Origin of the sequence: Hansschlegelia sp., assembly GCF_035538955.1 — a bacterium.
Lineage (GTDB): Bacteria > Pseudomonadota > Alphaproteobacteria > Rhizobiales > Methylopilaceae > Methylopila.
The window spans coordinates 1-184157 of record NZ_DATLJK010000016.1 but is presented as its reverse complement, the minus strand read 5'-3'; the positions used below and the strand labels follow the sequence as shown (position 1 = coordinate 184157).

The window sequence follows — 184157 nt, the reverse complement described above, 5'->3', positions numbered from 1 at the left end:
GATGAAGCCCTCGCGGCCGGCGGCGTAGATCCGGGTCCCCATCGTGGCGACGCCGAGCATCACGTTCAGCCGGAACAGCAGGGTCTCGACCGACGGCGTCACATAGACCGCGTCCGCCCCGAGCGCCTGCAGCGCCGCCTCATGGCCCTGGCCGGCCGAGCCCGCCGGACAGTACAGGATCGCGGTCCGTCCCAGCGCCTCAGGCGCCGCGCCGAACGCCGCCAGCGCCGCAAGCGCCCCCTCGCCCTCCGCCGCCACCAAATGCCGCCGCGCCGCGCCGTCAACCCGCAGACCGCCATAAACCGGACGGCTCTTTATCTCGGAAACCAACACCTCAGTGCCGTCCGTCGAAGAGGGCGTATAGGGAAGGCGCCATCAATCCGATCCGCTCCGAACGAAGTTGATCCGAAATAGTCGTCGCGCGTTGCTGCTCCCGTCTTGCGGCAGAGCCCTGCATCGGCGATTGATGATCTCCGTGCGCTCCAGCGACCGCAATAGTGCCGACTGTCACCATCAGCGCTTCGAGCGAAGCAGGGGGTAATCGTATGGACGATCGCCAGACCCGGCTGACTTCGGGCGCCTCTGTCGCGCTGATCGCCCGGCCGGAGACCCTCTGACAGATGACCGGCGCCCGCGCTCTGCCGGACCTGCCCCGCATCGACGACGCGGCCTGGCATCGGATCGCGGGCGAGGTCGTCAAGTCGATCGGCTCTAAGCATTTCCATCGCGAGCTGATCAAGCTGCTGGAAGCCACCATCCGCAGCGAGGCGGTCTGGATCATCCGCTATTCGGGTCAACGGCCGCCGGACGTCGTCTACACCCACAACGTGCCGGAGTCCGTCCGCAACATCTACGACGCGCGCTGTTCGTCGGTCGACCCGTTCTCCAAGCGCTGGAACGCGCAGCGTCAGGGCGGCGTCTACGCGCTGTCCCAGCTTCGCGACGAAAGCGCGGACTATCTCACCTACACCAAACGCTTCCTCACGGCGGCGAAGATGGACGACGAGCTGGGCGTCTTCCTGCCGGAGACCGCGCACAACTGTTTTGCGATCTTCCTCGAGCGGCAGACTGAACACTTCAGCCAGGCCGAGATCGATCGCATGAAGCTGCTCTACCCGGCGCTTGCGAGCTTTCATCGCGCGCATCTCGGCTGGATCTTCAACGAGCTCGCCTATGGCGACACGCCGGAAGCTTTCGGACTGCCCGATCAGCCGACCCTGATCCGCGATCTCGCCGGCGAGACCGTCTATGCGAGCCCGTCGTGGCAGCGCCTCGAGACGCTGACGCCGGCCCTGCTTGATCAGGTCAAGCGCGCCGCAAAGAGCGGGCGGGCGGAGCTTGCGGTCGGCTCCATGGTGCTGAGGCTCGAGGAGCTCGGCGCGGATTTTCCGCTGGCCCCCGGCGGCAGCATGTTCGTCGTCGAACATCGAGCGTCCGAACAGGCGCCGCCGCCCGTCGCCGAAGAACTTTCGCGCTACACAAGGCGGGAGCGCGAGATTCTGGAGTTCACCCTCAGGGGGCTTTCGACCTCGGGCATCTCCGAGAAGCTCGGCATCAGCGCAGGCACGGTGAAGAACGCCAAGATCCGCATCTATCGCAAGGCGAAGGTTTCGACCGAGCGCGCGCTGGTGCAGAAATACATGGCGCTCAAATCGTAGATGCCGGCCGTGGCGAAACGCGCGATGAAGACCTTCGGCAGCGAAGCCTGGTTCTCGGCGCTCGCTGCGCTGACCGCCTCGCTCGGCTCCGATTCATTCCACCGCCGGCTCGTCGAGGCCTTCGGCCTGCTCATCCCGCACAGCGCAAGCTGGATCATCCAGTATTCGCGAGGCGCGGCGCCGAACGTCATCTTCACCAAGGACGTGCCGGAACGCGTGCTGAACCACTACAACGCCAAGTGCCGGCTGATCGACCCGTTCTCCGCCCACTGGGCGCTCACCGAGCAACCCGGCGTCAAGACCCTTCGCCAGTTCGAGGCCGCGCGCGGGGAAGTCGACGCCACCGAGTACAGCGCGCTTTTCAAGCCGGCGGCGAACATCACCGACGAGCTCGGAATCTTCTTCTCGACCGTCGGACACGCCTCGATCGGCGTTTTCCTCGAGCGCGAGACGGGATTCTTCCGGCCGGGAGAGGTCGAGCTGGCGGAGGCGGTGTTTCCGCTCCTCGACGGCTTCCACGCCGCCCACAACGGCCGCCTGTTCGCCAAGCTGCGCCGTCCTGGCGGGCTTGGCGACGATCAGCTCGCAGACCGGCCGATGCTCATTCGGGACCGCCGGGGCCTTGAAATCATGTCCACGCCGGCCTGGCGAAGCGCGGTCGCAAACGGCCGTTCGATCGAGCGCGCCCTGAAGGCCTGCGAGGTCGGCCGGCCATCCTCGTTCGGACCCTTCATCCTCAAGAAGGAAGTGCTTTCCGACTACTTCCCGCTCGCGCCAGGCGGCGCGATCTATATTCTGCTCGACGAGCCGCAGAACAGAAATTTGCAGGGCGGAACCGAGGACGCCGCCGTGCTTGCGCGTTCGCTCACGCCCCAGGAGGCGGCGGTCTTCCAGTTCATCATGACGGGAACGTCGACGGGTGAAATCGCCCAGCGGCTCGCGATCAGCAAACGCGCCGTGCTCAACTACCGCGTGAAGATCTACCGCAAGGCCGGCGTCCATTCGGAGCGGGCTCTCGTGCAGAAGTTCGGCGCCGCGACGGCCCCCGCGCCCGCCCCGTAAGACCGGGCCCGTCCCCGACGGGGCGCGGCCGCTTCCGCAAGGCGCACGGCCACGCCGCGCCCGCCTTGAGGCGCCCCGGGCGCCATCGTTCATCCCCCTCATGCCGGAGCTCCCGACCGCCACGCGATGTCGGCGCGGCTTGACATGGGCGTCATGCCGGACCACCCTCGATCACATATGGTGAACCATGTTCACCTGTGGTGAACAATGACCGACGCACCAAGGCGCCATCTTCAGTCGCTGAACATGTCTCTGGACGTGCTGGAGCTGCTCGCCGAGGCGGCGGGGCCGCTCAGCATGGCCGAGATCGCCGCGCGGCTCGCGCTCGGCAAGGCTACGGTTCATGGGGTGCTCTCGAACCTCGAGGCCCGCCGCTATGTGGAGCGCGTCAGCGGCCGCGGCGGCTATCGGCTCGGCCAGCGGGTCTGGGAGCTTGGGGTCGTGGCCGGCGAGTTCATCGAGCTGAAGAACATCGCTCATCCACATCTCGTCGCGCTGACCGAGCTCAGCGGCGAGAGCTCGCAGCTCTCCGAATATCTCGGCGGCGACGTGATCTATCTCGATCGCGTCGAAAGCTCGAACCCGGTGCGCGCCAACATCCATATCGGTCGCAGGGCGCCGGCGCATGCGGTCGCGACCGGAAAGGCGCTGCTGGCCTTCCAGTCCGAGGCGGAGATCGAGCGGGTCTGCGCCGGCCCCCTCGTCGCCTACACGCCGAACACCAAGACCGACCCGGACGCCCTGCGCGCCGAGCTCGCCGAGGTGCGGGCGCGCGGCTTCGCGCTCAATCCGGGCGAGTATCGCGGCGAGATCATCGGCGTCGCGGCTCCGATCCGCGACCACACCGATGCGGTGGTCGCGGCGGTGAGCGTCTCGGGGCCCGCCTACCGGTTCTCGATCGGGGACGCCATGGCGCTGGCTCCGAACATCCAGGACGCCGCCGCCGAGATCTCCCGCAAGCTCGGCCACCAGACACACAAGAAACTACGGGCCTGAAGGCCTTTTAGGAAACGCGCATGCTGATCGGAGAACTGCTGGCCGCGAGCCGGGACGACAAGGCCGCGATCATCTTCGAGGGACAGCCGATGTCCTATTCGGAGCTTGAGGACCTCGCCAACCAGTTCGCGCATCTGTTCGGCCATCTCCGGCTCGAGACCGGCGATCGCGTCAGTCTACTGGTCGGCAACGAGCCGCTGGTGGTCGCGGCCTATTTCGGCATGTTCAAGTCGGGCGTGATCGCAAACCCGATCAACAACCGCCTGACGGCAGAAGAAGCGGCTTTCGTGCTCGGCCATTCGGGCGCGAAGCTGGTCATCACCACGCCGGAATATCTGCCGCTCACCGTCGAGGCGACGGCCGGGCTGGAGCAGAAGCCGGCAATCCTCCTGCTCGGCGCAGACCCGGCGGGCGCGACGCCCGCGCCGGTGCTGCGGGACGCGCTGTTGTTCTCCCAGCCCCGCACGCCGCGCCGGGTCGAGGGGCTGAACGAGACGACCCCAATCCTGCTGATCTACACCTCCGGCACCACCGGACGGCCGAAGGGCGTACTGCTCAGCCACGCCGCCGTCTGGGCCGACGGGCTGGCGCTTTCACAGGGCTTCCGGCTCGACGACAGCCACGTCGCGCTCTGCTTCATGCCGCTGTTCCACTGCAACGCGTTGATCGTGAGCCACCTCGCCGGCTTCATCGCGCATTCGACGATCGTGCTCTGCCGCAAGTTCAGCGCGCGCGAGCACTGGCGGCTGGTCGCCGACCACGGCGTCAAGAGCTTCAGCGCGCCCCCGACGGTGCTGGCGATTCTGCTGGAGCGCGAGGCGGAGGCGCGCGACGCCGGCGTGAAGCTCGATTTCGTCAAGACCGGCTCGGCGCCGCTCACCATCGAACTCGCGACCCGCTTCGAACGGCGGTTCGGGCAGGACATCCTGGTCGAAGGCTGGGGCCTCACGGAGGGCACCGCCACCAGCACGCTGAACCCGCTCTATGTCGGCGGCCGCCGCAAGATCGGCTCGGTCGGTCAGGCGCTTCCGGGTCAGGAGATCGCAGCGTTCGACGAGGCTGGCCGCCGGCTCGCGGCGGATCAGGTCGGCGAGCTTTCGATCAAGTCGCCGACGCTGATGCTCGGCTACTTCCGCGACGAGGAGGCGACCCGCAAGGCGCTGGTCGACGGCTGGCTTCGCACCGGCGACCTCGGCAGGGTCGACGCCGACGGCCACGTGTTCCTGGTCGGACGCAAGAAGGAGATCATCATCCGCGGCGGCGAGAACATCTCGCCGCTCGAAGTCGAGGAGGTGATCTGCCGCCATCCTGCGGTGCGCGACGTCGCCGTCGGCGGCATGCCCGACCGGATCTGGGGCGAGATCGTCGTCGCCTGCGTGGTGCCCTCCGGCGAGGTCACGGCGGAGGAGATCATCGGCCACTGTCGCGACAACCTCGCCGACTTCAAGGTGCCGGTGCGGGTGGCCTTCGCCGAGGACCTGCCGCGCAACGCCACCGGCAAGATCCTGCGGCGCAACCTCAACGCCATGTTCCAGCCTCTCGAAGGAGCCCAGCCATGAAGCAGGCCACGCTTGAGGACGCCGCGCGACTGGTCCGCGACGGCCAGACGGTCACGATCGGCGGCACGCTCTCGCAGCGCATTCCGGCCGCGATGGTGCGCGAATTGGCGCGCGCGGGCGTCAAAGGCCTGCACCTCATCAAGCCCTCGCCGGGCTTCGACGCCGACGTGCTGGCGGCCGCCGGCGCGCTGGCGAGCGTCCGGGCCGGAATGACGACGCTCGAGCAGCCCTTCGGGATGGCGCCGAGTTTCCGCCGCGCCGCCGAGGCCGGAGAGGTGAAGGTCATCGAGAACGCCTGCCCGGCCGTGATGGCGAGCCTGCAGGCCGCCGCCTTCGGCCTGCCGTTCCAGGCGGTGGCGGGTCTCGACGGCAGCGAAGTGCCGGAGATCAGCGAGTTCGCGCGGGTGAAGGACCCCTTCACGGGGGACGACGTCTGGGTGGTGCCGGCGGTGCGACCCGACTGGGCGATCCTGCACGTGCACGAGGCGGATCTCCGCGGCAACGCGCGGATCTACGGCACGCCGGTCTGGGATCGGCTGATGAGCCGCGCGGCGAAGCGCGTCATCCTGACGGCCGAGAAGATCATGCCGACCGAGCATTTCGTGGCGCAGCCCGAACTGACGGTGGTGTCGGAGCTGTTCGTCGAGGCGGTGGTGCATGCCCCGATGGGCGCTTGGCCGACGGCGGTCTACCCGGACTACGACATCGACGAGGCGGCGATGCGCCGCTACCTGCAGCTCAGCCGGACCCCGGAGGGCTTCCGCCAGTATCTCGACGACACGGCCGCGCAGGACCACGCCAGGATCGAGGCGGCGGCGTGAGCGCGGCCTACGCCCCGGCCGACATCATGGCGTGCGCCATGGCGCGCCAGATCCGCAATCACGAGATCACCTTCGTGGGCGTGAACTCGCCGCTGCCGCTCGCCGCCGTCGAGCTCGCCCGCCGCCATCACGCGCCGCTCGCGAACTTCGTCAGCGTGGGCGGCGGCGTGAACCCGAAGGTCGAGCGGATCATCGCCGCGACCTCGAGCGCGGAGCTCGGCCGCGGCTCGGCGTCGATCTTCGACAATCAGGAGGTCTACGGCCTCAACGGTCGCGGCGGCATCGACCTCACCTTTCTCGGCATGGCGCAGGTCGACGCCAGCGGCCGGGTGAATTCGAGCTATGTCGGCGACCGCGACCAGCCGAAGGTGCGCTTCCCGGGCGGCGGCGGCGCGCCCGCGATCCTGCCCAAGGCCAAGCGCGCGATCCTCTGGCGCGCGGGTCACTCGAAGAACATCTTCGTCGACAAGGTCGAGTTCGTGACCTCCCAGGGCAATCTCGAGCGCATCGTCACGCCGCTCTGCGTGTTCCGCTTCGAGAACGGCGCGCTCCGGCTCGACAGCATCCACCCGAACGTCACGCGCGAAGAGCTCGCGGACAAGACGGGCTTCACCATTCCCAACCTCGCGGACGCGCCGGTGACGCCTGCGCCGACCGACGAGGAACTCGCGATCCTGCGCGCCATCGATCCGGACAACGTCAGAAGGATCGAATTCGGCCCGCAGTAACCAGTCACGCGAGTCCGCGCAAAGACGGGCCGCGCCAAGTCCAGGGAGGGACCTCATGACGCCCCGCCGTCACGCTCTGAAGAAAGCGCTTTCGAACGTTCTCGCGACCGCAGCGGTCGCGGCGGCCATTTTCGGGCTGCCGCGACCCGCGGCGGCCGAGGACGAGCTGGTGTTCGCCGGCTTCGGCGGTTCGCTGCAGAAGGCCCTGCAGGCGACCGTCATCCCGGCCTTCGAGAAGAAGTACGGCGTCCGGGTGATCTACGTCACCGGCACGTCAAACCAGATCCTCGCCAAGGTGAAGACGCAGCGCAGTCGGCCGCAGATCGACGTAATCTGGGCGAACGACACGACCCACTACCAGGGCAAGGCGGACGGGTTGTTCGCCAAGCTCGATCCCGCCAAGGTCCCGAACCTCGAAGACCTCTACGACTTCGCCAAGGACCCGGACGGGGTCGGCGTGGTGATGGGCATCCAGGCCCTCGGGATCGAGTACAACACCGACGTCTTCAAGGAGAAGGGCTGGGAGCCGCCGACCTCTTGGGCTGATCTCTGGGACGAGAAGTACAAGGGCCACGTCGTCGCCTACAACATGCCGATCGGCTACACGAACCTGCTGTTGGGCAAGATCGCCGCGATGAACGGCGGCTCCAGCGAACAGCTCGACGCCGCCTGGGACAAGTTCAAGGCGCTCACGCCGAACGCCCTCGCCTTCGTCGACCCGCCGGCCCAGATCGACGCCCTGTTCGGCACCGGCAGCGCCTGGATCGGTTTCAACGGCAGCGCGCGCGTCCACGATCTCGCCGACCAGGGCGCGCCGGTCGCGATGGTCCTGCCCAAGGAAGGCGGCATCCTCTACCCGCAGCAATTCGACATGGTGGAAGGCGCGCCGCATCCGGACCTCGCGCACAAGTTCATCGACTTCACGCTGAGCCCGGAATCGCAGCAGCAGATCGCCAAGACCATGCTGCTCGGCCCGGTGAACAAGACGGTCAAGCTCGAGCCCGCCGTGGCCGAGAAGGTCCCTTACGGCGCCGAGGAGGTCGAGAAGCTCGAGCATCTCGACATCTCGGCGATCAACAAGAACCTGCAGGCTCTCACGGCGCGGTGGACGGCGATGGTCGGGAGCCGATGAGATGAAGCCTCATCTCGAAATCAGCGGCGTCACGAAATTCTATGACGCGTTCCGAGCGGTGGACGACGTGTCGTTCGCGGCGTCGCCGGGGGAGATCGTGGCGCTGCTCGGGCCGTCGGGCTGCGGCAAGACCACGCTGCTCAACGTCATCGCCGGCTTTTTGAAGATCGACGCCGGCGCGATCTCGGTCGACGGGCGCGACCTGTCCCGCGTGCCGCCGCACCGGCGCGACATGGGCATGGTGTTCCAGAACTACGCGCTGTTCCCGCACATGACGGTCGAGAAGAACGTTGCGTTCGGGCTGAAGATGCGCGGCGTCTCCCGCAAGGAAATCGGCCAGCGCACCCAGGAGGCGCTGGAAATGGTCCAGCTCGGCCATGTCGGCCAGCGCTACCCCAAGGAGCTCTCCGGCGGTCAGCAGCAGCGCGTGGCGCTCGCCCGCGCGCTGGTGGTCCGGCCCTCGGTCCTGCTGCTGGATGAGCCGCTCTCGAACCTCGACGCGCTGCTGCGCAAGACGATGCGCGAGGAGATGCGGCAGATCCTCAAGAAGGCCGGCATCACCACCATCCTGGTCACGCATGACCAGGAGGAAGCGCTGGTGACGGCCGACAGCATCATCCTGATGACCGCCGGCCGGGTCGAGCAGATGGCGACGCCGAGCGAGCTCTACGAGCGCCCGCGCACGGTGTTCTGCGCCCGCTTCATGGACGTGACGAACCTGTTCGAAGGCCGGGTGGTCGGCAAGGAAGCCGGCTTCTCGGTCGTGGACACCCCGCTCGGCCGGCTTCAGGCGGAGGGCTGCCTCAGCGAGGTCGGGCAGGCGGTGACGATCGCGATCCGTCCCGAAAACCTCTCGGTCGCCGCGAATGACGGCGAGAACCGGGTCCGCGGCGTGATCGTGCGCGAGAGCTATCACGGCGCGGTGCGTCGGCTCGACGTCGAGGTCGGCGGCTGCATGATCGTGGCGCACGTGCCGGTCCGGCGCTGCGTCAAGGGCGTCGGGGAGGAGCTCGAACTGTCCTGGCCGGCCGACCGCACCCGCATCCTGCCGGATGAGGCGGGCGAGAGGTCGTCCGCGCCATCCTCGCCCCGCGCGGTCGCCGCAGAATGAACGTCGCGGCCGGAACCGTCCCGCTCGTCCCGGCGCGAAGCCGGGTCGGCATGAACGCCTGGGCGCTGCTCGTCCCCGCGATCCTGGTCTATGCGGTCCTGTTCGTCTGGCCGCTGCTCGGCTCGTTCTGGACCAGCCTCACTCCGGAGGGCAGCCTGTCGCTGAAGTCCTACCAGGACTTCTTCGTCGACGAGTTCAACCGCTCGGTGCTGTGGCGCTCAATCCGCATCAGCCTGCTCACGACGGTGATGACGCTGATCATCGGCTATCCGGTCGCGGTCTATCTCTCGCAGGGCTGGCGGAAGGGGCGGACGCTCGTCGTCTTCATGGTGATCGCGCCGATGTTCGTCAGCGCGGTGGTGCGCTCCTACGGCTGGATCATCATCCTCGGGCCGAACGGCATCCTCAGCATGGCGCTCGCAAAGCTCGGCCTGCCGCCGACCGCCGGCCGCCTGCTCTACACCGAGACCGGCGTGGTGGTGGCGCTCACCCATGTGTTCCTGCCCTTCATGGTGATCGCCCTCACCGGCTCGCTGCAGCAGATCGACCCGGCGCTGGCGCGGGCGGCGCGCAATCTCGGGGCGAACGGGCTCGAAGTGTTCCTCAGGGTGACGTTTCCGCTCACTCTGCCGGGCGTGACCTCGGGCGCGATCATCGTGTTCTGCCTGGCGGCGAGCGGCTTCGTGACGCCGGCGCTGATCGGCGGCGCGGCGGTCCCGGTCATGCCGTACCTCGTCTACAAGGAGGGACTGCTGGTGCTGAACTGGTCGTTCGCGTCCGCCGTGGCGGTGATCCTGCTGGTCGCGACCGCCCTGATCACCGGGGTCTACACGCTGCTCGCCGGCCACCGCAGCGGTCGGAGGGCCGGCGCATGACGACCGCCGACCGGCTGCTGACCGTCTACGTCACGGTGATCTCGGCGCTGGTGATGGCGCCCATCGCGGTCGTGCTGATCGTCGCGCTCAACACGACCAATTTCCTGAGCTTCCCGCCCGCCGGCTTCAGCACGCGCTGGTTCGCGCAGGTGATGAGCGAACCGATGTGGCGGGATTCGCTCTGGCTCAGCCTGCAGATCGGCGCGGCGGTCGCGATCCTGTCGACGGCGCTAGGCGTCGCCACCGCGCTCGGCCTGCGCGCGGTCAGCAACACATGGTCGAGCGCGCTCCAGACCTTCTTCCTGTCGCCGCTGATGCTGCCGACCGTGGTGATCGGCCTGGCGCTGATGCAGTTCTACCAGTCGGCCGGGATCCGGGCGTCGCTCGTGACGGTCTCGCTGGGGCAGGTGCTGATCGCCGTGCCTTACGTGATCCGGCTGACGCTCGCGAGCTTCGCCGGCGTCGACGTCCGGGTCGAGCGCGCGGCCGCGATCCTCGGCGCGTCGCCCTTGCAGGTGTTCTGGCAGGTGACGTTCCCGCTGATCCGACACGCGGCGCTCGCCGGCGCGCTGTTCTCCTTCATCGTCTCGCTCGACGACGTGAACATCGCGCTCTTCCTGTCGGACGTGCGCACCACGCCGCTGCCGGTGCAGCTGTTCAGCTACATCGAACAGAACGCGGATTCGGTCGGCGCCGCGGCCGCTTCGGTTCTCGTCCTGCTCGCCTGCCTCGCCGTCCTGATCTGCGACCGGCTGGTCGGAATCGAATGGCTGTTCGGGATCGAGCGCAAGTCGCGCTGAGCGGCGCGGAAGGCCGCCCGCACGGACTTCCGGCCCCGGCCTCGCCCCGCTAGGCTTCCGTCGGAACGGGCGTCTGGCGGGCGGATGATCGCTCGGCCGGGTCCTGACAGGCGGAGCGGGATCATGGCGGGCCGGACGGAGGTTTCGCGGCGCGAGCGCGAGCTCACGCTGCGCGGCGTGGCGCTCGGAGCGCTGATCACCGTCGTCTTCACCGCCGCCAACGTCTATCTCGGCCTGAAGGTCGGCCTGACCTTTGCGACCTCGATTCCGGCCGCGGTCATCTCGATGGCCGCGCTGCGCGCCTTCCGCGGCGCGACCATCCTCGAGAACAACATCGTCCAGACGGTCGCCTCGGCCGCCGGCACGCTGTCGGCCATCATCTTCGTGCTGCCGGGCCTCGTGATCATCGGCTGGTGGACGGACTTCCCCTATCTGACGAGCGTCGCGGCCATCGGGCTCGGCGGAATTCTCGGCGTCATGCTGTCCGTGCCGCTGCGGCGGGCGCTGGTGACCGGCTCAGACCTCCCCTACCCGGAGGGGGTCGCGGCCGCCGAGGTGCTCAGGGTCGGCGCCGGCTCCCGCGAGGGCGCGGAGGAGAATCGGCGTGGCCTCAGGATGCTGCTGGCCGGCGCGCTCGCTTCGGCGGCGTTCGCGATCATCGCGAACGCCAGGCTGATCGCGACGGAGGCCGCCGTCTTCTTCCGCCTCGGCGCAGGCGCGACCTCCGTCTCCGCCAGCTTCTCGCTCGCGCTGATCGGCGTCGGCCATCTGGTCGGCGTCTCGGTCGGCCTCGCGATGTTCGCCGGCATGCTGGTCAGCTGGGCGGCGCTGGTCCCGATCTTTACCGCCATCCACGGCGTGAGCGAGCCGCTCTCGGGGGTCGTCGGCCAGACCTTCCGCAACGACGTCCGCCTGATCGGAACCGGCGTCATCGGGGCCGCGGCGCTGTGGACGCTTCTCAAGATTCTTGCCCCGGTCGCGAACGGCGTCCGCGCGGCGCTCGCGGCCGCCCGGATGAGGCGGCGCGGACAGGGCGACCAGCTTGGCCTCGCCGAGCGGGACCTGCCGATCGCGGTCGTCGCCGGCGTCGTCGCGCTTGCGCTCGCGCCGATCGCGGGCCTGCTGTTCGGCTTCGCGGCCGACGGCCCGATCGCCGCAAATCCCTGGCCGATCGTCGTCGGCTCGGTCGTCTACGTCCTGATCGCCGGCGCCGTGGTCGCGGCGATCTGCGGCTACATGGCGGGCCTGATCGGCTCCTCCAACAGTCCGATCTCCGGCGTCGGCATCCTGGCCGCGCTCGGCGCCGCGCTGCTGCTCGCAGGCGCCTATGGCGCAGGCGGAGAGCCGGCGCGCGTCCAGGCGCTCGCCGCCTATGTGCTGATGACGACGGCGATCGTGTTTGGAGTCGCGACAATCTCGAACGACAATCTGCAGGACCTGAAGACGGGACAGCTGGTCGGCGCGACCCCATGGCGCCAGCAGGTCGCGCTCGTCCTCGGCGTGGTCTTCGGCGCGCTGATCATCCCGCCGGTGCTGAACCTGCTCAACGCCACCTTCGGCTTTTCGGGCGCGCCGGGCGCGGGGCCCGACGCGCTCGCCGCGCCTCAGGCGACGCTGATCGCGGCGCTCGTGAGAGGCGTGCTGGGCGGCGACCTCGACTGGAGCCGGATCGGGATCGGGGCTGCGATCGGCGCCGCCGCCATCGCGCTCGACGAGGCCCTCGGCCGCGCCGGCCGGATGCGCTTGCCGCCGCTCGGCGTCGGCATGGGGGTCTATCTGCCGATGTCGATCACGCTGCTGGTCCCGATCGGCGCCGGCGTCGGCTGGCTTTATGGGCGATGGGCGGCCGGGGCTGCGAACCCGGACCTCGCCCGGCGCATGGGCGTGCTGATGGCGACCGGGCTGATCGTCGGCGAAAGCCTGTTCGGCGTGGCCTTCGCCGGGCTGGTGGCCGGCATGGGCGAGGAGGCGCCGCTGGCGCTGATGCCCGAGCACCGTTTCGCCGCACCCCTCGCCGCGGCGACGTTCGCCGGCGTGATCGCCCTGCTCTACGCCGCCGCCCGCCGCGCCGCCGACCGCTGAGCCCCCCAAGGCGCGCCGCCTCACCGCGATCGCGCAGCCGGCGCGACAGTCCGCGCAGGAACCGGCGCGGGCTCTGCATTGTTGCCTACGCATCCCGGCGCCCCGACGACGCCTCCCGCACATGGAGACACCACCATGGCCACCACGGTCGGCGACTATTTCTGGGAGCGGCTCAAGTCCTGGGGCGTCACGCGCGTCTTCGGCTATCCGGGCGACGGCATCAATGGCCTGCTTGGCGCCCTCAACCGGCGCGGCGGCGACATCGAGTTCATCCAGGTGCGCCATGAGGAGATGGCGGCTTTCATGGCCTCGGCGCACGCCAAGTTCACCGGCGAACTCGGCGTCTGCCTCGCGACCTCCGGCCCCGGCGCGTCGCACCTCATCACCGGGCTCTACGACGCCCGGCTCGACCACATGCCGGTTCTGGCGATCGCGGGCCAGCAGGCGCGCACGGCGGTCGGAGCGCATTACCAGCAGGAGATCGACCTCAAGTCGATGTTCAAGGACGTCGCCGGCGCGTTCTGCGAGCAGGCCATGGTTCCCGGCCAGGTGCGCCATCTGATCGATCGCGCCTGCCGCATCGCGATCGGCGAACGGCGCGTCACGGCGCTGATCTTCCCCAACGACCTGCAGGAGGAGGCTTACGAGGAGCCTCCGCTCGCCCATGGCGCGGTGCAGTCCGGCGTCGGCTATTCGCGCCCGAAGGTGACGCCCTACGAGCACGATCTGCGGCGCGCCGCCGAGGTTCTGAACGCCGGCGAGAAGGTCGCGATGCTGGTTGGCGCCGGCGCAATGCACGCGACCGACGAGGTCGTCCAGATCGCGGAGCTGCTCGGCGCGGGCGTCGCCAAGGCGCTGCTCGGCAAGGCCGCCGTGCCGGATGACCTGCCTTACGTCACCGGCTCCATCGGCCTGCTCGGCACTCCGGCCAGCGCCAAGCTGATGGAGGGCTGCGACACGCTGCTGATGGTCGGCACCGGCTTTCCCTATTCCGAGTTCCTTCCGGAGCCCGGCAAGGCGCGCGCCGTCCAGATCGACCTCGAGCCCGGCATGTTGTCGCTCCGCTACCCCGTCGAGGTTCCGCTCGTCGGGGACGCGGTCGAGACGCTGCGGGCGCTGATTCCGCTGATCCGCGCCAAGCAAGACGGCTCCTGGCGCGGCAAGGTCGAGAAGACCGTCAAGGAGTCGTGGGAGACGATGGAGAAGCGCGCGCTCGCGCCGGCCGATCCGGTCAATCCCCAGCGCGTGTTCTGGGAGCTCAGCCCGCGCCTGCCGAACGGCGCGATCCTGACCTCGGACAGCGGCTCCTGCGCCAACTGGTACGCGCGCGATCTGCGGATCCGCCGCGGCATGATGGCGTCGCTATCCGGCGGCCTCGCCTCAATGGGCGCCGCCGTCCCGTACGCGATCGCGGCGAAATTCGCCTATCCGGGCCGCCCGGTGATCGCGATGGTTGGCGACGGCGCAATGCAGATGAACAACATGGCCGAGCTCATCACGGTCCAGAAATACTGGCGCCAATGGGCGACGCCCGGCTTCGTCGTGATGGTGCTGAACAACCAGGACCTCAACCAGGTCACCTGGGAGCAGCGGGTGATGGAGGGCGACCCGAAATTCGAGGCGACCCAGATCCTGCCGGACGTGCCCTATCATCGCTTCGCCGAGCTGATCGGCCTCAAAGGCATCTATGTGGACGATCCTGAGGCGCTCGGCGCCGCCTGGGACGAGGCGCTCCGGTCGGACAGGCCGGTGGTGCTCGAAGTCCGCACCGACCCGGACGTGCCGCCCATGCCGCCCCATCTGACGCTGAAGCAGGTCCGCAACTTCATGACCGCCTGGCCGAGCGACCCGAACGCGGGCGCGATGCTCAAGGACACCGCCCGCCAGGCGCTCGCGTCGGTGCTGCCCGGCTCGGACTGACGGTTCTAGTTCGGCCCGCCGACCAAGAGCGATGCGGGCCGCGGGGCGGGTACCTTCCAGGACGATGCGCGCTAGCTGATCCGGAAGGCGGCCTGGCGGCCGGCGTTGTGGGGTGATCGCCGAACGATGGCGCAGCTGTTCCGGCCGGGCGCGAACGCGATCCTGAGGGTGGCGCTGGTCTCCTTTGTCGCGGTCCCGGCCGCGGTCTTTGGAGGCGCGGCCGCCCTCCAGCGCACCTCCTACGTCACCGGACAGCACGAATTCGCCGACCAGCCGGTCCCGTTCAGCCACCAGCATCACGTGGCGGACCTCGGCCTCGACTGCCGGTTCTGCCACACGGGCGCGGAGACCCGAGCCTATGCGGGCCTGCCCCCGACCAAGACCTGCATGACCTGCCATTCGCAGGTCTGGACCAACGCCAAGATGCTGGCCCCTGTCCGCGACAGCTTCGCCGCGGGCGAGCCGATCGCCTGGAATCGGGTCAACGACCTGCCGGGCTACGTCTATTTCGATCACCACGTGCATGTTCGGAACGGCGCGCCCTGCGCGGCCTGTCACGGCGACGTCTCCAAGATGCCGCTGACCGCGAAGGCCGCTCCGATGACCATGCAGTTCTGCCTCGACTGCCATCGCGACCCCGCGACGCGCCTCGCGCCAAAGGCCCGGGTGTTCGACCCGCAGGTCTATGAGGCGATCGCGCAGGAGGACGCGAAAGCGATCCATCAGCGGGTGGCGCAACTGCCGGAGACGCAGGCGCTGACCGACTGCTCGGTGTGTCATCGATGACCGCGCTGGACCGACGCGAGGCGCTGCGGCTGATCGCGCTTGGCGCGACGGCGGCGCTCGCCGGCTGCGACGCCCCGCAGGAGACGATCCATCCGGCCGCCCATCCGGCCGAAGGCGAGACGCCGGGCGTCGTGCGGCGCTACCGCACCGCGGTTCCGTTCTGCGGCTATGGCCGCGGCGTGACGGGGCTCGTCGTCGACGGGCGGCCGATCAAGCTGGAAGGCTCGCCGGGCCATCCCGCGAGCCTCGGCGCGACCGATCTGTTCACCGAAATCTCGATCCTCGACCTCTACGACCCGCAGCGTTTGCGCGCGCCCGTGGAGCGGGGCGTGCAGACCTCGTGGGAGCTGATTTCGCAGGCGGTCGCGGCCCCGCTCGCGCGATCCGGCGGCGACGGCTTCCGGCTCCTGACCGGCCGCACGACGTCGCCGACGCTGCTCAGGCGCATCGCCGATCTCAAACGGCGGTTCCCGGCGATGCGGCACGTCAGCTACGAGCCGTTCGGGGACGACGCCGAGCGCACAGGCGCGACGCTCGCCTTCGGACGCCCGCTCGTCATGCGTCCGCGGCTCGCCGAGGCCGACGTGATCGTCGCGCTCGACGCCGATCCGCTCGGTCCCGGCCCGGACCAGGTGGCGCTCGCACACGGTTGGAGCGAGCGGCGCAAGGCGGCCGGCCCCGCGCCGCGGCTTTACGCGCTCGAACCTAGCCTCACGCAGACAGGCGTCGTCGCGGATCGGCGCGCGACCCTCCCGCCAGCCGCGATCGCGGCGGCCGCCCGCGCGATCTTCGCCGGCCTCTCGCATGACGCTCAGGCAGAAGCCACGCCGCCCATCGTGGCCGACATCCTGCGCGATCTGCGCGGCGCGCAGAGTCGTGCGGTCGTGCTCGTCGGGCGCGCGCAGGCGCCGGAGATCCATGCGGTCGCGGCGGCGATCAACCAGCGTCTTGCGGCGCCGGTCGACTGGATCGCGCCGGTCGATCCGGAGACCGCGCCGCACTGGCGGGCGCTCCGCGCGCTGCAGGAGGAGATCGAGAGCGGCCACGTCTCCACGCTTGTGATGATCGAGGTCAACCCCGCTTTGCACGCCGCCGGCTTCGCCGCGGCGCTCGGGAAAGTCGAGCGCACCGTCGCGGTCTCGGCGTTCGAGGACGAGACCGCCCGCGCCGCGCGCTGGACGCTGCCGCTCAGTCACCCGCTCGAAGCCTGGGGCGACCTGCGGGCGCCGGACGGAACCGCCAGCGTCGTGCAGCCGCTGATCCGGCCGCTCTACGACACCCGCTCGCCGATCGAGATCATCGACCTGCTGGAAGGCCGCTTTCGGCAGGGCGCGAATTACGACGCCGTGCGGGAGACTTGGAGGAAGGGCCGCGAAGACGGCTTCGAGGACTGGTGGGCGCAGACGCTGACGGCGGGCGTGGTGGCGGACTCCGCCGCGGCCCCGGAGCAGCCTGCGCCCGCCGCCGCGCCGCCGGAGGCGCCGCCCGTGGTCCGGACGGAAGGGCTCTCGGTGCGCGTGGCGCCGTCGCCTACTCTGTGGGACGGGCGCTTCGCGACCAACGCCTGGGCGCAGGAATGTCCGGACCCCGTCACCAAAGAGGTCTGGGGCGCGTCGCTCCGCGTCTCGAAGGCGGACGCAAGCCGCCTCGGCCTGGCGGACGGCGATCTCGTGCGGATCGGGGACGCCGGCGAAGCGGCCGTGAGGATCACGCGCGGCCAGGCCGAAGGATGCGCCACTTTGCTCGCCGGCTACGGCCGCGACACCGGCGGCCCGATCGCCGACGTCGGCGGCGCCAACGCCTTTGCTCTGCTCCGCCAGGGCGGCTGGACGAGCGGTCCGATCACGCTCGACCGAAGCGGCGAACGCCGGACGGCGGTTTCGACACAGGCCACCTTCGCGCTCGAGGGCGAGCTTAGCCGGCTATTTCCAATCCTGGCTCCGGGTGAGGCGACGCCGAAGCCCGAGGCGCTCGCCACCCTGCTGGACGTTCAGCCGAGCCCAGCGCCGGCGGCCTGGGGCATGGTGATCGACAATTCGGTCTGCATCGGCTGCAACGCATGCGTCGCCGCCTGCCAGGCGGAGAACAACGTCCCGGCGATCGGCCCTGACGAGATGGCCCGCAACCGCGACATGCACTGGCTGCGCGTCGACTTCTACGATCAGGGCCAGGACGAGGAGCCGGCCTTCGGCTTCGAGCCAATGCCCTGCATGCACTGCGAAACGGCGCCTTGCGAGCCGGTCTGCCCGGTCGCGGCCTCGGTCCACGACACGCAGGGGCTGAACGTGCAGGTCTACAACCGCTGCGTGGGCACGCGGACCTGCCAGGCCAACTGCCCCTACAAGGTGCGGCGCTTCAACTTCCTCGACTATGCGGAGCACGGTCCGTATGGCGGCGTGGACCAGAAGCCTCTGCGGGCGCAGCGCAATCCGGACGTCACGGTGCGGGCGCGCGGCGTGATGGAGAAATGCACCTATTGCGTCCAGCGCATCTCGGCGGCGAACCGCGTAAGCTCGGCGAGCGGCGAAGCGATCGCCGACGGCGCCGTCGTCACCGCCTGCCAGGCGGCGTGCCCGACCCGCGCCATCGCGTTCGGCAACCTCAAGGATGAGAGCTCCGCAGTCGCGCGGCTGAAGCGCGATCCCCGTCACTTCGCGCTGCTCGAAGAGCTCGGAACGAGACCCCGCACCACCTATCTGGCGCGGGTTCGCAACGCCGGGGAGAAGAGCGGTTGAGCGCGGCGGCGCGGCGATGGCTCGGCGAGCAGGTCGCCACGAGCGGGACTCTGACCGATCTCGTCTGCGCGCCTCTGGACCGAGGCTGGAGCAAGCGGTGGCTCATGGCCCTGCTGGGCAGCCTCGCGCTCGCCTTCCTCGGCGCGCTCGCGGTCGGGTATTCGCTGCTCGAGGGCCCGGGCGTCTGGGGCAACAACACGGCCGTCGTCTGGGGCTTCCCCATCGCCAACTATGTCTGGTGGATCGGCATCGGCAACGCCGGCACGCTGATCTCGTCGCTGCTGCTGCTCACGCGACAGAACTGGCGCGCCTCGATCAACCGCTTTGCCGAGGCGATGACGCTGTTCGCCGTCGCGATCGCCGGAATCTTCCCCATCCTGCATCTCGGCCGGCCGATGTACTTCTACTGGCTCGCCCCTTACCCGAACACGATGGATCTGTGGCCGCAATGGCGGTCGGCGCTGGTTTGGGACTTCTGGGCGATCCTTTGCTACCTGCTGTTCTCGGTGGTCTTCTTCTATGTCGGCCTGCTGCCGGACCTCGCCACCTTGCGGGACCGCGAGACGCTCGGCCGCGGCTGGCGCAAGATCTACGGGGTCGCGGCGCTCGGCTGGCAAGGCTCCGCCGCCCAGTGGCAGGCGCATGAGCGGCTGCACCGCGCGCTCGCCGTGATCGCGACGCCGCTGGTGTGCTCGGTGCATTCCATCGTCGGGCTCGATTTCGCGGCCTCGCTGATGCCGGGCTGGACGGAAGGGATCTTCCCGCCCTTCTTCGTCGTCGGCGCGCTGTTCTCGGGCTTCGCCATGGTGACGCTGATCGCGCTGGTCATCCGCCACGCGCTCGGGCTCGAGGCGATTGTCACGCCTGCGCATTTCGACGCCATGGCGAAGATCATGCTCGCGGCCTCGGTCGCGATGGGTCTGTCCTACGGAACCGAGTGGTTCACCTCCTGGTGGACCGGCGAGGCGAGCGATGCGCGCTTCCTGCGCTTCGCCTTTACGGGCCCGTACTGGCCGTTCACCGTCGGCATGATCCTGGCGAACGTGGTCGCCCCGCAGGCCTTCTGGTTCCCGGCCGCGCGCCGCAGCCCCGTGGCGCTCGTGTCCGTTTCGCTGGCGATCCTGGTCGGGATGTATCTCGAGCGGATCAACATCATCATCGATACGCTGTCGATCGGCTACGTCCCGAGCTTCTGGAAGCTCTACGCGCCGACCCTGGTCGACGGCGCGATCCTGGCCGGGACCGCCGGCCTGTTCGTGGCGCTCATGCTGATCGCGTCGCGCTACCTGCCGATGGTCTCGATCCACGAGAGCCGCCGGCTGGTCGCGGAGGCGTCGCGATGAGCCCGCTCGCCGTCGCGAGCTTCCTGCATGAGGCGGCGTTCCGCGACGCGGTGGCGGCGGCGCGCGCCGACGGGCGGCGGGTCGTGGGCTGCTGGTCGCCCTATCCGGTGGAAGGCCTGCCGGCGACAGACGCGCCGCGCGGGATCGTCGCCGCCGTGGTCGCGGCAGGGCTCGTGATGGCCGCCGCGCTGTTCGTTCTCGAGGGGTGGAGCGCGACGCGCGGCTACCCGTTCAACGAAGGCGCGCGGCCATTGATGAGCTGGCAAGCCTTTCTCATCGCGCCGATCGAGTTCGGCGCGCTCTCGGCCGCGCTCGGCGGTCTCGTGGCGCTGATCGTCAGGGCCCGGCTCACGCGCCTCAACGATCCCGCCTTCGACCTCGCCGAACTGGCCGGGGCGTCGCGAGACCGCTTCGTGCTCGCCCTCGCCTGCGCCGATTTCGAGGCGGCCGAGCGGACCGCGGATGCGCTGAGCCGCGCCGGGGCTGAGACCAGCCGGGTCGCCGCGCGATGAGAGGCGCGGCCGCCATTCTGCTCGTCGCGGCGCCGCTGCTCGCCGGCTGCGACCTCTCTATGTCGGATCAGCCGCGGCATGAGGCGGAGGGCTCGGACACGCTCTGGGAAGGCGGCCCGAAGGCGCAGGCCGCGCCCCCTGGAACCGTCGCGATCGACGCGATCGCGCGCGACGAAGCGCTCAAAAACCCGCCGGCGCCCACGCTCGCGCTGCTCGAGCGCGGGGAGGAGCGCTACGCGATCTATTGCGCGCCTTGCCATGGCGCGGGCGGCAAGGGCGACGGCGCGGTGGTGGCGCGCGGCTTCCCGGCGCCGAAGAGCCTCGCCGATCCAAACCTCAGCGCGATGCCGCCGCAGCATGTCGTCGACGCGATCAGCCGGGGCTTTGGGCTGATGTACGATTTCGCGGACAAGATCGAGCCGCGCGACCGCTGGGCGATCGCGTTCTACGTCAAGGCGCTGCAGCGCGCTGAGGCCGAGGAGCGGTCCGGCAGATGACCCGCTTCGCCCCCCATATTCTGGCGCTCGCCGGCGCAGCGGGCCTGGCGCTCACGGCGATCCTCGCGCCAGGCGCCGCGGGCGCGGGCTGGCGGGCGGCGGTCCTCGTCGCATCGTGCGCGCCGGTCGGCGCGGTGGCGCTGCTGATGGTGGCGCGGCTCGTCGGGGCCAACTGGGACGCCGCCCTGAAGCCGCTTCTGACGGGCCTCGTCATCCTGCCGTTCGCAGCGTTCGCCGTCACGCTCGACCAGATGCTCTTCCGTCCCGCCGGAGCCCATCTGTCGCTCTATCTCGGTCCCCTCGCCTTCTCGGCGCGCGCCGCGGTCGCGGTAGCCGTCTGGTGCGGACTCGGTCTGCTGATCGCGCGACGTCGCCTGACGCCGCTGCAGGCCGCGCTCGGGCTTGCAGCGCATGGGCTTCTCGTCAGCGCGGTCGCAGTCGACTGGATCCTCGCCGTGCGGCCAGGCCAGCCGGGCTCCGGCTTCGGCATGGCGCTCGCAGCGGCCCAGATCGCCGCGGCCGCGGGCCTTTCCGGCCTTCTGGGGCTCGGCGACGAGCGCCTCCGGAAGGACATGTCGCGCCTCGCGATCGCAGCCGCGCTCGGGCTGAGCTACCTGCTCTACGTCGATTACCTGATCGTCTGGTTCGGCAACCTTCCGGCGCGGGTCGGGTGGTATGTCACGCGGACCGGCGGATTCTGGGCGTTCTGGCCATTGGCCGCGCTGCTCGTCGGCCTGCTCGCCCCGATCCTGTGCGCCGGCCTGGTGCGGACGCCGGTCGCGCTGCGCGTCGCGGGCGGCGCGACGGCGCTCGGCGTGGCGCTCGCGCTTGGCTGGCTGGTTCTGCCGGCGGGCGGCCCGATCGCCGCCGCGGCGGCCGTCGCCGCGCTGGCCATCATGGCCGGCGGCGCGGCGCTTGCGGCGCGGAGGATCGGCGCATGAGCCAGAATGCGGGCAAGCGGCCGCTGGAGGGCTGGTCGGTGCGCGAACGGCCGGCGGTGATCGCCGGGCTTGCGGTCAGCCTGACGCTGCTCGCGCTCGTCGTCGGCGGCGTGACGCTCTACAACCGCTATGTCCGCGAACACGTCGCGTTTTCCACCGAGCGCTTCGCGGAGCCCCGCCTCGAGCGGCGTTCGCTCGCGCCGGCTGAGATCACGCGGCGCGCAGAGCGGCCGTCCGAAAAGCCCGATGTCGGTCGCGCGATGCGCGAGATCGTCGAGGAGGGCGCCAGATGATCCTCCGCCGCGTCACCCTCGTTCTGGCTCTGCTGTGCGCCGCAGGCCCCGCCGCCGCGGCGCTGGCGCCTTCTGAGCTGTCGAAGGCCGAGGCCGCGCCGCCGCCGGACGCGCGGCTGCCGGAGGGTCTCGCGTTCATCGACCAGGCGGGGCGGCCGGCGGCGCTCGGGCCCTCGGGGACCCCTACCCTGCTGATCTTCGCCGACTACACCTGCCGGCACGTCTGCGGCTCGGCCCTGACCTTGACCGCCGCAGCGATCGAGAGCGCCGGCCTCGCCCCCGGCCGCGACGTCCGGTTTGTCGTCGTCGGTCTCGATCCCAAGGACGGGCCGGCGGAAGCGAAGGCGATGGCCGACACGCGTCTCGCGGACATGCCTGAGATCGCGCGGGCGACGCTGCTGCTGAGCGGCGACCAGGAAGCCGTCGGCCGGCTGGAGCGCGCCTTCGGCTACCGGGCGGAATATGACCCTGAGACCGACCAGTTCGCCCATCAGGCGGCGGCGTTTCTGCTGACGCCCGACGGCCGGCTCTCGGACGTGCTCTCCGAGATCGCCATGACGCCCGAGACGCTTCGGGCGAAGGTCGACGCCGCGGCCGCGGGCGCGACCACAGGCTCCCCGGGCCTCGTGTCGCGCGCGATCTCGCTCTGCTACGGCTTCGCGGCCGCGCATGGCCTGCATTCGGAGGCTGTCATCGTCGGCCTGCGCGGCGCCGCGCTGGGATTCTGCGCGCTGATGGGCTTCGCGGTCTGGCGTCTCGTCCGGCGGAGGGCTGCGGCATGATGCCGGAGGAGGCCTCGACCATCGCGGCGCAGGTCGACTGGATCTTCTACGCGCTGTGCGGCGTCTCGATCGCCATCATGCTGCTGGTCGGGACCATCCTGCTCGGCTTCTCGATCCGCTACCGCCGCGGCTCGCCCGCGCCGCGGCCGCCGGTTTCGCAAAGCGTCACGGGGCGCTTCGAGCACAGCTGGACCTTCGGGGTCGCGGCGCTTGCCGTGTTCCTCTTCCTGTTCGCGGCCTCCGCGCAGGCGCCGCAATACGCGATCCCCAAGAACGCGATGGAGATCCACGTCGTCGCGAAGCAGTGGATGTGGAAGACCCAGCATCCCGGCGGAGCGCGGGAGATCAACGCCCTCCACGTGCCGGTCGACACGCCGATCAAGCTGGTAATGACCAGCCAGGACGTCATCCATTCCTTCGCCGTCCCGGCCTTCCGCATCAAGCAGGACGTCCTGCCCGATCGCCTCACCGCCACCTGGTTCGAGGCCAACAAGGTCGGGACGTATCACCTGTTCTGCACCGAATATTGCGGGACCGACCACAGCCGGATGATCGGGGAGATCGTCGTCCTGTCGAAGCAGGACTACCCGGCCTGGCTTGCGCGCCAGCCGCAGGGCGAGGATCTGACCGCGCAGGGCGCCCGGCTGTTCCGGGAGCTCGGCTGCTCCAGCTGCCACGGCGCCGGATCGAAGGTCGCGGCGCCGTCGCTCGATCGGCTCTGGGGCGCCACGCGCCAGCTCGCGGACGGGCGCTCGGCGGTGGTCGATGAGGATTACGTCCGGGCTGCGATCCTCGCTCCGCAGGAGCACGCGGGCCCGGGGCGCGTGGCCGAGATGCCGAGCTTTGCCGGAAAAGTCTCCGCCGAGGAGCTCAGCGCGCTCACCTCCTATCTGAAGTCGCTTTCGCAAGGACGGAGCTCGGCCCGATGACGGCGATCGATCTCGAGCGCGCGGCGAACGCGTCTCTGGCTCCGCGGCTGGCGAGCTACCTCACCGAGGGGACGACCGTCCGCTCGTGGCTGCTGACCACCGACCACAAGCGCATCGCGCTGCTCTACTTCGCCTCGATAACGGTATTCTTCTTCGTCGGCGGCGCGGCCGCAGTCGGCATCCGGCTCGAGCTGTTCACGCCGCGCGCCGACTTCTTCTCGTCCGACACCTACAACCGGCTGTTCACTATGCATGGCGTGGTGATGGTCTGGTTCTTCCTGGTGCCGTCGATCCCCGCGACTCTCGGCAACTTCCTGCTGCCGCTGATGATCGGCGCCCACGAGGTGGCTTTTCCGAAGCTCAACCTCGTCTCCTGGTATCTCTACATCGGCGGCGGCCTGTTCACGGTGCTGTGCCTGTTCCTCGGAGGCGTCGACACCGGCTGGACCTTCTACACGCCGTTCTCGACGATGTTCTCGAACTCCTATGTGCTGCTGGCGGCGCTTGGGGTCTTCGTCGTCGGATTCTCGTCCATCGCGACCGGCGTCAACTTCATCGCGACCGTCCATCTGATGCGCGCCGAGGGCATGACCTGGATGCGCCTGCCGCTGTTCGTGTGGGCGATGTACGCCACGAGCCTCGTCATGGCGCTCGCGACGCCGGTGCTCGCCATGGCGCTGCTGCTGATCATCGCGGAGCGCGGCCTCGGCATCCCGATCTTCGATCCGACGGTCGGCGGCGACCCGCTGCTGTTCCAGCACCTGTTCTGGTTCTACAGCCACCCGGCGGTCTACATCATGATCCTGCCGGCCATGGGCGTGGTCTCGGAGATCATCGCCTGCGAAGCGCGCAGGCGGATATTCGGCTACCAGGCGATGGTCTACGCGATGCTGGTCATCGCGGTGCTCGGCTTCCTCGTCTGGGGCCACCACATGTTCGTGTCGGGCCAGTCGCCGCTGGCGAGCATGATCTTCTCGTTCCTGTCCTTCGTGATCGCGGTGCCGTCCGCCATCAAGGTGTTCAACTGGACCGGCACGCTCTATCGCGGCCAGATCCGCTTCTCGGCGCCGATGCTCTATGCGCTCGGCTTCGTCGGGCTGTTCACGCTGGGCGGGCTCACGGGGCTGATGCTGGCCGCCGTGCCGGTCGACGTGCATGTCAGCGACACCTACTTCGTTGTCGCCCATTTCCACTACATCATGGTGGGCGGCGCGGTGTCGGCCTTCTTCGGCGGCCTGCACTTCTGGTGGCCGAAGATCACCGGCCGGATGTATTCGGAAGTGTTCGCCCGTTTCGCCGCGGTCGCGCTGTTCTTCGGCTTCAACTTCACCTTCTTCCCGCAGTTCATCGTCGGCTATCTGGGGATGCCGCGGCGCTATCATGAGTACGTCCCGGAGTTCCAGGTCTGGAACGTCATGTCGTCGACGGGCGCGGTGACGCTCGCGATCGCCTACCTCATGCCGCTCGTCTATCTCGGCTGGTCGCTGCTCTACGGTGAGCGCGCTTCGGCCAATCCACACGATGCGACCGGTCTCGAGTGGAGCACAGCCTCGCCGCCGCCGGCCCACAATTTTCTGACGCCTCCCAGGGTCGACGCCGAGCCTTACGCCTATCACGATGACGCCAAGGCGCCCGGCTACGAGAACAAGGCCGAGCACCCGCAGAGAGCCGGCGCATGAGCCGGCCCGCCGCCATCCTGAACGCGCCATGGGACGACCAGGCGCGCCAGCGCGAGGCGATGCGCTTCGGCGTCTGGCTGTTTCTTGCCGGGGAGATCCTGTTCTTTGGCGGCCTGCTGCTTGTCTACGCCGTCGCGCGCTACGTCGATCCTGAGGGCTCTCTCGCGGGAGCGCGCGAGACCGACGCGGCCTATGGCTTCGCCAACACCATCATCCTGCTGACGAGCTCCTGCGCCATGACGATCGCGGAGCGCGCCGCAAAGCAGGGCTTGGAGCGGGTCGCGTCAGCCGGGCTCTGGATCGCCTTCACGCTCGGCGCCGCCTTCCTTGCGGTGAAGGGCTTCGAATATCGCCAGGACCTCCAGGAGAACCTGTTTCCTTCGGGCCGCGCGTTCCGGCTCGATCAGGCGGGCGCGGCCCGGTTCTGGGCGTTCTACTGGGTCGCGACCCTCGTTCACATGGCGCACCTGATCGCGGGGCTCGGCTTGATCGGCCGTCTCATCGCGCTCGGCAGACTTGAGCGCGGCGTCGGACGCCGGTGGATGGCGGTCGAGGTGACGAGCTTCTACTGGCACTTTGTCGACGCGATCTGGATCATCCTGTTTCCGCTCCTCTACCTCGCGGGTAAGGGCGGATGACGAAAGAACAGAAGCGCTACGTGGTGCGCGCTCCGCTGATCGGCCTTGCGGCGCTGATCGGCCTCGTCAGCCTGAGCGCCGGCTGGGCCTATGCGCCGTTCGCGCCGGCCAAACTCGAGGTCTCGCTCGCCTGCGCCGCCTTGATGCTGGCGGTGGTGCTTGTGGTTTTCATGGAGTTCCGTCGCGCCGGCGCGCTGGTGCGGGTGACGGCGCTCGCAGGCTGCGTCTGGCTCAGCTTTCTGTTCCTGCAGACGCTCGGCGAGATCGCCAGCCGCTGAGCGCTCGGCCGCGATAGTGCGGCGCGGAACCAGTCCGCCGATCCAGCGCTTGCATGGGATGCGTATGACCGTCGGGGGACGGCGCAGGAAAGGCATCCCCATTGACCACCGCGTACCTCAACCGCATCGCCACGGCGACGCCGCCGAATGACGTGCACGAGGCCTTTGTCGCTTTCGCCGAGCGCCAGCTAACCGACCCTCGGGTCAACCGCATGTTCCGCCGGATGGCGGAGCGCAGCCAGATCGAGCATCGCTGGTCCTCGCTCGCGCCCAGTCACAACGGCGCGCCCGGGATGATCGATCGCGACGGCTTCTACAGGTCCGGCCGCTTCCCCTCGACGGGCGAGCGCATGCGCCGATACGAGACCGTCGCGCCCGATCTGGCGGCGCAGGCATTTGAACGGCTTGATCTCGGCGACGAGGCGGGTCGGTTGACCCACTTGATCACCGTCTCCTGCACCGGCCTGTCCGCGCCTGGCGTCGACTTCGACCTGATCGCCCGCTTCGGCCTCGATCCCTCCATCGAGCGCACCACGGTCGGCTTCATGGGCTGCTACGCCGCGATCAACGGCCTGAAGCTCGCGCGCCACATCGTGCGGTCCGAGCCGCAGTCGCGCGTCGCGGTGGTCTGCCTCGAGCTCTGCACGCTGCACCTCAACGAGAGCTCCAGCCTGGAGCAGCTGCTCTGCTTCCTGGTGTTCGGCGACGGCTGCGCCGCCGCGATCGTGAGCGCCGATCCGGTCGGCGTGTCGATCGACGGCTTCCATGCCGCGATGGCGCCCGGCACGGCGGACGAGATGCGGTGGAACATCGGCGACCTCGGCTTCGACATGTTCCTGTCTGGCCAGGTGCCGATCGAGCTCGGGCGGACCCTCCGGCTCGGCGCGGAGACGATCCTGGCGGGCCGCGCCATCGAAGACGTCGGCCTGTGGGCGGTGCATCCCGGCGGACGCTCGGTGCTCGACGCCGTCCAGGCGGGGCTCCAGCTCAGGCCCGAGGCGCTGGCGGCCTCCCGCGAGGTCCTGCGCGCCCACGGCAACATGTCGTCGGCCACGATCCTGTTCGTGCTCGCCGATCTGATGCGCGACGCGGCGCCGGGCCAGAGCGGCTGCGCGATGGCGTTCGGCCCGGGCCTCGTCGCCGAGACCATGACGTTCCGGACAGCCGCGCAGTGACCGCCTTCAGCGCCGTCGCGCGCTCCGACGCGCGCGAGCTCATGGACGAGGATTCCTCTGATTTCGAGACGTTCCGCGGCTGTCTGGTCGACCTCGCCCGGATCAACCGGCTGTCGCTCGGTTACCGGCCGACCGTCGCCTTCCTCGACCGGCTGCGGCGTGAGCGGCGGCTTCCCCAGGGACGTCCGCTCAGGATTCTCGATGTCGGCTGCGGCTATGGCGACACGCTGCGGGCGGTCGACGCCTGGGCGAGGCGGGTCGGCGCGCCCGTCGCTCTGCTGGGCATCGACCGCAACCCCTGGGCGGAGCGCGCGGCGCGGGCTGCGACTGAGCCGGCCGCGCCGATCGCCTTCCGGACCGTCGACCTGTTCGACTTCCGCCCGGACGGTCCGATCGACGTCGTGCTGAGCGCGCTCTTCGCCCACCACCTGGATGATCGGGAGCTGACGCGTTTCCTGCGCTGGCAGGAGAAGGTCGCCGGCGTCGGCTGGCATCTCAACGACCTGCGACGCAGCCGCCTTGCCTTCCACGGGTTTCGAGCGGCCTCGGCGGCGCTGCGGATGCATCGCTTCGTCCGACATGACGGCCCGGTGTCGTTCGCGCGCGCTTTCGTCAAGGACGACTGGCGGCGCGCGCTCGGCGCCGCAGGCGTGCCGGAGGGCGCAGCCAGGATCGCGCGTCAGGCGCCGTTCCGTCTCTGCGTCTCACGCGTCAAACCATGAGCGGCGAGTCGCATGACACGCTGATCGTCGGCGGTGGGCCGGCGGGGTCGGCGCTCGCCGCGGAGCTTGCCGGCGCCGGGCGCGACGTCGTGCTGGTGGAGCGCGAGCGCGGGCCGCATCACAAGGTCTGCGGCGAGTTCCTGAGCGCGCCGGCGCTCGCGATGCTGGCCCGCCTCGGCGTCGACGTGGCGGCGCTCGGCGCGGTCCCGGTCCACCGGATCGGCGTCTCCCGCGGCCGGTGGCGGATGGAGCGGCCATTGCCCTTCCGGGCGATGAGCCTGTCCCGGCGGGCGCTCGACGAGGCGCTGCTCGGGCGCGCCGAGGCGGCGGGCGCGCGAGTCCTGCGCGGAACGCCGGTGCGGGAGCTGACGCTCGTCGACGGCTGCTGGCGAGCCCGCCTCTCCGAACGCTCGATCCTCGCGCGGCGCGCCGTGCTGGCGACCGGCAAGCACGAGCTTCGCGGCCACGCCCGGCCGCCGGGCCGGCAGGACGACCTGATCGGCTTCAAGATGCACTACCGGCTGGCTGCGGCGGCGCAGGGACAACTCGACGGCCGGGTCGAGATCGCGCTGTTTCCCGGCGGATACGCCGGTCTCGAACCGATCGAAGACGGTCGCGCCAATCTTTGCCTCGTGCTGACGCGCGACGCGTTCTTGCAGGCCGGCGGAAACTGGGATGCGACCTTCGGTCTGGTTCGCGCGTCGTCTTCTGTCTTCGGTTCGTCGCTCGACGGCGCCGAGCCGCTGTTCGACCGCCCGCTCGCCATCTCCCGCATTCCGTATGGCCTGGTGCGCCGTTCCACCGAGGGCCTTTGGCTCGTCGGCGATCAGGCGGCGGTCATCCCGTCCCTTGCCGGCGAAGGCATGTCGTTCGCCCTGCACGGCGCGCGCGCCGCCGCGCGTTGCATGCTGGCGGACGGCGCCGCGGCCGAGTTCCAGGCGTCGCTGGCGGCGGACGTTTCCCGGCAGATCGGGCTCGCGACCGCTATCTCGCGCCTGGTCGTGCGCCCTTGGGCGCAGCGGCTCGCGCCGCTGTTCGCGCCCGCGCTCGTGACGCAGATCGCCGGGGCGACCCGCCTGAGGCTCGGACGGCCTCAGACCGGCCCGAGAAACATCCGGTACGCCGCGTTCCCGGACTCATCCTCATAGGGGTAGCCGAGGCTCGCGATCTTCTCCTCGAAGCGCGGCCGGTCGGCGTCGGGAACCTGAAGCCCAACCAGCACCCGTCCATAATCCGCGCCATGGTTGCGGTAGTGGAACAGGGTGATGCTCCAGTCCGAGCCCACCGCCTCGAGAAACCTCAGGAGCGCGCCGGGCCGCTCGGGGAATTCGAACCGGAGCACGATCTCGTCCGAGATGCCCTGCCGACGGCCGCCGACCATGTAGCGGATGTGCAGCTTGGCGATCTCGTCGGCGCTGATGTCCAGCACCGAATAGCCAGCGGCTTCCATGCCGGCGATCAGCCCCGGCTTCTCGCGAACCGCGTCCGTGAGCTTGAGCCCCACGAACACATGGGCCTCCGAGCCGGAGGCGTAGCGGTAATTGAACTCGGTGATGGTTCGGCCGCCGATCATCTCGATGAAGCGGCGGTAGCTGCCGCGCTTCTCGGGGATCGTGACGGCGAGCAGCATCTCGCGCGCCTCGCCGACCTCGGCGCGCTCGGCGACGTGCCGAAGGCGGTCGAAATTCATGTTCGCGCCGCTGTTGATCGCGACCAGCGCGCCGCGCGCCGGGCGGCCGCGCGCCGCGTAAGCCTTCAGGCCGGCGAGCGACAGCGCGCCCGCGGGCTCGGCCAAAACGCGCGTGTCTTCGAAAATGTCCTTCACCGCGGCGCACATCTCGTCGGTGTCGGCGGTCAGCACGCCGTCCAGCAGTTCGCGGCAGATCCGGAACGTCTCCTCGCCAGCCTGGCGGACCGCGACGCCGTCGGCGAACAGCCCGACGCGCGGCAGCACGACGCGCCGGTCAGCCTCGAGCGCCGCCTTCATGGAGGCCGCGTCGGCGGGCTCGACGCCGATGACCTTCACGTGCGGCCTGAGATATTTGACGTAGGAGGCGACGCCCGCCGCCAGCCCGCCGCCGCCGATCGGCACGAACAGCGCCTCGATCGGCCCCGGATGGTCCTGCAGGATCTCGACCCCGATCGTGCCCTGGCCGGCGATCACATGCGGATCGTCATAAGGGTGGATGAAGGTCATGCCGCGCTCTGCGCCCAGCATGTGGGCGAACGCATAGGCGTCGTCGAACGTGTCGCCGTGCAGCAGAACCTCGCCGCCGAGGTGCCGCACGGAGTCGATCTTGATGAGCGGCGTCGTCACCGGCATCACGATCAGCGCTTCGACGCCCAGCCGCTGCGCGGACAGCGCCACCCCTTGGGCGTGATTGCCCGCGGAGGCGCACACCACCCCGGCGCGGCGCTCCTCGTCCGACAGCCGCGCGATCCGGTTGTAGGCCCCCCGGATCTTGAACGAGAACACCGGCTGCATGTCCTCGCGCTTCAGCAGGACGTCCCGGCCGAGCCGGGCGCTGAGGCGGGTCATGCGGTCGAGCGGGGTGTGCGCCGCGACGTCGTAGACGCGGGCGTCCAGGATTTCGCGAACGTAATCCATCCGGCTGCTCCCTGGGGCCGGCCGGCGCGCCCCTGCGGAAATCCGACCGTGATCCGCGCCAAACCTGTGGCCGGACAAGGGCTCTAGGCGAGGAGGAGGAGCTTGCGCAAGCAAGCTGTCCGGCTCAGTCGGCGGCGGCCCGCGCAGCCGCAAGCGGAGTTCCGCGCTGGGTCACCACCAGCGCCACCCCCGACAGCACCAGCACCAGCGCTGCGACCGCCTTCGGGGTGATCGGCTCGCCGAGGATCGGCGCTGCGGCCAGAACGCCGATCAGCGGCACGAGCAGCGACCCGGTGGCGGCCGTCGACGGCGAGAGCCGGCGGATGGCGGCGAACCAGGCGAGATAGCAGAGCCCCATCGGCACGGCGGTCATGTAGAGCCAGGACGCGACGCCGACAGCGCTGAGGCCGCCAAACCGCGGGTGCTCGAACGCCAGGCTGAGCGCGATCATCGGGGCGCTGCCGAGCGCGACCTGCCAGGCGGTGTTGGCGATCGGGGGCAGCGGGGCCGCGCCGCGTCCCGTCACGGTTCCCATGGCGAACAGCACGGCGCCAGCGAGCGCGATGGCGACGCCCGGCAGCTTCGCCGCGTCGAGCGCCGCGAGGCTGTCGCCGAACAAGATCAGCGTGCCGGCGAGGCACAGCACGAGCGCCGCCGCCGAACGCAGGCTCGGGCGGACGCCCAGCACCGGCCAGGCGAGCAGCACCGCCCAGACGGGCATGGTGTAGACCAGCAGCGCCGCCTCGCCGGCCTTGAGCCAGAGCAGCGCGAGCGTCGAAAAGCCCATGAAGGCGAAGACGTTGGTGAAAGCCGCCCAGGCGAGCCGGGCGCGCCCGCCGCGCGGTACCGCGAGCCGCTCGCCCTTCGCCATGGCGAGCGCGGCCAGAACCGCCGCGGCGGCGAGCCCCGCCGATCCGCGCGCGAACAAGGGCGGCCATTCCTGCAGCAGCAGCTTGACGATGGGCCAGTTGAGGCCCCAGCCGACGGTCGCGACCAGCAGGCACGCGACGCCCGCGCGGTCGATGCGCGCGGGCGTCAAGCCCGTCGGCGCGGCCTCAGCGGCCGGCGCTGCGGTAGCGCGCGATCCTGTCATGGAGACCTTCCGGCATGACCGAGCGGACGAGGTCGGCCATGTCGGCGTCGCGCGTGTCCGCGCCCGTGAGCGCCAGAAGGCGTTCCGCCGCCGAGGTCGGCAGGCCCTGATGCGACGCCGCGATCTTTTCGGCCGCGGCCTCGAGCTCCGAGCGCTCCACCAGATGGGTCAGCAGGCCGAGGCTCAAGGCCTCCTCGGCCCCGATCGTCCGGTTCTCGAGCAGGATCGCGCGCGCCGCGTCCTGGCCGACGACGCGCGCCAGATGGCGCGTGCCGAGCGCCACGCCGAAGCGGAAGCCCGGGAAGCGGAACTTGGCCTCGCGTGAGCCGATCCGGTAGGCGCAGGACGCCGCGAGATCGGCCCCTGCGCCGAACGCCGCGCCGCCGACCAGCGCGATGGTGACGACCGGCGCATAGCGCACGGCTTGCAGCAGGGTCTCGATCCGCACGAAGCGCAGCAGCAGGTCGCCCTGGCTCTGCTCTTCGATCCCGGTGAAGTCGAAGCCGCCGCAGAACGCCTTGCCCTCGCCCGTGAAGGCGACGGGCGCGCCGCCCTGGGCGGCCGCCTCGAACTCCGCAAGCAGCGCGTCGACAGTCGCGGCGTCGAGCGCGTTGGCCTTTTCGGGCCGGTCGATCGTCAGCGTGCGGAACGCGCCCGCGGCGGCGGAGCCGACCCTCACAGGGCCTTGGCGTAGCGGCGTTCCGTCCATTCGCTCATCACCTCGTCATTGTGCTCGCCGAGCCGCGGGGGCGTCCGCGTGATCTCGAACTCGTAGTCCGTCAGCGCGATCGGGAAACCGACCGTTTTGGCCTCCGCGCCGTTCGGCATGGTGACCGGCTGCACCCAGCCCATTTCATCGACATGCGGATCGGAAAGGATCTCGGCGAAGTCGTTGATCGGCGCGCAGGGCACGCCCCTGGCGTCGAAGTCCGCGAGCCATTCGGCGGCCGTTCGGGTCGCGAAGATCGGCCCGAGGATCTCGGCGAGCTCGTTCTGGTTCTGCGCCCGCAGCGACTGCGTGGTGAAGCGCGGATCGTCCGGCAGGTCGGGGCGGCCGACGATCGCGCAGGTGTCGCGCCACAGCTTGTCATTGCCGGCCGCGATGGTGAACGGCTTGTCGGAGGCCTGGAACCCCGCATAGGGCGCGTTGCGCGGATGCGCCGAGCCGAGCCGGCGCGGGGCGACGCCGGTGCCGAAATACTCGCTCGTCTGCAGCGCCGAGATGCCCAGCAGCGAGCCGAGGATCGAGCAGTCGACATGCGCGCCCTTGCCGGTGTCGCGCGCCCGCATCACGGCCGCGAGGATCACATAGCCGGCGTAGAGTCCGGTCGCGAAGTCGCCCACCGGCACGCCGCATTTGACCGGCGGCCGGCCTTCCTCCCCGGTCACGCTCATCAGGCCGCTCATCGCCTGGGCGGTGACGTCGAAGGCGCCTTTTTGCGAATAGGGGCCGCTCTGGCCGTAACCGGTGATCGAGCAGTAGACCAGACGCGGATTGCGCGCCTTGAGCTGGTCGTAGCCGAGCCCCGCCCGCTTCAGGGCGCCGGGGCGGAAATTCTCGATGAAGACGTCGGCGTTCTCGACCAGGGCATAGAGCTTGGCGAGATCGTCCTTGTTCTTGATGTCGAGCGCGATCGACCGCTTGTTGCGGTTGAGCGAAGTGAAATTGCCGCTGAACTCGCCCTCGCCTTCATGGCCGGCGTGCAGCGGCGGCCAGCCGCGCATGCCGTCGCCGCCATCCGGACGCTCGACCTTCACCACGTCGGCGCCGAGATCGGCGAGCAGCATGCCGGTGAACGGACCCGCCGCGATCTGCGCGAATTCGAGCACCCGCAGCCCCTCGAGAGGTCTTACGGACGCTGCGCCGTTCATGCTCATGCCACCAGCCTTTCGCCTTCCAGCGCCGCATAGGCGCCGCGATGATAGAGCAGCGGTTCGCCGCCATGCACATGCACCTTGGCGACCTCGCCAATGATGATGGTGTGATCGCCGCCCTGGCAGATCTCCGAGAGGCTGCATTCCGCCGCCGCGAGCACGCCGTCAAGCAGCGGGCTGCCGAATTCGCCGATCGTGTAGCTGACCGTCTCGAACTTGTTCGGCTGCTTGGAGGCGAAGATCCGGGAAATCTCCGTCTGCTCGCGGGCCAGGAAGTGCAGCCCGAAATGGCCGCTCGCGAGCAGCGCGCCGAGCGTGTTCGACTTGTGGTCGAGGCAGATCAGGAACAGCGGCGGATCGAGCGAAAGCGACGTCACCGCGTTGATGGTGACGCCGCAGAGCTCGCCCTCGGGGCTCTGCGTGGTGACCACCGCGACGCCGGTCGCGAAATGGCCGGCGAAGGCGCGCAGTTCATTCGTGGTGATCTGAGCGGAGACGCACATTTGGGATGAACCTCCCGGAAACGGCACTGCGGAACGTGGGGTGTGAAGGCGCGTCAGGCGGCGGCGGCGAGCGGACCGTCGAGCCGCAGGCCGGCCTGCCGCATGAGGGGCAGCACGCGCTCGCCGAAGAACTTCAGGTCCGGCAGGAAGTCGTAGAAATTGACCTGAACGCCGTCGATCCCGGCGGCCTTGAGGCGCTTGAAGCCGTCGACGACCTGTTCGGGCGTGCCGACGATGTGGACGTTGCCGCCGATCGTCCACTGCTCCTTCGTGGCCGCCTTCCAGGACGCCTGATCGCCGCCCGCGAAGGTCTGGTAGAAGTTCTGCGCCGCTACCGGATCCGCGTTCTCGAGGATCGCATTGTACTGCGCCCAGGCCTCGGCTTCCGTCTCGCGGCAGATGACGTGCGGGTTGATCAGCGTGCGGACGTCGCGGCCGATCTCCTGCGCCGCCGTCTTGATCTTGGCGACATGCGCCGGCAGCGCCTCGCAGGCCTTGTCCAGATTGGCGCCGGCCGGGCTCGTCACGAAGATCAGATCGGAATGCTTGACCGCGTAGGCGAGGCCCGCGCCCGAGGACGAGGCGTTCACCAGCAGGCATTTGCCGCCGGCCGGCTTCGGCGCGATGAAGGCGTCCTTCATCTTCCAGAAGCGGCCGTCGATCGTGAGGTTCTCGTCCTCGGACCAGAGCCGCTCCATCATGGTCACGAACTCGTCCGCCATCACGTAGCGGTGGTCGTGCTCGATCGGCTCGAGCCCGAACATCTCGAACTCGCTCTTCTTGTAGCCGGTGACCATGTTGAGGCCCCAGCGGCCGCCGCTCATCTCCGAGATGGTGGCGCCGAACTTGGCGAGGTGCAGCGGGTGCCAGCCGTAGAGGATGTGCACAGTCGAGACGAGCAGAATGCGCTTGGTCAGCGCCGCGAGCCCCGCCGTCACGAGCAGCGGGTCGGTCGCCTTCTCGCGGAACTTCATCTCGCCGCCATAGCCGCCCTTCCCCATCCACTGGGCAAGGCCGAACACCAGGTCGAAGCCCAGCCGCTCCGCCTCGAGGGTGCAGCGGGCGTTGTAGTCGAAGGTCCAGGAGGTCTCGCGCGGCGCGCGGGACGGGCTCCAGGCGCCCGACTGGATCGGCAGGAACAGGCCGAGCATCAGCGGATTGCGCTTGGCGGCCTCGAGCGGCGACAGGGCGGCGTCGTCGCCTCCGTGGATTCGATCGAGCATGGTGCGCTCTCCCATCTGTTTAGCCCGGAGTTGCTCCCCGGCGCCGATCTGTCTGACGCCGTCGGCAAGGCGCGCCGGCTCGTCTGATCAGCATGGTAGGCTTCGTCTTTTTCGATTGAAAACGATTGTTTTCGATTAGGTTTCTTCGATTAATTCGATACGCGACCACGCTGTCGCTGACGCCGCACGGCCGGCGAGTCGCCTCGCCGGCCGCCGTTTCGTAGCCTCCGTGGGCGAACGGAGGCTACGAGGTCGCCGTGACGGGCGTGCGCGTCACCGGCGCGGCCGTCGTCGCCGCGTCTCCGCGGGCCCATCCCTCATTGGTGGCGTAGTCGGTCTTCGAGCGATCCTTGAGGCACAAGGCCGAGACCAGGCTGATCGCCGCGATCACCGCCAGGTAGGCGCTGATGGCCGTCGAGGTGCCGTAGGTGTGCAGCAGATAGGCGCAGATCAGCGGCGCCGGGCCGCCGGACGTCAGCGACGCGAGGTGGTAGCCGATCGAGGAGCCCGAATAGCGCACGTTCGGCGGGAAGCTCTCCGTCGTGAAGGCGGCGAGCGGCGCCCACTGCATGTCGTGGATCGGGATCGAGATCACGATCGCGAGGACGACGAGCGCCGGGATCTTGGTGTCCAGCATCCAGAAATATGGGAACGCGAAGGCCAGCATCGTGGCCGCCCCGATCACGTACATCCGCTTGCGGCCGATCTTGTCGGACGCCCAGCCGAAGAACGGGTTGGCGAACAAAGAGAACACGCAGGCGACGAGCACGCAGTTGAACAGGAACTGCTTTTCGAAACCCAGGTTCTTTGTGCCGTAGGACAACAGGAAGGTCGTGAAGATCACGAACGGGGCCTGCTGGCCGGTGCGGATCAGGCAGGTGAGCAGGATCTGCTTCCAGTAGCCGCGGACCGCTTCCATCACGGGCGCGCGCGACAGCTTCTTTTCGTCCTGCAGCCGCTTGAAGACCGGCGTCTCCAGCACGCCGAGGCGGATGTAGAGCCCGACGCCGATCAGCAGCGCGCTGATCAGGAACGGAATGCGCCAACCGATGGCCTCGAACCAGGCGGCGTCGCCGAACTGCGCGGTGAGGGTGAGCGCGCCCACCGCCATCAGCATGCCCAGAGGCGAGCCGAACTGCGGCCAGCTGGCCGCCAGGCCGCGGCTCTTGTTGAACTTCGACCACTCGGTCGCGACCGCGACCGCGCCGCCCCATTCGCCGCCGACGCCGATGCCCTGCAGGACGCGCAGGACCACGAGGCCGACCGCGCCCCAGACGCCGATCGATTCGTAAGTCGGCAGAAGGCCGATGAAGACAGTGCTCACGCCCATCAGCAGCAGCGTCACCACCAGGGTCGTCTTGCGGCCGATGCGGTCGCCATAATGGCCGAAGATCAGCGCGCCGAGCGGGCGCGCCACGAAGCCGACGAACATGGTCGAGAACGACAGCAGCGTCGCCGCATACGGATCGCTGGACGGGAAATACAGCTTGCCGAACACAAGCGCCGCGGCCAGTCCGTAGAGATAGAAGTCGTACCACTCGATCATCGTGCCGACGGTCGAGGCGATTACGGCGCGCCGGGCGTGGCGCGCGGTGTCGGCGTCGCTCAACGCCGACGTCCCCTGATGAGACGCCATCCAGTCCTCCTCACGTCCCTCCCCGGGACTATGGTGTCCACGTCGCCGAAGCCTGGATCTCCTGCGTCCCCGCTGTTCCGGATGACGCATCCCGACCCGGCGCCCGGTTTCCCCCGAGGGAATGATCCGGCGCCGGAGACGGCTGGAGCCCTGACGGGCGTTCTTTTTTGTTTGAGATCGCGAGGTCGGACCTCCCGATCTGCACAAACCTTATGGTCCGAAAAATCCGATTGAAACCGATAGTTTCCGATCGATAGACTTCGGGATATTCGATGGTCGAGCGGCCTATCCATGAATTTCCGCCAGCTTCAGACGTTTCTGGAAATCGTCCGGCTGGGCAGCTTCGCGGCCGCCGCGGGCAAGCTCAACGCCACCCAGTCCACCGTCTCGGCCCGCATCCAGGAGCTCGAGCAGGACCTCAGCGTCCAGCTGTTCGATCGCAGCCAGCGTAAGGCGACGCTCACCGCCAAGGGCCGCGAGCTGGTGAGCTACGCCGAGCGCGCGCTCGCGCTGCAGGCCGAGATCCGCGAGCAGATCGGCGCCCGCGAGGCGCTTTCGGGTGTGGTGCGGGTCGGGGTCGCCGAACTGGTCGCGATGACCTGGCTGCCCGATCTCGCCGCGCGGCTGCACCGGCTCTACCCGCGGATCACGCTTGAGCTCGACATCTCGCTGACCGCGCCGCTGCGCCAGCGCCTGCAGGCCGGCGAGCTCGACGTCGCCCTGATCCCCGGTCGCTCCTTCGAGCCCGGCCTCGTCACGCGGCCTCTCGGGGCGGTCGGGTTCTGCTGGATGGCCGGGCGCAGTCTCGCGCTGCCGGACCGGCCGCTCGAAGCCTCCGACTTCAAGTCGCTGCGCATTCTCTCGCTCGGCGAGAACTCGGTGCATTTCGAGACCGTGTCGTCGTGGCTCGCCGCGAGCGGCTCGACCCAGCGCCCGGATCTCTGCAACAGCATGACCGTGCTCTCGATCCTGACCGCCGCTGGCGTCGGGATCAGTCTCCTGCCGCCGTCCTGCTACCGCAACGAACTCGCGGACGGCACGCTGCGCATCCTGCCAAGCCGCCCGCAGCCGCCGCTGATGCCGTTCGCCGCCGTCTACAAGACGCGGCGGCTCACGACCCTGCAGCAGCTGGTGGCCGAGACGGCGGTAGAAGTCAGCACCTTTGGCGACGACGCGACGGCCGAACTCTGACCGGGCGGTCCGGCGCGACCGGACGGCGGGGCGCGCCTCGCCTGCGGTCGTGCTATGGGCGAACCTCCGTCCTCCAGAGCGAACCGCCCCATGTCCTCCGCCGACGTCTCCTACGCGCCGCTGATTCCGGTCCCGGCGGAACGCCGCGTGTTCGCGGCGCGCGACGCCTTCGCGCTGTGGTTCTCGCTCGGGCTCGGTCTGCTCGTGCTGCAGGCCGGCTCGCTTCTGGTTCCGGCGCTCAGCCTTGGTCAGGCGCTCGCGGCCGTCGTCTGCGGCACCCTGGTCGGGGTGCTGCCGCTCGCGCTCGCCGGGATGATCGGCGCCGAGACCGGTCTTGCCGCCATGGCCACGCTGCGGCCGTCGCTCGGGCTGCGCGGCGCGGCGATCCCGGCAGTGCTGAACGTGATCCAGCTGGTCGGCTGGGGCGCCTTCGAGATCATCGTGATGGCCGACGCCGCCGACACCCTGACCAGGGGCCTGATCGGCGTCTCCTCGCCTGTCGTCTGGACCCTGCTGTTCGGTGGGCTGGCGACCGCGATCGCGGCCGGTGGGCCGGTGTCTTTCGTGCGCCGCTTCCTGCGCGAATGGGGTCTTTACCTGATCCTCGCCGCCTCGGCCTGGCTGACCTATGCGCTGCTCGCCCGGCAGGACCTCGCCGCGCTGTTCGCCCGCCCCGGACAGGGCGGCATGGGTTTCGGCGCGGCCGTCGATCTGGTCGCGGCGATGCCGCTCTCCTGGCTGCCGGTGATCGCGGATTACGGGCGCTTCCACCGCTCGGCGGAGGGCGCGTTCCGCGGCTCGGCGCTCGGCTACTTCGTCGGCAATGTCTGGTTTTACGGGCTCGGCGCCACCTATGCGCTGGTCTCCGGCGGCGAGGCCTCGATCGCGACCACGCTGGCGCTGGCCGGCGGCGGCTTCGCGCTGCTGCTGATCCTGCTCGACGAGACCGACAACGCCTTTGCGGCGGTGCATTCGGCTGCGGTCTCGACCGGCACGCTCACCCGCGTCCCCGTCCGGCGGCTCGCGCTCGGCTTCGGAGCGCTTTGCACGCTGATCGCCCTGTCGCTGCCGCTCACCGAATATGAGGGCTTCCTGCTGCTGATCGGCTCTGTGTTCGCGCCGCTGTTCGGCGTCGTGCTCGCCGACTATTTCGTCGCCCGCCGGCGCCGCATCGACGTCGCGGAGATCGACCGCCGCGGCGGCGCCTACTGGTTCGCCGGCGGGCTGCGGCCTGCGGGCCTCGTCGCCTGGCTCGCCGGCGTCGCGGTCTATCACGGCGTCGGGCATCTGCTGCCCGATCTCGGCGCCACGCTGCCCGCCATGGCGGCCTCCGCGGCGATCTTCCTGCTCGCGACGCGGATGCGGGGCTGAGCGCCCGGCGCCGCCGCGCTCAGTGGCGACGACCGGACGCCAGCTCGTCGCCATAGCGCCACTCCAGCGCCGACTTCACGCCGAGCGTCACCAGGCCAAGGCATGCGAGCAGCGACGCGACCGCGAAGGCGGCGATGAAATTGTAGTCGTTGTAGAGGATCTCGACCTGCAGCGGGACCGTGTTGGTGAGTCCGCGGAGATGGCCTGAGACCACCGAGACGGCGCCGAACTCGCCCATCGCACGGGCGTTGCAGAGCAGCACGCCGTAGAGCAGCGCCCAGCGCACACTGGGCAGCGTCACGCTCCAGAAGGTGCGCCAGCCCCCTGCGCCGAGCGACAGCGCCGCCTCCTCCTCGGCGACCCCCTGCTCCTGCATCAGCGGGATGAGTTCGCGCGCGACGAACGGGAAGGTGACGAAGATCGTCGCCAGCACGATCCCCGGCACGGCGAAGATGATCTGCACCCCGTAGGATTGCAGATAGGAGCCGAAATAGCCGTGCGCGCCGAACAGCAGCACGTAGCACATGCCGGAGACGACCGGGGACACCGAGAACGGCAGGTCGATCAGCGTGACCAGCAGGCTCTTGCCGCGGAAGTCGAACTTCGCCACCGCCCAGGAGGCCGCGAGGCCGAAGACGAGGTTCGCCGGAACCGCGATCGCGGCGACCAGGATCGTCAACTGGATCGCCGACCAGCTGTCCGGATCGTCGAACGCCGCCAGATAGGCCGCGACGCCGCCCCGGAACGCCTCGCGGAACACCGCGAAAAGCGGCAGCGCCAGGAAGAAGGCGAGAAAGCCGAGCGCGAGCGCGATCGCCGCCAGCCGGGCGGCGCGCGACTCCGTGGTGGGCGGCGGCGGCGCGGCCAGGACCGCGGTCTGTTCAGCGGCCATGGCCGAGCCTCCGCCGCGACCACGCCTCGATCAGGTTGACGAACAGCAGGATCGCGAATGACAGCGCGAGCATCGCGGTCGCTATTGCGGTCGCGCCCGCATAGTCGAATTCCTCGAGCCGCATCACGATCAGCAGCGGCGCGATCTCCGAGACATACGGGATGTTGCCGGCGATGAAGATCACCGAGCCGTACTCCCCGACCGCACGGGCGAAGGCGAGCGCGAAGCCGGTGAGCAGCGCGGGCCCGAGGATCGGCAGCACGACGCTCACGATCGTGCGGGCGCGGCCGGCCCCGAGCGTCGCGGCCGCCTCCTCGAGCGCATGGTCGAGATCTGCCAGCACCGGCTGCACGGTCCGCACCACGAAGGGCAGGCCGATGAACACCAGCGCGACGAAGACCCCGAGCTGCGTGTAGGCGATCCTGAACGGGACGAGCGAGCCGACCCAGCCGTTCGGCGCATAGATCGCTGACAGCGCGATGCCGGCGACGGCCGTCGGCAGCGCGAACGGCAGGTCGACCGCGGCGTCGACGAGCCGCCTTCCGGGGAACTCGTAACGCGTCAGCACCCAGGCGAGCAGCAGCCCGAACACGACGTTCAGCGCCGCGGCCGCGAGAGAGAGCCCGAAGCTGAGCTTCAGCGCCGCCAGCGTGCGCGGCTCGAGCGCGATCGCGAACAGCCGCGCCGGGCCGAGCGAGGCGGCCCACAGCACGACCGCCGCGAGCGGCAGCAGGATGACCAGCCCGAGATAGAGCCAGGTGAAGCCATAGGCGAGGCCGAAGCCCGGCAGCGCGCTCGGCGCCCGAAACGGCCGGCGCTTCCGCGCCGAAGCCGCGACGGGCGCCGTCGCGGCCTGCGACCGGAGCTCGCTGGAGGCGATCGCGCTCATGCTCCGGCCGCTGGTTTTCGCCGGCGGCAGGCGGAAACGCCAGGCGACGTCTGGACAAGGCGGGGCATGGCGGCGGCTCCGGTGTGCGCCCTGAAAGCCGCCACGGCACAGTCGGATTGTCAATACTCACTACATCGATTTTGTATTTTGTCGGCTTGGTCGCCTATCTGCGCCGGCCGCAACGGCATGAGCGGATTGCGCAATCGCGGGATGCCTTTCCGCGCCCGCGCCCCAGAACCCTCTGCAAAGCTGCGCCGGACCCGATCGGCGAGCGACCCTGCGGCAAGAGAAGGCGCATGACGGAACAAGCGGCGGCGGACGGCACGATGCGGGCGGCGGTGCTCACCGGCCCGGGTGAGATCAGGATCGAGCAGGTCCCCCTACCTACGCCCGGACCCGGTCAGGTGCGCATCCGGCTCGAAGGCTGCGGGGTCTGCGCCTCCAACCTGACGCCGTGGTCCGGCCCGGAGTGGATGAGCTTCCCGACCAAGCCTGGCGATCTCGGCCATGAGGGCTGGGGGGTGATCGACGCCGTCGGCGACGGCGTCGATGGTCTCGCGGTCGGCCAGCGGGTCGCCGCGCTCTCCTACCGCAGCTACGCCGAGTACGACCTCGCCGAGACTGAAGCGGTGCTGCGGCTCCCGGACGCGCTCGACGGGCAGCCGCTGCCGGGCGAGCCGCTCGGCTGCGCCATGAACATTTTTCGCCGCAGCGAGATCAGCGCGGGGCAGACCGTCGCCATCGTCGGCATCGGCTTCCTGGGCGCGATCCTGACCCGACTCGCGACCGACGCCGGCGCGCGCGTCATCGCGATCTCCCGCCGCCCGTTCTCGCTGGAGGTCGCCCGCCGCATGGGCGCGGCCGAGACCATCGTGATGGATGACCACAACGCGATCATCGAGCGCGTGAAGGCGCTCACCGACGGCGCGTTCTGCGACCGCGTTATCGAGGCGGTGGGGTATCAGTGGCCGCTCGACCTGGCGGCGGAGCTGACCCGCGAGCGCGGCCGGCTGATCGTCGCCGGCTACCACCAGGACGGACCGCGCCAGGTCAATATGTGGCTTTGGAACTGGCGCGGGCTCGACGTGATCAACGCCCATGAGCGCGACCCCAAGGTCTATATGGCGGGCATCCGCGACGCGGTGGACGCGCTCGCCTCAGGCCGGCTCGACCCGCGCGAGCTCTACACGCACAGCTTCCCGCTGGAGCGGCTGGACGAGGCGCTGAACGCCACCCGGGATCGCCCGGACGGGTTCCTCAAGGCTCTGGTGACCTTCGCATGACGCTCGCTTCGCTGGACCGGCCGACGGGCGGCGCCGTGCAAAAGCCGCGCGTGGGATTCCTCGGCGTCGGCTGGATCGGGCTCGACCGGATGAAGGCGATCGTGGGCGCCGGCGCGGCCGAGGTCGCGGCGATCTGCGACCCATCGCCCGAGATGGCCGCCAAGGCGGCCGAACTTGCGCCCGGCGCGGCCCTGGCGGCCGATTTCGACGCGCTGCTCGATCAGGGCCTCGACGGCGTGGTGATCGCGACGCCGAGCTCATTGCACGCCGCCCAATCGATCCGGGCGCTGGAGCGCGGGGCTGCCGTGTTCTGCCAGAAGCCGCTCGGCCGGACCGCCGACGAGGTCCGGGCCGTCGTGGACGCGGCCCGGGCGGCTGATCGCCTGCTCGGCGTCGACCTCTCCTACCGCTTCACCCACGGCATGCAGCGCATCCGGGAACTCGTGCAGGCCGGCGAGCTCGGCCGCGTCTTCGCCGTCGACCTGGTGTTCCACAACGCCTACGGGCCGGACAAGCCGTGGTTCTACGACCAGGCGCAATCGGGCGGCGGCTGCGTGATGGATCTCGGGGTGCACCTCGTCGATCTCGCGCTGTGGACCCTCGGCTTTCCGGCGGCGACGGACATCTCGGCGCGGCTGTTCGCCGGCGGGGAGCGGCTTAGCGCGCATCCGGACCGGGTGGAGGATTTCGCGGAGGCCACCGTCGAGCTCGAGTCCGGCGCGGTGGTGCGGCTCGCCTGTTCGTGGCGGCTCAACGCCGGCCAGGACGCGGTGATCTCCGCGGCCTTCTATGGGACGCAGGGAGGCGCCACGATCCGCAATGTCGACGGCTCGTTCTACGACTTCGTCACCGAGCGCTATCGGGGCACCTCCCGGGAGCCGGTCCACCCGCTCGAGAACGACTGGGGCGGCAAGGCGGCGGCCGACTGGGCGCGACGGCTCGCCGCCGGCGAAGGCTTCTCGCCCGAGATCGCGCGCATGGCCGACGCTGCGGAAATCCTCGACCGGATCTACGGCCGTTAGGCCCCGGCCGGGGGCGTCCCGCCGGAGCGCACCAGCGTGATCGGCGGGGCGCCTTCGTCGCCCGGAAACCGCCAGACGGCGAGGAAGCGCAGCACCTCGTCCGCCGGCATCGGCGCGGCGAACAGATAACCCTGCGCCTTGCTGCAGCCCTGCCGCTGCAGGGTTTCGAGTTGCGCGAGGGTTTCCACTCCCTCGGCCGTCACGCTCATGCCGAGGCGGCCGCCGAGCGCCAGGACGGTCTGAACGATGACCTCCGATTCCACCGAACGATGCATGTCGCGCACGAAGGACTGGTCGATCTTGATGAGATCGAACGGGAAGCTGCGCAGATAACTCAGCGAGGCGTAGCCGGTGCCGAAATCGTCGAGCGCGACGCCGATCCCAAGGTCACGCAGGTTGCGCAACGTCATGCCCGCATGGGTCTGCTCGAGCTGAACCGACTCGGTGATCTCCAGGATCAGCCGGCGCGGCGGCAGGTCGGCCGCGTGCAGGGCCGCGTAGGTCTGGGCGAAGACGTCCTGCGTCCGCAACTGCACAGGCGAAAGATTGACCGAGACCTTAACGCTTTCCGGCCAGGTCGCGGCGTGCCGGCAGGCCTCCTCCAGCACCCAATTGCCGAGCCGGCCGATCATTCCGCTCTCCTCGGCGAGCGGAATGAATTCGGAGGGCGGCACGAAGCCGCGGCGCTCGTCCTTCCACCGCAGCAGGGCCTCGAAGCCGACCACCTTGCGGGTCTGAAGGCTGATGATCGGCTGGAAGAACACCGAGAGCCGCTGCTCTTCGACGGCTCGTCTCAGGTCGCTCAGCAGCGACAGGCGCTGCTTGCGCTCGGCGCCGATGTCGTCGGTGTAGGCTCGGATCGCCGTCCGCCCGGCTTCTTTGGCGCGCGACAGCGCCAGGTCGGCATGCGCCAGCAGCTCGGCCGCGCTGTCCGCGTCGCGGCCCGCGATCGCCGTCCCGATGCTGCAGGAGATGCGGATTTCGCCGTCGATCAGCCTTATCTGCCGCGAGAGACGGTCAAGCACGTTCTCGGCGAGCGCCGGAACCTCCAGCCCGTTGCCCTGGTCCGGGTGGATGATCGCAAATTCGTCGCCGCCCAGTCGGGCGAGGAAATCCGCCGGCCCGATCGCGTTCTGGAGGCGCCCCGCGACCGCCCGAAGCGTCTGGTCGCCGGCGGCATGGCCGAGCGCGTCATTGATCTCGCGGAAATGGTCGAGGTCGATGAGCAGGAGCGCGAATTCCTGCTGCGTCTCCCTGCGGGAGGCGAGCAACAGGTCGAGGCGCTCGCGGAAATAGGTCCGGTTGGGCAGCCCCGTGAGCACGTCATGGCGGGCCGCCGCCTGCTCGGCCACGAAGGCCTTGTCGCTGGCGCGGAGCTGCCTGACGCCGAGCAGGCCGGCAGCCGCGATCGTCAGGTTGAGCAGGAGCGCGAGCGCGCCGATGACGCCGGCTTCCCGTCGCCAGCCGGCGAGCGCCGCGTCGCGCGAGACGCTGGCGATGACCGAGAGCGGATATCCGGCGACCGGCGTCGCCGCGGTGATGACCTCGCGTTGCTCCTCGTCGTCGTCCGGCGAGAGGATCGTCGAAGGCTCGAGCCTGCGCGCCTCCTCCTTGCTCGCCAAGCGGGGCGACCGGCGCACCAGCGTGACCCCGTCGTCACGCACCAGATCGATCGCGCTGCGTCCCGGCATAGCGATCGCCGCGAAATTCTGCTCCAGCCTCTCGACCAGGATCATGCCAAGGACGAGCCCGATCAGACTGCCGTCCGAAGCTGAGAGCCGTCTGGCGTAATAGATCGTGCGGGCGCCGTTGCCCCTGCTGCGCACCGGGGCGCTCCAGTAGACCGCCGGCGCTCCAGGCGTCGAGAGCGCGCGAAAGTAGTCGCGGTCCGTGACGGTGACTTCAGGGGCCGGCCATCCGCGAGACGAGCTCAGAAGGCGCCCGTGATTGTCGATGATGGCCATCGCATCGAGCATGCCGAGCGACTGGGTGAGGCCGACGAGGCGATCATGGGTCTCGCGCGTGGACCCGATGCGCCGCAGGTCGTCGGGCGAGCGAACCTGTTCGATCTCGAGCCGCTCGATCAGCCGGTTCTGAACGACGTCTATGCCCTGAAAGATCTGTTCGCTCTGGGAGGCGAGCAGCGTGGAGACATTGCGCAGTCCATCTTGGGCGTTGGCCAGGACCTCCTCGTGCCGCCACGCCAGCAACGCGACGGCCGCCAGGGTCACGCTCGCAGCCATCAGGGCGCCAAGAGCGATGATCAGCTTGGAGCGGCCGCCTGAGCCTGTGTGGGTCGCGCGCATATACCTCCTGCAAGGACAACCGCATCTGAAACAATCGGTTCAAGACGCCGTCACACGGAATGCGACTATCGTTTTCGCAAGATTAAGAGCGGGCCCCGACCGCATCGTTCGCCAGCTGGTCAGACGAAATGCACGAGCAGCAGCCCGCAGGCGGCGCAAGCCAGGAGCGTGCGCGCCATTCCGACCTTGAAATGCAGCATAGCCGCCATGGCGGCCGCCGCCAGCGCGGCGGCGCGCCAGTCGATCGAGGCGAGGACAGGCAGGTCTGGTCCGATCCCATGGATCGTCAGCGGCGTGACCTCGCGGAAGACGACATGCAGGCCGAACCACACCGCAAGGTTCAGGATCACGCCGACCACCGCCGCGGTCACGGCGGAGAGCGCGGCGGCGACGCGGACATTCGCCCGCAGCGCCTCAACGAAGGGCGCGCCGAGAAAAATCCACAGAAAGCAGGGCGCGAAGGTCATCCAACTCGTAAGCAGCGCCCCGAGCGCGCCGGCCACGAGGGGATTGAGCGCACCGGGCGCGCGGTGCGCGGCGATGAAGCCGACGAATTGCAGCACCAGGATCAGCGGACCCGGCGTCGTCTCCGCCAAGCCGAGCCCGTCGGCCATTTCACCGGGCGCGAGCCAGCCGTAAACGCCGACCGCCGCCTGCGCCACATAGGCGAGCGCCGCATAGGCGCCGCCGAACGTCACCACCGCCATGACGCTGAAGAAGGACGCGATCTGCGTCCAGACGCTGTGCGGACCGGCGATGAGCAGCAGCGCCGCCCACGGTCCCAGCCAGACCGGAAGCCCCACAGCCAGAACGCGGAGCGCCCGCCTCAGCGTCGGCTCGGCGTGCGCAAGCTCGCCGCGGTCGAACATCTCGTCCACCACCCCGCGCGACTGCGGAGCGTCTTTTGCGGAGCCGTGACCGCCGGGCCGGAAAAGCTCCGGCGCGCGCCGGGCGCCAATCCATCCGGTCAGCGCCGCGAGCAGGACGATCACCGGGAACGGCAGGCGAAGCACGTAGATGCCGAGGAAGGACAGAGCCGCGATCGTGACCATCGCGCGGTTGCGCAGCGCCCGGCGGCCGATGCGGATCACCGCCTCGACCACAATGGCGAGCACCGCGGCCTTCACGCCGAAGAACGCGGCCTCCACCAGCGGGGCGTCGCTGTACACCGCGTAGGTCACGCTGAGCGCCAGCATCACCAGAGCGCCGGGCAGCACGAACAGCGCGCCGGCGATCAGACCGCCGGCCGTGCGATGCAGCAGCCAGCCGACATAGATGGCGAGTTGCTGGGCTTCCGGTCCAGGCAGCAGCATGCAGTAGTTGAGCGCGTGCAGGAAACGCTGCTCGCCGATCCAGCGGCGCTGCTCGACCAGCTCCCGGTGCATCAGGGCGATCTGGCCGACGGGCCCGCCGAAGCCCAGAAGCCCGATCTTCGCCCATACCCGCGTGGCCTCGGCAAGTGTCGGCGCGGAGGGCGGGTCCAGGGGGCGATCCATTCGGCGCGAGGTTGCCACAAATTTGCGCTAGCGCAACGACGGCGCGCGAAGCCCGTCGCGCCGGATTCGCGGATTGAACCCTGAGACAAGTTGTCTTAGACCGGGCCAAAGCACGCGAGGGCGCTCGCGCAGGCGTATTCAAGTGTCGCCGCCGGCCCGCCTCGAGCCTTTAAGGACACCGCCATGGCTCTTGCCGAGAACATGCTGCCTCCCGTGACGTTCATCGTCGAGTGGGAGAACGCGATCGACGTCGAGGACGAATGGGCGAAGCGCGCCATGTCGTCCTTCCAGAGCGAGCTCGAGCGCAACCAGAGCCGCATGACCGAGAAGCCGCGGGTCATGTACCTCTACGACCGCGGGGCCGTGGACGCCGAGACCATCCAGTCGGTGATCGACGAGGTCGCTCCGCGGCTCAAGGAGTTCGCCGAGGTGGAGTTGGTGGCGACCCCCGGCCTCACCTACTACAAGCTCAAGAACTACGGCGTCTCGCTGGCCAAGACCGAGCTGGTCGTGATGCTCGACAGCGACGCCGGCCCGCAGCCCGGCTGGCTGGAAGCGCTGCTCAAGCCGTTCGCAGACCCCGAGATCATGGCGGTCGGCGGCTTCACCGTGCTCGGTCACGAGGACCTGCTGTCGCGCACCATGGCGCTGAGCTGGATCTTCAATCTGCCGAGCGAGCGCACCAAGACCGTCAAGCGGCACAAGATCCACGCCAACAACTGCGCCTTCCGCACCGAATTCTTCCGCCGCAACCCGTTCCCGGACCTGCCGGCGTTCAAGAAGCAGTGCGGCTTCTGGCTGCGGGACATCAGCGCGCGCGGCTACAAATGGGTCCGCACCGCCGACGCCATGACGATCCATGCGCCGCATCCGGGCTACAAGTTCATCGCCTGGCGCGCCTGGACCACCGGTCTCGACCGCGACTTCCAGGCGTTCCACACCGTGACGCAGTCGCGGCTCGGCCGGCTCGGCTATTCGTTCTACTTCTTCGGCTCGAAGCTGTGGCGCTCGTGGAAGCGCATCATCAAGAAGGGCGGCGAAGTCGACCTGCCGGTGTGGCAGCGGCCTTTCGCCATGCTGCTGTCGCTCGGCTACTTCTCGATCGCCCTCGTGGGCGAGTTGTGGAGCGCGCTGACCCGCAGCTTCGGTCCGCTGCCGGCCACCGGCTCAAACCAGCCGCCGCTCGCCGCGCCCGGCCAGGCCTGAGGCCGCGCCAGGGCTGACATTCAGCGAGGCGCGGTCTTGTCCCGCTTGCGCCTCGCCATCTCGCCGGCGCCCGTCGCCAGCAACCCGCAGAGCGTCGCGAAGCCGAACGCCCCCGCCAGCCGCCGGGCGTCGCCGAAGGCTCCGCCGACCCTGCCCTTCGAGAGCAGCCGCGCAAAATGGCGCGCCGTGTCGCGCGCGAGGCCGGCGCGAAAGGCGGGCTCCGTCAGATAGCGCGGATGCCGCCGGCAGAGCTCGATGGTGGCCGGCACGAAGGTGTCGTGCTTGGCCGAGATCGCGTCCGGCGACCACTGCTTGGTCCACAGCACGGCGTCCGTCGAGGCGCACCGCGCCGTCTGCGCGAGCCGCAGCACCAGGTCGAAATCCTGCCGGCGCTTCAGCGTCTCGTCGAACAACCCTGCTTGGACGATCGCTTCCTTGCGGGCGCTGATGGCCGGCGTCGCCTTGAAGATCCGGCGGGCGAAGATCGCCTCCTCGATCGCGGCGCTGTCGGCGAGCGCCGGATTGATCCGCGTGGCCTTCGGCTTGTTCATCTCGGGCGGGTAGACCAGCTCGAAACTGTCGATCAGCACGTCGACCTGCGGGTTCGCCGCAAAATAGCGCACGAGGAAGCCGAGCTTGTGCGGCAGGAACACGTCGTCGCTGTCGAGGAAGGCGATCAGGGGCGCGGCGGCCTCGCGGACGCCGCGGTTGCGCGCCGCGTTGCCGCCGCGGTTCTGCTCCTGCCGCAGCAGTTTCACGCGCGGGTCGACATAGGCCGACACCGCCGCGCAGGTCGCGTCGCGCGAGCCGTCGTCGACGACGATCAGCTCGAAATCGTCGAAATCCTGCGCGAGCACGCTCTCGATCGCCGGCCCGACGGTCGCCGCGCGATTGTAGACCGGCATCACGACCGCGATGGCTGGCACGGCTCCGACTCTCCCTCTGCGACCGGCGGACGCCGGCGCTATTCGGCAGGAGCAGGCGCAGGCTCCTCGCCCCGCTCGCGGCCGCGGTTCAGCCGCAGCGCGAGCCGGTCGAGATAGAGGTAGACCACAGGCGTTGTGAAGAGGGTCAGCAACTGGCTGACCAGCAGACCGCCGACCATCGCGTAGCCGAGCGGCTGGCGGAGCTCGGAGCCCACGCCGGTGCCGAGCATCAGCGGCACGCCGCCCAGCATCGCCGCCATGGTGGTCATCAGGATCGGCCGGAAGCGCAGCATGCAGGCTTTGCGGATCGCCTGCTCGGGCGCGAGCCCCTCGTCGCGCTCGGCGGCGATCGCGAAATCGACCAGCATGATGCCGTTCTTCTTCACGATGCCGATCAGCAGCACGAGCCCGATCAGCGCGATCAGGCTGAAATCGAAGCCTGCGAGGTAGAGCACGCCGAGCGCGCCGACGCCCGCGGACGGCAGGGTCGAGAGGATCGTCAGCGGATGGACGTAGCTCTCATAGAGCACGCCGAGGATGATGTAGACCGCGACGAGCGCCGCCAGGATCAGCAGCGGCACCGTCTTGATCGAGTCCTGGAAGGCCTGCGCCGTGCCGGCGAAGGAGCCGACCAGCGAGGCCGGCGCGCCGAGATCGCGCATGGTCTGCTCGACCGCCGCCGTGGCCTCGCCGAGCGAAGCGCCGGGCGCGAGATTGAATGAGAAGGTGACAGCCGGGAACTGGCCCTGGTGGTTGATGGTCAGCGGCGAGGTCTTGTCCAGCCGCCAGCGCGCCAGCGCCGAGAGCGGCACCTGCTCGCCGTCGTTAGGCGAGCGCATATAGAGACGGTTCAGCGTCTCGACGTCGCCGCGCTCGGCGGAGGGCGCCTCGAGGATGACCTTGTAGCTGTTCAGCTGGGTGAAGAACTGCGCCACCTGGCGCTGCCCGAAGGCGTCGTAGAGCGTGTCCTGGATGGCCTGCGGCTGGATGCCGTAGCGCGAGGCCTGGTTGCGGTCGATGTCGAGCGTGAGGGTCGCGCCGGAATCCTGCTGGTCGCTCGCGACGTCGCGCAGCTGCGGCAGCTTTCTCAGCGCCTCCAGGATCTTGGGCGCGTATTGGTCGAGGATCTCCAGATCGGCGTCCTGCACCGCGTACTGGAACTGCGTCCGGCTGCGGCGGCCGCCGAGGCGCACATCCTGAGCGGGCTGCAGCAGCATGGTCGCGCCCTCGATCCGGGCGAGCTTCGGACGCAGCCGCGCGATGATCTCCGCCGCCGAGGCGTCGCGCTCCTCGAGCGGCTTCAGCGTGATGAAGCTGCGCCCGGCGTTGGGCGCCGAAGCGCCGCCGCCCGCGCCGATCAGGCTCGCCACCGTGGCGATCGCCGGATCGCTTCTCAGCACGGCGTCGATCGCCTCCTGGCGACGCGCCATCTCGGCGAAGGAGACGTCCTGCGCGGCCTCGCTCGCGCCGGTGATCAGTCCGGTGTCCTGCTGCGGGAAAAAGCCCTTCGGGATGACGACGAACAGCGCGGCCGCGAGCCCGACGGTGGCGACGAACAGCAGCAGCGTCGCGAGCTGGTGGCGCAGCACGACGTCGAGCCCGCGCCCGTAGCCGCGCAGCACCGCGTCGAAGCCGCGTTCGATGACGGCATAGACCCGCCCGTGCCGCGCGCCCTTCTCGTTCTTCAGGAAGCGCGCCGCCATCATCGGCGTGAGGGTCAGCGAGACGACCATAGACACCACGATGGTGATCGCGACCGTCATGGCGAATTCGCGGAACAGCCGGCCGACGATGCCGCCCATCAGCAGCAGCGGAATGAAGGCGGCGATCAGCGACACGCTGATCGAGACGATCGTGAAGCCGATCTCGCCCGCGCCCTTTAGCGCCGCCTCGAACGGCCGCATGCCGTCCTCGACATGGCGGGCGATGTTCTCGATCACGACGATCGCGTCGTCGACCACGAAGCCGACCGCGATCACCAACGCCATCAGCGACAGATTGTTGAGGCTGTAGCCGAACAGGTACATCACCGCGCAGGCGCCGAGCAGCGAGATCGGCACCGCAAGCGCGGCGATCGTGGTCGCCCAGACGCTTCTGAGGAACACGAAGATCACCCCGACCACCAGCGCGATGGTGATCAGCAGCGTGAGCTCGACCTCGTGCAGCGAGGCCCGGATGGTCGTGGTCCGGTCGCTCATGATCTCGACCTTGAGCGCCGGCGGCAGGCCCGCGGTCAGCCGCGGCAGCTCGGCCTTCACCGCGTCCACGGTGTCGACGACGTTCGCGCCGGGCTGCTTGCGCACCACCAGGAACAGGCCGCGCTGGCCGTTCACCCAGGCGGCCTGGAAGCGGTCCTCCGGGCCCTCGATCGCCTGGCCGACGTCGCGCACCCGGATCGGCGCGCCGTCGCGATAGGCGAGGATCACGTCGTTCCACTTCGCGGCTTCGGTCAGCTGGCCGTCCGAATAGATCGTGAAGGCGCGCTTGTCGCCGTCCAGCGTCCCGTTCGGGCTGTCGCTGGTGACGGTCGCCATCACGCCGCGGATTTCCTCGAGCGTGAGGTTCTTGGCCGCGATCTTGCGCGGATCGATCTGCACCCGGATCGCGGGCGTCTGGTCGCCCGCGATCGTCACCTGGCCGACGCCCGCAATCTGGCTGATCTGCTGCGCGAGCCTGGTGTCGGCGAGGTCGTTCGCCTCGGTCAGCGGAATGGTGTCGGAGCGCACCGACAGCAACAGGATCGGGCTGTCGGCCGGGTTGGTCTTGCGGTAGCTCGGCGGCGACGGAAGGTTCGGCGGAAGCTGTCCGCCGGCCGCGTTGATCGCGGCCTGGATGTCCTGAGCCGCGGCGTCGATGTCGCGGTCGAGATCGAATTCGACGGTGATCGAGGTCGCGCCGATCGCGCTCACCGAGGTGAGCTCAGTGACCCCCGGGATCTGCGCGAATTGCCGCTCCAGCGGCTGGGCGACGGAGGACGCCATCGTCTCAGGGCTCGCGCCCGGCAAATTGGCGTTGACCTGGATGGTCGGGAAGTCGACCTGCGGCAGCGGCGCCACCGGCAGCAGCGGAAAGGCCGCAAGTCCTGCAAGCAGCGCCGCCGCCATCAGCAGCGAGGTCGCGATCGGCCTGCGGATGAAGGGACCGGAGACCCCGCCTGCGCCGCCGCCGATCATGGCGCCGCGCTCGCGCTCCCGGTCTCCTCGGGAGGCGCTGCGTCCGTGATTTCGAGCGGCGCTCCGGCCTCGACCCGCGAGGCTCCGGCGGTCACGACGCGGTCGCCGGCGTCGATTCCCTTGGCGACGACCACCACGTCCCGGGCCTGCCGCGCGACCGTGACCCCGCGCCGTTCCGCCGTCTGGTCGGGCTTCAGCACGAAGGCGAAATAGCCCGACGGGCCGCGCTGCAACGCATCCTCCGGCACCGTGACCACGTTCCGCAGCGTGTCGATCTGAATACGGACGCTGACCGACTGGCCCGGCCACAGCGCGCCGTCGGAATTGGCGAAGGTGGCCTTCGCCTTGAAGGTGCCGGTCGCCTGATCGATCTGGCTGTTGAGCACGGTGAGTTCGCCCTGCGCGAGCTCCTGGCCGTCGGGAGAGATGGCGGTCGCCGGAACCTCGCCGCGCCTGGTCGCCGCCGCCACCTGGCCGAAATCCCGCTCCGGGAGCGTGAACACCGCGGTGATCGGCTCGATCTGCGACAGCGTCACGATCCCGGCGGCGTCGCTCGCGCGCACCAGATTGCCCTGATCGACCAGCCGGAAGCCGGCGCGGCCGGTCATCGGCGCCCGGATCGTGGTGTAGTCGAGCTGCACCTGGGCGCTTTCGACCGCCGCCTTGTCGCCCAGCACCGCAGCCTCGAGCTGCGCGACCGAGGCCCTCTGGGCGTCGAGCTGTTGGCGGGAGGCGTAATTGTTCTGCGCGAGCTGCGCATAGCGCGCGAGGTCTCGCCGCGCATTCGCGAGCTGCGCCTCGTCCTGCGCCTGGCGCGCCTTGGCCTGGTCGAGCGACGCCTGGTAGGGACGCGGATCGATCTGGGCGAGCAGGTCGCCCTCCTTGACCGTCTGGCCTTCCTCGAAGCCGATCCGCATGATCTGGCCGTCGACGCGGCTCGTGACGGTGACGACGTTGAGCGGCTGCACCGTGCCGAGACCGGACAGCGAGATCGGCACGTCCGCCCGGCGGGCGGACGCGACCTGCACGGGAACGCCGGGCGTCGCCTCCTGTTGCGGAACGGCTGCGTCGGCGCGCCACTGCATCCTCCATGCGGCCGCGCCGCCGGCCGCGACCAGCGCGAGCGTCAGGATGAGATAGGCCCGGCGCGCCATGGACTTCCTTGGATTCACCTCACGAGCGCAGGCGCGGCTGGGCCGCGTCCGTCCCGACCTACGCAGACGGCGCGCGCTGGATGACACGCGGCCCAGCGCCCCGCCCTTCGAAGGCGGCGACGGTCATTGTCTACCTCCGCATGGGACCGAGAAAGTGAAATGACCGTGTCTGCGGCCGCAGGAAATCATCCTCCGCCTCTGGTCGAAGGCCCCGGGCGCGTCATTTGTGCGCCTCTGCAGGAGAAACTGACAATGCACGCTTTTCAGGTCGGCGCCCAAGCGCACTTCGTCGGCAGCCCGCTCGGGCCGAAGCCGCAGCCCGCGGAAGTCGTCGCCTGCCTGCCGCCCGAAAACGGTCAGCCGGGCTACCGGGTGAAGTGCCTCGACGACGGCCATCTCAGGCACGTCTCCGAGTCCGAGCTCGTCCTCGAACCCGGCAAGTAAGGCCGCTCAGGCCGCCCGGGCCGCCGGCGCCTCACCCGAGAAGGTCTGGGCGCGGCCGCCTGGGCGATCCAGCGCCGCCAGGCTCCACAGCCGGCCCGGCGTCCGCTTCGCCGCGAGCTCCATCTGCAGCCGCCACCATTCGGGCGGCAGCGGCTCGGCGCCCCCATAGGTGCGCGCCGGATCGGCCACGACCGCGAGATAGACGAAGCGGCTGGCGGCGGCGAACAGCTCGTCGAGCGCCCAGGGAACGTCCTCTTCGGGGATGCCCGAGAGCGCGTCGATCGAGACGACGCCGTCGAACCGCCCTTCGACCGGCCGGGCGAACGGCGCCTCAGCGGCGTTGCGCGCCGTCACCGCGACGCCCGCGAAACTCCGCTCGCCGCCGGAGGGCTGCGGCGCCGAATAGTCCAGCACGCTCTTCGCGCCCGTCGCGGCGATCAGCTTGCCGACCGCCGTGGCGTGACGGCGCTCGTCGCCTGCGACCGAAGGCGCGCCATTGCCGCCGCGCGCGAGCGCTTCGGCGAAGCGGCTGCCGGGCCGCTCGCGCGTGAAGACGTTGAAGCGGGCGGCGTCGGCGCCGCGCTCGAGCGCGAACCAGACCTCGCCCTGCGGATGCTCCTCGTAGCGCAGCAGGTCCGGGAACGGCCGCCAGGGCTGCGTCCTGAGCGTGGTGAAGTGGAAGCACTTCGACCGATCGGCCGAGTATTCCGCGTCGCGCGCGTTCCATTCCGGCGGCAGCGGGCCCCACAGATCGCGCGAGGCGATGATGTCGAGGAAGTGCTTGCGCTTGAGCGAGGTGCGCGCCTCCTCGATCAGCCAGTGCTTCGACATGATCTCGCAGTCGAGCAGGCTGACCGAGGTGTCCTCCCGGTCGATGCACAGAATGCCTTTGCCCTTCATGTCGAGATCGAACATCTCGGAGGGATCGGCGAGGTAGATCTGGTCGACGTCGTTGTAGATTCCGCGGCCTGTCTTGCCGGCGAGCGTCGGGATCGCGAAACGGTAATTGGTGAAGCCGGTGGTCCAGCTGCTGCGGTCGAAGCCCCGCAGATCCTTCATCAGATGGATCTCGTAGGCGCGCGCCGGATCGCGGTGCTGCTTGACCGACCAGACGAACACGCGCTCGGCGCGGGCCTGCAGCGGCTCCGTGCCGAGGAAGATGCGGACCGGCGGCTTCGAGCTCGGCTCGACGCCGGGCTCCGGATCGAGCCGCAACACTTCAAGCCGCTCGCGGTGGCCGGCCGGCCGCGGCGGCGCCTTCTTGAACCAGAAACGCGGGTGCTTGTTGTACCAGCGCGTCTTGAACGTCTTTCGCTTCGCGCCCGTCGGTGCCAAATCGTCCGTCCGTCGAAGGGTGTTGTTGAACGCCGGCCGCCGGCCGCCATCGCCCGGAAGGCGGCGGCCGCATCGGGGCGCGGACTCTATGCGCTGGGCTCCCGGCTTGGCAAGGAAGCGCCTTCAGGCCTTGGCCGCACGAGAGCCGCCATGCGCTCGCCGAGCGCGCGTCGCTCGTCCAGATGGGGGGCCGGCGGCGTCTGATTGAGCGTCCCGTCGAACGTCCGGCCCCAGCCGCGGCTCTCGATCAGCCGGTGCAGCGCGTTGAGATCGCGGCGCGGATTGACCCAGCCGGAGGCCATCAGCGCGCGGGCCGCCGGCGCCAGCGGGCTTTTGCCCTGGGCGAGGCTGGCGATCCGCCCGCGCACACGGCTGATGCGCGACAGCGGCACGGCCTCGAGCGGGTAGATTGTCAGCGGCTTCTCGGCCGCGATCGCCTCCGCCAGCATCGCCTCGCTTTCGCCGGTGACCACCAGCAGATCCGCATTGGCGAGGAACGCCACGTAAGGATTGTAGGCCGCGTCGGCGCGCCAGACGTGGAGCCGCGCCTCAGGCGCGGCCTGCCGGATCGCCTCGACGGCGTCCGCCGGCGTGCGCCGGCTGGTGGCGATCGCAAGGCCGCCGCCGACCGCCCGCACGGCGTCAGCCACCTCGCGCGTCATGCGGGCCGCGAAGTCGCGTCCAAGCGCGTGCTGGGCGGTCGGGCCGCCCACGAGAGCCACCACGCGCGGCCGCTCCATGCCCTCGAGCGGATCCGGCTCGTTCGCCCGCGCCTCGGCGAGCGTCTCGGAATCGACCTTGGTCAGCGGCAAGGCGAGCTGCACCAGGTTCGGCCGCGGGACCTGCTGGAAGTAGGCGTAGCGGATGGTGAGGTCGGCGACGTCCGGCGTCTTGCGGCCGATCAGCACCACCCGGGTGCGGCCGCCGCTCGCGCGCTTGATCCAGCGCGCCACCGGCACCGACCGCCGGCCGGCCGCGATCACCAGGTCCGGGAACGGCGGCGCGATCAGGGCGCGGGACGGCTCGTCGAGCGTATCGAGCGTGGCGCCGAGCAGCGGCGTCGCCTTGCGGGCGCGTTCGTTGAAGCCGAGCCGCTTCTCCACCGCCGGCCAGCCGAGCGCGCGCGCCGCCCCCACCACATGGGTGCGGTTGCCGGGCTGGTCATCGGTCAGCAGCCAGACGAGCGGGGGCGGGAGAGACGGAGCGTCGGCCATGCGTCTTCCGTGCGCAGACGCCGTAGGTGGCGCGAAGCCGTTTGTTCCGTCAATACGTGCTCATCCGCGCATCCTCCCGCGTGACTTGAGGCGGTGAGCGATAGCCCCTAGAGAAAGGCGCGCCGCTCCGACCGCCGCCCGGCGACGTGGACGACCCGACAGCCACGCGCCCAGCCGCAGCACGAAGACAGACATGCCGCCAGAAGGGCCAGCCAAGCCGCGCAAGAAGAAGCGGCCTCCGTTCTCCACGCTGATCCGGATCGGGACCGTCATCCCGGTGCGCCGGAGCCTGGTGACGCTGGTCTGCCTCGTCATCGCAGGCGCGGCCGAGGGCTTCGGCGTGGCGAGCCTGCTGCCGCTGGTCGCGGTGATCGGCGGCGACGGCGGCCAGCCCAAGGGCTTCAGCGCCAAGATCGTCGAGGCGGTGCACAGCGTCGGTCTGGAGCCGACGCTCGGCCTGTTCCTCGCGCTGCTGATCGGCGGCATGACGGTCAAGGCGGTCTTGACGCTGATCGCGCAGCACCGCATCGGGCGCGCCGTCGCCGACGTCGCGATGCAGATGCGGCTGCTGCTGATCGACTCGCTGCTCGCCGCGCGCTGGTCCTACTACGTCCGGCAACCGGGCGGACGCTTCGCCGCCGCGCTCGGTTCGGAGGCCACCAACGCCGGCGAGGCCTACAATTTCGCGGCGCGCTTCGTCGCCGAGGTGATCGAGGCGATCACCTATGCGGCGATCGCGACGCTGTTCTCGTGGCGGCTCGGCCTGCTGGCGCTTGTCGTGGGCCTCGTCATGGTGCTGACGCTCAACCGCTTCATGACGATCGCGAAGAAAACCTCGGTGCTGCAGAAGCGGCATTTGAGGAAGCTGATCGCCGGCCTCGCCGACCTGCTCGGCGGCATCAAGCCCATGAAGGCGATGGGGCGGCACGCGCGCTTCCAGAAGCTGTTCGAGCGCGACGCCAACCAGATCCGCAAGGCCCAGCGGAAGCAGAACTTCGCCCGCGAGGCCAACAAGGCGCTGCAGGACCCGATCCTGGCGATCTGCCTCGCCGCCGGCATCTATGTCGCGGTTTCGGTCTACGGCATGGACCCCGGCCATGTGGTGGTGATGGCGCTGCTGCTCGCCCGCACCGTCACGGCGATCGGCAAGGCGCAGCAGGCGCTGCAGGGCGTGCGGATCGCCCAATCGGGCTTCCTCGGCATGGCGGACGCGATCGACATGGCCCGCGCCATGCGCGAGGACAGCCGCGGCGGCCGGGAGCCGACCTTCGAGCGGGGCGCGGAGTTCCGCGACGTTTATTTCGGCTTCAGCGAGGTCGAGATCATCCGCGGCGCGAGCTTCGAGACGCCGCGCGGCCACGTCACCACGATCACCGGCACGTCCGGCGCGGGCAAGACCACGATGGTCGACCTGCTGCTCGGCCTGCACGAGCCGACGCGCGGCCAGATCCTGATCGACGGCGTTCCGCTGCCCGAGCTCGACCTCGTGGCGTGGCGGCGGATGACCGGCTACGTGCCGCAGGAGCTGATGCTGTTCCACGACACGCTGCGCTCCAACGTCACTCTGGGCCAGCCGGAGTTCACCGACGAGGACGTCGCCCGCGCGCTCGAACAGGCGGGCGCGGCCGATTTCGTCGCGCAGCTCCCGGAGGGCGTCGAGACCATCGTGGGCGAGCGCGGCGCCAGGCTCTCGGGCGGCCAGCGCCAGCGCATCGCGATCGCGCGCGCGCTGATCCACCGCCCGAAGCTGCTGATCCTCGACGAGGCCACCACGGCGCTCGACCCGGAGACGGAAGCCAACATCGTGCGCAACGTGGTCGAGCTCGCGCGGTCCACCGGCCTGACGGTGCTGGCGATTTCGCATCAGCCGGCGTGGGAGCGCGCCTCCGACAACGTCGTGCGGCTGGCGCGCGGAAAGATCGTGGCGATTGACAGGCCGGGCTCAGGATGGTCGACCGCTCGCGACGATGACGCCGCGCGCGCGGCCGCCGACGGGCTTGCCTGACGCGCCGGCTCGCGGTCCGAACAGGGATTTATGCATGACGGACCTCGCCGAGCCCGCCCTCTCGCCGGCGAACGCGGCGGATGCGGACCAGACCATTCTGGACGCGCTGGAGGCCGCGGCGCTCAGCCAGGAAGGCTTCAACTTCCACTCCGGCAAGGGCGTGCTGACGACCGCCCTGCCCTACTCCCGGCTCGTCGCCGACGCGCAGGAGCTCGCCGCCAGACTGCTGGGCGCCGGGCTGAAGCCCGGAGACCGCGTCGCGCTGATCGCCGACACCGAGCCGGATTTCGTGCGGCTGTTCTTCGCCTGCAGCTACGCCCGCATCGTGCCGGCGCCGATGCCGCTGCCGATGGCGTTCGGGGGCCGCGAGGCCTATCTCGCCCATGTCCGCCGCATGATCGAATGCGCCGACGCGCATGCCGCCTTCGCGCCGGCGGCGATGAAGGACTGGCTTGTGGAGGCCGCCGCGGGGCTGCCGCTCGCGCTGGTCGGAACCGTCGAGGACCTCGCCGCAGTCGAGCCGGCGTCGGGCGCGCTGTCCCGCCCGGAGCCGGACGACCTCGCCTATCTGCAGTTCTCCTCCGGCAGCACGCGCTTTCCGAAGGGCATCTGCGTGACGCACCGCGCCCTGATGGCGAACGCCACCGGCATCAGCCGTCACGGCCTGGTGGTTCGCGACGGCGACCGCTGCGTCTCCTGGCTGCCGTTCTACCACGACATGGGTCTGGTCGGCTTCATGCTGACGCCGATCGTGGCGGGGCTCACGGTGGACTACCTCGCGACCCGCGACTTCGCCCGCCGGCCGCTGCTCTGGCTCGAGCTGATCGCGCGCTACAAGGCGACGATCTCCTACAGCCCGAGCTTTGGCTTCGAGCTCAGCGCGCAACGCGCGGCGACCCTCGACCTCGGCGATCTCGACATCTCGTCCTGGCGCTGCGCCGGCATCGGCGGCGACATGATCCGGCCGCACGTGTTGCGCCGCTTCGCCGATCGATTCCGCCGCCACGGCTTCGACCTCGACCGCTATGTGGCGAGCTACGGCATGGCGGAGGCGACGCTCGCGCTCACCTTCGCGCCGCTCGGCGAGGGCCTCCGGGCCGAGACGGTCGACCTCGACCGGCTGGAGAGCGAGAGCGTCGCGGCGCCTCCGGCCTCCGCCGAGGCGCGCTCGCGCGAGTTCGTGCTGTGCGGCCCCGCGCTGCCCGGCCACGAGATCGAGATCCGCTCCCCCGACGGCGTGGCGCTGCCGGAGCGGCGGGTCGGACGCGTCTTCGCGCGGGGCCCGAGCCTGATGCGCGAATATTTCCGCGAGCCGGAGGCGACCGCCGAAACGATCTCGCCGGACGGCTGGCTCGACACCGGCGACCTCGGCTATTTCGCCGACGGCCAGCTGGTGATCACCGGGCGCGCCAAGGACCTCATCCTGGTGAACGGCCGCAATGTGTGGCCGCAGGATCTGGAATGGACGGTCGAGAGCGAGATCGAGGGCGTGCGCAGCGGCGACGTCGCGGTGTTCTCGGTCGAGTCGGAGGCGGGCGAGGAGGTCGTCGCACTGGTCCAGTGCCGCCTCTCGGCCGAGGAGCCGCGCGCCGCGCTGGTCGAGCAGGTCGGCACGCTGCTGCGCCTGCGGTTCGGCACGCCGGTGACGGTGCGGCTCGTCGGCGCCCATGCGCTGCCGGTCACCTCCTCCGGAAAGCTCAGCCGGAGCCGGTCGCGCGCGCTCTATCTGTCGCTGCCGCCTGAGAGCGCCTGAACACGTTTGGCGCCGGATTGTTTCAGTCCCGAGCATTCCGGCGCCGCCATTCGTACTTAACGGACGATCAGAAGCCGCCCGCGGCGGGCCTCAGCTCGCGCCGAGCACCGCGGCGCGATGACCGAACGGTTCGGTCAATAGGGCGATTTTACGTGAAGTTTGAGGCGATTGCGATGAATGCAGATGTTCGGGCGGGGGCCGCGCAGCTTCGCCGAAGCGACGCCGCGATCGCTCAAATGCAGGCTCCGGGCCGATTACGACATTTCAGCAACACTTTCCGCGCATCCTCACGGGGGCTCCTTCCGGGGCATGGGCGATTCGTGTTTCTGTTCGGAAATCAGCCTGTAACATCCTGCATTGATTAGTGTTTCCCCAACGGCCTCTTGAACTTTACAGCGCCGGACCGGGTTCATAGTTTGCCGCCGTCGACCTAGGTCTGCAGTGGCGATTCTGCCAAGGCCTCAAGTATGACGGACGAAAGAGTCGCTCTCATTTCCGAGATTTCGGAAGTACTCGAGACAGTGACGAACAAGACGATCGAGCTGAAACCGGGCATGAACATCGTTAACGATCTCGGATTGGACTCGATTGCAGTGATGAATTTCTGCATGGCGTTGGAAGATCGGTTCGATATCTCAATACCGTTGCATGACATGGCCAGCGTCGTGACGGTCGACGACCTCGCGTCGACGGTCGAGACGCTGCGGAGTAATGCGTGATGGCAATTCTCGATAAGTTTTCCGGCCTCGCTGCCCGCTATGAGCAGCTGAAGGCGAGCGGCGGCGATCCCTTCTCGATCCAGTTCGACGACATCATCTCGTCCGTCGAGGGCGTGGTGAAGGGCAAGCGCACCCTGCTCTTCGGCACCAACAACTATCTCGGTCTGACCTTCGATCCGCTCTCGATGGAACGGTCGATCGACGCCATCCGGAAGCACGGCACCGGCACCACCGGCTCGCGCATCGCAAACGGCAGCTATCGTGAGCACGAGAAGCTCGAGCGCGAGCTCGCCGACTTCTACGGCCGCGAGCACTGCATGGTGTTCTCGACCGGCTACCAGGCCAACCTGGCGATGATCTCGACGCTGGTCGGCAAGGACGACCATCTGGTCATCGACGCCGACAGCCACGCCTCGATCTACGACGCCTCGCGGCTCGGCCATGCGCCGGTGGTGCGCTTCCGGCACAACAATCCCGAGGATCTGGCGAAGCGGCTGGCGCGTCTGAAGGATCATCCGGGCGAGAAGCTGATCGTGGTCGAGGGCATCTATTCGATGCTCGGCGACACCGCGCCCCTGAAGGAGTTTGTCGACGTCAAGCGCGAGTTCGGCGCTTACCTGATGGTCGACGAGGCGCACTCGATGGGCGTGCTCGGCCAGCGCGGCCGCGGCCTCGCAGAGCGCGAAGGCGTCGAGGACGACGTCGACTTCGTGGTCGGGACCTTCTCCAAGAGCCTCGCGAGCGTCGGCGGCTTCTGCGTCTCCAGCGTCGAGGGCTTCGACATCCTGCGGCTCGCCGCCCGCCCCTACATGTTCACGGCCTCGCTGCCGCCGGCGATCATCGCCTCGACGCTGTCCGCGCTCGAGACGCTGCGCAACGAGCCGCAGCGCCGCGCCAAGCTGCGCGCCAATTCGCGCCGGTTCTACAACGGGCTGAAGGACGCCGGCTTCACTGTGGGCCCGGAGGCGAACCCGATCGTCGCCGTCATCCTCAACGATCCGGGCCTCGCCACCATGTTCTGGAAGCGGCTCGTGGACGAGGGCATGTACCTCAACCTCGCTCTGCCGCCCGCGACGCCGAACTCCTCGGCCTTCCTGCGCTCGAGCGTGAGCGCGGCGCACACCGAGGAGCACATCGACTTCGCGATCGAGCTGATGACCCGCGTTGGGCGCGAGTTCGGCATCCTTCCGGAGGCCCCGGACTACTCGAACGTGACGCCGTTCCCGCGCGTCAGCGCAGAACGCCTTTCCGCCAGAGCCGCCACAGCGCCGGCCCGGCGGCGAGAAGCGGATGTCGGCGCTGGAATGGCGTGACCTCCACGCGGTGGCCGGAGTGCCGCTCGATCTTCCAGGCGAGGTAGTCCACCCCGCCTGAAAACGTAAAGGCGGCTTTCGCGAGCCGCGCCAGATTGAGGGGCTTGGCGATCCGCTTGCGGCGGCGCCAAGCCCTTTCTGCGTCTGCCCGCTGGGAGGCCGTGAGGGCCGGCGCCAGCGCTTCGCCGGGGCCTTGCGCGAAGGCGAGCCCGTCCGCCGCCCAGGCGAGCGGCAGCACGGCGGCGTAGCGCTCCGGCGCCGTGTCGACGATCGAGCCCGCCCGGCCCGCGCCTTCGACGCGCAGCTCCGAGGCGTAGGTGCGCCGGAAGAGCTCCCGCCAGAAGTCGTCGCCGCGCCCCTGTTCCGGCCCGAGCCGCGCCGCCCACCAGGCCGCGCCGCGCACCGCGCCCGCGACCGCCTGAGTGGCGGCCTCCGCGGCCACGGCGTCACGCGCATAGACGACGGCGACGGGCTGCGCGAAGCGCGCCCAGATCGTGGTGTCGAGGCTCTGCGCCCGGGCGTGGTCACGGAACTGCGCCAGCGTCATGATCGCGATCTTGGCGCGCAGCTTGGCGTCGCCTGCGTCGTGCTCGGCGTATTCGATGTTGGGCGGCAGCACGCGCGCCCCCGCCCGCGCAGGCGCGCGCCAGTCCCATGCGGCGGGGTCGTCGAGCAGGACATAGAAGTCCAGCAACCCGTCGAGCTCTCCGGTCCGCAGCGCCGAGCCGTAGAACAGAACGGCCGCGACCCCGCCGCGGCCGCGCGCGGCGATCTCGGCCGCGAAAGCACGCACCGCCGGCGCCACCGGGCGGTTCAGTTCATCCCGGATGAAAGCGACGAGCGCCGTTTCGCTCATAGCCGCCTCCTGCGCCGTCAAAGCCTGAGGAATGTCAGCGGCGGACCGGCCCGGAGCTCGACCCTGCCGTCGGGTCCCGGCGCGAACCGGTCGCCATCGATGATGAAGGCGTCGCGCAGGCCAAGCGTCACCAGATCGGCGCGCTCGCTCCGCCAGCCCTCGGAAGCAGCCGACGATCGCGGCCGGCCCAGGCCGGCGGTGGCGAGGTTGCGGGCGAGCCGCCTCGGCGGCACCGCGACCTCCGTGACGGCGATCGCGCCCGGCCCCTGCCCCCAGAACGGCCAGAGACCGAGCACCCAGCGCCGGAGCGAGGTCGCGAGCAGCGCGAAGCTGTCATGCGTGGTCTCCGGGCCGCCGTCGAGCGCGAGCGAGAGCGGCACGCCGCGCCGCCAGACCTCTCGCTCCCTGCCGAACAGGGCGGCCGAGCCCGACGCCACGACGCCAAGCGCGACGCCGAGCTTCTGCGCGAAGCCGCGGTCGTGCACCCGCTCGTCGACCAGCCGGGTGGCGCGCTCGAACGCCCCCATGCCGAACACGAAACCAGAGACCGAGCGGCCGTCGAACGCGGCCTCGATCGGGCGCCGCACGCTCGTCCTCAGCGGCGAGCCGTCCCGCAACGCCGCCGCGAGCCTCTCGGCTGCTTTCGGCCCGCGCCCGGCCCCGCCGACATCGGCCGCGGCGACATTGGTCTTGCCGTTCGGCAGCAGCGCGATCTGCGGCAGGGCGTCGCCGAAGGCGGGCTTCAACGCGCTCATGACGTCGCGCAGTGTGCCGTCGCCGCCGTCGACCGCGAGCGTGGTGACGCCGGCGGCGGCGAAGCGGCGCATCACCTCGGGATAATCGGCGGGGGAGTTCGGCGCCTCGAACAGCGCGTCGGCCGGCGGCGCCGTGCGGGCGCCCGCGCTGCGGTTGCGCCAGCTTCTTCCGTTCGCGACGATCCCGAGCCGGCTCACGCAGACAGCCAGGAGGTCACGGGAGCCTTCCGGCTCGCGATCACGCCCTGCACGACCTGCGCGGCGTGCACCACGAGCGACAGCACGATCCACCACAGCACGACGATCATGCCGAGATCCGGCCGGCCGAACAGCGTGAACACGGTGAGGATCACCAGGTTCGGATTTCGCCGGGCGGTGATTAGGCGGAAGAAGCTGTCGAACGGCCGCCAGACATGCATGTGCATGCCGAACAGCCGCAGGAACGCGCCTTCCAGAAGGCGCTGCACCACATAGCCGCCGATGATGATGCCGACGGCGAGGCCGGGCCGTTCGAGCGGCAGGCCCACGGCCGGCAGGCCGACGATCCAGGCCCACCACCAGAACGGCGGGTGGACGAGGTCGATGCCGTGGTCGAGCACATCGCCGAATTTTGAGTAGGTCATGGTGACGCGCGCGAGCTTGCCGTCCACCGTGTCCAGGAAGGTCATGATCCAGGCCGCGACCAGGCCCCAGCCATAGTGCCCGTTCCAGAACAGCCAGAGCGCCACGAACACCAGCAGCAGGCTGACCATCGTGACCTGGTTCGGCGTGATGCCGCGCTCGGCGCACCACTTGGTCACGATCCGGGCCGGCAGCGGCCAGACATATTTGGTGACGACGTCAGTGACGCCCTTGTAGGAGCCGGCGAAACTGCGCGCCTCGAAATCGGCCGCGCTACGGGCGTTCAGCGGCGCCACATAAGCGATCTCGCGCTTGCGGAGCTTGCGGTTGTAGGAGCCCGCAAGCCCCTCGGAATCGAGCGCCTCGGTCCCTGCCGGAACGCGCCCTTCGGCGAGCGCCGCGGCGGCCGCGGCGGCGTTCGCGCCGGGGACGTTGGCTGCGACCGCCACGCCGTCGGAGACCAGCGTGGCTCCGGGCCGTTCGGCGAGCGCCTCCACGAGCCGCTGCTCATAGGCGTGATCGAGCCGGAACAGCAGCGTTTCGCCCGTCGCCGGCGCCTCCGCCTGCTCGCGCACGTCGGTCACGTTGACGCGCTTCAGCTGCCGCCTAAGCCGCTCCGCGGCGCTCATTCCCCAGATGCGGACCTCAGAGGCGCCGACGAGAAGGGCGGTCGGCGCCAAGGCCGGGCGTGTCGCATCTGTCATTTGTGCTTGCAGTTCCTGCGCAGGCCACACTATGGGCGTGTCGTTTAGCGGCAAACCTCCGGCCTTTCCAGCGCAGCGGCGCCGTCCGCCACAGGAGCCGACATGGCCAACAAGACGATGGAGAAGTTCGGCCACCCCGCTTCCGTGGTCGCGGAGGTCGGCGCATGGACGATCCAGGTCCGCCCTAAACAGCTGGCGCTGGGCTCGCTCGTTCTTATATGCCGCGAGCCTGTCGGGGCGTTCTCCCAGATCTCCCCGCAAGCCTTCGTCGATCTCGGCGCGGCGGTCGCCGAAATCGAACGCGTCCTCAAGGCGTTCGTGCGATATGAGCGCATCAATTACCTGATGCTCATGATGGTCGATCCCGACGTGCATTTCCACGTGATCCCCCGCTACGAGGGCGAGCGCTCGTTCGGCGGCGCGAGCTTCGCGGACGCCGGCTGGCCCGGCCCGCCCGATCTCACGCGCGGCGTCGATCTCGATCCCGAGGCTCTCGCCGCGCTGGCGGCCGAGCTCCGGTCGCGCTGGGCCGCAGCCTGATGGCGGAGGCTCGCGCGGGCGGACGCCGCTGGCTGCGCCTGCTCGACCGCTACGTGCTCGCGCTGACGCTGCGGCCGATGCTGATGTCGCTCGGCGTCGTGCTGACGGCGCTGCTGCTCGAACGCGTGCTGCGCCTCGTCGACATGCTGGCGACCGCTGGCGCGCCGATCATCCTGGTGGTTTCGCTCTCCACCAACCTGATCCCGCATTACCTCGGCTTCGCGCTGCCGGCCGGCTTTGCGCTCGGCATCTTCAGCGCCGTCTCGCGGATGAGCCTCGGCGCGGAGCTCGAGGCGATGCTCGCCTCGGGCGTCTCGATCCAGTCGATCCTGCGGCCGCTGGTCGCCCTCGGCTGCATCCTCTCGCTGCTCAGCATCGTGGTGGTGGGCTATCTCGCGCCCTATTGCCGCTACGCCTATCGCGACATCATCAATTCGAGCGTCGCCTACGCCTGGCGCGCGCACGCGCCCGCCGCCACCTTCATCAGCGTGAAGGACGGGCTGACGATCACCGCCGACGAGGTCGACAAGACCGGTCGCCAGCTCACGGGCGTGTTCATCCAGAACCGCGACCAGGGCGCCGACGTGGTCACCTCCTCGGTCGCCGGCACGCTCGAGCTGACGCCCGACAAGACCCAGATCCAGCTCAAGCTGCATAATGGCGTCGTGATCCGCGACTACGGCGCGGCGCGGCCGAGCACGCTGCGCTTCCAGGAGCTCGTGCTCGACAAGAAGTTCGACCTGCAGGCTCCGCCGTTCCGGCCGCGCGGCGGCAATGAGCGCGAGCTCACGCTGAGCGAGCTGTGGAGCGAGATGAACGCGCCGCTGCCGTCCTCGCCGCTGAACGAGTTGCAGGCCGAGTTCCACTCCCGGCTCGCCCGCTCGCTGTCGCTGCCCTTCCTGCCGCTGCTGATCGTTCCGCTCAGCATGACGATGCGGCGCAACGCACGGGTCGGCAACGCCGCCGCCTCGGCCATTCTGATGGTGCTGTTCCACAACGCGCTGCAGATCGGCCAGACCTTCGCGCACAAGGGCAGGGGCTGGCCGCCGCTCGACTGCTGGGCGCCGTTCTTCATCTATGTGGCGTTCGCGCTCTGGCTCTACCGGACCAGCACGGACCGGCCGGGCGACACCGTCGTGTCGCGCGCGCTCGATCGCGTCAGGCGCGCGGCCGCCGACCTGACGCGCCGCGCCGGCGCCCGCCTTCAGACGGCGAAGAGCTGATGCACCTCACCCGCTATATGAGCGTCTCGCTCGTCCGCATGGCGCTGACCGCGACCTTCATCCTCGCGTTCATCGCCGAGATCCTCGACCTGGTCGACAACGCCGGCGACATCCTCGACCAGGGCGACGGGCTCTACGGCATCCTGCGCTACGTGGCGCTGAAAATGCCGACGCTGCTGACCCGCTCGCTGCCGCTTGGCGCGCTGGTGGGCGCGACGCTGGTCCTGCTCTTGCTCGCCCGCAACAGCGAGATCGTCGCCATGCGCTCGGCCGGCCGCAGCACCAGTCAGCTGTTCATGGCGATGCTGCCGGGCGCGCTCGCGCTGGTGATCGTCCAGTCCACCCTGATCGACGTGGTCGCGCCGCGCACCGAGGCGCGGCTCGCGATCCTGCTCACGCAGCGCATCGACCAACAGGCCGACGAGGCGGCGAAGGATCCGAAGCCGACATGGCTGCGGATCGGCGACGCGGTCGTGTCCTTCGACCGGGTCAGCGACCGCGGCAAGAAGCTCAGATCGCTGCGGATCTACGACCGCGACCAGAACAAGATCGTAACGGCGCGCACCACCGCGGCGGAGGCGCGTTACCGCGACCGCAAGTGGGTGCTCAAGGACGCCGAGCGCGTGGTCTGGACGCGCGAGAACTTCAACGTCCGCACGCCGGCCGACGGCGTCTGGGAGACCACCCTCACGCCCGACGACGTGCTGTCGTCGCTGACGCCCGAGAGCCGCGTCTCGCTCGCCGCGGCCCGGGCCGTGCTGGCCGGCGAGATGACGCCCAACGCGCCCCTGCCCTTCTACCAGACGCTCATCGAGCGCGTGTACGCGGGCCCACTCGGCGCGATCGTGATGGTGCTGCTCGCCATGCCGGCCGCGCTCGTGAACTGGCGCGACGCCCGCACCGGCCGCCACGGCGCGATGGCGATGCTGGCCGGACTGACCTTCCTGCTGTCCGACGGACTGCTGACGACGCTGGCCCTCACCGGCGTCGTCTCGCCGACCTTCGGCGCCTGGTCGGCGCTCGTCCTGTTCGCGCTCTACGGCGCGTACCGGGTCTTCCACATCGACGGCGGCTGGCCGTCGCGCCCGGCCAGGGCGCATCCAGAGACGCGCCTGGCGGAGGCCCGGAATTGAGCTCGATCGACATCCGCCCCGTGGTCTCGAAGCGCGACTTCGAGCACTTCATCGCGCTGCCCGCGCGCCTGCACGCCAACGACCCGAGCTATGTGACGCCGCTCAAGATGGAGCGGCGCGACGCGCTGTCGCCGAAGAAGAACCCGCTGTTCAACTATATGGACGCGCAGTTCTGGTTGGCCTGGCGGGACGGCCGCCCCGTCGGGCGGATCAGCGCGCAGGCCGACCGGCGCACCGGCGACATCGGGCATTTCGGGCTGATCGCCGCGGAAGACGACCAGGCGATCTTCAGCGCCCTGTTCCGTGAGGTCGAGGCGTTCCACCGCGCCCGCGGCAAGACCGAGATCCAGGGCCCGTTCAACCTCAGCATCAACGAGGAATCCGGGCTGCTGGTCGAGGGCTTCGACACCCCGCCGATGCTGCTGATGCCGCACGACATGCCCTATGCGGGCGGCCGGGTGGAGGCGGAAGGCTACGCCAAGGCGATGGACCTCTACGCCTATCTGCACGACGTCGAGACGCCGTTCCCGCCCGGGGTCGAGCGCATTCTGGCCCGCCCCACGCCGCCGGAGCTCACCGTGCGGCACATGGACTGGAGCCGCTATGACGACGAGCTGCGGACCATCATCGACATCTTCAACGACGCCTGGGCGGACAATTGGGGCTTTGTGCCGCTTGGCGAGGACGAGCTCGAGCACCTCGCCAAGTCGCTGAAGCTGCTGATCGACGAGCGGCTCGTCTGGATCGTCGAGATGTCCGGCAAGCCTGCCGCCTTCGCAGTGGCGCTGCCGAACCTCAACGAGATCATCCGCGACCTCGACGGCGAGCTGCTGCCGTTCGGCTGGGCGAAGCTGCTTTGGCGGCTGAAGCGGCGCACCTACACATCCGGGCGCGTCGCCCTGATGGGCGTGCGGCGCGAATACCACCGCAGCTTCCTCGGCAAGACCATGCCGCTCCACATCTTCAAGAAGTTCCGCGAGGAAGGCCGCGCCCGCGGGGTCAAGTGGGTGGAGATGTCGTGGGTGCTCGAGAGCAATCAGCCGATGCGCCACATCGGCGAGGCGCTCGGCGGCGGCAAAGCCTACAAGACCTACCGCATCTATTCGAAGAAGCTCAACGCGTGACCACGGCCCTGGTGCTCGCCGGCGTCAGGCCGGGCGGCGACCCGCTCGCGGAGTTCGCCGGGGTCAGCCACAAGGCGCTGATTCCGATCGGCGGCGTCGCGATGCTCGACCGGGTGGTGAATGCGCTGAAGGCGAGCGGCCGGATCGACCGCATCGTGGTGTCGATCGACCGGCCGGAGCTTGTCACGCGCTCCGACGTCGAGGTGCTGCGCTCCGGCCAGACGCTGAGCGCCAGCGTCTCGGACGCGCTCGAAAAGCTCGGCGCGCCGCTGTTCGTGACGACCGCCGACCACGCGCTGCTGGAGCCCGGATGGGTCGGGTACTTCCTCGATCATCTGCCGCAGACCACCGTCGCCGCGGCGCTCGCGCGTTCCGAGAACGTCATGGCCGAGACGCCGGACACCAAGCGCACCTTCCTGCGCTTCGCCGACGGCGCGTTTTCGGGCTGCAACATGTTCTTCCTGCGCGACGCCTCGGCGATCGAGGCGGTGCGGCGCTGGCGCGAGGTCGAGGCGCTGCGCAAGAAGCCGCTCAAGATGCTGGTGCGGCTCGGGCCCGGCGCGATCCTGTCCTACCTGCTCGGCCGGCTGACGCTGGCGCGCGCCGCGGCCGCCGCCGGAAAGGTGCTGGGCGCGAGCGCCGGCGTGGTGGAGCTGCCGTTCGGCCGCGCGGCGGTCGACGTCGACAAGCCGGCCGATCTCATCCTCGTCCGCCGCCTGGTCGAAGGCGGCTGAGGCTCAGCCGCGCGCCGTCTCGACGGCCGGCGCATGGCTCTCGGCGCTGCCCGGCGCCGGCCGCACCCGCGCCCCCGGCAGCCCGACCGGCTGGCCGACCGCGACCACCAGCAGTTCGCCCGCTCCGAACAGTTTCCGAGCGGCGGCGCGCACGTCGTCCTCCGTCACGGCCGCCACGAGACCGTTGCGCCGCGCCACATAGTCGATGCCGAGATCGTCGAGCTGCAGGTGGACGAGCTGGTTCGCGATCTTGGTCGAGGTGTCGAACCTGAGCGCATAGGACCCGATCAGGTACTTTCGGGCGCCGTCGAGCTCCTTCGGCGTCGGGCCTTCGGTCGCCATCCGGAGAATCTCGGCGCGGATCAGGTCGATCGACTGGCCGGCGCGGTCGTTGCGGGTCGCGACGCCGCCGAGGATCAGACCCGAATGGTCGTAGGGCGACAGATAGCTGTAGACCGAATAGGCGAGGCCGCGTTTCTCGCGCACCTCGGTGAACAGCCGCGACGAGAACGAGCCGCCGCCCAAAATGTGGTTCGCCACATAGGCCGGAATGAAGTCGTCATCCGTGCGCAGCGGGCCGGCGCGGCCGAACACGATCGAGGTCTGCGGCACGTCGAGCGTCACAATCTCGGTGCGGCCGATGGCGGACGGCGCGACGGTCGGCACAGGGACCAGGCTCGCGGTCTCGGGCAGGTCGGCGAGCAGCCGGTCGAGCAGCCCCGACAGCCGCTCGGGCGAGATCGCCCCGACGGCGCCTATGACGATGTTGTCGCGCGTGAACAGGCGACGGTGCGCCCCGAACAGATCCTCGCGGCTGATCGCGGCCAGGCTCTCGACGGTGCCGCGGGGAGGCCGTCCATAAGGGTGGCCGGGAAACGCCTCCGCAAAAAAGGTTCGGCCGGCGAGATCCTCGGGGTCGAGGGCGTCGCGGCGAAGCTGCGCGGCGAGCTGGCGGCGCATCCGCTCCACCGCGTCCTCGTCGAAGCGCGGGCGCGACAGCGCGAGCGCCAGCAGCCCGAAGGCTTCATCGAGGTTTTCCGGCAGCGTCCGGAGGCTCGCGGTCACGGCGTCCCGGTTCGACGAGAAGGACAGCTCGATCGCCTTCTCCTCGAGCGTCTCCTGGAAGGTCTCCGCCCTCAGATCGCCCGCGCCCTCATCGAGCAGCGCGGCCATAAGGCCGACCACGCCCGGCAGCTCCGCCGGGTCCTGCGCCGAGCCGCCGCGGAAGGCGACCTCGACGGCCACCACCGGCACGGTGTTCTCCTCGACCAGCCACGCCTCCGCCCCGCGCGTCGCGGCGACGCGCTGGATGCGGGTGACGTGCGCCTGCGGCGCGGCGGCGGTCGAGACGGGAGACATGATCGCGGACAAGGTCCTTCAGGTCAGGCGGCCATAAGCGGCCGGCCGGTTTACTCTGCCGCCAGACGCTCGGGCGCCGGGGCCGACAGCAGTTCGCCGGTGACGGAGCGGCGCGGGTCGAGCACGGCGCGGGCGACGTCGCGCACGGCCTCGGCGGTCACGGCGCGGATCCGCGCCGGCCAGGCCTGCACCTCCTCGATCGTGCCGCCGGTGGCGAGCGACGCCCCGTAGATGCGGGCAAGCGTCGCCTGGCTGTCCTGCGCGTAGATCGTGTCGGCGATCAGCCGGGTCTTGGCGCGCTCGAGCTCCGCCGTCGTCGGGCCTTCGGTCGCGATGCGGGCGATCTCCTCGTCGATCGCGGCCTCGAGGTCCGCCAGCGCCGCGCCGGCGCGCGGGATGGCGTAGATCACCATCCGGCCGTCATCGAGCGCGTCGCCGTAGTACCAGGCGCCGGCATTGGCCGCCACGCCCTTCTCGACCACCAGCGCGCGGTAGATCCGGCTCGTCTGGCCGCCGCCCATGATCTGCGACAGCAGATCGAGCGCGTAGGCCTCGTCGCCCGTCGCCGTCTCGTAGGACGGCGCGAGATAATTGCGCTGCAGCGAGGGCTGGGTGACGCGAGGGTCGGCGAGCGAGACGCGGCGCGCGGCGCGCGGCTCCGGCTCGCGCGGCCGGGCGCGCGGGCCCGGATCGACGCGGCGTTCGACCTTGCCGTAGGTCTCCTCGGCGAGCGCCCTCACCTCCTCCGCGTCGACGTCGCCGGCGACCACCAGGATGGCGTTGTTGGGCGTGTAGAAGCGTTCGTAGAAGGCGATCGCGTCATGGCGGTCGAGCTTCTCGATCTCATGCTCCCAGCCGATGATCGGCGTGCCGTAGGGATGGTTCACGAACAGCGCGGCCGCCACCGCCTCGCCGAGCTGCGAGCCCGGATCGCCGTCGACGCGCGAGCGGCGCTCCTCGAGGATCACGTCGCGCTCGGGGTTCACCACCTCGTCGGTGAGCTGCAGGCCCGTCATCCGGTCGGCCTCAAAGGCCATGACGGTCTTCAGGTGCTCGCGGGCGACGCGCTGGAAATAGGAGGTGTAGTCGTAGGAGGTGAAGGCGTTCTCCTGCCCGCCGAGCTCGGCCACCACATGGCTGAACTCGCCGGCCGGGTGCTTTTCAGTGCCCTTGAACATAAGGTGTTCGAGGAAATGCGCGATGCCCGAGACGCCGCGCGCCTCGTCAGCCGAGCCCACCTTGTACCAGATCATGTGCGTCACGACCGGCGCGCGGCGGTCCGGGATCACCACGACCTGAAGGCCGTTTGCGAGCGTAAAGGAGGCGACGTCCGGCCCCGCGCCGCGCGCGGCGTCGGCGGGCGAGAGCGGCTTCAATCCGGCGGGAGAACCGGCGGGCGTGGCTGCTGCCATGACGGTCGGGAAGCCTCCGTGAGACGATGGCGGGCGGCCCGCGGCGGCGAGACGAAAGCCGGGGCGTCGCACGATCATATAGGCGAACGGCCCGCCCTCCGCGAGACGCTTGCGCGCCGGGCGGTGGGATCGGGCCGTTAAACCTGCGTAATGGAGCCGGCGCTCAGTTCCCGAGAAGCCTCGAGTACCAGGCCTTCTTCTCGGTCTGGACCGAAGCCGTCACGCCGTCGCCGACGAGATAGCCCGGAGGCGGATCGCTCAGCCGCGTGCGCGGGCCGGCGGTCTTGGGCGCCGCGGCGGCGGCCGCCTTCTTGGCGCGCAGCTCGCTCGGCGACAGCCGGGACATGTCGCCATAGCTCGGATCGCCAGGCTCGGTGGTCGCGTTCGCGCCCTGGATGCGGCGGCGCTGCAGCTCGCTCGGCATGAGGCGCGCATTGCGGTCCATGCGCCAGTTGTTGGTCTCCGTCGGCAGCACGTCTCCGCGGGCCTTGGCTTCGGCGCGGCGCTGCTCGTCCGGATCGTTGGGCCACTGGCCGCTCGCATGCGCGACGGAGCCCTTGGGCTGCGGCGGCGGCAGTTCGGCGGTGCTCGGCGGCGGCACCAGCGGCGCGCGCTCCTGATAGCTGATCTCGGGCTTTTCCTTGTCCCCCATCCCGAAGCTGTCGAACAGCTCGGTGATCGGGTTCGAGCCCATGTCGTCCGCGGCGAAGGCCGGGACCGACACGGCGCCCGCCCCAAGAGCGATCGCCGCCGTGGCGAGGCACGCTGTGATATGGCGCATGGTTCGCTGCTCCTTCCGGCGAAGGGCCGGCGAGGCCATCAGACTACCTCGCGCGCGCCTTTCGAGCCGCGGACGGCACCATACAGAAGCAGCCCCACCCCCGCAACGATGGCCGCATCCGCGAGGTTGAACACGTACCAGGTGACCTCGCCCCAATGCAGCAGCGCATAGTCCACGACCGCGCCATAGGCCACGCGGTCGACGCCGTTGCCGACCGCGCCGCCGAGGATCAGCGCGAGCCCGTAGGCCGAGACGGTCTGGCGCTCGCGCGCGATCCAGACCGCGATGCCGATCGAGGCCACGACATGCAGCGCGACCAGCAGCCAGCGGCCGAGATCGCCGTCCTGCTGCAGCATCCCGTAGCTGACGCCGCGGTTCCAGATCAGGACGAGGTCGAACACCGGCAGCACCGCCACCCGACCCTTGTCGGCGAGCTCGAAGACGAACAGCGCCCAGAGCTTGATGGCCTGATCAAGCACGAAGACGAGCGCTGCGAGCAGAAAGGCCCGGCGGGCGAGCGGCGGAAAATTCATCGGGCCACAGGAGCCGAGGCGGGCGTCCCTCCCCGCGCGTCGCGTGAGGAGAGAAAGGCCCCTCGCCTCACGCGGCCTTCTCCCGGCGGGCTTCCCACTCGCGCATCGCCTGGGCGTCGCGCGGCGTGATGTCCGGGTAGTCGGGGTCGGCGCCGACCTCCGGCGTGACCTTCCACGAGCGGGCGCATTTGCGCCCCTCGGCGCGGGCCGGCACAACGGCGACGCCCGGAACCTCGGCGAGCCGGAAGGCGTCTTCCGGGGCTTCGTCGCGCGTGACGCGGATCGCGCTGGTGATCGCGACCTCCGCGAGATCGACGCCCTCAAGCGCCGCGGCGAGCTCCGGATCCGTCACATGCACGACGGGCGCGGCCTCGAGCGAGGAGCCGATGCGCTTGGCCGCCCGCTCGATCTCGAGCGCGCCGGTGACCACGCGCCGGACGCGGCGGACCTTCTCCCACTTCTCCGCCAGCGCCTCGTCGCGCCACGCCGCGTCGGCCAAGGCGAACATGTGGAGGTGCACCGAGCCGTCCTCGGACGGGAAGCGCGACAGCCAGGTCTCCTCGGCCGTGAAGGGCAGCAGCGGCGCGAGCCGGGTGACGAGCGCGCGGAACAGCCGGTCAACCACGGTGAGGCAGGCGCGGCGCGTAACCGACGAGGCCGGGTCGCAATAGAGCGCGTCCTTGCGGACGTCGAAATAGAACGCGCTGAGGTCGTTGGTCAGGAAGGTGAACAGGCTCGCGAAGCCGCGCTTGAAGTCGAACGCCTCGTAGGCCGCGCCGATCTCGCCGTCGACCTCCGCGAGGCGGTGCAGCATGTAGCGCTCGAGCTCCGGCATCTCGGCGAACGACACCGCGTCGCCGTCGCCGAAATGCGCCAGCGCCCCGAGCATCCAGCGCAGCGTGTTGCGCAGCTTGCGATAGGCGTCGGTCGTGGTCTTGAGGATCTCCTGGCCGATCCTGAGGTCGTCCTCGTAATCCGACATCACGACCCACAGCCGCAGGATGTCCGCGCCGGACTGCCGGATGATGTCCTGCGGCGCGACGACGTTGCCGAGCGACTTCGACATCTTGCGGCCCTGCTCGTCGAGCACGAAGCCATGCGTCAGCAGCGCGTCATAGGGCGCGCGGCCGCGCGTGCCGCAGCTTTCCAGCAGCGAGGAATGGAACCAGCCGCGGTGCTGGTCGGAGCCCTCGAGGTAGAGCACCGTGTCCTCGCCGCCATCGACGGCGCGCTTGGGCGCGAGGTCCGGCCGGCGCTCCAGCACATAGGCGTGGGTCGAGCCGGAATCGAACCAGACGTCGAGAATGTCCGTGACCTTCTCGTAGTCCTCCAGCGAGTGGTTGCCGAGGAACCGGCTGCCGTCGCTGGCGAACCAGGCGTCGGCGCCCTCCTGCTCGAAGGCCTCCGCGATGCGCTGGTCGACCATCTCATCGCGCAGCGGCTCGCCGGTCTGCTTGTTCACGAACACGCAGATCGGCACGCCCCAGGCGCGCTGGCGCGAGACCACCCAGTCCGGCCGGCTCTCGATCATGCCGCGCAGCCGGTTCTTGCCCTGCGGGGGGAAGAAGGCCGTGGCCTCGATGGCGGCCAGCGCGCGCGAGCGCAGCGTGTCGGCCGGGCCGTCGATGTCACGGTCCATTGCGATGAACCATTGCGGCGTGTTCCGGAAGATCACCGGCTTTTTGGACCGCCAGGAATGCGGGTACTGGTGTCGCAGCTTGCCGCGCGCCACCAATCGGCCGGCCACGACCAGCGCCTCGATCACGGCCTGGTTGGCGTCGCCCTTGTCGCCCTTGTCGGTGATCACCGAGCGGCCCTCGAAGCCCGGCGCGTCCTTGGTGAGGAAGCCGCCGGCGTCGACAGTGTAGGGGATGCGGGTCGCGATCCCGCGCTTCTCCAGATCGGAGCGGTGGTCCATCCACAGCTCAAAATCCTCGCGGCCGTGGCCGGGGGCGGTGTGCACGAAGCCGGTGCCGGCGTCCTCGGTGACGTGGTCGCCGGGCAGCAGCGGGACAGAGAAGTCGTAGCCGAGATGCGCCAGCGGGTGCTGGGCCTCGAGCCCTTCGAGGTCGGCGGCCGACACGTCGAGGACCTTGCGGAAACCCGCGACCTTGGCGGCCTTGAACACGCCCTCGGCGAGCGCGACGGCGAGCAGGTAGCGCTGCCCGACCTTCGCCCAGTTGTCCTCCGGGGCCTCCGTCACCTCATAGACGCCGTACGCGATCTTGGGCGAGTAGGCGACCGCGCGGTTGCCGGGCAGCGTCCAGGGGGTCGTGGTCCAGATGACGACGGAGGAATTCAGTAGATCGCGGTAGATTGGCTCGCGGTCCGCAACGCCGCCAGCACCAACAAGCGGGAACGCCACGAACACCGTGTCGCTCAGGAACTCGGCGTATTCGATCTCGGCCTCGGCGAGCGCTGTCTTCTCCACCACTGACCACATCACCGGCTTCGAGCCGCGATAGAGCTGGCCGGTCTGCGAGAACGTCATGATCTCGCGGGCGATCTGCGCCTCGGCCGAAAACTTCATGGTGGTGTAGGGGTCGGCCCAGTCGCCCGTGACGCCGAGCCGCTGGAACTCCTCCGACTGCACGCCGATCCATTTTTCGGCGTACTCCCGGCACTCCTTGCGGAACTCGATGACCGGGACCTCGTCCTTGTTGAGCCCCCTGACGCGATAGCCCTCCTCGACCTTCCACTCGATCGGCAGGCCGTGGCAGTCCCAGCCGGGCACGTAATTGGCGTCGAAGCCCGCCATCTGGCGGGTCCGCACCACGACGTCCTTCAACACCTTGTTGAGCGCATGCCCGATGTGCAGATGGCCGTTGGCGTAAGGCGGCCCGTCATGCAGCACGTATTTCTTGCGGCCCGCCGCGGTCTCGCGCAGCCGCTCGTAGAGCCGGATGCGCTTCCAGCGCTCCAGAAACTCCGGCTCGCGCTGCGGCAGGCCAGCGCGCATCGGAAAATCCGTCTGCGGCAGGAACAGCGTCTCGGAATAGTCGCGAGGCTTGGCGTCAGAAGGCATTTGGGCGTCCGCTTGAAGGGCCGGAGCGGTTTAGCAGGGCGGACGCGTCTGGCAAGTAAACGGCGGAAATCCGCGTCAGACCAGCGCGCTCGGGGCGAGCGGGTCCTCGGGCGCGGCGATGGCGGCGCGGGCGTCCAGCACATCGCGCTCCATCTGGACGACGAGAGCCTCGACGCTGTCGAACTTCAGCTCCGGCCGCAGATAGGCGACGAGCTCGATCCTGAGCCGCCGGCCATAGAGGTCGCCGGAGAAGTCGAGCAGAAAAGTCTCGAAGCGCGGCGCGCCGTCGTCGAACTGCGGGCGGCGGCCAAAACTCGCCGCGCCGTCCACGATGCGGTCGCCGACCAGCGCGCGCACCGCGTAGATTCCGTGCGCCAGCCGCGTCTCCGGCGGCAGCACAACGTTGGCGGTCGGATAGCCCAGGTCGCGGCCGCGCTTGTCGCCATGGACGACCTCGCCCTCAATGATCCAGCGGCGGCCGAGCAGCCGGTTGGCGCCCGCGATGTCGCCGGCGTCCAGACGGTCGCGGATGGCGCTGGAAGAAACCGGCGTCGGCCCCCCGAAGGGCGGCACCACCTCGACGAACATGCCGTGGCGCGGGCCGGCCTCGGCCAGGAAGGCCGGCGAGCCGACGCGGTTGCGACCGAAATGAAAATCCCAGCCGACAACCGCGGTGTGGGCCGAAAGCCGCTTCGCCAGCACATCGGCCACGAAGGTCTCGGCCTCGATCGCCGCGAGCTTCTCGTCGAAGGTCAGCACCACGGTCTCGTCGGCGCCGGCGCGCGCCAGCATGCGCGCCTTCTCGTCGCGGCCGGTCAGCCGGAACAGCGGCTGGTCGGGCCGGAAGAAGGTGCGCGGATGCGGCTCGAAGGTCAGCGCCACGACCGGCCGCCCGGCGGCGTGCGCGGGCTCGGCCGCCTCGCGGATCACCGTGGCGTGGCCGCGATGCACGCCGTCGAAATTGCCGACGACGACATGGCCGTCGCGCAGCGACGCGGGAAGCTCGGGCGGGTCGATCAGCAAGACTCAATCCGGCGCAGCAAGCCGCGGAGGAGGCCGCGGCTTTCGCGGGCGCGAGATGGCCCCGCGGCGGCCGCATCGTCAAGACCGCGAAGCCGCGCCGCGGCCGCACGCCTCAGGCGAGTTCGGCCTCGATCTCGTCGCGCGTCGGCACCATGACCTGGGCCTCGCCGTCGAGCACGACCTTGTCGCCGACCGAGCAGGTGCAGAAGAAGGTCGCGCGCTGCCGTCCCGGATCGAGCGAGGTGATCTCGACCTGCGCGGTCACCACGTCGCCGATCCGGACCGGCGCCCGGAACTTGATGGTCTGCGAGAGGTAGACTGCGCCCGGCCCCGGCAGACGGGTGCCGAGCACCGCCGAGATCAGGCTTGCGGTGTAGAGCCCGTGCGCGATCCGCCCGCCGAACCGCGTGTTGGCCGCATAGGCCTCGGACAGATGGATCGGGTTGGTGTCGCCGGTCAGCGCCGCGAAATTGCGCACGCCTTCCTCCGACACCTCGTGCCGGATTTCCGCCGTCTGCCCGACCTCCAGATCCTCGAAGGCGATCTGTGGCCGCGTCAGGTGCTCGTCGTCCAGCGACTGAAGGGCTGCGTTCATGCAGGCGACCGGGTCCCCAAAAGAGGCCGCACTCTGCGGCGGGGCCTGTTGCGGCGCAACGCGCCTTTTGTCGGACGCTGGCGGCGCGAGGCGAAACGGAATCTCAACCGGAGGCGCCACATTGTGCTCGGCGGGCGGCAGGACGCCGTCGACACACGAGTTCAGCGTCGGGATGAGGCGGCTCTCCCGGCCGAGTATATGGAGTCCCCAGGATGGCGCTCGACCACTCGATGCCGGTCCTCATCGTCGATGACTACAGCACGATGCTGCGGATCATCCGCAACCTCCTGAAGCAGATCGGCTTCGAGGACGTGGACGAGGCGTCTGACGGCACCCAGGCGCTCAGCAAGATGCGCGACAAGCGCTACGGGCTGGTGATCTCGGACTGGAACATGGAGCCGATGACCGGCATCGAGCTGCTCCGCGAGGTCCGCGCCGACGACAAGCTGAACCGCACCCCGTTCATCATGGTCACGGCGGAAGCCAAGACGGAGAACGTCATCCTGGCCAAGAAGGCCGGCGTGAACAACTACATCGTCAAGCCGTTCAACGCCGACACCCTGAAGTCCAAGATCCAAGCGGTGTTCGGCGAATGAGCCGCGGGGCGCGCGGCGAGGACATTCTGAAGCAGCCCTTCGACCGGGTGCGGGACTATGTCGCCGCCAAAAGCGAGGGCGAAGCGTCGTTCGGCGACGTGGTGGCGCTGGCGGAGATCACCGCCGACTCGATGCAGACCTTCTTCGCGGCGATCGACCGGACGATCTATCGCGAGCTGCGCGAGATCGCCGAGTACATCACCAATCTGCGCTCCGAAATTGCGCATCTGCGCGCCGGCGAGCTGCAGAAGGACCGGCTGCCGAAGGCGGGCGAGCATCTCGGGGCGATCGTCGCCGCGACCGAGGAGGCCACCAACTCCATCATGGAGGCCGCCGAGGCGATGCTGGCCGCGGCCGGCAAGGACGAGGCGACCTTCAAGGCCGTCGTCAACGACAAGGTGATGACGATCTTCGAGGCCTGCTCGTTCCAGGACCTGACGGGCCAGCGCATCGCCCGCGTGGTCGAGACGCTGGAGCAGATCGAGAACCGCATCGGGCGCTTTGCGGCCGCGGTGAAGAGCGACGCTCCGGCGGCCCCGGCCGCCGAGGATCCCCGGGAGCGACGCGCCCGCGAACTGCTGCTGAACGGGCCGCAGGACCGCGGCGTCGCGATCGAGCAGGCGGACGTCGACGCGCTGTTCGCCGACAAGCCCGTCTCGGCCTGACGGGTTTGCGCCCATGCCTGTCCGCGCCTATATGGGCGCGGACGAGGAGCCTGAAGCGCCATGAACCGCTACGAGCGGCCGCCCTCTTCGGGCGAGGCCGAAGTCCGCTATCTGGACGCCGATTTTCGAGTGATGCGGCCCGGCGCTTTCGTGCGCTGCGCCGTCACCGGCGAGCGCATTCCGCTCGAGGAGCTGCGCTACTGGAGCGTGGAGCGCCAAGAGGCCTATGCGGGCCCCCAGGAAGCGCTCTCGCGCGCTCTCGGAAAGGCCTGAGGCGCCCTGACGCCTCGTCAGCCGGCGGCGCTCGGCGCCGCGTCGGGCTCCAGCAGCTTGTGCAGGTGCACCACGAAATACCGCATATGGGCGTCGTCGACGGTCGCCTGCGCCTTGGCGCGCCAGGCCGACTTGGCGCTCTCATAGTCCGGGAAAATCCCGACCAGGTCGAGCGCCGACACCTCGCGGAACGAGACGCCGGAGACGTCCTCCAGTTCGCCGCCGAAGACGAGGTACAGCGGCTGCTTGGCGAAGACGTCGCTCATCGATAGGGCTCCAGGGCTGCAAGCGTCTCGCGCTCGGCGTCGAGCGCGGCGAGAAGGGCGCGGTGGCGCGCGGGCGGCGCGGCGACCAGCCCGCCGTGGCGCGTGGTCGGCCGGTTATAGCCGGGAATCGCGCCGTCGAAATTCGTCAGCAGCGCGCCGGCCTCCTCCAGGATGAGATGGGCCGCGGCGATGTCCCAGTCATGGGCGTTGGGCCGCGCGATCGCGGCGTCGAGGCCTCCGGAGGCGACCTTCACCAGCCGGTTCGCGAGCGCATAGAGCCACGGGCCGCGGCTGACCCCGTAGGGCTCGAGCGGGCCGAGCAGCGACTTCGGGCCGCCGACTCGGGCGCCCCCAAGCAGCGGCGGATCGGGCGTGACCAGCGGCTCGCCATTGCGGGTCGCGCCGAGGCCACGAAAGGCCTCGAAGGTCACGTCGTTGCAGGCGTCGAACACGACGCCCGCGATCGGAGCGCCGTCCTCGACCAGCGCCACAGACACCACCCATTCGGGCCTGCCCTCGATGAAGGCGCGGGTGCCGTCGATCGGATCGACCACCCAGACGCGGCGGCGCGTCAGCCGCTCGGGCGTGTCGGCGGTCTCTTCCGACAGCCACCCGGAGCCCTCGACCAGCGGCGGCAGATGCGCGGCGAGGAAGCGATCGACCGCGAGGTCGGCCTCCGTGACCGGGCTGTTGTCGGACTTGGTCCAGCGCTCCGCTCCCTCGCGGAACATGCGAGCCGCGATCGCGCCGCCCTCGCGGACGGTGTCGGCAAGCACGCCCGCAAGGCGTTCGAGATCGATCGGCGCGTCGGATGAAGGCACGGTGACGGAAGATCCGGTTCGAGGGAGATCGCGCGCAAAGCGCTTTCCCCAAAGTGGTGGGACAGCAGGGCTGACGCAAGCGCCGCGCCGCGTTCATCACATTCTTACCGTCCCTGGCAAGCTCCTCTTCAGCATGGCGGAAGATCAGCGCCTCCAGAACCGGGGGTCAGAAAACATTCACCAGCTCTGTTAAGCCGAAAAAGCGGTCCCCGAGCGTATGTTCCAGCAACAAACGAAGAGCCCGCAGCATAGGGCCTTCTGGGAGACTGGACATTGGGTAGTCAAACCGACGCCTGCGCGCCGACGCGCGCCGGAACGGGGACGGCCGACCGGCTCGACCCCTTCGCCCTGCCGGTGCGGTTCGCCGCGCCGGACCCTGCCGCCGACGGCGGCGAACGCCGCGTGACCGTCGATTCCGGCCGCGTCGTGGTGGACCGCATGGTGCGCCGCATCGCGATGCGCATCGTGACGCCGCTGTCGACCTTCACCGGCGTCGCCATGCGGGTCGCGCCCGGCGCTGATCCTCACGAGGATCAGGTCGAGGTCGTGCTCGCGCATCCCGACCGCGCGCTCGACGTGCCGCTCGCAAGTGAGCCGCATGACGGCGAGGCGCTCGCCGAGTGGCGCTCCTGGGCGCGCGCGCTGAAGCTGCCGCTGCTGATCGAAGAGCTCGACGGACGCCGCATGACCCTCAACGCGCGGGTCGGCGAGCTCGAGGTCGGCCGCACCCGGCCGCGCCGCCGCCACAGCCTGCTGAAGGGCCGCCGCACGCGTTTCCAGGCCAAGCGCCGGACCGGCAAGCTCAGCGCGGAGACGCCGGTGCATCGCGACGAGCGCGAGATCATCGCCCGCGACTGAGCGCCTTCGGGTCCCGGCCGCTCGGCCGGGACTACACGCGCGTAAAGAACCAGACGCCGAGCGCCGCCAGTATGGCGAGCGCGATCCAGAGCCTAAGCCCGGCCTGGAACAGCACGAAGCGCCGGTGCTCGGGCGGCAGCGGGTCCTTCACGACGGGCTCGGTCATCGCCTCTCAGATCCTCAGCAGGGCGTCGGCGCACAGTCCGAAGAACACCAGCGCGCCGGCCTCGCGGTTCGACTTGAACAGTTTCAGACATAGCGCCGGGTCGGCGATGTCGAGCCGGGCGACCTGCCACGCGCAATGCGCCGCGAAGCCCGCGACGCCGAGAAAACTCAGCGCGCCGCCGCCGGCCGACCAGACGGAGAGCCCGAGCAGCGCGGTCGCGCCGGCGTAGAAGCCGGCGAGGATCGGCCGCGTGCGCGCGCCGAACAGCAGCGCCGTCGAGCCGACGCCGACCAGCGCGTCGTCCTCCTTGTCCTGGTGGGCGTAGATCGTGTCGTAGCCGATGATCCACAGAAAGGCGGCCCCGTGCAGCAGCAGCGGCGCGAGGTCGAGCCGACCGAAGGTCGCGCTCCAGCCCATCAGCGCGCCCCAGCCGAAGCACACGCCGAGCATCGCCTGCGGCCACCAGGTGACGCGCTTCATGAACGGATAGAGCGCGACCGGCAGCACAGAGCAGAGCCCCACCAGGATGGCGAAGGGCGGCAGCGCGAGCAGCACCGCGAGCCCGACCAGCAGCAGGACGCCGAGAAAGACCGCCGCCGCCTTCGGGGTGATCTGGCCGGACGGCAGCGGCCGCGAGCGGGTGCGGGCGACCTTGGCGTCGATGTCGCGGTCGACGAGGTCGTTATAGGCGCAGCCCGCGCCCCGCATCGCGATCGAGCCGATCGCGAACAGCGCGAGATGCCATGGATTCGGCCACGGCGCGCCGGCGGCCACGGCCGCAAGCGCGCTCGACCACGCGCATGGCCAGAACAGCAGCCACGCTCCGATCGGCCGGTCGGCCCGCGCGAGCCTGAGATAGGGCCGCCAGGCGACCGGCGCGCGCCGGTCCACCCAGTTCGCGGGCGGCGCGTCGGCGACGGGGGCGTGAATCTGCGACATGGGCGCTCAGCTACCGGATCGTTACAGGCGACGCCATCGCGCCGCGCCGGTCAAGCGCAGGGGCGCGCGCCGCGCGAGACCACCCTGAGACTTGGGCTGCGCCGCCGGACGGCTTAAGACGGCCGCCGGACCTCCAGGAGCCAGGCCTTGGCCGCCTACGACTTCGCCTCCACCCGCCTATTCGTCGAGGCGCCGCTCGCCGAGGGCGCCGGCGTCACGCTCGAGGACGCCCAAGCGAACTATGTCCGCAACGTTATGCGCATGGCGGCGGGCGATGGGCTGCTGCTGTTCAACGGGCGCGACGGCGAATGGGGCGCGCGGATCTCGGAGGTCGCCAAGAAGCGCGTGACGCTCGTCGCCGAGCGCCGCACCCGGCCGCAGACGCCGCCCGGCCGGCTCCGCTACCTGTTCGCGCCGCTGAAGCACGCCCGGCTCGACTACATGGTCCAGAAGGCGGTCGAGATGGGCGCGTCCCGGCTCTCGCCGGTGATCACTCGCCGCACCCAGGCGAGCCGCGTCAATCTTGAGCGGATGCGCGCCAACGCAGTCGAGGCGGCCGAGCAGTGCGGGGTGCTGGCGCTGCCGGAGATCGACGAGCCCGAACCGCTCGCGCGCCTGCTGGACGGCTGGCTGGCCGACGCCGCCCTCGCCTTCTGCGACGAGGATTCGGGCGCGCAGGACCCTGTCGCGGCGCTGAGGCCGCTCGCCGGCCGGCCGATCGCGGTGCTGATCGGCCCGGAGGGCGGCTTCGACCCGGAGGAGCGCGCCGCGCTGCTTCGGCTGCCGTCGGTCGTCCGGCTGTCGCTCGGGCCGCGAATCCTGCGGGCCGACACCGCCGCGGTCGCGGCGCTGGCCCTCGTCCAGGCCACGGCCGGAGACTGGCTCGACGGCGGCGGTTGACCCTCTGTTAACCACGTCGGGCCATGGTTCCGTAGCGAAAGACCGCGGGCTCCCCGCCCCGCGCTGCGTTGCCTAAATACCGCACCGCGGCGGGACTCAGCGGCCTCCCGCGAAGTTGGCGAGCCTAATGGCCCGCTCCCGGCGTATAGGCGTAATGGCGCCGTCGACACGCGACGGACTTCCTACGAGTCAGTGCGAACGCTCCATGTCGACAGGCCTTTTCTCGCGCACCGTCGCAAAATGTTTCCCGGTCTGGGCGCGGCGGGCGGCCGTGCTGGCCGTGCCCCTGATGCTCGCCGCCTGCGCGGGCTCGAAGCCTTTGCCGCCGGCGAGCGCCCCCGATCCGATGGCGTTTGCGCCCGCGCCGGTGCCGACCTCTCCGGCCTTCACGCCGGACGTGAGCGACAGCGGCCGCTACGGCGTGGTCGCGGACGAGCCGTTCCCGGTCAAGCCGGTGAACCTCCAGAAGATCGACCCGCAGTTCCTCAAGCAGGTCGTGCCGAACACCACCGGCGAAGCGCCCGGGACGATCGTCATCGACCCGCATGAGCGCCACCTCTACCTCGTGCAGGACGACGGCACCGCCATCCGCTACGGCGTCGGCGTCGGCCGCGAGGGCTTCGCCTGGAGCGGCACCGCCTATATCCGCCGCAAGCTGGAGTGGCCGGACTGGCACCCGCCGGCAGAAATGGTCGCCCGCGACCCGCACGCCCGGCCTTACGCCGACGGCATGCCGGGCGGCCCCGGAAACCCGCTCGGCGCCCGCTCGATGGCGCTGTGGGAAGGCAATCGCGACACCCTCTTCCGCATCCACGGCACGATCGAGCCCTACTCGATCGGCAAGGCGGTCTCTTCGGGCTGCATCCGGATGCTCAACCAGGACGTGATCGACCTCTATTCGCGGGTGCCGCTCGGCACCAAGGTGGTCGTCCGGTCCTGATGCAGGAGTTCGGACCCGCGCCGGGGGGCGAGCGGGTTCGCGGGCGGACGCGCAAGCGTCCGCCATCAGATGGCCGGACCGTCCGGGGGGCGGTCCGGCCATTTCGTTTTTGATCCAGTGGACGGACCCCGAATGACCGATCGAGACCGCTTCGCGCCTGCAGCCGCAGGCCTGACCCGTCGCGCCTTCGTGGCGACTGCTCCGCTCGCGCTCGCGGCCTGCGCCGGCGTCCCAAGCATGAACATGGGCGACCTGTTCGCCGGCGACAGCGGCTTCGACTATTCCGAGATTTACGGCTCCAAGCCGGACGAGAAGTTTCCGCTGCCGGCGATGAACTGGCGCAGCCTCGACCCTGCGGTGTTGCGCCGCCGAGTCGCCGATCCGACCGGCGAGGAGCCCGGCACGATCGTGGTGCGCCCGGTGGAGAAGCACCTCTATTTCGTGCAGGACGGCGGTCGCGCGATCCGCTACGGCGTCGGCGTCGGCCGCGAGGGTTTTGAATGGAGCGGGCGCGCGAAGGTCGCCCGCAAGGCGCAGTGGCCGCGCTGGACGCCGACGGCCGACATGATCCGCCGCAACGCCAAGCTCTACGGACCCTGGGCCGGTGGCATGGACGGCGGCCTGCAGAACCCGCTCGGCGCGCGCGCCCTCTATCTTTACCAGGGCGGCCGCGACTCCTCCTACCGCATCCACGGCACCAACGAGCCGCGCTCGATCGGTCACGCGATGTCGTCGGGCTGCATCCGCATGTTCAACCACGACATCATCGATCTCTACGATCGCGCTGGCGTCGGCACGCGCGTGCTGATCCGCGGCTGAGACGCGGCCCGCCCGGCGGCTCGCGGCCACAAGCCGGAAGGCCTCGCGGCGCGCGCAAGCCCGCCGCGCCCGGCGCCTACTGGACGCCTCCGCCTCAAGTCCCTAACTGACGGCGCTCTTTCCCGCGGGATACCCGATGGCGCGCGACCAGACTGACTCCACCCCGATCACGTCGCGCGACGAGCTCGTCGCCTATCTGGCGGAGGGCTGCCGGGCCCCGGCCGATTTCCGCATCGGCACCGAGCACGAGAAGTTCCCGTTCCGACGCGCCGACCTGTCGCCCGTCGCCTATAGCGGCCCGGCCGGCATCAGGGCGCTGCTCGACGGCATGCAGGGCCTGCTCGGCTGGGAGCCGATCATGGAGGCCGGCCACATCATCGGCCTCTACGACGTGACCGGCGGAGGCGCGATCAGCCTGGAGCCGGGAGGCCAGTTCGAGCTCTCCGGCGCGCCGCTCGAGACGCTGCACCAGACCTGCTCGGAGCTGCACGCCCATCTGGCGCAGGTGCGGCAGGTGGCGGATCCGCTCGGCCTCGGCTTCCTCGGGCTCGGCATGAGCCCGAAATGGACGCTGGCCGAGACGCCGGTCATGCCCAAGGGCCGCTACGACATCATGACCCGCTACATGCCGAAGGTCGGCTCCCGCGGCCTCGACATGATGTACCGGACGGCGACCGTGCAGGTGAACCTCGACTTCTCGAGCGAGGCCGACATGGTGCGCAAGATGCGCGTCGGCCTGGCGCTGCAGCCGATCGCGACCGCGCTGTTCGCAAACTCGCCGTTCACCGACGGCGCGCCGAACGGTTTTCTGTCGATGCGTTCGGAGATCTGGCGCGACACCGACAACGCCCGCGCCGGCATGCTACCCTTCGTGTTCGAGGACGGCATGGGGTTCGAGCGCTACGTCGACTATGCGCTCGACGTGCCGATGTATTTCGTGAAGCGCGGCGACCACTATCATGACGTCGCCGGCGCCTCGTTCCGCGACCTGATGGCGGGGCGTCTGCCGCAGCTTCCGGGCGAGTTTGCGACGGTCGCCGACTGGGCGAATCATCTGTCGACGATCTTCCCGGAGGTCCGGCTGAAGCGCTTCCTGGAGATGCGCGGCGCCGACTCCGGGCCGACGAGCCGGATCTGCGCCTTGCCGGCCTTCTGGGTCGGGCTGTTCTACCACCAGCCGAGCCTCGACGCGGCCTGGGAGCTGGTGAAGGGCTGGTCGGCCGAGGAGCGCCAAGCGCTGCGCGACGCGGTGCCGGCGCAGGGGCTCGCCGCCCGCATCGGCAACCGCACCGCGCTCGAGGTGGCGCGCGACGCGCTGGCCCTCACGGAGGCCGGCCTTGCGGCGCGGGCGCGCCAGAACAGCTTCGGCGACGACGAGCGCATCCACCTCGCCCCGCTGCTGCGGGTGGTCGAGGAGGAGAAGTCGCTCGCCCAGACGCTGTTGCAGAAGTACGACGCCGAGTGGAGCCGCAGCGTCGATCCGGTATTCGAGGAGCTCGCCTACTAGGCGGCGCAGCGGTCGCCGGGGCAGCGGTTCACCTCGATCGTGAGGTGGCTCAGCTCCCTCAGATCGGCAAGCTGCGCCTTGTAGGTCTCGGGCTCCTGCGGCTCGTGCGTCACCAGCGCCACGATGGCGGACAGGTGGCCGGGGCCGACCCGCCACAGATGCAGGTCGCAGACCCGCACGTCGCCGACCTCGAGCCGCTCGCGGATTCTGCGTTCCAGCGCCGGATCCGCCGGCGCGTCGATCAGCGTGCCGCCGGTCTGGCGGGCGAGCGAGACCGACCAGGACCCGATCATCACCGCGCCCATCACGCCGACCGCGGGGTCGATCCAGAGCCAGCCGAACATCCAGCCGGCGAACAGCGCCGCGATCGCAAGCACCGAGGTCAGTGCGTCGGCCAGCACGTGCAGATATGCGCCGCGCAGATTGTGATCGGCGACGCCCTTGGCCGGCGCGTGATCATGGTCGTGATGATGGCCGCCATGATCGTGGTGGTGATGCGCGTGCTCATGCTCCCCGGCGCCGCCATGGCCGCCGAGCACCACGGCGCAGACGATGTTCACCAGCAGGCCGAGCACTGCGACGATCATCGCCTCGCGGTAGAGCACGTCCTGAGGGCTGGCGAGCCGCAGCAGCGATTCCCACGCGATCGCGATCGCCACCACGGCCAGCACGATCGCGTTGGCGAAGCCCGCGAGGTCGCCGATCTTGCCGGCCCCCATCGCCAGGCGCGGGTCGCTGGAGCGCGCGGCGGCGATCCGGTAGGCGAGCGCCGCGACCCCGATCGCGCCCGCATGGGTCGCCATGTGGAAGCCGTCGGCGAGCAGCGCCATCGAGCCATAGGCCCAGCCGGCGACGATCTCGACGCCCATCGCGGCCGCCGTGACGATCATCGCGATGCGGGTGCGGCGCGCGTTGCGGGCGTGGTCGCGACCGAGGAAACGGTGCTCGTGACGGAACGGGACGACGTGTTCGCCGCGGGGCATATGCATCTGCGCGCTCTCCTCAGGACCGGAGATCGCGTCGCGGCCCCGCGCCGTCAACCCGGCCGGCTATTCGGCGGCTTCGGCCTGCGCGGCGGCCGACATGTTGTCGAGGCTCGCCACGATATGGTCGGCGAGCGCCTGCGCGGTCTCGGTGACGGCGCCCGGATTGCGCAGCAGCGCGATCTTGCAGCTCGGCAGCGCCGGGAAGCCCTCCGCGGCGCCCAGCACGCGCATGCCCGGCCGCAGCGCTGACTCCGGCACGACCGAGACCGCGAGCCCCGCCAGCACTGCAGCGCCGACCGCCGCGAAATTCCGGCTCGAATACAGCACCCGGTGCGGCCGCTCGATCTCCTGCAGCTTGGCGATCGCGGATTCGCGCCACACGCAGGCGACGTGGCTGAGCGCGAGCGGGATGACCGGCTCCTCATGCGCCATCGAGCGCTGCGACGTCACCCAGAGCAGCGGCTCCTGCCGGATGACCTCGCCGACCGGCTTGCGGGCGGCGTGGGTGATGATCGCGAGGTCGAGCTCGTCGCGGGCGATCATCTCGACGAGCTGCACCGAGGGCTCGCACACGACCGTCACCTCGACGAGGGGGTTCGAGGCCGAGAAGCGCGCCAGGATCTCCGGCAGGTAGCGCTCGGCGTAATCGTCCGGCAGGCCGAGCCGCACCCGTCCGGTCAACGCGTCGTCCGCGAAGGCCGAGATCGCCTCGCGCGAGATGTGGATGATGCGGCGGGCGTAGTCGAGCAGCCGCTCGCCATCCTCGGTCAGCCGGTTTCCGCGGCCGTCGCGGGCGAACAGCGGCCGCCCGACCCGCTCCTCGAGCCGCTTCATCTGCATCGAGACCGCCGACTGCGTCTTGAACACCACGTCGGCGGCGCGGGTGAACGAACCGGTGTCGACGATCGCGACGAAGGTCCGGAGCTGATCGACGTCCAGCAGGGCGACCATGCAAGTGCCTATCACTCAGAATGATGGGCTACATTACGATCATTCGTTTTACTGATCAATCGGCGAGATCTACCAGAGAGCTTCAACGCAAGCCAGGCAGGAGACTTCCAATGTCGATCGAACTGCGGCCCAGCGCGCCCGCTTTCGACGGCGTTTTGCGCATGCTGACGGGTTCAGGCCGCGCCGCGGCCGTATGGCTGCGCGACCTCGGCGTTTCGCTCGTGCGCCGCAAGATGGTGGCGGATCTCGGCCGGATGGACGACCGCATGCTGGCCGATGTCGGGCTGACGCGGTCCGACCTCAGGGCGGCGGCCGAATGGTCGCTGTGGGCGGATCCGACCGATCGGCTCGCGGCGCTCGCCGAGGAGCGCCGGAGCGCCCGCCGGTCGCGCGCCTAGGCTTTGGGCTCCTTCGGGCCGAAGAAGGCGTCGAAGATCTGCTCCATGGCGCGCGCATTCTGCGCCGACAGTTCGCGGCCGGTCTCGACGAGTTCGTCGAAGGCGCCGGTCGCGGTCCCCGCCGGCCGGGGCTCGTCCCCCGTCCCGGCCGGCGGCTCTTTCTGGTCTTCCGGCGGCTTCCGGCTGGGCGCCCCGCCGAACATGCCGTTGAGCATCTCGGCCATCATGTCGCCCATCATCATCGCGCCGCCCTCCTGGGGCCGATCGGCCCCGGCCTTGGCGCCGGCCTGGCCGAAGCCGCGCATCCACTCCTCGAACGGGTTGTGCGGCGCCTCGCCCGCCGGCGTCTGCGACGCGCCGGACGCCGCCCGCATCGCCTCGCCCCAGAACGCGCCGAGCGCGCCCGGGAAGCCCGACGTGGCGCCGCCGCCGGCGGCGCCCTGCGCCGCCTTGGCGAAGCCGCCGACCAGGATGCTGGCGAGCGCCGGCAGCACCTTGCGGATGATCTCCGCCTGCACGCCCGAGGCGGCCGCCGCCTGCGCCGCCACCGCGCGGGACACCTCCTTGGAGCCGAACAGCGCGCCCAGCGCCTCCTCGCCCGCACTGGTCGCCGCCTGGTCGAACGCCGCCGCCTGCGCCTCGAAGGCGCGCGCATAGGTCTCGGTCTGGAGCAGCTCGGCGAAGCGGCGCGCCGCCTGGTCGTTCTGCGGCTGGCGCTGGAACCCTTGCGCGAAAGCCGGCGTCAGCGCCGCGACGGCGGCCCTGATCTGCTCCGGCGACATGCCATAGGCGCGGGCGAGATTGTCGAACGCCGCGCCGCCCTGCGCCTGCCGCAACAGCTCGAACATGTTGATCATGGCGTTCCCCTCGCCGCGGCGCGCTTCCGGCGCTCGCCCGAGGCGAGACTATGGCGCCCCGGCGGGGCGCGCCAAGATTCGCGCGCCGGTCTATTCGGCGGGAGCGGCGGCGGGCGCGCCGGCTGCGGGGCCGTCCGCCGCCGCCTCGCCGTCGATCTTCTGGCCCTTGCGGCGCGGCTGCGACAGCGGCTCCGGGGTCGGGCGGTTGGTGTAGGCGAGGTGGCGGCCGGCGGTGATGCCCTCGACCTTCTGGATCTGCAGGCGCTGCAGGTCGCGCAGCCGGACGTCGCCCTCGATCTCGGCGGCGCGCTCCGGATCGACGCCCACCGCCTCGAGCGCCAGCCTGCCCAGCACCAGCGCGCTCTCGAAGGTCTCGCGCACCACGTTCTCGACGCCCACGCCGTAGAGGTCGAGGGCGTGGCCGCGGTCGTAGGCCTTCACCACGAGCTGCGCGAGCGGGAAGTGCTTCTGCAGCGTCTCGACCACCCGGCGGGTGGTTTCCTGGTCGTCGATGCAGACCACGATCGCGCGCGCCTCGTCGGCCTTGACGGCGCGCAGCACGTCGAGCCGCGAACCGTCGCCGTAATAGACCTTGAAGCCGAACTTCGCCGCCTGCTCGACGCGCGCGGCGTTGGCGTCGATCAGCGTGGTCTCGACCCCTTCGGCGAGCAGCAGCTGGGCGGCGATCTGGCCGACGCGCCCGAAACCGATCACCAGCACCTGCCCCTTGGCGTCGGTGTAATCCGGGGTCGGGCCGTCGACATGCGGTTCGAGCCGCGTCGCGAGCCGATCGCACAGCGTCACCAGAGCCGGCGCGGCCATCAGGCTGAGGGCCGCCAGCGCCGACAGCAGGCTCGCGGTTTCGCCGTTGATCAGGCCTTCGCTGGCCGAGAGCGGCGCCAGCACGAAGGCGAATTCGCCGGCGCCCGCGAGCAGGCCGCCGATGCGCAGCGCCGACGGCAGCGGCGAGCCGAACAGCCGCGCCAGCGCGCCGGCGATCACAACCTTGAGCGCCAGATAGCCGATGACCGCGACAGGCAGCAGCAGGAAATGCGCCGCCACGACACGCATGTCGATCGTCATGCCGATGCCCATGAAGAACAGCGCGATCAGCAGGCCGCGGAACGGCTCGACGTCGGCCTCGAGCTCGAGCCGGTAGGACGAGCCGGCGAGCAGCACGCCGGCCAGGAAGGCGCCGAGCGCCATCGACATGCCCGCGGCGTGCGAAATCTCGGCGGCTCCGAGCACGACCAGCAGCGCGGCTGCGGTCATCACCTCGCGGGCGCCAACGCCGGCGAGCAGCCGGAACAGCGGATTGAGCAGGTAGCGGCCGGCGACCACGATGGCGGCCAGCGCGCCGGCGCCGACGGCCGCCGAGGCGAGCGCCTGCATCCAGTCCGTCGCGTGGTTTGACGGACCGTCGCCCAGCATCGGCACCAGCGCCAGCGCCGGCACCACCGCGAGGTCCTGCGCGAGCAGCACCGCGAAGGTGCGCTCGCCATAGGGCCGGTTGAGGTGGCCGCGGTCCTGCAGGATGCGCAGCGCCATCGCGGTGCCCGAGAAGGCGAGCGCGATGCCGACCGCGATCGCGGCCGGAGGCTTCAGGCCCGCCGCCCAGGCGACGCCGGCGAGCGCGGTCCCGGTCAGCAGGATCTGCAGCCCGCCGAAGCCGATGATGAGCCGGCGCAGCGCGATCAGCCGCTCGATGCGCAGCTCGAGCCCGATCAGGAACAGCAGCATCACCACGCCGATCTCGGCGACCTGCAGCACCGCGCCCGGATCCTGGATCAGCGCGAGCGCGGCCGGCCCGATGATCACGCCGGCGATCAGATAGCCGACTGCGACGCCGAGCCCGAAGCGCCGCGCGAGCGGACCGGCGACCACCGCGGCGCCGAGGAAGATGAGCGCTCCAATCAGGGGGCTGGCGGCCGAGGCGTGTTCCATGGGCGCTCCTGAAAGGGATAGTTTCCATGTGCCCTGCCGGCGGACGTCAGGGCAAGAGCCGCGCGCGCATTGCAGCGTGTCGACGGAGGAGGCCGCGCCTGCCCGCGCGTGGTAGCCTGCGGCCGATCCCTCTGATTCCACGGAGCCGTCGACCGATGCCCGTTCGCCTGCTCGACGACACGGTCGCGAACCGGATCGCCGCCGGCGAGGTGGTGGAGCGGCCTGCCTCGGTCGTGAAGGAGCTCGCCGAGAACGCGCTCGACGCCGGCGCGCGGCGGATCGAGATCGTGCTGGAGGGAGGCGGCGCGCGGCTGATCCGGGTCGTCGACGACGGCTGCGGCATGGACGCCGACGATCTCGCGCTCGCCGTCGAGCGCTTCGCGACCTCCAAGATCTCCTCGGAGACCGACCTCGTCGGCGTCGCCACAATGGGGTTCCGGGGCGAGGCGCTGCCGTCGATCGGCGCGGTGGCCAGGCTCGCGATCGAGACCCGCGCGGCCGGCGCGCCGCATGGCTGGCGGCTCCAGGTGGAGGGCGGCCGCAAGGGCGCGCCGGAGCCGGCGGCGCTGCCGAGGGGCACGCGCATCGAGGTCCGAGACCTGTTCTTCGCGACGCCCGCGCGGGCCAAGTTCCTCAAGTCGGAGCGGGCGGAGGCGCAGGCCGCCGCTGAGGTCGTGCGGCGGCTGGCGCTCGCCACCCCGTCCATTGACTGGACGCTGGTGGTGGAGGACCGCACGCTGCGCTTCCCGGCGGTGGCGGACGAGGCCGGCCGCGCGGAGCGGCTGGCGCAGGTGCTGGGGGCGGACGTCTCCGGCGCCGTGATCGCGGTCGCGGGCGAGCGCGGCGGCGCGCGGCTCGCCGGCCATGTCGGCCTCAGCCATCTGCACCGCGCCACGGCGGGCGCGATCCACCTCTCGGTCAACGGCCGACCGGTAAAGGACCGGCTGCTGGTCGGCGCCCTGCGCGCCGCCTATCAGGACGTGATGCCGCGCGACCGCTCGCCGGTCGCCGCGCTCGACATCCGCGTCGGGCCCGGAGAGGTCGACGTCAACGTCCACCCCGCCAAGGCCGAGGTGCGGTTCCGCGATCCGGGCCTGATCCGGGCGCTGATCGTCTCAACCGTGCGCGCCGCGCTCGCCGACAGCGGGCCAAAACCCTACGCGGCCGGCGGCGCCGAGATCGCGCGCTTCGCCGCGCGCCGCGCCGCCCCGCCTCCGGCCTATGCGGCCCTAAGGCCGGCCGCGCCTGTCCGCGGCTTCGCATCCGGCGCGCAGGCGGCGTTCGCGGTCGAGGCGCTGGACCTGCCGCCCGCCGCGAACCCGGCCGCCTTCGTGGAGGAGGCGGCGGACGCCGTTCGCCGGCCGCTCGGCGCGGCCAAGGCGCATCTGCACGACACCTACATCCTCGCCGAGACCGCCGAGGGCGTCGTGCTGGTCGACGCCCATGCGGCCCATGAGCGGCTGGTCTATGAGGAGCTGAAGCGGCTGCGCGAACGCGCGGGCGTGCCGCGGCAGGAGCTGCTGGTTCCCGACGTGGTCGAGCTCGACCCGGCCGACGCCGAGCGGGTGCTCGCCGCGCGGGCGGAGCTGGAGCGGCTCGGGCTTGCGGTCGAGGCTTTCGGGCCGGGCGCGCTGCTGGTGCGCGCCACCCCGGCGCCGCTCGGCCCGTGCGACGGGATCAGGCTGGTGCGCGACGTCGCCGAGGCGCTCGCGGAGGGCGAGGCAGACGCCACCCCCATGGCGCGCCGGCTCGACCACATCCTGGCGACGGTCGCCTGCCACGGCTCTGTGCGGGCGGGCCGCCGGCTGAAGCCCGACGAGATGAACGCGCTGCTGCGCGCGATCGAGGCGGAGCCCGCCGCCTCGACCTGCAACCATGGCCGCCCGACCTTCGTGAAGCTGACGACGGCGGATCTCGAGAAGCTGTTCGGCCGGCGGTGAGCGGCTCCTTCCCCGATCCCGGGCTGCTCGATTTCGTCGAGCACGCGGTGCTGGTCGCGGTCGGCGGGCGGATGCTTCGCGTCGCGCCCAATCCGGCGGCGTGCCGGCTGTTCGGAATCGCCCACGCGCCGAACATCCGCCTCCCCCTGTCCCGGCTCGTGGGCCGGACCGCGGCGGCGGAGCTCGCGGCCTTCGCCGAGCGGCTGCCGATGAACGGCGCCGGCGCCCGGACGGCGATCTCCTGCAAGACGCCGCGCGGCGCGCTGCTGCTCGCGGCCGACGTCGCGCGCGCCCCAGGCCGGACCGACGCCTTCGTGCTGAGCCTTCGGGAGGAGACCGCGGACGCCACGGCGGTCGAGGCGCTGTCGCAGGCCAGGACGGTGCTGCAGTCGCTGCCGGTCGGCATCGAGCTCTACGACCGGCGGTTCAACGCCCTGTTCTACAACAGGAAGTCCGACGAGCTGTTCGACTATTCGGAACGCGCCGTCATCAACCACGCCGACTGGTGGGAGCTCGCCTTTCCGGACTCGGAGAAGCGCGAGGCCGCGCGGGCGGAGTGGGATGCGGTCATCGCGGCGGCCGAGGCCGATCCGACGCAGGCCCATATGGCGGAATGGGAGGTGATGTGCCGCGACGGCGTCACGCGCGACATCCAGTTCTATTATCGCCGCGCCGGAGAGGGTTTCTCGCTGGTGCTCTGGGACGTCAGCGACCGTCGCCGGCTCGAGACGGAGCTTCGCGAGCTCGCGCTGACCGACAGCCTCACCGGCCTGCCGAACCGGCGCTGCTTCTTCGAAACCGCCCAGTCGCTTCTCGAGGACGGGCCGATGAACCGCGCGCTCACGGTGCTGATGCTCGACGTCGACCACTTCAAGGCCGTCAACGACCGTTTCGGCCACCGTGTCGGCGATGAGGTGCTGAAGGCGGTCGCGGCGCGCGGCAAAGCGGCGTTGCGCAAGGAGGACCTGATCGCCCGCGTCGGCGGCGAGGAATTCGCGGCGCTCCTGCCCGGAACGGACGGCGAGCCCGCCGCGTGCATCGCGCGCCGGCTGCGCCAGGCGATCATCGCGGCGCCGGTTACTGTGGGCGCGGTCGCGATCCCGGTGACGGTCAGCATAGGGGTCGCGGGCCGACGCAAGGGCGAGGTCGCCGCCGAAGGCATCGTGGAGCGCGCCGACCGTGCGCTCTACGCGGCGAAGAGCGCGGGGCGCGACCGGGTGGTCACGGCCGGCGAAGACGGCGCGGCCGCCTAGCGGGCGCGAAGCAGCGCGACCTTGGCGTCCCCATAGGCCCGGACCTCCAGGGTCTCGAAGCCGGCCGGGGCCGCGGCTTCGGCCTCGGCGCTCTCCTCCCAGACCACCAGCGCGCCCGGCGCAAGCCAGCCGCCGTCGCGGGCTGAGGCGAGCGCGCGCTCGCCAAGTCCCTTGCCATAGGGCGGATCGGCGAAGACGATTTCGAAGGGCGCCATGCCGGCCGGGCCGAGCCTGGTCGCGTCGCGCCGGAAGATTTTTGTCGTCCCGCCGAGGCCGAGCGCCTCGACGTTCGCGCGCAGGCAGGCGCGGGCTTCCGTCCCGTCGTCCACGAACAGCGCGAAGCGCGCCCCGCGCGACATCGCCTCGAGGCCGAGCGCGCCGGTGCCGGCGAACAGGTCGAGCACCCGCGCGCCCTCGACCGGATCGTCATAGGCGTGGGCGAGCACGTTGAAGACCGCCTCGCGCAGCCGGTCGCTGGTCGGCCGGATCGCGCGCGAGTCCGCCGAGGGGCCTTTCAGCGCACGGCCCTTGAAGCTACCGCCGACGATCCGCACCGCCCGGCCGTCCCTTGCCGCCGCCGCCGGGCTTGCCGCCGCCGCCCGGGCGTCCGCCGCCCTTGCCCGGCCCGCCCGGGCCGCGCGGCTTGAACCCGCCGCCCGGCTTTCCGCCCGGCCGGCCCGCGCCCGTTGGTCTGCCGCCGGGTTTGCCCCCCGGACGGCCCGCGCCCGCGGGCCTGTCGCCCGAAGGCCTGTCGCCGCGCGGCGGACGGCCGCCGGCGGGACGCTCGCCGCCTTCCCGGCGCGGAGGACGTCCGCCCTCGGCGCGCGGCGGACGACCGCCCTCGGGACGGTCGCTGCGTTGCGGGCGATCGCCGGCCGGTCGGCGGGGCCGTTCGGCCGCGCCCGAGGACGCGTCGTCACGCCAGCGCGGCGCCGGCGCGCGCGACGCCGACGGGGCGGAATCGGTCGGGGCCCGGTCCGGACGCTCGGGGCGCGGCCCGCGCTGCGGGCGGTCGCCGAACGCGCGCTGGGGCCGCTCGCCGCGCTCCGGGCGCGGCCTGTCATTGAATGGCCGCGGGCTGCGGGCCGGACGCTCGCCGCCCTCCCCGCGCGGCGGGCGGTCGCCGAATGCGCGCTGGGGCCGCTCGCCGCGCTCGGGACGCGGCCCGTCGCCAGCGGGACGCGGACCGCGCGGCCTGTCGCCCGCGGGGGCGCGGAACGGACGGTCCTCGCGGCCGCGCGGCCTGTCGCCGGACGGCCTATCGCCAGGCGGCCCGCGGCGTTCGAAGCGCTCGCCGGCTGCGGCGGCGCCGCGCGGCGCGCGCTCGGCCCGCTCCGGACGGTCGCCGCGCGGCGCCGGCTTGGCGACGGGGCGCGCCGGACGCTCCGGCCGGCCCGCCGCGCCGAAGCGCTCGGCCGCGCCGGCGTCCTTGCGGCGCACCCGCTTCGGGGCCTCGTCGCCGGCCGCGCGCGCGACCCGCTCGACCGTGACCTTACGGCCGCGGCGGTCGGCGACCGGGGCGGCGCGCTTGACGCGCGACGGCTTGTCCTCGGCGGCAGGCGCGGCGGCCGGGGCCGCCATGTCGCGCGGGCGGGCGATCGGCGCGCGCCGTCCGACGCGCTGCGACGGATCGGCGAGCCGGGCGCGGTCGCGGCCCGGATCGGCCGCCGCCGCGCGGCCGGCGCCGCGGCCGCCCGTCACCCGCGGGGCGTCGTCGTCGCGCACCACGGCGGATTCGAAATCACAGCCGGCCTCTTCGGCAAGCCGCTTGCCGAGCTGGTCGGCGAGCGTGCGGGTGCGGACCTCCTCGGCCTGGCCCTCCGGCAGCGCGCCGAGCTGGAACGGCCCGAACGAGATCCGGATCAGCCGGTTGACCGCCAGCCCGAGATGCTCGGCGAGCCGCTTGACCTCGCGGTTCTTGCCCTCGCGCAGCCCGATGCGGAGCCAGACATTGTCGCTCTGCTGGCGCTCCACCTCGGCCTCGACCGGGCCATAGGCGAAGCCGTCGATCGTCACGCCGTCCTTGAGCGCGTCGAGCTGCTCCTGCGTCACCCGCCCGAAGGCGCGCACCCGGTAGCGGCGCAGCCAGCCGGTCTCTGGCAGCTCCAGCACGCGCGCCAGCCCGCCGTCATTGGTGAGCAGCAGCAGGCCCTCGGTGTTGATGTCGAGCCGGCCGATCGTCATCACCCGCGGCAGGCCGGCGGGCAGGATCGAGAACACCGTCTCGCGCCCTTCCGGGTCGCGGTTGGTCGTCACATAGCCGCGCGGCTTGTGGTAGAGCCACAACCGCGTCCGCTCCCGCTCGGGAAGCGGACGGCCGTCGACCTCGACTCGGTCCTCACGGGTGACGTTGAAGGCCGCGGTGGTCACGGTCTCGCCGTTGACCGTCACGCGGCCCTCGCCGATCCAGATCTCGGCGTCGCGGCGCGAGCCGAGGCCTGCGCGGGCGATCGCCTTCGCGAGGCGCTCGCCGGGGCGGCGCGTGGCGTGGTCCTCCGGCGCGTCCCCTTGGGGCTCGCCCGGCGTTTCGGTCGGTTCTGTCATGACGAGCGGGCGATAGCATGCGGACGCAGCGTTGACGAGGACGAACCGCCCCTCCCCGATGGATCGCGCGCTCGAAGAGGCCCGCGCGGCCGCCGCCCGCGGCGAGACGCCGGTCGGCGCCGTCATCACGCGCGACGGCGCGGTGATCGCCGCCGCCGGAAACCGCCCACGCGAACGCGCCGACCCGACCGCCCACGCCGAGATTCTCGCGATCCGCGAGGCCTGCGCGGCGCTGGGCTCGGAGCGGCTCGTCGGCTGCGACCTGTGGGTGACGCTCGAGCCCTGCCCGATGTGCGCCGCCGCGATCTCCTTCGCCCGCATCCGCCGGCTCTATTTCGGCGCGCAGGACCCGAAGGGCGGCGCCGTGGTCTCGGGCGTGCGGCTTTACGACCAGCCGACCTGCCACCACGCGCCGGAAGTCTATCCGGGCTTCGCCGAACAGGATTCCGCCGCCCTGCTGCGCGACTTCTTCCGCGCGAGACGCTGACGCCTCTTCCTCCCTCCTCGCCGCGAAGCGGTGGGAAGGGAGGCCCTTCGCGTGAGCGAAGGGTCGGGGGGCTCTCGGGCGTCGGGCTCAGTTCTCGTCATGCCCGCCTTCGCGGACATCCACGACTTCCTTTGCCGCCGAGCCCACAACTCAAGTCGTGGATACCCGGCTGCGCCGGGCATGACGGAGTCCCTCGGGCGGCGAACGATTTGCCCGTTGCGGCGTTGGCTCCCATTGAGGGCAAACGCGGGAAGACCATGGACGTCGTACGCATCCTGATCGCCATTCTGATCCCGCCGCTCGGCGTGTTCCTGCAGGTCGGGCTTGGCCTCCAGTTCTGGCTGAACATCCCGCTGACGATCCTCGGCTACGTGCCGGGCATCATCCACGCCATCTGGGTGATCCTGCGCAAATGACCGCCGCCCGCGCCGCGCGACCCGCGCCGGGCTTCGCCGGCCGGATGCCGCAATCTCACGAGGCCGAGACGCTCGACCATCTCGACCGGCTCGCCGACCTGCTCGACTCGCGCTGGCGCGTGCCCGGCCTCGGCTGGCGGTTCGGCATCGACGGCATCGCGAGCTTCGTGCCCGTCGCGGGCGACGTCGCGACCGGCCTGGTCTCGGCCTACATGATCAAGCGCGCCCACGAACTCGGCGCCCCGCGCCATCTGCTCGCCCGCATGGTCGGGAACGTCGTGCTCGACACCGTCGTCGGCAGCGTGCCGGTCGTCGGCACCGTGTTCGACTTCGCCTTCAAGGCAAACCGCCGCAACATGAAGCTGCTGCGCAAGCATTTTGGCGGGCGGTGAGCCGTTAGGTTTTTATTCCTTGACATGCCGCCTCCCTCATGCTCTCCTTCCACGGTCTTTCCCCGACAGGAAGGCGTGTCCGGACCGGCCGGCCATGCGGGGGAGGAGCGGCGCCTGCGCCTGCGAGCACCGGAGCTCGCGGTCCCGGGACGTCGGCTGCGGGCCTTGGCGGAGAAGCTTCGGCTGACCTTCGAGGATCATAGGCCGCCCGCCCCGCACTAGGACGGGGCCGCGCCGTCGAGCGCCTTAAGGCGCGGGATGGGTCTTGGGTCCACGGCGCTTCCTCGGAGGCGGCGAGGCCCAAGATCCGCAAAGGGACCGGCCCCCTCTGGGGCTACGGGCCGCCCGCGGCCGGAGCGCGGCTTCCGCAGTCGTCGCCAAGCCGCCGCGCGTGGAGCGCCGGGCGACCGGCCAAATTACGCGTAAAACCACGGTGGCCCGGCGCTCCGCGCCTTCCGCTGTCGCTGTTTGAACCGGATGAAGGATTTCGAGCCGTGCGACCCGGCGGATTGCGCGCGCGCGCCGTCGTGCGCCCCAACCTCCGCCGTCATGCCCGCGCCTTCGCGCGGGTATCCACGACTTGGGGCCAAGCCGGCGCAGCTGAAGGTAAGTCGTGGATGCCCGCGAAGGCGGGCATGACAGGAGAGGAGAGGCGCCGTCGGCGGCTTCTACGGCCGCTCACCCCCCGCGGAGCAGCGCTTCGACGGCCTGGCGGGCGTCCGCCCGGGTCGCGGCGCTCGCCTTCAGCGCCGTGCCGCTCTTGAGGAAGTCGAGCAGCGTGATCCCGTCAACGTCCGGCGCGATGAGCGCGTCCGGCGGGTTTTCGGCGAGGCGGGCCGCCACGATAGTCCCTTGCATGATCTGCACCGCGCCCAGCATCGCCTCGAAAACGTTGGGCGCCGCGCGGCCCCGCATCACCGGCCCGCCGGTGACGTCGCAGGCGAGCGTGGCGTCGGCTGCGCCGGCGAGGACGTCGAACGGCAGCGGATTGGTCATGGCGCCGTCGATCAGCGTGCGGCCGTCATGCGCGACCGGCCTAAAAACGCCCGGAATGGCCGCCGAGGCGGCGATCGCCGGAATGAGCGGACCGGACCTGATGACGAGCTGCCGCCGCTCGAAGAAGTCGGTCGCGACCGCCGCGAACGGGATTTTGAGATCCTCGAAGCGCTGCGGCAGCGCCTCCGGGGCGAATTGCGCGACCAGCGCCTCGGCGTCGAGCAGCATCGGGTTGCGCGAGCCGGCGCCGAACAGATCGGCGATGCGGCCGACGCGGCATTTGAGCAGCCGGTTGAGCACGTCCGCGCGTTTGGCGAGCCGCGCCACCGTGTGGGCGCGCAGCTCCGCGCCGCTCATGCCGGCGGCGTAGCAGGCGCCGTAGAGCGCGCCGATCGAGGTCCCGGCGATCGCCGCCGGGCGGACGCCGAGATCGTCGAAGGCTTCGAGCACGTGGAGATGGGCGAGCCCACGCGCTCCGCCGCCGCCGAGCGCGAGCCCGATGCGGACCTCGCTCAATCGCGGTCCGCCGCAAAGAAGGCGAGCAGCGCCCGGAGCGTCTCCTCAGGCGCTTCCTCGGGCAGAAAGTGGCCGCAGGCGAGCGCCCTGCCCTCGACATGCGCGCCCCAGCGCCGCCAGGTCTCGAGCGGGTTTTCGGTCTCGCCCGGAAAGCCGCTCTCGCCCCAGAGCGCGAGCAGCGGCGCCTCGACGCGGCGGCCGGCGGCGTGGTCGACCGCGTCATGGGTGACGTCGACATGCGCGCCGGCGCGGTAGTCGCCGCAGGCGGCGGCGATGCGGGCGGGGTCGCGGAAGGCGGCGCGGTAGTGGTCGAGCGCGCCCTCGAACGGCGCGAGGCTGCGGGCGGACGTCCAGCTCGCCAGCGTGGCGTCGAGGAAGAAGTCCGGATCGGCCCCGATCAGCTTTTCGGGCAGCGGCGCGGGCTGCGCCAGAAAACTCCAGTGATAGGCCTTGAGCGCCATCCGGGCGTCCATCGCGGCCCACATCCGGTGCGTCGGCACGATGTCCAGCACCGCAAGCCGGGTGAGCTTACCCGGATGGTCGAGCGCGAGCCGGTAGCCGACGCGGCCGCCGCGGTCGTGGCCCGCCAGCGCGAAGCGCTCATGGCCGAGCGCCGCCATCAGGGCGACCATGTCCTCGGCCATCTCGCGCTTGGCGTAATTGGCGCCGAACGGCAAAGGCGCTGGGGCGGAGGAGGCGCCGTAGCCGCGCAAGTCCGCGAGCACCACGGTGAAGCGCTCGCTGAGCGCCGGCGCCAGATGGCGCCAGCAGACATGGGTCTGCGGAAAACCGTGCAGCAGCAGGAGCGGCGGCCCCTCGCCGCCGATCCGGGCGAAGATCTCGACGTCGCCGACCGACACCCGCCGTGTCGCGAAGCCGGGGAAGAGATCGGGGAGAGGCTCAGACGCCATGGCGGGTCACCCGAACAGGTCCGGCTGCGGGGCGCCGGGCGGGCGCGGCTTGGCGGCCGGTCTTCGCGCCGCGCGCTCAAAACCGGCGCCCTCGGCGGTCGCGGCGACCTCGCCGTCGAAGAATCGGAGCGTCAGCGCCTGGCCGGGGGCGACCGAGGCGGCGCGCGGCAGCAGATGACCGTCGGGGCCGAGCGCGAGCGCGTAGCCGCGCTCCAGCACGCCCTCATGGCTCAGGCTGCGGGCGAGCTTCCAGACCGCCTCGAGCCGGTCGCGGCGGCGCTCGGTGAGCGCCCGCTCGGCGCGGAGCAGGCGGGCGTGCAGCGCCGCGACCCGTTCGCCGCAGAGCGACACCCGGCCGGTCAGCGCGGCCGGCGACAGCCGCGCGGCGGCGGCGGCGAGCCGGGCCCGATGGCGGCCGGCATTGGCGGCAAGCGCCGGCCCGAGCCGTGCGGCCGCATGGTCGAGCCGCTGGCGCGGCACCTGGGTCAACGTCTCGAGGCTCGGCAGCGCCCGGCCCGCGGCGCGCAACTCGCGACGGCGCAGGTCGAGCCCGCGGGCGAGCGCCGCCCGCAGCCTTGCGCCGCGCTCCTCGGTCCCGGCGATGAGCTCGGCGCGCACCGGAACCGCGATCTCGGCCGCAGCCGTCGGGGTCGGGGCGCGGCGGTCGGAGGCGAAGTCGATCAGGGTGGTGTCGGTCTCGTGGCCGACCGCCGAGATCAGCGGGATCGCGCTCTCGGCCGCCGCGCGGACCACGATCTCTTCGTTGAAGCCCCAGAGATCCTCGAGGCTGCCGCCGCCGCGCGCCACGATCAGCACGTCCGGCCGCGGGATCTTTCCGCCGGCGGGCAGCGCGTTGAAGCCGCGGATCGCCGCCGCGACCTCGGCCGCCGCCGTTTCGCCCTGCACCCGCACCGGCCAGACCAGCACCCGGCGGGGGAACCGGTCGGCAAGACGATGCAGGATGTCGCGGATGACCGCGCCGGTCGGCGAGGTGACGACCCCGACGACCTCCGGCAGATAGGGCAACGGCCGCTTGCGCGCCTCGTCGAACAGGCCTTCGGCGGCGAGCCGCTTGCGGCGCTCCTCGAGCTGGGCGAGCAGCGCGCCGACGCCGGCCGGCTCCAGCACGTCGATGACGATCTGGTAGGTCGACTTGCCCGGATAGGTGGTGAGCCGCCCGGTGGCGATCACCTCCATGCCCTCTTCGGGCTTGAACTTGAGCTTGGCGAAGCTCGTCCGCCACACCACCGCGTCTATGCGGGCGCCCTCGTCCTTCAGGCAAAAATAGGCGTGGCCCGAGGAATGCGGCCCCCGATAGCCAGACACCTCGCCGCGCACCCGGACATAGCCGAAGGTGTCCTCGACGGTCCTGCGCAGCGCCTGGCTGAGCTCGGTGACGGAGATCTCGGGGGCGTTCGACAGCGCGGGTTCGGGCATGCGGGTCCTGCGGCGGCTCGGCCGGAACTTAGCCGCTTCGCGTCCGCGAGGCGACAGCCATCGCCGGGTCCTGCCGGCGGCTGTCGCGTAGCGCGGCTCTGGAACTGTTATTGGAAGAACATGATCATTCTGTTCTTACCAATCTGGAACTGTTCTTTGATTGCTGCCCGAAGGACTGAACTCTAATGCTCCTCGCCGCAACAGAGGCCGCATGGGCCGGCGCTGGGGAGCGACTGATGATCGACAGCGACCTGCTCTTCGCCATCCCGGCCGCGCCGCTGGCGCTGTTCGCCGCCTGGCGGCTGGGACGACGCGGGCTCGCCTCGCTCGTCGGCTTTCCGGCCCTTCCGAAACGCGCCTGATCCGCTGCGGCCGCCGCTCGGTCCGGGACGGCGGCGCGCCTCCACGCCCTCCGGACCTCCGAGGACATCTCATGCGTTCCATGCTGCTCGCGGCGCTCTGCGTCGCGCTCCCGCTCGGCGCGGCCCAGGCCGCCGACCCGATCGAGATCCTGCCCGACGCCAAGGCCGCGACCGGCGAGATCGCCGACGTCGAGATCAACTCGATGTCGTTTCTGACCCCGGAGGTGACGATCAAGTCCGGCCAGACCGTCCGCTGGACGAACAGGGAAGAAGGCATGGCGCACAACGTTCATTTCCGGCAGGGGCCGGCCAAGACCGTAAAGGGCGCCATGGGGCCGATGCTGAACGCCGGCGACGCCTACGCGGTCAAGTTCATGGAGCCCGGGACCTACAATTACATCTGCACGCCGCATTCGGCGGTGATGAAGGGTAAGGTGATCGTCGAGTAGCCCGACGAGGACCGCGCTTTCACGTCAGGCTCAGGGCCGATAGAACGTCGCCGGGTCCCATCAGAGCTGGCGACGTTTTTCATCATGATCGTACTTCTCCTCGGCTCCGGCGGACGCGAGCACGCGATCGCGGCGTCCCTCGCCAAGAGCCCCCTCCTGACCAGGTTGATCGCCGCTCCCGGAAATCCCGGAATCGCGCAGCACGCCGAGCTGAGGCCGGTCGCGGCCGAGGACGTCGCGGGCGTGGTGGCGCTCGCGAAGGCCGAGAAGGTCGATCTCGTGGTCGTCGGCCCGGAGGCGCCGCTTGTGGCCGGCGTGGTCGACGCGCTCGCGGAGGTCGGCATCAGGGCGTTCGGCCCGACCGCCGCCGCCGCCAGGCTCGAAGGCTCCAAGGCCTTCACCAAGGAGCTTTGCGAAAAGCACGGCATTCCGACCGCAGCGTTCCGCCGCTGCCGGTCCGCGGAGGAAGGCCACGCGGCGGTCGAAGCCTTCGGCGCGCCGGTGGTGGTCAAGGCCGACGGGCTCGCCGCCGGCAAGGGCGTCGTGGTCGCGACCACGCTGGACGAAGCCCATTCGGCCGTCGACCATGTGTTCACCGGCGGCGCCGGGGCCGAGGCCGTCGTCGAAGAGTTCATGGATGGCGAGGAAGCGAGCCTGTTCGCGCTCTGCGACGGGACGACTGCTTTGCTGTTCGGCGACGCGCAGGACCACAAGCGGGCGTTCGACGGCGACGAGGGTCCGAACACGGGCGGCATGGGCGCCTATTCGCCGGCGCCGGTGCTGAGCCATGCGCTGATCGAGCGGGCGATGGCGGAGATCGTGCGGCCCACGGTCGCCGCCATGAAGGCCGACGGCGCGCCGTTCGTCGGCTTCCTCTACGCCGGCCTGATGGTAGGCCCCGACGGTCCGCGGCTCGTCGAATACAATGTCCGCTTCGGCGACCCGGAGGCGCAGGTCGTGCTGCCCCGGCTGAAGGACGACCTGCTGGAGCTGATGGTCGCGGCGGTCGAGGGAAGGCTCGCGGGGCGAAAAGCCACATTCCGGCCGGAGACGGCCCTCGCGGTGGTGCTCGCCGCCAAGGGCTATCCGGGCGCCTACCAGAAAGGTTCGGAGATCCGCGGGATCGAGGCGGCGGAGAAACGGCCGCACGTCACTGTATTCCACGCCGGCACCGCGCTCGAGAACGGCAGGCTGGTCGCGAACGGCGGACGCGTGCTGTCGGTGACGGCGATCGGAGCCGACGCCTCCGAGGCGCAGATGAACGCCTATTCGGCGGTCGACCTGATCGGCTGGCCCGAAGGCTTCTGCCGCCGCGACATCGGCTGGCGCGCGGCGGCGGCCTCGGAGGAAGGCTGAGCGGCGCTCAGACTTCCTCTCGGCGCGAGGTTGGCCTCAGACCTTACCGTCGAGGCCCATCTGGTAGTATTTGTGGGTGATCTTCTCCTGGTTCTCCAGGAGCCAGTCGATCGAGGGCTCGGACGCCATCGCCTTGCGAATGGCCTCCAGCATGCCCTTGCGGTGGATGTCGAAGAGCACCTTGTGGTCGAGGTTCTCGATGTCGACGATCGTCGGCGCGAGCCAGACCGAGCAGATGATGCCGAGGTCGTTCGCCTTCTCCTTCGGGATGTACCCGGCGCGCACCGCGTCCAGCACGCCGTTGGCGATCGCGAACTGCACGGTGCCCATCAGGATGTTGGTGTAGCGCGGGTTGTCGACGGTCACCTTGGAGACGCAGAGCGTCACCGGGCGCACCATGACGTCGGTGTTGAGCAGCGCGAAGACGCGGGTATGGCCCTTCACCTGGTCGCCCGTGAGGGTGGCGAGCGCCGTGCCGACCGGCCCGTCCAGTTCCCCGATCACGACTTCCGGCTCGGCCGCGGTGCCGGGAGGGCCGCCAGCGACGAGCGCCTCGCCAGTCCTGAGGACGATTCGGTTGCTCATTCGTGGTCTCCTCGATGTCAGTCTTCGACGCGCCGGCCGCAGCCGGGCGTCCGTTATTCGGGACGCCTCGGGAGGCGTCCACATAAGAAAAACTTTGAGCGGCCTACCAGACGAGCCGCGGCATCACCGCGACGGGGCTGTAGCCGTGCTCGGCGAACAGCGCGGCGAGCTTCTCCGGATCGGGCGAGCCGCGGCCGAGTTCGTCGCCATGGATGCCGTCGGCGATGAACACGCAATCGAGGCCGGCGGCGGTCGCGCCTGCGAGATCGGTCCGCACCGCGTCGCCGATCGCGATGACCCGCGCGCGGTCGACGCTGCGGTTCAGTATCTCCTCGGCGAGGCCGAGCGCCGCGTCATAGACCGGCGCATAGGGCTTGCCCGCGTAGAGGGTCTCACCGCCGATCTTCTCGTAGAGATCGGCGATCGCGCCGGCGCACCAGAGCTGCTGGTCGCCGACCTGGACGACGAGGTCGGGGTTGGCGCAGATCATCGGCAGGCCGCGCTCCTTCAACTCGGCGAGCCGCTCGGCGTAGTCCTCCGGAACCTCGGTCTGGTCGTCGAACAGGCCTGTGACCACCGCCATCGCGGCGTCCTCGGGAGCGACGCGCTCGATGCGCTCATCGCCGAGCAGCGGCAGGTCGCGCGGCGGGCCGATGTGATGCACGCGCCAGACGTCGCGCTCGGCCAGCATGCGGCGGGCGACGTCGCCGGAGGTCACGACCGCGTCCCAGGCGTCGCGCGGCACGCCCTTCTGGTCGAGGTTCTGCACCACCCACTGCGACGGCTTGGGGGCGTTCGACACCAGCACCACCGCGCCGCCGGCGGCCCGGAACCGGGCGAGCGCGTCGGCGGCGGCCTCGTGGGCGTGGATGCCGTCATGCAGCACGCCCCAGACGTCGCAGAGCACGACGTCGTAAGCGGTGGCGAACGGCGCAAAACGGCCGAAGACCGGCGAGGATTCAGGATCTGACATCGGCCTGCGCTAAGCGGCGGGCGCCCCGCCGTCAAGCTCCGCCTCGGATTGCCGCGCGACGGGCGGCCCGCTCAGCTGGCCGCCGCGTTGCGCGGCACGAGGCGGAGCGCCGCGGCGCCGGAGGCCGCCGCGCCTTCCTTCTCGGCCGGCGGCCGCACCGGACGAGCCGCGCCGAACAGCAGCCCCTGCGCCGCCTTCACGTCCATGTCGAGCAGCTCCGGAACGGTGCGCTCCTCCTCGACATGGGTGGCCACCAGATCGATGCCGTGGCGGGCGAGCAGGCCCGCCAAATCGGCGGGATGGATGGACGCGCCGCGGACGGCGTCCGGGTCGAGCAGCCGGTCAGCCGCGACCTTGACGAAGCGGACGCCCGCCTGGGCGAGCTCGCGCGGCTCGAGCCGCAGATCGGCGGCGCGATCCATCGAAAGCCGGACGCCGCGTTCGCGAAACGCCTCGAGGGCGGCCCGCTCGACCGGATCGAGCTGCGCGAACTCCGTCTGCCGCAGTTCGAGCACGATCAGCCGCGCGCACTCCGACTGCCGCTCGAGCGTCGCCCTGATGGCGGCCACCGCGGCCTCATCGGCGAGCGTTCCCGGCGCGATGTTGACGAAGACCGACCCGCTGCGCCCGCTTGCGGCGAGCCGCAGAGCGACGCCTGCCGCGCGCTCCACCGCGCGGCGGTCGATCTCCGCCGTTCTGCCGGCGGCGGCGGCGACGTCCATGAACCCCGCCGCTTCGGTGACGGCCTCGTTCTCGATCAGCCGGGAGAGCGCCTCGTAATGCAGGATGCGCCGGCTCGGGAGCGACACGATCGGCTGGAGATGGACGTCGACGCGGTCGTCGCGCAGCGCAAGTTCGAGGCGCGCCAGAAGGCCGAGGTCCGGCGCGGCCGGGCGGGGCGCCGGGGGGCGCAGGACCTCCGGCTCGTCCGGATCGAATGGCTCGAGGTCGGGCGCCCGCGTCTGCCGCGGCTCCAGCGGGATCACGGGCGGCGTAAAGGGCTGCGGGCGCGGGGCGTGCGGAGCATGGATCGGCGCCGCCGGCGCGGGGCTCGGCGGCGCGGAGGCTGGCGGCGCGGACGGCAGCGACGCGCTCGCCTGCTCAAGCGAGCGCGTCGCTGCGAGATGCGCGATCTTGGCGTCCTGGGCCGCGACCTCCTTGGCCACCGAGGTGACCAGCGCGCCGAGCGCCGCAAGCTCCTCGACGACCGGCTTGACCACGGCGCGAGCGCGCTCGCCGGCCGCGCCGTCGAGCGTCGCCAGGCGAAGCTCGACCGTCTCCAGCCTGCTCTGCAGCTCGGTCGCGACCCGGTCGAGGTCGTCGAGCCGCCCGTCCGGCGGCGCAGGGGTCCGGATGAACGCCAGATGGACGACGGCCATCGCGCCGAGCGCGGCCAGCGCCGCGAGCGCCGCGGACCCGATTCCGAGCCCGAGCCCGTAGGCGGCGATGACGCCGACGCACGCCGCCGTCACCGCCATTGCGGCGGCGACGAAGAACGCGGCGGGTTTCGTCATGTCACTCAGGTCCCGGACGGAGCGCAGCATCATCGCAGATTCGCGATTCGGCGGCCAAGCCCTCGAATGCCGGGCGCACGGGCGCCACATGAGCTGAACCAGAGAGGAGGCGACATGGTTACGCTCGAAGTGTCCGGAATGGTCTGCGAGGGCTGCGCGAAATCGGTCCGACAGGCGATCGCGGCCAAGGATCCCGCGGCGGTCGTCAGGGTTTCGCGAGAGTCCGGCCGGGTCGAGGCCGAGACCAGCCTCAGCCCCGAGGAAGCAGCCGCCGCCGTCGCCGCGGCCGGTTACGAGGCGCGCCCAGCGGCGTCCTGAGCCGCCGATCACCATTCGTTTACCCTGTTCGGACACCTTGGACGCCCGGCGGCCGCCTGACCTGCGCGGCCTGGGTCATCCGAGGACCGACGCTTGATGCCGCATCCGCTGACCTCGGACTTCACGCGGCGCGCCGATGCGCGCCGGCCGGTCGTCCTGCTGGTCGACGCCGACGCGGCCGCGCTGCGGGTCGCGACCGCCGCCGTGGCGAATGCAGGCGGCGAAATCCTGGCGGCCCTCGCGCCGGATGAGGCGGCGGACTTCGCCCGCTCGCGCCAGGCCGACATCGCCATCGTGGACGTGCCGGACCGCGCGGCGCTGACGATCGTGGAGGCGCTCGGCGCCTGCGGCCTGACCGTGGTGGCGACGAGCGGCGCCGGTTCGGTGGCGCTCGCCGTGGAGGCGATGCGGCGGGGCGCGGTGGACTTCGTGCTGAAGCCCTATTCGCCGGAGACGCTGGCGCGCCGGCTCGCGCCGCGCTTCGAGGAGCGCCGGCTGCACGCGGCCGAACCTGTCGAGGCGGAATCCGCCTCCGCTGAATCGCAGGACTTCGCGAACTTTGTGGGCCGCTCCGCGCCGATGCAGGCGCTCTACGGCGAAATCGCCCGGATCGCGCCGTCCCGCGCGCCGGTGTTCATCACCGGCGAAAGCGGCTCCGGCAAGGAGCTCTGCGCAGAGGCGATCCACGCCCGCTCAGGGCGCGCTCAAAAGCCTCTGGTCGCTCTGAACTGCGGCGCCATTCCGCGCGAACTGATGGAAAGCGAGATCTTCGGCCATGTGCGCGGCGCCTTCACGGGCGCGACCGACGACCGCGTCGGCGCGGTCGAGGCGGCGGCCGGCGGCACGCTGTTCCTAGACGAGATCGGCGAGATGGAGCTTTCGCTGCAGTCAAAGCTGCTGCGCGTGCTGCAGACCGGCGAGTTCCGGCGGGTCGGCGACCCGCGCCCGCGGCGGGCGGACGTCCGGATCGTCTGCGCGACCCATCGGGACCCCTTCGCCGAGGTCGCCGCCGGACGGTTCCGGCAGGATCTGTTCTACCGGCTGCACGTGCTGCCGATCCGGCTGCCGGCGCTGCGCGAGCGCGGCGACGACGTGATCGCGCTCGCCAACGCGTTCCTCGACGGCTTCGCCCGCGAGGAAGGACGCTCGACGCTGCGTCTTTCGCCAGCGGTGGCCGACCTCTTCCGCCGCTACGAATGGCCGGGCAATGTGCGCGAATTGCAGAACGTCATCCGGCGCGCCGTCGTGCTCGGCGAGGGCGACGAAATCACGCCCGAGATGCTTCCGCCGGAGCTCCGGCTGACGCGGGCGGCTGTTCCGGAAAGCTCCGGGTCCGAGATCATCGAACCGTTCTGGCTGCAGGAACGGCGCATCATCGAACGCGCGGTCGCGGCGTTCGACGGCAACACGGCGCGCGCCGCCGCGGCCCTCGAGATCAGCCCCTCGACGATCTACCGGAAACGGGAGCGCTGGGCCGAACTCGCGGGCTGACGGTCGGAGCGCGGCGTCGGCCGATGTTGACGCGGAGCTGATCTTCAGGCCAGCGTCCGCCGCCTGACGATCGAGGCGGATATTTTGACTGAAGACTTCGACCTGGCGGTGATCGGCGGCGGGATTCTGGGCCTGGCCCACGCGCTGGCCGCCGCGCGCAGCGGACGACGCGTGGTGGTGCTTGACCGCGACGCGCGCGCAAACGGCGCCTCGGCGCGCATGTCGGGCCTTGTGAGCGTGGCGGGCCATGCGCCCGGCGCCGCTGCCCGCCGCGCCAAGCGTTCGCGCGACGTCTGGGGCGAGGTCTGCGCCCAGGCCGGGGTGCGCATCGACCATGAGGGCCTCGCGATCGTCGCGAGGCGACCGGAGGCCGGCGGCATGCTGGCCGCCTATGCGGCGACCGAGCCGGCGCCGGGCTGCGTGTTCTACGAGCCCGAGGACGCCCACGCGCTGTTCCCGCAGTTCCGCGGCGAAATCGCCGGCGTGTTCTGGAGCCCCGACGAGATCAGGATCGAGGCGAAATCCGCCTTGCCGAAGATCGCAGCCTGGCTCGAAGACGCGCATGGCGTGGCCTTCCGCTGGGAGACTGCGGTGACCGCGGTCGAGGATGGCGGGCTGGCGACGTCGCGTGGGCGGATCCGGGCGAAATGCATTGTGGTCTGCCCCGGCGACGACCTGCGCTCGCTCTACGGGGAAAGGCTGTCGGGCCTGGGCCTGACCCGCGCCAAGTCGCAGATGATGCGGGTTCGTTACGAGGAGAGCTTCGAACTCCCGGGCGCCGTCTCCACGGATCTGTCGGCGGCCCGGATGCAGGCGCTCCAGGACGTCCCAGGCGCCGACGCGCTGCGGGCCCGGCTCGAGGCCGAGCAGCCGGAGCACCTGCAGCATGGCGTCGTCATGCTGGCCGCGCAGTCGGCTGACGGTTCGCTTGTGGTCGGCGCCAGCCGGACCCTGGACGCGACCCCCGACCCGTTCCTGCTCCAGACGGTCGACGACCTGATCCTGGACGAACTCGCGGCCGTGTTCGGCAAGCGCCCGAAGCAGATCATCTCCCGCTGGGCCGGCACCTACGCCTATTCGGCCGACCGTCCCGTGGTCGTCGAAGCGCCGGAGGCGCATGTCCGGGTGGTGATCGCCGCCTCAGGCTTCGGCGCCAGCGCGGCCTTCGCGATCGGCGAGGAGACGGTGGCGGATCTGTTCGGCCAGGCCTGAGCGTAGCCAAGCCCCGGGGTTTCGCGGCGGGGCGAAAAGCTCTAGGAGCAGGCCGCGCCTCAAAGCCCGAGACCTGATCGCGATGAACGCCCGCCGCGCCGACCTCACGCCCGCCCGCCTGCCGCGCGGCTTCGCCGACCGCGGCGCGGCCGAACTCGCGGCCACCCGCGAGATGACGGAAGCCATCCGCCGGACCTACGAGCTTTGGGGGTTCGAGGCGATCGAGACGCCGTTCTTCGAGTACACCGACGCGCTCGGCAAGTTCCTGCCCGACCAGGATCGGCCGAACGCCGGCGTGTTCTCGCTCAAGGACGACGACGAGCAGTGGCTCTCGCTGCGCTACGACCTGACCGCGCCGCTCGCCCGCTTCGTCGCCGAGAATTTTCAGCGCCTGCCGAAACCCTATCGCAGCTACCGGTTCGGCCCCGTCTTCCGCAACGAGAAGCCGGGACCAGGGCGCTTCCGCCAGTTCCTTCAGTTCGACGCCGACATCGTCGGCGCGCCCTCCGTCTCGGCCGACGCCGAGATGTGCATGATGATGGCGGACGCGCTCGAGGCGGTCGGCATCCGGCGCGGCGACTATGTGGTCAAGGTCAACAACCGCAAGATCCTCGACGGCGTGATGGAGGCGATCGGCCTCGGCGGCCCGGAGAACGCCGGCCGCCGGCTGACCGTGCTGCGCGCCATCGACAAGCTCGACCGGCTGGGGCCGGAAGGCGTCCGCGCCCTGCTCGGCGAAGGCCGCAAGGACGAGAGCGGCGACTTCACGAAGGGCGCGGGGCTCGATGCAGCCGCGGCGGCTCGCGTGCTCGACCTCCTGAAGGCGAAGGCCGGCGACAACCTGCAGACCGCTCGCCGGCTGTTCGACGAGTTCCCGGAGCCGGGCGCCGGCCAGGAGGGGGCGCGGGAGCTCTCCGCGGTGGCGACGCTGATCGATCAGGCCGGCTATGGCGACAGGGTGGAGCTGGACCCGGCGGTTGTTCGCGGCCTGGAATACTACACCGGCCCGGTCTTCGAAGCCGAGCTCACCTTCAAGATCGAGGACGAGGACGGCCGGCCGATCCAGTTCGGCTCGGTCGGCGGCGGCGGCCGGTATGACGGCCTCGTCGGGCGTTTCATGGCCGACGACGTGCCGGCGACCGGCTTCTCGATCGGCGTCTCGCGGCTGCAGGCCGCGCTTCGCGCCCTGAAGGGCGCCGAGGCGCCGGCCGATCTCGGGCCCGTGGTGGTGCTGGCGCTCGACCGCGAGCATATCGGCCGCTCGATGGCGCAGGCCGCGACGCTGCGCGCCGCCGGCATCGCCGCGGAAGTCTATCTCGGCGCCTCCGGCATGAAGGCGCAGATGAAATACGCCGACCGCCGCAAGAGCCCCTGCGTGGTGATCCAGGGCTCGGACGAGCGCGAGAAGGGCGAGGTGACGCTCAAGGACCTGATCGAGGGCGCCAAGGCGGCCGCCGCGATCTCGGACCGCGCGGAATGGACCGAGAGCCGGCCGGCGCAGGTGACCGTGCCGGAGGAGCGGCTAGTCGAGGAGGTCCGGGCGATCCTCTCCCGGCACGTCTAGACCGGCCGCGGCGCGCTAGCAGGCGAACTTGTCCCGGACGTCCTGCTCGGTGACGTTCGCCATCGGCATCATGAACTTCACGGCCTCGGTCTTGCGGCCGGGGCGCATGATCAGCACGACGGTCTCCGCGCCGCCGCAGGCCGGATCGCCGCAGTCGATCTCGCTCACCGTCACGGCGTCGTCCTCCGTCAGCGACAGCGCGTCGCGCACCAGAGCGGCGACCCGGCGCGAGGCGTCCGCGCGCCCGGGATCGTCCCGGCGGGATCGGAACAGAAGAGCCATGCGGCCATGTGTACGCCTCCGGAGGCCGCGTAAGACAGGGCGAAACGCCGCGCCGGCCGGCGGGCCAAGCGCGCCGGAGCGGAAAAAAGTCGCGTCCGGCCGGCCCGGCTGCTAGACGCGCCGTGAAATCTTGACCTCCGGCCTTCCAGATCGATGTCGCGTCCCCTGCCCCAAGCCCTGATCGACCGGTTCGAAGCCGCAGGCTTCGCGCGCGTCGACCTGCCGGTTCTTCAGCCGGCGGAACCGTTCCTCGACGTCATGGGCGAGGAACTGCGCCAGCGCATGTTCCTCACGTTCGACGCCGCGGGCCGCGAGCTCTGTCTCAGGCCGGACTTCACGATCCCCACCGCGCTGCTGCACCTCGCGCGCGGCGAGGCCGGCAGGGCCGCCTCTTATTCCTACGCGGGACCGGTGTTCCGGCACGGCGCCAATGGCGGCGAGGTGGCGCAGATCGGCGTCGAGAGCTTCGGCCGGCCCGACCGTCTGGCGGCCGAGACCGAGGTGCTCGGCCTTGCGCTGGAGGCGGCGGCGACGCTTGGGCTGCGCACGCCGGAGATCAGGCTGGGCGACCGCGCGCTCGTGGAGGCGGCGGTCAACGCGGTCGACGCGCCGGCTTCGCTCCGGCGGCGGATCAAGCGCGAGATCGCCTTCGGCGGCTCGCTCGACTGTCTCGCCAGCAAGGCGAAGGGCGACGCCGAGCACGCCGGCCTGTTCGCGGCGCTCGAGGCCGCCGGGCCGGAGACCGCGCGCGGCGTGATCGAGGACGTGCTGTCCCTCGCCGGAATCACGACGGTGGCCGGCCGCACCCCCGCGGAGATCGCGGAACGCTTCATCGAGCGCTCCGCGGCGCGCTCGGCTGTCGTCTCGCCTGCGCAGCGCCAGGCGCTCAAGACGTTTCTCGCAATCGACGCTCCCGCGCCGCAGGCGAGCGCGCGCATCCGCGCGCTTCTCGGCGCGAGCGAAGCCGCGGACGCCTTCGACCAGCGGATCGCCGCATTCGCCGCCGCCGGGCTGCCAGTCGACGCCATGCGGTTCTCCGCCGGGACCGGCCAAGGTTTCGACTATTACGACGGCCTCGTGTTCGAGCTCGCCCGGCCCGACGGCGGCGAGGCGCTCGGCGGCGGCGGCCGCTATGACGGGCTGCTCAAGGCGCTCGGCGCCGAGCAGCCTGCGCCTGGCGTCGGCTTCGCGCTCTGGCCTGACCGCTTCGAGGAGACATCGCGATGAGCGGGCTGGTCCTCGCCATTCCCTCGAAGGGCCGCCTGCAGGAGAACGTGCAGGCGTTCTTCGCGCGCGCCGGGCTGACCTTCGTGCAGGCCGGCGGATCGCGCGACTACCGCGGCGCGATCGCAGACGTGCCCGATGTTGAGATCGCCTATCTGTCGGCCTCCGACATCGCCGGCCAACTCGCGAGCGGCGCGGTCCATCTCGGCGTGACCGGCGAGGACCTCGTCCGCGAGACGATCCCGGACGCCGACCTTCGGGTGAAGCTGCTGCAGCCGCTCGGCTTCGGCTACGCCAATGTGGTGGTGGCCGCGCCGAAGGCGTGGATCGACGTCAGCACGATGTCCGATCTGGATGACGTCGCCGAGGACATGCGCCGACGGCACGGCCGCCGACTGCGGGTCGCGACCAAATACGTCAACCTCACCCGCGGCTTCTTCGCCTGGAAGAAGACCGGCGAGGGGCGCAACGGCCCGGGGGTTTCAAACTATCGGATCGTCGAGAGCGTCGGGGCCACGGAAGGCGCGCCGGCGGCGGGCTCCGCCGACGTGATCGTCGACATCACGACCACCGGCGCGACGCTCGCGGCGAACGGCCTCAGGGTTCTGGACGACGGAGTGATCCTGCGCAGCCAGGCGCAGCTCGTGGCGAGCCTCGCGGCGGAGTGGAGCCCTGCCGCCCGGAGCGCCGCGCGCACGATCCTGACCAGGATCGCGGCCGAGGTTCGGGCCCGCAGCGTTCGCGAGATCAGGGCCGTGATCGATGGCCGCGTCGAGCGGCTGATCGTCGACCTCGGCGCTCGGTTCGACGCGCGCGCGCCGTTCGGCCCGCCGGCGCCCGGGACGCCGCTCGTACTGCACGCGCCGAAACGGTCGGTCTTCGATCTGGTCGAGGCGCTCTCCGCGGCGGGCGCGGGAGCCGTCACGGTTTCGACCCTCGAGGACGTGTTCGAATCTTCGCCCGCTCTGGTCGAGGATCTGTTCGGCGCGCTCGGGGGCTGAAAAAGGAAAAGGCGGAACCGCCTCGGGGGGTAGCGGTTCCGCCTCATGAAGTCGACCAGTCGGGGGGGCTGGCCGGCTTTGTCAAAAGCTCGTTGCGAGCTTCCGAGCCTAGAACGGCCCATCAACGCGGCAGTTCCGGGGCGACGAAAAAAAACTTTGATCAGCGCAGAGGCGGCACTGCAGCCCCGAGCCTGCGCTCCAGAAACGCGATCGTACGGTCCCAGGCGAGCGCCGCCGCCTTGCGATCGTAGCGCGCGGGATTCGTGTCGTTATTGAAGGCGTGGTTCGCGCCCTCATAGATGAACAGCTGGTACTCCTTGTCGGCGTCCTTCAGCGCCCTTTCGAAAGCCGGCACGCCTGCGTTGATGCGCTCGTCGAGCCCTGCGTAGTGCAGCAGCAGCGGCGCCTTCACCTCAGCCGCCTCGTCGGGATCAAGAGGCTGCCCGTAATAGGCCACGGCGGCCTTCAGATCCGAGGAGGCGACAGCGAGCCTGTTGGCCATGCCGCCGCCCCAGCAGAAACCTACGGCGCCCACGGCCCCGTTGCTCTCCTGACGCTTGGCGAGAAACGACACGGCCGCCACGAGAGCGTCCGTCGCCTTCTTGAGATCAAGCGCGCCGATCAGCTCCCGCGCCTTGTCCTCGTCCGGCGGGGTGCCGCCGACCGGGGACAGCAGGTCGATCCCGAAAGCGAGGAACCCCGAGACCGCTAACCGGCGCGTCACGTCCTCGATATGCGGGTTCAAGCCGCGATTCTCGTGGATCACGATCACGCCCGGCCGCCTGGCGTCGCCGATCGGGTGCGCGAGGAGACCCGAATAGGGGCCGTCCGGGGTTTCGAAGGCCGCCATCGCGGTGACGATTCGCCGGTCGTCGGGCGCGACGAGCGCGGCGCGGGCGTAGTCGTTCGACAGCGCCGCGAGCGCCACGTTCGCAGCGCCGACCGAACCCACCAGCCCGACGAGCCTCTCGAAGAAGGCGCGGCGGCCCATCTCGCCATGGGTGTAGCGGTCGTAGAGGGCGACGAGGCGTTGCGCAGGACGATCGGTCATAAGGGGTTCCCAGCCGCAGACAGGCGCGGTCCGGCGACCGTATATCCCGCGACCGCCCTTAGGCGATGCTCACGCACAGTTCATCGCGGCGGAGACACTGCGCGGGCGATCGCCTCGAATTCCGGCTTGCGGGCGTCGAAGCCCGCTTTGTCGCCGACGCAGACGACGGTGGTGCGGCCCTTCGGCGTGTCGATCAGCACGAGGTAGGAGCGGAGCTCCGCCGTCTTGGGTTCGCCCTCAGTGGCCTTGAAGTCGGCTACCACGGCGGCGCCCGCGAGGCCGCCCTGTTCGAAGGGCATCACGCTCGCCACGTCGTAGCGCAGCGAAAGCGTGGCGCGGATGAGCTCCGTCCACTCCTTCTTCTGCGTGAAAGCGTTGATCTCGGGCTGGGTGAGACCGGCGTTCTGCGGAGCCGCCTGGAAGGCGATCTTGCAGCCGGTCTCGGCCTCATCCGCCTTCTGCACCGCGAACACGACGGCGTAACGCGCGTCGCCCTCGGCGCGTTCGGCCTTGTAGCCGTCGGGCGGAAGCACCGCGAGGCCGGTGGCGTCGTCGCGCAGCGGCTCTGCCGCGAAAGCCCCGCTCAGCGTGAACGCCACGGCGAGAACACAGACCACGGCCCTCACGCTCATCCGCAACCCTTTAGCGCCGGCAGTTGTGGTTCGGCGGGGCGCCGGCCCGCCGTCGAAGCTCGGCATAGCCTGCGCGCGCGGCGAAAAGGAGGAAATGCATCAATTAAGCTAAACACCGCCGGGCGCCGGCGCTCAGGCGATCGGGGCTCCGAGCGTCTCGATCACGCGGCAATCGCCCACCCGGCCATGCCCGCAGCCTTCCACCATGCGCTTCAGCTCCGCCCGGAGCGCGGTGAGCTGCGCGATGCGGCCGTCGACCTCCGCGAGCCGCCTGAGGGCGATTCCGTCGGCGTCCACGCAAGGCCGATCCGGTTCCGCGCTGAGCGCCAGAAGATCCCGGATCGCGTCCAGCTCGAAGCCGAGCGCGCGTGCATGGCGGATGAAGTTGAGGCGCGAGAGATCGTCTCGACCGTAACGCCGCTGCTTGCCCTCGGTGCGGGCAGGCGGCGCAACCAGGCCGATCTGCTCATAGTAGCGGATGGTCGCCGCCTTAACGCCCGTGCGGGCCGCAGCCTCACCGATTGAAAAGTCGCTCATGGGGCTTGAACCTCTAGTGGCTTGAAGTTGTAAGCCCTGAGGCGAATGCTGGAAAGGATGATCGGCGATGTCTGATCCGTGCTGCCGCGCCCTGCGCTACCAACCGACGGCCGCCCCTCGCGCGCATGGCGAGGCCGGCTGCTGCTCCGGCGGCGTCCCGGCGTTCGACGGCATGGACGCGCGCTACAAGCGGATCCTGTGGGTCGTCATCGGGCTGAACGGCGCGATGTTCGTGACCGAAATGGCGGCCGGCCAACTCGCCGGATCGCAGGCGCTCAAGGCGGATGCGCTCGACTTCCTCGCCGATACGATCACCTACGGCCTCAGCCTCGCCGTGATCGGCGCGAGCCTGCGGGCCAGAGCGGGCGCGGCGCTTCTCAAGGGCGCTTCGCTCAGCCTGATGGCCGGCTGGGTGTTCGGCTCGACCGTCTACCGCACCTTCGCGCTGGGTCTGCCCAACGCCGAGACCATGGGCGTGATCGGCGCGCTGGCGCTCGCCGCAAACCTTGCATCCGTGCTGCTGCTCGCCCGCTACAAGGACGGCGACGCCAATGTGCGGTCCGTCTGGCTGTGCTCGCGCAACGACGCGATCGGCAATGTGGTGGTGATGCTCGCAGCTCTCGGCGTGTGGGGATCGCAGACGCCCTGGCCCGACATCGCAGTCGCGGCCCTGATGGCCGGGGTGTTTCTGTCTTCGTCCGTTCAGATCCTGCGTCAGGCCTGGGCCGAGTGGCGCGCGCCTCGCCATCTGGGCCACCGCGCCGCCCACGGCTGAAACTCCTGCCCGAGCCCGCCCCGGGCGGGCCCTACGCGCGCCTCGGACGTTTGAGCGTGGGGCTCGGCGAGGCGTATGGCATGAAGATCAAGGTTTTGGGCGGCGTGGTCGCCACGGTTCTCTGGTGCGCAGGCGCTCTGGCGGCGCCTGAACGGCCGCGCCCCCCGGCGCCGCCTGAGCTCACCGAGCAGACAATCGACGCCGCCGACTTCGATGGCTGGCGCGCTCGCGACGAGGCCCGCGGGACGGCGGACGCGGATCGCAAGGCCGCCGAAGAGGCCGTCGCCAAGGCGAAGCGAAAGCGCGACCGCAAAGCGGCGCAACAGAAGCTCGCCGCCCTGCCCAAGCCGGACGACGCGCCGGATCCGTTCCTGATCCGCGCGCAGATCCTGCTCGACCGCGCGCACGCCTCGCCAGGCGCAATCGACGGCCGCTACGGCGACAACATGCGGCGCGCCGTCCGCGCCTTCCGCGAGATGCGCGGGCTGCCGGCCGGCGATCAGCTCGACGCGGAGGCTTGGGCCAAGCTGTCCGAGGATCAGGGCAAGGCGACGCAGATCTATGAGATCACGCCGGAGGACGAGGACGGCCGCTATGTCGGCAAGCCGCTGCCGACCGACTACGCCAAGCTCGCTCGGATGAAGTGGATCGGCTTCCGCGACGCCGCCGAGATGCTCGCCGAGCGCTTCCACCTCGACGAGGGACTGATGCGTCGCCTCAACCCAGGAACGGACTTCGACAAGGCGGGTTCGAAAATCCTGGCGCCGGCGACCGGAGACGGTCCGCCGCCGGATCGCCGCGTGCTGCGCATTCTGGTCAACAAGGGCGAGAACGAGCTCCGCGCCCTCGATAAGGACGGCGACCTGGTGTTCGCCGCGCCGGCGACGGTCGGCTCGGGGGACACGCCGTCGCCGAGCGGAACCGTCAAGGTCACAAAGCCCTATCTGAACCCGGTCTACAAGTACGATCCGAAGAAGAACTTTCAGCAAGGCAAGAACAAGCGGAAGCTTACCTTGAAGCCCGGTCCCAACGGACCGGTCGGCAGCATGTGGATCGACCTCGACAAGCCGACCTACGGCATCCACGGAACCCCGGAACCGTCAAAAATCGGCAAGACGGAAAGCCACGGCTGCGTCCGCCTGACGAACTGGGACGCCGAGACGCTGGGCGGGCTGGTCGAGCCGAACAAGACAGTGGTGGAGTTCAGGTGACCGTCGGCGCCTGAAAGGAACGAGGCGCCGGCGCGTCACACCCGCGCCGCCGCCTCACGCAGCTGACGGACGTCGTCCTCGATCACGAGCGCCGCCTCGGCGCGGGCGAGCGCAAGCGCCGATTGCCGCCGGGCGGGGGCCGCGTAACGTCCGTCGCCCAGGCGTGCGAGCGTATGAAGCGCCTTCTGCAGCCGGAGCCCGACCTCGACGAGGCCTGCGCCGTCGCGGCCCAGCGGCTGGAACACGTCGGAGAACAGATCGTCGGGTTCTATCCCAGGCACGAACACGCGCGGATACGCGATCTCTGGCTTCGCCTCGGGGCTTGACCACAGAGCCAGCACCCGCACCGCCCGCCCGATGACGTCGATTGCGGTGCCGGGATCGTTGATGCCCGGCGAAAGCGCGCGCGAGGCGATCTCGGAAAGGACGCAGAGCCCGAAGCGAGGATCCTGATCGAATGAGCGCGTGTCGCCGACGCTGAAGCAGCGGCGGACCGCTTCATCGTTCTCCTGGCTCAATCCTACCGTCCACGCCAAGGGTCGCGCTGGCTCGGCGAACATCCCCGGGATCGCGCCGAGGTAGATCCTCCCCTCGACGGCTTCGGCCAGAGAGGAAAGTTCGCCGACGTCGACATGCTGCACATAACCGATCCGGTCGACCGCGATCGGGCGCGCGTCTGTCGGGACGATGCGCTGGGAGTCGAGCCGCACGCCGCCGAGATAGGGACGCCGCTGGCGGTCGCGCATGGCTGTGGCTGCGACCTCCTCCACCCGGGCAGTCGTCTCCGTGACCCGGCCCAGCTTCGATAGATGGTCAATCCAGCGCAACAGAGTGACCACGATCAGCACGATGATCACGATGGTGACGCCGAGCAGCACCACACGCCCTTGGTCGCCATAGGCGCCTGTGCTCAGCGCCACGATCCCCACCAGACTGAACAGAAAAGAGCCGAGAAAGGTCGCCAGCACGTTCTGGGTGGTGGAGTCCTCCATCACAAGCCGGGTGGCCCGCGGCGTGACGTTGGTGGTGGCGGCGGAGTAGGCCGAGACCATGACGTTGAGAGAGAACGTCGTCACCGCCAGCATGCTCGACGCGATGATGCCGAGAATGTTGTCGACCGAGTCAGCGCCAACCTTGGCTGGAACGTCCATGGGGATAAGCGGCGCGATGACGATGGCGAGCAGAGCCGTCAGGACGGCTGCGAGCGAGAACAGGCTGGCGCGGAACCAGATGCGGCGGCCAAGCCGCGACAGAAGCCAGAGCCACCGCGACGTCATCACCTTCTCCCAGATCCCAAAAAAAGAGCCCCGGATCGCTCCGGGGCCCTCTTCGTTCAAGAACTGGTTCGGCTGGATCAGAAGTCCATGCCGCCCATGCCGCCGCCCGGCATGCCGCCGCCGGCGCCGCCGGTTTCCTTCTTCGGCAGGTCGGCGACCATCGCTTCCGTGGTGATGAGAAGCGAGGCGACCGAAGCCGCGTCCTGGAGAGCCGTGCGGACCACCTTGGTCGGGTCGACGATGCCGGCCTCGATCATGTCCACATACTCCTCCGTCTGGGCGTTGAAGCCCGAGGTGGGGGAGCTGTTCTCGAGCAGCTTGCCGACCACGATCGAGCCCTCGACGCCCGAGTTCGCGGCGATCTGGCGGATCGGAGCCTCGAGCGCCTTCAGCACGATGTTGAAGCCGGCCTGGATGTCCGGGTTCTCATGCTTGGTGCCGTCGATGGCCTTCTTGGCGCGCAGCAGAGCGACGCCGCCGCCGGGAACGATGCCTTCCTCGACCGCCGCGCGGGTGGCGTTGAGGGCGTCGTCGATGCGGTCCTTCTTCTCCTTGACCTCGACCTCGGTCGCGCCGCCGACGCGGATCACCGCGACGCCGCCTGCGAGCTTGGCGAGACGCTCCTGGAGCTTCTCACGGTCGTAGTCCGAGGTGGTCTCCTCGATCTGCGCCTTGATCTGCGCGACGCGGCCTTCGATGGCCTCCTTGTCGCCGGCGCCGTCGACGATCGTGGTCTTCTCCTTCTCGAGCGTCACCTTCTTGGCGCGGCCGAGCATGTCGAGTGTCACGTTCTCGAGCTTGATGCCGAGGTCTTCGGAGATCACCTGGCCGTTGGTCAGGATCGCGATGTCCTCGAGCATCGCCTTGCGGCGATCGCCAAAGCCCGGAGCCTTGACGGCCGCGACCTTGAGGCCGCCACGGAGCTTGTTGACGACGAGCGTGGCGAGCGCCTCGCCCTCGATGTCCTCGGCGATGATGACGAGCGGCTTGCCCGACTGCACGACCGCCTCGAGAACGGGGAGGATCGCCTGCAGGCCGGAGAGCTTCTTCTCGTGGATGAGGATGTAGGGGTCCTCGAGGTCCGCGATCATCTTCTCGGCGTTGGTGATGAAGTACGGCGAGAGGTAGCCGCGGTCGAACTGCATGCCTTCGACGACTTCGAGCTCGGTCTCGAGGCTCTTGGCCTCCTCGACCGTGATGACGCCCTCATTGCCGACCTTCTGCATGGCGTTGGCGATCATCTCGCCAAATTCCTTCTCGCCATTGGCCGAGATGGTGCCGACCTGCGCGACTTCCTCGGAAGACGCGATCTTCTTGGAGGACGCCTTGAGGTGCTCGATGACCTTGGCGACGGCGAGATCGACGCCGCGCTTGATGTCCATCGGGTTCATGCCGGCGGTGACGTACTTGGCGCCTTCCTTGACGATCGCCTGGGCGAGAACCGTCGCGGTCGTGGTGCCGTCGCCGGCGAGGTCGTTGGTCTTCGAGGCCACTTCGCGCACCATCTGGGCGCCCATGTTCTCGAACTTGTCCTCGAGCTCGATCTCCTTGGCGACGGTGACGCCGTCCTTGGTGATGCGCGGCGCGCCGAAGGACTTCTCGATCACGACGTTACGACCCTTCGGGCCGAGCGTGACCTTCACCGCATTGGCGAGGATGTCGACGCCGCGCAGCATCTTCTCGCGCGCGTCGGCGGAAAAACGTACGTCTTTCGCAGCCATGGTCAGTTGCTCCTATGAGCTGGTTTTAGAAAACCGGCTCGCCGCGAACTTCCGTTCGGGCCCCGCCGGATCAAATCGTCTCGGATCTTCAGGCGATCACGCCCATGATGTCCGACTCCTTCATGATCAGCAGCTCTTCGCCATCGATCTTGACTTCGGTGCCGGACCACTTGCCGAACAGGATCTTGTCGCCGGCCTTGACGTCGAGCGCCACGACCTTGCCGCTGTCGTCACGGGCCCCGGGACCCACGGCGACGACTTCGCCTTCCTGCGGCTTCTCCTTGGCGGTGTCGGGGATGATGATCCCGCCCTTGCTCTTCTCCTCGGCGGTCAGACGGCGGACGACCACGCGGTCGTGCAGCGGACGGAAGTTCATGGGGCTAAATCCTCTTGAGCGCGCGCGCTTGCTTCGCGTTCCAAAATCTCGCCGGCGGGCAGGCCGCCGTGCTGTTAGCACTCTTCGGAGTCGAGTGCTAACGCGCGGTGGAGATACGAACGCGGCCGTGGCCTGTCAAGATTTCGCGATCCGGCCCGCCGCCGATTTTTTCCTGGTTGGCGGTGGTTCGGCCGCCGCTCGGCGATCAGTCGTGGGCTGGCGCCCGAAACCGCGCCATGCGCCGCCTGCGATCTGCTTCAGGCGGCGGAGCGAAGCCGCGAGACGCTCGCCGGGCGACAGCTTGCTCGGGGCCGCGGCGAAAGCCTGCTCAAGCAGACCTTCGAGCGACGGCAGGTAGCTCGAGGCCAGCATGATCTCCCGCAGAAACCGCTCCGGGTCTTTTGGCCTTGAGGCGAAAAGGTCCTGGTCCTGATCCTGCCCGCGACGCCTCGCCCGCGCATAGATGCGCGCGATGCGGCTGCGCACGTAACTCTCGGAATGATCTTGCAGCACGAAATACAGGATCGAGCCGTGGCTCGATCCTGCGACCCGGATCTTGCGGAGATTGCGCCCGCCAAGCCGGTCCGCCTCGGCGAGATCGGTCGCGTTCTCGGTCGCGAAGACCACGGTGGCGTAAACGTTCGACGCGTCGGCGACCCGGGTGACGTCGCCGTGCAGGCGCAGCGCCGCCGCCATTGCGAACTTGGCTCTGGCGACCCGGCGCAGCCGCCGGTAGCTCGGGAAATAAAGATCGACGTTGAGCGGATGAAGCCGCACCTGCGGGCTGAAGGCGAGCGCGCGGAAAACGCGGCGCGGCCGCATCCGCGCACAGAGCCGCGTCAGGAGCAGCGCGCCGAAGCCGCCCTTGCTGGTCCCGAGGAACAGCACGCGCTCATAGCCGCGCCGATCGATCAGCTCGACCAACGCGCGCGCGAGCTTCCGCGCGACCGGAAGATAGTAGAAGCCCTTGCGATCCGAGACGTACAGCGCGTCGCTCGGAAATGCGTGGCGGTAAAGGATGAACCGACGGCTCGGGGAGAAGACGACGATCAGGTCACGGGGGTCCGCGCCCGGCCGGAACTCCAAGGCGACGTCCGGGATCGACGGAAGCTGCTCGCCGGTTCCGCGATCCGCCGTCGAGTTCGGATCGGCTGCGGCGCCGTAACCGAGCGGCGGGACCGCCGAAGCGCCGGCGGCGTCAGGCCTAGATCGATCGCGAACCAAGCAGTCGTCTTGCAATCAGGCGTCCTTTCCAGATCGGTCGGGCGGACCGGATAACACGAGGCGGACGCCGGACGACAGAACCGCCCCTACGCATCTCCGCTTGATTCCCCTGAGTTTAGCGCCGATCGTGGCTGCAATGCCGACTCGCGACGAGATCGTGGATATCCACACCATGTGCGCCTGCTCGCACACGCGGATGGCGGCGCGCGCGGTGACGCGGTTCTATGACGAGGCGCTGCGGCCCTCTGGGCTCAAGGGAACTCAGTTCGTCCTGCTCGCCGCCATCGAGGCCGGCGAGGCGAGCTCGATCACGGACCTCGCCGATTTGATCGACATCGAGCGCACGACGCTGGTCCGCAATCTTCAGTTGCTGCGCAAGGAAGGCCTGGTGGCGCCCCTGAAGGGCCTCAACGGGCGACGCAAGCCGACGCTTACCGAGCAAGGCCGCGCCGCGCTCGACGCCGCGCTGCCGCTTTGGCGGCTCGCGCAGAACGAGATGGAGGGGCGGCTCGGCTTCGGCTCCTGGCAGGTCACGCGGCGCAGGCTGGGCGAGCTCCGCAAGGCGGTGAGTTGACCCTCACGCGATCACGGCGCGGGAGAAGCGGCATTCGAGCGCGCCCGTTCCATCGTGTCGGGCCCGGGCGCCCGGTTCGCGGATGAAGCCCTGCCGCTCGCAGAACCGCTGGACGTCCTCAAGCGCCACATCGATCCAAAGCGACAGCCGTTCGCCGCCCGAGGCGGCCGCGAAGGCGTTGGCGCCGGCGAGCAGCGCCGCCGCCAATCCTTGTCCGCGGGTTTCCGGCGTCAGACAGATCATCGAGAGTTCGAACTCCTTCGGGCGGCCATGAGCCGTCAGGCCGAGCGAGCCCACAACCTCGCCGTCGCAGAACACCAGCCAAAGCCGGCCGCCGCGTTCGGCGAACGAACTCGCAGGACGATCGAGTCCCGGGCGCTCGGAAACCTCTTCGGACGGCCCTCCCCTGACGGTTTCGTCCATCAGCCGCGCGAGCGCCGGCCCATCTTCGTCCGTCGCCTCGCGGATCACGAATTCCGACATTTCCCGTACAAGCTCCCGAAGCGCGTTGCGCCGCCCGCTGCGTTTCCGTTATGGGGCGCGGACGCCGCAAGGCGACGCGACGCCCTCGTGGAGTCCGAGATGCGCGAACCCGGACCAGCCCACCCGATCACGATCAGCCCGGTCACGGGGCGGGTCGTGGTGCGCTTCGGCGGAGCCGTAATCCTCGTCACCCGCGATGCGCTCGAACTGCGCGAGGCGAATTATCTTCCGGTGCTCTATATGCCGCGCGAACAGGCGGAGATGACGTATTTCGAGCCCAGCTCGAAACGCACCACATGTCCGTACAAGGGCGAGGCGAGCTATTTTGGCCTGCGGATCGGCATATCGCATGCGCCCGACGCGGTGTGGACCTACGAGAACCCCTACCCTGCGGTCGACGCGATCAGGGGCCGGCTCGCCTTCTACCCGGAGCGAGTCTCCATCGAGGTCGAGTCCGACTGAGCTCGACCGCTCGCGCGCCTTTGTTCCACACGGCTCACCTTCGCCACTTTACTGGCGGAGAGGAACGCAATCGTTCATCCCGCGTAAATGACGGCGAACCAAAATGCTTCGCCGCCGCCCGTTCGTCGTTCTCTAGGAGTTCCACGGTGATCCTGGTCCGTGCGTCCGTCGCCGCCGTCTGCGGCGCCATTGCGCTTGGCGTCGGCGCCTTCTGCGCCGCGCCCGCGTCAGCCGATCCTATGGTCATTCCGGCCCCGGACTACGTGCCGAGGGGAGAGCCGAGGGTCGTCGAACGCTATTACGAGGACGGCCACGTCATTCGCCGCGTGGAGCGGCGCGCTTACCGGCGCGGCTATGTCGAGGACATGTTCGACGATCCTGAGGACAGGATCTACCGTTACGAGGGGCGGCCTCGTCGGATTCCGACAACGCGCCAGCGCGAGTACGACGTCTATGACGGGCCTGATCCTTACGGCCGCGACGCCCGGACGTACCGGTACTATGAAGATCCCCGCTACGATCCCTATGACCGCGAGCCTGAGGTCAGACGCGGAACGCGGCTCGCGGGCCCACCCTCCGCCGCCGGCGCTGACCAGCCGATCCGCCGGGCGATGGACCCGAAATTCGCCCGTGCGGTCGTGCCGTATCGGGGCTCGGAGCCAGCCGGTTCGATCGTGATCGACACCAAGGCGCGCTATCTGTACCTGATCCAGAATGACGGCTCGGCCATCCGCTACGGCGTCGGCGTCGGCAAGGAAGGCTTCGGCTGGAAGGGCACCGAAACGATTTCGGACAAGAAGGAATGGCCGGACTGGCGTCCGCCCGCGGAGATGCGCCAGCGCCGTCCTGAGCTTCCGGTGATGATGGCCGGCGGGCCGGACAACCCTCTTGGAGCCCGCGCGCTTTACCTCGGCAAGACGCTCTACCGTATCCATGGCTCCAACGAGCCTTGGACGATCGGGCATGCGGTCTCGTCCGGCTGCATCCGGATGACGAACGAGGACGTCATGGACCTTTATGAGCGGGTCGGCGTCGGCACGACCGTCAAGGTGATCTGACGACCTCCGGCAGGCTTGGTCCGACGCGCCTGCGCCGGACTCCTCCGGGTTAACTAACCCCTAAATTCAATTACACTTTTTATTTTTCTCAGCCTCGCTCCGATCATGAAACTTGGCGCTCGGCCGGACGTTAAGGCGCCGGGGTCGAGTTGTGTCGGAGTATCTGTGATGGCGCCTTTTCGTGTCCTGATCCTCGAAGACGACGCGATCCTCGCCCTGGATCTCGCCACCATCGTCTGCTGCTGGACCGACGCGGACGTGACGTCCTGCCGCTCGATCGCTCAGGCGAACCGGGCGCTCTCGGGCGGTTTTGATTTCGCGCTGCTCGACGTCGACGTCGTGGACGGCAAGTCCTACGAGTTCGCGCGATCGCTGAAGGATCGCAGCCTGCCGTTCGCCTTCGTCTCGGGCTCGGACGCCGAGGATGCTCCGGACGAGCTGCGCGACGCGGCCTTCATCTCAAAGCCCTACGACCAGCGCACCATCGAGCGCCTCGTGGCGGCGAACGCCGGCGCTCGCCGGCACCCCTGAGCTCGGCCTGAAAGAAGGTCTGTCCTGTCACCCGGCGCGTGAAGGCGCCGGGCGCAGGAACCGGTCGAGGAAGGAACTCACCCCGGAATCCTCGGAGCCTGCGTCTTCAGGCTCCAGATGTTCCTCAAGCGAACGCTCGAGCAGGTCGGCGTCGGAACGACCCTCGCGCCTGAGCTCTTCGAGATCACGATCTTGCCGAGCGGCCATGGGCGCACTCCACTGGTTCGGGCCGCCTTTCGGCGGGAACTTCGCCCCTGCTTCCGAGGTCAACGACGAGCGCCGGGTTCGGTTCGCCGATTCAGATCCAGTCGTCGTCGTCGCTGATCGGATCGTCGGCGTCCTCCGGTCGCGGCTCTTCGGTCGCCCCGCCGCGCTGTGGATCTCCCACGCCGTCCAATAGCCCTGAGAACCAGCCGCCTTCCTGGCTGGCAGCGTCCGACGCAGTCGGCGTGTCCTGATCGCCAGGCGAGGCGTCGGCAAGCCGAGAAGGCTCGCTGGCGCGCGCCTCGCCGCCTCCGAACAGCGACCGCACGCCCTCGAACAGCAAGGCGCCGCCGGCCACCCCGGCGGCGGTCTGCAGCGCGCCCGACAGGAACCCTCCGCCGCGAGCGGCGGGCGCTTCATAGCCCTGAGCGCCCTGCGCGCCGTAAGGCTGCGCCGGCTCGTAGCTCCGCCGGCCGTAATCGCTCGACCCGAAGGATGACGGCGCGCCCATCGCTTCGCCAGCGCGCGGGCCCCACGGCGAGGCCTGCGGCCGTTCGGCGCCCTCCACATCACGCAACCGACGCTCCAGTTCCTCGACCCGCGCCCTGGCGGCCTCGAGTGACTGGTCCTGCACGATCAGCGTCTGCGCCATCGCATAGGGCGCGTGCGGCTGGCGCCGGATCTGTTCTGCGATGAAGTCTTCGGCCTCCGGGTCGCGGTAAGCCGCTTCGGCGCTGCGGATGCGGTCGAACAGGCCGCTGATGAGACTGCGTTCGTGAGCGTTCATTGCCCGGGCTCCAGCTCCGCGCTTCGCAACAGGGCGAATCTCGACTGGAGATATGGCTGGATCCGGAGCGCGCCACGGCCTTTTCGTGGCGCGGGGCCAAGATTTCTCTACGCGGCTTCGCCGGCAGAGATTCCGCCCAAGCGGCCCTGAAGCGGCTCCGGCAGCGGCCCGCCTGTCGCCCAGTCGAGCAGTTCGACCGTGTGCACGCAGGGAATCCCGGTCCCGGTCCGGATCTGAGTCAGGCAGCCTATGTTGCCGGTGGCGACGATCTCCGGCGCCGTGCGCTCGATGTTGGCGACCTTCCGGTCACGCAGCTTGGTTGCGATCTCCGGCTGCATGATGTTGTAGGTGCCGGCGGAGCCGCAACAGATATGGCCCTCGGCCGGCTCCTTCACCTTGAAGCCGGCGGCGCGAAGCAGCGCCTTCGGCTCCTCCCGGATCGACTGACCGTGCTGCATTGAACAGGCCGAGTGATAGGTCACCGCCTGCCCCGTCTCGCGCGCAAGACGCAGCTCGAAGGGCGCGGCGAACTCCGTGATGTCCTTGGCGAGCGCCGACACGCGCGCGGCCTTCTCGGCGTAGGCCGGATCCTCACGCAGCATGAAGCCGTAGTCCTTGATCGTCGTGCCGCAGCCGGAGGTGGTGATGACGATGGCGTCGAGGCCCCCAGCCTCGATCTCGCGCGTCCAGGCGTCGACGTTGCGCCGGGCCTGGGCGAGCGCCTGGTCCTCGCGGCCCATATGGTGGACGAGGGCGCCGCAGCAGCCCTCCCCCTTCGCCTGCACGACCTCCACGCCGTGGCGCGTCAGGAAACGGATCGCGGCCTCGTTGATCGACGGCTCCAGCACCGGCTGCGCGCAGCCCTGGAGAATGGCGACCCGCGCGCGTCTCGGACCCGCGACCGCGAAGGTCGCAGGGCCTCGGCTCGCAGGCGCCGCGGGGGGCTTCGCGGGCGCAAGCCGCAGCATTGCGCCGAGCCGCGACAGGCCGGGCGTCCGGCTGAAGACGCCCTCGAGCGGCCGCGCGAGCCAGGCGCCGAACAGCGCGAGGCGGAAGCGGCCCGGATAAGGCAGCACGAAGGCGAGCAGCCGGCGCGTCAGGCGGTCTGCGAGCGGGCGCTTATAGGTCGCCTCGATGTAAGCCCGGGCGTGGTCGACGAGGTGCATGTAATGCACGTCGGACGGACAGGTCGTCATGCAGGACAGGCACGAGAGGCAGCGGTCGACGTGCTTCACGATCTCGGGCGTCGCCGGCTTGTTCTCCTCCAGCATCTCCTTGATCAGGTAGATGCGGCCCCGCGGACTGTCGAGTTCGTCGCCCAGCAGCAGATAGGTCGGACACGTCGCCGTGCAGAACCCGCAATGCACGCAGGTGCGCAGGATCTTTTCCGACGAGGCGAGCTGCGGATCGGCCGCGAGGCGTTCTGGGGCGAAAGCGGTTTGCATGAAAAGGCTCTGAGGCTTACCGGGCGGACTGCCACGCCGTGATGGCGTCCGACGGATAGAGGAACATCAGCACGTTGAGCGTGAGATTGTCCCGGATGACGTAGAGCGCGGCGAACTCCATGGCGACGGCCGCCACGATCGTGGCCCACACCGGCGCCAGGCGCGCGAAGAAGAAGCCGGCGATCATGAATCCGGCGTCAGCGAGCGAGTTCAGCACGCTGTCGCCCGCATAAGCGTCCGAGACCGTCGTGGTCCGATAGCGCTCGATCACCGCCGGGCTGTTCTCGATCAACTCCCACGCACATTCGACCGCGACGGCTAGAAGCAGCGCCCTGCCGAGCGGCGGTCGCCGCCCGCGCCCGAACAGCAGCCAGCCGGCCGCATAGAACAGGAAGCCGTGGATGACGTGCGACAGGGAATACCAATCGGCGATGTGCTGGGAGGTCCCGGCGTCGTTGGCGTTGGCGTGCCAGAGCTCGATCGTCCCGCAGGGGCAGATCAGCGGACGCCCCATCGCGGCGAGGCCGCAGGCGAGAACCGCGACGCACAGGACGGAGAACACCAGACAGGCGCGCTCGGCGCCGGGCGAGACCGCCGCGCCGACGTCAGAGCGCATGCATGCGGCCGGGATTGAGCACGCCTTCCGGATCGAACGCCGCGGTGACGGCGCGGGTCAGCCGCGCGAGCGCCGGCGCCTGAGGTTCGAACACCTCGACGGCCGCGCGGGTCGCCAACGGCGCACGGATGAGCGTCGCGTGCCCGCGCGCCGCCTGCACGGCCGGACGCACAACGCCCGCGCACGCATCTTCCGCAGGCTCGACGGCGATCCAGACGAGGCCGCCGCTCCAGTCGTAGAAGTGAGACGCGATGACCGGACGAAGCTTCGCGACCAGTTCCGCGGCGCGGGTCGGCGCCGCCGAAATCCGCCAGATCATCCGGCGCTCGGGCCCCAGCAGAGGCGCGGCCGCGGCGATTTCGCGCCACAGCGCGCGCGAGGTCGGAACGTCGAGCCGGTTCGTCGGACCCCGATGACCCAGCGCCTTCTCAAGCGCGGCGGTGCGGTAGCGCAGCTGGCTCTCGAAATTCTCCAGCCGGAGGCAGGTGCAGGAGGGCGTATCCCCTCGCGCCGGCAGGTAGGCCGCGCCGGTCACCTCGAACGGCGTGACCATGGCGGCGCAGAGCGCGGCGACGCCCGCCGCGTCGTCCAGCCCCTCCAGCACGAGGGTGGTCTCGCTCTCCGGCATCGGCAGCGTCTTGAAGGTCGCCTCTGTCAGCACGCCAATCGTGCCGTGCGAGCCCGCGGCGAGCTTCACGAGGTCGTAGCCCGTGACGTTCTTCATCACGCGCCCCCCTGAGCGAATGATCTCGCCCCGGCCGGTAACCATCCGCACGCCGATGAGCGCGTCGCGCGCCGCCCCGGCGATCACCCGCCGGGGGCCGGAGGCGTTGGCGGCGACCAGCCCCCCGATGGTGGGTTCGCCGGACGTGCCGTAAAGCGGGCGATGATCGAACGGCTCGAACGCCAGCCGCTGCCCTTTTTCGGCGAGCGCCGCCTCGACCTCGGCGACCGGCGTGCCGGCCCGTGCGGAGACGACGAGTTCCGAAGGCTCCAGCAGGGTGACGCCCGTCAGACGCTCCGTCGAAAGCGCCCGCGCCGCCTGCACCGGCCGGCCGAGGCCTGCGCGGGTGCCTGCGCCCCGGATCGCGAGCGGCGCCTTGCGCTCGATCGCATCGAGCACGATGGCCCCGACGCCCGCCTCATCAAGCGGAGACACGACGTCGGACGTCGCTTCCTGGCTGACCTGGAACGTCACGCGGCGGCCTTGTGCGACGGGAAACGCATCTCGAGCGGGAACACCTTGGCCGGGTTCATCAGCCAGTTCGGGTCGAAGGCCTGCTTCACGCGCATCATCTGCGCGAGCTCCACATGGGTGAACTGGACCGTCATGAGTTCGCGCTTCTCGATGCCGACGCCGTGTTCGCCCGTGAGGCAGCCGCCGACCTCCACGCAGGCCCGAAGGATCTCCTCGCCAGCCTCCTCGGCCTTCGCCAGAGAGACAGGATCGTTCATGTCGTAGAGCACCAGCGGGTGCAAATTGCCGTCGCCGGCGTGGAAGATGTTCGCGACCTTGAGGCCCTGCGCGTCGCAGATCTCGGTGATGCGGTGAAGGACCTCCGGCAGCCGGCCGGTGGGAATGGTGCCGTCCATGCAGATGTAATCCGAGATCCGCCCCATCGCGCCGAAGGCCGACTTCCGGCCCTTCCAGATCGCCGCCGCTTCGGCCGCGGTGCTGGCCTGCCGAGACGAGGTGGCGCCGTGCTGCCTGGCGATCGCTTCGATGCGGGCGAGTTGCTCGTCGAGCTCGACCTTGGAGCCTTCGACTTCGACGATCAGCAGCGCGCCTGCGTCTCTAGGATATCCGGCATGGGCGAAGTCCTCGCAGATGTCGATCGCGATCTTGTCCATGAACTCGATCGCGACCGGCACGATGCCTGCGCCGAGCACCGCCGCGACCGCGGCGCCGGCCGCCTCGCTGGTCTCGAAGCCGAACAGGATCGGCCGCGCGCCTTCAGCCATCGGCAGGATGCGCAGCGTGGCCTCGGTGACCATGCCGAACTGGCCTTCCGAGCCGCAGATCACGCCGAGCAGGTCGAGCCCTGGCGCGTCCATGGCGTCGCCGCCGATCTCCACGATCTCGCCCCGCATGGTGACGAAGGTGACGCCCATCAGATTGTTCGTCGTGACGCCGTATTTCAGGCAGTGCGCGCCGCCCGAGTTCATCGCGATGTTGCCCGCGATGGTGCAGGCGAGCTGCGAAGACGGATCGGGCGCGTAGAAGAAGCCCTCATGAGCGATGGCGGCCGAGACCCCGAGATTGGTGATGCCGGTCTGCACCCGCATGGTGCGACTGGCGAGGTCCACGTCCAGCACCCGCGCCATCTTGGAGACGCCGATCACCACCGCATCCTCCTGCGGCAGCGCTCCGCCAGCGAGCGAGGTCCCGGCGCCGCGCGGCACGACCGGCACGCCCTCGCGATCACAGAAGGCGAGCACGGCCGCGACCTGTTCGGTCGTGGACGGCAGCACCACCGCGAGCGGCATGCGCCGGTATGCGGTCAGCGCGTCCGTCTCGAAGGCGCGACGCTCGTCCTCCGAAACGATCACGCCCTCGCCCGGCACGAGCGCGCGCAGCCCGGCGACGATCTCGTCGCGGCGGGCCAGGATGCGCGGGTCGGCGGCCGGCATGGCGATCCCGGTCATCGTCTCCTCCTCTGATCCCTCTTTTGCGGCGCTTACGCCGCGCGAGGTTTGGAATCAGTCTTAGGTCATGGTGCCCGTCGCGGGTAGCCTGCGGGATGGGCGGCGGCCTTGCGCCGATCGCCTTGCCCTACATGTTCAAACGGGCCATCACGGCCGACTTGTCCGCCGCCTTTCGGAGCTTGCCTTGTCCGCCGCCTCCGCGCCGTCCCGTCCCCGCGTCGGCCTCTTCGCGACCTGCCTGGTCGACCTGATCCGGCCCTCCATCGGATTTGCGGCCGCCAAGCTCATCGAGCAGGCCGGCTGCGAGGTCGTGGTGCCGCCGCAGACCTGCTGCGGCCAGCCCGCGTTCAACAATGGCGACCGCGCCACGGCGCGCGACCTTGCACTCCAGGCGATCGACGCCTTCCAGGGCGTCGACTATGTGGTCGCGCCCTCCGGCTCCTGCGCCGGCCAGTTGAAGAAACACGTGCCTGAGCTGTTCGCGGGAGAGCCGGACCTCTCCCGCCGCGCCGACGCCTTCGCGGCCAAGGTGTTCGAGCTCGTCACATTTCTCGTCGACGTTCGCGGGATGACGTCGGTGCCCGCCCGCTTCGACGGCGTTGTCACCTATCACGACAGTTGCGCGGGCCTGCGCGAGCTCGGCGTCAAGGCGCAGCCGCGCAGGCTGCTGGAAAGCGTACAGGGGCTGACGATCGCGGAGATGAAGGATCCGGACGTCTGCTGCGGCTTCGGCGGCACCTTCGCGGTGAAGTATGGCGAGATTTCCGACGCGATCGTCGCCAAGAAGACCGACAACGTGGTGGCGGCCGGCGCCGGGACGCTGCTTGCGGGCGACCTCGGCTGCCTGATGAACATGGCCGGGAAGCTGCAGCGACAGGGGCGCCCGGTCCGAGCCCGCCACGTCGCCGAAGTGCTGGCCGGGATGGGCGAGGAGCCCGCCATCGGCGAGCCGACGCGGGGGGAGTGACAGGATGACGGCGCATTTCACCTCGCCGGCGTTCAAGGAGAACGCCCACCAGGCGCTGCACGACCCGGCGCTGCAGCGCGCGCTCGGCAATGTCGAGAGCGGCTTCATCGCGAAGCGCCGGAAGGCGGCCGACAAGCTGCCGGAGTTCGAGGCGCTGCGCGACAGCGCGCGCGACATCAAGAACCACACGCTGGCGCATCTCGACCTCTATCTCGAGGCCTATGAGGCGCGGGTCACGGCCGCCGGCGGACAGGTGCATTTCGCGCCCACGGCCGAGGATGCGTCGAAGATCGTCGTCGACATCTGCCGCCGCGTGGGCGCGAGGACGGTCGCCAAGGGCAAGTCGATGATCTCCGAGGAGATCGAGCTCAACGCCCACCTAGAGGCGGCGGGCGTGAAGCCGATCGAGACCGACCTTGGCGAGTACATCATCCAGCTGCGCGGCGAACGGCCGAGCCACATCGTGGCGCCGGTCATCCACCTCAACCGCGACCAGATCGAGAGCGACTTCCGCCGCGTCCACCGCGACCTGCCCCCCGAACGCGATCTGCACGCGCCGGAGTCGCTGCTCGCCGAGGCGCGCGGCGTGCTGCGGCAGAAATTTCTTGCGGCCGATGTCGGCATCACCGGGGCAAACTTCCTGGTGGCCGAAACCGGCACGTCGATCATCGTGACCAATGAGGGTAATGGCGATCTCAGCCAGACCCTCCCCCGGGTCCACATCGTGCTCGCCTCGATCGAGAAGCTTGTCCCCACGCTCGAGGACGCCAGCCAGATGCTGCGCGTGCTGGCGCGCTCTGCGACCGGCCAGGAGATCTCCGTCTACACGACCTTCTCGACCGGCCCGCGTCGGCCGGGCGACGTCGACGGACCGGAGGAGTATCACGTCGTCCTGCTCGACAACGGCCGCTCCGCCATGCTCGGCGGCGAGTTCCGCGAGATGCTCCGCTGCATCCGCTGCGCGGCCTGCATGAACCACTGCCCGGTCTATCATGCGGTCGGAGGCCACGCTTACGGTTGGGTCTATCCGGGACCGATGGGCTCGGTGCTGTCGCCCTCGCTGATCGGCGTCGACAAGGCCGGCCAACTGCCCAACGCCTCGACCTTCTGCGGCCGCTGCGAAAGCGTCTGCCCGGTGCGCATCCCGCTTCCCAAGCTGATGCGGCACTGGCGCGAACGGGAGTTCGAGCGCCATCTCTCCCCCGCTACCGTCCGCTCCGGGCTCAAGCTCTGGGGCTTCTTCGCTCGACGGCCGCGGCTCTACCGGCTGGCGACGAGAGCCGGAATGGGCGCGCTCGCCCTGCTCGGCCGCGGCAAAGGCCGGTTCCGTACGTTGCCGTTCGCGGGCGGCTGGACGGCGACGCGCGACTTCGCGGCGCCCGAGGGCGGCACCTTCCAGGCCCAATGGGCGGCGCGGAAGGAGCGCGCATGACGCCGCGCGAGCAGATCTTCGCCAATATCCGCCGTTCGCTCGGCTCGACTAGCGCCGAGCGTCCGCGCCGCATGATCGTCGAGGAGAGGCTGGCGCAGAGGCCCGCCGGCGTTCTGCCGGCCCGCGCCACCGAAAAGTCGGCTCGCCAGCGGATCGCGCTGTTCGTCGAGATGGCGGAAGCCTCGGCGGCGACCGTCGCGACCGTGCCGGCGGCCGAGCACGCCCCTGCGGCCATCGCGGAATTCCTGCGAGCGCACAATCTCGCGCCACGGCTGCGTCGCGGGACCGACCCGCGCCTGGGGAACCTGCCGTGGGAGAGAACTGCGCTCGAGATCGCGACCGGCCGCTCCTTCGGCGACGACGCCGCGGGCGTCAGCGCCGCTTTCGGAGCGGTGGCGGAGACCGGAACGCTGGTGCTCGTCTCGGGCGAGGACAATCCGACGACGCTGAACTTCTTGCCGGACAATCATATCGTCGTGCTCGACGTCAGCGATGTGGCCGCCACCTATGAGGATGTGTGGGACAGGGTTCGCGACCGGTTCGGGGCAGGCGCCATGCCGCGCACCGTGAACTGGATCACCGGCCCGTCCCGATCCGCCGACATCGAGCAAATCCTGCTGATGGGCGCCCACGGACCACGGAGGTTGCACATCGTGCTTATAGATCCCGAGGCCGCCGCGACCGAGCCTGTCGAGGACTCCGCCGCCGCTCCGGCCGGCTCCACGCCCGCCGAGCCGCGCGTCGGCTCGACGCTCGCTGCGGACCCGAAGAAGCCCGGAGAAGAAAAGCCTGCGGATCCGGAACAGAAGCCGGACCCTGAGGACGAGGACGAAGAACTCGACGAGTCTCTGGACGAGAGCTTCCCGGCGAGCGATCCGCCTTCACAGACGCAACCGTGACGGCGGCCCGCCGGGGCTTGTGAGCGCGCACGGCGCGGGCCAGCCTCTGCGCCCCGGCGAGGAGGGCTGACGGCGGCGCGATGACGGTTCGGAACCTTGACGCCGTGTTCGCGCCCCGCTCGGTCGTCCTGGCCGGCGGAAGCCCACGGCCGGGGAGCGCTGGGAGGGTCATTCTCGCCGGCCTGCGCGAGGCCGGATTCGCCGGCTCAATCGGACTGGTCAATCCAGATCACGCCGTCATCGACGACGTCGCTGCGACGCGGACTTTCGCGGAGCTTGCGGCGCCGCCCGACCTCGTGGTCGTCACCGCGCCGCCCGACGCCGTCGCCAGGATCATCGAAGACGCCGGCTCGGCCGGCGCACGGGCCGCCGTCATCGTCACCCGCGGGCTCGGCGCCGGCCCCGGCTCGGCCCGTGCGGCGACCGAGCAGGCAGCCCGGCTCACCGGTCTCAGGCTCGTCGGGCCGGGCTGCCTCGGCGTCCAGAGCCCGTATGTCCGCCTCAACGTCAGCATCGCGCCCGAGGCCCGGCCAGGCGAGCTTGCGCTGCTCTCTCAGTCGGGGGCCGTCATGGCCTCCACGATCGAATGGGCGAACGCCCGCGGCATCGGCTTCTCGGGCGTGGTGTCGCTTGGCGACATGGCCGACGTCGACGTCGGCGACCTGCTCGACCATTTCGCGCTCGACCGCCGCACTCATGCGATCCTACTCTACCTGAACGCCGTCACCGACGCGCCGCGCTTTCTCTCCGCCGCCCGGGCGGCGGCGCGCATCAAGCCTGTGGTGGTGGTCAAGGGCGGCCGTCACGAGCCCGAAGGGCGGGCGTGGTCATCCTATGCGGCGAGCTTCGCCACCTCGGACGCGGTGCATGACGCCGCATTCCGGCGCTCGGGGCTGCTAAGGGTGGCGGATCTCGCGGAGCTGTTCTCCGCCGCCGAGACGCTCGCGCATGTCGCCCCGCTCACAGGCAAGCGCATCGCGATCGTCGCGAACGGCGCGGCGCTCGGGACGCTGGCGGCCGACCGGCTCGCTGATCTCGGCGGCGTGGCGGCGCGCTTCTCCGCCGAGACCGCGGCCCGTATCGCCGCGGCCCTTCCCGAGGAGACCGAAAGCCTCAATCCCGCAGACCTGCGCGGCGACGCGCCGCCGAAGCTCTACGAAACCGTTCTCGAAGCGGCGCTCGACGATCCTGAGGTCGACGCCACGCTCGCGCTGTATGCGCCGACCCGGCTGTCGCCAGCGCTCGGCTGCGCCCGTGCGGTGGTGGCCGCCGCGAAGCGGGCGCGCAGCCGGCGCTATCCGCCGAAGCCGGTCTTCGCGGCCTTTCTCGGCTCCGACCCTGCGCCACGCGCGGCGCTCGAGGCGGCGCATGTGCCCTTCTTCCGGACCCCGGAGGCCGCCGTGGCCGGCCTCATGCACCTGGTGCGCCACGTCGAGGGCCAGGCGGCGCTGCTCGCGGCCCCTCCGTCCGCGCCGGAAAGCTTTTCGCCCGACCTCGGTCGCGCGCAGGCGGCGGTCGCGGCCTGCCTCGCCAGCGGCCGCGAGTGGCTGTCGCCGACCGATGCCGCCGAGGTTCTGGCGGCCTACGACATCCCGCTGCTGCCGCAGACTTTCGTGGCGACGCCGGAGGAGGCCGCAGAGGTCTCCCGCGGGCTGATGGGGCCGGGCGGCGCCGCGCTCAAGATCGTCTCGCCCGACATTCCGCGGCGGTCGATGGTCGACGGCCTGCGAACGGCGCTGGAAAGCCCCGAAGCGGTCGAGCAGGCCGCGCGCGCGATGCTCACCCGCGTCGCGGCCCGTGCGCCCGAAGCCCGGATCGACGGCTTTCTGGTGCAGCCGCATATCAGGCCGGAGGACGGGCAGGACGCCTTTGCGGGGCTCGCCGACCATCCGGCGTTCGGGCCGGTCGTCGTGTTCGGGGCCGGCGGTCGCGCGATCGAACTGCTGCGCGATTTCGCCGTGGCGCTGCCGCCGCTGCATCTCGGATTGGCTCGGGACGCGATCGCCCAGACCCGCGTCGGCGGTCTGTTCGGCGGCCATGGCGACCTTCCAGCCGTCGATCGCGACGCCGCCGCGCTCGTGCTGGTGAAGCTCGCGCAGCTCGCGGCCGACATGCCCGAGATCCGCGAACTCGACATCAATCCGCTGGTCGTGACGCCCCGCGGCGCGTTCGCGTTCGACGCCCGCATCCGGGTCGCCCCGGCGCCGCGTGGCGGCGGAGCTGGCGTCGCCAATGCGCGCCTCGCCATCCGCCCCTATCCGAAACAGTTCGAGACCAGGCTCGTCCTCAGCGACGGCTCCGAGATCGCGGTGCGGCCTGTGCGGCCTGAGGACGAGCCGAGGGTCGCGGCCTTCTTCCGGCAGGTCGACGCCGAAGATCTGCGCCAGCGCTTCTTCACCCCGATGAGCGAGGTGCCGCGCGCCTTCATCGCGCGTCTCACGCAGATCGATTACGCGCGAACGATGGTCCTGCTCGCGCTGGACTCTGACGGAGCCGTTCTCGGCATCGTCCAGTTGCACGCGGATCCAAATGCCGACGCGGGCGAATTCGCCATCCTGCTGCGCTCCGACTTCAAGGGCCGCGGCCTTGGCTGGCGGCTGATGCGGACCCTGATCCGTTTCGCGAGATCCGAAGGCTGGGGCGCGATCACCGGTCAGATCCTGGCGGAGAACAGCTCGATGCTGGCTGTCTGCCGCGAGCTGGGCTTCGCCATTACGCCCGATCCGGACGATATCGGCGTCAGGATCGCGACGCTTTCCCTGCGCGATTGAGGCGCTCTGCTCGCGCCCGTGCGGCGCGAGCAGAGCAGAAGCGTCGTCAGGCGAGCGCCGGCTCCGCCCGCGTGGCAGGGGCCGCGCCCTCGAGCAGCTTCCTCCGCATGGGCGCGAGCGCGACGATCGCCAGCACGCCGGTCAGCACGTCCATCGCGATGATGATGCCGAACACCGGCATCCAGCTGCCGGACGAGGCGTAGATCCAGGCCGCGATCGGCCCGCCGAGAACCGAGCCGACGCCCTGCGCCATGTAGAGGAAGCCATAGTTCTTCGTGGCGTGCGTCTCGCCGAACGTGTCCGTCAGCGTCGACGGGAACAGCGAGAAGATCTCGCCCCAGCCGAAGAACACAACGCCCGACATCAGCACGTAGAGCAGCGGATCGTCGCGCACCGCGACCAGCGCGGCGATCGCGAGTCCCTCGCCGATGAAGGCGATCGCCATGGTCTTCTCGCGGCCGATCCGGTCGGAGATCAGGCCGAACACCGGCCGCGTCAGGCCGTTGGTGATGCGGTCGATGGTGAGCGCGAGCGGCAGCGCCGCGAAGCCGAGAACCAGAACCTTCTCGTCGATTCCGAAGGACCGGCTGAAGGTCGCGAACTGCGAGATCACCATCAGGCCGCCGGTCGACATCATGGTCATCATCGCGAACATTAGCCAGAAGACCGGCGTCTTCAGCATCTCGCGGCTGTTGAAGTCGCGCCGCGTCCGCAGGGCGTTGACGGCCGGCTGCGGCCGGCTCGCGGCCCCCATGGCGGGCGCGGGCTGAAGAAACAGGGCCGCCACGACGCCGACCGCGCCCTGCAGCAGACCGAACACGATCAGCGTGTGCTGGAGGCCGGCGGAGGCGAGCATCGAGGAGATCGGAAAGTTCAGGAAGATCGCGCCGAAGCCGTAGCCGGCCGCCGCCATGCCGGTCGCGAAGCCGCGCTTGTCGGGGAACCACTTCACCATCTGGCCGATGATTCCGATGTAGACGATGCCGGTGCCGATGCCGCCCAGCACGCCATAGGTGAAATAGATCGCCGGAAGACTGGTCGCGTAGGCGGTCAGCACCCAGCACAGGCCGGACAGCGCGCAGCCGGTCATCACCAGCAGCCGCGGGCCGAAGCGATCGACCAGAGCGCCCTGAAGCGGCGACAGCCAGGTCTGCAGCACGATCAGGATCGAAAAGGTCACCTGCAGATCGGGCAGCGTGCCGCCCACGGTTCCGAGCAGCGGCTTGGTGAAGAGCGTCCAGACATATTGCGGGCTAGAGATCGCCATCATGGCGATCACGCCGAGCGCCAGCTGGAACCAGCGCTTGCGACCGCTCACGGTCGAGGCGAGCGCGGTGGTGGTCATGTTTCAGTCTCCGGGAATAGCGTTCGCCCCCTCAACGCAAGGTTGGGGCCAACGACGTCCACGAGCTGATCAATCGACGTCTTCTGGCGCGCCAGCGGCGTGGCGTGCCTAATGCAAGCGCAGCCGGCGCCGTTTTGACAGGCGGCCGAGACGTGGCCATCGAGCAACGGTAGCCGGACCTTCCGCCGGAGGACGACTTGTTTTCACCTTCGGCTAGCAAAAGTGCGGCTAGGTTGCGGCTGACGGCCGTCGCGCCTCGCTAGGATCTGTCATGACTTACCGCGTTCCCACGCTCGCCGCGCTGCTCTCCCTCGCAGCCTTTCCCGCGGTCGCGGCGGACCTTCCGGCGTTCGAGCCGCCGGTGGCGGTGGAGGCCGTGCAGGAGGGCTGGATCGTCACGCTGAAGGGCACCGGCCTCTACACGACGAAATTCGAAGGCGCGGGCAAGTACGGAATTACCGGCATCCCGGGCCTCAGCATCCGCCGGCCCGGACAACCGTGGAAGTTCGGCGCGCCGGACGACGGCTTTGGCTTCGCGCTGATCGACACGCCCTATCTGCAATTCGGCCCGGTCGCCCGGATCCGCAACGAGCGGGACTCGAGCGACGACCACAAGTTCCGCGGCATGCACGACCGCGACTATGCGATCGAGCCGGGCGCTTTCATCGAGTTCTATCCGCTCGACGTGATCCGGGTCCGGGGCGAGCTACGGCGCGGCTTCTGGGGCCATGACGGTTTCGTCGGCAACGTCGCGGCCGACTACATCCAGCGCTTCGACCGCGTGACCGTCTCGATCGGCCCGCGCACAGAGATCGGCGACAGCCGGTTCATGAACACCTATTACGGCGTGTCGAACGGCGAAGCGGCGCTGAACGGCCGCGTCACGCGCTACAAGGCGAAGGGGGGCTTCAAGTCGGTCGGTCTTGCGAGCGCGATCACCTACGACTGGACCGAGCACTGGAGCACGACCGTGTTCGGCGGCTACGACCGGCTTGTGGGCGAAGCCGCCGACAGCCCGGTGGCCAAGAAGCTTGGCACGAAGAACGTGTTCACCGTCGGCCTCGGCGTCGCCTATTCGTTCGACCTGACCCGGTGAGACAGCTCCGGCGCCTCAGGGCGCCGGATGGTACTGGTAGAGCCAGGTTTCTGTGAGCACCTGGCCGCCAGCCTTCAGGTAGCAGCGCATCTCGACCGGCTCGGGTCCTTCCACCGTCAGGTCGAACTGGGCGCGCCAGTCGCCCTTCACGTCGCTCGGCACGGCTTCGGCGTAAATGTATGAGAACTTGCCCCGCGAGGCCCAGAGCACCGGCTCAACCGTCTCGCCATAGGGGATGTTCGCGAGCGGGCCGCCGAGGAACTCGACGATGAACTTCCGCACGCCCGCCGGCCGCGGCAAGCCGGGCTGGCCGCCCCGCCCGAGGCGCGTCCCGACGCAGCGGCCGAGATTCGTCGGGTAGGGCTCGTCATCCGCCCAGTGGAGCTTGTAGGCGAGCGCAAGCGTCGCGCCCGGCCTAGCAGGCTGGTCGGGAACCCAGTAGGCGACGATGTTGTCGTGGATCTCGTCGTCGGTCGGAAGCTCCACGAGCTGGACCGCGCCCTTGCCCCAGTCGCTGGTCGGCTCCACCCAGGTCGAGGGCCGATCCTGGTATTTCACCCCGTCCTCGTAGTGGTCGAACGCGCGGTCGCGCTGCAGGAGACCGAAGCCCCTCGGATTCTCGTCCGAGAAGGTCGAGGTCATGATCCGCGGCGGATTGTTGAGTGGGCGCCAGATGCGCTCGCCTGAGCCGGTCCACATCGCAAGGCCATCCGAATCGTGGACCTCGGGCCGCCAGTCGATCAGGGTGGGCTTAGCGGTTTCCGAAAACCAGTACATCGACGTCAGCGGCGCGAGTCCGAGCGTCGCGACCTCCTTGCGCATCGTGACCTCGGCCTCAATCTCCATCAGCGTGCCCGCCGTGCGGTGGATCAGGAAGCGGTAGGCGCCTGAGAGCGACGGCCCGTCCAGCAGCGCGAACACCGTGACCGGGTCGCCATCCGTCTTTGCGGGCTCGAACCAGAACGAGATGAAGTCCGGAAATTCCTCCGCGGCGCCCGGCGGCGGGAACAGCGCGACGCCCCGCGCCGACATGCCGACCTGGCCGCGGCCGCCGATCGCTCGGAAATAAGAGGCGCCCAGGAAGGTCGCGAACGGCTCGCGCGTCTTCCAGTCGCCCTTGTCGGTGACCTGGTCCTTGGCCTCCCGCACCCAGAAGCCTGCGAAGGCCGAAGGCTGCGGCGGCAGGCCGCGCGCGACGCTGTCCGGCGGCATGTCGAACAGGCTCGGATCGTAGAGGATTTCGCGCGCCTGCCCGTCCGCCACCGCATGCATGCGGACGGTCTTGGGAAAGAACTTGCCGACATGCATGAAGGTGATCGGATAGGCGCCGGCGCTCTCGCCGTAGAGCGCGTGCTCGGGCTTGAACTTGATCTTGCCGTGAGCGTCGTAGTCGATCTTCTGAACGATCGCGGGATCGGGCGCGGCCGGCGGCTGGTAGGGCTTTCCGGCAAGCGCCTTGGCGAAGGCCTTCAGGCCGTCATAGCTGAACGGCTCCGGCTTGCCGAACGTCAGCCGGTCGGTCTCGGCCGCGCGGGCGCTCCCGCCGAACGCCAGGGCGGCCTGCGCCGCGAGGGCGATCTGGAGCATCGTCCGGCGGTCGAGCAGATGAGCGGACCGTAGATCGGGAAGACGCGAGCGGGACATGGTGCGGACCTGGCGCCGGGTTAAGCTCGCGCGCTTATAACCGAAAATGCGGCGGAGAAACGGAGGCGGCTATTCGGGCCGCCAGCGGGCGAGCCGCAGCGCGTTGAGCACCACGCTCGCCGAGGACAGCGCCATCGCCGCCCCAGCGATCGCGGGCGACAGGAAGCCGAACGCGGCGAGCGGCAGGCCGACGACATTGTAGGCGAAGGCCCAGACCAGGTTCTGCCGGATGGTCGCGACGGTGCGCCGTGACAAAGCGAGCGCCGCCGAGACGAGCTCGGGATCGGGCCGCAGCAGGGCGACGCCGGCGCTCTCGAGCGCGACGTCCGCGCCGCCGCCCATCGCGATCCCAAGATCGGCCGCGGCGAGCGCCGGGGCGTCGTTGACGCCGTCCCCGACCATCGCGACCTGCGAGCCTTCCGCCTTGAGCCGCTGGATCGTGGCGAGCTTGTCCGCCGGCCGCGCGCCTGCTTCGACCCGCTCGATGCCGACCGCGCGAGCGATCGGGGCCGCGGCCTCCGCGCTGTCGCCCGTCAGCATGATGACCTCGACGCCCTGGCGCTCGAGCCGCCCGACGGCGGCGGCGGCGCTTGGGCGCGGGGCGTCCGCGAAAGCCAGCACGCCGCGCGCGCGCCGCCCCTCGGAGACCGCGACCGCGGTGCGGCCTTCGGCGGCGTGGCGGGCGAGCATCGGCTCGATCGGAGCCGTATGCGCGCCGGCCTCCACGAGCATCCGCACGCTGCCGACCGCAACCTTAAGGCCGCTCACCTCGCCGACGACGCCCTCGCCCGGATCGGCCCGGATCGATGTCGCGGCCGGGACCGCGAGCCCCTGCCCTTCAGCGGCCTCCACGATCGCGTGCGCCAGAGGATGCTCGGAGCCGCGTTCGACAGCCGCGGCGAGCGCCAGCAGCTTGGCGGCGTCGCCATCGACTGCCTCCGTCGCGACCAACGCGGGGCGGCCGGCGGTGAGCGTCCCGGTCTTGTCGAACACGACGGCGGTGACGCGGGCGGCGCGCTCCAGGGCGTCGATGTCCCGGACCAGGATGCCGGCCTTTGCTCCCGCCCCCGTGCCGGCGACCAGAGCCGCCGGCGTCGCGAGCCCAAGCGCGCACGGGCAGGCGATCACCAGGACCGCGATGGCGTGGCCGAGCGCGGCGCCGAAGCCGGCGCCGGCGATCAGCCAGCCCGCAAACGTCACGGCGGCGATCGCCACCACGGCAGGCACGAAGATCGCGGTGACGCGGTCGACCAGCCGCTGCACCGGCGCCTTGGCGAGTTGGGCACGCGCGACGAGCCGCCCGATCCGGGCGGGCGTCGCGTCCTCGCCGACGGCGGTCGCCGTGACCGCCAAAAATCCGGAGCCGTTGAGCGAGCCTGCGACGGCAGGGTCGCCTGCCGTCTTCGCCACCGGCTTGCTCTCACCGGTGACGAGGGACTCGTCGAGCGCGCTTTCGCCTTCAAGGACGGCCCCATCGACCGGCACGCGCTCCCCCGGCCGGACGAGCACGACATCGCCGAGCGCCAGGGTCTCGACCGGGACCTGCTCCTCGGCGCCGCCGCTCGTCCGCCGGCGGGCCGTCGACGGCGTCAATTCGCTGAGCGCCGTCAGCGCGGCGCTCGCTCCCGAGGTCGCGCGCGCCTGCAGCAGATTGCCGAGCAGCACGAAGCCCAGCACCGCGACCGAGGCTTCGAAGTAGAGCGGCCCGTGACCGCCCGCGAGGAGTTGGCCCGCGCTCCAGAAGAAGGCGGCGCTCGTGCCGAGCGCGACCAGCACGTCCATGTTGGCCGCCCCGCCCCGCAGCGACGCCCACGCGCCACGATAGAACCGCCAGCCGACTAGCGCCTGTACGGGCGCTGCGAGCGCGAACTGCAGCCAGCCTGGCAGAATCTCATGCGCCCCGGCGGCCATGCCGATCATCCCGACCAGGAACGGCGCGCCCAGGACCGCGGTCATGATCAGCAGCAGGACCGTTCGCCGCTCGTCGCTGCGCCGTTCGGCCGCCCGATCCGCTTCTGCCTGGCGCCGGGCCGCGGCGCTGGCGGGCCGCACATGCGCCTCGTAGCCCGCCCGCTCGACGGCAGCGACGGCGACGGCGGCGTCCGGCGGGCCGGAGAAACGCACGTCGGCGCGCTCGAGCGGCAGGTTGACGACCGCGGAGGCGATGCCGGGCGTCTGGCCCAGCACCTTCTCGATGCGCGCCGCGCAGGCCGCGCAATGCATGCCTTCGATGTCGAGGGTGAGCGAAGCCGGCTCGAAGGCGGCCGCGGGTTCATGTCGGGTCATGTCGAGGCTTAGATGCGCCCCGCAGGGCTCAAGGACAAGCGGGACGCCGGGCGGCCTTGTCGCGGAGCGACGTCTGCGGCATCGTCCGCCGTCTTCCGCCGCTGATGGCGGTTTCCGCCGCCGCGCGCCGCGCCTCGATGGAGGCTTGCCGCGCATCGCTGTTCGACGACCGCCCGAGCGAAGCTCGCGGCGCGGAGACCGCCATGACTTTCACCCGCCGTCTGCTCGCACGCGTCCTTCTGGGATTATCGCTCGCCGCGCCCCCGCTGGCCGCGCACGCGCAGGAGGCCGGCCCCAGAACGCCCGTGGTGGTCTTCGCGGCGGCCTCCCTCAAGAACGCGCTCGACGCCGTCGCCACAGACTGGACCGCGACGAGCGGCGTCCAGGTGCGGGTGAGCTACGCCGCCTCTTCCGCGCTCGCCAAGCAGATCGAGCAGGACGCGCCGGCCGACCTGTTCATCTCGGCCGACGCGGCGTGGATGGACTACGTCGCCGCCAAGAAGCTGATCGCTCCGGAAAGCCGTGTCGACCTGCTCGGAAACCGCCTGGCGCTGGTGGCGGGCCCGGACTGGAACAAGGGCGAGGTCGACCTCAAGCCTGGCGCAGACCTCGCCGGCCTGCTCGGGGACGGGCGGCTTGCGATGGGCGAGGTGAATTCGGTGCCGGCCGGCAAATACGGTAAGGCGGCGCTGACGAGCCTCGGCCTATGGGATTCGGTCTCCGCAAAGGTCGCCGGCGCGGAGAACGTGCGGGCGGCGCTGGCGCTGGTCTCACGCGGGGAGGCGCCGCTCGGGATCGTCTACAGGACCGATGCGGCGGCCGACTCAAGCGTCAGGATCGTCGGGACCTTCCCCGCCGACAGCCATCCGGCGATCGTCTATCCGGCGGCCATGCTCACAGCGTCGAAGAACCCGAATGCGGCGGCTTTCCTGAAGCATTTGGCCTCGTCACAGGCGCGCAAGACATTTGAAGCGGCGGGCTTCACGGTGCTCGCGCCGCTCTCGGGGAGCTGACCCTGGAGGCGCTCGGATCTGCGCTCGGGCTTGCGCCGGACGACCTCGTCGCCGTCCGGCTGAGCCTGCTCGTCGCAAGCGTCGCGACTGTCGCGAGCTTGCCGCTTGCGGTGTTGGTGGCGCTTGCGCTGGCGCGCGGACGCTTTCCGGGCAAGACGCTGCTCGACGGCGTCGTTCATCTGCCGCTCGTCCTGCCGCCGGTCGTCACGGGCTACTTGTTGCTGATCGGCTTCGGCCGTCGCGGCCCGATCGGCGAGGCGCTCGAGGCCTGCTGCGGCGTGGTGTTCTCGTTCCGATGGACCGGCGCGGCGCTCGCCGCGGCCATCATGGGATTCCCGCTGATGGTGCGCGCGATCCGGCTGTCGATCGAGGCTGTCGATCGCAGGCTCGAGGACGCCGCCGCGACCCTCGGGGCCAGCCGGACGGGGGTTCTGTTCGCCGTGACGCTGCCGCTTGCGCTTCCGGGCCTGCTGGCGGGCGCGGTGCTCGCCTTCGCCAAGGCGCTCGGCGAGTTCGGCGCCACCATCACCTTCGTCTCCAACATTCCCGGCGAGACCCGCACGCTGCCGGCGGCGATCTACACGCTGACCCAGACGCCCGGCGGAGACGCCGCCGCCGGCAAACTCGTTCTGATCGCGATCGTCCTGTCGCTCGCCGCGCTGATCGCCTCCGAGCTGCTGGCGCGACGTCTGGCTTCGCGGATCGCCGGATGAGCGAGAGACCACGCTCAAGCGAAGACGGCTGATGCTCGAGCTCGACATTCGCCGCCGTGTCGGGGACTTCTCGCTCGACGTCGCGTTCGCCGCGCCAGTCGGCGTCACCGCCGTGCTGGGCCGCTCCGGCTCCGGCAAGTCGACGCTGGTGGCGGCCGTCGCGGGTCTCGCCCGGCCGGACCACGGCCGCATCGCGCTGAACCAGACAGCCCTGTTCGACAGCACGGCAGGCGTGAACCTGCCGCCACGCAAGCGGCGTATCGCGGTCGTTTTCCAGGAGAGCCGGCTGTTCCCGCATCTTTCGGTGCGCTCCAACCTGCTGTTCGGCCGCCGGCGCCGGCGCGACGACGCGAGCCCCGCCCTCGAACAGGTGATAGAGACCCTCGGGATCGGACATCTGCTGCCCCGGCGGCCTCGCTCGCTCTCGGGCGGGGAAAAGCAGCGGGTCGCGATCGGCCGCGCTCTCTTGTCAGGCCCGCGGGCCCTGCTGTTCGACGAGCCGCTCGCGGCGCTCGACGCCGAGAGAAAGGCCGAGATCCTGCCCTTCCTGGAGGCCCTGATCCAGGAGGTCGGCCTGCCGGTCCTCTACGTCACGCACGCGCTCGAGGAAGCGCGTCGACTCGCCCGCGGGCTGATCGTGCTGGAGGGCGGGCGGATCGTCGCCGCAGGCGCGATCGAGGAGGCGGTCGCGGCGGCGGGGCTTGCGACCGCAGGCGACCGGCTGCTCGACGGCGTGACGGTCGATGCAGTCGTCGCGCAGCTCGACGAACGATATGGGCTGACAGGGCTTGCGCTCGGCGGCCACCGGGTCTGGGCCCCGGGCCTGATCGGCGCCCCGGGGGCCCCGGCGCGGCTGCGCTTCCTGGCGCGCGACGTCGCGGTCGCGCTCGATCCGCCGCAGCGCTCCTCGGTTCGCAATGTGCTGCCGGGGGTGGTTCGGGGCGTGAAGCGCGGCTATGGGCCCTACGCCTCAGTTTCGATCGACATCGGCGGCGCGGTGTTGCGCGCCGAGATCACCCGCCGCGCCGCCGCCGAGCTCGACCTTGCGCCGGGCCGCGTCGTCTATGCGCTGGTGAAGAGCGTCGCGGTCAGCCGCGCTTAAGGCGCGTTTTCGGGCGCATAGGGAAAGGTCCAGGTCTCGGTCAGCGCGCGGTCGCCGGCCTTCAGGAAAGCGCGCAGCTCCATCGTCTTGCCGGTGTCGGCCTGCACGTCGACTCCCACGCGGAACCCGCCGATCTTCGGGTTCGGCGTCACGAAGGTGCGCAGAATCGCGCCCGAGGATGTCGACGGCACGACGGAGACGCGCGTCGGATCGGCCAGGAAGTAGCCCAAATCCCCGCCGGCGAAGTCGATGATGAAGCGCTGCGTGCCGGGCGGCACCGGCTCGGCCGACCCGAGGGCGGCGGCGCGGGTCGGATAGGTGTTCATCGCGCGCCCGCCGGTGTGCAGCCTCGCGTCCGAGGTCATGGCGCGAATGCGGTAGCCGAAGCTGCGCTCCTTGCCCGCCTCGGCGGGCAAGGACGGGACCCAGAAGGCGACGATGTTGTCGTTGGTCTCGTCATCGGTCGGCAATTCGACGAGCTCGACACGGCCCTCCCCCCAGCCCTCGCGTGGCTCGATCCAGTAGCTCGGCCGCATCTGATAGTTCAGGTCGAGGTCCTGGTAGTGCTCGAACAGCCGATCTCGCTGCATCAGCCCGAAGCCCCTCGGGTCCGTGTCCCAGAAGGCGGAAATCTGCGTGATCTTCGGGTTGCGCAGCGGGCGCCAGACGAATTCGCCGCCGCGGGTCTGCAGCAGCAGCCCGTCGGAGTCGTGCAGCTCAGGCCGGAAATCGGAAAAATGCCGACGCTGGTTCTCAGCGTAGAAGAACATCGAGGTCAGCGGCGCGATCCCGAGCTTCGCGATCGTCCTGCGCGGGATCAGGGTGGCTGTGACGTCCACCACCGTCTCGACGTCGGGATAGACCGTGAAGCGATAGGCTCCGGTGAGCGAGGCCCCGTCGAGCAGCGCGTAGATGGTGGCGGCCTCGTCGTCGGCGCCCGGCATCTCCACCCAGAATTCCCGGAAATCCGGAAACTCCTCCGGCTCCTGGCCGCCGCAATTAACCGCGACGCCGCGCGCCGAAAGCCCGTAGACCTGGTTGCGGCCCAGCAGCCGAAAATAGCTCGCTCCGACGAACGAGATCAGTTCGTCGAACACACGCGGGTCGTTCAGCGGATAGTGCAGCCGGAAACCCGCGAAGCCGAGATCGACCGGCAGCGGCCGCTCGAACCGGTTGGCCCCGTAGTCGAACAGCGCGCCCGAATAGGGCACGGGCGTCGCGATGCCGTCGCGCACGATGTTGACCACCACCGGCCGGCGATACAGGAAACCCGGATGGAACATCTGCATGCGGAACTGGCCGCCGCCGCCGGCGAGCAGCGCGCGGTCGGGCCGAAAGCGGATGTCCCGGTACTGGTCGAAGGTCAGGTTGCGGAGCTCCTGCGGAAGCTCGCTGACGCCGGGATCGTAAGGCTGACCGGCGAGCTCGCGCGCTCGCCTCAGGACGTCGTCATAGCCGAAGGCGGACGCCGCGGGTTGCTGGGCGAAGCCAGGAGCGCCGCTCGCGAGGTAGGCGGCGACGGCGCCGCCAAGCGCCAGCGCGCCGCGGCGGGTGAAGGCAGGACGATCGGTCATCTGGGACGCTTGGACAGGGCGGGCACCTGAAATTCCGTAGGCACATCGCCCCGTTCCCGCAAGGCGGCGCGGCGCCACGACGCGCCCTTCAGCGGGCGGTCTTCCGCGCCTCGAACGCCCGTCGCGCCTTCTCCACGTCGGGATAGTAGGTCTCCGCCCAGATCCAGACGCCGCAGAAGGCCGCGCTCAGGCTGCGGCCAAGCTCCGTCAGGCTGTACTCGACGTGGGGCGGCACCACCGGCAGCACCTTGCGGTCGACAAGGCCGTCGCGCTCCATCTGGCGGACCGTCTTGGTCAACATCTTCTGGCTGATGCCGCCGACCTCCCGGGCGATTTCGGTGAAGCGCAGCGTGCCGCGCTCCTCGAGCGCTTCGAGCACGAGCATGGTCCACTTGTCCGCGACCTGGCCGATCACGTCCTGGACGAGCGCCTCGATCGCGGGGTCGATCTGCGCCGGCGCCGGATGCGTGCGCCGCGCCTCGATGACGGGGTCGCGTCTCGCCGGCTTCACGGCCATGCTCTCCTTCGGGTTACTACCGAACTTTCGGGTGCGTACTTTCTGATGGAGAGCACGAGATCTATCCTGTGTCCAGCCACAGGAAAGGGTTCGATCATGGACATCTCCGGCAGCACGATTCTCATCACGGGCGGCGGCTCGGGCATCGGCCGGGCGCTCGCCGAGGCGCTGCACGCGCAAGGCGCCCAGGTCATCGTCTCGGGGCGGCGTCAGGCCGCGCTCGACGAGGTCACGCAAGCCAATCCCGGCATGAAGGCGATGACGCTCGACATCGCGGACGCCGCGGAGGTCGCGAGCTTCGCCGAACGCGCCGTGCGGGAGCATCCCGGCCTCAACGTCGTGATCAACAACGCCGGCATCATGCAGCCGGAGGACGTCAAGGCGGCGCCGGACTATCTCGCGACGGCGGAGGCGACGGTCGCGACCAATCTGCTCGGCCCGATCCGGCTGACGGCGGCGCTGCTGCCGCATCTCCTGAAGCAGCCGAAAGCCTCGGTGGTCACCGTCTCCTCCGGGCTGGCCTTCGTGCCGATGGCGCTGACGCCGACTTATTCCGCCACAAAGGCCGCGATCCACTCCTACTCGATGGCGCTGCGCCGTCAGCTCGAGGGTACGCCGGTCGAGGTGATCGAGATCATCCCGCCTTACGTCCAGACTGAGCTGATGAGCGAGCGGCAGGCGAGCGATCCCCGCGCGATGCCGCTCACGGACTTCATCAGCGAGACCATGCGTCTGCTCGCGGAGCCAGGCGCCACGGAGATCGTCGTCGAGCGCTGCAAGCCGCTGCGCTACGCCGCCGAAAATGGCGCGATGAGCCAGATGTTCGATGCGATCAACGCGATGCAGCACTGACCCTCGCAGCCCGCGGAGCTCGTTAAGAAAAAACCCTGTCACAATCCGAAGGTTTTTCTTGCGCGGGGGCGCGAACGCTCCTATTTCCGCGCTGCCCAATTTCGCGCGTGCCTGTGTCGTGTGTCGGGTTGGCGGGAACTCCCCGCCGGGCAACCCGATGGCCGGAAATCCCAACCGGCTCTAAGTCGCCTCTCCGGCGGCGGACGCGACGTGAAGCAACGACGTAGAGGGCTTTTTTGGTCTCTCCCGGCTCTCCAACGGCCGGGGTCACTGAAGAGGCGACTACATCCTTGCCGGGCGCGCGGGTCGCGGGTTCTCCCCCTCCCAAGCGTGGCGCCGATCTGAAGCGCAGGACGGTCCGTCGTCTCGCGTGACAATCGTCGCGACTACGGCGTGATCGACGGCCGCATTCCGCACGGGGCGCGGCCACGGAACGACGCATCCTGACCGACGGCGCGCGTCCACATCGCGCCGAACGGAGGGCGTCAATCCATCGGGCCACTTTCGCTGCCGGGTTGAACGCCATGACCTCCCATCTCGACCGCCTCGACAATGACCGCATCCGAGGCTTTCTCGCCTCCCAGAACGCCGACGGGCCCGTGCTGGTCGTCGACAGCGAGGTCGTGCGCGCGAACTACATGAAGTTCGCCCGCGCCCTGCCGGACACGCGCGTGTTCTACGCCGTCAAGGCGAACCCGGCCCCCGAGATCCTGAAGCTGCTCGCGGAGCTCGGCTCGTGCTTCGACTGCGCGTCAGTCGTCGAGATCGACATGGCGCTCGCCACCGGCGTCGCGCCCGACCGGATCTCGTTCGGCAACACGATCAAGAAGGAGCGCGACGTGGCGGCGGCCTTCGCCCGCGGCGTCCGCCTGTTCGCGGTCGACTGCCGCGAGGAGGTCGAGAAGATCGAGCGCGCGGCGCCCGGCAGCAAGGTGTTCTGCCGCATCCTGGCCGACGGGGCGGGCGCCGAATGGCCGCTGTCGCGCAAGTTCGGCTGCGCGCCCGAGATGGCCGCGGACGTGCTTGAGCACGCGCAGCGGCGCGGCCTGGCGGCCTATGGCGTGTCGTTCCATGTCGGCTCGCAGCAGAACAACGTCGGCGCTTGGGACCTGGCGCTCGCCTCGGCGGCGCAGATCTTCCGCGATTGCGCGGAGCGCGGCATCGCGCTCTCGATGGTCAATCTCGGCGGCGGCTTCCCGACCCGCTACCTCAAGGACATCCCTGCGGTCGACGCCTATGGGGCGGCGATCTTCGAGGCGCTGCGCACGCATTTCGGCAACCGCATCCCGGAGACCATCATCGAGCCGGGCCGCGGCATGGTCGGCGACGCCGGCGTGATCGAGGCCGAGGTGGTGCTGGTGTCGAGGAAGTCGGACGCCGAGGACGAGATCCGCTGGGTCTATCTCGACATCGGCAAGTTCGGCGGCCTCGCCGAGACCATGGACGAGGCAATCCGCTACCCGATCCGCACTGCGCGCGACGGCGACGCGATGGCTCCGTGCGTTCTCGCAGGCCCGACCTGCGACTCCGCGGACGTCATGTACGAGAAGACGCCTTATCCGCTGCCCGTCAGCCTCTCGATCGGCGACAAGGTGCTGATCGAAGCCTGCGGCGCCTACACCACGACCTATGCGGCGGTGGCCTTCAACGGCTTCGCGCCGCTCGCGTCCCACGTCATCTGACGAGGCTGCGATGATCCTGATCGGAGACGAGGCCCCGGCCGACCCCGGGGCCCGCGAGGCGCTGCTCGACCGCGCGTTCGGTCCGGCGCGTTTCGCCAAGACCTGCGAGCGGCTTCGCGAAGGCCGTCTTCCGGCGCGGGGCCTGTCCTTCGCCGCCAAACAGGCGGACGGCCGGCTCGTCGGCACGCTGCGCTTCTGGCATGTCGCGCTCGGCGATCGAGCCGGGCTGATGCTCGGCCCGCTGGCCGTGGCGGAAGAGGCGCGCGGTCTCGGGGTCGGCTCCGCCCTCATGAAGGCGGGGCTGGAGCGGGCGCGCGATCTCGACCATCAGGCGGTGATGCTGGTGGGCGACGCGCCCTATTACGAGCGCTTCGGCTTCTCGGCCGTTCACACCGAAGGGCTCACGATGCCGGGTTGGGTGGACCGGGCGCGGTTCCTCGGCCTCGAACTCGCGGCGGACGCGCTCGACGGCGCGCGAGGCCTTGTCCGCGCGACCGGCGCCATTGCGCTGACGTTCGGCGAGGCCCCGCGGCTTCAGCCGCGCCGCGCCGCCTGAGGGCCTGGCGGCTTCACCACCGCAGCAGGCGGGCGCCGAGCGCGGCGCCCGCGGCGGTCACGACAGCGATCCCGACCGGATACCAGGCAGCGACGAACAGCGGCGAGTCGTCCTGGCAATGCGCGGCGTAGAACGTCGCGGCGATCGCCCCCGCGAGCACGCCCGCCGCGGCCCCCATCCCGGCCGGCGAGCCCGGCGCGGCGCGGCGCAGCGCCCACAGCAGCGCCGCGAGCGGAAGCGCGCCGAGCAGCGGGATCATCGTCATGCAGAACAACGCGTTGTGACCGACGAGGCGCGGCGCCCACTCCGCACGCGGCATCACGATCAGCTCGACGGCGACTCCGGCGGCGAGCAGGAGCGGCGCGACCCACATGGCGGCGCCGATCCGGCCCGAGGCCGCCGCAGGGCGAGTGAGCCGGCGAAGAAACGCCGCCGCGCCGAGCGCGAGCGCGATCGTCACCACGAACTTGAACACGTAGCGGACTGAGCCCAGCGCGCTCATCGCGTCTGGCCGCGGGCCGATCGTCAGGGCGAAAGCGACCGCCGCGCAGAGCGTGGCGATCGCCACCGCCGTCCAGAACAGGTTGCTCAACCGCGCCGGCCGGGGGACGGCGGCGTCTGCAGTCAGCGCGCCGATCAGCGCATCCGTCCTCATTCCCGAAAGCTCCGATAGGCCGCCGACAGGGCGGCCAGTCCACGATGCAGCGCCACACGCACTGCCCCTTCGCTCATATGGAGACGCTCCGCCGCGCTCCGAATGTCTTCGCCGTCGACGGTGATGGCCTTCACCACCTGGTGCTGCCGACCCTTGAGCACCTCGAGCAGCCGCTCGGCCTCGCGGGACGACAGCTCTCCGTCCGGTTCCGGCGCCGGCAGCGTCTCCAGAAAGTCGTCGATCGGCACGTCGATCCTGCGGCCGCGGCGGCGCATCGCGTCGATCAGCTTGTTGCGCGCGATCGCCGCGACCCAGGGACCGACCGGCTGCCGCGGGTCCCACGTGCCGCGCTTGAGGTGGATCGCCAGCAGCGTCTCCTGAACCACGTCTTCGACATCCGCCGCATCGAGTCCCGGTCCCGCCCCGCGTCTGCGGACGACAGCCCGCAGAAAGGGAGTCAGGGTCTCCAAAAGCCGCCTGTAGGCCGCTGCGTCGCCTGCCTGCGCGGCCTTCATCCAGGAAGCCCAGTCCCGTTCTTGGTGGCGCACCGGGGATCCTTGATGAGCGATACGCGGAGAAAGGCGGGAGCGTTACGCAGTAGACGTCACGGCCGCGTCACGCCGCGCGGTTGATTGTCGTGCCCCGTTCGGCCTTTATCGCCGGCGGCCCGGCTGGAGAGCGAAGGAGTTTCGAGGAATGACCGATTATCCGGTGTACGCCAAGATCGACGGACCCATCGTGATGATCGGCTTCGGCTCCATTGGGCGCGGCGTGCTGCCGCTGATCGAGCGGCACTTCGACTATGACAAGAGCCGCATCGTCGCGATCGACCCGAGCGACCTCAACAAGCACGTGCTGGACGAATACGGCGTGCCCTTCATCCAGAAGGCCGTCACCCGCGAGAACTACCGCGAGCTGCTCACCCCTCTTCTGACCAATGGCGGCGGCCAGGGCTTCTGCGTGAACCTCTCGGTCGACACCTCGTCGGTCGACATCATGGAGCTCTGCCGCGAGGTCGGCTGCCTCTACATCGACACCGTCAACGAGCCCTGGCTCGGCTTCTACTTCGACAAGAGCAAGGGCCCGAGCGAGCGCTCCAACTACGCGCTGCGCCAGATGACCCTCGAGGCGCGCCGCCGCAACCCCGGCGGGACCACCGCGGTCTCGACCTGCGGCGCGAACCCCGGAATGGTGTCGTTCTTCGTCAAGCAGGCGGCGCTCAACATCGCCTCGGACATGAAGCTCAACGTGCCGGAGCCGACCTCGCGCGAGGAATGGGCGGCGCTGCTGCGGCACATCGGCGTCAAGGGCGTCCACATCGCCGAGCGCGACACGCAGCGCGGCAAGAAGGCCAAGGAGCGCAACGTCTTCCTCAACACCTGGTCGGTCGAAGGCTTCATCTCGGAAGGCCTGCAGCCGGCCGAGCTCGGCTGGGGCACCCACGAGAAATGGGCCCCGGCGAACGCCGAGAGGCATACCGATCCGAAGGCGCCGGCGATCTATCTGATGCAGCCCGGCGCCGCCACCAAGGTGCGCACCTGGTGCCCGACGCCAGGCCCGCAATACGGCTTCCTGGTCACCCACAACGAGTCGATCTCGATCGCCGACTACTTCACGGTCTGGGAGGACGGCAAGCCGGTCTACCGGCCGACCTGCCACTACGCCTATCACCCCGCCGACGACGCGGTGCTGTCATGGCACGAGCTGTTCGGCGCGGAAGGCAAGGTTCAGGACAGGCTGCACGTGCTCGACGAGGACGAACTGGTCGACGGCGTCGACGAGCTCGGCGTGCTGCTCTACGGCCACGGCAAGGGGGCCTATTGGTACGGCTCGCAGCTGTCGCTCGAGGAGACGCGCAAACTGGCTCCGTACCAGAACGCCACGGGTCTGCAGGTCACTTCGGCGGTTCTCGCCGGCATGGTCTGGGCGCTTGAGAACCCGAACGAGGGCATCGTCGAGACCGACGAGATGGACTTCAAGCGCTGCCTTGAAATCCAGCTGCCCTATCTGGGTCCGGTGAACGGCTACTACACGGACTGGACGCCGCTGGAGAACCGCCCGGGCCTCTTTCCGGAAGACATCGACGAGAGCGATCCCTGGCAGTTCCGGAATTTCTTCGTGGGGTGACTGAGGCCGATCCGCGGGGTTCGGCCGGACCCCGGGCCGGACAAAGGGCGGATGCGGGCGTTCAGCCGCCCGCGAGTTTCGGATCGCGCAGATGACGATCATCGATCTGATCAGGGCTTTGGCCGAGGACAGCCCGGTCGCGATCTGCCTGACAGACGCCCAGCCTGCGGCGCCCGGGCCGCTGATCCTTTACGCAAACCCCGCTTTTGCGCTGCTGACAGGGCGGCCGCTTGCGGAGGTGATCGGCGTCAGCCCGCGCTTCATGCAGGGGCGTGAGACCCGCCGCCCCACCCTCGACGTTTTCGCGAAGGCGCTCGCCGAGAGGCAGCGCTTCCACGGCCAGATCACCAACTATCGGGGAGATGGCGCCAAGTATCTCGTCGAAATCGATTGCCGTCCAATCTTCGGGCCGGACGGCCAGCTCACCCACTTTCTGGCCTTCGAGCGGGAGGTTGCGCGCCGTCGCGGCAGACCGGGGAGCGGAGTCGCCGGGCGCTTCGAGCCGGTGTCGGTGCCCGATTCAGAGCTGCCTCTCGGCCTGAAGAGCATGGCGGTCTTCGCCAGCCTGCCTTCTGCGGCCGAATAGACGGCGGCTCATCGCGAGCGCTGCGTGGCGGCTCAAATTAACGCCCTTTTAACGCCGTTCTTTGGCGTTCCGGCCTTGCTTGCCCTCGATCTCGGCGGCAATTCCGCGGATTTAACGAACAATCAACGTACGTTCTGCAGTCTGACACGGTCCCATCGACCGAGGCCGCAATGAAGCAGCTCTTCCACAACGACCTGCAGGCAAAATTCGCGGCCATCGAGAAATCGCAGGCGATCATCGAGTTCACGCCTCTCGGCGAGATCGTGACCGCCAACCGGAACTTCCTCGACGTCGTCGGCTACGAGCTGGAAGAGATCCGGGGCAGGCACCACAGGATCTTTGTTCCGGACGAAGAAGCGCGCGGCGCCGGCTACGCGGATTTCTGGAACGCGCTGAAGAGCGGCGAGCACCGCTCGGCGGAATACCGTCGCATCGCGAAGGGCGGTCGCTCCGTCTGGCTTCAGGGCTCCTACAACCCGGTGCTTCGGCACGGCAGACCGTTCAGGATCATGAAGCTTGCGGCCGACGTCACGGCGCAGAAGCTGAAGGCGGCCGATGACGAGGCGCAGATCAAGGCGATCCATCGCTCCCAAGGCGTCATCGAGTTCAACCTGGACGGGGTCGTGCTCGACGCCAACGCCAATTTCCTCGCGGTTCTCGGCTACTCAATCGACGAGATCCGCGGACGACATCACAGCATGTTCGTCGAGCCGGCTCATGCGCAAAGTCCCGACTACCGGGCGTTCTGGGACGCGCTTCGCCGCGGAGAGCACAAATCCGCCGAGTTCCGGCGGATTGGCGCCGGCGGCAGGGAGATCTGGATCCGGGCTTCCTATAACCCGGTGCTCTCTCCGGACGGCGTTCCGTTCAAGGTGGTCAAGTTCGCGACCGACGTCACTGCCGAGGTGCAGGATCGCACCCGCAGGGTCGGCCTTCAGGCGATGATCAACCGGGACGTCAGCGAGATCAGCGAGGCGATTTCGGACGCCGCCGCGCAGACGGACGGGGCCGCCGCCGCCTCCAAGGAAGTCTCGGCCAACGTGACCGCTGTGTCGCACGGCGTCGGCGAACTCGGCGCCTCGATCGGCGAGATCAGCCAGCAGCTCGGCCGGGCTCTTGATATCTCAGATCACGCGGTCCGGCAGGCGAAGGAGACCAATGAGGTGGTGTCCGGCCTCGCCGCCTCGGCCGACAGGATCGGGCAGATCGTGGACCTGATCGGGAACATCGCAGGCCAGACCAACCTGCTTGCGCTGAACGCCACCATTGAGGCAGCGCGCGCCGGAGAAGCCGGGCGGGGCTTCGCGGTCGTCGCTTCCGAGGTCAAGAACCTGGCGAGCCAGACCCGCAAGGCGACCGAGGAGATCGAGAGCCAGATCGCGCGCAGCCAGGCCGCGACCGTGAACGCCGTCGAGGCGATCGAAGCGATTGCGGCGACCATCACCTCCATCAACGAGATCTCCGGCGCCATAGCCGCCGCAGTCGAAGAGCAGAACGCGGTCGCCGCCACCATGTCGACCAACATGCAGACCGCGGCCGCGGGCGTTGCCGCCATATCGGCCAGCATGGAAGGCATCGCGAAATCGACCGGATCGATCAGGGCCTCGGCCCAGAAGGTTCGCCAATCATCGCTCGCAATCGCGAGCTGAGCCTTCCCGGACCGCGCCGCAGCCCCTCAAGAGCGTGATCCGAAGGCGAACTGCCCTCGCATCGGACTGTCACGCCTCTCCCGCGGCGGCTGAAGGAGCCACGCGTCGCGCGGAGCGGCTGGCCGGCTCCCGCCTGGCCGGCCGCCTCTCGGTCGCGCCGGCGAGCTGACGGCCGAGATCGTTGCGGTGGCGGGGCAACGCCTCCGGATGTTCCGCGTTGAGCCAGGCGATCATCTTCTCGCGCACCTCGCAGCGCAGGTCCCACGCCTTGGGCGAGGTGCCGGCGCTGACCAGCAGGCGCACCTCGATCGTGAACTCCCTGGCGTCCGAGACCTGCAGGTTCACCACCTGGCCGTCCCAGAGCGGCGATTCCTTCACGAACTCCTCGAGCTTGGCGCGCATCTCGGCGACTGGCGCGGAGTGGTCGCAATAGATCATCACCGTGCCGATGATCGAGGCTCCGTCCCGCGTCCAGTTCTGGAACGGGTGCTCGATGAAATATTTCAGCGGCAGCACCAGCCGCCGCCAGTCCCACAGCCGGACCACCACGTAGGTCGAGGTTATCTCCTCGACCCAGCCCCACTCTCCTTCGACCACGATCGCGTCCTCCAGCCGGATCGGCTGGGTGATCGCGAGCTGAATGCCAGCAGCGAGGTTGGCGAGCACCGGCTGCATGGCGAGACCAAGGATAAGACCGGCGGCTCCCGCGGAGGCGAGCAGGCTGACGCCGTACTGGCGAACGCCGTCGAAGGTCATCAGCGCAGCCGCCAGGGTGATCGTGACCGCCAGGGTCACGCCGGCGCGGCGGAGGATCGAGATCTGCGTCGCGTGCTTGCGCGCCAGCAGATTGTCCTCCGCATCGAGCTTGAACCGCCGCATATAGATGACCGTCCAGATGTGCAGAGCGGTCGTGGCGGTCCAGCCGACGAGGACCATGAAGGCGATCAGCAGGCCGTGACGGATCGCGTCGACGGAGTTCGGAGGCAGCGGAGCGGCGGTGGTGGCGATGCTGAGCGCGAGGATCAGCAGCGCGAGCCGCGAGGGTCCGCGGGTGCGGGCGACCAACGACCGCCAGAACAGCGATTTTTCGGCGACGGCGCGTTGAAGCGCCCTGAACGCCGCGCCATGGATCAGCAGGACGAAACCCGTCGCGGCCGCGAGCAGCAGCAGCGAAACCATCCAGTCCGGCAGCCAATCCAGCCGCGCCGCGCCCTGCTCGACGATAGATGCCACCTCGTCCATGAGCGCCCCTCTTCATTTGGTTGGCGTCAACGGACGGAACGTAAGGCAGCGCAGAGAGTTCCCGCAGATGCGAAAGCGACGCGTGCGATGCAGCGCGGCCGTCTCCAAGCTAGTCGGCCGGCAGCGCCACGACTCCGGCGGCGCCCTCTTCGGTGCCGAACGCCAGCCGCGCGCCCACGCGGTCCCAGGCTAGCGCCGTCACCGGTCCGCCCTCACCCGGATTGCGCCCGAGAATCTCCGCCCCGTCGGAGATCCGCACCATCAGCACGCAACCGTCTTCATAGCCCAGCGCCACCACGGCTGCGCGCGGGTGACAGGCGACGCGGGACACCCGCGCCGGCCGCACGCCGAGTTCCTTGGGGGATTTGCCCATCGGGCCGTCCTTGGCCTGGAACGGCCACAAGATCGCGGCGTCGGCGCCCGCGGTGGCGAGCGATTTTCCGTCATTCGTCCAGTCGACGGAGCGGACCTTCCCCGGATAGCCGGACATCCGCATATGGGCGCCGTCGGCGAGCCGCCAGCCGTGCAGCGCGTTTTCCTGCATGGTGGTGACGACGAAACGGCCGTCCGGCGCGAACGTCACGTCGATATGCGAGCCCTTCCAGGCAAGTTCCTTCGGCGCCGCGTCGAGACGCGGAAACCAGAGCGAGACGCCGCCATAGCGCGCAGCGGCCACCTGGTAGCCCTTAGGCGCAAAAGCGAGGCCTCGGACCGCAGAGGGCGCCTCGATCGTCCTGAGCTCACCCTTGCCGTCGCGGGCGAAGACCCGTTTGCCGGACGACCAAGCGACCGCGCCGTCCGGGCCGATTGCGACCGCGTCGATCCAGCCGCCCTTGACCTCGCCAAGCGGTTCGGTCGCGCCGTCCGCCGTGAACCGCAGCACCTTGCCGTCGTCGCCGCCCGTGACAAGCACATTCCCGGCCGCGGCGGCCACGAGCACGCCGCCGTCATGCGCCGGAACCCGCCGTTCCTGGCCTTCATCCACGAACAGCACCATGCCGTCGCCGAGCGCGAACACCGCCGCCTCGCCGAGGAAGGCGGCCGCGATCACATAGGCGCCGGCGTCGACCGGCGTGGTGCGGTCGACCAGCGACGGATAGCCGGCGTCAGAAGGCATGGACATGGAGAGTCAGTTCCGGGGGTGTCGTTCCAGGCGTATCGAAGACTTTGCGCGGCCTCAGGCGGCGCAGGCTTCAAACCCCTGCCTGAGCTTGGCCTCGTCGAGCTCCTTGCCGATGAACACGATCTTGGAGCGGCGCTTCTCGTCCGGCTTCCATTCGCGCTGCAGGTCGCCGTCGAGAATCATGTGAACGCCCTGGAAGACGAACCGCCGCGGCTCGCCCGCGAAGGCCAGGATGCCTTTCCAGCGCAGGAAGTTCTGGCCCTCGGTCTGGGCGAGATTGTTCACCCAGGGCATGAACTTGTTGGCGTCGACGTCGCCCGGGATCTCGAACGCGACCGACTGCATGGTCTCGTCGTGATAGTGCTTGAGGCCGCCATGGCTGTGCTCGCCATGGCCGTGGTCGTGATGCTCGTGGCCATGATCCTCGCCCGCGGCGTGGTCATGCCCGCAGCCGCAGTCCGGCCCATGCTTATGGTGGTGATGATGGTCGTGGCCATGACCGTGGTGGTGGTCATGGTCGTGGTCGTCGGCTTCCAGGAAGGCCGGCTCGATGCTGAGGATGCGGTCGAGGTCGAAGGCGCCCTTGTCGAGCACCGCGTCGAGCGGCACGTCGCATTTCGTGGTGCGGATCACCCGCGCGTAGGGGTTGATGCCGCGGATCCGGCCGTCGACCTCGTCGAGTTCGTCCTTCGAGACGAGGTCGGTCTTGTTGAGCAGGATCACGTCCGCGAACGCGATCTGGTTCTTGGCCTCGGGCGCGTCCTTGAGGCGCTCGGTCAGCCACTTCGCGTCCGCGACGGTGACGACCGCGTCGAGCCGGGCCTTGCGGCCGACCTCCTCGTCGATGAAGAAGGTTTGCGCCACCGGCGCGGGATCTGCGAGGCCGGTGGTCTCGACGATGATCGCGTCGAACTTGCCCTTGCGCTTCATCAGGCCTTCGAGGATGCGGATCAGGTCGCCGCGCACGGTGCAGCAGACGCAGCCATTGTTCATCTCGAAGACTTCCTCATCGGCTCCGACGACGAGGTCGTTGTCGATGCCGATCTCGCCGAACTCGTTGACGATGACGGCGTATTTCTTCCCGTGAGGTTCGGAGAGGATGCGGTTGAGCAGCGTGGTCTTGCCGGCGCCGAGATAGCCGGTGAGCACGGTGACGGGCGTCTTGTCGGACGAGGCGTCGGCAGCCATGGGGCCTCCAGCGGAAAGGGCCGCCACGCCGGGCGGCCGCGGAACAGCGGCGCCTGATATAGCGACGGGGGGACGGGACGTCATCCCGCGCGGGCGCAGCAATGACGTCGGTCGAATGACGCGTCGGCGCAGTGGGCGATGAAGAAGGGCCGCTTGGGCCAAGGGCCCGTGGTACCGCCACCCCGGCTTGAACGGGGGACCTCCAGATCCACAATCTGGCGCTCTAACCAACTGAGCTATGGCGGCCTGACGGGGGCCGGTCAGGGCGCGCGGAACCTAGGTGAAAGCTCCGCGCCGGGCAAGCGCGTTCGGCTCGCCCAAGACGCAAAAACGCCCGGACGACAGACTCGCCCGGGCGTTTGCGCGGCGGCGGCCGGCAGAGCCGGCCGCGCCCGAAGCGTCAGACCTGCGTCTGCCGCAGGCTGCGGGAGGCGAGATCCTGGAAGGGCTTCGCGCCCTCGGTCGCCGCCTTCTGCGCAAGCGCCGAAAGCTCCTTGAGCTGTCCCGTCACCACGTCGAACTGCTGACGGGCGTAGGAGGTCTGAAGCTCGACCGCCTGGCTGACGGACTTGGCGCCGAGCAGCGCCTGCAGGAAGTCGAAATGCGCGTTCACATTGGAGCGCGTCGCCTCGACCGACTTGCGGCTGAGGTCCTTGTAGCCCTTCGACGCGGTCGCATAGGCGTCCTCGAAGGCGTCGGAAGCCTCCTCGGTCGCGGACTTCAGGCGGGCATAGCCCTCTTTCGCCTGCTGGACGGTCTTGTCGGCGAGCTCGCGGACGGCGGCCGGAGCGGCGTCGCTCGCCTGGCGGGCGGCTGCGCCGGCCTCGTTCATGATCTCTTCGGCTTTAGAAGCGGTCTTCTGGGTCGTAGCCATTCGTCTTCCTCACTTGGTGTGGCGGACAGGCTAAGGATCAGAAGGCCAGCCGCGCTCCGCCGGGCTGCGATCGGGCCTCCACGAGCCGCGACCCGGAGGCTTACGCCCTTTCTGATCGCAACAGCTCTCGTGTGCACCGCACACATAATGCTGCAGTGCGATACGATCAAGCGTTGCGACGATCTATCTCAGCTTTTCGTGTCGGTGCGACGACCAGCAGCCCCGCTGAGCTGCTGAACCTGCTTGGTGAGAGCCTCCAGCTGACTTTTCGCGAATCCCATCTGTATCCGCAGCAGTTCCTCGACGGAGGCGGCGCGCAGCAGCTTTTGGGCGTAGTCGAAACTCGCCGCCATGTTCTGCTCCGCAAACGAGACGGCGTCTCCGGCCGTGTCGCGAAACCGCTCATGCGCGCTCTCCGCTTGCGTCTCGATCGCCGTCGACGCCTTGTGGGCGGCGTCGAGGAAGCCCGCGAAGGCCTTGCGCGCCTGGTCGACGCTCTGCTCAGCGAAATCCCGCATCTCGTTCGGAATCTCGTACGTTCCCGACGTCCTCTTCGTGTCCGTCATAGTGAGGAAGCTCCTCCCGACCGGGTTAACCCTGCCGGTCGATCATGGCGGAACAGGCGGGGCGCCGCCATAGACTGCCTTCGCCTCGGCCGGTATTTAACGGTTCATTAACGCAGCGCCGCTGCAGACCGCTCAGCCTGAGGACGATATGGGCCTGGACGAGCCGCTCGAGGCTGTGGAGGCGAACCAAACGCTCGCCGACAAGCGCGCGTCCGCCGCTTTCGTGGTCGACGCCGACGGCGAGGTCGTCTGGCTCAATCCGGCGGCGGAGACCCTGAGGGCGCAAGGCGCGTTCGGCGGATCGGCGGAGGCCGTGCTGGCGCGCGTCGGCGCCTCCGGTGCGGCCGGTCTGGTGCGGATTCGCCCCGATGGCGGCGCCCCGGCGATGACGTTCAGAGCCTCCCGCATCGTCCTGGGGGATGGCTTCGGCGTGCTGCTCGAGCGGGTCGATCAGGAGCGCGACGCGGGCGCCCCGGCGCCTCTGGCCGAGCCGGACGAGCTCGCCGGCGGCCCGAGCGCCAGCGCGGCGGCCGAGCCCGCCGAGAAGACCGCGGAGCCGGCCGACGCCGCGCCGGTCGCAGAGCCTGCCGCCGAAGATTCCGTTGACCGCGAGTCCGGAGCGCCGGCGGCCGCGCCGAGCGTCGACGCACGGGATTGGTCGGAACTCCGCTTCGTGTTCGAGATCGACGCGGACGGCAAGATCGCGTTCCTCTCGCCGGATCTCAGCGAGGCTGTGGGGGCGAGCGCCGCCGCTTCCGTCGGCCGCCCATGGGCGGAGGTGTGCGCCGAACTCGATCTCGATCCGGCGAATGCAGTCGCGGAGCGGCTGCAAGGCCGAGCGCCGTGGAGCGACGTCGAGATCGCCTGGCCGATGGAAGGCCAGGGACGTCTTCCGCTCGCCTTGTCGGCGCTTCCGATCTTCGACCGCGGCCGCACCTTCATCGGCTTCCGCGGCCTTGGACGCGCCAAGCCGGCGGCCCAGGCGGAGAGCGACGGAACGGTCGAGCCGCTCGCCGACGCGCCGGCCGATGAGCCGGAGCTCTCGCCGGCCGAACCGGCGCAGGAGCCGCTCGCCCAGTCGATCAACGCTGCTGCAGAGGCGGAAGAGACGCCTGCGGAACATGTCGCCTCACAGGTCGAGCCAGATTCCGAGGATTCCGCCCCAGGCGCCGATGACGCCGCGGCCGTAGAGCCGCTCGCCGGGGAGTCGATGGGCGAGCCGGCGCCGATCGTTTCGCTGCCGCCTTCGACGGAGAGCTTTGAAGGCAACGTGATCAAGTTGCGGGAGCCCGCTATCGCGCCAAGGCCGGCGTCGCTGCACGGGCTTTCGGTCGTCGAGGAGACCGCGTTCGACGAGATCGCGCGCCGGCTGCGCGGATTCAGTGGGCGGCTTTCGCAGGAAGCGCATGAGCGGCCGGTGGCCTCGCTTCCCGAGACCGCAGAAGTGCTGGCGCCGTCTGCGCCCACGAGCGACTGGACGCTCGACGACATCGAGGGCCGGGCGCCGGACGCGTCATACGCCGACGACCTGCTGCGGGTGCTGGACAAGCTTCCGATCGGCGCCCTGGTCCTCCGGGCGGGAGAGGTCGCGCACGCCAATCGCCCCGCGCTCGACATGCTCGGCCACAACGATCTCGGCAGTCTGGTGTCGCGCGGCGCCGGCGACCTGTTCGCCGAGCCGCTGCCCCGGGATGACGCCGCCCCATCGAGCCTGCGGGTGCTGGCCCAGGATGGGCTGGAGATCGACGTCGAGGCGCGGCTGAGCGCGATCAGCTGGCGCGGCGCTCCGGCCACGCTGGTGACGCTGAAGCGGGCGGAAGGCTATTCGGCCGAGGTTCACTCCGCGATCCAGCGCGAGAAGGAGATGGCGGAGATCCTCGACACCGCGACGGACGGCGTGATGACGCTCGATCCCGCGGGGCGGATCCTCTCGGTCAACCGCAGCGCCGAGGCGCTGTTCGGGATCGACGCCCGCAAGGTGGTCGGCAGCCTGTTCACGCTGTCGCTCGCCCCCGAGAGCCGGCGGGTCGCGTTCGACTATCTCGACAGCCTGAAGGGCAGCGGCGTGGCCGCCATGCTGAACGACGGGCGGGAGGTGCTGGGCCTCGCAAGCCAGGGCGGCGCGATCCCGCTTTATCTGACGATCGGGCGGATCGGTCCGGCGCATGAGGGCCGCTATTGCGCCGTTCTGCGCGACATCACGCACTGGAAGAAGGCGGAGGAGGAACTGCTCGCCGCCAAGCGCCAGGCGGAGCGTGCCAACGCGCAGAAATCAGAATTCCTCACGCGGGTCGCGCACGAGATCCGCACCCCGCTCACCGCCATCATCGGCTTCGCCGAGGTGATGAAAGAGGAGCGGTTCGGTCCCGTCGGGACGCCCCGCTACAAGGAGCATCTGCGCGACATCCGGCGGGCCGGCGAACATCTGATCGCGCTTGTGGGCGACCTGCTGGAGCTTTCGCGGGTCGAGACCGGGCGGCTTGAGCTCGAATTCACCCCGGTCGACCTGAACGAGGCGCTGTCGCAGGCGGCCGCGCTGCTCCAGCCGCAGGCGAACCGTGACCGCGTGATCATCCGGACGTCGCTGGCGCGAAACCTGCCGCCGGTGCTGGCGGACCGGAAATCCATGCGGCAGGTGCTGACGAACCTGCTGACGAACGCCGTCAAGCTGAGCCGCCCCGGCGGCCAGGTGATCGCGGCCACGGTGTTCACAGACGCCGGACAGGCCGTGGTCCGCATTCGCGACTCCGGCGCAGGCATGTCGGCGAAGGATCTCGCGGCGGCCGTCGAGCCGTTCCGGCCTCTGTCGGGAGACAAAGGCGCCGACGCCGGCGTCGGCCTGCCTCTCACCAAGGCGCTGGCCGAAGCCAATCAGGCCTTGTTCTCGATGCAGAGCGAGATCGGCGTCGGGACCGTCGTCGAGGTGACGTTTCCCACCGCGCGGGTGCTCGCCGACTGACGATCCCGCAGCCGTGCGGCGCATACCGCGGCTGCGGCATTGACTCCCGCTCGGCACTCACGATATGAGCCAAATAACGAGTGAGAACAGTAGTTTAGATATCTTCCAAACTACTCGCAAGCACGCGCTGAGTTGGAAACGTCATGATCGTTTGTTCGTGCAACGTCCTGAGCGCGGCGCAGATCAAGAACACCATCGGCGACCCGGCCGCCAACCCGCAGACTCCGGGTCAGGTCTATCGTTGCCTGGGCTGCAGCCCGCAGTGCGGCCGTTGCGCACGGACGATCAAGGCCATGCTGGCGGATATCAAGGGCCTCGAGCAGCCTGCTGAAAGCGCCTGCGGCGCCTGCCCGGCCGCCTTCCCGGCCGTGACGCACGGCTCCGGCGACGTTCTTGGAATGTCGGGCGACGTGGTCGAAGTCGCCACGATGGACCGGCGGCGCTGATCGTCCACCCGGACGCCTCTGACCTCGTGGAACTGTCAGCCCTTGCGGTCGGCCGCCGGCGAGTTTAGAACATTTCTAACTGGTCGCGGACGAGCTGCAGGAGAGCGCCATGAAGGGCGACGCCAAAGTCATCGAATTCCTGAACCGGGGGCTTCGCTCGGAGCTGACGGCCATCAATCAGTACTGGCTGCATTACCGCATGCTGGATGACTGGGGCTACAAGGATCTCGCCAAGAAGTGGCGCGCTGAATCGATCGAGGAAATGAACCACGCGGACAAGTTCGTCACGCGCATCATCTTCCTTGAGGGCTTCCCTAATCTTCAGGTGCTTGACCCGCTGCGGATCGGCCAGAGCATCAAGGAAGTGCTCGAGTGCGACCTCGCTGCCGAGTATGAGGCCCGCAAGCTCTACCAGGAAGCTGCGACCTACTGCGCATCGGTCGCCGACTATCCGAGCCGCGACCTGTTCGAAGAGCTGATGACGGACGAGGAGGGTCACATCGACTTCCTCGAGACGCAGCTGAACCTCGTCGCGCAGCTCGGGGAGCAGCTGTTCGCCCAGCACCATATCGGCGAATTGCACGACGACTGATCGTCGCCGGACGAGGCGCGCGCGTCGTTCGACGCGCCGCCGAACGTCCGTCGGGCTGGGAACAATGTCCGCCTCGGGATCCTTTCTCCGCCGCGATGGAGGAGATTCATGGATCCCAAGACAGAGAAGATACGCGAGCGAGCGCACGAGATCTGGATCTCGGAAGGCCGGCCTGAAGGCCGCCACGAGGAGCATTGGGCCCAGGCCGAAAGCGAGCTGAGCGGCGGCGGAAGCTGGCCGTCGGTCGGCGCAGCGGCGGTGCCCCCGCCCGAAGATCCTCAATCCAAGGCTACCGAAACTGGCGAGGACTCGGGCTCCGGCGGCGCGCCGGGCGAGAACCAGCCGAGCTGACGAACGAGCCGGCGCGGCCATGCCGCGCCGGCTCGTCGTTTATGCGCCGGAGCCAGGCTCCGCCATGCGGCGATGCATCTGCGCCGTCAGGCCGGCCGGCACGATGTTGGCGATCGCGGACTGCAGCTTGTTCTGCCAGCCCGTCACGACGTCGCCTTGCCCTTTCATCATCGCCTTGAAGCCGATCTCGGCGACCTCGGCCGGATCCTGCTTCTTCTGCGTCCCCACCTTGGTGTCGAGCATGTCGGCGCGCTCGAAGAAATCGGTTTCGGTTGCGCCCGGCATGAGGCAGGTCACCGTCACGCCAGTGTCCTTGAGCTCGTTCCGGATGGCGAAGGAGAAGCTGTCCAGGAAGGCCTTCGAGCCGTTGTAGACGGCCTGGAAGGAGCCCGGCATGAAGCCGGCGATCGATCCGGTGATCAGGATGCGGCCGGAGCCGCGCGCGCGCATCTCACGACCGATCTTCTGGATGAGATAGATCGTGCCGGTAATGTTGAGGTCCACGATCTTCCTGACCCTTGCGAAATCCTGGTCGAGGAACGCGCCGCCGAGACCTGTCCCGGCATTTGCGAGCAGCGCGTCGACCGGCCGCCCGCCGATCGCGGCGATCAGCTTGTCGTTGCCTTCCGTGGTGGACAGGTCCGCCTGGACGGTGGTGACGTGGCCGGCGAACGCCTTGAAGGATTCTGCGGATTCTTCGATCTGCGGCTCGTTGGCCGCGACCACGAGGTCGAAGCCGTTCTTGGCGCAGACCAGCGCGAGTTCGTAGCCGATGCCGGTCGAGGCGCCGGTCACGACGGCGAGCGGGCGCGCGGGGTTCGTGGAAGCCATACGGGGTCTTCTCCAGTCAGGGTTTCATGACGACTTTGATGCAGCCGTCCTGCTTGTCCCGGAACTTCTTGTAGAGTTCCGGCCCCTCCTCGAGCGTCGCCGTGTGGGTGATGACGAAGGAGGGATCGATCTCGCCCTTCTCGATCCTCTCGAGCAGAGACGGGAGGTATTTCTGGACCGGCGTCTGAGCCATCCTGAAGGTCAGGCCGCGATTGATCGCCGAGCCCATCGGCACCTTGTCCAGGAAGCCGCCATAGACGCCCACGATCGAGACAGTGCCGAAGTTGCGGCAGCAGTGGATCGCCTGGCGGAGCACGTGCGGCCGGTCGGTGCCCATGAAGGTCGCGACCTTCAACCGGTCCACCATGCTGTCGAAGCTCGCCGTCACCGCAGGCTCCGTCCCGACGGCGTCGATGCACGCGTCCGCCAGCCTGCCGTTGGTCAGCTCGCGGATGCGGTCGTAGACGTCCTCTTCCATGAAATCGATCGTCTCGGCGCCACCGGCGCGGGCCAGTGCGAGCCGTTCCGGCACCGTGTCGATCGCAAGCACCCGTTCGGCGCCGAGCAGGAAGGCGCTACGGATCGCCATTTGGCCGACCGGCCCGCAGCCCCAGATCGCAATCGTGTCGCCGCGCTGGATGTCGCAGAAGTCCGCCGCCATGTAGCCGGTGGGAAAGATGTCCGACAGGAACAGGACCTGCTCATCCGTCAGGCTTGAAGGAACCTTGATCGGGCCCACGTCGGCGTAAGGAACGCGCAGATATTCGGCCTGGCCGCCGGCGTAGCCGCCGAGCATGTGCGAATAGCCGAACAGGCCGGCCGGCGACGCGCCCCAAAGCTTGCGGGCGATCTCGTTATTGGGATTGGAACGCTCGCAGCCGGAGTAGAAGCCGCGCTTGCAGAAGAAGCACTGACCGCAGGAGATGGTGAAGGGCACCACCACCCGGTCGCCGATCTTCAGCTCCTTGTTGTCGGGCCCGACTTCGACGACTTCGCCCATGGTCTCGTGCCCGAGCACGTCGCCGCTCTGCATCGTCGGCATCACGCCGTCATAGAGGTGCAGGTCCGAACCACAGATCGCGCAGGCCGTCACCTTGATGATGGCGTCACGGCCGTGCTGGATGGTCGGATCCGGCACGCTCTCGCAGCGGATGTCGCCTTTGCCGTGCCATGTAAGGGCCTTCATGAATGTCCTCCGGCTGGTGCTCCTGGGAATAGAAGGGGGAGACTTCCGGAAACGTTCCGCTCTCGACCCCTTCCTGTCCTCCGGAACCAACGCGTCAGGGATGACGTTCGCTTCTGTCATCGGAGGCTGAAAGCGTGGCCCCACGCGCCAACTGGAAGGGCTTTCTGAAGGTCGGCGAGGTCACGTGCCCGGTCGGTCTTTACACGGCGGCCTCGACGTCGGACCGGATCGCCTTCCACACGCTCAACCGGGACACCGGCAACCGGGTCCGGCGCGAGTTCGTCGACGCCGAGACCGGCAAGCCCGTCGAGCGGGAGGACCAGGTCAAAGGTTATGAGGTGGCGCAGGGCGAGTATGTGACGCTCGAGCCCGACGAAGTCGCCTCGGCGGTTCCGCAAAGCGACAAGACGCTGGCGATCGACGCCTTCATCGGCTGCAGCGACGTCGACGACGTCTATTTCGACAAGCCCTACTACCTCGCTCCGAGCGACAAGTCCGTCCAGGAGGCCTACGACCTCATTCGCGAGGGCATGCGGCGGAAGAAGGTGGCGGCGCTCGCCAGCACAGTGCTGTTCCGCCGGGTCCGCACGCTGCTGATACGGCCGCACGGCAATGGTCTCGTCGCCACCACGCTGAACTTCGATTACGAGGTTCGCTCGGCCGAGGAGGCGTTCGCCGACATCGCTGACATCGAGATCAAGGGCGAGATGCTCGACCTCGCCCGGCACATCATCGACACCAAGCGCGGCGCGTTCGATCCTAAGGCGTTCGACGACCGTTATGAGAGCGCGCTGGCGGAGCTGGTGAAGGCCAAGATGGAAGGCCGCAAGATCGCACCGCCGAAGAAGCAGGCGCCTTCAAAGGTGGTCGACCTCATGGAGGCCCTTCGACTCAGCGCCGGCGCAGCCAAGTCGACGGGCGACAAGAAGCCGTCGCGCGCGCCGACAAAACGCGCCGCCGGCGCAAAAGCCGCCCAGCCGCGACGCAAGGCGAGCTGACAGATGGCGCTCGAGACCTATCGCCGTAAGCGCGACTTCAACAAGACGAAGGAGCCAGCGGGATCCGAAGCGCCGAGCAGCGCCGGCGACGGCTACCTCATCCAGAAGCACGCGGCGCGCCGGTTGCACTACGACCTGCGGCTCGAATTCGAAGGCGTCCTGAAGAGTTGGGCCGTGGCCAAGGGGCCGAGCCTCGTGCCCGGCGAGAAGCGGCTGGCGGTCCATGTCGAAGACCACCCGCTGGAATATGGCGACTTCGAAGGCACCATTCCCAAGGGAGAATATGGCGGCGGCTCCGTCATCCTGTGGGACCGTGGGCGCTGGTCGCCGATCGGCGACGCCGCGAAGGGCTTCGCCAAGGGTCACCTGGAATTCGAAATCCATGGCGAGAAGCTGAAAGGGCGCTGGCACCTCGTGCGCATGGCCCCTCGCAAGGGCGAGAAACACGAGAACTGGCTGCTCATCAAAGGCGACGACAAGGAGGCCCGCGCAGAGGCGGACCCGGACATTCTGGAAGAGCGCCCGGAGTCGGTGAAGACAGGCCGGCTGGTGGAGGAGCTTGAAGGCGAGACGCCCGGCTGGTCCTCGGAGACCGGCCGGATCGAGCCGGACGCCGCGGCACCGGCCGCTGGCGGCCTCGACCCGTCGAAGATCAAGAAGGCAAAAAAGGCGACGTTGCCGGCTTTCGTGGAGCCGGCTCTCGCGACGCTCGCCGCCAAAGCGCCCAAGGGCGCGCGCTGGATTCACGAGATCAAGTTCGACGGCTACCGGCTGCAGGCGCGGCTTGACGCCGGCAAGGTCAAGCTGCTGACCCGCAGCGGTCTCGACTGGACGGCGAAGTTCGGCAAGACGGTCGTCGACGCCTTGGCGGCGCTACCGGCCTCGAGCGCCCTGATCGACGGCGAACTCACGGTCGAGAATGGAGCCGGCGCCTCGGATTTCTCCACGCTGCAGGCGGATCTGAGCGAGGGGCGGCAGGATCGCTTCGTGTTCTACGCCTTCGACCTGCTCTACCTCGATGGCTACGATCTCACAGCTTGCGCGCTGCTCGACCGCAAAGCGGCTCTCGCGCAGCTGATCGGGCAGGACGCCGGTCTGGTGCGGTTCTCCGAGCATTTTCCGGAGAACGGCGATCTGGTGCTGCAGCACGCCTGCCGCCTGAGCCTCGAAGGCGTGGTCTCCAAGCAGGCGGATGCGCCCTATCGCTCCGGCCGCGGCAAGACCTGGATCAAGTCCAAATGCTCCGACCGGCAGGAGTTCGTGATCGGCGGCTTCACGCCCTCCAGCACCTCCCGCCGCGCGATCGGCTCGCTTGTGCTCGGCGCCTTCGAGGGCGACAAGCTCCGCCATGTCGGCCGTGTGGGCACTGGCTTCACCGTGAAGGTCGCCGAAGACCTTCTGAAGCGCCTCGAGGCGATCGAGCAGAAGTCATCGCCGTTCGCCGACCGCCTGACGGCTGACGAAGCCCGGCAGGTCCATTATGTGAAACCAGAGCTGGTGGCGGAGATCGAGTTCCGCGCCTGGACCGCCGATCGGCATCTCCGTCACGCCGCCTTCCGTGGACTACGCGAGGACAAGCCGGCCGCAGAGGTCGTCCGCGAGACGGACGCGCCGGAGGGGAAGACGCCGCAGCGCGCCTCCTCCGTCACCCTCACCCATCCGGACCGTGTGTACTGGCCGGACGTCGGCGTCACCAAGCAGGGTCTCGCCGACTATTACATGGAGGTTTGGCCGCGCATGGCCCCCTTCATCGTTGGACGACCGCTTTCGCTGCTGCGCTGTCCCGGAGGCGTGACGGACCAGTGCTTCTTCCAGAAGCATCGCTGGAAAGGCATGAACCGCGCGATCGGCGTGTTCGACGATCCCAAGGACAAGTCCGACGAGCCGCTCGTCATGATCAATGACCGGGACGGGCTGATCGGCCTCGTCCAGGGCGGCGTGCTGGAGATCCACCCCTGGGGCTCCACGGTCGCGGCGCTCGAAACGCCGGACATGATCATCATGGACCTGGACCCAGGGGAGAATGTCTCCTGGGAAGAGATCATCTCGGCAGCCTTCGAGGTGAAACGGCGGCTCGAGGCCGCTGGACTCGCGGCTTTCGTGAAGACGTCCGGCGGAAAAGGCCTGCACGTCGTCTCGCCCCTGAAGCCGCAGGCCGGCTGGGACGTCGTAAAGCCCTTCACCAAGGCGCTCGCCGACTCGATGGCCGCCGACGAGCCAGACCGGTATGTCGCGACCGTCACCAAAGCGAAGCGCAAGGGCAAGATCCTGGTCGACTATCTGCGCAACGGCCGCGGCGCGACCGCCGTCGCGCCCTACTCCACCCGCGCCCGGCCGGGGGCGGCGGTCTCGATGCCGCTCAACTGGAGCGAACTCGGGCCGGCGATCGGTCCCGCTTACTTCACGGTCGACAACGCCCCCACCCGGCTGGCGTCGCTCGCAGCCGATCCTTGGGCGGATTTCAGGGCGGCCGCGAAGCCGCTGCCGGTGGAAGGCGGCTCCGCAAGACCCAAGGCAAAGCCCAGGCGAGCCGCCTAGCGCCGCGAGCCCTTGCCTTCCGCGGCGAGGCTTTTACGCAGCGCCTCCATGATGTTGACCACGTTGCCGGCCGGCGCCTCGGCGGCCTCGGCCTTTGGACGCACAGCCTTTTTCCGGCCCTTCTTCTTGGACGCGATCAGATCGAGCAGGCTCGCCTGCACCGGGTCGCTCACCATCTGGGGCGACCACTCGGTGGTCCGCTCGTCTATGAGTTTCTCGACGAGCGAGAGCGCCTTCGGCTCGACCTTCTGAGGCTTCTCGGGGAAGTAGTCCGACTCGTCCCGCACCTCGTCGCCATATCGCAGCGTCCACAGCACGATGCCCTTGCCGCGCGGCTCCAGCAGAACCGCGCGCTCTCGGCGATACATCACGAGACGGGAGATGCCGACCACATCGGTCGCCGCCATCGCCTCCCGAATGACCGCGAAGGCCTCCTCCCCGACCTCGTCATTCGGCGTGAGGTAGTGCGGTCGGTCGTACCAGATCCAGCCTATCGACTCGCGCGGTGCAAAGGTCTCGATGTCGATCGTATGGGTGCTCTCGAGCGCCACGGCGTCGAGCTCGTCATCCTCGAGCATGACGAACTCATTCTCGCCGCGCTCGTAGCCCTTCACCTCGCTGCCCGGCTCGACCGGCTTGCCGGTGGCGGCGTCGACATAGTGGCTGGCGACCCGGTGCCCGGTCTTGCGGTTCAGCGTGTGGAAGCGCACCCGCTCGCTCTCGGTCGTCGCCGGCGTCATCGCGACCGGGCAGGTCACGAGCGAGAGCTTCAGATAGCCCTTCCAGAACACCCGCGCGGCCATAAAGCTCGAACTCCGTTGTGCAACTGAGCAAAACGGCCGCCCGCGCTGTGGGTTCCGCCGCATCGCCGCGCGCCCGAATCGAGACGCGGCGGAGGCGTGCGTGCTAGAACGTTTGCGGAACTTGGATGTGAGGAGACGCCGTGGCCCGACGCGCCGGAAGCGCCGATCTGCCGCTGCATGGCGGACGCGTGCCGCGCTGGCTCGGCGAGCGCATGACGCGGCTCGGCGCGGTGGTGTCGGAGGCGATCATCCTCCACTATGGCCGGGATGAGCTGCTGCACCGTCTGGCCCATCCGTTCTGGTTCCAGTCCTTCGGAGCCGTGATGGGGATGGACTGGCACTCCTCGGGCGTCACGACGAGCGTGATCGGCGCGCTCAAGCGGGGCCTTGCGCCTCTTGCGGGCGAACTCGGCGTCCATGTCTGCGGCGGCCGCGGCAGGCAATCGAGGCTAACGCCGCCCGAGCTCATCGCGATCGGCGACAGGGTCGGTTTCGATGGCGCTGCGCTCGCGCAAGCGAGCCGGCTGGTCGCAAAGGTCGACAGCGCCGCGGTCCAGGACGGCTTCGATCTCTACCTGCACGGCTTTGTCGTCACCGATGACGGGCGTTGGACAGTCGTCCAGCAGGGCATGAACGGCGGCTCCCGCCAGGCGCGGCGCTATCACTGGCTTTCCGAAGGGCTGAAGGACTTTGTCGATCAGCCGCACGCCGCGATCGAAGGCCCGCGCCGCGGAGAGATCGTGAACCTCACCGACCGCCGCGCCGAGGCTTCGCGCCGCGGCCAGCTCGAGCTGCTGCGGGCGCTGCCGCCGGAAAAGATCGTCGCGGAGCTCTCCCGGCTTGAGCCGGCAGCGGCCGCGCCGCGCGAGCAGGCCCAGCCGCTGCTGCCGCACCTCGTCATGCCGGCGCATCACGACGTGCGCCCGGGCGACGTGAACATACGAAGACTGCACGGCGCGCTGGCTGCTGCGGCCGAGCGTGGCCCGACCGATTTCCGCGAACTCCTGCTGGTGCCTGGCGTCGGCGCCCGCACGGTCGAGGCGCTCGCCATGGTGGCGGAGGTGGTGCACGGCGCGCCCTGCCGGTTCAGCGACCCGGCGCGCTTCTCGCTGGCGCATGGCGGCAAGGACCGCCAGCCATTCCCGGTGCCGCTCAAGGTCTATGACCAGACGATCGACGTGCTGAAGTCTGCCGTCCGGAAGGCCAAGCTCGGGCGCGAAGATGAACTCGGGGCGATCAGGCGGCTCGACGAGCAGGCCCGGCGGGCCGAGCGTTACGCGACGGGACCCTCGCTAGAAGCGTTCGTGGCCGAAGAGCGGCGTCGCTCGCCGGACTATGGCGGGCGCAGCGTGTTCGGCTGGGAGCCGCCGGCCGAAGACGCCTCCGCCGCCTGAGGCGCGGCTGGACGTCGGGCGCGACGCTCTGCGATACCAGCCTGGCCTTTCCTCCCCTGCGGGACTTCGATGACAGCCTATTCCGAGCTCTCCGCCCATCACGGCCGGATCGCCGCGCTTTCCAACGCGCTGGGCATCCTCCACTGGGACAACGCCGCCGTCATGCCGAAGGGCGCAGCCCCGCGGCGCGCCGAGAGCGTCGCGCTGCTCCAGGTTCTGCGGCACGATATGGCGACCGACCCGCGCATCGGCGACTGGCTCGACGACGCAGAGGCCGATGGCGGGCTAGGCCCTTGGGAGCGCGCAAATCTGCGCGAGATCAGACGGCTTTGGACTGCGGAGACCGCCTTGCCGGCTGATCTGGTGGAGGCCTCCAGCAAAGCTGTTTCGACATGCGAGATGGCGTGGCGGCAGGCGCGGCAGGATTCGGACTTCGTCGGGCTGTTGCCCCACCTCTCCGAGGTGCTTCGGCTGCAGCGGGAGATCGGGCGGGCGAAGGGCGAGAAACTCGGTCTGTCTCCCTACGACGCCCTGCTCAACGATTACGAGCCCGGCGGCCGCTCGGAGAAGATCGACGCGCTGTTCGACGAGCTCGCGGCTTTCCTGCCGGGCTTTCTCGACGAGGTCCTGGCCGCGCAGGCGCGACGGCCGGCCGATCCGGAGCCGCAGGGGCCGTTCCCGGTCGAGACGCAGCGCGCGCTCGGCCTCAGGATGATGGAGGCGCTCGGCTACGACTTCGACCGCGGCCGGCTCGACGTGTCGACGCATCCGTTCTGCGGCGGCGCCGATGACGACGTGCGGATCACCACGCGATATGACGAAGATGATTTCTCGAGCGCTCTCATGGGTGTCCTGCATGAGACCGGCCACGCGCTCTACGAGCAGGGCCGGCCCCAGGGCTGGATGAGCCAGCCGGTCGGCCACGCCCGCGGCATGAGTCTCCACGAGAGTCAGTCGCTGCTGGTCGAAATGCAGGCGTGCCGAAGCCGCGAGTTCGTCCGCTTCGCGGCGCCGATCATGCGCGACGCCTTCGGCGGCTCGGGGCCCGGCTGGGAGCCCGACGCGGTGTGGCGTCGCTACACCCGCGTGGCGCCGGGCTTCATCCGCGTCGACGCCGACGAGGTGACTTATCCGGCTCATGTCATCCTGCGCTACCGGCTGGAGAAGGCGCTGATCGCCGACGATCTGCCGCTCGCGGAACTGCCCGGCGCCTGGAACGTGCAGATGAAGGAGCTGCTCGGCCTGACGCCGCCGAACGATCGGGTCGGGTGTCTCCAGGACATCCACTGGCCGAGTGGCGGCTGGGGCTATTTCCCGACCTACACGCTCGGCGCCCTGACTGCGGCGCAGCTGTTCGACGCCGCCCGGCGCGCGGTTCCGGACATTTCGCCGGCGATAGAGCGGGGCGATTTCACGCCACTGCTCGGCTGGCTGCGCGCCAACATCCACGCGCAGGCGTCGCTGCTCGAGACCGATGACCTGCTCACGCAGTCGACGGGGCGGGCGCTTGATCCGGCGCTATTCAAGGCGCATCTGCGCCGGCGCTACGTCGAGGAGGCGTAAGCCTCAGGCGAGCCTGGCGGTGCGAGCGGCCACGACCCCTGCGCGTTCAAGCGCGCGCGCCACCCGAAGGACGTGGTCCTCGCGCCAGGGCGCCGCAATGATCTGCACGCCGAGCGGCAGTCCGTCGTCGAGCCATACCGGAACGCAGGCGGCCGGCAGGCCGATGAAGGAGATCGGCTGCGTGTAGAAGCCTAGATTGGGGCGCACCAGCACGGTCTCGCCGTTCAGCTCGAAGGTGGTCTGGCCAAGCCGCGGCGCCCGGCACGGCGTCGCCGGCGCCAGCACGACGTCAACGTCCTCGAAGACCTTGGCGACGGCGTCCGCGAACCAGCGCCGGAAGCGATGCGCCTGCGCGAGGAAGGCCGCCGGAACCGCCGCGCCGGCGATCAGCCGGGTCCGTACTGCGGGATCGAAGTCCTGCGGCCGGCTCCGGAGCCGCTCGAGATGCAGCGCCGATCCCTCGGCGGCGGTGATGACGAAGGCTGCGGCGCGGGCGCGCGCAGCCTCGGGGAACTCGATCGACCGTTCGGCGCCAAGCGCCCGCGCGACGATCCGCACGGCCTCGAACGCCTCCGGTTCTCCACCGGTCGCGAAGTGGCCTCCGAGCGTCGCGATCCGCAGCCCGCCAATGCCGTCCTCTATGCCGGGGAAGGTCGGCTCAGGCGGCCGGGACACGACGGCTGCGTCGCCGTCAGCTGGCCCTTGCAGCGCGTCATAGGCGAGCGCCAGATCCCGCGCCGACCGGGCGATCGGGCCGACATGATCAAGGTGGTAGACGAAGGGAAACACGCCGCGGCGGCTGAGCCGGCCATAAGTAGGCTTCAGGCCAAAGACGCCGCAAAGGGCGGCGGGGACGCGCACCGATCCATTGGTGTCGGTCGCGAGCGCAAGCGGCGTCAGTCCCCCGGCGACCGCCGCGCCGGACCCTCCGGAGGAGCCGCCGGTCATCCGTTCCAGATCGTGCGGATTGCGTGAGGGCCCGTCGGTCGCATTCTCGCCGGTGAAGTCGTAGGCGAATTCGCCCATGTTCAACCCGCCGACCAGGACCGCGCCGGCTGCCTCGAGCCGTCTAACCGCCGTGGCGTCGCGCTCGGCAGGCGCGCGGTCGCGATTGATCCTCGATCCGGCGCGGGTCGGCAGCCCCTCGATGTCGAACAGGTTCTTGACCGCAAACGGCACGCCCGCGAGCGGGCCCAGCGGCGCGCCGTCAGCGCGCCGCCGGTCGATCTCTGCCGCGGTCGCTCGGGCGCGCCCCCCGACAACATCGGTGAACGCCCCGATCCTCGGGTTGAGGATGGCGATCCCGGACAGCGTCTGCTCCACCACCTCGGCGGCGGAGACCTCGCCCGCCGCGACGGCGGCGGCGATCTCGGCGGCCGTCCGGGTCGGCCAATCGCTCACGGGCGGAAGATCGGCGCCGGCTGAACCGTATCATCCAGCGGAAAGGCCGCGACGAACCGGGCGGCCTCCATTGTCGCGCGGAGATGCGCCAGAGTGGAAGCGCGGTCGTCAGGGTCCATCCGCAGCCCGAGCAGCGTCGTCGCGGCGTCGATATGCGCCTCGAGCGCCTGGTCGGTCAGCCGCGGCGGCGCCTCCAGCATGCGATTGTCTCAGACTGCTGCGCGGTCGGTCATATAGGCGCGCCAGCCGCCGAAGCCGGTGATCTCCTTCGCGCCGTTCACGCCCTCCGCCTCGGCGAGAAAGCCCTTCGGCGAAGAACCGTCGGCAAGCCGGACGACCCCAATGCCGAGCGGAGCGCCGATGCCGGCGACGAACCGCCCGAAGCCCTCCGGCGGCAGCGCCCAGACCTCCGTCGCGATTGCCGCCCCCTCTCCGTCCGGGACGCGCAGCAGGCCCGGCCGCGGAATGGCGCCTTCGATTGCGAAGAGCCGATAGTCCGGCGTGGTCTGGCTCGCGCGCAGGAAGCGACCGCCGCAGCCGGTCAGCTCCCCATTGAGCTTCATCCCCGAAAGATGGGCGCCCACGACCACGAGCTCGATTTCGCCTGCCGCCGCCGCGGCCGCCCTGACGGGCGCCGGAGCGGGCGCCCGCCCGGAGGCGCCGAGCGGCGTTCCGCCGGTGGCGTGGATCTTTTCGCCGAGCGCTGCGAGCCGCGCGTCGGCTCCGGCAGGCGCAATCAGCGTGACGCCGGCGGGCGATCCGTCGGGGCGCGGCCGCGCCGGCACGGCAAGCGCGCAGAGGTCGAGCAGGTTCACGAAATTCGTATAGGTCCCGAACTCGCTGTTGAGCCGCACCGGCTCGGCCGTCACCTCCGCGACCGTGCGGGGCCGCGGGAAGGTCGGAACCAGCATGACGTCGATCCGGTTCCAGACCGCCGACAGCTCCCGTCGAAGCTCCGCCAGACGATATTGAGCGCCAAAGGCCGATGCGGCGTCGAAGCGCCGCGCGCTTTCGATGATCGCCCGCGTCACCGGGTGCATCTCCTCCGGCCGCTCCTCGATGAACGAACGGATCGCCTCGTAGCGCTCGGCCACGAACGGACCTTCGTAGAGCAAGCTGGCGACCGCGAAGAACGGCTCGAGATCGAGCTCGACGATGTTCGCGCCGAGCGCGGCCGCGTCCGCAAGGGCGGAGTCGAAGGCGGCTTCAGCCGCCGCGTCCCCGCCGAACCGCCGGCTGCCGGCGTTGGGAACGCCGATCCGCAACGTTCCGGGAAGCGGCGCGATCGGAGCCGTGCGAACGTCGCGCGAAAATGGGTCGACGGGATCGTAGCCCGAGGCGGCCGAGAACGCCGCATAGGCGTCGTCAACCGACAGCGCGAACACCGAGACGCAGTCGAGCGTTCGGCAGGCCGGCGTCACGCCCCGGGTGGGGATCGCGCCAAGGGTTGGCTTCAGCCCCACGATGTTGTTGAGCCCGGCCGGAACGCGGCCCGATCCGGCGGTGTCGGTGCCGAGCGCGAACGACACAAGGCCGCGCGCGACCGCGACCGCGGAGCCGGAACTCGACCCGCCGGGCACGAGCTCCCTGTCGACCGCGTTGAGCGGCGCCGGATAGGGCGTGCGCAGCCCGACCAGCCCGGTGGCGAACTGATCGAGATTGGTCTTGCCGATCACTATGGCGCCGGCGCCGATCAACCGTTCGACCGCAGTCGCGTTGTCATCGGGTGAATATGCGAAGGCCGGGCAGGCGGCCGTGGTCGGCAGCCCTGCGACGTCGATGTTGTCCTTGACGGCGAACGGCGCGCCCCAGAGCGGCCTTGCATCGGGCGTCGAGCCTAGCGCCGCGGCGGCGGCGCGGGCAGCGGCCCGATCGGCGAGCGAGATGAAGATGCCGGGATCGCCGCAGCGATCGATCCGGTCGAAGACCTCATCAATCACCGCAGCCGGCGATGCTCCTCCCGCATAGGCCGCACGGAGCGAAGCGAGGTCGAGCGCGAGGTCGCTGAGCGAGGCGGTCATCTGCGCTCCCCTATCCGATCGGCCGGAAGTGCCGAGCGATCTTCCTATCGCAAAGCGCGCCCGCGCCGTGAAGGGCCATGCCCGCCGAACCCGCGCCTGAGGCGCCCTGCCGCAGCGGACCGGACGCCGACCTGCTCCTGTAGGTCGTCGCGCCGATGGCCGCGGGATCCCGGGAAGGATCGATCAACTCTAATGACAAACCCCGGCCCTCCCACGGGACCTTGGGGCCGCTGGCGCGTTGTTGGTTGCGGTCCGGTCCGGGGGGCGTCAGTCCGTTGAAGGAAGCCATGTACAGTTTTTTGGCGAGTCAGCTCGACTTCGTCTTCTTCTTCTATGGGCTGGCCTTCATCCTTCTCGGCGCGAGTTGTTTCTCGGTCGCGCGGATCACGAGGCCGGCCGCCTCGTGGCAGGCTCTCGGCCTGTTCGGCGTGTTGCATGGCGGCCTCGAATGGCTCGATCTGTCGGCGCTGATCGTCGGGGACCATCCGTCTTTCGCCGCTGCGCGCGTCGCTCTCATGACGGGGTCGTTCGTGTTCCTGCTCGAATTCGCACGGCTGCAGGCGCTGCGGATCGGCTGGCGCATGCCCGGCAGGTGGATTTACCTTCCGCTGCTTCTCGGCTTGGGGGTCATCAGCGTTTTCGCAGGCGCCAAGGCCGGCGGCGTCGCCGGCCGTTACGCCATCGGCCTTCCGGCCGCGCTGGCCGCGGCGATCGTGTTTCTGCGCCACGCAGAAGTGGTCTCCGGCCGCGTCCGCGCCGCGGCGTTCACGGCTTCCGTCTCCTTCGCCCTCTATGGCCTGGCGGCCGGCCTGGTGACCCCGGCCATGCCTTACGGCCCGGCGGCCGTGCTGAATTACGAGTGGTTCGCCGATCTGACCGGCGCGCCGATTCAGCTCGCGAGGGCCATGCTCGCCTGCTGCATCGCGGCGGCCGTCTGGACCATTTGGGGCTACCGCGCAGCCGCGGAGATTTCATCCCGGACATTCGCCCGATATCTGCGGCGCCAGTTCGGCTGGACGATTGGCGCGATGGCGGTGATCCTCTTCTGCGGCTGGACGCTGACCGAATATCTCGGCGAGGTGTACCGCCACAACGTACAGCTCGAAGCGCAAGGCGACATCGATCTGCTGGGCAGCCGGCTGGCGGCAGAGACCGCTACGATCGGGGGCATGGCGAAGGCGCTCGCCGGCTTGCCGGCGATCGTGAAGCTCGCCGCCGGCGCTCCGAATAGGGCCGACGCGCGCACGGTTCTCAACCTCCATGTCGAAGCCGGCGCCGCGCTGGCCGGCTACATTTTCGATCCGCACGGGGCCGTGCTCGCCGCCTCTGACGAGGCGCCTCGGATCATGGGCGCCTCCACGAGACACCTCGGCGACGCACTGGCGGGCCGGGCGGGCTTTCTGTTCGAGTTCGATCCTGTGTCGGCGGAACCCCGCTACATTGCGAGCCAGCCGGTGCGGGTCGGAGACAGGATCGCCGCTGTGGCGGTCTTGGTGAAGTCGCTCAGGGGGTTCGAGGCGGATGTCCGCCGGCTGGACCGTCCGTACTTCCTCGTGAACCCTGACGGCGTCGTCGCGCTGACCAACCAGCCCGACGGACTCCGGCGAACGCTCTGGCCGCTCCCGGAGGACCGGCGCACGCCGCTGGAGCAGATCTTCGGCCCGCTCGACGCGCGACCGCTGCTGAAAGAGGAGGTCGCCGACGCGAGCTGGACCAGCGTCAACGGCGAGCGCGACTACGTGCGCCGCAAGCTTACCCAGCATGGCGGCTGGTCGCTCGTGATCCTGAAGCCGACGCGGGAGATTTTCGCAAGCCGCTTGCTCGGCATCGTCATCACCTTCCTGGTGACCATCATGGCGCTGATCTACATCCTTGGGCGGCAGCGCGCGGTCCGTGACGAGGTCGAGATGGAAAAGCGCCTGCGGCTCCAAAAGCTCGCCGACGACCTCGGCCTGCAGGCCGCGACGGATCCGCTGACCGGCTTGAACAATCGCCTGCGCCTGGAGCAGACCTTCGCGGAGGAGATGGCGTATGCGCAGCGCCACGCGGCGCCGCTCTCCCTCGTGCTGTTCGACGTCGACCGCTTCAAGAGCGTGAATGACGCCTACGGACATCCGGTCGGAGACCAGGCGCTCGTGCGGATTGCGGGCCTGGCCCGGCGGTTCGTCCGGACCACCGACTTCCTGGCGCGCTGGGGCGGCGAGGAGTTCCTGATCCTTCTTCCGGGCGCGGACGGCGCGACCGCGGCTCGGGTCGCCGAGGCGCTGCGGTCCGCTGTGGCCACGGCCGAGTTCGAGGCCGTCGGCTCTCTGACCTGCAGCTTCGGGGTCGCGGAATTCGCGCAGGACCGCAGCCCGTCCGAATTCCTCGCGCGCGCCGATGCGGCGCTCTATCGGGCCAAGCTGAGCGGCCGGGACCGGGTCGAAACGGCGCCGACGGCGGCAGCCGAGGACAGGACAGAGGCGGCGGGCCTGCAGCGCGGCTTCGCGTGAGCTCACGCCCAGGGGCGGAACCGGACGGCCTCAGCCAGCGAAGCGTCCGTCGTTCGCCGTTCGAGCCTCGGCCGTGACGCCGCCCGCTCTTTCCGCGCCGGCTTGGCGCGTTTGGGCTTATGAACGACAAAAGCCCGCCAGCTTTTTGTGCTGTGCGGGCTTTTTTGTTTGGTTGCGGGGACAGGATTTGAACCTGTGACCTTCAGGTTATGAGCCTGACGAGCTACCGGGCTGCTCCACCCCGCGCCATGTCCGGGCTGATGGCTTGCGGACGTTTGGGCGCTGGTCTGATCATCGTGAGG

General features: G+C 69.8%; 169 protein-coding genes, 2 tRNA genes and 1 pseudogene. 94 read left to right on the top strand and 78 right to left on the bottom strand.

Annotation, left to right across the window (positions count from 1 at the left end):
- Positions 1-333, bottom strand: a pseudogene (locus VM780_RS16035) (hypothetical protein); the annotation flags it as partial.
- Between the two features lie 287 nt (positions 334-620).
- On the opposite strand from VM780_RS16035, the gene VM780_RS16030 reads away from it, so the two are divergent.
- The 27 genes from VM780_RS16030 to VM780_RS15900 all read left to right on the top strand — a co-directional run bounded on the left by VM780_RS16030 (position 621) and on the right by VM780_RS15900 (position 29202).
- Positions 621-1658, top strand: coding sequence for a helix-turn-helix transcriptional regulator (locus VM780_RS16030; RefSeq protein ID WP_325449143.1), 1038 nt, complete (start codon positions 621-623; stop codon positions 1656-1658).
- A gap of 9 nt (positions 1659-1667) precedes the next feature.
- Positions 1668-2720 carry a helix-turn-helix transcriptional regulator gene (locus VM780_RS16025; RefSeq protein WP_325449142.1) on the top strand — a complete coding sequence of 351 codons (1053 nt, stop codon included), beginning with the start codon at positions 1668-1670 and terminating at the stop codon, positions 2718-2720.
- A gap of 207 nt (positions 2721-2927) precedes the next feature.
- Positions 2928-3716: an IclR family transcriptional regulator gene (locus VM780_RS16020; RefSeq protein ID WP_325449140.1), complete on the top strand. Its 789-nt coding sequence runs from the start codon at positions 2928-2930 to the stop codon at positions 3714-3716.
- A gap of 20 nt (positions 3717-3736) precedes the next feature.
- Positions 3737-5275, top strand: a complete 1539-nt coding sequence (locus VM780_RS16015) for a class I adenylate-forming enzyme family protein (protein ID WP_325449138.1) — start codon at positions 3737-3739, stop codon at positions 5273-5275.
- Positions 5272-6096 carry a CoA transferase subunit A gene (locus VM780_RS16010; protein WP_325449136.1) on the top strand — a complete coding sequence of 275 codons (825 nt, stop codon included), beginning with the start codon at positions 5272-5274 and terminating at the stop codon, positions 6094-6096. Before VM780_RS16015 ends, VM780_RS16010 begins: the two co-directional genes overlap by 4 nt.
- The gene (locus VM780_RS16005) at positions 6093-6824 is read left to right on the top strand and encodes a CoA-transferase subunit beta (protein WP_325449134.1); all 732 of its coding nucleotides are present in this window, start codon (positions 6093-6095) and stop codon (positions 6822-6824) included. The genes VM780_RS16010 and VM780_RS16005 overlap by 4 nt, the downstream gene beginning before the upstream one ends.
- Positions 6825-6879: 55 nt before the next feature.
- Complete coding sequence (locus VM780_RS16000) at positions 6880-7956, top strand: ABC transporter substrate-binding protein (RefSeq protein ID WP_325449132.1); 1077 nt, start codon at positions 6880-6882, stop codon at positions 7954-7956.
- A gap of 1 nt (position 7957) precedes the next feature.
- Positions 7958-9067 (top strand): ABC transporter ATP-binding protein, encoded by a 1110-nt coding sequence (locus VM780_RS15995; RefSeq protein WP_325449130.1) that lies wholly within the window; start codon positions 7958-7960, stop codon positions 9065-9067.
- The gene (locus VM780_RS15990) at positions 9064-9942 is read left to right on the top strand and encodes an ABC transporter permease (RefSeq protein ID WP_325449128.1); all 879 of its coding nucleotides are present in this window, start codon (positions 9064-9066) and stop codon (positions 9940-9942) included. The genes VM780_RS15995 and VM780_RS15990 overlap by 4 nt, the downstream gene beginning before the upstream one ends.
- On the top strand, positions 9939-10742 hold the full coding sequence (locus VM780_RS15985) for an ABC transporter permease (RefSeq protein WP_325449126.1): 804 nt from the start codon (positions 9939-9941) through the stop codon (positions 10740-10742). Before VM780_RS15990 ends, VM780_RS15985 begins: the two co-directional genes overlap by 4 nt.
- A gap of 123 nt (positions 10743-10865) precedes the next feature.
- The gene (locus VM780_RS15980) at positions 10866-12824 is read left to right on the top strand and encodes an OPT family oligopeptide transporter (RefSeq protein WP_325449124.1); all 1959 of its coding nucleotides are present in this window, start codon (positions 10866-10868) and stop codon (positions 12822-12824) included.
- A gap of 135 nt (positions 12825-12959) precedes the next feature.
- Positions 12960-14744: a thiamine pyrophosphate-requiring protein gene (locus tag VM780_RS15975; RefSeq protein WP_325449122.1), complete on the top strand. Its 1785-nt coding sequence runs from the start codon at positions 12960-12962 to the stop codon at positions 14742-14744.
- Positions 14745-14870: 126 nt separating this feature from the next.
- A complete protein-coding gene (locus VM780_RS15970; RefSeq protein ID WP_325449120.1) occupies positions 14871-15530 on the top strand; it encodes a cytochrome c3 family protein in 660 nt (219 codons plus the stop codon).
- Positions 15527-18265 (top strand): 4Fe-4S dicluster domain-containing protein, encoded by a 2739-nt coding sequence (locus VM780_RS15965; protein ID WP_325449118.1) that lies wholly within the window; start codon positions 15527-15529, stop codon positions 18263-18265. Before VM780_RS15970 ends, VM780_RS15965 begins: the two co-directional genes overlap by 4 nt.
- On the top strand, positions 18262-19608 hold the full coding sequence (gene nrfD / locus VM780_RS15960) for an NrfD/PsrC family molybdoenzyme membrane anchor subunit (protein WP_414652835.1): 1347 nt from the start codon (positions 18262-18264) through the stop codon (positions 19606-19608). The genes VM780_RS15965 and nrfD overlap by 4 nt, the downstream gene beginning before the upstream one ends.
- Complete coding sequence (locus tag VM780_RS15955) at positions 19605-20120, top strand: quinol:electron acceptor oxidoreductase subunit ActD (RefSeq protein ID WP_325449116.1); 516 nt, start codon at positions 19605-19607, stop codon at positions 20118-20120. Before nrfD ends, VM780_RS15955 begins: the two co-directional genes overlap by 4 nt.
- Entirely contained in the window at positions 20117-20617 is a 501-nt protein-coding gene (locus VM780_RS15950; RefSeq protein ID WP_325449114.1) for a cytochrome c, read from the top strand. Before VM780_RS15955 ends, VM780_RS15950 begins: the two co-directional genes overlap by 4 nt.
- A complete protein-coding gene (locus tag VM780_RS15945) occupies positions 20614-21558 on the top strand; it encodes a hypothetical protein (RefSeq protein ID WP_325449112.1) in 945 nt (314 codons plus the stop codon). Before VM780_RS15950 ends, VM780_RS15945 begins: the two co-directional genes overlap by 4 nt.
- Positions 21555-21851 (top strand): hypothetical protein, encoded by a 297-nt coding sequence (locus VM780_RS15940; RefSeq protein WP_325449110.1) that lies wholly within the window; start codon positions 21555-21557, stop codon positions 21849-21851. Before VM780_RS15945 ends, VM780_RS15940 begins: the two co-directional genes overlap by 4 nt.
- The gene (locus VM780_RS15935) at positions 21848-22633 is read left to right on the top strand and encodes an SCO family protein (RefSeq protein ID WP_325449108.1); all 786 of its coding nucleotides are present in this window, start codon (positions 21848-21850) and stop codon (positions 22631-22633) included. Before VM780_RS15940 ends, VM780_RS15935 begins: the two co-directional genes overlap by 4 nt.
- Positions 22630-23562, top strand: coding sequence for a cytochrome c oxidase subunit II (coxB, locus tag VM780_RS15930; RefSeq protein WP_325449106.1), 933 nt, complete (start codon positions 22630-22632; stop codon positions 23560-23562). Before VM780_RS15935 ends, coxB begins: the two co-directional genes overlap by 4 nt.
- Positions 23559-25241 carry a cytochrome c oxidase subunit I gene (gene ctaD / locus VM780_RS15925; RefSeq protein ID WP_325449104.1) on the top strand — a complete coding sequence of 561 codons (1683 nt, stop codon included), beginning with the start codon at positions 23559-23561 and terminating at the stop codon, positions 25239-25241. Before coxB ends, ctaD begins: the two co-directional genes overlap by 4 nt.
- On the top strand, positions 25238-25879 hold the full coding sequence (locus tag VM780_RS15920; RefSeq protein ID WP_325449102.1) for a cytochrome c oxidase subunit 3: 642 nt from the start codon (positions 25238-25240) through the stop codon (positions 25877-25879). The genes ctaD and VM780_RS15920 overlap by 4 nt, the downstream gene beginning before the upstream one ends.
- Positions 25876-26157 (top strand): hypothetical protein, encoded by a 282-nt coding sequence (locus tag VM780_RS15915; protein ID WP_325449101.1) that lies wholly within the window; start codon positions 25876-25878, stop codon positions 26155-26157. Before VM780_RS15920 ends, VM780_RS15915 begins: the two co-directional genes overlap by 4 nt.
- Before the next feature lie 101 nt (positions 26158-26258).
- Positions 26259-27332 carry a type III polyketide synthase gene (locus tag VM780_RS15910; protein WP_325449100.1) on the top strand — a complete coding sequence of 358 codons (1074 nt, stop codon included), beginning with the start codon at positions 26259-26261 and terminating at the stop codon, positions 27330-27332.
- Complete coding sequence (locus VM780_RS15905; RefSeq protein ID WP_325449098.1) at positions 27329-28054, top strand: methyltransferase domain-containing protein; 726 nt, start codon at positions 27329-27331, stop codon at positions 28052-28054. Before VM780_RS15910 ends, VM780_RS15905 begins: the two co-directional genes overlap by 4 nt.
- Positions 28051-29202, top strand: a complete 1152-nt coding sequence (locus VM780_RS15900) for an NAD(P)/FAD-dependent oxidoreductase (RefSeq protein ID WP_325449096.1) — start codon at positions 28051-28053, stop codon at positions 29200-29202. The genes VM780_RS15905 and VM780_RS15900 overlap by 4 nt, the downstream gene beginning before the upstream one ends.
- Here the strand turns inward: VM780_RS15900 and ilvA are convergent.
- From ilvA to VM780_RS15865, 7 genes are all read right to left on the bottom strand, one after another.
- Positions 29148-30662 (bottom strand): threonine ammonia-lyase, biosynthetic, encoded by a 1515-nt coding sequence (gene ilvA / locus VM780_RS15895; protein WP_325449094.1) that lies wholly within the window; start codon positions 30660-30662, stop codon positions 29148-29150. The genes VM780_RS15900 and ilvA overlap by 55 nt on opposite strands.
- A gap of 124 nt (positions 30663-30786) precedes the next feature.
- Positions 30787-31755: a DMT family transporter gene (locus tag VM780_RS15890; RefSeq protein ID WP_325449092.1), complete on the bottom strand. Its 969-nt coding sequence runs from the start codon at positions 31753-31755 to the stop codon at positions 30787-30789.
- Positions 31718-32464: an enoyl-CoA hydratase/isomerase family protein gene (locus VM780_RS15885; protein WP_325449090.1), complete on the bottom strand. Its 747-nt coding sequence runs from the start codon at positions 32462-32464 to the stop codon at positions 31718-31720. The genes VM780_RS15890 and VM780_RS15885 overlap by 38 nt, the downstream gene beginning before the upstream one ends.
- The gene (locus VM780_RS15880; protein WP_325449088.1) at positions 32431-33633 is read right to left on the bottom strand and encodes a CoA transferase; all 1203 of its coding nucleotides are present in this window, start codon (positions 33631-33633) and stop codon (positions 32431-32433) included. Before VM780_RS15880 ends, VM780_RS15885 begins: the two co-directional genes overlap by 34 nt.
- A complete protein-coding gene (locus VM780_RS15875; protein ID WP_325449087.1) occupies positions 33630-34133 on the bottom strand; it encodes a flavin reductase family protein in 504 nt (167 codons plus the stop codon). Before VM780_RS15875 ends, VM780_RS15880 begins: the two co-directional genes overlap by 4 nt.
- A 53-nt stretch (positions 34134-34186) precedes the next feature.
- Positions 34187-35356 (bottom strand): LLM class flavin-dependent oxidoreductase, encoded by a 1170-nt coding sequence (locus tag VM780_RS15870; RefSeq protein WP_325449085.1) that lies wholly within the window; start codon positions 35354-35356, stop codon positions 34187-34189.
- 244 nt (positions 35357-35600) lie between these two features.
- Complete coding sequence (locus VM780_RS15865; protein WP_325449083.1) at positions 35601-36992, bottom strand: MFS transporter; 1392 nt, start codon at positions 36990-36992, stop codon at positions 35601-35603.
- Positions 36993-37283: 291 nt separating this feature from the next.
- Between VM780_RS15865 and VM780_RS15860 the strand changes: the two genes are divergently transcribed.
- Positions 37284-38183, top strand: coding sequence for a LysR family transcriptional regulator (locus VM780_RS15860; RefSeq protein ID WP_325449081.1), 900 nt, complete (start codon positions 37284-37286; stop codon positions 38181-38183).
- 90 nt (positions 38184-38273) lie between these two features.
- The gene (cytX, locus tag VM780_RS15855) at positions 38274-39554 is read left to right on the top strand and encodes a putative hydroxymethylpyrimidine transporter CytX (RefSeq protein ID WP_325449079.1); all 1281 of its coding nucleotides are present in this window, start codon (positions 38274-38276) and stop codon (positions 39552-39554) included.
- A 19-nt stretch (positions 39555-39573) separates the two neighbouring features.
- Here the strand turns inward: cytX and cysW are convergent, their stop codons facing one another.
- Positions 39574-40446, bottom strand: coding sequence for a sulfate ABC transporter permease subunit CysW (gene cysW, locus VM780_RS15850; protein ID WP_325449078.1), 873 nt, complete (start codon positions 40444-40446; stop codon positions 39574-39576).
- Entirely contained in the window at positions 40436-41335 is a 900-nt protein-coding gene (gene cysT, locus VM780_RS15845; protein WP_325449076.1) for a sulfate ABC transporter permease subunit CysT, read from the bottom strand. Before cysT ends, cysW begins: the two co-directional genes overlap by 11 nt.
- 296 nt (positions 41336-41631) lie before the next feature.
- On the opposite strand from cysT, the gene VM780_RS15840 reads away from it, so the two are divergent.
- Together VM780_RS15840 and VM780_RS15835 are read left to right on the top strand one after the other, a co-directional pair.
- A complete protein-coding gene (locus VM780_RS15840) occupies positions 41632-42618 on the top strand; it encodes an MDR/zinc-dependent alcohol dehydrogenase-like family protein (protein ID WP_325449074.1) in 987 nt (328 codons plus the stop codon).
- Positions 42615-43640: a Gfo/Idh/MocA family oxidoreductase gene (locus VM780_RS15835; RefSeq protein ID WP_325449072.1), complete on the top strand. Its 1026-nt coding sequence runs from the start codon at positions 42615-42617 to the stop codon at positions 43638-43640. Before VM780_RS15840 ends, VM780_RS15835 begins: the two co-directional genes overlap by 4 nt.
- Here the strand turns inward: VM780_RS15835 and VM780_RS15830 are convergent.
- Positions 43637-45946 (bottom strand): putative bifunctional diguanylate cyclase/phosphodiesterase, encoded by a 2310-nt coding sequence (locus tag VM780_RS15830; protein ID WP_325449070.1) that lies wholly within the window; start codon positions 45944-45946, stop codon positions 43637-43639. The two genes, VM780_RS15835 and VM780_RS15830, sit on opposite strands and share 4 nt — an antisense overlap.
- Positions 45947-46065: 119 nt before the next feature.
- Positions 46066-47442 carry a chromate efflux transporter gene (gene chrA, locus VM780_RS15825; protein ID WP_325449068.1) on the bottom strand — a complete coding sequence of 459 codons (1377 nt, stop codon included), beginning with the start codon at positions 47440-47442 and terminating at the stop codon, positions 46066-46068.
- A 183-nt stretch (positions 47443-47625) separates the two neighbouring features.
- Here chrA and VM780_RS15820 point away from each other — a divergent pair, with 183 nt between their 5' ends.
- Positions 47626-48648 carry a glycosyltransferase family 2 protein gene (locus VM780_RS15820; protein WP_325449066.1) on the top strand — a complete coding sequence of 341 codons (1023 nt, stop codon included), beginning with the start codon at positions 47626-47628 and terminating at the stop codon, positions 48646-48648.
- Between the two features lie 20 nt (positions 48649-48668).
- Here VM780_RS15820 and VM780_RS15815 read toward each other — a convergent pair whose 3' ends face one another.
- The 3 genes from VM780_RS15815 to VM780_RS15805 are packed head-to-tail and all read right to left on the bottom strand — an operon-like array spanning position 48669 to position 53901.
- The gene (locus tag VM780_RS15815; RefSeq protein WP_325449064.1) at positions 48669-49574 is read right to left on the bottom strand and encodes a glycosyltransferase; all 906 of its coding nucleotides are present in this window, start codon (positions 49572-49574) and stop codon (positions 48669-48671) included.
- 38 nt (positions 49575-49612) lie between these two features.
- On the bottom strand, positions 49613-52747 hold the full coding sequence (locus VM780_RS15810) for a multidrug efflux RND transporter permease subunit (RefSeq protein ID WP_325449062.1): 3135 nt from the start codon (positions 52745-52747) through the stop codon (positions 49613-49615).
- Positions 52744-53901 carry an efflux RND transporter periplasmic adaptor subunit gene (locus VM780_RS15805; RefSeq protein WP_325449060.1) on the bottom strand — a complete coding sequence of 386 codons (1158 nt, stop codon included), beginning with the start codon at positions 53899-53901 and terminating at the stop codon, positions 52744-52746. The genes VM780_RS15810 and VM780_RS15805 overlap by 4 nt, the downstream gene beginning before the upstream one ends.
- A 252-nt stretch (positions 53902-54153) precedes the next feature.
- On the opposite strand from VM780_RS15805, the gene VM780_RS15800 reads away from it, so the two are divergent.
- Positions 54154-54345, top strand: a complete 192-nt coding sequence (locus VM780_RS15800) for a hypothetical protein (protein WP_325449058.1) — start codon at positions 54154-54156, stop codon at positions 54343-54345.
- Positions 54346-54351: 6 nt separating this feature from the next.
- Here the strand turns inward: VM780_RS15800 and VM780_RS15795 are convergent, their stop codons facing one another.
- Together VM780_RS15795 and VM780_RS15790 are read right to left on the bottom strand one after the other, a co-directional pair.
- Positions 54352-55680 carry a hypothetical protein gene (locus VM780_RS15795; protein WP_325449056.1) on the bottom strand — a complete coding sequence of 443 codons (1329 nt, stop codon included), beginning with the start codon at positions 55678-55680 and terminating at the stop codon, positions 54352-54354.
- A gap of 86 nt (positions 55681-55766) precedes the next feature.
- Positions 55767-56894: an ELM1/GtrOC1 family putative glycosyltransferase gene (locus tag VM780_RS15790; RefSeq protein WP_325449054.1), complete on the bottom strand. Its 1128-nt coding sequence runs from the start codon at positions 56892-56894 to the stop codon at positions 55767-55769.
- 193 nt (positions 56895-57087) lie between these two features.
- Between VM780_RS15790 and VM780_RS15785 the strand changes: the two genes are divergently transcribed.
- The 4 genes from VM780_RS15785 to spt all read left to right on the top strand — a co-directional run bounded on the left by VM780_RS15785 (position 57088) and on the right by spt (position 62684).
- Positions 57088-58899, top strand: coding sequence for an ABC transporter ATP-binding protein (locus VM780_RS15785; RefSeq protein WP_325449052.1), 1812 nt, complete (start codon positions 57088-57090; stop codon positions 58897-58899).
- A gap of 34 nt (positions 58900-58933) precedes the next feature.
- On the top strand, positions 58934-60652 hold the full coding sequence (locus tag VM780_RS15780) for a fatty acyl-AMP ligase (RefSeq protein ID WP_325449050.1): 1719 nt from the start codon (positions 58934-58936) through the stop codon (positions 60650-60652).
- A 467-nt stretch (positions 60653-61119) separates the two neighbouring features.
- Positions 61120-61371, top strand: coding sequence for an acyl carrier protein (locus VM780_RS15775; RefSeq protein ID WP_325449048.1), 252 nt, complete (start codon positions 61120-61122; stop codon positions 61369-61371).
- A complete protein-coding gene (gene spt, locus VM780_RS15770; protein WP_325449046.1) occupies positions 61371-62684 on the top strand; it encodes a serine palmitoyltransferase in 1314 nt (437 codons plus the stop codon). Before VM780_RS15775 ends, spt begins: the two co-directional genes overlap by 1 nt.
- Here spt and VM780_RS15765 read toward each other — a convergent pair.
- From VM780_RS15765 to VM780_RS15755, 3 genes are read right to left on the bottom strand one after another with little or no spacing between them, the layout of a single operon-like run.
- On the bottom strand, positions 62602-63540 hold the full coding sequence (locus VM780_RS15765; RefSeq protein ID WP_325449044.1) for a hypothetical protein: 939 nt from the start codon (positions 63538-63540) through the stop codon (positions 62602-62604). The two genes, spt and VM780_RS15765, sit on opposite strands and share 83 nt — an antisense overlap.
- 17 nt (positions 63541-63557) lie before the next feature.
- Positions 63558-64493, bottom strand: a complete 936-nt coding sequence (locus tag VM780_RS15760; RefSeq protein ID WP_325449041.1) for a diacylglycerol kinase family protein — start codon at positions 64491-64493, stop codon at positions 63558-63560.
- The gene (locus tag VM780_RS15755; protein ID WP_325449039.1) at positions 64490-65620 is read right to left on the bottom strand and encodes a CDP-alcohol phosphatidyltransferase family protein; all 1131 of its coding nucleotides are present in this window, start codon (positions 65618-65620) and stop codon (positions 64490-64492) included. The genes VM780_RS15760 and VM780_RS15755 overlap by 4 nt, the downstream gene beginning before the upstream one ends.
- A 102-nt stretch (positions 65621-65722) precedes the next feature.
- Between VM780_RS15755 and VM780_RS15750 the strand changes: the two genes are divergently transcribed.
- Genes VM780_RS15750 through VM780_RS15730 form a run of 5 tightly spaced genes read left to right on the top strand, consistent with a single transcriptional unit; the run spans position 65723 to position 70374 of the window.
- Positions 65723-66160 (top strand): HIT family protein, encoded by a 438-nt coding sequence (locus VM780_RS15750; RefSeq protein WP_325449037.1) that lies wholly within the window; start codon positions 65723-65725, stop codon positions 66158-66160.
- Positions 66160-67383: an LptF/LptG family permease gene (locus VM780_RS15745; protein ID WP_325449035.1), complete on the top strand. Its 1224-nt coding sequence runs from the start codon at positions 66160-66162 to the stop codon at positions 67381-67383. The genes VM780_RS15750 and VM780_RS15745 overlap by 1 nt, the downstream gene beginning before the upstream one ends.
- A complete protein-coding gene (locus VM780_RS15740) occupies positions 67383-68516 on the top strand; it encodes an LptF/LptG family permease (protein WP_325449033.1) in 1134 nt (377 codons plus the stop codon). Before VM780_RS15745 ends, VM780_RS15740 begins: the two co-directional genes overlap by 1 nt.
- Entirely contained in the window at positions 68513-69640 is a 1128-nt protein-coding gene (locus VM780_RS15735) for a GNAT family N-acetyltransferase (RefSeq protein ID WP_325449032.1), read from the top strand. Before VM780_RS15740 ends, VM780_RS15735 begins: the two co-directional genes overlap by 4 nt.
- Positions 69637-70374, top strand: coding sequence for a nucleotidyltransferase family protein (locus VM780_RS15730; protein ID WP_325449030.1), 738 nt, complete (start codon positions 69637-69639; stop codon positions 70372-70374). The genes VM780_RS15735 and VM780_RS15730 overlap by 4 nt, the downstream gene beginning before the upstream one ends.
- Positions 70375-70377: 3 nt before the next feature.
- Here the strand turns inward: VM780_RS15730 and VM780_RS15725 are convergent, their stop codons facing one another.
- The 7 genes from VM780_RS15725 to VM780_RS15695 form a co-directional block, all read right to left on the bottom strand.
- Positions 70378-71733, bottom strand: coding sequence for a pitrilysin family protein (locus VM780_RS15725; RefSeq protein WP_325449028.1), 1356 nt, complete (start codon positions 71731-71733; stop codon positions 70378-70380).
- A gap of 50 nt (positions 71734-71783) precedes the next feature.
- On the bottom strand, positions 71784-73145 hold the full coding sequence (locus tag VM780_RS15720; RefSeq protein WP_325449026.1) for a pitrilysin family protein: 1362 nt from the start codon (positions 73143-73145) through the stop codon (positions 71784-71786).
- 163 nt (positions 73146-73308) lie between these two features.
- Positions 73309-73926 carry a hypothetical protein gene (locus VM780_RS15715; RefSeq protein ID WP_325449024.1) on the bottom strand — a complete coding sequence of 206 codons (618 nt, stop codon included), beginning with the start codon at positions 73924-73926 and terminating at the stop codon, positions 73309-73311.
- A 38-nt stretch (positions 73927-73964) separates the two neighbouring features.
- The gene (gene lspA, locus VM780_RS15710) at positions 73965-74459 is read right to left on the bottom strand and encodes a signal peptidase II (protein ID WP_325449022.1); all 495 of its coding nucleotides are present in this window, start codon (positions 74457-74459) and stop codon (positions 73965-73967) included.
- A 67-nt stretch (positions 74460-74526) separates the two neighbouring features.
- On the bottom strand, positions 74527-77484 hold the full coding sequence (gene ileS / locus VM780_RS15705) for an isoleucine--tRNA ligase (protein ID WP_325449020.1): 2958 nt from the start codon (positions 77482-77484) through the stop codon (positions 74527-74529).
- 75 nt (positions 77485-77559) lie between these two features.
- On the bottom strand, positions 77560-78507 hold the full coding sequence (locus VM780_RS15700; RefSeq protein ID WP_325449018.1) for a bifunctional riboflavin kinase/FAD synthetase: 948 nt from the start codon (positions 78505-78507) through the stop codon (positions 77560-77562).
- A gap of 112 nt (positions 78508-78619) precedes the next feature.
- Positions 78620-79102 carry a MaoC family dehydratase gene (locus tag VM780_RS15695; RefSeq protein WP_325449016.1) on the bottom strand — a complete coding sequence of 161 codons (483 nt, stop codon included), beginning with the start codon at positions 79100-79102 and terminating at the stop codon, positions 78620-78622.
- A 212-nt stretch (positions 79103-79314) separates the two neighbouring features.
- On the opposite strand from VM780_RS15695, the gene VM780_RS15690 reads away from it, so the two are divergent.
- Genes VM780_RS15690 through VM780_RS15680 form a run of 3 tightly spaced genes read left to right on the top strand, consistent with a single transcriptional unit; the run spans position 79315 to position 80636 of the window.
- Positions 79315-79698: a response regulator gene (locus tag VM780_RS15690; protein WP_183396508.1), complete on the top strand. Its 384-nt coding sequence runs from the start codon at positions 79315-79317 to the stop codon at positions 79696-79698.
- The gene (locus VM780_RS15685; protein WP_325449012.1) at positions 79695-80363 is read left to right on the top strand and encodes a protein phosphatase CheZ; all 669 of its coding nucleotides are present in this window, start codon (positions 79695-79697) and stop codon (positions 80361-80363) included. The genes VM780_RS15690 and VM780_RS15685 overlap by 4 nt, the downstream gene beginning before the upstream one ends.
- Positions 80364-80423: 60 nt before the next feature.
- Entirely contained in the window at positions 80424-80636 is a 213-nt protein-coding gene (locus tag VM780_RS15680) for a DUF2093 domain-containing protein (protein ID WP_325449010.1), read from the top strand.
- A gap of 17 nt (positions 80637-80653) precedes the next feature.
- Here the strand turns inward: VM780_RS15680 and VM780_RS15675 are convergent, their stop codons facing one another.
- Complete coding sequence (locus VM780_RS15675) at positions 80654-80902, bottom strand: DUF4170 domain-containing protein (protein ID WP_325449008.1); 249 nt, start codon at positions 80900-80902, stop codon at positions 80654-80656.
- Positions 80899-81723 (bottom strand): 3'(2'),5'-bisphosphate nucleotidase CysQ, encoded by an 825-nt coding sequence (locus tag VM780_RS15670; protein ID WP_325449007.1) that lies wholly within the window; start codon positions 81721-81723, stop codon positions 80899-80901. Before VM780_RS15670 ends, VM780_RS15675 begins: the two co-directional genes overlap by 4 nt.
- A gap of 273 nt (positions 81724-81996) precedes the next feature.
- On the opposite strand from VM780_RS15670, the gene VM780_RS15665 reads away from it, so the two are divergent.
- Positions 81997-82581, top strand: coding sequence for a DUF6101 family protein (locus VM780_RS15665; RefSeq protein ID WP_325449005.1), 585 nt, complete (start codon positions 81997-81999; stop codon positions 82579-82581).
- 31 nt (positions 82582-82612) lie between these two features.
- On the opposite strand, the gene VM780_RS15660 is transcribed toward VM780_RS15665, so the two are convergent.
- Both VM780_RS15660 and ubiA read right to left on the bottom strand, forming a co-directional pair.
- On the bottom strand, positions 82613-82747 hold the full coding sequence (locus VM780_RS15660; protein WP_325449003.1) for a hypothetical protein: 135 nt from the start codon (positions 82745-82747) through the stop codon (positions 82613-82615).
- Between the two features lie 6 nt (positions 82748-82753).
- Positions 82754-83686: a 4-hydroxybenzoate octaprenyltransferase gene (gene ubiA / locus VM780_RS15655; protein WP_325449001.1), complete on the bottom strand. Its 933-nt coding sequence runs from the start codon at positions 83684-83686 to the stop codon at positions 82754-82756.
- A 147-nt stretch (positions 83687-83833) separates the two neighbouring features.
- Here ubiA and VM780_RS15650 point away from each other — a divergent pair, with 147 nt between their 5' ends.
- The 4 genes from VM780_RS15650 (at position 83834) to VM780_RS15635 (ending at position 87852) form a co-directional block, all read left to right on the top strand.
- Positions 83834-84586 (top strand): 16S rRNA (uracil(1498)-N(3))-methyltransferase, encoded by a 753-nt coding sequence (locus VM780_RS15650; protein ID WP_325448999.1) that lies wholly within the window; start codon positions 83834-83836, stop codon positions 84584-84586.
- Positions 84587-84791: 205 nt separating this feature from the next.
- Positions 84792-85526, top strand: coding sequence for a L,D-transpeptidase (locus VM780_RS15645; RefSeq protein ID WP_325448997.1), 735 nt, complete (start codon positions 84792-84794; stop codon positions 85524-85526).
- 132 nt (positions 85527-85658) lie between these two features.
- Positions 85659-86345 carry a L,D-transpeptidase gene (locus VM780_RS15640; protein ID WP_325448995.1) on the top strand — a complete coding sequence of 229 codons (687 nt, stop codon included), beginning with the start codon at positions 85659-85661 and terminating at the stop codon, positions 86343-86345.
- 136 nt (positions 86346-86481) lie between these two features.
- Positions 86482-87852, top strand: a complete 1371-nt coding sequence (locus tag VM780_RS15635) for a glutamate--cysteine ligase (RefSeq protein ID WP_325448993.1) — start codon at positions 86482-86484, stop codon at positions 87850-87852.
- Here the strand turns inward: VM780_RS15635 and dmeF are convergent.
- Positions 87849-88841: a CDF family Co(II)/Ni(II) efflux transporter DmeF gene (dmeF, locus tag VM780_RS15630; protein ID WP_325448991.1), complete on the bottom strand. Its 993-nt coding sequence runs from the start codon at positions 88839-88841 to the stop codon at positions 87849-87851. The genes VM780_RS15635 and dmeF overlap by 4 nt on opposite strands.
- A gap of 60 nt (positions 88842-88901) precedes the next feature.
- Positions 88902-89789, bottom strand: coding sequence for a LysR substrate-binding domain-containing protein (locus VM780_RS15625; RefSeq protein ID WP_325448989.1), 888 nt, complete (start codon positions 89787-89789; stop codon positions 88902-88904).
- A gap of 110 nt (positions 89790-89899) precedes the next feature.
- Between VM780_RS15625 and VM780_RS15620 the strand changes: the two genes are divergently transcribed.
- Entirely contained in the window at positions 89900-90187 is a 288-nt protein-coding gene (locus VM780_RS15620) for a DUF1127 domain-containing protein (protein ID WP_325448987.1), read from the top strand.
- Here the strand turns inward: VM780_RS15620 and VM780_RS15615 are convergent.
- Positions 90184-91044, bottom strand: a complete 861-nt coding sequence (locus tag VM780_RS15615) for a DUF937 domain-containing protein (protein ID WP_325448985.1) — start codon at positions 91042-91044, stop codon at positions 90184-90186. The genes VM780_RS15620 and VM780_RS15615 overlap by 4 nt on opposite strands.
- Before the next feature lie 90 nt (positions 91045-91134).
- Positions 91135-92988, bottom strand: coding sequence for a monovalent cation:proton antiporter-2 (CPA2) family protein (locus tag VM780_RS15610; protein WP_325448983.1), 1854 nt, complete (start codon positions 92986-92988; stop codon positions 91135-91137).
- Between the two features lie 155 nt (positions 92989-93143).
- Between VM780_RS15610 and mutL the strand changes: the two genes are divergently transcribed.
- On the top strand, positions 93144-94928 hold the full coding sequence (mutL, locus tag VM780_RS15605) for a DNA mismatch repair endonuclease MutL (RefSeq protein ID WP_325448981.1): 1785 nt from the start codon (positions 93144-93146) through the stop codon (positions 94926-94928).
- Complete coding sequence (locus tag VM780_RS15600; protein ID WP_325448979.1) at positions 94925-96181, top strand: sensor domain-containing diguanylate cyclase; 1257 nt, start codon at positions 94925-94927, stop codon at positions 96179-96181. Before mutL ends, VM780_RS15600 begins: the two co-directional genes overlap by 4 nt.
- On the opposite strand, the gene rsmD is transcribed toward VM780_RS15600, so the two are convergent.
- The gene (gene rsmD / locus VM780_RS15595) at positions 96178-96735 is read right to left on the bottom strand and encodes a 16S rRNA (guanine(966)-N(2))-methyltransferase RsmD (protein ID WP_325448977.1); all 558 of its coding nucleotides are present in this window, start codon (positions 96733-96735) and stop codon (positions 96178-96180) included. The genes VM780_RS15600 and rsmD overlap by 4 nt on opposite strands.
- Positions 96716-98725 carry a pseudouridine synthase gene (locus tag VM780_RS15590; RefSeq protein ID WP_325448975.1) on the bottom strand — a complete coding sequence of 670 codons (2010 nt, stop codon included), beginning with the start codon at positions 98723-98725 and terminating at the stop codon, positions 96716-96718. The genes rsmD and VM780_RS15590 overlap by 20 nt, the downstream gene beginning before the upstream one ends.
- Positions 98726-98783: 58 nt before the next feature.
- Between VM780_RS15590 and VM780_RS15585 the strand changes: the two genes are divergently transcribed.
- The 3 genes from VM780_RS15585 to VM780_RS15575 all read left to right on the top strand — a co-directional run bounded on the left by VM780_RS15585 (position 98784) and on the right by VM780_RS15575 (position 100020).
- Positions 98784-99212, top strand: coding sequence for a nucleoside deaminase (locus VM780_RS15585; protein ID WP_325449148.1), 429 nt, complete (start codon positions 98784-98786; stop codon positions 99210-99212).
- A 257-nt stretch (positions 99213-99469) separates the two neighbouring features.
- Positions 99470-99628 carry a YqaE/Pmp3 family membrane protein gene (locus VM780_RS15580; protein WP_325448973.1) on the top strand — a complete coding sequence of 53 codons (159 nt, stop codon included), beginning with the start codon at positions 99470-99472 and terminating at the stop codon, positions 99626-99628.
- Positions 99625-100020, top strand: coding sequence for a DUF4112 domain-containing protein (locus tag VM780_RS15575; protein WP_325448971.1), 396 nt, complete (start codon positions 99625-99627; stop codon positions 100018-100020). The genes VM780_RS15580 and VM780_RS15575 overlap by 4 nt, the downstream gene beginning before the upstream one ends.
- Before the next feature lie 678 nt (positions 100021-100698).
- Here VM780_RS15575 and VM780_RS15570 read toward each other — a convergent pair.
- The 3 genes from VM780_RS15570 to xseA are packed head-to-tail and all read right to left on the bottom strand — an operon-like array spanning position 100699 to position 103880.
- On the bottom strand, positions 100699-101532 hold the full coding sequence (locus tag VM780_RS15570) for a patatin-like phospholipase family protein (protein WP_325448969.1): 834 nt from the start codon (positions 101530-101532) through the stop codon (positions 100699-100701).
- Positions 101529-102443: an alpha/beta hydrolase gene (locus VM780_RS15565; RefSeq protein ID WP_325448968.1), complete on the bottom strand. Its 915-nt coding sequence runs from the start codon at positions 102441-102443 to the stop codon at positions 101529-101531. Before VM780_RS15565 ends, VM780_RS15570 begins: the two co-directional genes overlap by 4 nt.
- Positions 102444-102449: 6 nt before the next feature.
- Positions 102450-103880 (bottom strand): exodeoxyribonuclease VII large subunit, encoded by a 1431-nt coding sequence (xseA, locus tag VM780_RS15560; RefSeq protein WP_325448966.1) that lies wholly within the window; start codon positions 103878-103880, stop codon positions 102450-102452.
- Positions 103881-104116: 236 nt separating this feature from the next.
- On the opposite strand from xseA, the gene VM780_RS15555 reads away from it, so the two are divergent.
- From VM780_RS15555 to purD, 3 genes are all read left to right on the top strand, one after another.
- Positions 104117-104242 (top strand): hypothetical protein, encoded by a 126-nt coding sequence (locus tag VM780_RS15555; protein ID WP_325448964.1) that lies wholly within the window; start codon positions 104117-104119, stop codon positions 104240-104242.
- A 71-nt stretch (positions 104243-104313) separates the two neighbouring features.
- Positions 104314-104691 carry a cupredoxin family copper-binding protein gene (locus VM780_RS15550; RefSeq protein ID WP_325448963.1) on the top strand — a complete coding sequence of 126 codons (378 nt, stop codon included), beginning with the start codon at positions 104314-104316 and terminating at the stop codon, positions 104689-104691.
- 84 nt (positions 104692-104775) lie between these two features.
- Positions 104776-106047 carry a phosphoribosylamine--glycine ligase gene (gene purD / locus VM780_RS15545; protein WP_325448961.1) on the top strand — a complete coding sequence of 424 codons (1272 nt, stop codon included), beginning with the start codon at positions 104776-104778 and terminating at the stop codon, positions 106045-106047.
- Between the two features lie 36 nt (positions 106048-106083).
- Here purD and VM780_RS15540 read toward each other — a convergent pair whose 3' ends face one another.
- The 3 genes from VM780_RS15540 to VM780_RS15530 form a co-directional block, all read right to left on the bottom strand.
- Positions 106084-106632, bottom strand: a complete 549-nt coding sequence (locus VM780_RS15540; protein WP_325448959.1) for a formaldehyde-activating enzyme — start codon at positions 106630-106632, stop codon at positions 106084-106086.
- 103 nt (positions 106633-106735) lie between these two features.
- Complete coding sequence (locus tag VM780_RS15535) at positions 106736-107605, bottom strand: TIGR01459 family HAD-type hydrolase (RefSeq protein ID WP_325448957.1); 870 nt, start codon at positions 107603-107605, stop codon at positions 106736-106738.
- Positions 107606-107676: 71 nt separating this feature from the next.
- Positions 107677-109119 carry an EAL domain-containing protein gene (locus VM780_RS15530; RefSeq protein WP_325448955.1) on the bottom strand — a complete coding sequence of 481 codons (1443 nt, stop codon included), beginning with the start codon at positions 109117-109119 and terminating at the stop codon, positions 107677-107679.
- Between the two features lie 114 nt (positions 109120-109233).
- Between VM780_RS15530 and VM780_RS15525 the strand changes: the two genes are divergently transcribed.
- From VM780_RS15525 to hisS, 4 genes are all read left to right on the top strand, one after another.
- Entirely contained in the window at positions 109234-109437 is a 204-nt protein-coding gene (locus VM780_RS15525; RefSeq protein ID WP_325448953.1) for a heavy-metal-associated domain-containing protein, read from the top strand.
- 96 nt (positions 109438-109533) lie between these two features.
- Positions 109534-110928, top strand: a complete 1395-nt coding sequence (locus VM780_RS15520) for a sigma-54 dependent transcriptional regulator (protein WP_325448952.1) — start codon at positions 109534-109536, stop codon at positions 110926-110928.
- Positions 110929-111012: 84 nt separating this feature from the next.
- Positions 111013-112140, top strand: coding sequence for a TIGR03364 family FAD-dependent oxidoreductase (locus VM780_RS15515; protein ID WP_325448950.1), 1128 nt, complete (start codon positions 111013-111015; stop codon positions 112138-112140).
- 82 nt (positions 112141-112222) lie between these two features.
- The gene (gene hisS, locus VM780_RS15510; RefSeq protein WP_325448948.1) at positions 112223-113704 is read left to right on the top strand and encodes a histidine--tRNA ligase; all 1482 of its coding nucleotides are present in this window, start codon (positions 112223-112225) and stop codon (positions 113702-113704) included.
- A 15-nt stretch (positions 113705-113719) separates the two neighbouring features.
- On the opposite strand, the gene VM780_RS15505 is transcribed toward hisS, so the two are convergent.
- Complete coding sequence (locus VM780_RS15505; protein ID WP_325448946.1) at positions 113720-113986, bottom strand: hypothetical protein; 267 nt, start codon at positions 113984-113986, stop codon at positions 113720-113722.
- Between the two features lie 153 nt (positions 113987-114139).
- Between VM780_RS15505 and VM780_RS15500 the strand changes: the two genes are divergently transcribed.
- Positions 114140-115213, top strand: a complete 1074-nt coding sequence (locus tag VM780_RS15500) for an ATP phosphoribosyltransferase regulatory subunit (RefSeq protein WP_325448944.1) — start codon at positions 114140-114142, stop codon at positions 115211-115213.
- Complete coding sequence (gene hisG / locus VM780_RS15495; protein ID WP_325448942.1) at positions 115210-116211, top strand: ATP phosphoribosyltransferase; 1002 nt, start codon at positions 115210-115212, stop codon at positions 116209-116211. Before VM780_RS15500 ends, hisG begins: the two co-directional genes overlap by 4 nt.
- Positions 116212-116371: 160 nt before the next feature.
- On the opposite strand, the gene VM780_RS15490 is transcribed toward hisG, so the two are convergent.
- The 3 genes from VM780_RS15490 to VM780_RS15480 all read right to left on the bottom strand — a co-directional run bounded on the left by VM780_RS15490 (position 116372) and on the right by VM780_RS15480 (position 118431).
- Positions 116372-117262 (bottom strand): dienelactone hydrolase family protein, encoded by an 891-nt coding sequence (locus VM780_RS15490; RefSeq protein ID WP_325448940.1) that lies wholly within the window; start codon positions 117260-117262, stop codon positions 116372-116374.
- An 80-nt stretch (positions 117263-117342) separates the two neighbouring features.
- Positions 117343-117894, bottom strand: a complete 552-nt coding sequence (locus tag VM780_RS15485) for a hypothetical protein (RefSeq protein ID WP_325448939.1) — start codon at positions 117892-117894, stop codon at positions 117343-117345.
- Between the two features lie 132 nt (positions 117895-118026).
- Entirely contained in the window at positions 118027-118431 is a 405-nt protein-coding gene (locus VM780_RS15480) for a helix-turn-helix domain-containing protein (protein WP_325448937.1), read from the bottom strand.
- A gap of 67 nt (positions 118432-118498) precedes the next feature.
- Here VM780_RS15480 and VM780_RS15475 point away from each other — a divergent pair, with 67 nt between their 5' ends.
- Both VM780_RS15475 and VM780_RS15470 read left to right on the top strand, forming a co-directional pair.
- Positions 118499-119206 carry a cation transporter gene (locus VM780_RS15475; RefSeq protein ID WP_325448936.1) on the top strand — a complete coding sequence of 236 codons (708 nt, stop codon included), beginning with the start codon at positions 118499-118501 and terminating at the stop codon, positions 119204-119206.
- Between the two features lie 80 nt (positions 119207-119286).
- Complete coding sequence (locus tag VM780_RS15470) at positions 119287-120417, top strand: L,D-transpeptidase family protein (RefSeq protein WP_325448934.1); 1131 nt, start codon at positions 119287-119289, stop codon at positions 120415-120417.
- Positions 120418-120452: 35 nt separating this feature from the next.
- Here the strand turns inward: VM780_RS15470 and VM780_RS15465 are convergent, their stop codons facing one another.
- The 4 genes from VM780_RS15465 to VM780_RS15450 form a co-directional block, all read right to left on the bottom strand.
- A complete protein-coding gene (locus tag VM780_RS15465; protein WP_325448932.1) occupies positions 120453-121694 on the bottom strand; it encodes a DUF2254 domain-containing protein in 1242 nt (413 codons plus the stop codon).
- 77 nt (positions 121695-121771) lie between these two features.
- Positions 121772-123415, bottom strand: a complete 1644-nt coding sequence (gene groL / locus VM780_RS15460; RefSeq protein WP_325448930.1) for a chaperonin GroEL — start codon at positions 123413-123415, stop codon at positions 121772-121774.
- 88 nt (positions 123416-123503) lie between these two features.
- Complete coding sequence (gene groES / locus VM780_RS15455) at positions 123504-123791, bottom strand: co-chaperone GroES (protein ID WP_325448928.1); 288 nt, start codon at positions 123789-123791, stop codon at positions 123504-123506.
- Positions 123792-123926: 135 nt separating this feature from the next.
- On the bottom strand, positions 123927-125030 hold the full coding sequence (locus VM780_RS15450; RefSeq protein WP_325448926.1) for a hypothetical protein: 1104 nt from the start codon (positions 125028-125030) through the stop codon (positions 123927-123929).
- Between the two features lie 121 nt (positions 125031-125151).
- On the opposite strand from VM780_RS15450, the gene VM780_RS15445 reads away from it, so the two are divergent.
- Positions 125152-125589 carry a MarR family winged helix-turn-helix transcriptional regulator gene (locus VM780_RS15445; protein ID WP_325448924.1) on the top strand — a complete coding sequence of 146 codons (438 nt, stop codon included), beginning with the start codon at positions 125152-125154 and terminating at the stop codon, positions 125587-125589.
- 3 nt (positions 125590-125592) lie between these two features.
- Here the strand turns inward: VM780_RS15445 and VM780_RS15440 are convergent, their stop codons facing one another.
- Positions 125593-126072, bottom strand: coding sequence for a GNAT family N-acetyltransferase (locus tag VM780_RS15440; RefSeq protein WP_325448922.1), 480 nt, complete (start codon positions 126070-126072; stop codon positions 125593-125595).
- A 99-nt stretch (positions 126073-126171) separates the two neighbouring features.
- Between VM780_RS15440 and VM780_RS15435 the strand changes: the two genes are divergently transcribed.
- The 3 genes from VM780_RS15435 to VM780_RS15425 all read left to right on the top strand — a co-directional run bounded on the left by VM780_RS15435 (position 126172) and on the right by VM780_RS15425 (position 128123).
- Positions 126172-126534 (top strand): DUF427 domain-containing protein, encoded by a 363-nt coding sequence (locus VM780_RS15435; protein WP_325448920.1) that lies wholly within the window; start codon positions 126172-126174, stop codon positions 126532-126534.
- Positions 126535-126686: 152 nt separating this feature from the next.
- Positions 126687-127592 (top strand): L,D-transpeptidase, encoded by a 906-nt coding sequence (locus VM780_RS15430; protein WP_325449146.1) that lies wholly within the window; start codon positions 126687-126689, stop codon positions 127590-127592.
- A gap of 168 nt (positions 127593-127760) precedes the next feature.
- Positions 127761-128123 (top strand): response regulator, encoded by a 363-nt coding sequence (locus VM780_RS15425; protein WP_325448918.1) that lies wholly within the window; start codon positions 127761-127763, stop codon positions 128121-128123.
- A gap of 27 nt (positions 128124-128150) precedes the next feature.
- Here the strand turns inward: VM780_RS15425 and VM780_RS15420 are convergent, their stop codons facing one another.
- The 6 genes from VM780_RS15420 to VM780_RS15395 all read right to left on the bottom strand — a co-directional run bounded on the left by VM780_RS15420 (position 128151) and on the right by VM780_RS15395 (position 133821).
- Positions 128151-128330: a hypothetical protein gene (locus VM780_RS15420; RefSeq protein WP_325448916.1), complete on the bottom strand. Its 180-nt coding sequence runs from the start codon at positions 128328-128330 to the stop codon at positions 128151-128153.
- A gap of 91 nt (positions 128331-128421) precedes the next feature.
- Positions 128422-129114 carry a DUF2076 domain-containing protein gene (locus VM780_RS15415; protein ID WP_325448914.1) on the bottom strand — a complete coding sequence of 231 codons (693 nt, stop codon included), beginning with the start codon at positions 129112-129114 and terminating at the stop codon, positions 128422-128424.
- A gap of 107 nt (positions 129115-129221) precedes the next feature.
- Positions 129222-130559, bottom strand: coding sequence for a glycolate oxidase subunit GlcF (gene glcF, locus VM780_RS15410; RefSeq protein WP_325448912.1), 1338 nt, complete (start codon positions 130557-130559; stop codon positions 129222-129224).
- Between the two features lie 16 nt (positions 130560-130575).
- Positions 130576-131175 (bottom strand): DUF2585 domain-containing protein, encoded by a 600-nt coding sequence (locus VM780_RS15405; protein ID WP_325448910.1) that lies wholly within the window; start codon positions 131173-131175, stop codon positions 130576-130578.
- The gene (locus VM780_RS15400; RefSeq protein WP_325448908.1) at positions 131165-132373 is read right to left on the bottom strand and encodes an FAD-binding protein; all 1209 of its coding nucleotides are present in this window, start codon (positions 132371-132373) and stop codon (positions 131165-131167) included. Before VM780_RS15400 ends, VM780_RS15405 begins: the two co-directional genes overlap by 11 nt.
- On the bottom strand, positions 132370-133821 hold the full coding sequence (locus VM780_RS15395) for an FAD-linked oxidase C-terminal domain-containing protein (RefSeq protein WP_325448906.1): 1452 nt from the start codon (positions 133819-133821) through the stop codon (positions 132370-132372). Before VM780_RS15395 ends, VM780_RS15400 begins: the two co-directional genes overlap by 4 nt.
- A 184-nt stretch (positions 133822-134005) precedes the next feature.
- Between VM780_RS15395 and VM780_RS15390 the strand changes: the two genes are divergently transcribed.
- From VM780_RS15390 to VM780_RS15375, 4 genes are all read left to right on the top strand, one after another.
- Positions 134006-134788, top strand: a complete 783-nt coding sequence (locus VM780_RS15390; protein ID WP_325448905.1) for a (Fe-S)-binding protein — start codon at positions 134006-134008, stop codon at positions 134786-134788.
- Between the two features lie 4 nt (positions 134789-134792).
- Positions 134793-136220, top strand: coding sequence for a LutB/LldF family L-lactate oxidation iron-sulfur protein (locus VM780_RS15385; protein WP_325448904.1), 1428 nt, complete (start codon positions 134793-134795; stop codon positions 136218-136220).
- Positions 136217-137119 carry a lactate utilization protein gene (locus VM780_RS15380; RefSeq protein WP_325448903.1) on the top strand — a complete coding sequence of 301 codons (903 nt, stop codon included), beginning with the start codon at positions 136217-136219 and terminating at the stop codon, positions 137117-137119. Before VM780_RS15385 ends, VM780_RS15380 begins: the two co-directional genes overlap by 4 nt.
- Before the next feature lie 80 nt (positions 137120-137199).
- On the top strand, positions 137200-139890 hold the full coding sequence (locus tag VM780_RS15375) for a bifunctional acetate--CoA ligase family protein/GNAT family N-acetyltransferase (RefSeq protein WP_325448901.1): 2691 nt from the start codon (positions 137200-137202) through the stop codon (positions 139888-139890).
- A 46-nt stretch (positions 139891-139936) separates the two neighbouring features.
- Here VM780_RS15375 and oxlT read toward each other — a convergent pair whose 3' ends face one another.
- Complete coding sequence (gene oxlT / locus VM780_RS15370; RefSeq protein WP_325448899.1) at positions 139937-141235, bottom strand: oxalate/formate MFS antiporter; 1299 nt, start codon at positions 141233-141235, stop codon at positions 139937-139939.
- A gap of 271 nt (positions 141236-141506) precedes the next feature.
- On the opposite strand from oxlT, the gene VM780_RS15365 reads away from it, so the two are divergent.
- Positions 141507-142331, top strand: coding sequence for a MipA/OmpV family protein (locus VM780_RS15365; protein WP_325448897.1), 825 nt, complete (start codon positions 141507-141509; stop codon positions 142329-142331).
- A gap of 15 nt (positions 142332-142346) precedes the next feature.
- Here VM780_RS15365 and VM780_RS15360 read toward each other — a convergent pair whose 3' ends face one another.
- On the bottom strand, positions 142347-143918 hold the full coding sequence (locus VM780_RS15360; protein WP_325448895.1) for a glucan biosynthesis protein D: 1572 nt from the start codon (positions 143916-143918) through the stop codon (positions 142347-142349).
- 126 nt (positions 143919-144044) lie between these two features.
- Positions 144045-146261, bottom strand: coding sequence for a heavy metal translocating P-type ATPase (locus VM780_RS15355; RefSeq protein ID WP_325448893.1), 2217 nt, complete (start codon positions 146259-146261; stop codon positions 144045-144047).
- 203 nt (positions 146262-146464) lie between these two features.
- On the opposite strand from VM780_RS15355, the gene modA reads away from it, so the two are divergent.
- From modA to modC, 3 genes are read left to right on the top strand one after another with little or no spacing between them, the layout of a single operon-like run.
- Entirely contained in the window at positions 146465-147274 is an 810-nt protein-coding gene (gene modA, locus VM780_RS15350; protein WP_325448891.1) for a molybdate ABC transporter substrate-binding protein, read from the top strand.
- Positions 147275-147276: 2 nt separating this feature from the next.
- Positions 147277-147987 (top strand): molybdate ABC transporter permease subunit, encoded by a 711-nt coding sequence (modB, locus tag VM780_RS15345; RefSeq protein WP_325449144.1) that lies wholly within the window; start codon positions 147277-147279, stop codon positions 147985-147987.
- 31 nt (positions 147988-148018) lie between these two features.
- On the top strand, positions 148019-149089 hold the full coding sequence (gene modC, locus VM780_RS15340; protein ID WP_325448889.1) for a molybdenum ABC transporter ATP-binding protein: 1071 nt from the start codon (positions 148019-148021) through the stop codon (positions 149087-149089).
- On the opposite strand, the gene VM780_RS15335 is transcribed toward modC, so the two are convergent.
- Positions 149086-150663 carry a glucan biosynthesis protein G gene (locus VM780_RS15335; protein ID WP_325448887.1) on the bottom strand — a complete coding sequence of 526 codons (1578 nt, stop codon included), beginning with the start codon at positions 150661-150663 and terminating at the stop codon, positions 149086-149088. The two genes, modC and VM780_RS15335, sit on opposite strands and share 4 nt — an antisense overlap.
- Positions 150664-150751: 88 nt before the next feature.
- Positions 150752-151180 carry a helix-turn-helix domain-containing protein gene (locus tag VM780_RS15330; RefSeq protein ID WP_325448885.1) on the bottom strand — a complete coding sequence of 143 codons (429 nt, stop codon included), beginning with the start codon at positions 151178-151180 and terminating at the stop codon, positions 150752-150754.
- Between the two features lie 96 nt (positions 151181-151276).
- On the opposite strand from VM780_RS15330, the gene VM780_RS15325 reads away from it, so the two are divergent.
- The 3 genes from VM780_RS15325 to VM780_RS15315 all read left to right on the top strand — a co-directional run bounded on the left by VM780_RS15325 (position 151277) and on the right by VM780_RS15315 (position 154270).
- A complete protein-coding gene (locus VM780_RS15325; protein ID WP_325448883.1) occupies positions 151277-152032 on the top strand; it encodes an SDR family oxidoreductase in 756 nt (251 codons plus the stop codon).
- 524 nt (positions 152033-152556) lie between these two features.
- Positions 152557-153714, top strand: coding sequence for a type III PLP-dependent enzyme (locus VM780_RS15320; protein ID WP_325448881.1), 1158 nt, complete (start codon positions 152557-152559; stop codon positions 153712-153714).
- Between the two features lie 10 nt (positions 153715-153724).
- The gene (locus VM780_RS15315) at positions 153725-154270 is read left to right on the top strand and encodes an N-acetyltransferase (RefSeq protein WP_325448879.1); all 546 of its coding nucleotides are present in this window, start codon (positions 153725-153727) and stop codon (positions 154268-154270) included.
- Positions 154271-154283: 13 nt separating this feature from the next.
- Here the strand turns inward: VM780_RS15315 and VM780_RS15310 are convergent, their stop codons facing one another.
- Entirely contained in the window at positions 154284-154925 is a 642-nt protein-coding gene (locus tag VM780_RS15310) for an NrsF family protein (RefSeq protein WP_325448877.1), read from the bottom strand.
- Positions 154922-155440, bottom strand: coding sequence for a sigma-70 family RNA polymerase sigma factor (locus VM780_RS15305; RefSeq protein WP_414652836.1), 519 nt, complete (start codon positions 155438-155440; stop codon positions 154922-154924). Before VM780_RS15305 ends, VM780_RS15310 begins: the two co-directional genes overlap by 4 nt.
- A 181-nt stretch (positions 155441-155621) precedes the next feature.
- Here VM780_RS15305 and VM780_RS15300 point away from each other — a divergent pair, with 181 nt between their 5' ends.
- The 3 genes from VM780_RS15300 (at position 155622) to VM780_RS15290 (ending at position 159287) form a co-directional block, all read left to right on the top strand.
- A complete protein-coding gene (locus VM780_RS15300; RefSeq protein ID WP_325448873.1) occupies positions 155622-157052 on the top strand; it encodes a homospermidine synthase in 1431 nt (476 codons plus the stop codon).
- 91 nt (positions 157053-157143) lie between these two features.
- Positions 157144-157638, top strand: coding sequence for a PAS domain-containing protein (locus VM780_RS15295; protein ID WP_325448871.1), 495 nt, complete (start codon positions 157144-157146; stop codon positions 157636-157638).
- 170 nt (positions 157639-157808) lie between these two features.
- Positions 157809-159287 (top strand): PAS domain-containing methyl-accepting chemotaxis protein, encoded by a 1479-nt coding sequence (locus tag VM780_RS15290; protein ID WP_325448869.1) that lies wholly within the window; start codon positions 157809-157811, stop codon positions 159285-159287.
- 69 nt (positions 159288-159356) lie between these two features.
- On the opposite strand, the gene VM780_RS15285 is transcribed toward VM780_RS15290, so the two are convergent.
- The 6 genes from VM780_RS15285 to VM780_RS15260 form a co-directional block, all read right to left on the bottom strand.
- On the bottom strand, positions 159357-160529 hold the full coding sequence (locus VM780_RS15285; protein WP_325448867.1) for a mechanosensitive ion channel family protein: 1173 nt from the start codon (positions 160527-160529) through the stop codon (positions 159357-159359).
- A 109-nt stretch (positions 160530-160638) separates the two neighbouring features.
- Positions 160639-161652, bottom strand: coding sequence for a WD40 repeat domain-containing protein (locus VM780_RS15280; protein WP_325448865.1), 1014 nt, complete (start codon positions 161650-161652; stop codon positions 160639-160641).
- Positions 161653-161706: 54 nt separating this feature from the next.
- Positions 161707-162840 carry a GTP-binding protein gene (locus VM780_RS15275; protein ID WP_325448863.1) on the bottom strand — a complete coding sequence of 378 codons (1134 nt, stop codon included), beginning with the start codon at positions 162838-162840 and terminating at the stop codon, positions 161707-161709.
- 169 nt (positions 162841-163009) lie between these two features.
- Positions 163010-163086 (bottom strand) — tRNA-His (locus tag VM780_RS15270).
- A 154-nt stretch (positions 163087-163240) separates the two neighbouring features.
- A complete protein-coding gene (locus VM780_RS15265; RefSeq protein ID WP_325448861.1) occupies positions 163241-163714 on the bottom strand; it encodes a phasin in 474 nt (157 codons plus the stop codon).
- 188 nt (positions 163715-163902) lie between these two features.
- Positions 163903-164280, bottom strand: coding sequence for a phasin family protein (locus VM780_RS15260; protein ID WP_325448859.1), 378 nt, complete (start codon positions 164278-164280; stop codon positions 163903-163905).
- A 148-nt stretch (positions 164281-164428) separates the two neighbouring features.
- On the opposite strand from VM780_RS15260, the gene VM780_RS15255 reads away from it, so the two are divergent.
- From VM780_RS15255 to VM780_RS15240, 4 genes are all read left to right on the top strand, one after another.
- Positions 164429-167239 (top strand): sensor histidine kinase, encoded by a 2811-nt coding sequence (locus VM780_RS15255; protein WP_325448857.1) that lies wholly within the window; start codon positions 164429-164431, stop codon positions 167237-167239.
- A 143-nt stretch (positions 167240-167382) separates the two neighbouring features.
- Positions 167383-167685, top strand: a complete 303-nt coding sequence (locus VM780_RS15250) for a (2Fe-2S)-binding protein (RefSeq protein WP_325448855.1) — start codon at positions 167383-167385, stop codon at positions 167683-167685.
- Between the two features lie 109 nt (positions 167686-167794).
- Positions 167795-168277, top strand: a complete 483-nt coding sequence (gene bfr, locus VM780_RS15245) for a bacterioferritin (protein ID WP_325448853.1) — start codon at positions 167795-167797, stop codon at positions 168275-168277.
- A 108-nt stretch (positions 168278-168385) separates the two neighbouring features.
- Positions 168386-168628 carry a DUF2934 domain-containing protein gene (locus tag VM780_RS15240; RefSeq protein WP_325448851.1) on the top strand — a complete coding sequence of 81 codons (243 nt, stop codon included), beginning with the start codon at positions 168386-168388 and terminating at the stop codon, positions 168626-168628.
- A 39-nt stretch (positions 168629-168667) separates the two neighbouring features.
- On the opposite strand, the gene VM780_RS15235 is transcribed toward VM780_RS15240, so the two are convergent.
- Positions 168668-169459 (bottom strand): SDR family NAD(P)-dependent oxidoreductase, encoded by a 792-nt coding sequence (locus tag VM780_RS15235; RefSeq protein ID WP_325448849.1) that lies wholly within the window; start codon positions 169457-169459, stop codon positions 168668-168670.
- A 16-nt stretch (positions 169460-169475) separates the two neighbouring features.
- Complete coding sequence (locus VM780_RS15230; RefSeq protein WP_325448847.1) at positions 169476-170645, bottom strand: zinc-dependent alcohol dehydrogenase; 1170 nt, start codon at positions 170643-170645, stop codon at positions 169476-169478.
- A gap of 134 nt (positions 170646-170779) precedes the next feature.
- Here VM780_RS15230 and VM780_RS15225 point away from each other — a divergent pair, with 134 nt between their 5' ends.
- Positions 170780-171643 carry a Ku protein gene (locus tag VM780_RS15225; RefSeq protein ID WP_325448845.1) on the top strand — a complete coding sequence of 288 codons (864 nt, stop codon included), beginning with the start codon at positions 170780-170782 and terminating at the stop codon, positions 171641-171643.
- Between the two features lie 3 nt (positions 171644-171646).
- Positions 171647-174181 carry a DNA ligase D gene (ligD, locus tag VM780_RS15220; protein WP_325448843.1) on the top strand — a complete coding sequence of 845 codons (2535 nt, stop codon included), beginning with the start codon at positions 171647-171649 and terminating at the stop codon, positions 174179-174181.
- Here ligD and VM780_RS15215 read toward each other — a convergent pair.
- On the bottom strand, positions 174178-174984 hold the full coding sequence (locus VM780_RS15215; RefSeq protein ID WP_325448841.1) for a Ku protein: 807 nt from the start codon (positions 174982-174984) through the stop codon (positions 174178-174180). The two genes, ligD and VM780_RS15215, sit on opposite strands and share 4 nt — an antisense overlap.
- A gap of 140 nt (positions 174985-175124) precedes the next feature.
- On the opposite strand from VM780_RS15215, the gene VM780_RS15210 reads away from it, so the two are divergent.
- Both VM780_RS15210 and VM780_RS15205 read left to right on the top strand, forming a co-directional pair.
- Positions 175125-176378, top strand: coding sequence for a DUF763 domain-containing protein (locus VM780_RS15210; RefSeq protein WP_325448839.1), 1254 nt, complete (start codon positions 175125-175127; stop codon positions 176376-176378).
- 69 nt (positions 176379-176447) lie between these two features.
- A complete protein-coding gene (locus VM780_RS15205; protein ID WP_325448837.1) occupies positions 176448-177941 on the top strand; it encodes a carboxypeptidase M32 in 1494 nt (497 codons plus the stop codon).
- A 3-nt stretch (positions 177942-177944) separates the two neighbouring features.
- Here VM780_RS15205 and VM780_RS15200 read toward each other — a convergent pair whose 3' ends face one another.
- The 3 genes from VM780_RS15200 to atzF are packed head-to-tail and all read right to left on the bottom strand — an operon-like array spanning position 177945 to position 181363.
- Positions 177945-179342 (bottom strand): AtzE family amidohydrolase, encoded by a 1398-nt coding sequence (locus VM780_RS15200; protein WP_325448835.1) that lies wholly within the window; start codon positions 179340-179342, stop codon positions 177945-177947.
- Positions 179339-179542 carry a DUF4089 domain-containing protein gene (locus VM780_RS15195; protein ID WP_325448833.1) on the bottom strand — a complete coding sequence of 68 codons (204 nt, stop codon included), beginning with the start codon at positions 179540-179542 and terminating at the stop codon, positions 179339-179341. Before VM780_RS15195 ends, VM780_RS15200 begins: the two co-directional genes overlap by 4 nt.
- A gap of 9 nt (positions 179543-179551) precedes the next feature.
- Positions 179552-181363 (bottom strand): allophanate hydrolase, encoded by a 1812-nt coding sequence (gene atzF / locus VM780_RS15190; RefSeq protein ID WP_325448831.1) that lies wholly within the window; start codon positions 181361-181363, stop codon positions 179552-179554.
- Positions 181364-181650: 287 nt separating this feature from the next.
- Here atzF and VM780_RS15185 point away from each other — a divergent pair, with 287 nt between their 5' ends.
- Complete coding sequence (locus VM780_RS15185; RefSeq protein ID WP_325448829.1) at positions 181651-183855, top strand: diguanylate cyclase; 2205 nt, start codon at positions 181651-181653, stop codon at positions 183853-183855.
- A gap of 169 nt (positions 183856-184024) precedes the next feature.
- On the opposite strand, the gene VM780_RS15180 is transcribed toward VM780_RS15185, so the two are convergent.
- Positions 184025-184101 (bottom strand) — tRNA-Met (locus VM780_RS15180).
- Positions 184102-184157: the final 56 nt, after the last annotated feature.

Coding starts and splice junctions, on each gene's coding strand:
- VM780_RS16030 (WP_325449143.1), top strand. CDS start 621: ATGACCGGCGCCCGCGCTCTGCCGGACCTGCCCCGCATCGACGACGCG.
- VM780_RS16020 (WP_325449140.1), top strand. CDS start 2,928: ATGACCGACGCACCAAGGCGCCATCTTCAGTCGCTGAACATGTCTCTG.
- VM780_RS16015 (WP_325449138.1), top strand. CDS start 3,737: ATGCTGATCGGAGAACTGCTGGCCGCGAGCCGGGACGACAAGGCCGCG.
- VM780_RS16010 (WP_325449136.1), top strand. CDS start 5,272: ATGAAGCAGGCCACGCTTGAGGACGCCGCGCGACTGGTCCGCGACGGC.
- VM780_RS16000 (WP_325449132.1), top strand. CDS start 6,880: ATGACGCCCCGCCGTCACGCTCTGAAGAAAGCGCTTTCGAACGTTCTC.
- VM780_RS15995 (WP_325449130.1), top strand. CDS start 7,958: ATGAAGCCTCATCTCGAAATCAGCGGCGTCACGAAATTCTATGACGCG.
- VM780_RS15990 (WP_325449128.1), top strand. CDS start 9,064: ATGAACGTCGCGGCCGGAACCGTCCCGCTCGTCCCGGCGCGAAGCCGG.
- VM780_RS15985 (WP_325449126.1), top strand. CDS start 9,939: ATGACGACCGCCGACCGGCTGCTGACCGTCTACGTCACGGTGATCTCG.
- VM780_RS15980 (WP_325449124.1), top strand. CDS start 10,866: ATGGCGGGCCGGACGGAGGTTTCGCGGCGCGAGCGCGAGCTCACGCTG.
- VM780_RS15975 (WP_325449122.1), top strand. CDS start 12,960: ATGGCCACCACGGTCGGCGACTATTTCTGGGAGCGGCTCAAGTCCTGG.
- VM780_RS15970 (WP_325449120.1), top strand. CDS start 14,871: ATGGCGCAGCTGTTCCGGCCGGGCGCGAACGCGATCCTGAGGGTGGCG.
- VM780_RS15965 (WP_325449118.1), top strand. CDS start 15,527: ATGACCGCGCTGGACCGACGCGAGGCGCTGCGGCTGATCGCGCTTGGC.
- VM780_RS15955 (WP_325449116.1), top strand. CDS start 19,605: ATGAGCCCGCTCGCCGTCGCGAGCTTCCTGCATGAGGCGGCGTTCCGC.
- VM780_RS15950 (WP_325449114.1), top strand. CDS start 20,117: ATGAGAGGCGCGGCCGCCATTCTGCTCGTCGCGGCGCCGCTGCTCGCC.
- VM780_RS15945 (WP_325449112.1), top strand. CDS start 20,614: ATGACCCGCTTCGCCCCCCATATTCTGGCGCTCGCCGGCGCAGCGGGC.
- VM780_RS15940 (WP_325449110.1), top strand. CDS start 21,555: ATGAGCCAGAATGCGGGCAAGCGGCCGCTGGAGGGCTGGTCGGTGCGC.
- VM780_RS15935 (WP_325449108.1), top strand. CDS start 21,848: ATGATCCTCCGCCGCGTCACCCTCGTTCTGGCTCTGCTGTGCGCCGCA.
- coxB (WP_325449106.1), top strand. CDS start 22,630: ATGATGCCGGAGGAGGCCTCGACCATCGCGGCGCAGGTCGACTGGATC.
- ctaD (WP_325449104.1), top strand. CDS start 23,559: ATGACGGCGATCGATCTCGAGCGCGCGGCGAACGCGTCTCTGGCTCCG.
- VM780_RS15920 (WP_325449102.1), top strand. CDS start 25,238: ATGAGCCGGCCCGCCGCCATCCTGAACGCGCCATGGGACGACCAGGCG.
- VM780_RS15915 (WP_325449101.1), top strand. CDS start 25,876: ATGACGAAAGAACAGAAGCGCTACGTGGTGCGCGCTCCGCTGATCGGC.
- VM780_RS15900 (WP_325449096.1), top strand. CDS start 28,051: ATGAGCGGCGAGTCGCATGACACGCTGATCGTCGGCGGTGGGCCGGCG.
- ilvA (WP_325449094.1), bottom strand. CDS start 30,662: ATGGATTACGTTCGCGAAATCCTGGACGCCCGCGTCTACGACGTCGCG.
- VM780_RS15890 (WP_325449092.1), bottom strand. CDS start 31,755: ATGACAGGATCGCGCGCTACCGCAGCGCCGGCCGCTGAGGCCGCGCCG.
- VM780_RS15885 (WP_325449090.1), bottom strand. CDS start 32,464: ATGGACGGAACGCCGCTACGCCAAGGCCCTGTGAGGGTCGGCTCCGCC.
- VM780_RS15880 (WP_325449088.1), bottom strand. CDS start 33,633: ATGAGCATGAACGGCGCAGCGTCCGTAAGACCTCTCGAGGGGCTGCGG.
- VM780_RS15875 (WP_325449087.1), bottom strand. CDS start 34,133: ATGTGCGTCTCCGCTCAGATCACCACGAATGAACTGCGCGCCTTCGCC.
- VM780_RS15870 (WP_325449085.1), bottom strand. CDS start 35,356: ATGCTCGATCGAATCCACGGAGGCGACGACGCCGCCCTGTCGCCGCTC.
- VM780_RS15865 (WP_325449083.1), bottom strand. CDS start 36,992: ATGGCGTCTCATCAGGGGACGTCGGCGTTGAGCGACGCCGACACCGCG.
- VM780_RS15860 (WP_325449081.1), top strand. CDS start 37,284: ATGAATTTCCGCCAGCTTCAGACGTTTCTGGAAATCGTCCGGCTGGGC.
- cytX (WP_325449079.1), top strand. CDS start 38,274: ATGTCCTCCGCCGACGTCTCCTACGCGCCGCTGATTCCGGTCCCGGCG.
- cysW (WP_325449078.1), bottom strand. CDS start 40,446: ATGGCCGCTGAACAGACCGCGGTCCTGGCCGCGCCGCCGCCGCCCACC.
- cysT (WP_325449076.1), bottom strand. CDS start 41,335: ATGAGCGCGATCGCCTCCAGCGAGCTCCGGTCGCAGGCCGCGACGGCG.
- VM780_RS15840 (WP_325449074.1), top strand. CDS start 41,632: ATGACGGAACAAGCGGCGGCGGACGGCACGATGCGGGCGGCGGTGCTC.
- VM780_RS15835 (WP_325449072.1), top strand. CDS start 42,615: ATGACGCTCGCTTCGCTGGACCGGCCGACGGGCGGCGCCGTGCAAAAG.
- VM780_RS15830 (WP_325449070.1), bottom strand. CDS start 45,946: ATGCGCGCGACCCACACAGGCTCAGGCGGCCGCTCCAAGCTGATCATC.
- chrA (WP_325449068.1), bottom strand. CDS start 47,442: ATGGATCGCCCCCTGGACCCGCCCTCCGCGCCGACACTTGCCGAGGCC.
- VM780_RS15820 (WP_325449066.1), top strand. CDS start 47,626: ATGGCTCTTGCCGAGAACATGCTGCCTCCCGTGACGTTCATCGTCGAG.
- VM780_RS15810 (WP_325449062.1), bottom strand. CDS start 52,747: ATGATCGGCGGCGGCGCAGGCGGGGTCTCCGGTCCCTTCATCCGCAGG.
- VM780_RS15805 (WP_325449060.1), bottom strand. CDS start 53,901: ATGGCGCGCCGGGCCTATCTCATCCTGACGCTCGCGCTGGTCGCGGCC.
- VM780_RS15800 (WP_325449058.1), top strand. CDS start 54,154: ATGCACGCTTTTCAGGTCGGCGCCCAAGCGCACTTCGTCGGCAGCCCG.
- VM780_RS15790 (WP_325449054.1), bottom strand. CDS start 56,894: ATGGCCGACGCTCCGTCTCTCCCGCCCCCGCTCGTCTGGCTGCTGACC.
- VM780_RS15785 (WP_325449052.1), top strand. CDS start 57,088: ATGCCGCCAGAAGGGCCAGCCAAGCCGCGCAAGAAGAAGCGGCCTCCG.
- VM780_RS15780 (WP_325449050.1), top strand. CDS start 58,934: ATGACGGACCTCGCCGAGCCCGCCCTCTCGCCGGCGAACGCGGCGGAT.
- VM780_RS15775 (WP_325449048.1), top strand. CDS start 61,120: ATGACGGACGAAAGAGTCGCTCTCATTTCCGAGATTTCGGAAGTACTC.
- spt (WP_325449046.1), top strand. CDS start 61,371: ATGGCAATTCTCGATAAGTTTTCCGGCCTCGCTGCCCGCTATGAGCAG.
- VM780_RS15765 (WP_325449044.1), bottom strand. CDS start 63,540: ATGAGCGAAACGGCGCTCGTCGCTTTCATCCGGGATGAACTGAACCGC.
- VM780_RS15755 (WP_325449039.1), bottom strand. CDS start 65,620: ATGACAGATGCGACACGCCCGGCCTTGGCGCCGACCGCCCTTCTCGTC.
- VM780_RS15750 (WP_325449037.1), top strand. CDS start 65,723: ATGGCCAACAAGACGATGGAGAAGTTCGGCCACCCCGCTTCCGTGGTC.
- VM780_RS15745 (WP_325449035.1), top strand. CDS start 66,160: ATGGCGGAGGCTCGCGCGGGCGGACGCCGCTGGCTGCGCCTGCTCGAC.
- VM780_RS15740 (WP_325449033.1), top strand. CDS start 67,383: ATGCACCTCACCCGCTATATGAGCGTCTCGCTCGTCCGCATGGCGCTG.
- VM780_RS15725 (WP_325449028.1), bottom strand. CDS start 71,733: ATGTCTCCCGTCTCGACCGCCGCCGCGCCGCAGGCGCACGTCACCCGC.
- VM780_RS15720 (WP_325449026.1), bottom strand. CDS start 73,145: ATGGCAGCAGCCACGCCCGCCGGTTCTCCCGCCGGATTGAAGCCGCTC.
- VM780_RS15715 (WP_325449024.1), bottom strand. CDS start 73,926: ATGCGCCATATCACAGCGTGCCTCGCCACGGCGGCGATCGCTCTTGGG.
- lspA (WP_325449022.1), bottom strand. CDS start 74,459: ATGAATTTTCCGCCGCTCGCCCGCCGGGCCTTTCTGCTCGCAGCGCTC.
- ileS (WP_325449020.1), bottom strand. CDS start 77,484: ATGCCTTCTGACGCCAAGCCTCGCGACTATTCCGAGACGCTGTTCCTG.
- VM780_RS15695 (WP_325449016.1), bottom strand. CDS start 79,102: ATGAACGCAGCCCTTCAGTCGCTGGACGACGAGCACCTGACGCGGCCA.
- VM780_RS15690 (WP_183396508.1), top strand. CDS start 79,315: ATGGCGCTCGACCACTCGATGCCGGTCCTCATCGTCGATGACTACAGC.
- VM780_RS15685 (WP_325449012.1), top strand. CDS start 79,695: ATGAGCCGCGGGGCGCGCGGCGAGGACATTCTGAAGCAGCCCTTCGAC.
- VM780_RS15680 (WP_325449010.1), top strand. CDS start 80,424: ATGAACCGCTACGAGCGGCCGCCCTCTTCGGGCGAGGCCGAAGTCCGC.
- VM780_RS15675 (WP_325449008.1), bottom strand. CDS start 80,902: ATGAGCGACGTCTTCGCCAAGCAGCCGCTGTACCTCGTCTTCGGCGGC.
- VM780_RS15660 (WP_325449003.1), bottom strand. CDS start 82,747: ATGACCGAGCCCGTCGTGAAGGACCCGCTGCCGCCCGAGCACCGGCGC.
- ubiA (WP_325449001.1), bottom strand. CDS start 83,686: ATGTCGCAGATTCACGCCCCCGTCGCCGACGCGCCGCCCGCGAACTGG.
- VM780_RS15645 (WP_325448997.1), top strand. CDS start 84,792: ATGTCGACAGGCCTTTTCTCGCGCACCGTCGCAAAATGTTTCCCGGTC.
- VM780_RS15640 (WP_325448995.1), top strand. CDS start 85,659: ATGACCGATCGAGACCGCTTCGCGCCTGCAGCCGCAGGCCTGACCCGT.
- VM780_RS15635 (WP_325448993.1), top strand. CDS start 86,482: ATGGCGCGCGACCAGACTGACTCCACCCCGATCACGTCGCGCGACGAG.
- dmeF (WP_325448991.1), bottom strand. CDS start 88,841: ATGCATATGCCCCGCGGCGAACACGTCGTCCCGTTCCGTCACGAGCAC.
- VM780_RS15625 (WP_325448989.1), bottom strand. CDS start 89,789: ATGGTCGCCCTGCTGGACGTCGATCAGCTCCGGACCTTCGTCGCGATC.
- VM780_RS15620 (WP_325448987.1), top strand. CDS start 89,900: ATGTCGATCGAACTGCGGCCCAGCGCGCCCGCTTTCGACGGCGTTTTG.
- VM780_RS15615 (WP_325448985.1), bottom strand. CDS start 91,044: ATGATCAACATGTTCGAGCTGTTGCGGCAGGCGCAGGGCGGCGCGGCG.
- VM780_RS15610 (WP_325448983.1), bottom strand. CDS start 92,988: ATGGAACACGCCTCGGCCGCCAGCCCCCTGATTGGAGCGCTCATCTTC.
- mutL (WP_325448981.1), top strand. CDS start 93,144: ATGCCCGTTCGCCTGCTCGACGACACGGTCGCGAACCGGATCGCCGCC.
- VM780_RS15590 (WP_325448975.1), bottom strand. CDS start 98,725: ATGACAGAACCGACCGAAACGCCGGGCGAGCCCCAAGGGGACGCGCCG.
- VM780_RS15585 (WP_325449148.1), top strand. CDS start 98,784: ATGGATCGCGCGCTCGAAGAGGCCCGCGCGGCCGCCGCCCGCGGCGAG.
- VM780_RS15580 (WP_325448973.1), top strand. CDS start 99,470: ATGGACGTCGTACGCATCCTGATCGCCATTCTGATCCCGCCGCTCGGC.
- VM780_RS15575 (WP_325448971.1), top strand. CDS start 99,625: ATGACCGCCGCCCGCGCCGCGCGACCCGCGCCGGGCTTCGCCGGCCGG.
- VM780_RS15565 (WP_325448968.1), bottom strand. CDS start 102,443: ATGGCGTCTGAGCCTCTCCCCGATCTCTTCCCCGGCTTCGCGACACGG.
- xseA (WP_325448966.1), bottom strand. CDS start 103,880: ATGCCCGAACCCGCGCTGTCGAACGCCCCCGAGATCTCCGTCACCGAG.
- VM780_RS15555 (WP_325448964.1), top strand. CDS start 104,117: ATGATCGACAGCGACCTGCTCTTCGCCATCCCGGCCGCGCCGCTGGCG.
- VM780_RS15550 (WP_325448963.1), top strand. CDS start 104,314: ATGCGTTCCATGCTGCTCGCGGCGCTCTGCGTCGCGCTCCCGCTCGGC.
- purD (WP_325448961.1), top strand. CDS start 104,776: ATGATCGTACTTCTCCTCGGCTCCGGCGGACGCGAGCACGCGATCGCG.
- VM780_RS15540 (WP_325448959.1), bottom strand. CDS start 106,632: ATGAGCAACCGAATCGTCCTCAGGACTGGCGAGGCGCTCGTCGCTGGC.
- VM780_RS15535 (WP_325448957.1), bottom strand. CDS start 107,605: ATGTCAGATCCTGAATCCTCGCCGGTCTTCGGCCGTTTTGCGCCGTTC.
- VM780_RS15530 (WP_325448955.1), bottom strand. CDS start 109,119: ATGACGAAACCCGCCGCGTTCTTCGTCGCCGCCGCAATGGCGGTGACG.
- VM780_RS15525 (WP_325448953.1), top strand. CDS start 109,234: ATGGTTACGCTCGAAGTGTCCGGAATGGTCTGCGAGGGCTGCGCGAAA.
- VM780_RS15520 (WP_325448952.1), top strand. CDS start 109,534: ATGCCGCATCCGCTGACCTCGGACTTCACGCGGCGCGCCGATGCGCGC.
- hisS (WP_325448948.1), top strand. CDS start 112,223: ATGAACGCCCGCCGCGCCGACCTCACGCCCGCCCGCCTGCCGCGCGGC.
- VM780_RS15505 (WP_325448946.1), bottom strand. CDS start 113,986: ATGGCTCTTCTGTTCCGATCCCGCCGGGACGATCCCGGGCGCGCGGAC.
- VM780_RS15500 (WP_325448944.1), top strand. CDS start 114,140: ATGTCGCGTCCCCTGCCCCAAGCCCTGATCGACCGGTTCGAAGCCGCA.
- hisG (WP_325448942.1), top strand. CDS start 115,210: ATGAGCGGGCTGGTCCTCGCCATTCCCTCGAAGGGCCGCCTGCAGGAG.
- VM780_RS15490 (WP_325448940.1), bottom strand. CDS start 117,262: ATGACCGATCGTCCTGCGCAACGCCTCGTCGCCCTCTACGACCGCTAC.
- VM780_RS15485 (WP_325448939.1), bottom strand. CDS start 117,894: ATGAGCGTGAGGGCCGTGGTCTGTGTTCTCGCCGTGGCGTTCACGCTG.
- VM780_RS15480 (WP_325448937.1), bottom strand. CDS start 118,431: ATGAGCGACTTTTCAATCGGTGAGGCTGCGGCCCGCACGGGCGTTAAG.
- VM780_RS15475 (WP_325448936.1), top strand. CDS start 118,499: ATGTCTGATCCGTGCTGCCGCGCCCTGCGCTACCAACCGACGGCCGCC.
- VM780_RS15470 (WP_325448934.1), top strand. CDS start 119,287: ATGAAGATCAAGGTTTTGGGCGGCGTGGTCGCCACGGTTCTCTGGTGC.
- VM780_RS15465 (WP_325448932.1), bottom strand. CDS start 121,694: ATGACGTCGCGGTGGCTCTGGCTTCTGTCGCGGCTTGGCCGCCGCATC.
- groL (WP_325448930.1), bottom strand. CDS start 123,415: ATGGCTGCGAAAGACGTACGTTTTTCCGCCGACGCGCGCGAGAAGATG.
- groES (WP_325448928.1), bottom strand. CDS start 123,791: ATGAACTTCCGTCCGCTGCACGACCGCGTGGTCGTCCGCCGTCTGACC.
- VM780_RS15445 (WP_325448924.1), top strand. CDS start 125,152: ATGCCGACTCGCGACGAGATCGTGGATATCCACACCATGTGCGCCTGC.
- VM780_RS15440 (WP_325448922.1), bottom strand. CDS start 126,072: ATGTCGGAATTCGTGATCCGCGAGGCGACGGACGAAGATGGGCCGGCG.
- VM780_RS15435 (WP_325448920.1), top strand. CDS start 126,172: ATGCGCGAACCCGGACCAGCCCACCCGATCACGATCAGCCCGGTCACG.
- VM780_RS15425 (WP_325448918.1), top strand. CDS start 127,761: ATGGCGCCTTTTCGTGTCCTGATCCTCGAAGACGACGCGATCCTCGCC.
- VM780_RS15420 (WP_325448916.1), bottom strand. CDS start 128,330: ATGGCCGCTCGGCAAGATCGTGATCTCGAAGAGCTCAGGCGCGAGGGT.
- VM780_RS15415 (WP_325448914.1), bottom strand. CDS start 129,114: ATGAACGCTCACGAACGCAGTCTCATCAGCGGCCTGTTCGACCGCATC.
- glcF (WP_325448912.1), bottom strand. CDS start 130,559: ATGCAAACCGCTTTCGCCCCAGAACGCCTCGCGGCCGATCCGCAGCTC.
- VM780_RS15405 (WP_325448910.1), bottom strand. CDS start 131,175: ATGCGCTCTGACGTCGGCGCGGCGGTCTCGCCCGGCGCCGAGCGCGCC.
- VM780_RS15395 (WP_325448906.1), bottom strand. CDS start 133,821: ATGACCGGGATCGCCATGCCGGCCGCCGACCCGCGCATCCTGGCCCGC.
- VM780_RS15385 (WP_325448904.1), top strand. CDS start 134,793: ATGACGGCGCATTTCACCTCGCCGGCGTTCAAGGAGAACGCCCACCAG.
- VM780_RS15380 (WP_325448903.1), top strand. CDS start 136,217: ATGACGCCGCGCGAGCAGATCTTCGCCAATATCCGCCGTTCGCTCGGC.
- VM780_RS15375 (WP_325448901.1), top strand. CDS start 137,200: ATGACGGTTCGGAACCTTGACGCCGTGTTCGCGCCCCGCTCGGTCGTC.
- oxlT (WP_325448899.1), bottom strand. CDS start 141,235: ATGACCACCACCGCGCTCGCCTCGACCGTGAGCGGTCGCAAGCGCTGG.
- VM780_RS15365 (WP_325448897.1), top strand. CDS start 141,507: ATGACTTACCGCGTTCCCACGCTCGCCGCGCTGCTCTCCCTCGCAGCC.
- VM780_RS15360 (WP_325448895.1), bottom strand. CDS start 143,918: ATGCTCCAGATCGCCCTCGCGGCGCAGGCCGCCCTGGCGTTCGGCGGG.
- VM780_RS15355 (WP_325448893.1), bottom strand. CDS start 146,261: ATGACCCGACATGAACCCGCGGCCGCCTTCGAGCCGGCTTCGCTCACC.
- modA (WP_325448891.1), top strand. CDS start 146,465: ATGACTTTCACCCGCCGTCTGCTCGCACGCGTCCTTCTGGGATTATCG.
- modC (WP_325448889.1), top strand. CDS start 148,019: ATGCTCGAGCTCGACATTCGCCGCCGTGTCGGGGACTTCTCGCTCGAC.
- VM780_RS15335 (WP_325448887.1), bottom strand. CDS start 150,663: ATGACCGATCGTCCTGCCTTCACCCGCCGCGGCGCGCTGGCGCTTGGC.
- VM780_RS15330 (WP_325448885.1), bottom strand. CDS start 151,180: ATGGCCGTGAAGCCGGCGAGACGCGACCCCGTCATCGAGGCGCGGCGC.
- VM780_RS15325 (WP_325448883.1), top strand. CDS start 151,277: ATGGACATCTCCGGCAGCACGATTCTCATCACGGGCGGCGGCTCGGGC.
- VM780_RS15320 (WP_325448881.1), top strand. CDS start 152,557: ATGACCTCCCATCTCGACCGCCTCGACAATGACCGCATCCGAGGCTTT.
- VM780_RS15315 (WP_325448879.1), top strand. CDS start 153,725: ATGATCCTGATCGGAGACGAGGCCCCGGCCGACCCCGGGGCCCGCGAG.
- VM780_RS15310 (WP_325448877.1), bottom strand. CDS start 154,925: ATGAGGACGGATGCGCTGATCGGCGCGCTGACTGCAGACGCCGCCGTC.
- VM780_RS15305 (WP_414652836.1), bottom strand. CDS start 155,440: ATGAAGGCCGCGCAGGCAGGCGACGCAGCGGCCTACAGGCGGCTTTTG.
- VM780_RS15300 (WP_325448873.1), top strand. CDS start 155,622: ATGACCGATTATCCGGTGTACGCCAAGATCGACGGACCCATCGTGATG.
- VM780_RS15295 (WP_325448871.1), top strand. CDS start 157,144: ATGACGATCATCGATCTGATCAGGGCTTTGGCCGAGGACAGCCCGGTC.
- VM780_RS15290 (WP_325448869.1), top strand. CDS start 157,809: ATGAAGCAGCTCTTCCACAACGACCTGCAGGCAAAATTCGCGGCCATC.
- VM780_RS15285 (WP_325448867.1), bottom strand. CDS start 160,529: ATGGACGAGGTGGCATCTATCGTCGAGCAGGGCGCGGCGCGGCTGGAT.
- VM780_RS15280 (WP_325448865.1), bottom strand. CDS start 161,652: ATGTCCATGCCTTCTGACGCCGGCTATCCGTCGCTGGTCGACCGCACC.
- VM780_RS15275 (WP_325448863.1), bottom strand. CDS start 162,840: ATGGCTGCCGACGCCTCGTCCGACAAGACGCCCGTCACCGTGCTCACC.
- VM780_RS15265 (WP_325448861.1), bottom strand. CDS start 163,714: ATGGCTACGACCCAGAAGACCGCTTCTAAAGCCGAAGAGATCATGAAC.
- VM780_RS15260 (WP_325448859.1), bottom strand. CDS start 164,280: ATGACGGACACGAAGAGGACGTCGGGAACGTACGAGATTCCGAACGAG.
- VM780_RS15255 (WP_325448857.1), top strand. CDS start 164,429: ATGGGCCTGGACGAGCCGCTCGAGGCTGTGGAGGCGAACCAAACGCTC.
- VM780_RS15250 (WP_325448855.1), top strand. CDS start 167,383: ATGATCGTTTGTTCGTGCAACGTCCTGAGCGCGGCGCAGATCAAGAAC.
- bfr (WP_325448853.1), top strand. CDS start 167,795: ATGAAGGGCGACGCCAAAGTCATCGAATTCCTGAACCGGGGGCTTCGC.
- VM780_RS15240 (WP_325448851.1), top strand. CDS start 168,386: ATGGATCCCAAGACAGAGAAGATACGCGAGCGAGCGCACGAGATCTGG.
- VM780_RS15235 (WP_325448849.1), bottom strand. CDS start 169,459: ATGGCTTCCACGAACCCCGCGCGCCCGCTCGCCGTCGTGACCGGCGCC.
- VM780_RS15230 (WP_325448847.1), bottom strand. CDS start 170,645: ATGAAGGCCCTTACATGGCACGGCAAAGGCGACATCCGCTGCGAGAGC.
- ligD (WP_325448843.1), top strand. CDS start 171,647: ATGGCGCTCGAGACCTATCGCCGTAAGCGCGACTTCAACAAGACGAAG.
- VM780_RS15215 (WP_325448841.1), bottom strand. CDS start 174,984: ATGGCCGCGCGGGTGTTCTGGAAGGGCTATCTGAAGCTCTCGCTCGTG.
- VM780_RS15205 (WP_325448837.1), top strand. CDS start 176,448: ATGACAGCCTATTCCGAGCTCTCCGCCCATCACGGCCGGATCGCCGCG.
- VM780_RS15195 (WP_325448833.1), bottom strand. CDS start 179,542: ATGCTGGAGGCGCCGCCGCGGCTGACCGACCAGGCGCTCGAGGCGCAT.
- atzF (WP_325448831.1), bottom strand. CDS start 181,363: ATGACCGCCTCGCTCAGCGACCTCGCGCTCGACCTCGCTTCGCTCCGT.
- VM780_RS15185 (WP_325448829.1), top strand. CDS start 181,651: ATGTACAGTTTTTTGGCGAGTCAGCTCGACTTCGTCTTCTTCTTCTAT.